Raw genomic sequence first — 230,686 nt, forward strand, 5'->3', positions numbered from 1 at the left:
CGCGCTGCTGCCAGACATGCTCGAGCATCGCGCGCACCTGGACCCTGCTCGCGCGGCCCAGCGCGGCGCTGGCCAGCGGCTGCAGGATCGGCGCCATCGCCGCCAGCAGCACTTCGTCCTTGCCGCGGAAATGCTCGTAGAAGGTCGAGCGGCCGACGCCGGCAAGCGCGATCAGATCGGCGGTGCGGATCGTGTCGTAGCGCTGCCGGAAGGCGAGCTCGACCAATGCCGCGACGATCGCATCACGGCTGCGCTTGACGCGCGGATCGAGATTCCGTCCGTCCATCGCGGCTTTCTAGCGCATTTGTCCGCTCCGCTTCCGGACTTTTGCGGGGCTCCGTCCGGCAGCGGCGTTTCCGGCCGGTTTCGCTCTCGCGCGAACCGCGCCGCTGATGCACGGTGCGCGCGGTTTCATGGGGAGCGATGCAATGACCGACCTACATCGCGTGGTGGCGATCGTGCCGAGCAGCGATCTCGACGCCAGCGAGGCATTCTACCAGCGGCTCGGCTTCGCGGTGGTGAGCGATCACGGCCATTACCGCATCCTCGCCGACGGGCGTGGCTGGCATCTGCACCTCAACCATGTCGAGGGATGGCCCGAGAAGGTCGAATACAATCCCTTCGGCCTCTATCTCTATGTCGAGGATGTCGACGCGGCCGCCGATCGGGTGCGCGAGCTGATCATCGAGAAGGGCGCACCGCACCGAAAGCCTTGGGGCACCTATGAGTTCGCAGTGAGCGATCCCAGCGGGACGCTGGTGCGCGTCGGCCGCGTGCTCGACTGAGCGATCTTCAGGCCGCCACGGCCTGGCGCGGGAGATAGCGGGTGGCGGCCAGCTCGCGCGCCTGCTGGTTGCGATCGAGCCAGATCAGGCCGACCTTGCCCCCTGCCCCGGGGTGCCGACCATGAAGTCCGCGCCGAAGCGGCGGATGCTGATCCCGGCGCGCCATTTGAGCTCGATCATCACCAAAGGCACGAACATCGGGCGCCCGGCGACTTCGACGACGTGGATCAGCTCGCGCGGCAGCGCCAGCCGCATCGGCATGCGCCCGCCCGCGCCGGGGGCGAGATCGAACGGAGTTCCGGCCGGATCGACCATCGGATTGGCGTGGAAGCCCGCGATGTTGCGGTCCTGGTCGGGACTGGCGGTCATCATCGCCATGTTGACGCGGACATTCTCGGCGGCCGAGGCCTGGGTGTTGCCGATCAGCAGCTCGCACTCGAGCACTATGTCGCGTTCGGTCACTTCGATGCGCGCGGGGCGGAGGATGATCTCGAAGGGTTCGCCCGAAGGCGCGGCGGGGGCGGCGGCGCGGCCTTGGGCGCCAGCCCGGGCGGGGGACCGACCGGACGCGCAGGCATTGCGGGCGGAGGGACCGCCGGCGCGGGCGCAGCGGCCTCATATTCTTCCAGCTCTCCGGCACGGCGGCGGCGTTGCAGCGCCCAGATGCCGCCGAACACGAGCGCAGTCGCGCCGGCACCGATCAGCATCCACAGCCAGCCGGGCGTTCCCACCGGCTGGGTTGCCGGTGCGACGGATGCGGGGAGCGCCGGCGCAGGCGCGGCAGTCGCGATCGGGCTCGGGACCGCAACCGGAGTTCCGGTCGGGGCGATGCCGGCGGGCGGCGTGGCCTGGGTTACGGGCGCCCGGGTGGCGCTCGGCCTCGATGTCGAACGGGCCGGTGCTGTCGCGCGCAGAGTCGCCGTCGCGACGGGTGCGGGAGGCGTCACCAAGGTCGGAGTCGGCGCTGGGGCCGGCGTCGGCGTTCCCAACGTGAAGCGTTCGGGCGTCACATTGGGCAGGTACATCAGGTTGGGCGGGCGACTGGGCGTCGGAGTCGGCGTTGGCGCCTGGGTCGGAGCCGGTGTAGTCTGCTGCGCACGCACGACAGGCGCGGCGATGCCCGCAGCCAACGCCGCCGCGGCGAGCCCGAACTGGCCGCCGATCCGATACCTCCCGCGATTCACCACAGCGTCTCTAGCCGTTCCAACGTGAATTTCAGCTGCACGCGGCGCATTCCGGCACCGCTTCGCCGCTTATGGCACGGTTACCCGCTGAAACGGAACATTGGCCAGCTCGGGCAACGCCTTGAGCTGGGGCTCGACGGTCTTGAGATCGCCGACCACGACCAGGGTCAACTTGTCGAGCGGATAGCGCGCTTTGGCCGACGCCATCATCGCCGCGGGCTCGACCGCGAGCACCGCGGGCACGTAGCGATCGGTCCAGTCGCCGGGCAGGCCGAGCAAGTCGCGCGTCGCCAGCGTGTTGGCCAGCGCCGACGAGGTCGAGTTCGAGATTGCGAACAGCCCCGCCATATAGGTGCGGATGCCCTTCGATTCCTCGATCGGCGCGGGTTCGGTCTGCATCCGCCGGATCTCCTTGAAGACCTCGGTCAGCGCGGCGCCGGTGACGTTGGTCGTCACATCGGCGTCGAAGGTCCACAGCGCGTCGCCCGGGCCGAACGCCACCGCCGAATTGGGCGAATAGGTATAGCCCTTGGTCTCGCGGATATTGGTGGTGATGCGCGAGCTGAACGCGCCGCCGAGCAGCTCGTTGGTCACGCGCTGCGGGATGTCCGCATCGCTGCCCGCAAGCGACGCATCGAAGGCAAGCCGGAGCGTGGTCTGCGGCGCATCGGGGCGATCGATCAGCATCACGCGGGGCCCAGGCTGGTGCGGCGCGGCGAGCGCAAGCGGCTCGGGACCCGCGGCCCAGCCGCCGAACGCCTTGTTCACTGCCGCCTTCACCGCCGCGGCGTCGAATCGTCCGGCGATGTAGAGATGCGCGCGCTTCGCCCCGAACTGGCCGGTGTGGAAGCGCTTCACGTCGTCGATCGTATAGGCGGCGAGTTGCGCCTGGCTCGGGATCGTCCGGCCATAGGGATGGTCCGGACCGTAGATCGTCCGGGCGAGCGCCGCGTCGGCGAGCGTGGCCGGCTGCGACAGCGCGACCGAGAGCTGGCGCGCGAGATTGGCCTTGATCCGGGCGAGCTCGCCGGGCGGCAGCGTCGGTCGGATCGCGACATCGCCGATCAGCGCGACCGCGTCGGGCGCATGCTCGGACAGCACGTTGATCGAGAGCTGCGTGGTCTGCGTGCCCGCACCGACGCCGAGTTCGCCGCCCATGCCCGCCGCGGCGGTGGCGAGATCGGCCGAAGAGCGGCCCGCCGCCCCTTCCTTGAGCATCTCGGCCGTCAGATCGGCGAGCCAGGTCTGCTCACCCTCGACGGCGTTGCCCGCGCGGACGCGGAGCGACACCATCGTCTTGGGCGCGATGCCATAGGGCACCAGGGTTACCTGCATGCCGTTGGCGAGCGTGAAGGTCTCGGTCGCGGGCAGCTTGAACGGCTTGGGCTCGCCCACCGGCGGAGGCGGCGGGAAGTCCTGCGCCAGCGCAGGCGTGGCGGCGGTGAGCGCCAGCGAGAGTGCGATGAGCGTGCGCCGCATCACTTGCCTCCTTGTGCGCCGGCGGCCTTCGCGGCGCCGGGTTCGATGACGTAGATCGAGCGATTGGTGCGCCGCAGATATTCCTGCGCGGTCTTCTGGATCAGCGCGGGCGTCACCTTGGCGAAGCCCTCCTCGATGCGGTTCACTGCCTGCGGATCATTGTCGAACAGGGCATAGACCGCGAGCAGATTGATCAGGCCGATCCGCCCGCCGCTGTCGATCGTGCCGTAAAGATCCGAGCGCATTTTCGTGCGCGCGCGCTCCAGCTCGGCGGCGGTCACCGGTTTGGTGCGGATGCCTTCGATGACTTCGTCGACGGCCTTGGTGATCTGGTCGCGGCTGTGCGTCGAATCGTGGGTGAAGCTGAAGCTCCACAGCATCGGCCCGCGATAATCGAACATGTCGCCGAGATCGCCGTTGATCCCGCCGCCCACTTCGCCGGCGATCCCGGTTTCCTGAACGAGCTTGCGGTACAGCCGGCTGTCGTCGCCCTGGAGCAGGATCTGGTCGATCAGCCCCATCGCATACCATTCGGGCGTTCCCCGATCGGGCACATGATAGCCCGCGGCATAGCCCGGCTTGGGCGCGAGCGCATCGACGCGGCTCCTGAACTTCTCCGCGGTCTGGCGCGGCTCGGAGATATCGGGCTGAACCACTGCGGGCTTCTTCGCGATCGGACCGAAATATTTCTCGATCATCGCGCGGGTGGCGGCATAGTCGATGTCGCCGGCGATCACGAGCACGGCGTTGCTGGGGCGATAGAATGCCTCGGAAAAGGATTTGGCGTCGGGCACCGTCGCCGCTTCGATCTCCTTCAGATCGCCGTAGAAATTGTGGCTGTTATACCAGTTGGTGTTGGCCAGCATCGGCAGGTCGATCCACGGCCAGGTGCTGTAGGGCTGGTTGAGGACATTGACCTTCACTTCGTTGCCGACGACGCCCTGCTGGTTGGCGAGCACGGTCTGGTCGATCGCCGGATTGGCCATGCGATCGGCCTCGAGCCACAGCATCCGCTCGAGCGCGCTCGACGGCAGGACCTCGTAGTAATTGGTAAAATCGAAGCGGGTCGAGCCGTTGTTGATCCCGCCCGAATTGGTCACCGTCTGGTCGAACACGCCCTTGGGCGCATGCTTCGATCCCTGGAACATCAGATGCTCGAACAGATGCGCGAAGCCGGTGCGGTCCTTGGGCTCGACGCGGAAGCCGATGCCGTAATAGGTCGCGATCGTCACCGTCGGCGCGATCTGATCCCTGGCCAGCACGACCTTGAGACCGTTGGGCAGCGTGAAATACTGCATGTCGACATGCAGCTTCGCCGCCTCCCCTGCCGGCTGGGCGGAGGCCGCCGCCGGAATCGCAGCGGCCGCCAGGGCCAGCGCGATGCGCCACTTCTTCATTCGAATCTCCCCTCGGGTGAGTCGTACCGGCTTATCTCACCGGCACACCACGCGAAAGCGGGATATCTGGTGGCTCTGTCCGGCGCGTTGCGGGGCGGTCAAAAAGAAATTTGCAGGACCCTGTCGATTCCGGAAAGCTTCGTTCGTCGTTCCGATGCCGCACCGATGCGGCAGGCTCTAACAGGGAGACAGACGATGCGGGTTATGGTGTTCGCGAAAGCCACTGAGGACAGCGAAAAGGGCGTGCCCCCACGGCGGAGGCATTCGAGGCGATGGACCGGTTCACCGAGGAACTGGTCAAGGCCGGGGTTCTGGTCGCCGGCGCCGGCCTCAAGCGCAGCGTCGATGCGAAGCGCATCGCAGTCGACGGCGCCGCCCGCACGGTCATCGACGGGCCGTTCGCCGAAGCGCGCGAGATGGTCGCCGGCTTCTCGATCTGGGAGGTCAAGGACATGGACGAGGCGGTGGCCTGGGCGAAGCGCTGTCCCAATCTCATGCCGGGCCCGAGCGCGATCGAGCTCTGGCCGTTCCTCGAGGCCGCAGACCTCGCCGAGTTCCTGACGCCCGAAGAACTCGCGGCGCCCCGTGAAGGAGAGCGCGGAAAGCTCGGCGTCGCCTGATCCGTCCGTCGACTCGGAATAAGCGTCACCCCAGCAATGAGCCGGGGTGACGCTTCACGCGTGCCTTATCGCGCCTTCGCCGCCGACTGATCGAGCGGCACCACCGGCAGCAGCACCGAACTCGACTGCGCGCCGCCATAGACCAGCGTCACCGTCGCCTTCTGATAATCCTCCTTCTTCGCGAAGAAGATGTTGGGGACGTATTTCTGCGGATTGCGGTCATAGACCGGGAACAGGCTCGACTGGACCTGCACCATGATCCGGTGCCCCGGCTGGAAGACGTGGTTCACCGTCGGCAGGCGGAACTTGTATTCCTGCACCTTGTTCGCCGGGATCGGTTCGGGCTTGGCGAAGGAATTGCGGTAGCGGCCGCGGAAGATGTCCATCGCGATCGGCAGCTGGAATCCGCCCATCTCCTTCTTCGACGCCATCTCGTCCGGATAGACGTCGATCACCTTGACCACGAAATCGCCGTCGGTGCCCGTGGTCTTCGCGAAGAGGTCCGCCAGCGGCGCGCCCGAGACGCGGACCGGGGTGGTCAGCGGTTCGGTGACATAGGTCATCACGTCGGTGCGGCCGTCGACGAAGCGCTGGTCGCTGACCAGATAGGTCGACCAGCGGCCGTCCTGGAAGTTCACCGGGCGCGGCAGATGCGGGACCGGCTTGGAAGGATCGGAGACATAGGAGTCCGATCCCTGCCCCGGTCTGTCGAAGCCGAGTCCTTCGGCGGGCTTCAGATAGATCGGCGTGAGCTTCGCGTCGCAGCCGGTCTCGCAGGCGAGCGGCCATTTGCTCAGATAGTCCCAGCGATTCTCGCCGGTATTGTAGAAGCTCGCCTTGGCGGGCGTGAAGGCAGGCGCGCCGTCCTTCAGATAGGCGTTGAAGAACGGGAGCAGGATGTCGCGGCGCGCCTGGAGCGCCGTGTCGCCTTCGAAATTGAGCTGCCCGAGCGACGAGCCGTTATAGTTGAACCCCGAATGGCGCCACGGCCCCATCAGCAGGAAGTTCTTGTCGCCCGCGCGGGTCTTCTGGATCTCCTCGAAGGCGTGGATCGCGCCGTACATGTCCTCGTGATCCCAGATGCCCTGCTCCCACAGGGTCGGCACGTTCGAGGGATTCGCGGCGAGCAATTTGTCGAGCGCCTGGCCCTGCCAGAATTCGTCATAGGCGACGTGCTGGCTCATCTTGTTCCACGCCGGCAGCTGGTCATAGCCGAACTGCTTCGCCCAATCGCCCGCCGATCCGACGCTGCGGAAGGTCTCGTAATCGTCCCAATCGGGGCGGTTGGGTGCCTTGCCGTCGCCCTTGTAGCCGGTCTGCGCGCCGATCCAGCCGATATTGGCGAGGCGGAAGGCGCCGTAATGGAACCAGTCGTCGCCCATCCAGCCGTCGATCATCGGGCTCTCGGGCGCGGCGACCTTGAGTGCCGGGTGCGGGTTGAGCAGCGCCATCACCACGGTGAAGCCCTCGTAGCTCGAGCCGAGCATGCCGACTTTGCCGTTGCTCTCGGGCGTGTTCTTGACCAGCCAGTCGATCGAATCCCACGCATCGGTGGTGTGATCCACCTTGGTCGGGTTGAGCGGGCCGACCGGCGGGCGCGTGATCACATATTCGCCCTCGGATTTGTACTTGCCGCGAATGTCCTGGAACACGCGGATATAGCCGTCGCGCACGAACACCTCGTCGCCTTCGGGCAGCGCGTTGATCATCGTCGTGCTCTCGGTCCGCTTGACGCGGCCGGCGGCGTTGTAGGGCGTGCGCGTGAACAGGATCGGCGCGTTCTTCGCGCCCTTGGGGATGACGATGACGGTGTAGAGCTTCACCCCGTCGCGCATCGGGATCATCACTTCGCGCTTGATGAAGTCCGAAGGCTGGGCCGGCGGGTCGAACTTCGCCGGGATGTCGTTGAAGGTTGAAGGGGCCGCGGTCTGCTGGGCATGGGCCACGGGGATCAGCGCAGTGGCGGCGAGAAATGCGACGAGCGACTTTTTCATTTTGATCTGTGTCTCCCTGGGAAGCCAGACCGATACGTCCAAAGCCGCACCAAAGGAAGAGCCTGCCCCCACCAAGGTAAGGGCAGGCTCGTGTTTCCTGGGTTTGTCCGGGCGCTCAGGCGTGCTCGGGCGTACCCAGCAGCTCCGCCTCTACGCTCTCGACCATGTGCGGCCGAGTCGCGCCGATCGGGCCCACGCCTTCCGAGACCGGCGACGGGCGTCCGATCTTGAACCTGGCCGAGGTGCGGCCCTCGCTGCCGTCAGGAAGCGTATAGCGCGCCTCGGCGACCACGACCGGATTGAACACCCGGCCCATCTCGCCCTTGGGCACCGCCAGATGCGCGTCGATGCGCGTGCCGTCACCCGGCGCGATCGTCACCGGCGGCACGGCGGTGTCGCCGCGATGCCCGGTGAGCAGGCTCTCCACCTCGCCCGATTCGGCATCGGCGAGCATGAAGGTCGAGATGCGGACGTCGCGGGCAGGCACGTCGCCCGAATTGCCGACGGTCAGCTCGACATCGACCATAGCCTCCTCCTCGCTGGTGCCGGCGCGGACCGGGCGCAACCCGAACTCGAGCCACGGGCGGTTCGAAACCGGCGCGGGGGCATCGGTGACGCCGGCAAGGTCCTCGCTCTCCGGCTCGGCGAGCTCGGCCTCGGTGCGCGCCTCGACGACGGTCTCCGCTTCCGCGGCGACGGCAGGCGTAGCGGCGGCGGCGGTCGCTGCCATGAACGGAGTCAGCTCCGGTTCGCGACGCGGCGCCGAGATCGGGGCAGCGGTAAGCGGCGCTTCATAGGCGCGCGGCGCTTCGGGCTCGCGAACCAAAGTCTCGACATATTCCGGCTCGTCGCGGCGGCGGCGCATCAGCAGCAGCGCCGCGGCACCGGCGAGCACCAGCAACAGGCCGCCGAGCAGCCACGGCCAGGCAAGGCCCGGGCTGCTGCTGGTCTCGGTCTGCGAGGTCCCGACGACCGGCGGCGGCGCGGCGGCCTCGGGCGCCGGAGTCACTGCCGTCGGTGCGGGTGCCTCGACCGCGGGCGCCTGAGCGACGGGCGCGGCCGGAGCGGCAGCCGGCACAGGCACCGGAGCGGCCTGACGCGTGGTCGTAATGGTCCGGGTGGTCTGGCGCACGGGCGCGGTCCGCGCTGCGGCACGCGTTTCGGCACGGGGTGCAGCCCGCGTCTCGGCGCGCGGCGCCACTTCGGTGCCGGGCACCGGGCCGGGGGCGGCGCGGGCTGGACGATCGGCGCCGACGGCGCCATCTCGATGCGCGGCGCCGTCGCGGGTGCCGGAGCCGGCGCCGGCGTCACCAGGATCGGCGGCGGCGTCACGGTCTGGGTCGCGGGCGTTTCCTGCGCGAAGGCCGGGGTTGCTAGGAGCGCGGCACCGATAAACAGCGCGGCGCGGGGGCTGAGGGTGGCTTCTTCATCATAACGAAGGTTAAATGAATGGAACCCGGCATCGGCACCGTGGCCTGCGCCGGAACGTGGCCGGCGAGCGGCGAATGAAGGCGTTAATTCAGCGTTCAGCCGCAAAATCGCCGCACTTCCCAAAAGCAAAAGGTTCCACCGCCGGTTTGACAGACGCGGCCCCGTTCCCTATATCGCCACTCACACCACAGCACCGGGAAATGATGCGCCGTCGCGCAGTGCATCGTGCGAATTGGAGTTGTGGGGTTCATAGGACGCTAAAAGCTGCCGAATTCCGAGAAGGAAGTCGTGCGGCCTTTTCGCGTCCTTTCGCACGTCCCGGCCCCGGAAAGGGGCAGTGATTTTACGGCTGACGAGGCACAAAACACCCATGGCTACCAAAGCGATCGAAAGCGGCACGATGAAGCGCCGCATCCGCAAGGTGTTCGGCGACATCCACGAAGTGGTGCAGATGCCGAACCTGATCGAGGTTCAGCGCGAATCCTACGAACAGTTCCTGCGGAGCGATCCCTCGATCGGCTACGTCTCGGGCCTCGAGAAGACGCTGCGTTCGGTATTCCCGATCCGCGACTTCGCCGGCACCGCCGAGCTCGATTTCGTCAATTACGAGCTCGAGCATCCCAAGTTCGACGTCGAAGAATGCCGCCAGCGCGGCATCACCTATGCGGCGCCGATGCGCGTTACGCTGCGCCTGATCGTGTTCGAGGTGGATCCCGATACGGAAGCCCGCTCGGTCCTCGATATCAAGGAGCAGGACGTCTACATGGGCGACATGCCCCTGATGACGGGCAACGGCACCTTCTTCATCAACGGCACCGAGCGCGTGATCGTCTCGCAGATGCACCGTTCGCCGGGTGTGCTGTTCGATCATGACCGCGGCAAGACCCATGCGTCGGGCAAGTATCTCTTCGCCGCCCGCGTGATCCCGTATCGCGGCTCGTGGCTCGACTTCGAGTTCGACGCCAAGGACATCGTCAACGTCCGCATCGACCGCAAGCGCAAGCTGCCGGTCACGACGTTGCTCTATGCCCTCAATCTGAACAGCGAGGACATCCTCAACCACTTCTACAACCGCGTGACCTATGTCCGCGGTCCGGGCGGTTGGCAGATCCCGTTTGCCGCCGAGAATTGGCGCGGCGCCAAGCCGATGTTCGACATCGTCGACGCCAAGTCGGGCGAAGTCGTGTTCCCCGCCGGGCAGAAGATCAGCCCGCGCGCTGCCAACAAGTCGGCCAAGGACGGCCTCGAGACGCTGCTGATCCCGACCGAGGAAATCTTCGGCCGCTACAGCGCCTATGACCTGATCAACGAGTCGACCGGCGAGATCTACATCGAGGCAGGCGACGAAGTGTCGGCCGAGAATCTCGAACTGCTCGACAAGGCAGGCATCGAGCGCCTCGAACTGCTCGACATCGATCACATCTCGACGGGTCCGTGGATCCGCAACACGCTCAAGGTCGACAAGGCCGAGGAGCGCGAGCAGGCCCTTTCCGACATCTACCGCGTCATGCGCCCCGGCGAGCCGCCGACGCTCGAAACCGCGGAATCGCTGTTCGCCGGCCTGTTCTTCGATCCCGAGCGCTACGACCTCTCGGCCGTCGGCCGGGTCAAGCTCAACATGCGCCTCGACCTCGACGCCGAGGACACCGTCACGACGCTCCGCACCGAGGACATCCTCGCGGTGGTCAAGACCCTCGTCGACCTCAAGGACGGCAAGGGCGAAGTCGACGACATCGACAATCTCGGAAATCGTCGTGTCCGTTCGGTGGGCGAGCTGCTCGAGAACCAGTACCGCGTCGGCCTGCTCCGCATGGAGCGTGCCGTGAAGGAGCGCATGTCGTCGGTCGACGTGTCGACCGTCATGCCGAACGACCTGATCAACGCGAAGCCCGCGGTTGCCGCGGTGCGCGAGTTCTTCGGCTCGTCGCAGCTCTCGCAGTTCATGGATCAGACCAACCCGCTCTCCGAAGTGACGCACAAGCGTCGCGTCTCGGCGCTCGGGCCGGGCGGTCTCACCCGTGAGCGCGCGGGCTTCGAAGTCCGCGACGTTCACCCGACCCATTATGGCCGCATCTGCCCGATCGAGACGCCGGAAGGCCCGAACATCGGTCTGATCAACTCGCTGGCCTCGTTCAGCCGCGTCAACAAATACGGCTTCATCGAGACGCCGTATCGCAAGATCGTCGACGGCAAGGTGACCAACGACGTCGTCTATCTGTCGGCGATGGAAGAGGCCAAGCACACGATCGCACAGGCATCCGCCGAGCTCGACGCCGAGAGCCGCTTCACCGAGGAGCTGGTCTCGTCGCGTCAGGCGGGCGAGTTCCTGATGGCGCTGCCCGAGCAGATCACGCTGATGGACGTCAGCCCCAAGCAGCTCGTCTCGGTCGCCGCATCGCTCATTCCGTTCCTGGAAAACGATGACGCCAACCGCGCGCTGATGGGCTCGAACATGCAGCGCCAGGCCGTGCCGCTGGTCCAGGCCGAGGCGCCGTTCGTCGGCACCGGCATGGAAGAGACGGTTGCGCGCGATTCGGGCGCGGCCATCTCGGCCAAGCGCTCCGGCATCGTCGATCAGGTCGACGCGACGCGTATCGTCATCCGCGCCTCGGGCGATGTCGAGGCCACCGCGAGCGGCGTCGACATCTACACGCTGATGAAGTTCCAGCGCTCGAACCAGTCGACCTGCATCAACCAGCGTCCGCTGGTGAAGGTCGGCGAGACGGTCAATGCCGGCGACATCATCGCCGACGGCCCGTCGACCGAGTTCGGCGAGCTCGCGCTCGGCCGCAACGCGCTCGTCGCGTTCATGCCGTGGAACGGCTACAACTACGAGGATTCGATCCTCATCAGCGAGCGGATCGTGAAGGACGACGTGTTCACGTCGATCCATATCGACGAGTTCGAAGTGATGGCCCGCGACACCAAGCTCGGGCCCGAGGACATTACGCGCGACATCCCGAACGTGGGTGAAGAAGCGCTTCGCAACCTCGACGAGGCGGGCATCGTGTACATCGGTGCCGAGGTCGAGCCGGGCGACATCCTCGTCGGCAAGATCACGCCGAAGGGCGAGATCGCCGATGACGCCGGAAGAGAAGCTCCTCCGCGCCATCTTCGGCGAAAAGGCCTCGGACGTGCGCGACACCTCGCTGCGCCTGCCCCCGGGCGTTGCCGGCACGATCGTCGACGTCCGCGTCTTCAATCGCCACGGCATCGACAAGGACGAGCGCGCGCTGGCGATCGAACGCGAGGAGATCGAGCGCCTGAAGAAGGACTCGGACGACGAGCGCAACATCCTCAACCGCGCCACCTGGTCGCGCCTGAAGGAAATGCTCATCGGTCAGGTCGCCACGGCGGCGCCGAAGGGCCTCAAGAAGGGCGCCACCATCGATGCCGACCTGCTCGACGGCGTCGATCGTCACGAATGGTGGAAGTTCTCGGTTCAGGACGACGCGATGCAGTCGAACCTCGAAGCGGTGAAGGGCCAGTATGACGAGGCCGTGAAGCGCATCCGCGAGAAGTTCGACGATCGCCGCGAGAAGCTGGAGCGGGGCGACGAGCTGCCGCCGGGCGTGCTCAAGATGGTCAAGGTCTTCGTCGCGGTGAAGCGCAAGCTGCAGCCGGGCGACAAGATGGCCGGCCGTCACGGCAACAAGGGCGTCATCTCGCGCATCCTGCCTGCCGAGGACATGCCGTTCCTCGAGGACGGCACGCCGGTCGATCTCGTGCTCAACCCGCTGGGCGTGCCTTCGCGCATGAACGTCGGTCAGATCTTCGAGACCCATCTCGGCTGGGCCGCGCGTCAGCTCGGCCAGCAGATCGGCGTCGCGCTCGAGGATTGGCGCCATGCCAATCCCGACGCGACCGGCGGGCAGATGCCCGATGCGGTCAAGTCGCGCCTCAAGGAAGTCTATGGCGATCACTATGTCGCCGAGATCGATGCGCGCACGCCGGAGCAGATCGTCGAGCTGGCGACCAACTTGAAGCCGGGCGTGCCGATGGCGACTCCGGTGTTCGACGGCGCACGCGAGGCCGACGTTTCCGAGATGCTGGCCCTGGCGGGCCTCGACACCTCGGGTCAGTCGACCCTGCTCGACGGCCGCACCGGCGAGGCGTTCGACCGCAAGGTCACCGTGGGCATCATCTACATGCTCAAGCTGCACCACTTGGTCGACGACAAGATCCACGCGCGTTCGATCGGGCCCTACTCGCTCGTCACCCAGCAGCCGCTGGGTGGTAAGGCGCAGTTCGGTGGTCAGCGCTTCGGTGAGATGGAGGTCTGGGCACTGCAGGCGTACGGCGCAGCCTATACCCTGCAGGAGATGCTGACGGTGAAGTCCGACGACGTGGTCGGCCGCACCAAGGTCTATGAAGCGATCGTCAAGGGCGACGACACCTTCGAGGCCGGCATTCCCGAGAGCTTCAACGTGCTCGTCAAGGAAATGCGCTCGCTGGGCCTCAACGTCGAACTCAAGAACGACGAGCCGGGCTTCGATAGCGACGGTGTCCAGATCGCTGCGGAATAAGGACAGGATCGAGTGTCAACTTCGGAGTGGCACTTGTTCCCCTTGCCCAGAGAAATTGTCCTCCCATGAGGAAACAGAAATGAACGAACTGACCAACTTCGCGAACCCGGTGGCCAAGCCGGAGACCTTCGACCAGATCCAGATCGGCATCGCCTCGCCGGACCGTATCCGCTCGTGGTCGTTCGGCGAGATCAAGAAGCCGGAAACCATCAACTATCGCACGTTCAAGCCCGAGCGTGACGGCCTGTTCTGCGCGCGCATCTTCGGTCCGATCAAGGATTACGAGTGCCTGTGCGGCAAGTACAAGCGTATGAAGTACAAGGGCATCGTCTGCGAGAAGTGCGGCGTCGAGGTCACCGTCTCGAAGGTCCGCCGCGAGCGGATGGGCCATATCGAGCTCGCCGCTCCGGTCGCGCACATCTGGTTCCTGAAGTCGCTGCCGTCGCGCATCGGCCTGCTGCTCGACATGCAGCTCAAGCAGCTCGAGCGCGTGCTCTACTTCGAAGCCTATATCGTCATCGAGCCGGGCCTGACCCCGCTGGAGAAGTATCAGCTCCTCACCGAGGACGAGCTTCTCGACGCGCAGGACGAATATGGCGAAGACGCCTTCTCGGCCGGCATCGGCGCCGAGGCCGTCAAGCAGATGCTGATGGACCTCGACCTCGAAGGCGAGCGCAAGGAGCTTCTGGAGGAGCTCGCGGTCACCAAGTCCGAGCTCAAGCCCAAGAAGATCATCAAGCGCCTCAAGGTCGTCGAGAGCTTCATCGATTCGGGCAATCGCCCCGAGTGGATGATCCTCGACGTCGTTCCGGTCATCCCGCCCGAACTGCGCCCGCTGGTGCCGCTCGACGGCGGCCGCTTCGCGACGTCGGATCTCAACGATCTGTATCGCCGCGTGATCAACCGCAACAACCGCCTCAAGCGCCTCATGGAGCTGCGCGCGCCGGACATCATCGTCCGCAACGAAAAGCGCATGCTGCAGGAAGCCGTCGACGCATTGTTCGACAACGGCCGCCGCGGCCGTACGATCACCGGTGCCAACAAGCGTCCGCTCAAGTCGCTGTCCGACATGCTCAAGGGCAAGCAGGGCCGCTTCCGCCAGAATCTGCTCGGCAAGCGCGTCGACTATTCGGGCCGCTCGGTCATCGTCACCGGTCCGGAACTCAAGCTGCACCAGTGCGGCCTGCCCAAGAAGATGGCGCTCGAGCTGTTCAAGCCGTTCATCTACGCCCGCCTCGACGCCAAGGGTCTCTCGATGACCCTCAAGCAGGCGAAGAAGTGGGTCGAGAAGGAGCGCAAGGAAGTCTGGGACATCCTCGACGAAGTCATTCGCGAGCACCCCGTCCTCCTCAACCGCGCGCCGACGCTCCACCGTCTGGGCATCCAGGCGTTCGAGCCGGTGCTGATCGAAGGCAAGGCGATCCAGCTCCACCCGCTGGTCTGCTCGGCGTTCAACGCCGACTTCGACGGTGACCAGATGGCCGTGCACGTCCCGCTGAGCCTCGAGGCCCAGCTGGAAGCGCGCGTCCTGATGATGTCGACCAACAACATCCTGTCGCCCGCGAACGGCAAGCCGATCATCGTGCCGTCGCAGGACATGGTCCTCGGCCTTTATTATCTGTCGATGATGAAGGAAGGCGAGCCCGGCGAGGGCATGCTGATCGCCGACATGTCGGAGGTCCACCAGGCGCTGAACGCGGGTGCGGTTACGCTGCACACCAAGATCACCAGCCGCGTGCCGCAGACCGACGAGAATGGCGTCGTCAGCATGAAGCGCTACGAGACGACGCCGGGCCGCATGCTGCTCGGCGAGACGCTCCCGCAGTCGCACAAGGTGCCGTTCGAGACCGTCAACCGCCTCCTCACCAAGAAGGATGTGGGCGACGTGATCGACGAGGTCTATCGCCACACCGGCCAGAAGGAGACCGTGCTGTTCGCCGACGCGATCATGGCATTGGGCTTCAAGCACGCGTTCAAGGCGGGCATTTCGTTCGGCAAGGACGACATGATCATCCCGGACGCCAAGGTGGGCCTGGTCGACGAGACCCGCGCGCTCGTGAAGGATTACGAGCAGCAGTATCAGGACGGCCTGATCACCCAGCAGGAGAAGTACAACAAGGTGATCGACGCCTGGAGCCGTTGCGGCGATCAGGTGGCCGGCGCCATGATGGACGAGATCAAGGCGGTGAAGCGCTACGAGGACGGCCCCAACAAGGGCCGTGAGAAGGACATCAACTCGATCTACATGATGGCCCACTCGGGTGCCCGCGGTTCGCAGGCGCAGATCAAGCAGCTGGCCGGCATGCGCGGCCTGATGGCCAAGCCTTCGGGCGAGATCATCGAGACGCCGATCATCTCGAACTTCAAGGAAGGCCTGACCGTCCTTGAATACTTCAACTCGACCCACGGTGCCCGCAAGGGCCTCGCGGACACCGCGTTGAAGACCGCCAACTCGGGCTACCTCACTCGCCGCCTTGTCGACGTGTCGCAGGACTGCGTCGTCATGGAGGAGGATTGCGGTACCGAGCGCGCGCTCGAGATGCGTGCCATCGTGCAGGGCGGCTCGACCATCGCGTCGCTCGGCGAGCGCATTCTCGGCCGCACGACGGCCGAGGACGTGGTCGACAGCAAGACCAACGAAGTCATCATCCCGTCGGGCACGTTGCTCGACGAGGCGATGATCACGCAGATCGAAGCCACCGGCATTCAGGGGATGAAGATCCGCTCGCCGCTGGTCTGCGAAGCGCGGATCGGTGTCTGCGGCAAGTGCTACGGGCGTGACCTCGCCCGCGGTACGCCGGTGAACATCGGTGAAGCGGTCGGTGTCATCGCGGCGCAGTCGATCGGCGAGCCGGGCACCCAGCTGACGATGCGGACCTTCCACATCGGCGGCGCGGCGCAGCTCAACGAGCAGTCGAACCTCGAAGCGCCGACTGACGGCAAGGTCGAATTCCGCGACGTCCGCATGATCGTCGATCAGCGTGGCCGCCGCGTGGTTACCTCGCGTTCGGCCGAGCTGGCGATCGTCGACATGGATGGCCGTGAGCTCGCGGTGCACCGCATTCCCTACGGTGCGTATGTGCTGTTCGACGATGGTCACATCGTCTCGCAGGGCGACCGCATGGCGGAGTGGGATCCGTTCACCATGCCGGTGATCACCGAGAACCCCGGCATCGTGAAATATGTCGACGTGATCGAAGGCAAGACGATGACCGAGCAGGTCGACGAAGCGACGGGCATCGCCCAGCGCGTCATCACCGAGAATCGCGGCATCTCCGCCAAGAAGGAGGATCTGCGTCCGCGCCTGACTCTCACCGGCGGCAGCGCCGAGGAGGCCGGCCGTTACATGCTGGCGGCAGGCGCAGTGCTCTCCGTCGAGGACGGTGCACAGGTTCAGGGCGGTGACGTTCTGGCCCGTGTCAGCCGCGAGTCCGCCAAGACCCGCGACATCACCGGCGGTCTGCCGCGCGTTGCCGAGCTGTTCGAAGCGCGCAAGCCCAAGGAGAACGCGATCATCGCGAAGGTCTCGGGCCGCGTCGTGTTCGGCAAGGACTACAAGGCCAAGCGCAAGATCGGGATCATGCCCGAGGACGGCGGCGAGGTCGTGGAGTATCTGGTTCCGAAGTCGAAGGTGATCGACGTCCAGGAAGGCGACTACGTCAAGCGTGGCGACAACCTGATCGGCGGCAGCCCCGATCCGCACGACATTCTCGAGGTGCTCGGCATCGAGCCGCTCGCGGAATATCTCGTGTCGGAAATCCAGGAAGTCTATCGACTGCAGGGCGTGAAGATCAACGACAAGCACATCGAGGTGATCGTTCGCCAGATGCTGCAGAAGGTCGAGATCATCGAGTCCGGCGACACCACGCTCCTCGTGGGCGAGCAGCTCGATCGCGACGAAATGGACGAGGTCAACGCGAAGCTCGAAAAGGGTCAGGCCCCCGCACAGGGCAAGCCGATCCTGCTCGGCATCACCAAGGCGTCGCTGCAGACCCGCAGCTTCATCTCGGCGGCGTCGTTCCAGGAGACCACCCGCGTCCTCACCGAGGCGGCGGTCCAGGGCAAGCAGGACACCCTGCTCGGCCTCAAGGAGAACGTGATCGTCGGCCGTCTCATCCCCGCCGGTACCGGCGCGGGCATGAACCGCCTGCGTGTCGCAGCCTCGTCGCGTGACGCGGCGCTTCGGGTGGCCCAGCGCCGCATGAACGAAGCCTCGCTGATCGCGCCGAACTCGGCCGCGGAAGAGCATGCAGCCGAACTGGCCCGCTCGACCCGCGACGCCGGCGGCACCGGCGACGACGCGCTGGCGAGCGTGGTCCCCTCGGGCCACGGCACCGATGCGGACGCCGGCGAGTATCTGAACGAGAGCGAGTGATCGCTTCCGTTCAGCTGCTCACGCGCTGAACAAAGAAAGCCGCCGCCCGGTCTCCCGGACGGCGGCTTTTCTTTGGCTTCCCCACATGCCGCCCCTATATGTTTCATATACGAATCGTATAGGTAACCTCCGATGGGCGTCGTGAACATAGAAGACGATCTGCACGATCAGCTGCGCCGGGCGAGCAAGGTAACGTGTCGTTCGATCAACGCGCAGGCCGCGTGGTGGATCAAGGTCGGCATGCTGTGCGAGACCAATCCGACGCTCGGTTTCGCCGAGATCATCGAGCACGAGCTTGGCTCCGCGGGCGTTTCGATCCGATCCCTGCCCCTGGTGACGCATGACGAAGCGGCCTGAAGAAGTGGCGTTGCTGGCCGAATCCGGCCGGCTATTGGCGTCGGTGTTCGGGCTGCTCGATCGAACCTCGCTCGCCGGCAGATCGACGCTCGAGATCGATGAAATGGTCGAGCGGTTCATCATCGACGATCTGCAGGCCCGGCCCGCGAGCAAGGGCCAATATGGCTATGGCTTCGTGCTGAACTCTTCGGTGAATGACGTGGTCTGCCACGGCGTCCCGTCGCAGTCGGTCGTGCTCCGCGACGGCGACATCGTCAATTTCGACATCACGCTCGAAAAGAACGGCTATATCGCGGATTCAAGCAAGACCTATCTCGTCGGCAAGGTGCACCCGGCCGCCAGGCGACTGGTCCAGGCCACTTACGAAGCCATGTGGATGGGCATCCGCGCGGTCCGTCCGGGTGCACGGCTAGGCGACATCGGCTGGGCGATCGAACGCCATGCCAGGCGCAACGGCTATTCGGTCGTCCGTGAATATTGCGGTCACGGCATCGGCCGCGAGATGCACGAGGAACCGCAGGTCCTGCACTTCGGAAAGCCGGGAACCGGCCTCCCTTGCGCGAAGGCATGGTCTTCACAATCGAGCCGATGCTCAATCGCGGCCGGCGCAGCGTGCGAACCGAGGCCGACGGCTGGACGGTGGTAACCAGGGACGGATCGCTTTCGGCCCAGTTCGAGCACACCGTCGCGGTCACCGCTTCCGGCGTATCGGTGCTGACGTTGCGTCCCGACGAGTTGGGGCGTCAGGCCTCGAGAGGGCGGCGGCCAGCGCTTACACCGCGTGGTGCAGATAGCGCTCGCTGAAATCGCCGACGTCGCGAAGGCGCTGCCAGTCGAGCACCACCCGCGCGTTCGTGGACAGCCCGATCAGTCCCTCCTTGCGCAGCGCCTGGAGCGTGCGATTGGTGTGCGCCCGGACCTTCGGCTCTAAAAGACGCCCAGTTCTTCGCGATCGCGCAGATGCAGATAGCGCTGGTTGAAATCGCCCACGTCGCGCAGCCGTCGCCAGTCTGGGAAGCTGATGTTGCGGCGATTGCGCACGATCAGCCCTTCCGTCTCCAGCACCTTGAGCACGCGATTGACGTGCACCGAAGTGAGGCCGGTGGCATCGGCGAGCTGCTCCTGCGTCATCGGCAGCGCATAGCCATGGTCGGGCCGCGCGGCGCCCTGCGCCTCCAGCCGCAATGCGAACTCGCACAGCAGATGCGCCAGCCGGCTGCGCGAATCCCGACGGCCGACATTGAGTACCCATTCGCGGAGGATCGAAGCCTCGATCAGCGTCGTCACCTGGATCGCCCTGCCGACATTGGGCCGTTCCAGCGCGATCTGCTGGAACGCCGCGATGGGCACGTCCGCGATCTCGACGCGGGTGAGCATCTGGACGTTGTGGTCCGAAACCTCGAGGAACAGGTTCTGGAAGTCGAGCGCCTCGCCCGGGATGTGCAGCCCGATGATCTGCCGCGCACCGTCTCCGGTGATCTTCTGGCGGAAGGCGTAGCCCGAAACCAGCACGCCGCAGGTCCGCGGCTTGTCACCCTCGCGCACTGTGTATGTGGCCGGTTCCAGCCAGCGCAATTTGTAGGGAAGTGCCAGCAGCGCCTCGCGGTCCTCGCGCGTCAGCGAATGATTGCGATCCAGCCTTCCTATCAGCGCGTCGAGCGGATGATCCGCATCTGCCATTTCATACTCCCGCTGCTGGGCGGGAGCACAAGCCTCTCTCAGTCGCCAACGGCCGGGATATCGAATGGCGATGCCGCTACCATAACATATGGCGTACGACAGCAACCAAACAAATATTGTGTTTTAGGGCAATGGACCGACGTTCCGGTCCCGCTAGCCAAGCCGCACCCCGCGCTCTATCTGCACGCGCATGGCAACCGAGCTCTACGACCTCACGGTCCCCGCCCTCCTCCGCGGCTTCAAGGCGATGGCCGCGTTCCTCGAAAAGGCGCGCGCGCATGCCGACGAGCACGGGATCGCGCATGGCGATCTGCTCACTGCGCGACTGTACGACGACATGGCGCCGCTGACCGGGCAGATCCAGCGCGCCAGCGACACCGCCAAGTTCACCGCCTCGCGCCTCTCCGGGATCCAGCCGCCGGCGATGCCCGATACCGAGGCGAGCTTCGACGATCTCCAGGCGCGCATTGCCGCGACGGTGGCGTTCCTGAACTCGGTCCCGCGCGAGGCGATCGACGGGCGCGAGGATGCGGATGTCGAATTGAAGACCCAGTTGTTCAGCATCCCCTTCAAGGGCCGCGGCTATCTGCTCGACTTCGCGCTCCCCAATTTCTATTTCCACGTCACCACGGCCTACGCCATCCTGCGCCACAAGGGCGTGCCGCTCGGCAAGATGGACTATATCGGCGGCATGGGATGACGCGGATCGCAGTCATCGGCGCCGGCGCGATCGGTGGAACGCTCGCCGCGTGGCTGGCGCAGGGCCATGACGTGACGGTCTGCGCGCGCACGCCGTTCGCCGATCTCGAGATCGAGAGCCCCGCAGGCACCATCCGCGCGACGCCGCGCATCCTCACCGATCCTGCGGAGGCGACCCCGGTGGATTGGGTGCTCACGACCACCAAGACCTATGACTGCGCGGCCGCGGCGGCATGGCTGCCGGGGCTGATGGCGCCCGGGACGCGGCTGGCAGTGATCCAGAACGGCGTCGAGCAACGCGAGCGCTTCCCGATGGTGCCGTCCGAACACATTGTCCCGGTGATCATCGACTTGCCCGCCGAACGCACCGCCCCCGGCCGCATCGTCCAGCGCCGCGAGGGCACGATCCTCGTGCCCGACGGCGATGCGGGCGAGGCTTTCACCGCGTTGTTCGCCGAAACGGTGATCGAGACCGCCACCACCCCCGATTTCATCACCGCCGCATGGCGCAAGCTCGCGATCAATTGCTCGGGGATCGTCAGCGCCATCACCCGCCGCGCGGCAGAGGTCGCCAATGACGAGGGTGTGGCGGAAGTGATGCGCGGACTGGTCCGCGAATGCATCGCGGTCGGCCGCGCCGAGGGCGCGACGCTACCGGACCAGCTTGCCGATCAGGTGGTCGAATGGACCCGGAAAGCGCATCCGGATTCGGTCAATTCGCTTCACGCCGATTTCGTCGCCGGCCGCCCGATGGAGCTCGACGCGCGCAACGGCGTGATCGTCCGGCTGGGCGAGAAGCACGGCATCCCGACGCCGCTGAACAAGGCGCTGGCGGCGTTGGTGGAGGCGAGCGCCGTCTAGCCATCGGCGCTCCGGCGAAGGCCGGAGCGCTGGCGATCGAGCGACGCCCTCTCCTCCCAGGGCTCCGGCCTTCGCCGGAGCACGAATGCGCTCAAATCTCCACGATCCGGCTCCCCAGCCGCTCGGCCTCGGCGCGGTCGTGGGTGACCATCAGGATCGGCAGGCCCAGCGCGTCGCGCAGCCGCTCGATCAGGCCCATGATCTCCTCGCGCCGCGCGCGGTCGAGCGACGACAAGGGCTCGTCGAGCAGCAGGAAGCGCGGGTTCGAAAGCAGCGCCCGCCCGATCGCCACGCGCCGCGCCTCGCCGCCCGACAGCGTCCGCGGCCAGCGATCGAGCAGTCCCGCCAGCCCGAGCAAGGCGATCGTCTCGTCGACATCGACCGCGCCCTCGCCGCTACGCCAGCCATAAAGCAGGTTCGCACGCACGCGCTTGTGCGGGAACAGCCGCGCGTCCTGGAATACATAGCCCGCGCGCCGCCGCTCGGGCGGCAGATCGAGCCCGAGCGCGGCGTCGAACAGGTCCTCGCCGCTCACCCGCACATGCCCGCGATCGGGTTCGATCAGTCCCGCCACCATGTTGAGCACGCTGGTCTTGCCCGCGCCCGAAGGCCCGAACAGCACGGTCAGTCCCGCGCCGCCCTCGATCCGGCAGGCGATCTCGGCATCGCCCAGCCGCTTGGCGACGTCGACGTCAAAGGACATGCAGCCCCCGCCCCGCGCGCCGCGCGATCAGTTCGGAGGCGACCAGGGCCGCCAGCGAAAGCAGTACCGACACTCCAGCCAGCCGCAGCACCAGGGCCTCTCCACCCGGGGTCTGCAGCGCGGCGTAGATCGCCAGCGGCAGCGTCTGGGTCTCGCCGGGCACATTGGAGACGAACGTGATCGTCGCGCCGAACTCGCCCAGCGCGCGCGCGAAGCCGAGCACCACGCCGGCGATCACCCCGGGAAGACTGAGCGGCAGCGTGACCGTCGCGAACGTCCGCCAGCGCCCCGCCCCTAGCGTCCGCGCCGCCTGTTCGAGCCGCCGGTCGACGCCTTCGATCGACAAGCGGATCGCGCGCACCATCAGCGGCAGCGCCATCACGCCCGCCGCGACCGCCGCGCCGGTCCAGCGAAAGAGCACGCTCACGCCGAACCAGCTCTCCAGCCACGCGCCGATCGGGCCGGCGGGCGCGAAGGCGAGCAGCAGCAGCCAGCCGGTCACCACCGGCGGCACCACCAGCGGCAGATGCACCAGCGCGTCGAGCAGCACCCGCCCCGGAAAGCGCACCCGTGCGAGCAGCCAGGCCAGTGCGAATGCCAGCGGCAGGCTGACCAGCACCGCCACGCCGCCCACCTTGAGCGACAAAGCGACGATCCCCCATTCCTCGGGCGTCAGCATCTCACGGTGCCGTGAACCCGAAGCGCGCGAAGATCGCCTTGCCCGCGCCGGAGAGCAGGAAGCGGCGGAAACTCTCGGCATCGGGGCTGGTCGAAGCCTTGAGCCGCGCCAGCGGATAGCGGATCGGCGGATGGCTGCCGGCGGGGAGCATCCGCACCGCGCGCACCTGCCGCGAGGCGCGCGCGTCAGTGGCGTAGACCACCCCCATTCGGCCGCGCCGCGCTCGACCAGCGCCAGCGCCGCGCGGACATTCTCGGCGCGTACCACCCGCGGCGCGACACCGTTCCACAGCCCGAGCCTGGTCAGCGACGCCTGCGCATAGCGCCCGGCGGGCACCGAGGCCGGATCGGCCAGCGCGACGCGCCCGCTCGCCAGCAGGCGCCCCAGCGGGACGTTGGCGCTCGTCTGCCCTGCACTCGCGGGCTGCACCACCACCAGTCGATTACCGACCAGATTCGCCCGCGTACCCGGCACGATCAGCCCGCGCCGCTGGACATCGTCCATCCACGGTTCGTCGGCCGACACGAACAGGTCCGCCGCCGCACCCGCCGCGACCTGCCGCGCCAGCGCCGACGAAGCCGCGAACGACAGCACCGGCCGCTTATGGCCCAGCCGAGCCCACGCATCCGCCGCCGCGTTCATCGATTCTTGCAGGCTCGCCGCCGCGAGCACCAGCGGTCCGCGCTGTGCGGCGAAGGCGCGCGGGCCCAATGCGACCGTCGCAGCCACGCCGATCAGGAATTCGCGCCGGTCGATCCCCATGCCCTCGTCTCCTCGCCTGCCCGCTATGACGCAAGCGCCACCTGCGGGGCAAGGACCTCGGGCCGGGAGCAGACTGCCGCTCCCGGCCCGATGCGGATATTCCTTGCAGCGCTCCGCTTACAAACAGGCCGCGGGACGCGAAGCCCGTCCCCGCGTAGTTCACATATTGTTGTCGGCGACGTCGACGCTCTTGCTGACCAGGATATTCACCGCGACGCGGCGGTTCTGCGCCTTGCCTTCGGAGGTGTCATTGCTCGCCAGCGGGTCCGCCGTGGCCATCCCGGTCGGGGTGAGCATGCGATAGGGCTTCCAGCCGCACTTCTGCTGGAGATAGTTGATCACGCGGTTGGCCCGCTTTTCGCTGAGCTCCTGATTGACGTCGTCGCTTCCGGTCGAATCCGTGTAGCCGACCACCAGGATCAAGGCGTTCTCGGTTGCTTCGGCCGTGGTTGCCGTTGTGCAGAGCTCGGCCTTGTCCTGATCGGACAGTTCCGCCTTGCCGGTATCGAAGTGCACGTTGGTGGTGCCCTTGATATTATACTTGTCGATGTCGCCCAGGCGGCCGCGCAGCGATTCCGTTGCCGCGGTCTGTTCCTCGAAGCGCTGATCCGTCGCGTTGCGGATCATCGACGCGGTCTTGAGGTCGTTCTTCCGAAGACTGATCTGGCTCGCCACCAGATCACTACCCGATTGCAACGTTTTGACAGTAACCGGCAGCCCGTTGAGCAGCGAGATCTGCGCCGAGCTTGCTGGTGCTGCTGAACAGGCCGCCTCCGGCCTTGATCTTGGTAGAATCGTTGACGGCGATGACTACGCTGTTGCCGTCAGCGGTCTTGACTTTCATCTTGTCGTCGTTGCGCGCAATGATGACGCCTTTCACCTCGGGCCCTGCGGTCATCGCAGGCGCGGATTCACCATATACGACGATATTGGAGCCGGCCGGGCTCTGCTGCTGCTGCGGCTCCTGCTGCTGCGGCGGTTCCTGCTGCGCAAACGCGCTGCTCGACGCAGACGCGGCCAGCAAGGCCACCAGGAAGCGAACTCCTGGTCTCTTGGAAATGACACGCATTGAGCAACTCCTTCAAATTGCCCCCCATCGGCCTTGCGTGTTCAGGTTAACCTGTCCAGCAGATGAACAGCTCTAGGAAGGCCGTTGATTGGACGGGTGGTTCGAGCGCACCCTGCGACGAACCGATGCAGACCGGGCGGAGCGAATGGCCGGTTCTGTCAGCAGACTCCACTGGCCCCGACCCGGCCGTTCAGCGCCCCGTCAGCCCGCGCTTCATCGCCCGCATGCCGCCGATCATCTGGCTGGCGACGAGGTCGGCCGCCTGGCCGAGCGGCAGCGACTGGCTGCCCAGCGTGTTGTGGATCAGCAGCGATCCGGCGCGCACGCTGGCACGGCACACGCGCCACCAGAGCTGCGAGATCTCGCGGTCGACTGCCGCGAGTTCCTCGCCCGGATTGGCTTCGCCGAACGCTGCGCGCAACAGGCCGATGCCCGCGAACAGCCGGTTGAGCGTCTCGGCATCGGGCACCGGCTCGCGCGCCATGGCATGACGCACCAGCAAAGCGGCAATGTCCGGCGCGTCCTCGCCCAGCAGCGCCTCGTGCCGCTCGCGCAGCAGCAATTCGGCATGCGCGCGCATCGTGCAGTTGAACATGTTCGAAGCGCCGCCGGCATGGCAGCGATAGAGCATCAGCACTTCGTCGACCTGCGCCAGCCGACCGAACGGCCGCAGCCGCTGGTACAGGTCGAAATCCTCGACATAGCGCATCTCGGGCCGCTCGAAGGGATCGAGCCGGCGCGCGGCATCGGCGCGGAACATCACCGAAGACCAGGCGATCGGGTTCTGCACCAGCATCAGCCAGTCGATCAGCACCGGAGCCAGCGGCCGCGGCCAGTTGCCGGGCAGCCGCTTGCCTTCGACCAGGAAATCGGTGGCACAGCTCACCAGCGAAACATCGGGACGTGCGTCGAGATAGGCCACTTGTCGCGCGAAGCGTTCGGGCAGGCTGATATCGTCCTGGTCGAGTCCGGCGACATAACGCCCGCGCGCCTCGGCGAACGCCCGGTTGCGCGCCACCACCGGCCCGCCATTGGCCTCCGAACGGATCACCCGCACCCGGGCGTCGCCGAGCCGCTCCAGCACCGCGACGCTGTCGTCCGTCGAGCAATCGTCCACCGCGACCAGTTCCCAGTCGCCGAACGTTTGCTCCTGAAGGCTGGCCAGCGTTTCGGGCAGCAAAGCCGCGCCGTTGTACACCGCCATGATGACCGAGACCAAGGGCGCCCCGCTCATGCGACCGCCTGCGCCTGGTTGCCGAGCAACTGGTCGACGATCATCTGGCCGATATCGTTCTGCCACAGCCACAGGCCGTTGGCCTTGCCGCTGAAGCTCGCCTCGCCGCCGAGCCGCCCGTCGGGCACATGCCCCGAAGCGAGCCCGATGCCGAACACGCCCGGCACCGGCCGTCCGTTCGCGTCGATCACGCGGCATTGCTGGTCGACCAGCCGCGGCCGTCCCGGCGCATCGGCGGCGAGCGCGATCCGGCTGCCGTCCTGATCGAACAAGGGCAGCGCACGCGGGCGATAGCCCAGCGCGCCGATCACGACGTCGGCGCCCTCGAGTTCGGCGCGCACCGCCGCGTCGTCGATCGCGCCGATCCGCCGCAATGCCATGCGCGGATCGGGTGCCCGCCCGCCGACGCCGAGCATCCGCAGCACCAGTTCGCGCGCCTCCAGCCGGAAGCCCGCCAATCGATAGACGAACCCGCTCACCGGGCAGATGTCCTGCGCCCCGAAATCGGTGAACCCGTCCGCCCGCGCTTCCTCGACCGAACGATAAAAGGGCCGCAGCGGCCGGCGGTGATAGAGCGCGAGTGCCCCCGCCCCGAGCGGCAGCGCCGGCGACGCCTTGAGGATCAGCGCCGCGGCGGCGAGCGCGCTGGTCGATCCGCCGACGATCGCGATCCGCGGGGCCGGGGTTCCGGCGATCCGCGCGCGCAACGCGTCGAGCCCGCCGATGCGGAGAAATTCGTCGCCCGCCATCAGCCGCTCGCCGGCCAGCACGCCCAGAGCGACTCCGGCGACCTGCTCGGCCTCGACATTGCCGCGCGCCTGATAGCCGCCGGTCGCGATCACCAATTTCTCGGCGCGCATCACCCGCACTTCGCCGGTGACGCGATTGCGCACCCGCGCCGCCCAGAGTCCGTCCGCGGTGCGCCGCGCCTCGATCACTTCGCTGCGCGTCACCACCGTGCCGCCCTGCTCCGCCACGATCATGCCGAGCTGCGCGCCGGTCGCCTCGAGGAACGGCGTCGTCCGTGCCAGCGGCACGCCCAATTTGCCCGCGTGCATCGCCACTTCCTGTCCCGACGAATGCGTCTCGAGCGCGGCGATGCCGCCATGCTCGTTGCCCTTCACGGCAGTGAGGAACGTCTCGGCGGTGCTGTCCGACGTGATCGCATAGGTGCCGATCTCGCCGCGCCCGAGCACGGCATCGCGCTCGACCACTGCGAGCCCCGCATTGGCCAGCCGCACCAGCGCGTCGCTCTTGCTCGCCGCGGTCAGCAATGCCGTGCCCGCAGGCCCGCCGCCGACGATCAGCGCGGCATGGACATGCGCCCCGCGCCGCTCGGCACCCGGCAGGCTCTTGAGCCCTGATGCCGCGCATGCGTCGATCAACGCGGTGCAGACCCGCTCGACGTCCGCCTCGGTCATCCCGTCGGTCACCGGCAGCGAGAGCACGCGCGCGCCGACATCGTCGCACACCGGCAGCGGCTCGCTCACGCCATGCGCGCGGAACCAGGGCTGCTCGCCCAGATGCGGGCTGAAATAATGCGCCGCACCGATCCCCTGTTCGGCCAGCGTCTCGACGATCGCGCGGCGATGCCCGGCAAAGGCGCGCGGCAGCAGCAGCGACTGGAATTGCAGCGCCGGCCGCGATCCGCGCAATTCCTGGAACTCGAATCCCTTCTCGGCCGCGAACCCGCCCAAAGCCCTGCGATACACGGCGTCGAGCTTCATCCGGTGCGCCGCGACCGCCTCGATCTCGTCGAGCTTCGCCCGTGCCACCAGCCCTAGCACTTCGGGCAATTTAGCGTTGAACCCCGGCCCCTCGGCCGAGCGCCCGCCGGCAAAGCCGAAATTGCTCATCCGCCGCAGCGCCTCGATCAGCCCGGCATCGCCCGAATGGACCAGCCCGCCCTCGGCAGTCGCGAACACCTTGGTCGCGTGCATCGAATAGACCACGGCAAAGGGCTCGCCCGCCCCGAACTGGCGCCCATCGGCATCCAGTGCCCCCAGCGAGGCCGCGGCGTCGATCACCACGCCTACGCCGCGTTCGGCATAGCCGCGGTAGCGCGCCAGATCGATCCCCGCGCCGAAGGTCGCATAGGGCACCACTGCCGCGATGCGGTCGCCATATTTCTCGAACGCCCGCGCCTCGGCCTCGGCGCTCGCCGCCCAGTCCTCGGGGTCCACGTCGCACAGCAAGGGCGTCAGCCCCGCCCATTCGGCCGCATGCGCGGTCGCGGCGAAGGTGAAGGCGGGGATCAGCGCGAAATTGCCCTTGCCCGCGCGCGGCCCCGCGGCATGACGGATCGCCAGCATCAGCCCGAGCGTCGCATTGCCCACCGCGAGGCAATCGCCCGCCCCGCCGAACAGTAAAGCCGTCGCCGCGGCCTCGAACCCGCGCACCACCGGTCCGCCGTTCGAATAGATCCCGCGCGCCTCGATCTCCGCGAGCGCATCGGCCATCCCGCTCAGCTTCGGTGGTCGCGGCGCGATCAGCGGCAGCCGATCCATAGTCTTCCCCCAGCTCCATTCCCTGCCGGTCGCGCCGGCATGATCGGGAAGAGCCTAGCCGCGCCGAACCTTCTATTTCGTAAAGCCTTCCGCATGGACGCCGCCGCCCGCGCGGGCTAGCCCAGAGCCATGATCCTCGGCCCCCGGAACAGATCGATTCGGCCACCCGCGCCTTTTGCGAGACGATCTCGCGCGAGGTCCCGCTCTACGTGCGCGTCGAGCCCGCTCCCGACGCCAAACCCGCTTATTGTTTCGACAATTCGGTTGCGCAGGCGCTGCGGCACGGCGGAGAGGCGGTCTATGGCTGGGCGATCTGGCGCTGGCCCGGCCGCTGGTTCGAGGCCGAGCACCACGCCGTCTGGCGCCGCCCCGAAGGCGACCTGCTCGATGTCACGCCACAGGCCGGCGATCCGCCGCGCGTATTGTTCCTGCCCGATCCTTCCGCACCCTATGATCCCGCCACCTTCCGCCCCAACATCATGGCTCCCGACGGCCATGAAGCCCTGGTCCGCGAATATATCGCGCTGGTGGCGAAGCGCGGCGAGATCACGCGTCCTTATTGGGAGCCGGGGATGGACGTGCTGCCGCTCTTCTCCCCGAGGATCAGCAGCGGATCGCGCCCATCGACGCGCGCATGGCGGAGTTGCGGGCGGCGATGGGGTGAGCCGCGCCCCAGCCAGGGGCTCGCTCTCGATTCGACAGCAAAACACCTTCGTTCCAGCCGGTTAACCTCGATTGTTCGGAACGCAGTCCTCGCACCGGGATTGTGCCCTGCTGCCGGGATGAAGAACCCGGGGAGGGTCGTAACATGAGTTCCGTACGTCGAATGGCGCGGCTGCTTGCGCAGTACGCATCCACCGAGCCACGCCGCGGCCCGCCGGAGCATCCCCGCGCGGCCGATCGTTCCGCACCGCTCCCGGCGCCGTCGGGTCAGAGGCGCTGAAAGCCGGCATTCGCAATCTGGAGTTTAGTGCGTTTGAGCCCGCGCAAGGGGTGCCGGCTCATGAAACGGCGCGACCCTGCATGTCGCAGTCGCATTTCGGACGACCGGTCCCAAACCGGCGTCGAAGGCCTGATAGTCGGTCAGCCTCGCCGATCGACGATCGAACGTCATCCGGCGCTTCTGGCTACCGCGATCCAGATCGGCGAGTTTGACCAGCGTCGGGGTGCTGTCGCTGATGGCATAGGTCTGATCCGGCCCGCATTTATCGTAGCAGTAGGACTTCGCAGCCAGATCGGCACTGAAGGTGATGGCGTAGGGAACGGTCTGCGGGGCCTGTGATCCGATCTGCACGGTCTCGGTCCCGCTGCAGCTCTCACCTATTTTGTCCGCTGCGTAGGCCGGCGGCGACCCGACCAATGCCAGAGCAGACGCAAGAATAGCGAGCTTCATAAGGCCTCCGTTGCGGACACGGCTGATGGCCGAGATTACACCCCGGCCACCACGGCCGCCATAGGCATCTTCAGCGCCTTTTCTCTGGCCGAACGTCGCCCGCGCCTTATTCCTCGCCCATCCGCAGCGCCGCGATGAAGGCCTCTTGCGGGATGCTCACGCTGCCATATTCGCGCATCTTCGCCTTGCCCTTCTTCTGCTTCTCGAGCAGTTTCCGTTTACGCGTGGCATCGCCGCCATAGCATTTTGCGGTGACGTCCTTGCGCATCGCGCTGATCGTCTCGCGGGCGATCACCTTGCCGCCGATCGCCGCCTGGATCGGGATCTTGAACAGATGGCGCGGAATCAGTTCCTTCAGCCGCTCGACCATGCCGCGGCCGCGCACTTCGGCGGTGGCGCGGTGGACGATCATGCTCAGCGCATCCACCGGTTCCTCGTTGACCAGGATGCCCATCTTGACCAGATCGCCCGGGCGGTGGCCGATCTGTTCGTAATCGAAGCTGGCATAGCCCTTTGAGAGCGACTTCAGCCGGTCGTAAAAGTCGAACACCACTTCGTTGAGCGGCAGCTCATAGGTCACCTGCGCGCGGCCACCGACATAGGTTAGGTTCTTCTGGATGCCGCGCCGTTCCTGGCACAGCTTCAGGATCGAGCCGAGATATTCGTCAGGCACATAGATCACTGCCTGGATCCACGGCTCCTCGATCTCCTCGATCTTGGTGGGATCGGGCATGTCGGCCGGGTTGTGCAACTCGATCTCGCCGCCATTGTGCGTGAGCCTGATCTTGTAGACCACCGACGGCGCGGTGGTGATCAGGTCGAGATCATATTCGCGGGTCAGCCGCTCCTGGATGATTTCGAGGTGGAGCAGCCCGAGGAAGCCGCAGCGGAAGCCGAAGCCCAATGCCGCGCTGGTCTCCATCTCGAACGAGAAGGAGGCATCGTTGAGACGCAGCTTGGAGATGCTCTCACGCAGTTTCTCGAAATCCGCAGCATCGACCGGGAACAGGCCGCAGAACACCACCGGCTGGACTTCCTTGAAGCCCGGCAGCGCCTCCGCGGTCGGGCGCCTGGCGTCGGTGAGCGTGTCGCCGACACGGGCCTGCGCCACTTCCTTGATCTGCGCGGTGATGAAGCCGATCTCGCCGGGGCCGAGGTCCGGGAGCTGCTCGATCTTGGGGCGGAAGGCGCCGACGCGGTCGATCAGGTGCGTGGTGCCCGCGGCCATGAACTTGATCTGCTGGCCCTTCCTGATCGTCCCGTCGATCACCCGGACGAGGATGACGACGCCCAGATACGGATCGTACCAGCTGTCGACGAGCATCGCCTTGAGCGGGGCATCGGCATCGCCCTTGGGCGCCGGGATGCGCTCGATGATCGCGTCGAGGATCTCCTCGATGCCGATCCCCGATTTGGCGCTGGCGAGCACCGCGTTCGAGGCGTCGATGCCGATGATCTCCTCGATCTCGTGCCGCACCTTCTCGGGTTCGGCGCTGGGGAGATCGATCTTGTTGATCACCGGGATGATCTCGTGATCGTGCTCGATCGACTGATAGACGTTCGCGAGCGTCTGCGCCTCGACGCCCTGCGCCGCGTCGACGACGAGGAGCGCGCCTTCGCACGCGGCGAGGCTGCGGCTCACTTCATAGGCGAAGTCGACATGGCCCGGCGTGTCCATCAGGTTGAGCGTGTGGCCCTTCCAGTCGAGGCGCACGGTCTGCGCCTTGATGGTGATCCCGCGCTCCTTCTCGATATCCATGTTGTCGAGGACTTGCGAGGACATCTCACGCTCGGAGAGCCCACCGGTGCGCTGGATCAGCCGGTCGGCCAGAGTCGATTTGCCGTGATCGATATGCGCAATGATCGAGAAATTGCGGATCTTTGAAAGTTCGGTCGCCATGATCGCGCGGCGTTAGCAGGGGCGGCGCACGATGCGAAGGGGCTGCGCGCCGTCTAGGGCCGATAGGCCGCGATTGCCGCCAGCGCCGCCTCGAACCGCGCCTCACCCTGCCCGCTGACCAGCGCCCAGCGCACGCCGCGGCGCTCGAGCTCGGCCTTGGACAATTCGAAGAAGCGGCGGCGGAGCGGCTCGGTGCCGAACATCCGCGTGCCGTCCTTGATCCACGGCAAGTCGATGTCGAACAGCAGGTAGAGATCCGCGGTGTTGTCCCATGCGTCGAACCACGGATCGCGCTTGGCGAACAGCATGTCCGCCCACACAGCGGTCATCAGGGGGTCGGTGTCGAGGATCAGCGGATCGGCGCCCTCGGCCAGCAGCATGCGCGCGCCGGCGTCGTGGTTCTGCGCGATCTCGATCAGGTCGCGCATCGTGAACATGATGCCGTGGGCCTCGGCATAATCACGACCATATTCGTCGAGCATCTCGCCGCCGAAATGCTCGGCCAATCGCCTGGCGATCGTCGTCTTGCCCACGCTTTCGGGGCCGTGGAGGCAGATGGTGCGCGGGATCATGCTTTGGCTTTGGTCCAATGGATCAGGCCCCAGACGGACAGGGCAAGGAAGACGACGTAGAGCCCGGCGGTGAGCCAGAGCCCCTTTATGGCGAACAAGGGCACCGCGGCCAGATCGATGAGGATCCACAGCACCCAGCTTTCCCATTTGCGGCGCGACTGGAGGATCTGCGCCGCGACGCTGAACATCGCAATGCTGCCGTCCCACCACGGAAAAGCGGCATCGGTGTAGCGATGCATCACTGCGCCCCAAACCGCCGATGCGGCGACGCAGCCCGCGAGCCAGCCGAGCCGCGCGGCATATCCGAGTTGCTCGACGCGCACTTCGCCGGTTCGGGCACGCGAACGGGTCCAGTTCCACCAGCCATAGAGGTTCACCGCGATGTAGAAGAGCTGGAGCAGCGCGTCGCTGTAGAGCTTCTGATGGAAGAATATCCACGCGTAGAGCGACACCATCGCCAGCGCGAACGGGTAGTTCCACATGCTCCGCCGGACCACCAGCGTCACGTTGATCAGCCCGAACAGGGTGGCGGCGGCTTCGATCGGGCTCACGAACGTTTCGTAGCAGCAACTTCGCGCGGGGGTCGAGTGGGTTGCCCTGCGGAATTGTCGCGCTAGGCTGTCCCAAAATGCGAGAGGACAATATGCGCCATATCGCGGTGATCGGCTCCGGGCCGGCCGGCTATTACACTGCGGAAGCTTGCCAGAAGGCGTTCGGCGAGGGCGTGCGGGTCGACATCATCGATCGCCTGCCCGTGCCCTTCGGGCTGATCCGCACAGGCGTCGCCCCCGATCACCAGTCGATCAAGGGCGTATCGCGGCGCTACGAGGCCGTCGCGCTCACGGACAATGTCCGCTTCGTCGGCAACGTCACCATCGGCCAGGACGTGTCGATCGACGAGCTGCGCAGCCTCTACGACGCCGTGGTGCTCGCCACCGGCGCGCCGCACGACCGCAAGCTCGACATCCCCGGCGCCGAGCTCCCCGGCGTCGTGGGTTCGGCGGCGTTCGTCGGCTGGTATAACGGTCACCCCGATTATGCCGATCTCGCACCGCCGCTCGACGGGCCCGCGGTGGTGATCGGCAACGGCAATGTCGCGCTCGACGTCGCGCGGATCCTCGCCAAGACCAGGGAGGAGTTCGCCGGCTCGGACATTGTCGGCCATGCGCTCACTGCGCTGCAGGGCGCCCATATCGACACCATCACGCTCCTCGGCCGCCGCGGCCCGCATCAGATCGCGATGACGCCAAAGGAGCTTGGCGAGCTCGGCGAACTCGAGCGCGCCCGCCCGATCGTCGATCCGGCCGACCTGCCACCCCTCGACACGGATTCGCTGCTCGATCCCGGTCAGCGCAAATCGGTCACGCACCTGCGCAACTTCGCCGTCGCCAATGGCGCGGACAAGCCGGTCCACATCGTCTTCGATTTCTTCGCGATGCCCGTCGCCGTCGAGGGCGAAGGCAAGGTCGAACGGGTGGTGGTCGAACGCACCGCGCTGGACGGCGAAGGCCGCGCGAACGGCACCGGCGAGCGCTACGAAATACCCGCGAGCCTGGTGGTGAGTTGCATCGGCTATCGCACGCCGCCGATCGAAGGCGTGCCCTATGACGATCGATCCGGCCGTTTCGCCAATGAGGAGGGGCGCGTGCTGCCCGGACTCTACGCGGTCGGCTGGGCGCGTCGCGGGCCGACCGGAACGATAGGCACCAACCGTCCCGACGGCTTCGCCATCGCAGACAAGATCGCCGCAGATATCGGCGACGGTTCGGGAAAGCAGGGGCGCGCCGGCCTTGACGCGCTGCTCGCCGGGCGCGGTGTCGAGGTCGTCACCTTCCGCGACTGGCAAAAGATCGAGGCCGCCGAGAACGCCGCAGCGCGCGAGGGATCCCCGCGCGAGAAATTCACCAGCATCGATGCATTGCTCGCCGCCAGAAATCCATGACCGCCAGCGCTTGCGCGACTCAATCCGCATGGTTATAGGCGCCGCTCCAGCATCGGTTCGCCCTTCGAAGGCGCTGAATCGATACTCCGTCGGGGAGTAGCTCAGCCTGGTAGAGCACTGTCTTCGGGAGGCAGGGGCCGGAGGTTCGAATCCTCTCTTCCCGACCATTTTCTTAAGCATCGCAACATCTGGCGCGAACCGGGCCTTAGCCGGTTTCGGCGCCGGCTTCGTGCAAGCGTTGCACTCGTTATCAACCACTTCGCTATTGTGCAGTGCAGCATGAAAGCCCATCTTCGTGCAGCGTGCGATTCGGCTCGCCTGTGGCCGGCTGGCCGGGAGATGCCCTTTGCGTACTCTAAACGATACCGTCACGCGCCTCTCCGCGCTGCGCACCGTGCATGGCATGGCCGCCACTTCGCCCACGAGCGATCGGCTGACCGTCCTGACCGGCTTCGGTTCGAACCCGGGCGCGCTACGTGCGCGGACCTATGTCCCCGCAAGCCTCCCCGACCATGCCCCGCTGGTCGTCGTCCTCCATGGCTGCACTCAGACCGCCGCGGGCTATGACCATGGCGCAGGTTGGTCGCAACTTGCCGATCGCCATGGCTTCGCGGTGCTGCTTCCCGAGCAACAGCGGCAGAATAATCCCAATCTGTGCTTCAACTGGTTCTCGCCGCAGGACGCGCGACGCGGCGGTGGCGAAGCGCTATCGATCCGACAGATGGTCGCGGCGATGGCGGCGGCGCACGATCTCGATCCGGCGCGGGTCTATGTGACCGGACTTTCGGCTGGAGGCGCGATGACGTCGGTGATGCTCGCGACCTATCCGGAGGTCTTTGCGGGCGGCGCGATCATCGCCGGGCTTCCGTTCGGCACCGCCAGCTCGGTGCCCGAGGCGTTCGACCGGATGCGCGGATATGGTGGACCGGAGGAGGAGCAGCTTGCCGCGCTCATCCGCGACGCCTCCGATCATGCCGGCCCGTGGCCGACGGTTTCGGTCTGGCATGGCAGCGCCGACGCCACCGTCGCGCATTCCAATGCCAATGCGATCGTCAGCCAGTGGCGCAGCCTCCACGGGGCGCGCGCGGAGCCGACGCGGGTGGAGACGATCGACGGCTATCCGCGTAGGGTCTGGTGCGATGCTTCGGGCCGTGATGTGATCGAGGAATATAGCATCGCGGGGATGGGCCATGGCACGCCGCTCGGCACGCATGGGACTGATGCGGTCGGGGTGGCGAGCCCCTACATGCTCGAGGCGGGGATCTCCTCGACCCAGCATATCGCTCAATTCTGGGGGCTGTCCGGCGACGCGGCAGGTAGCCCCGCGCCAGTGCCGGCCAATACGCATAGCCATCCCCTGCCTCGCCCCGTGGCGAGCGGCGTGACCAGGGTTATCGAGGATGCGCTGCGCGCCGCCGGGCTGATGCGCTGACCCCGCATGTGAAGCGGGCGAGGAGTTGAGCAGGTCGCCATGTGCCCCGCACATGGCTGAGATTGCCGGGGCAATCTCACCTGCTCAACCTCGCCCGCCCGGACCATGCCCTGAACTGACGCGCCTACTCGTAGCGCAAGGCATGAACCGGATTGGTGCGCGCGACGCGGAAGGCGTGCGCGCCGATCGTTCCGATGGCGATCAGCAATGCGAGCAATCCCGCGAGGATGAACGGGGTCGGTGTCAGGCTGACGCGGATGTCGAACTGGTTGAGCCAATCGCGCATCACCCACCAGGCGATCGGCCAGGCGATCAGATTGGCGATCAGCACCGGCCGGCTGAACTGCCAGACCAGCAGCCGGACGATATCCCGCGTACGTGCGCCGAGCACTTTGCGGATGCCGATCTCCTTGGTGCGACGCTCGGCGGTGAACGAGGCGAGGCCGAACAACCCCAGGCAGCCGATTACCGCGGCCAGGATCGCGAACATCCCGAAAGCTGCGCGCGCTTTTCGTCCCCGTGTACAGATTGTGGACCACCTCGGTCACCGAACGCGCCTCGAAGGGCAGTTCGGGCACCAGCTGCTTCCAGATCGCCTCGATCTTGTCACGAACCGGCCTGGCGTCGCCGGTATGGCGAACGAGCAAGGTGTAGTAACCGCGGGTCTGGTAGAAATAGACGATGGGCTGGAGCGGCTGGCGCACGCTGCGATAGCGCACGTCGCTCGTCACACCGACCACGGTCGCCGGCACCCAGTTCCCCGCCTCGGGCACGGTGAAGCCGATCTGGACCTGCTTGCCGATCGCGGTCTGCGGCGTATTGAAGCCGAGCCTTTTGGCCGCCATTTCGGACAGGATGACGTTGGTGCCACGCGCGACCAGCGCCTTCTCCGCGGCAATATCTGTCGGCGACGGCGTGGTCGAGATCATCCATCGCGATCACTTCGGAGAAGTTGCGGCCGGCGAGCAGCTTCATCCCCAGCGCATCCTTGACCCCGGGATCGATGCCGTAGACGCCGAGCTGGACATAGCTGGTCTGGCCGGGCAGCCGCGCCGAGGTCATCGAATTATTGTTCGGGGCGACTCCGATCGTCGCCCGCCCCACCTCGGTCACGCCGGGAATCTGGCGGACCTCTTCGCGTAGCGTCCGCACCACCGCCTCGACCTGGGGCTCGCTGATCCCGGCGACCTGGATCAATCCTTCGCGCTTGTAGCCGGCGTCCATCGTCCGCGCGTAGATCGTCTGCGAATAGACGATCGCGGTGCAGATGATCAGCCCGATCGAGACCGCGAACTGGCCGACCACCAGCAGGTTGCGCAGCCGGCCGTTGCCCTCGGCATCGGCGGCCGATTTGTTGGCCTTGAGCACGCGCGCCGGCTGGAAGCGCGAGAGATAGAGCGCCGGATAGACGCCCCCGGCGAGACCGACGAGGATCGCCAGCAGGATCACCGGCAGCAGGATGCCCTGCGATCCGAGATAATGGATCTGCATCTGGGCATCGAGGAAGTTGTTGAGCAACGGCAGCGCCAGCTCGGCGAGCGCCAGCGCGACCAACGTCGCGATGCCGGCGACGAGAATCGATTCGCCGATGAACTGGATGATCAGCTGTCCGCGTGTGGCGCCCAGCACCTTGCGCAATGCCACTTCCCGCGCCCGCTGCGATGCCCGCGCCGTGGCGAGATTGGTGAAGTTGATGCACGCCATGCCGAGGATCATCAACGCCACCACCGCAAAGGTGAGGATCGTCTGCTTGTCGCTCCCCGGCGCTTGCGTGGCATTCTGCGCCTCGCCGAGATGGACGTCGCGCACATTGGTGAGGCGCCAATCCTGGTGATCGCCCGGATTGGTCACCGGGCCGCCATCGGCAGGATCGTTCGGTATGTTGCGCTTCTCCCAGGCCGGGAACTGCGCCATCAGCTGCTTCGCGTCGGTGCCCGGGCGCAGCTTCACATAGACATAGCCGCCCTGCGAGTTCCACGAGGTCAGGAAGTTCGGGATCTTCGCGAAATAGGTCTGCGGATCGAAGCGCGCGACTGCGCCCATGCGCAAATGCGTGCTCTTGGGCAGATCCTTGAACACCCCGGTGACGCGATAATCCTCCTTGAGATCCGAGCTCAGCACCGTGATCGTCTTGCCGATCGGGTCTTCGGTGCCGAAATATTTCTTTGCCTCGGTCTCGCTCAGCACCAGCGCGTGCGGATCGTCGAGAGCATGCGCCGCATCGCCGCGCACGAAAGGCATCTGGAGGATGTCGAAGATGTTGCCGTCGGCGAAAAAGGCACCTTCGGGCTGATAGGCCTGGCCGTTCAGGACGAAGGTGAAACCCTGATTGGTGATGTAGACGCGCTTCTCGACCTGCGGGAAATCCTTCTGCAGCGCGGTGCCCGACGCATAGCTCGTCACCTGCAGCTTGTATTCCTCGCCGCCCTGCTCGGTCGGCTTGTAGAAATCCTGGAGCTGATAGGCATCCTTCGCTCCCGGCAGCCAGCTGTCATAGCTGAACTCATAGCGCACGAAGGTGAGGATCAGCAGGCACGCGGCGATGCCGAGCGACAGGCCGAAGATGTTGATGAAGGCATAGACCTTGTTCTTGGCCAAAGCCCTCAAGCCTACGGTCACATAATTGCGCCACATGGTCTGGTTCCTACTCGTAGCGAAGCGCGTGGATGGGATTGGTGCGGGCGACCCGCAGCGATTGTCCGGCGACCGTGACGATCGCGATGAGCAATGCGAGCAGCCCGGCCAATGCGAAGGGGTGGGCGTCAGCGGGATGCGGATGTCGAAAGTGTTGAGCCATTCGCGCATCGCCCACCACGCGACCGGCCACGCGATCAGGTTGGCGAGCACCACCGGCTTGGAAAACTGCCAGGCGAGCAGCCGCACGATGTCGCGCACCTTCGCGCCGAGCACCTTGCGGATGCCGATCTCCTTGGTGCGCCGCTCGGTGGCGAACGAGGCGAGGCTGTACAGGCCGAGACAGGCGATCAGCACCGCCAGCACCGAGAAGCCTGCGAACAGCGCGCCGCGGGCCCGGTCGGCGGCATAGAGCTCGCGAACGATATCGTCGACGAAGCGCGCCTCGAACGGGATCTCGGGTTCGAACTTGCGCCAGACCTTGTTCAGCGCCGCCATCACCTCGCCCGGACGGGCGGCGGCGAAGCGGACCAGAACCACCTCGGTCGCGTCCGGATCGACAGCATAGAAAGCCGGTTCAATGGCCTCGCGCGCACTGCGAAAGCGCATGTCCTCGACCACGCCGACGATCGCCGAGGGGACCAGAGGGCCACCGCGCATCGCCCGCACCGTTTGCCCGATCGCCGCTTGCGGGGTGCGGAAGCCGAGCTTACGCGCCGCAGCACGGTTGATCACGACGTTAACGCCCCGCGCGGCGCGAGCCTGATCGTCGCCCGTCGGGACCCGATCGAGCGCGATGCGATCGTCGAACCGGCGGCCGGCGAGCAGGTCGATGCCCGTCGTCTGAAGATATTCGGCATCTACGCCATAATAGCTGAGCGACTGATATTCCTCGGCGCCGGTGACCTTCACCAGCCATACCGGCCGCGTGTCGGAAGCCAGCGGGACCGAGATCCGCGTCGTACTGGTGACGCCGGGGATCGCCAGCATCTCGGCGTGGGCGGCATCGTATTCGCTTCCCTTGGCGAAGCGCCAGGCGTTGACGATCTGGATCAGCCCGTCGCGGCGATAGCCGGGATCGACCGTCTCGACATAGCGGGTCTGCGAGAAGATCACCCAGGTCGAGGCGATCAGCCCGATCGCGATGGCGAACTGGATCATCACCAGCCCGGTGCGGAACCGGCCATTGCCCGGCGTCTCGACAGAGGACTTGTTGGCGCGCAGCACCTCGGCCGGGCGGAAGCGGCTGAGATAGAAGGCCGGGTAGAGCCCGCCGAGCAGCCCGGTCGCGAGAAACAGCCCCAGCGCGGGAAGTAGCATGCCTGTCGGGCCGAAATAGGCAACGCGGATGTCCGCGCCGATCGCGGCGCTGATCCACGGCGTAGCAAGCTCGACGATGGTCAGCGCGAGCAGCATCGCCACTGCCGCCATCACCACGCTTTCACCGAGAAACTGCACGATCAGCTGCCCGCGCGAGGCCCCGAGCACCTTGCGTAGCGCGACTTCGCGGGCGCGCTGCGTGGCGCGCGCGGTCGACAGGTTGACGAAGTTCATCACTGCCATTGCCAGGGTCAGCAACGCGACGACCGCGAAGGTGGCGAGCGCGCGGGAATCGCCGCCGGGGGTCAGTGCCGCGTCCTGTGTCGCGCCGAGATGGACGTCGGTCAGCGGCACGAGTTTGAGATCGACGGCGTCCGACATGGTCGCCGGCTTTCCGTCGATGGCCGCGTCGCCAATGTTGCGCTTTTCCCATGCCGGCAGACCGGCATTGATCGAAGCGGCATCCGCGCCATGGCGTAGTTTTACATAGTGCTGCTGCTCGAAATTGTTCCAGCCCCGCTGCTCCGGACGCATCGTGCTCACGTCCCGACGGACGAGCAGGTTCAGGCGCAGGCTGGTGTTGCGCGGCAGATCGCGCAGCACGCCAGTGACGCGACGGTCGCGCTTCCCCGGCCCTGCGCCGAGGCTCAGTTGTTTGCCGAGCGCATCAGCCGTGCCGAAATGGCGGATCGCCTCGCTCTCGGTGAGCACGATCGAATTGGTGTCGGGCAGCGCGGTCGCCGCAGCGCCATGTGCGAAGGGAAAGCCGAGCACGTCGAAGAAATTGGCGTCGACCGTGGCCACATTGATGAAGACCGGCTGGCCATCGCGCTCGGTGACCGTCTTGCCGGGCGCTAGCGAGGTCACCGCCTCGACCTGCGGGAAGCCGCCGGGCAGCTTCTCGTAGATGATGAACGGGCTCACCTGAACGTGCCGCGCGGGCTGGCCGGGCAGATTGAACTTCGTCTGGACCTGATAGAGTCGGCCGCTGTCCGGCAGCCAGCTATCATAGCTGCGCTCGTAGCGGACATAGGCCAGGATCAGCAGGCAGCCGGCGAGCCCGAGCGCCAATCCGCCGATGTTGATCACGGCATAGACGCGGTTCTGGGCCAGCAGCCGCAGCGCGATCTTCAGATAGTTACGCCACATTCGGCTTCCCTTCTGCTCCCTCTCTCCGCTTGCGGGGAGAGGGTTGGGGAGAGGGGCATGATCCGCGAGGGAAACGCTGGAGAGCACTGCCCCTCTCCCCTGCCCTCTCCCCGCCAAGCAGAGAGGGAGACTTCTTCACGCCGCCCGCCGCCGCTCCTGCAGGATGCGGCCGTCGAGCATCGAGACGATGCGGCCGGCATAATCGGCGTGCGCGGGCGAGTGGGTGACCATCACGATGGTCGAGCCCTCGGCGTTAAGCGTCTGGAGCATGCGCATCACTTCCTCGCCATGGTGCGTATCAAGATTGCCGGTCGGCTCGTCGGCGAGGATGAGCTTGGGGCTGGCGACGAGCGCACGGGCGACCGCGACGCGCTGCTGCTGGCCACCCGAAAGCTGGCTCGGGCGATGCTTGGCGCGGTGCGCAATGCCGACCTTGTCCATCACTTCGTCGACCCGGCGCTTGCGCTCCGAGGACGAAACATTGTGGTAGAGCAAGGCCAGCTCGACATTGTCGCGGACGCTCAACTCGTCGACCAGATTGAAGCTCTGGAAGATGAAACCGATGCTCTCCTTGCGCACATCGGCGAGCTTGCTTTCGGAGAGGCCGGCGACTTCCTTGCCGTTGAACACGTACGAGCCGCTCGACGGGCTATCGAGCATCCCGATCATGTTGAGCAGAGTCGATTTGCCGCACCCCGAAGGCCCCATGATCGCGACGAATTCGCCCTCGGCGATATCGAGGTCGATCGCGTCCAGTGCGGTCGTCTGGACCGTATCGGTTCGGTAAACCTTGGAGAGTTCGCGCATCGTCAGCATGAAAATTCCCTTTCGTTGGAATTATTTGGACAAGTCCAGGCGCGTCTTGTCGGTGTAGCCGGTGTAGGGCGAGGTCAGCACCTTCTCGCCGGCTTCGAGGCCCTCGAGCACTTCGATGAATTCGGCGTTGCGGCGTCCGAGGCGGACCTGGCGCTTCACTGCGCTGCCGCCGTCGGGGGTGACGACGAAGATCCAGTTGCCGCCGGTCTCGTTGTAGAAGGCGCCGTTGGGGACGAGCAGAGCCGGCGCAGGATCGCCGAGCGTCAGCCGCGCCTGCATCGTCTGGCCGCGCTGGATATTGGCGGGCTCGGCCCCGACGAACTGCAGATCGACCTGGAACTGGCCGTTCTGCACTTGCGGGTAGATCTTGGTGACCTTCGCGTCATAGCGCTTGCCGCCGAAATCGAGGCTCGCCTTCTGCTGGAGCTGGACGCGGCCGAGATAGAATTCGTCGACCCCGGCAATCAGCTTGTTGCGGCCGGGGCTGTCGATCTGCCCGACGCGTTCACCACGCTGGAGCGACTGGCCGACCTGTACCGAGAAACCCGAGAGCTGGCCGGCGACCGGCGCGCGGAGCTGGAGCGCATCGAGATTGGCACGCGCGATCGACAGGCCGGATTGCATCGATTGCGCCGCTGCCTGCTGCTGCGAGAGCTGGCTGGTCTGCAGCCGCGAGTCGGTGGCCTGGCTGCGCTTCAGCGCCGCGAGGGTGCGCTGGCTGAGCTCGTAATCGGCCTGGGTATCGGCGAACTGCTTGGCAGAGACAAAGCCCTTGGTGGCAAGTGGCCTCTCGCGCTCATACTGGCGGCGCGCCTTGTCATTGACCGTCTCGGCCGCGAGCACTGCACGCTCGTTCGAGAGCCGGGTCTGGGCCAGCGCCAGTTCCTGGCTGCGCATATTGTTGATCTGCTGCTCGACTTCGGTCTGGCGCGCTAGAGTCGAGAGCTGGAGCTCGGCATTGGAGAGCAAGGCGATCGGCTGGCCCTGCGCGACCGTCGCGCCGTCCTCGACCAGCATCTTCTCGACCCGACCGCCTTCGACGGCATCGATATAAACGGTGAGCAGAGGCGTGACGCGTGCGCGCAACGGGATGAAATCGTCGAACGTGCCCTTCGTCACCGTCGAGATGGTTACGTGGTCCGCGCCGACCGTCTGGCTGGAGCCCGAAGGCGCAAACCACCAGAACAATGCCGCGGCTATCAGCACCACCGCCCCGCCGATCGCGACCTTGACCCTGGTCGAGAGCTTCCGCGTCTCGACGACTTCGTCCATGCCGCTGCCGGTTACCGGACGGTCCCCCATATTCTTCTGCATCCGAACGACACCCATGGTCATGACTTAGCAACCCCCGTGCCAAGCCCGGTGCGGAGGCAGGTTGCGAGACTGATCACAGGATCGCACCCGCACAAGCGTTCGAATTCGGACACTTCTGTCCGAAATCGAACGCCAGGCTGATCGATGCGAAGCCGAGCTGGAGCAGCGCATGCCCGCTTTGCTCGCGCACTGCGATGTCGAGCGCGGCCCGCGGTTTGCCGCCAAATGCAAGCGCGGCGCAGAGGAGCATGGCCAGCAGCACGGCGTTTCGCGCCAATTTTCCGCTCCGATTGCCAAACACCTGCCTGATCCCCGCTCCGTGATTTTCGTGGAATGCTGAGCAGGAGCCGTGCCAACCGCGCATTTCTGCCGCTTTTGCGACGAGCGGTGACGGCGATCAGCCCTTGGCACGCAAATTGATTGTCCGGTACCGAACAGCCGCTGTACGGGAGTGGACGGCATGGGGAGCGGGCCCGAATTCGATTATTGCGTCGTGATCGACGACGACGACGACATCCTGATGGCGTCGCGGCTGTTGCTGCGCCGGCTGTTCACCGATGTCGCGACCGTCCGCAGCCCCGACGAGGCGCTGCCGCTGGTGCAGGCGCGCACGCCCGACGTGGTGCTGCTCGACGCGAATTTCGCGCGCGGCGCGACCGACGCGGCCGAGGGGCTCGCCTGGCTCGAAAAGCTGCTCGGCATGGATCCCGAGATGGTGGTGGTGATGATCACCGCGCATGCCGGGGTGCAGGTCGCGGTGGCGGCGATGAAGCGCGGCGCGACCGATTTCGTCTCCAAGCCCTGGTCCAACGACAAATTGCTCGCGACCGTGCGTACCGCGGCCTCGCTGCGGCGATCGCGCAAGGCCGCGGTGGCGGGTGGAGCGGCGCCGGCCCCGGCTTCATCGGTGGTCGCGGGCTCGGCGCTGCTCGGCCAGTCGCCCACGATGGCGCGGGTACATTCGCTCATCTCCCGCGCGGGACCGACCGACGCCAATGTCCTCGTGCTCGGCGAGAATGGCACCGGCAAGGAACTGGTGGCGCGCGAGCTCCACCGGCAGTCGCTGCGCGCGAACGAAGTGATGCTGACGGTGGATCTCGGCGCGGTTTCCGAGGACCTGATCGATTCCGAACTGTTCGGCCATGTGAAGGGCGCCTTCACCGATGCGCGCGCCGATCGCGTCGGGCGCATCCAGGCGGCGGATGGCGGAACCCTGTTCCTCGACGAGATCGGCAATCTGCCGCTGCGGCTCCAGCCCAAATTGCTGACCGTGCTCGAGCAGCGCCAGGTCACCCTGTCGGCGCCAACAAGCCGGTGCCGGTGAATATCCGCGTGATCGCCGCGACCAATTTGCCGCCCGAAAAGCTGCGCGACGAGAGCCATTTCCGGCAGGATCTTCTGTTCCGGCTCAACACCGTCGAGATCGACCTGCCGCCGTTGCGCGAACGGCTGGAGGACGTACCCGAACTGATCGAGCATTTTCTCGATCATTACGCAAAGCGCTATGGTCGCCCTCACCCCCAGCTCAGCGCCGCCGCCCGTGCGGCTCTGCTCAGCCACGACTGGCCGGGAAATGTCCGTGCGCTGCGCCATGCGCTCGAACGCGCAGTGATCCTCGCGCGCGATGTGCCGCTCGAGCCCGAGGATTTCGCACTTGTCTCCGGCGCCCCGCGGATCGCCCCTCGGCGGTGGTCGCGCCCCGGCCGGCGGACGATCTCAACCTCGAGCGCGTCGAGCGCCGGCTGGTCGAGGAAGCACTCAAGAAGCACGGCTACAACATCTCGCTCGCCGCGCACGAGCTGGGACTGTCGCGCGCCGCCCTCTATCGGCGAATGGAGAAGCATGGGCTTTGACCGGCGCTTCACGCTCGGGCTGATCGCCTGGGTCGGGGCGCTGGTGGCGGTGCTGCTGGCGTGCATCGCCGCGTTCGTGACCCCGGCCTCGGCGCGGCGCGGATCGTCGCGATCGGAATCGCCGCCGCGACCTTTGCAGGGCTTTGGCGGCACGTGACGCGCACCAACCGCACCGTCGCGCGCTTCCTCGAAGCGCTCAAGTTCGGCGACACCGCGCTCCAGTTCGACGCGCATGGCGGCGCCGGGTTCGGCGAGTTGGGCGCATCGCTCAACGAGGTGCTGGGCCGCTTCCGTGCCGATCAGGACCGCGTCGCCGGCGAGCTGCGCTATCTCGATGCCCTGGTCGACGACATGCCGGTGGCGGTGTTGACGGTGGACGCCGGTGGCCATGTAACGCTCGCCAACAAGGCGGCGCGGCGCCTGTTTACCGGCGAGCACGGGACACTGCCCGAGGATTTCGCCGCCTATGGCGCCACCTTTGCCCGACGCCTTGCAAACAGTTCGCAGAGCGAAGAGCTATTGATACTCAATATCGCCGGACGCCCGCAGCGAATGCTGGTCCGCGCCGCGACACTCGAACGGCTCGGGCAGCGCACGCGCGCGATCAGCGTCCAGCCGATCCAGGGTACGCTCGATGCCGTCGAAATGGCGGCGCAGACCGACCTTGTCCGGGTGCTGACCCACGAGATCCTCAATTCGCTGACGCCGGTGACCTCGCTCGCGTCGACTGCGGCCGATCTGCTCGGCGATCCCGATCTCTCGGCGGACCCTCGCGTGGGCGATGCACGCGCCGCGGTCGAGACGCTGGCGCGACGCGCGCAGGGCCTGAGCAATTTCATCGAAGCCTATCGCGCAGTGGCGCAGACGCCCCAAATCAAGCGGCAGAAATTCGCGGCGCGACCCTGGGCTGAAGAGCTTGGGCGAGATCTTTACGGCGAAGGCGATCGAGGTACCGCTTTCGGTCACCGTCGCTCCCGGCGATCTCGCGCTCGACGCCGATCCCGATCTGCTCGCGCAGGTGGTGATCAACCTGATGCAGAACGCCGCACAGGCGATGCATGCGACCGATCAGCCTCGGCTCGCGCTGCGCCTGTCGGGCGACGGCATGGCGACGGTGATCGAAGTCGAGGACAACGGCCCCGGCGTTCCCGAGAGCCTGCGGCAGGATGTGTTCCTGCCCTTCTTCACCACGCGCGCCGCGGGCACCGGCGTGGGCCTCAACCTCGCCCGCCAGATCGTGATCGCGCATGGCGGCGCAATCGATGTCACCGACGCCACCGGCGGCGGCGCACTGTTCCGGATCGTGCTTTAGCCTTTCGCCAGCGGCGGCGCGCCCGGCGGCACCGCGGCGTTGCGCCAGCGCTCGACGGGCACGACTTCGACCGCGCCGTCCGGGGACCGCCGCCGCTGGATCAGGGTCGCCGCCTGCTGGCTCGTTCCTCCGATCGTCGCGCGGGTGCGCACCCAGAAGGTGTTCGAGCGGAACGAAGTGCCCCACGGCAGCGAGACATTCTGGTCGGCCAGGTCCTTGGCGGTGAGGAAGCCCTGCCGATCCCGCACTGCAACCAGCCGCTGCGCGATCAGCGGATCGCGGAACAGCAAGGCGAGCATCTCCTGATCGGCGGCGTTGAGATTGAGCGTGGTGGCCCCCGGCAGCGCAGTCACAAGCTTCTCCAGCCGATCCGCGACCTTGGGCTCGATCCCGGCCAGCCGCAGCGGCCGGAGATCGGTAACCGGCCCGCGCAAACGGACATATTCGACCGCGGCGACGACCTGCTCGGGCTTCAGGCCCACTTCGTTGCCGATCGTCTGGAACAGGATCGTCGAGGCGACTTCGCCGGTGCGCACCGAATTGATGTTGAAGCGTCCCTCGGCATCGGCGATCGCGAGATCGAAGGTGCCGCCCTCGATCGGCGCGCCGCTCTCCGAGAGCTTGGCCCAGGGCTCGCCGACATGATCGACCTCCGGTGCCTGCTCGGCGTCGCGGCGCAATGCCACCACTGCCGAGAGCTCGCCGCCGCGTACGATGGCCAGCGCGCGTGCCGCCTCCCGGGTGCGCAGGCCCCGGTCGAGCGCGAGCTCCTCACGGTTGATCATCAACAGCACGAGGCCCGCCGCGATCGCGACGAACATCAGCACGTTGACGAGGATCATCCCCTCTTCGTTTTCGCGCGACCTCATTGCTTCGGCACTTCGGGTCGCACCGGCAGCGCCACCACGCGGCGCAGCGATCCGGGCGCGCCTCCTGGGCCGGCCACCTGCATCTCCAAAGCCACCGCGCGCGGCCAGCGATCCTTGCTTTCGTCGTTGACCGGCCAGCGATCGACCCAGCCTCCGTCCCAGAAGCGCCAGCGCGCATTCGCCACACCGGCGAGCACGAGCTGCGGCGCGGGACCGACGCTGCGGACCAGCGCGCCGCCGACAACGCCGTAGCGCAGCGGCACCGCGGCGCCGCCCATGCCCGGTGCGGAGCGCGTGAAGGAGAGGTTGGCGCCGCCTCCGGAGATCGGGCCGTCCGCGATTTGCTCGACATCGCTGGAGACGACGAACATCGTCCGCTGAAGGTCGGCGAGCCGATCGAACCGCTTCTCGGTACGCCCCTGCACGTTGATGATGCCTTCGACCAGCGCCAGCCCGGCGACTGCGATCAGCGCGAACAGCCCCAGCGAGATCATCAGCTCGATCAGCGTGAAGCCGGAGTCTTTGTCAGAAGGTCGGCACCGGCCCGCTCCCCACCCGGCCTCCCCCATGATCCTGCCGCTGGGAGGCCGGGTGGGAAGCGGACCGGTGCAGCATCCCGCGAAGGGAGTTCACGACCCCGAGCTCACCGCCACCGGTTCATAGCCGCGCGGCCGGGCCACGAGGATCGCGAAGTCGCGTGCCACCGATCCATCGGTGCGGAAGCGCACCGGCCCCGTCACGCAGCGGAAGCCCTTGCTGTCGAGCAGGCCAGCGGCGTTCAGCGTATTGGCGTTGCGCAGCGCGTTGGCGATCCCCGCCGCGTCATAAGCGAGCGCCGTAATTGTCCCCGCATCGCCGCCGTTGCGCGCCGCGAACTCGCTCGCGAAGGTGCCGAACGCCGCCGGATCGGGGCTGGCGATCCATGCGCCGTCGAGCGCCTCCAGCGCTTCGGGCCGGTTGTCGATCCCCTGCAGCGTGCCGAGCAGCTGGATGCCCGTATCCTTTAGCCCGCGCGCGGCCGCGAGCACTGCCGGGCCGCTTCCGGGCAGCAACACCGCATCAGGCGCGTCCCCCGCCGCCGGCAGCGGCTGCCCCGCCTTCACTTCGAGCACGCGCAGGCGAAGCCCGAGTTCGCCTTCCATCTGTCCCGCGGCCAGCGAAGCCGCGGCGCTCCACGGCGTGCCGTCGTCGATCACCGCCACATTCTTGATTCCGCGCGAGCGGGCATAGCGCAGGATCGCGCTGGTCAATTGCCGTGCGGTGATCCCGAAAATATATGTTCCGGGCGCGCGCAGCACCGCATCGTTGCTGAACGCGATGATCGGCACGCGGCCCGCCACGCTGCTGCTCACTGCCGGAACTTCCTCGGCGGAGAGCGGGCCCAGGATCAAAGCAGGCTTCTGGCGCAGTGCCTGTCCCACCGCGGCGGCTGCCCCCGCGGCGGTGCCGCCGGTGTCGAAGGTCAGGACATATTGGCTGTTTTCCGCGAGCAAGGCCGCTTGGCGCATGCTAAGGCCCAGCCGCGCTCGCGGTCCGGTGAGCGGCACCAGCAGGGCGACGGGGCGCTTGTCCTTTTTCTCGGCTGTTGCGAGAGCATGCGAGGGAAGCACGACCGATGCCGCTGACGCGACCAGGCCTGATTGCAGCAACCTCAGCAGGGACCGCCGGTCCATTGCCGACTCCGGATATGGGGGTGTGGCACGCCGGCCTATTATCGTCTTCGCCGCGCTCGGCATAGGGGCCTATCTGCTCGCCTTGATCGTCACCCTGCCCGCCAGCGCAGTGATCAAGAACCGGCCGTGGCGCACCGGCGTGGCGGGTACGGTATGGAATGGCGAAGTCGGCGTCGCCGGCGGCGCGAAGTTCGAGTGGCACATGGCGCCGCTCCGGTCACTGACCAGCCTAGCTTATGCCGCGGACTGGAAAGCGACCGGACCGAACACCGATCTCGGCGGGCGCGTGCTCGCGCATTTCGGCGGACGTATGGTGCTCGACAAGGTCAGCGGCGCAGCCGATGGCACCTTGCTGCAGGCGCTCCAGCCCAATTTGCCCTTTACCTGCGACCTGACCCTGCAAGTCGAGATGGAGCGCATCGCGATCGGCGGCGGCGCCCGGATGATCAGCGGCACCGCGACGAGCGATCCCGGCAGCTGCCGCCCCAAGAACGCCGGCGCGGCCTCTGCGGTCCCCGCATTGATCCTCACCGCCGAGCATATCGGCAATCGCTCGCTGATCCGCATCGCTCCCATGGCGCAGCGTCGCAGGACGCTGGTGACGTTCGAGCTGGGAGAAGACGGGACGGTCGATTTGTCAGTTACCCCCGACGGCGCGACGATAATGCCGTTCCTCGGGCTGCCGGCGGGCGCACGGATCCAGGGGCAGATGTAACACGCCGTGTTCCCTCCCTGTAAGGGAGGGGCTAGGGGTGGGTAAGAAATAGCCGGGCTCGATGCCCGGCCATTTCTTTATCTCCAGTCGCATCGCCGGGCTCCCCGGCCTTCGCCGGGGTCGCACCCACCCCTACCCCTCCCTTACAGGGAGGGAGTCGCTACAGCGTCACCAGATTGTTGAGGTTGATGATCGGCAGCAGGATCGCCAGCACCATCAGCAGCACCAGCCCGCCCATCACCAGCAGCACCAGCGGCTCGACCAGCGCGACGAGCGTCGAGACCAGGGCGTCGAGCTCGCGCTCGAGCTCGTGCGCGGCGCGGCCGAGCGCGGGGGCGAGCCGGCCGCTCGATTCGCCGCTTGCGACGATCGCCACCAGCATCGACGGAAACACGCCGGCCTCCTGCATCGCGGCACGCAGCGAAATGCCCTCGCGGACGCGCTGGGCGACGCCGAGCGCCTTTTCCTGCACCCAGCGGTTGGGCGTCACCGCGGCGGCGGCGTGGAGCGCCTCGACCAAAGGCACCGCGCTTCCCACCAGGGTCGCGAGGCTGCCGGCGAAGCGCGCGGCATTGATCTGGCGGCTGAAGCGGCGGAACGGACGGCGTTCGGTGAACATGCGGTGGAGGCGCAGCCGGTTCGCGGGAACCCGCATCCAGCGCACCGCGAACAGCGCCGCGACGGCGATCGCCAGAAGCAGGTACAGTCCGAAATTCTGCAGGAACCAACTGATCGCGATCATCATCCGCGTGAGCAACGGCAGATCGGCGCCGCGCGAGACGAACACGCGGACGATATCGGGCACGACATAGACCATCAGCAGCACCATCATCCCGAAGGACACGGCGGCGAGCAGTGCGGGATAGAGCAGCGCCAGCTGGAGCTTCTGGCTATTGGCCTGCCGGTTCTCGACGAATTCGGCCAAGTGGTTGAGCACGTCGGGCAACCGGCCCGATGCCTCGCCGGCGGCGACCGAGGCGCGATAGAATTCGGGAAAGGTCTTGGGATGCTGCGCGAGCGCGGTGGCGAAGCTGCGTCCGTCGAGGATCGCGCCGCGCACGTCGAGCAACAGCGAGCTGACCTGCGTCTGCTCGGACTGGGTTGCGACGAGGCGGAGCGCTTCTTCGATCGCGATGTCCGATCCGGCGAGCGTCGCGATCTGGCGCGTGACGGTGGCGAGCGCCTTGGACGAGATGCCCGAACGGCGCAGCCTGGGCAGCTCGATGCTGCCGAACGACCGGCCCCGCTCGGCGGCCGCCTCCACCGATAGGGGCAGCAGCGCCTGCTCGCGCAGCAGCGCGCGGGCGGCGGCAGGCGACGACGCCTCGATGACGCCCTTGCGACTGGCACCGGTGCGATCGGCGGCGCGATAGGAATATGCGGGCATACTACGCCCCTTCGTCATCCCGGCGAAAGCCGGGATCCAGAGCCGCACGCCGAGTCTTTCGCCACTCTGGGCCCCGGCTTTCGCCGGGGTGACGGAACTACCCTTCACGCCTCGTCCCTCACCACGCGGGCGACTTCCTCTACCGTGGTCACACCGCCGCGCGCCTTCGCCAGCCCATCGTCCAGCAAGCTCGGATTGTCCTTCCGCGCATGCGCCTCGAGATCGGCTTCCGATGCGCCGTCATGGATCATCTTCTGGAGCCGGTCGTCGACCGCCACGACTTCGTACAATCCGGCGCGACCGCGATAGCCTTCGTTGTGGCACTCGGCGCAGCCCACAGCCCGCCACAGCTTCTCGCCCGGCCGGATCGCGCCGCCGAGCAGGATCGAATCGGCGTCGCCTGCGACATCCTCGCGCCGGCAGACCGGGCAGAGCTTCCGCACCAGCCGCTGCGCCGCCAGCCCGACCAGCATCGGCGCGAGCAGATAGCGTTCGACGCCCATGTCGATCAGCCGCGTCACCGATCCGATCGCGCTGTTGGTGTGCAGGGTCGAGAGCACGAAATGCCCGGTCATCGACGATCGCACTGCGACCTGCGCCGTCTCCTGATCGCGGATCTCGCCGACCATGATCACGTCCGGGTCCTGCCGCAGGATCGCGCGCAGGCCCCGCGCGAAGGTCAGGTCGGTGCGCGTATTGACCTGGGTCTGGCCGATCCCCGGCAGCTCATATTCGATGGGATCTTCCACCGTCATGATGTTGCGCTTGCGGTCGTTCAACCGGTTGAGCGCGGCATAGAGCGTCGTCGTCTTGCCCGAGCCGGTGGGGCCGGTGACGAGCAGCATGCCGTGCGGGCGCTCGAGCAGCCGGTTGAACACGTCGCGGTCGCGCCGGCTCATGCCGAGCACTTCCATGTCCAGCCGCAGCGAACCCTTTTCGAGCAGGCGCATCACCACCCGCTCGCCATGCTGGGTCGGGATCGTCGAGACGCGCGCGTCGACATCGTGCCCGCCGATGCGGAGCGTTACGCGCCCGTCCTGCGGCACGCGCCGCTCGGCGATGTCGAGCTTGGCCATCACCTTGATGCGGCTGACGAGAAGCGGCGCCAGCGCGCGCGGCGGCTCGATCATGTCGCGGAGCACGCCGTCGACCCGGAAGCGCACGACGAGGCGCTTCTCCTGCGTCTCGATATGGACGTCCGACGCGCCTTCCTTGACCGCTTCGAGCAGCAGCGCATTGATCAGCCGGATCACCGGGGCGTCGTCGCGCGTGTCGAGCAGATCGTCGACCGAGGCGGCGCTGTCGGCGAGCGCGGCCAGGTCCATGTCGCCAATATCGAAATCGGCGGCAGCCCCTGCCCCGCCGCTATAGGCAGTGCTGAGCGCCGCATCGAAGGCCTCGTCGCTCACCGCGACAAAGCGCGCGCCCGGCGCGATGCGCTGGACCTCGAGCAGCGCATCGAGGCCGGTGCTCGCGCGGTGGACGCATTCCACGCCGGCAGCGCCCGCGCGAAGCAACACACCGTTCTTGCGCGCGAAGCTGTACGGCAGGGTCGCAGGTATGTCGTCGACGAGGTTCATCCCCCGAAATCCACGTTCACCGAGACGCGACCCGCAGCGGGGCGGCGCTGGATCGAGAGGCGCTTCACGCGTAAGTCGCTGGAACCGCTCAAATCTGCCAGCCAGGCCATGACCGAATCATAATTGGCGTCGGGGATTGCCACGCGGATGCCGCCGGGTATCACCTCGGGGGTGACTGTCAGGCCGAAAGCGGTTGCCGAACCGGTCGCCACCTGGGCGGGTGGGCCCTGGCGACGGGCTGGCCGGACCGTGCTGAGGGTTCCCGCGGCGCGGATGCGGGCGGAGAGGGTTTCGTAGGTGCGGATGTCCGCCAGCGCATCGGCGCGCGCCGATTGCAGCGGTTTCACCACGCCATAGACCAATATTGCCGGGGAAAGGAGCACGCTCGCCGCGATGACGAGGATCCGCTCCCGCCGGCTGAGGCCGCTCCACCAATTGTCGAAGCGGATCAGGGCCGCGTCGAGCGCGGGCACGCGAGTGACGATGATTCTCATGCGTTGCTCGCCGTAATGCGAATGCTGCCGTCAGGCGAGCGAGTCACGGTTCCCCGCACCCGCGCGGCGCGGAGCGCGGCGTCGACGCGACCTGCCAGCCCGGGCTCCGTCCCATCGAGATCGAGCGTCAGGGCATTGGCCTGATAATTGATCGCGCGGACGTTGATCACGCCCGAGAGCGGACCCAGTGCACCCGAAACCCGCGTCAGCAGCGGCAGGAAAACGTCCGGCGGCCCGCTGCTGCCGGCGGGCAATAGATCGGCGACGCTCGCGGCGAGATCACCGCCGAGATTGGCGCCCGGCGCGGCGATCGCGGCGAGCGCGCGCGTATCGGCTTCGCGGCGATCGGCGATCTTCCGCAGCATCACGGTATCGGCCGTCGCGATCACGACATGCGCCGCCGCGCCCAAAGCGACGATCCAGCCGAGCCGGCGCCAGACATTGGGCAAGGCCCTGCGGCGACGGGCATAGGGGCCTTGTCGCAGATCGAGTGCAGGGGCGAGCAGCCGTTCGGAAAGCGCCCCGGGCGCCAACGTCGATCCGCCCGCCATCATCTCGACGGGAAGCGGCAAGCCATAGGACGAAACCGCAGGGCGTCCGGCCGCCTGCCATGCCGCCTGAAGCATCGTCGGAGGAACCGCGAAGCCGGTTCCGTCGCCGGCACGCACCACGGCGCGCTCGGCAGCCAGATCGACAGCCCATTCGCCTTCCGGCGGGCGCGGCAGCGCAAGCGCGTCGGGCACCATCGCGGCGTGGCCCAACCCCGCCTCTGTGGCGGCCTCGACCCAGCTCGCCATCACCTCGTGCCGCACCACGCCCACCAGATAGCGCTTCGGCGCGATCTCGGCGCCCAGCGCGAGATGCACGCTCTCGATCGGCTCGGCGATCTGGTCCTCGATCGCAAAAGGCAATGCTTCCAGACGCTTGGTGCGGCTCGCGAGCGGCAGGTCGACGGCGAGGAGGCGCACCTGTTCGGTTGGAACGAGCATGGTTGCAGGGCCTCCCACCTCCGCTATGATCAGCCGACCGCCCGCCAGCGTCCAGACACCCGCGGCGAGCGGTTCCGACGCGTCGGGCGCTCCTATGGCACGACGGGAGGCTGTCACATTTGCTTCATGGGAAGGACGCATGGGGCGGGGATGCGCATAGTTTTGAAACAGTTTAGTGACATCGCACTGCTTAGGCAGAACAGCAAGCGCCGCACAACTCCGAACGGAGAGTCCGGCTTCACCCTGCTCGAGATGATGATCGTGCTGGTGATCATCGCAGTGATCGCCGGCCTGGTCACCGTCAACGTGATGGGCCGCCCCGACGAGGCTCGGGCGACGACCACTAAATCGAACGTCACCAGCATCAACGCGGCGCTGAAGATGTATCGTCTCGACAACGGTACCTACCCGACCACCGAACAGGGGCTGAAGGCACTGGTCGAGAGGCCGACCGCCGCGCCGGTGCCCGGCAGCTGGGCGCAGGGCGGCTATCTTTCTGCGCCGCCGCTCGACGCGTGGCAGAAGCCTTATGAATATCAATCCGACGGGATGAGCTTCACGATTCGCTCGTTCGGGCGCGACGGCAAGCCGGGCGGCGAAGGCGTGGACGCCGATATCGACGGCAAGGGCTGACGCGCGTGCGGGGGAGCTGCAGGTCGATCGCGACGCGGGCTTCACTCTGCTCGAAATGATGATCGTGCTCGTCATCATCGCAGTGATGGCGGGCGCAGTGACGCTCGGCATCGGCAGCGTGACGCGCGCGCCGAGCGTCGAGACCGAGGCGCGCCGCCTCGCGACACGGCTGCAGGCTGCCGCCGACGATGCGATGCTCGGCGATCGGATGATGGCCTTCACGGTCGAGAAGCACGGCTATGGCTTCGCGGCGATCGGTGCCAACGGGCAGATGATCGCGCGTACCGACGACGCGCTGGGCTTCCATCGGCTGCCCGGCGGGATGGTGATGACGCTCAACGTGCGGCCGCCGGTGATCCTCGGCGTCGACGGCGCGGGGCGGCCGCTTTCCGCGACGGTCGAGAGCGGATCGCAGCGCTGGCTGGTAACCTATGACGGCCTGACCGCGCGCGCAGCGCCGGCACCGGCGCCGAAGGCATGATGCGCGACACGCCTATTTCTCGTCATGCCGGACTTGTTCCGGCATCCACCGCGCCTGTTCATGCTGGCTGTGAGACTCCTGCTGGAACCGCGCCCTTGTCGCTGGCCGCCCGGTGGACCCCGGAACAAGTCCGGGGTGACGAAGTGGGCACGGAGGCCGGCTTTTCCCTCATCGAAGCACTTGTCGCACTCGCAGTGCTCGCCATTGCCGCCGTCGGCCTGATGCGCACCGTCGAATCACACATCGATTCCACGCGCGGCCTCGAACGGCGCACCGCGGCGATGTGGGTTGCCGAGAACCGGCTCGCCGAACTGGAGGCAAAGCGCCCGCCGCCAATGGCGAGCAGGTAGAAATGCTTGGCCAGATATGGCGCGTCGCAGTCGCGCGCAGCGGCACCGACGATCCCGAAATCCAGCGCGTGCGGATCGACGTATTCCCGGCGCGGGAGACGGTCCCCCTTGCATCGCTCGACGGCTTCGTGGACGGACGGAGGGGATGACGCCTTCGCTCTCCCTCACGCCGCGCCAGGCACGCACTGCGCTCGATATTCTCACCGGGCTCGTCGTGATCTCGGTGGCGTTCGCGCTTGCCGGGCTGACGTGGCGACTGGCGGGACACGCCGGCACCGGCGCGATCACCGCGCCTTCGGGCCGCAGCGGGCCGGCCGTGGCACCGGACATCGCGCCCGCGATCGCACTCGCGCCCTTCGGCAAGGTCGCCGGGGCCGATGCCTCGCAGGCGACCAGCCTGCCGCTCGAACTCAAGGGCGTGATCGCCGCGATTCCCGCCGAACTCTCGACTGCGTTCATCGCGGTCGGCGGGCAGGCGGCGGCGCCTTTCCATGTCGGCGAAGGGGTGAGCGGCGCGACCATCCAGTCGATCCTGCGCGACCGCGTGATTCTCGCGATCGGCGGGCGCACCGAATTTCTTGCCTTTCCCGATCCGACGCTCTCGCCCGAACAGCGCCAAGCGGCGCAGAATGCGGCAACGCAGACGCCCCAGCCCGGCGCGCCGGCAATCGCCCCCGGCTCGGGCACGCCGCCGCCGCCGGCCGCTCCCCCGCCGCGGCAGCGGCCGGATTGCTCCAGCGTTTCGACGCGAGCCCGGTCAATGGCGGCTATCGCATCGGCGACAACGGCCCGCCGGGCATGGTCGCGGGCGACGTCATCCAGTCGGTCAACGGCACGTCGCTCGGCGATCCCAATGCCGCCAATGCAGCTTTCGCTTCCGCCCAGGCAAGCGGCACCGCCCAGATTCAGATCCTCCGCGACGGGAAGCGACTGACGCTTACCGTGCCGCTCCGATAAAGAGACCCCAGTGCACAAGATCTCGCTCCACCCTCGCCGCTCTCGCGCTCGCCGGCATCGCGCTGGACAGCGTCGCCGTCGCGCAGAATGCCGTCGAGCAGGACCAGCCGGGCGACATCGTGATCAACATGCGCGGAGTCGAGATCGCCGACGTCGCCGATCAGATCTCGCGCATCACCGGCCGCACGCTGATCCTCGATCCGTCGGTGAAGGGCGTGGTCACGGTCACCTCCGCGACGCCGCTCTCCCCTCGGGCGTTTGGGAACTGTTTCAGTCGGTGCTGCGCGCCAATGGCTTCTCGGCAGTGCGTTCGGGCCGGGCGTGGCGGATCGTCCCCGCGGCGAATGCGGTGCGCGACGGCGGCGTGCCAAGCCGCGCGGCGGGCGGACAGGAACTCGTCACCCGGATGGTCCGCCTCGCCAATGTCCCTTCCGCCGATGTCGCGCGCGTCGTCCGTCCGCTGGTCGCGACCTTCGGCAGCGTCGAGCCGCTGACCAGCCCCAACGCGATCGTCATCACCGATTATGCCGACAATGTCCGCCGCGTCGAGGCGATCGCCCACCAGCTGGACGGCGGCAGCGGCGCGACCTTCGCGACGATCACGCTGCGCAATGGCAATGCCGCCGACGTCGCCCAGTCGCTCCAGACCGTGCTGGGCGATCAGCAGGGCGGCACCGGCGCGCGCGTCGCCGCCGATGGCCGCAGCAACACGGTGATCATCCGCGGCACGCCCGCCGCAGTCGCCGAGGCGCGCCGCATCGCAGCCTCGCTCGATCAGCCGGGCGGCGCGACGCCGATCACGCGCATGTTCCGCCTCAATTATGCCGATGCCGAGACCGTGACCGAAGTGCTGCGCGGCGTGCTCGGCCAGGGCGAGAGCGCCGACAATCCGGTCGCGCGCAGCCTGTCAGGCTCCAACAGCAATCCCTTCGCGCGGCTGAGCGGATCGCCGAACATCTCCGCGCTTTCCAACAGCGCGGCCTCGACCGGCGGCGGACTGGGCAATGCGATGCAGGCGGCGAACGCGGCCACGCAGCCGGTGATGGAGAACAAGCCCGCGGAGACGCCACGGGGCTTTTCCACGCCCGATCTGACCGTCCAGCCCGCGCCCGAGCTCAACGCCGTGGTGGTCCGCGGCACCCCGAGCGCGATCGCATCGATCGAGCAGCTGATCACCGATCTCGACGTGCGGCGCCCGCAGGTGCTGATCGAGGCGGCGATCGCCGAGATCACCGGCGACGACGCCGAGGCGCTCGGCGTCCAGCTGGGCACCAGCGGCGCGGCGCTCCAGCCGCAGGGCGTGGGCACTTCGTTCGATCAGGCCGGCACGTCGCTCGGCTCGATCCTCAAGGCGCTCAACGTTCCCGCAGGGGCGCTGATCAGCAACGGGCTGACCGGCAATATCCGCATCGGCGACGATTTCTCGATCCTCGTCCAGGCGCTGGGCACGTCGACGCGCGCCAATCTGCTTTCGACGCCGCAGATCACGGTGCTCGACAATGTCGCCGGCGAGTTCGTCTCGGGCCAGAATGTGCCCTTCGTCACCGGTTCGGTGCTGACCGATTCGACTTCGGTCGCGCCCTATACGACGATCGAGCGCAAGGACGTGGGCATCACCCTGCGCGTGCTGCCGCGGATCAACGCGGGCGACACGATCCGGCTGCAAGTCAACCAGGAGGCATCGTCGATCGCCGAAGCGCAGACCCAGGCGGCATCCGACCTCGTCACCAATCGCCGCGCGATCAACACCACGGTGCTCGCCGACAACGGCCAGACGATCGTGCTCGGCGGGCTGATCACCGACGACCGGCAGGATCTGCGCCAGCAGGTGCCGATCCTCGGCGACATCCCGATCGTCGGCGAGCTGTTCAAGAGCCGTCGCGAGAGCCGGCAGAAGCGCACCCTGTTCATTTTCCTCAAGCCGACGATCCTGCGCGATCCGGCGGATGCAGCCGCGGCGGCGAAGGACAAATATGCACGGCTCCGTTCGGAAGAGATCGCCAGCACGCGGCGCTCCAGCCTGTTGCTCGCCCCGCCGACCCCGCGGCTGACGGTCGAGATCGACGGGATTTACTGAGGTCTAGCCATTCCCCTCCCTCCAAGGGAGGGAGTAAGAGAGGGTCTAGCCCGCGGGCAAAGGCACGCGGACGCGCTGTGCGCCGCGCGTGAAGAAGGCGGCGTCGATCGCGAGGCTGGCGAGCTGCCAGCCGTCGACGCTTTCTCCCACTTGCAGCGCGCGCGTCGTGCCGTCGGCAGTGCGCACCAGCGCCACCGCATCCGCGCCGAGGCGCCCGACGATGCCGACCAGCGCCGGCGCATCACCGGGCAGCGCCGCATCCTCGGCCTGCGCAGGCGCGCCGAACAACGGGCGCTCGAACGTCGCGGCGAGCGGGGGTGTCGGATTCTCCACCAAAGGGGTCATCGGTTGGGGCGCTTTGGGCGACGGGGACGATCCCGTCCCGCCCATCAGCAACAGCAGTGGCATCAGCACCGCGAACCCGCCCGCGATCCCGACGGCGATCCTGTCGCGGCGCGCGCTCATCGCACCGCCACCGCTTCGGCGGTGAGCCGCACGCCACCCGCAATCGGCTCGAGCGTCCAGCTGCGGAAGCGCATCAACGGCCGCTCGCGCTCGAACGCGTCGGCAAGCGCGAGGACTGCCTTCTCCGCCCCCGATGCCCGCACTCGCAGCGCCACCAGCCCCTCGGGCGCATCTGCTGCGCTGGTCTCCTCGACGAGCACGCCGCCGGTCTTCGCCAGCCGCTGGACGCGCGCCATCATCGCCGCCCGCCCGGCCGCGGCATCCGCGGCACCGAGCGCGGCGCCTTTTGCGAGGATCGGAGCCTGGCGCTCGGGTAGCGCCGCGGCCTGCACCAGCCGGGCCTGCTTCGCCCGCGCCGCGGCGAGGTCGCCCAGAGCGGCGCTGGTAAGCGGCCACAGCGCGAGCAACCCGATCAGACCGGCGCCGATGCCCAACAGGAGCGGAGGCAGTCTCACTCCGTCGTGCCTTCGAGCAGCACGATCATCGCGGCATCGGCTTGCCGCTGGCCGGTGTCGCGCAACCGGGCAAGCGCCGGCACGCGGCGCAGCGCGGCGCGCAGTTTGTCGGGGTCGGGCGTGGCGACCTCGAGCGCGAGCCTGCCCTGCGCGTTGCGTTCGACGCGCGCCAGGGTCGCATCAGCGGGGAGCGCGCGCGCGAGCGTTTCGATGGTGGCACCCAAGGTCCGGCGCTTGAGCACCGCACCCATTTGCGCCCGCGCCTCGGCCGCCGCCGCGGTGGAGGCGATCCGTGGCGCTACTTCGGCCTCGATCCGCGCAGTCGCCACGCGATGCCGTTCGGACAGAATGTGTGCGCCGCCGATCGTCAGCAGCGGTCCGGCGGCGATCAGCAGCGCAACGATCATGGCCACCCTGCCCTCGGGCCATTTGCCATGCTCCGAGGCGGATCCCGCCAGCAGGCGCTGGACGAGGCTCAGCTGCGGGGTTTGTCGACGTGCATCGCGTCGCCGATTAGCCGTTCGCGGCGCTGAGGGCAAAGCGTCACAATCGCGTACGCAAAGAGTCATCGTCCCGCCACGCCGCTTCCATCACGCCGTAAAGCCGCCCTTCCAAAGGCAGGGGGAACCGGGTCACACCTGACCCGCGTGCCTGGGGGTTTTCCATGAACGATCTGACGCCCGCATCCTTCGTTTACACCGATGGTGACACCGACACCAACCGCACCGACACCGTCACACTGAACGAACTCGCGGCGCAGCGCCTTTCGCGCCGCCAGACGCTGCGCGGCGGATCGGCGATCCTCGCCGCCACGCTCGGCAGCTCAATGCTCGCCGCTTGCGATTCCGCCGACGTCGAAAGCGATCCCGCGCCGACGGTGAGCGCCGGTGCCGCTACGACGACCACCGCCGGCCGCGTCGTCACGCTGACCGGCACCAGCGATGCGAGCGCAGTCGCCTGGACGCAGACCGGCGGACCGGCGGTGACGCTGAACGGCGCAGGCGGCGCGACCGCGACCTTCCTCGCTCCCAGCGTCGCGAGCGCGACAGCGCTGACCTTCCAGTTCGCGGCTGCAAACGGCAATACCGCATCGACCGCGACGACCACCGTCACCGTCAATCCCGCCACGCTCGGCTTCACCGCCGTCGCCAAGAACAAGCTCGACGTCGTCAGCGTACCCGCGGGCTACAAGGTGCAGGTGATCAACCGCACCGGCGACCCGATCGCCGCGAGCGTACCGGCCTACAAGAACGACGGCACCGACACCAATTTCGCCCAGCGCATCGGCGATCATGGCGACGCGCTCTATTGGTACGGCCTCGCCGCCACCGGCACCGCGCGCGACGAGACCAGCTCGACCCGCGGCCTGCTCGTGCAGAATCACGAGAACATCAACCAGCAATATCTCCACCCCGCCGGGGCGACCAACGTGGGCGGCGTGCGCCCCGAGGCCGAGGCGCTGAAGGAGATCGAGAATCACGGCGTCAGCGTCACCGAAGCCGTCGAAGGCGCCAATCGTGCGTGGAGCGTGGTCCAGAACAGCAGCCTGAACCGCCGTATCACGCCCAACACGCCGATGACCTTCAGCGGCCCGGCGCGGGGTTCGGACCTGCTCAAGACCGTCTTCTCGACCGCCGGCACCGACGGCCGCGGGACGATCAACAACTGCGCCAACGGCACCACGCCCTGGGGCACCGCGCTGACCTGCGAGGAGAATTGGGCGGGCTATTTCCGCCGCAGCGGCGACAATGCGGCGCGTACCGCCAAGGAACTGACGGCGCTCAGCCGCTACGGCGTGACGAGTTCCACCGGCAACTTCGGATGGTCGACCGTGACTGCGGCCGATACCGCCAACACGACCTTCCGCCGCTGGGACGCGCGGGCGACGGGCGCATCGGCCACTACCGACTTCCGCAACGAGCCCAACCAGCTCGGCTGGGTCGTCGAGATCGATCCCTACGCCCCCGCTTCGGTGCCGAAGAAGCGCACTGCCCTCGGCCGCCTCGGCCATGAAGGCTGCTGGCCGGGCGCGTTCGTCGCCGGCCGCAAGCCGGCCTGGTACATGGGCGACGATTCGCGGCGCGAATATCTCTACAAGTTCGTCTCGGCCACTGCCTGGGTGGCGGCCGATGCGACCGCGACCAACCGGCTCGCGACCGGGGACAAATATATGGACTCCGGCACGCTCTACGTGGCGAAGTTCAACGCCGACGGCTCCGGCACCTGGCTGCCATTGGTGTTCGGCCAGAACGGCATCACCGCGGCCGCGGCCATCTATCCCTTCGCCGATCAGGCCGACGTCCTCGTCAATGCCCGTCTCGCCGCCGACGTGGTCGGGGCGACGCCGATGGATCGCCCCGAATGGACCGCGGTGAACCCCGTCACCGGCGAAGTCTATCTCACCCTCACCAACAACAATGCCGCGCTGCGCCCGCTCAACGGCACCGATGCCGCGAACCCGCGCCATTACAACGACCCGTTCGGCCCGACCAACACGGCGCAATTCGGCAATCCGAACGGCCATATCATCCGGCTGCGCGAGGCAGGCGACACTACTGAGGCCACCAGCTTCACCTGGGACATCTATCTGTTCGGTGCGGGGGCGGATCTCGATCCGGCCAATATCAACATTTCCGGGCTGACCGCCGACAACGACTTCTCCAGTCCCGACGGGCTCTGGTTCAGCCGGACGAGCAACGCCGCGGGGCAGAACAAGCCGCTGCTTTGGATCGAGACCGACGACGGCGCCTACACCGACGTGACCAATTGCATGCTGCTCGCGGCGCTGCCCGGCAAGGTGGGCGACGGCGGCGCGCGCACGATCACCAATACCGGCACAGGCGGCGCGACTGCGACTCAGGCAACCCGCGTCGGTGCGGCGCCGGGCGCCAATCTCAAGCGCTTCCTCGTCGGCCCGGTCGAATGCGAGATCACCGGGATCGACACCACGCCCGACGGCCGCACCCTGTTCGTCGGCATCCAGCATCCGGGCGAAGGCGGCACACCGGCCGCCCCGACCAGCCACTGGCCCGACAGCCAGGCAACCGGCACCGCCGGCGCCACCGTGCGCCCGCGTTCAGCCGTGGTGGTGATCACCAAGGATGATGGCGGCGTGGTCGCTCTCTGAGGCTTTCCCTTGAGTAATGATGGGGAGGTCCCGCCTGGGGCCTCCCCATTTTGTTTGGAGCTTGCAATGTAGGAATTCAAATGTTCATGGTTCGTTCCACGTGACCCCTGCGTGGCCTGGATGCGCCTCTCGCGCCTCCTCGACGAACCGGAGGTAATATGCAGAACGTAGTATCTTTTTCGACCTTGGCGGAAATTCGCGCCGCATCGACCGGCACCAGCCCGGTCATCTTCCAACAGAGCATCTGGGCATGGACCGCCGGTGACTTCACCGGACGCGTCGACGACGTCAATGTGATCAAGTCGGACGCAAATGCCGTGACGGTCGGCGCATGGCTGCGAATGGCAGACACCCGAATCTCGCATACTTCGTCCATCGCGGATGCGCGCATCCGTTCGGTGTTCGACAAGCTCGACGAAACCGTGTCAGTGCTCGACTTCGGGGCCGATCCCACCGGCGCCACCGACAGTACCGACGCGTTCAATCGCGCGCTTTCGGCGGCGCTGCCGACCACCGGGAACGATGATGCTCCGAAGCGCAAGGTCACTGTTCCGCGCGGGCACTACAAGATCGGCGCCGGCAACAAGACGGTTTTCGTCCGCAAGGGTCAGCATCTCGCGGGCGAGGGTCTTGGCTGCTTCATCGATTGCCGCGACGCGATCGACAATACCAAGCCGCTGATCCGCCTGGGAGCCGGGTCGCTGTACGAGAATGCCGATGGCGGCGATCCCAACGGGCTTGGTTCGCAGATCTCGGGCTTCTGGTTCCTGGGTGGCCCCGGTGGAGCGCCGATCGTCGATACGTCGCAGCAGGCCGGGTGGTGGATCGACCATTGCTTCTTCACTGCATCCGGCATCGGCGTGCTTGCGAGCGGTGGCGACGGGCTTCTGCATGGATGCCAGTTCGACCTCGGCCTGAACGGCGTGGTCCTGAAGGAAGCCGGCAACGTCACCGTCTATGGCTGCAACTTCTACAACAACAACTACGCCGTGCGCGTGCTGGATCAGTGCCGCGACGTCGAGATCAATGGCTGTCACTTCGAGTACCAGCATTATTCGTCGATCTTCATCGGAAGCGGTACAAGTGCCGCGCTGAACAGCCGCGGCATCGTCGTGCGTGGGAACACGTTCCTCCAGAATACGCAGTGGGAGACGTTTGTCGGGTTCGTCTCGCTCGGCTGCTCCGATGGCGAGGTGGACATTCTCGGCGGGAACACCTTCCGCAACTGCTACGGCCCGGCGATCCGGGAAACGATCGGTGTCGGCAACAAAGTGACGATCATCGATGCGATCTTCGACGGCCGCAGGACCTTTACGCATCCCGTATATGGCTATGATCAGTCGACGACGATGAGCGCGGTTGACGCCTCCAACATGGATGTCGTCATCAAGTCGTCGGTCTTCCGCCGGCTGCCCGGACAACCCATCGTCTTCGGGGGACGGTCACCACAAAGCTGGCATTGGCGGATTGCCGCTTCGAGGAAAATAGCGGGGGATCGAGCGAGATCGGCATCGCTAACGCCGCTACGGGCTCGCGCATCGATCTAAGCAACATCCAGGGCGGCGGTCGTCTGCTCTTCAACCCGCAGGCTACGGTGCCGGTATATTGTCTTGGGCTGAAGGATTGGCTGGATGTGCCGGCAACGAGCGGATCGCGGCGCTTCGTAAAGGTCCCGGTCCAGCAGTCCCATGTCGTTTCGATCAGCATGAAAGCCAACACCCATCCCGCCGGCAATGCGGACTATCGGAAGGCGTCGCAGTTCAAGCTCGTCTATGGGCAGGATTACGACGGCTCGATAGCGGTCACGCAAAGCTATCTCGCTGAGACGATCGCGTTTCCGAATATCGGGGGCCGAACAAGATCGACTTGACGGCAGAAATCGGTGCCGTCGGCGGCGGTACCTCGGTCGGCGGCCATCTGGGGTCAGGTTTCCTGGCGCTCTCCTGGCCATCCAGCTACGCCAGCGAGGTGATCGACGTGCAGCTGGAGGTGTAGCCACGGTCGGTTTCTGACTTCCAGACAGTCAGGTCATTCGCCGAGAGATCGCTCCTTGCGAGCCCTCCCCTTCGAAGGGAGGGCTCTTGGCCTGCAAAGTCGCCTGGAGGCCCGTTACCGATCCGACCGGCTGACGATGTTGGCGGTGCCGTCCGGCGTGATGCCGATCATGTACGCGGCCTTGTCCGAGCAGTTGACGCGCCAGAGCGGTTTGCCGTCCTGATCGGGAAGGCGTTCGGACGACGTCACTTGCTGGCAGGCGATGTCGGCGTCCAGCAGCGCCCGGATGAAGACGACGTTGCGCTGGCGATCGGACATGCCGAGCACGGCGGCGAGCGCGTTGCCCGGCGCGGCTTCATTGCCGACGGCATTGGCCTCGACATCGGCATTGTCGGCCGCGACCGTATTCGCCGGCCCGGTGGGTCCGCATCCTGCGAGCGCCAGCGCCGCGAGCGCCGGCAAGGCAATGCGCTTGATCATCTGCACTCTCCCGTTCGCCGGCTGCCGAAAGCGGCGCCGGTCAAAGCTCTGCGGTGCAGCGCCAATGCCGCACCTGTCGTGAAGGTTCCGGGGCGCGCCCGATCAGTGCTGGTACGCCTTGGGGAGCGGGCCTTCCTTCGGATCCCAATAGCGTTCGCGCAGCCGGGTCTGGCGGCTGGTCATCGGCTGCTCGACTCCGTCGATGAACACATTCACCGCCGACGTGCCGATCTCCAGCGGATCGCCGTCCCAGATCACGACGTCGCCGCGCCGGCCCGGCTTCAGCGAGCCCAGTTCGTCGCCCAGCCCCAGTGCTTCCGCCGGCCGCGAAGTGATCGTCGCGAACGCCTCGCCCCAATTGAGCCCGCTCGCGCCGGGAATGCGGCCCAGTGCGACGAGATTGCCCGCGAACTGCTTTTCCCAGCGCGCCTGCCGCGCCTCGTCCTGGTTGATCGTGCCGATCCCGACGAGCACGCCCGCCGCCTTCATCCGGCCGATGTTGGACTGAGTCGCCGCAAGCTGTTCGAAGCTCTCCGGCAGATCGACCAGCGCCGACGCGATCACGGGGACCCCCGCCGCGGCGATCTCGCGCGCGACGGTCCAGCCCTCGCTGACGCCGACGAGCACCAGCCGGAGCGTGGGCACTTCGCGCTTCAGCCCAAGGATCGTCTGGATGTCGGAAGCACGCTCGACATGGACGAGCAGCGGCACGCGGCCCTGCACCACCGGCACCAGCGCCTCGGCGTCGGCGCGCGTCAGCAGCGCATCCTTGCCGCGATCGTTGAAGCTGGCCGGGTTGCGGACATAATCGCGCACCTCGAACAATGCGTTCTTGAGCATCGCATAGGCCGCGGGGCGACTGCCGCCCGCGGCGCGCGCGCCCGCTTCGCCATATTCCATGAACTGGAAGGCGCGCGGCTTGGCGACCGGGTCCATATCGGCGCCGAGGTCGATCACTGCCCCCTGCCCCGCGAAGATCGAGCCCTTGCTGTTGTCGGGCGCCACGACCGCGCGAGTCACGCCTTCAAGGCGGTTTATCGCGATCGGGCTGCTCTTCGGGTTGACCGCCGGTGTGACGTCGAGCGCCGCATTGAACGGTGAGGTTCCTCCTGACGTGTCGTTGGTTCCGTCGACCGCGTCGACCTCGACGATGCCCATCCGGGTGAAACCGGCGAAGATGCCAGGGGTCACCCAGCGACCGCCCGCATCGACGACGCGGGCGCCCGCGGGCGCTGCCACGCCGGCGCCGGCGGCGACGACGCGGCCGTCACGGATCACCACCGTGCCGCCTTCGGAGGGCCCGGAACCGTCCCCGATCACCAGCTTGGCGTTGGTGATCGCCACGGTCTGCGCGGCGGCGGGGGCGGCAAGTGCGAGCGTCGCGCCCGCGCAAAGAAGCAGCGTCCTGATCACTTCACATCCCCTCGCCCGGCTGGCCCAGTTCGAAATCGGAAACCGGCCGCAGCTTCGGGTTGTTCGCATCATAGAGCAAAGCGCCGTCGACCCAGACCATTTGCGGGCGGGTGTAGACGCTGAACGGATTGCCGTTCCACAGCACGACGTCGGCCATCTTGCCGGGCTTGAGGCTGCCGGTCCTGTCGGCGATGCCGAGCGCCTTGGCGGGGTTGATCGCCAGCCAGCGCCAGGCGGCGGCTTCCGATATGTCGAAGCCGGCTTTCCTGCCCGATGCACGCGCCTTGGCCACTTCCTGGTTGAGCCGCTGGATGCCGTTGCCGTCGTCCGAATGGATCATCGCGCAGGCGCCTTCCTTTTCGAGGATAGCGAGGTTCTCGGGGACCGCGTCATACGCTTCCATCTTGAAGCCGTACCAATCGGCCCACACCGCGGCGCAGGTGTTGTTGGCCTTGAGAAGATCGGCGATCTTATAGGCCTCCACTGCGTGGTGGAACGCCGTCACATGGTAGCCGAACTCCTTCGCCATATCCATGACGACGGCCATTTCGTCGGCGCGGTAGCAATGGTTCTGGACGAGGATTTCGCCCTCGAGCACGCCGCGCAACGTATCCATGGCGAGGTCGCGGGTCGGGGCCTCGCCGCCTTTGTCCTCATATTTGTCCCAGCGGCGCTTATACTCGACCGCCTTGGCCCAGGTCGCGCGATCCACCGCGATGTTGCCCATCCGGGTCGACGGAGCGCGCCCCTTTCCGCCGTAGACGCGCTTCGGATTCTCGCCGCACGCCATCTTCAGGCCGTACGGCGCGCCGGGGAACTTCATCCCCTGCATCGTCCGGGCATAGACGTTCTTCACGGTCACCGATCGGCCGCCGAACAGATTGGCCGAACCGGGCAAGATCTGCAGCGTCGTCACGCCGCCATTGGCGAGCGCGCGGCCGAAGCCGGGATCCTGCGGCCACACGCTGTGCTCGGCCCAGACCTCGGGGGTGACCGGCGAGGTCATCTCGTTGCCGTCCGAATTCGCTTCGACGCCCGGCGAGGGATAGTCGCCGAGATGGCTGTGGATGTCGATCACGCCGGGGGTCAGATATTTGCCGCGGCCGTCGATCACGGTCACGTCCGATCCTGCATTCACCGTCTGCCCCACTTCGACGATCTTGCCGTCGCGGAAGAGCGCCGAGCCATTGTCGATTCGTCCCCCTCGCCGTCGAAGATGGTGACGTTGGTCACCAGCGTCGGCGCGCCCGGATAGGCGTGATAGGTGGAGGAAAGGGATCGTGCGAATAGCCCTTCCCCTTGCCCGGGCCGCTGGCGGTCGAGCCGACGCTCTCGGGTTTGCTGTCACTGGCTGCGCAGCCCGCCAGCATGGCGGCCGCGCCGGCGATCAGGATGGAACGAGATCAACCGCGTCTCCTTCGTGCGCCCGATGATCCGCGGCGAGGATCGCCTGCCCGGGCGATGCTTGATCGCCGCCGGAAGCGGGTTTGGCAAGCGCGGCGCGCATGTCCGTGTCCGGAATGGCACTATCGCATTTGAACTTCGCACAAGGGGCGCTAGGAACATCGGAGCGAAGGCGCCTCCTTCGAGTAGCGAGTAAACGTTGCACGACAGATCACCTTCTGCCTCGGCGCCGACGACACCGCCTCCTACGGCAAGAAATGTCGCGGCGAGCCTTGTTGCGCTCGCGGCTCTGTGCAGTCTGATCGCCTTCGCCGGATGGATGTTCGATGTTCCCGCACTTCGCGGGTTCGGCTTCGACGATTTCCCGATCTGGCCGCTCACTGCGATCGGCTATTTCTGCCTCGCATGCGGCTTTCTCGCATCGATATTCGATCGGGATCGTCTCGCTTCGATGTTCTGGCTCGTGCCGCTGCTGATCGCACTGGCTTCGATCCTCCAGAATGCGCTCGCCATGGATTTCGGCACCGATCGCCTGTTTTTCTGGAATCTGGTGTCGACCTATGAAGCACCGCATCCCGGCAGACCCGGGCCCAGCCCCACCACGATCTTCGTCCTCCTCGCCACGGCCGGCTATGGCGTGCGGGTGCGCAAATGGCTGTCGGGCGACGCCAGCAGCCTGATCGCAGCGATCACGCTCGCGCTGACCGCGGCCACGGCAATGCTCGTCCTGTTCTCGAGCCCGACCAACACGGCGGTGCAGATCTTCTCGGTCTCGCTGCCCGCGGCCATCGCGACTCTGTTGCTGGCGATCGCCTTCCTCATTCTTCACAGCAGATTGCTGTGGATCCGGTCGCTGACGATGCGGAGCGGCGACTGGCGCATCATCCGTATCCTGGTGCCCGTCGCAGTGATCGTGCCGGTGGTACCGTCAATCCTGGAATTGGTGATCGGACGCTATGGTCTGCTGCCCCCGCTGGCATCAGAGGCGTTGGTCGCGCTCTGCAACATCCTGATCGTGGCGCTCGTGGCTTATTGGGCCGTCATCCGGGTCGCGCACGGACAAGCGGCGATGGGGGAATTGAGCCAGGCCCTCGATCATACGACGGTCGTCCTGACGACGCCGGAGGGACGCATCACCCACTGGTCGGCCGGATGCGAACAGCTCTACGGCTGGTCGTCGGGCGAGGCGCTCGCGCAGAACAAATACCTGTTGCTGCGTTCGCAGTGCCGCCTCGACTCCGCGACGCGCGGCAATCGCGCGGACGGGTACGAGCTGGTGGAAATCTGCCGTGACGGGCGCGAGATCTCGGTCCTCGAGCGCACGCATCAGGTCGAGAGCCCGGGAGGCCCTTCCGTCGTCCTCCTCAAAGTCACCGACATTACCCAGCGCGTTGCGGCGGTGGAAGCGTTGAAGGTCAGCCAAGAACGGCTGGCGCTGGCCACCTCCGCCCACGAACTCGGCGTCTTCGAATGGGATGTGCCGAGCGGCAGGCTGGAATGGTCGCCCGGCACCGAGCAGCGCCTTGGTCTCCTCCCCGGCACCTTGTCCGATTTCGAGAACTGGCGCACGCGGGTCGAGCCTGAGGACGTCCAGGATATTCTCGAGACGCTCGCGCGCACCGTCCGCGACCGGGCCGACAAGTTCAGTTTTCGATATCGGTTCCTGGAATCGCAGGGCGGCGTGCGCGCCGTGGAAGGCTCGTCGCGGGCCTTTTACGACGCCGAGGGCAATCTGGTGCGCGCGGTCGGCGTCATACTCGACGTAACCCAACGCGAGGAGCGCGAGTCGGCGCTCCGCCGGCGCGAGGCGCAGCTTCGCTCGGTGCTCGAGACGGTCCCGGACGCGATGGTGGTGCTCGACGAGCACGGCACGATCATGCAGTTCAGCACCGCGGCGGAAGAGCTCTGGGGATATCGCGCGGCGGACGTGCTCGGCCGATCGGCACAGATGCTCGTCCCCGCCGACCGGCGTGCGATGCACATGGCCTCATTGAACCGCTATGTGAAGACCGGCGAAGGGATCATCGGCGAGGTGCTGAACAGCATCGCCGAGGCGGCGGACGGCCGCCGCTTCCCGATCGAATTGCGCACCGGCGTCGCGCGCAGCGACGGCCAGACGCTTTTGACCGTGTTCGTGCGCAACCTTGCGAAACAGCTCGCCACCGAAGAGCGCCTGAGCGAACTCAGCGCCGAGATCGCGCATGTCTCGCGCCAGAGCGCGATGAGCGAGCTGGCGGCGGACCTGGCGCATGAACTCAATCAGCCGCTGAGCGCCACGTCCAACTTCCTCGCCGCCGCACGCATGTTGATCGAGAAGGGCGAGAGCGGCGAGCGCATCCTCGAACTGCTCCGCATGGGCTCCGAACAGACCCAGCGCGCGGGAGAAATCATCCGGCGAATGCGGGCATTCATGGCTCGTGGAGAAGTCGAGATGCGCACCGAGTCAGTCGAACGCACGGTTCGTGATGCTGTCGATCTGGTATTGGTCGGAACGGGGCAGTTCCATATCCGGGTAAGCTACGAGTTGGATGCGGAAGCGCCCTTTATCTTTGCGGACCGGATTCAAGTACAGCAGGTTCTCGTTAACCTTCTTCGCAATTCCATGGAAGCTTTGCGGACTTCGGGGCCGCAGGATCGTAACATCACGATTTCTTCCCGTAAGCTCAACGATCAGATGGTCGAAATTCTGGTCAGCGATTCTGGACCCGGAATTCCCTCTCATGTGTTGGAACAACTATTCTCACGCTTCACCTCAACCAAAGGCAGCGGAGGAGGAATGGGTATTGGGCTTTCGATCAGCAAGCGTATCATCGAGGCACATGGCGGGACACTGAGCGCGGAAAACCGGCCCGAGGGAGGAGCCAGCTTCCGTTTCACTCTGCCCGCCATAGAGGAGGGTGTAGAATAGGATGAGCAGAACGATCTACATCGTGGACGATGATGATGCCGTCCGCGCCTCGCTCCACAGCCTTTTGTCGATACGCCAGGATCTGATCGTCCGGGGGTTTCGCTCGGGCGACGCCTTCCTCCACGACGTGAACGAGCTCGATCCCGGCGTGCTGCTGCTCGATTTTCATATGCCCGGCGCCACTGGCCTCGACGTGTTGACCGCGCTCGACGGCAGCCCCCGCTTCGTGCCGATCGTCCTCACCGGCCAGGGCAATGTCGGGCTCGCCGTCCAGGCGATGAAGGCCGGCGCACTCGATTTCATCGAGAAGCCTTACGAGGCGGAGACGCTGCTCCAGCTGATCGATAACGCCTTCGCCCGGCTCGAAGAGGACAATGAAGCCGCGAACCGCATCGGTGCCGCCGAGGCGAAGATCGCCAAGCTCTCGCCGCGCGAGACCGATGTTCTCAAGGGGCTGATCGAAGGTAGATCGAACAAGATCATCGCCTATGAGCTCGACATCAGCCCCCGCACGGTGGAGATTTATCGCGCCAATCTGATGGAGAAGCTCGAAGTGCGCAGCCTCTCGGAAGCGCTGCGCATCGCGTTCGCGGCGGGGCTGTTTCCGAAGAACTGAGGCCGCCCGGTCCGTTCAGAAGCTCGCGGCGAGGTCCACATAGGCGTAGCGCGTGTCGCCCGTCGCAGGGGCATTGGGTGCATCCTCGAGGAAGTGGCCCTTGGCCAGCCAGGCGCCGCCGACCTCGAGCCGCAGCCGTTCCGGAACCAGCCAGCGGCGCGCGCGCGCCTCGATCTGCGTTCCGGCAAAGCGCCCGGAGGCGCCTTTACGATCGCGCACGCCGGTGGAGCCAAAGCTGTCGGTCGCCTGCGCCAACCACAGCCCACGCAGCGAAGTCATAAAGTCGAGCCGCTTCGAAGGCTTGGCCTCGAGCCGCAGGCCCGGCGAGACCAGGTTCGCACGACCCACCGGACCATAAAGCGCGACCGGACCGAAGTCCGCGCGACGCGCGCCGAACAGCGTGTCGAACCGGCCCCAGGTCCCGGCATCGCGGCCGTCGCCCGAGGCATAGTCGAACATCGCCGAGATGCGGGGCGTCCAGCCCTTGGCGACGGTCCATCCGCCTTCGACATGCGCGAAGCCGGCACGGACATCGAGATCGCGGATGTCACTGGCAGCACTCGTCGCACGGACGGTACCCCATTGCCACGCACCCTCGCCTTCGAAATCGAATCGGCCCCTGGCCGGCGCGCGGCGCAGGCGCATGCCGGCCGTGACGAGATGGCGGTTGCGCGTCAGCCGCGTCGTGCGATCATCCTCGGCAAGGCGGTATCCGTAAGCTTCGGCACTGACATTGCCGAACGCCTTGGCCAGCATCGCGCTGGCGCCGAAGAAGGTCAGGTTCCCGCCGGCGCGATCGAGTTCGACCGCATTGTCCTCGATCCCCGCCACATCGTCGGGAAGCGTCGAGAACGGCTTTGCCCAGAATGCGACGATCCGGTCCTTGCCCTTGCTGCGCCAGTCGACGAGGCCGCCGAGATAGGACGGAACGGTGTTGGGGAAGTCGGTGCGGCCGACGAGGCGGCTCGAACCAATGTCGAGCGACCAGCGCCCGGCCGTGACCGTCGCGGTCGCGCCCTTCGCGAGAACGTTGGAGGCGCGATAGGCGACATATGCCTGCACGGGCTCGATCGCGTCGATTTCGCCGGTCCGCACCGACGAGCCGTCGCGCTGGCCATAGCCGCGCGCATCGACGATCTCGCCCCCGATCGCGAGCGCCCCAAGCTCGGCCTTCGCCGCTATCGTGGTGCGGAACGAGACGAAAACGTCGTCGGCAGGCACGTTGGAGCGGAACTGGCCACCGATCGCCTCGAAACGCGCACGCGTGGTGGCGTCGATGCTCAGCTGGACACTATCCCCCTTCTCTCCCGCGGCCTGCCCATAAGCAGGCAGCGCCGCCATGGCGCAGAAGCCCAGAAGCGCGCCGCGCAAGGCGAGCGAAGGGAAGATCGAATTCACTGCAAGCTCCGGGAATAAAGAAGGACCGATCCCCCTTTATAGGCGTGGCGACCCCGGCCGGTGCGGCGCGGCGCCGAACTGATCCTCGCAGGCCCGCGCGAAAAGGGCCCGCGCCGAGGCGGCGCGCCTCGCCCATCCGGAAAAATCCTGAGGCATGGATCCGTCCGGCTACCGACCTCCGGGCCGGACCCATCCTCTATAAGATATTGAATCCATCCCGCACGCAGCGCGCTGCACGCGCCTGATACAGAAAAGGCTATCCTATGGCGGACCTCCTTGCCCGCATCAAAATTCCCGCCAAGATCATGGGCCTGCTGCTGATGCTCGGCCTGATCACGCTGGGCGTCGCCTTCTATGGATCACGCGCGCTCACGAAGACCGACGCCGATTATGCGGTGCTGGTCGACGTCAAGCTTCCGATCACCACCAAGCTTGCCCGCGTGAACCGCCTCGGCTCGCAGATGCTCTATGCCAGCTATCGCGTCATGACCTATCCGGGCGGGTCCGCGGCAGGACGTGCCGCCGCGGAGGAAGAGCGCGCGTCGTACGAAACGGCCGTCAAGACGCTCGACGAGGTCAAGCAGATGGATCCCGGCATCGCCGCCGAGATCACGACGATCCGCGGAACTTTCGAGGAAATCCACAAGGGCGCCGTGGAGGCGATCGGCCATGGCAACCGCGACGAGAATGATGCCGCGCGCGCGATCCTCGCGGACCTCGACACCAAGGCAGTGACGATGGCGGCGGAGCTCATCAAGGCGAACGATCAGCGCATCGCCGACGCGCAGGCCCTTTCGAACGATCTTTCGGCAAGCGCCGGCAGCACTTCGACCACCATGCTCGTCGTCAGCCTGATTGCGATCGCAGTCGCGATAGGCATCGGCCTGCTCGTGTCGCGGCTGGGCATCACTGCGCCCATCGCCAGCCTTCAGGCGCGGATGAAGACGCTCGCCGAGGGCAACAACCAGGCCGACGTGCCGGGCACGGATCGCGGCGACGAGATCGGTGCGATGGCCAAGGCGGTCCTCGTGTTCCGCGAGGCGGCGATCGAGAAGGAGAAATCCGACGCGGCCAAGCAGAATCGCCGATGCCGAGCAGCAGCGCGTGGTCGAGACGCTCGAGGCCAATCTCGGCAAGCTCGCGCAAGGCGACCTGACCAGCGAGATCAGCGAGGCATTCTCGCCGGCCTATGAATCGGTGAAGGTCAATTTCAACGGCGCCGTGGCCGAGCTCCGCGACCTGATCGGCACGGTGATGGAAAGCGCCGCGACGATCCGCACCGGCTCGGGCGAGATCGCCCAGGCATCGGAGGATCTCGCGCGGCGCACCGAGGCCAATGCCGCGAGCCTCGAGGAGACGTCGGCGGCGGTGACCCAGATGGACGGCCGCCTCAAGGCGACTGCCGCATCCGCCAGCCGCACGGTCGAGCGTGCCGACGGCGCGATCGCCACCGTGAGCGGCGGCCGCGGGATCGCCGACGAGGCCGTGCAAGCGATGACCCGCGTGGCCGACAGCGCCAAGGGCATCGACAGCGTGATCGAGGGCCTCGACAAGATTGCCTTCCAGACCCGCGTGCTCGCGATGAACGCCGCGGTGGAAGCAGGCCGGGCCGGCGAAGCAGGCCGCGGCTTCGCGGTGGTCGCAGATCTCGTCTCGGCGCTCGCGATGCGCGCCGAAGAGGAAGCCGGCCGCGCCCGCGACCAGCTGACCGCGACCCAGACCGACATCGTCGCGGCAGTCGAGATGGTCCAGAAGGTCGACGGCGCGCTCGCCGACATCTCGGGCGACGTTGCCGAAGTGCACAGCCTGCTCAACCAGATGGCGACCGACAACCAGGCGCAGTCGACGGCGATCACCCAGATCTCGGTGGCGATCGGCACGATGGACCAGACGACCCAGCAGAATGCCGCAATGGTCGAGGAGACTTCGGCGGCGGCACGCAACCTCTCGGGCGAAGTCGCAGCGCTCAGCGAGCAGGCATCGAAGTTCAACGTCGGCAACGGCGCCCGCGTCGCCGCGGTGCGGACGCAGGTGCCGGCGAGGCCTGCGAGGACAGCCAAGGCGAACACCTATGTCTCGCCGGTCAAACCGCTGCCCGCCGCCGCGATGGCGAATGGTGCGGGCTCGGACGACTGGGCTTCGTTCTAGTCCCGTTCGCCTAAAGAAAGGAGGGCGCCGTGGCAGAAGCTGCGACGCCCTTTTCCGTTTCAATACTCCCTCGCGAAGCAGGGAGGATTTCCAAGTCGTGAACCCATAAACTGGAACGGCAGCTAACGCCCCACTTGCGGTCATTGTGGTGATAAGCGAAGCTGCCCGACATGGCATTGATTGATCCGATCAAAGACCCTCTTGGCACGATACGCAAGCAGCCGCCCAGCTTCTTCCGCCGCCTTGCAAGGTGGTGGACCGCTATTGGCTTCCTTCTCCTTGTATTTGCGAGCGTTCTGGCCGTCGCGCATTACGGCTACGGCGTTCCAATTTATGATAAGAACACTGGGCAGATAAGTGATCCAACCACAGTAGCTGCTATTCTTACTATGCTTGGACTTGGCGGCCTTTTCTTCGCTATCCTCGGTATCCTCATCCTGCGGGCGTTACGGTTGAACAACCCCAACGGCAGCTAACCACCCATTTGCAGACATGCTTGCAATGTAGGATTTCGCCTGACAGCTTCATTTGGCTCTTTGACGTCGTAACGCCCCTGCTCGTGCGAAAGCGGGAGTATAATGCTGCCTGGCCCACACCATCCTGGATCGCCTGCGCAGGAACAGGCCAGAACCATGCAACCAGTGTGACCCTAGTGTGACCTTTCGCGGCTAACCACCCACTTCCGGCCATTGGAATTTCAAGTCTACGGCCTTGTTATTTTATCCGGATTGGCTGGATCGCGAGCGCGAACAGCGAGATCGGATCGCCGCTGCGCAAACAAAAGGGCGCCGCAGCCAGCCGCGACGCCCTCCAGGATCCGAGGGAATAGGCTCAGGCCGCGAGACGCTGGCCGCGCAAGCCTTCCATGATCGTACGGTTGAGCGAGATCAGCTCCCCGATCGACTCGCGCCCGGCGACGACGTCGCTGGTGAAGCGTTCGACCCACAGGCCTAGGGAAATGATCTGCGCGCGCAGCTCGCGCGGCAGGCCGTTGCCCGTCGCGCCGCAATCGGTGACGAAGGCCGACCACATCTCGCGGTTGCGATGGAGCGGCGGCATTATCATCGCGCCCTTCAATCCGGCGGTTTCGGCGTCCATCATCTCGCCGGTGATCTCGCTCATCAGCCGGAATTCGGCCGAGCGCGGCGTTTCCGCCCGGCTTCGGGCGGTCTGGTAGGCAGTGAGAGTCATGCGGGCTCCTTTGCAGACTCTTCATTCTAGGAAGATTTCGCCGAGCTGGCCCTCGCCCTCCCTATAAGAATCATGCGTCCACCGATGCAGGGCGAATTTTCAGGGAAACTGCATTGGCCGCCTGAGCAAAAACACGCCGCACCGCAACGCAGCCCGCCAATCCGTCCTATAATTCTGGAAACACCAGAGAAAGAAGTGCGGCACCGTCATGCTGAACGGCGTAGGTTTCCTCATTATCCTGAGCTGCGTCTTCGGCAGCTTCGTGATCTCGGGCGGCAAGTTCGAGATCATCGCACACGCGTTGCCGCATGAGATGATGGCGATCGCCGGCGCGGCGATCGGCGCCTTCATCGTCTCCAATTCGATGGCGACGGTGAAGAAGGCCGGCGGCGGCATCATGCGCGCATTCAGGGGCGGCCGCTGGAAGGCGCAGGACTATAAGGACCTGCTCACTTTGCTGTTCAGCGTCCTCTCCATTTTCCGCAAAAGCGGCGCCACCGCGCTGGAACCGCATCTCGACGCTCCCGAGGAGAGCGACCTCTTCAAGCCGTATCCACGGCTGCTGAAGGATCACCATCTGATCGAGTTCATCTGCGACTATCTGCGGATGATGACGGTCAATTTCGAGGATCCGCATCAGCTCGAAGCCGCGATGGACGCGGACATCGAAAGGCATCACCACGAAGAAGCCGGTCCGCAGCACGCGCTGCAGATCATGGCCGACGGCCTGCCCGCATTGGGCATCGTCGCCGCCGTGCTCGGCGTCATCAAGACGATGGGCTCGATCGATCAGCCGACCGAGATCCTCGGCGCGATGATCGGCGGCGCGCTGGTCGGCACCTTCCTCGGCGTGCTCCTCGCTTACTGCGTGGTGGGGCCGCTCGCCGCCAAGCTGATGGAAACGATCGAGGCGGACTCGAAACCCTTCTTCATCGCGAAGACCGCGATCGTCGCCTACGCCCAGAACCAGCCCGTGCAGGTCGCGATCGAGATCGCCCGGCGCATGACCCCTCGGCCTATGCGCCGAGCTTCCAGCAACTCGAAACTGCACTCGACGAGGCGAAAAATGGACTCAACCCTGCAACTGCCTGAGGTGGATGACCGCTCGCTGCGGCTGCCGGCGCACGGCACCACCATCACGGCGGAAGACCTGCGCGTCCGCTTCGTCCTCGCCGCCGATCTCGACGACACGATCGAAGTCGATGCGTCAGAGGTCGAGAGCGTCGGTCAGGCCGTGCTCCAGCTCCTCGTCGCCGCGCGCGCCGAGGCTGCGGCCAACGGCCAGGGCTTCCGCATCGCCAATCCCAGCCAAGCCTTTGTCAATCGCGTGACCAGCTGCCGTCTGGCGGACGCGATCGGCCTCGATACCGGAGACGTTCTGTGAGCAAGTTGATCCTTACCGTCGATGACTCGGCGAGCATGCGCATGCTGCTCAAGACGTCGCTGACCGCGCAGGGCTATCGCATCGAGAGCGCCAATGACGGCCAGCACGGCCTCGAGCGCATGCACGAGGTTAAGCCCGATTTGCTGATCACCGACATCAACATGCCGAAGATGGACGGTTTCGAACTGATCGAGGCGGTCCGCGCCGAGAGCCAGTTCCGCGGCACCCCGATCCTCGTCCTCTCGACCGAATTCTCGGATGAGAAGAAGGCGCGCGCCCGCTCGGCCGGCGCCACCGGCTGGATCACCAAGCCCTTCGAATCGACCAAGCTGGGAGCGGCGATCCGCCGCGTCTGCCCGTGAGCGACGAACTCGACGAAATCCAGGCGATCTTCTTCGAAGAATGCACTGAGGGTCTCACCACCGCCGAGCAGGGCCTTTCGGCGATGCAGGCCGGCGACGTCTCTGCCGAGACGATCGCCGGCGTGTTTCGTGCGGTCCACTCGATCAAGGGCGGCGCCGGCGCGTTCGGCCATGCCGATCTGACGGCGTTCGCGCACAAGTTCGAGAATGTGCTCGACGAGGTTCGCGCGGGCAAGATCGCCCCGACCCCCGGCGTCGTGAAGGTGATGCTGAGCTCGTTCGACGTGCTCTCGGATCACGTCGAGACCGCCAAGGGCCTCGCACCCCGTCCCAACGACGCCGCCGCGCTCGCCGCACTCGAAAAGGTGCTCGCCGACAAGGGTGCGGAAGGCGGCGCTCCCGCCCCGGCCGCCCCTGCGCCTGCGCCCGTCGCCGCTGCGCCTGTAGTGCCGGCCGATGACGAATTCGGCTTCACGCCCGTCGCCTTCTCGCTCGACGATTTCGATACCCCCGCCGCACCCGCAGCGGAAACGGCGAGCTGGACGATCCGCTTCAAGCCGTCGCGCGCGGCGCTCGCCAATGCCGGTGAGCCGCTGCTCCTCATCCGCGAGCTCGAGACGCTCGGCGCGACGATCGAATCGGTCGACGTCTCCGACGTGCCGCCGCTGCGCGATCTCGATCCCGAGAATGCCTATCTCACCTGGGTGCTCAGCATGCCTGGCGACGTTCCGCAGAACGACATCGACGACTGCTTCGATTTCGTCGCGCCGGATTCGTTGATCGAAGTGACACGCAACGAAGTCGCGGCCCCTGCCCCGGCTTTCGAGCCCATTCCGGCACCCGAGTTCGAGCCGATCGTCGAGGACTTCATCCCGTTCGTGCCGGTCATGGCGTCGATCGAGGATCTGACCGCGCAGGTTCAGCAGGTCGTGGCCGATCTCGCCGCGACGCCGATGACGCCGACCCCGGCACCCGTGATCCCGAGCGAGAGCGCGGCGCCCAAGCCTGCCGGCGAGGCGGCGCAGACGATCCGCGTCGACCTGTCGAAGCTCGATCTGCTGCTCAACCTCGTCGGCGAGCTGGTGATCCGCAACTCGATCCTCGCCGACCGGCTGTCGCCCGCCGACCGCCAACGCGTCGAACTGCCCGAGCTGGCGCGCCTCACGCGCCAGATCCAGGACAATGTCATGTCGCTGCGCGCGCAGCCGATCAAGCAGGCCTTCAGCCGGGTGCCGCGCATGCTGCGCGATCTCTCGGTCGAGACCGGCAAGCAGATCGAGCTCGAGACAGTCGGCGAGACCACCGAAGTCGACAAGGGCGTGATCGAGAAGATCGGTGACCCGCTCACCCACATGATCCGCAACGCCGCCGATCACGGTCTGGAAAGCACCGAAGAGCGCATCGCCGCGGGCAAGTCGCCCGCCGGCACGATCAAGCTCTCGGCCGAGCAGAAGGGCGCCCGCATCTTCGTCCGCGTCCAGGACAATGGCCGCGGCATCAACCGCGAACGCGTCAAGGCCAAGGCGATCGAAAAGGGCATCATCTCGGCCGATGCGGTCCTCTCGAATGAAGAGATCGATCAGCTGATCTGCGCGCCCGGCTTCTCGACCGCCGAGACGATCTCGAACATCTCGGGTCGTGGCGTCGGCATGGACGTGGTGCGTTCGAACGTGGAAGCGCTCGGCGGCCGCGTCGAGATCCACTCGGTCCCCGGCGAAGGCACGACCTTCACGATGATCCTGCCGCTGACGCTCGCGATCCTCGACGGCATGATCGTCCGCCTCGCCAGCCAGCGCTTCGTCCTGCCGCTCGCGCATGTGCTCGAGACCGTCCAGCCCGAGCCGGGCCAGGTCAAGCGCACCTCGCCCGACACCGAAGTGATCGACATGCGCGGCGAATATGTCCCCGTGAAGCGCGCGACCGAGATCTTCGGCCTCAACGACGATCGTCTCGTCGAGGACTCGCTGGTCGTCATCGTCGAGAGCGAACACGGCAAGGTCGGCCTCGTCGTCGATACGATCGACGACCGCCGCGAAGTGGTGATCAAGAGCCTCGACCAGAATCTCCACCCGATCCGCGGCCTCGGCGGCGCCACCATCCTCGGTGACGGCTCGATCGCGCTCATCCTCGACATCGAGGCGCTCGTCGCCTCCGCCAACCGCTACACCCCCAAAGGACTGGCCGCATGACCACCAAGACTGAAACCGCGAGCGACTGCAAGATCGTCACCTTCACGCTCGGCAAGCAGACCTTCGGGATCGACATGGGTGCGCTCATCGAGATCCGCGAATGGGACGAGCCCACGCCGCTGCCCAACGTTCCGACCTTCATCAAGGGCGTGAGCAATCTGCGCGGCAACGTCATCCCGGTCGTCGGGCTCGCCGAGCGGCTGGGCTGGGAACCGAGCGCGATTCATGCGCGCTCGTGCATCCTTGTCGTCAGCATCGCGGGCAAGCAGGCGGGCTTCCTCGTCGACGAAGTCAACGACATCGTCGGGATCACGCGCAGCGAGATCCAGCCGGCCCCCGACGTCGAGACGATCGAAGCCAGCGTGATCGACGGGCTGGTGCGCATCACCACCCGCGCCAAGGACGGCACCCGCGACGAGAACGGCACGATGGTGCTGCTGCTCGATCTCGAGGCGCTGAGCCTGACCAGGCATCTGGACATGGCAGCGTGAGCCCCGCCGGGGGCGCCGCGGCGCTCGCCGGCGGCAATGCGATGGCTGCGGCGAATGCGGAGCTGATGCCCCGCGATTTCGCCGCGATCGCCGCGATCATGCACAGCGACGCCCGGATCGAACTGAGCGAAGCCAAGACCACGCTGGTCCAGTCCCGCCTCGCGCGGCGGCTGCGCGAACATGGCCTCGCCCGCTTCTCGGAATATGTCGCACTGGTCCAGTCGGATGCGCAGGAACGGCATGCGATGGTGGTCGCGCTGACCACCAACCACACGCATTTCTTCCGCGAGCCGCATCACTTCGATCATTTCCGCGAGCACGTCCTGCCGGTGCTCAAGCGCAAACAGGGTCCGGTGCGGATCTGGTCGGCGGGCTGCTCTTCGGGGAAGAGGTCTATACGATCGCGATGTGCCTGCTGGGGCCGGACCGCACCTCGGCGACCTGGCTGCGCAGTGCCGATGTCCGCTTGCTGGCGACCGATATCGCGCCGCATGTCGTCGAATCCGTGGCGCGCGGTTTCTACGCGGAGAATGTCGCGTCGGGCGTTCCTGAACCGTATCACAGCGCCTGGATGCGGCCCGCGCCGGGCGGGTTCGTGGTGGCCGAGGAAGCCCGCCGATTGGTCACCGCGCGGGTTTTGAACCTGTTCGAGAAATGGCCGCTAAAAGCCCAGTATGACGTGATCTTCTGCCGCAACGTGATGATCTATTTCGGCGATCCCGCGAAGGAGGAGCTGGAAGAACGTTTCGTCAACCAGCTCGCGCAGGGCGGCCACCTCTATATCGGCCATTCCGAGCGGCTGATCGGTCCGGCGGCCAGCCGGATGAAGTCCTGCGGCCACACCATTTACGCCAAGCCGGAGATCCGGGGATGAGACCGGTACGTACCCTGATCGTCGACGACAGCGCGTCGATGCGAGCGACGCTGAAGCGCATGCTTTCGGCCGATCCCGAGATCGAAGTCGTCGGCATGGCGCCCGAGCCGTTCGCGGCACGCGACATGATCAAGACGCTCAACCCCGACGTGTTGACGCTCGACGTCGAGATGCCGGGGATGGATGGCCTGTCCTTCCTCGAGCGCATCATGCGCCTCCGGCCGATGCCGGTGGTGATGTGCTCGACGCTCACCGCACGCGGCGCCGAAGTGACGATCGAGGCGCTGCGTCTCGGCGCGGTTGATTATGTCACCAAGCCTTCGGGCACACCCGAGGATATCGAGCGCGACGCCACTCTGCTGTGCGAGAAGGTCAAGACCGCCGCACGCTCGATCGCCCGCGCCGGCCCGACCCGCCTGCCCCAGCAGCCCAGCGTCGCCGGCGGCGCGACCGGCAAGCTGATCGCGATCGGATCGTCGACCGGCGGCGTCGAGGCGCTGTTCTCGCTGTTGCCCGCCTTGCCCGCCGACTGCCCGCCGGTGCTGATCGTCCAGCATATGCCGTCGAGCTTCACCCGCAGCTTCGCCCAGCGGCTCGACGCCGAATGCAGCGTCAGGGTCGTGGAAGCTACGGAAGGCGCAACGGTGCAGCCGGGAACCGTCTATATTGCACCTGGGGGCGACACGCACATGGAGCTCTCCGGCGGCATCGCCGGGCGCATCAAGCTGCGTACCGGTGATCTCGTCACCGGACATCGGCCCTCGGTCGACGTGCTGTTCCGTTCGGTGGTGCCGCTGGGCGCCGCGGCGGTGGGCGCGATCCTGACCGGAATGGGTCAGGACGGTGCGGAGGGTCTGCTGGCGATGCGTCGGGCCGGTGCCCGCACGCTCGGCCAGAGCCGCGACACCTGCGTCGTGTGGGGCATGCCCCGCGCGGCGAAGGAACTCGGCGCGGTCGAGAAGGAAGTTGGTTTGTCTGCCATGCCTGAGGCGATCCTCAAGGCATGCCGTGAGAAGGTTGGGAGCGTCTGATGCCTGCTGCTGCAGCAATCAAGGTGATGGTCGTGGACGACCAGACCAGCATGCGTGCGATGATCCGTCGCGCGCTGCAGGATCTGGGCTTCAAGGACGTGCGCGACAAGCCGAGCGCGCCCGAGGCGCTGTCGGCGATCAAGGCCGATCGCGTCCACCTCGTCATCTCGGACTTCAACATGCCCGAGATGGACGGACTTCAGTTCCTCGAGGCGGTGCGCACCGATCCCGTCATCGGCAAGACCGTCTTCATCATGCTGACCGGCTCGGCCGACAAGGAGATCGTCCAGAAAGCCGCCGCGCTCGGCGTCAACAACTATGTCGTCAAACCCTTCGCGCCGGCAGCGCTCAAGGAGAAGATCGAGCGCGTGTTCGGCGAGCTGACCTGATGCGGCGCGTGTCGATCGTCCAGGGCGAGAATGCGATCGTGGTGGAGCCGGGCGTCGTCGTATCGACGCTGCTCGGCAGCTGCGTCGCCGCATGCCTCTACGATCCTGTCGCCAAAGTGGGTGGAATGAACCACTTCCTCCTCGGCGAGCCCGGCGCGGATCACCGCGTCTCGGCGGGCGACATGCAGCGCTACGGCGTCCATGCCATGGAGCTTCTGATCAACGGGATGATGGCGAAGGGCGCCCTGCGCCATCGCCTGCGCGCGCATCTTTACGGCGGTGCCAACATCGTCTCGGGCCTCGGTTCGATCGGCTCCTCGAACGCGGCGTTCGCGCACCGTTTCATGCAGACCGAAGGCATCGAGGTCGCGCACAGCGACGTCGGCGGCACTTCGGCGCGCAAGATCGAATTCCTTCCCCATGAGGGCCGCAGCCGCTGCACCAAGGTCGCGGACCGCGTCCCCGATCGCCCCCGTCCCCGTTTCGCTGCCGCCCGCCGGCGGAGACCTGGAGCTGTTCTGATGTCGTGCCTGCCCGTTCCCCAGCCTGTTTCGATCGAGCCGATGCCCGGCTACGATCCCTATTCGGCTGCGCTCCACGGTGTGATGGCGGGCGAGCTGCGCGAAATGCGCGACATGCTCGAGCGGCTGGCCGAAGTGCTCGTCGCCGACCCGCACTTCGCTGCCTGTCATATCGAGCAGCTTCAGTCGTTCGACTATCTGATCCAGCACGCCGATGAATGCATGAACCTGCTGGAGCGGATCGCCGCGGGCGAGGATCTGCTTGGTGCGATCGGCCAGGTCCGTCTGGGCGCGGTGCAGGATCGCCTACGCGTCGCGCTGCAGGGCTGCTGACATGGCGAGCATCCCCAACGGCCGTCCCATCGTCATCAAGAGGGTCAAGAAGGTCGCCGGCCGCCATCACGGCGGCGCATGGAAGGTCGCCTATGCCGATTTCGTGACCGCGATGATGGCGTTCTTCATGCTGCTCTGGCTGATCTCCAATCCCGACAAGGAGCGGCTGAAGGGCCTGGCCCAATATTTCACGCCGACCGTGGGTGAGACGTCTCCGGCGACACCGCTTCAGGGTGCGTCCGACGGCGCGGGCGGACGCTCGCGCAAGAACTCGACCGACGACAGCCAGGCACAGGGCACCCCCACCAGCGAGGCTGCCGTGGCCGGCGCCGCGCGCGGCGGCACGGCGAGCATCCCCGACGCCTCGATGCGCGTGCTCGCCTCCGAACTGCAGATCGCACTCGATCCTCCCACGCAGGATTCGGCGAAGCGCAACGTGAAGATCGATCCGAGCCGCGACGGCGTGCGCATCACGCTGATGGATACCGACCGGCAATCGATGTTCCGCTCCAACACCGCCGAGCTCAATGCCTATGCCCGCGGGATGCTGGCGAAGGTCGCGGCTAAGGTCGGCACTTCAGGCGCGCAGATCGCGATCGAGGGTCATACCGACGGCACCGGCGGCCAGAGCGACGCCAATTGGCGCCTGTCGGGCGAGCGCGCGCTCGCCGCACGCTCGGCGCTGATCCGATCGGGCCTGACACCCGATCGCTTCGCCGAGGTGGTCGCGATGGGCGCCACCCGGCCGGTCTATCCGGACCAGCCCGATCGCGCCGAGAACCGCCGCATCACGATCGTGCTCAAGGCCGAAGCCTCGGCGCTCCCCAGCGATTCCAGCTTCAAGTTCTGAGGCAGAGACAATGAAGAAGACCCTGTTTCTGCTAGCTATTCTCCTCGCAGGCCTCGGCCTCGGCGGCGGCGCCGCATACGCAACCGTGCTGCTGCTCGGCCCCAGGGCACCCGCGGCCGGCGCGCATGCCCCGGTCGAGCCGAGCTTCGTCGATGCCGGCAAGATCCTCGCACCGCTCGTCTTCGCCGACGGGCGCCTGTCGGGCTATGTCCAGTTCCAGGTCCAGCTCGTAGTGCCTGCGGACAAGGCCGAATTCGTGGCGGCCCGGCTGCCGCTGCTGCTCCACGCGATCAACATGCGCACCTATCGCACGCCGATGGCGGCGGGTCCCGACGGCCTCATCCCCGATATCGAGACCTTCCGGAAGGTCGTCATGGCCGCCGCGCCCGAAGCGTTCGGCGCCGGCGTGCTGCGGAAAGTCGCCGTCACCCAGGCCAACCCGGCATGATCCGGACGATATTCCACCACGACGAGGAGGACAGCCGTGCACCTGACCCCGATCGAGGCCGCGGCGGGCCTCGCGCTCGACCGCGCGCCGCGCACCGTGACCACCTTGCTGGTCGGCAAGCTGACGTGCCGCGGCACGATCGAGCATCTCTGCCGCGTCCGCAACATCTCGATGGGCGGCATGATGCTCGAGACGCATTATACGCTCGGCTACGGCAATTGGGTGACCGTCGAATTGCGCAGCGGCGATCGGCTGCAGGGCAGCGTCGTCTGGAGCAGCGAAGGCCGCGCGGGCGTCGAATTCGCCCGGCCGATCGACGTCGACTATATCCTCGCCCAGGCCAAGGCCGGGCTCGACCGCTTCAATGGCACGGCACCGCGCGCGCCACGCTTCGACGTCACCTGCGCCGCACGGATCAGCTGCTTCGGCCGCCATATCGACGTAGAGCTCGAGAACATCTCGCAGAGCGGCGCCCGCATCGTCCTGCCCAAGCCGCCGCGCGAGGATACCGAGATCATCCTCTCGGTCCCCGGCCTCCCTCGCGCCGCTGCACGACGCGCTGGTCGAGCGAGAACAAGGCCGGCCTGATCTTCCTCGAGCCGATCTCGTACAACGACCTCGCGCCGTGGCTCGAGCATTGCAACCTGGATAGCTGAGGTCCCAACGGATTCCCCTCCCTGCAAGGGAGGGGTTAGGGTGGGTAAGAAAAGGCCGGGCTCGATGCCCGGCCTTTTCTTTCTCCGGCCGTGGTGAAGGGCTCGCTTCGCTCGCACCCACCCCCAGCCCCTCCCTTGCAGGGAGGGGAGAAGACTAAAATATTGGACGAGCAATCTCGCTACGTCGCGAAGCTCTTCACCAGCGACCCCGCCACCAGCGCCCAGCCATCGACCAGCACGAAGAAGATCACCTTCATCGGCAGGGATATCGTCGGTGGCGGCAGCATCATCATGCCCATCGCCATCAGCACCGCGGATACCGCGAGATCGATCACGAGGAACGGCAGCAGCAACAGGAACCCGATCTCGAAGGCGCGGCGCAGCTCGGAGATCATGAACGCCGGCGCCAGCGTGGTCAGCGGCGTCTCGGCGCGGGTCGGGATCTGCTTCTGCGCCAGATCGGCGAACAGCTTGAGATCGCTGTCGCGCACCTGGCCCAGCATGAACTTGCGGAACGGCTCGGCGGTCTTCTCGAACGCGACCTGCTCGGTGATCTTGCCCTTGGTATAGGGGTCGACGCCCTCGTTCCACGCCTTCTCGAAAGTCGGCGCCATCACGAAGAAGCTCAGGAACAGCGCCAGGCTGATGATCACCGGATTGGGCGGCACGCCGGGCGCGCCGATGCCGGTGCGCAGCAGCGACAGCGCCACCACCATACGCGTAAAGCTGGTGATCGTCATCAACAGCCCCGGCGCGAGACTGAGCACGGTCAGCATCAGCACCAGCTGGATCGCCTTGGCCGAGAGCTGGCCCTCGCCCGCTGCGCCGGCGGCGCCTCCGAGATTGATGGTCGTGCCGCCGGCCGCCTGCGCGTGCGCCGCCACCGGCAGCAGCACGAGCGCGGCGCCGGCCGCGATCAGGAATTTACGCATTGAGCGCCTCGCGCACCGCGGCGCGGTTCCAGCGCTTGGTGTCGCGCGGACGGCGGGTGCGTTTGCGGGGCGTGGACGCGGGCAGCTCGACGAGCGTCGCGTCGACGGACGACGGATCGGTCGGCTCGTCGTCGAGATCATCGTCATTGGCGCCGCGGACCGCAGCGATCTTCGCGCGCGAGAGATCGACGAGCTTGCCGAAGCTGCCGGCAAAGGCCGCGAGATCGGCCTGGAAATCGGCGGGCGCCGCCTGCTCGGGCGCCTTGGCGGCGACGGGTTCGGGCGCGACGATGCCGGTCTCGAGCGTCACATGGCCTTCGGGACCGATCAGGATGAGGTGCTCGCAACCGTCGCGGCGGATCAGCGCGACCGAGCGCTTGGCGTCGACCGCCAACCGCTCGACCAGCTCGACGCGCTTACGTGCCGAGCCCGAGACGCGGCCCGGCAGCTTGATGTCGTACCGGCGGACCACCCAGAGCGCCCCGGCGAGCATGCCGAGCACGACGCCGAGCGCACCCACGGTGCGGATCATCGACAGGATATCCATCAGTTGCGCGACTTCTTCACGAGATCGGAGATTTCGAGCGACATCTGGTCGCCGTCGACGAGGATGCGGCCCTTGGCCACCAGCTCGCCGTTTACATAGACCAGGCTCGGATCGTCCTGGCCGCAATCGAGCGGGATCATCGCCCCGCGGCTCATCTTGAGCATCTGCCGGATCGGCACTTCGGCCGAGCCGAGCACGATGGACAGGTCGATCATAATATCGTCGAGTACGGACATGCGCGCCCCTTTCTGGCTTTCTTATAGGAAGCTTTGTCCGGCCCCCGGCGCATGACCCGGCAAATTTTGCCTAGGTCCATTTTTTCCGCCTCCCAAACCCGCGCCCGGCAAGAATTGCCTATTATGAGGGAAACGGCCGCTCGGCCTGCACTGGAGCTTGACCCAATGGACTTGAAGGCATCGCTCGGCGTCTCGGAATCGGGGCTTCGCGCCCAGTCGCTCCGGATGCGCGTGATCGCGGAGAACCTGGCCAACCAGGACTCGGTAGCGCAGACCCCGGGCGGCGATCCCTATCGCCGCCGCGTCGCGAGCTTCAAGGCCGAGGTCGATCGCGCCACCGGCGCCACCGGCGTCAAGGTCAACGGCATCGAGACCGACAAGTCGGATTTCACCCGCGTCTACCAGCCGGGCCATCCGGCCGCGGACAAGGAAGGCTATGTGCTCAAGCCCAACGTCAACGGCCTTGTCGAGAGCGCCGACATGAAGGCCGCGCAGCGTAGCTACGAAGCCAATCTCAATGCCATCGAGGCCGCCAAGAGCCTGACGATGCGCACCATCGACCTTCTCAAATAAGGGAAAAATCGCATGTCAATCGGAGCACTTGATGCGGCCTCTGCCTATGGCAAGGTCGCAGGGATCGGCGGCGCCCTCGGCAAATCGCCCGCCGGCAAGACCGACGGCGCTTCGGGCTTCGGCTCGATGGTCGAGGATCTCGTCACCGGTACCGCGCAGCAGATGCGCACCGCCGAACAGGCTTCGGCGATGCAGGTTGCCGGCAAGGGCGATCTGATCGACGTCGTCACTGCGATCGGCGCCGCCGAGACCGCGCTCGACACGATGGTCGCCGTCCGCGACCGCGTGGTCAGCGCCTATACCGACATCATGCGGATGCAGATCTGACGCATGTCGCCGAGTGAGGTCATCCAGCTTGCCGAGGCGGCGTTGCTGCTCGTGCTCACCGTGGTGGGCCCGCTGCTGCTGACCTCGCTGATCGTCGGCACCGTCATCGGCCTGCTCCAGGCGCTGACCCAGATCCAGGAGACCACGCTCACCTTCGTGCCGAAGCTGCTCGCGATGGGTCTCGTCTTCCTGCTGATGCTGCCGACCATGGGCCAGGCGCTGTCGGGCTTCATGGCCAAGATCAGCGACCTGATCATCACCGGATGATCCTGCCGCCCGATCTCGAACTGCAGGTCTCGGCCTTCTTCATCGTGTTCGCCCGGGTGGGCGCGGTGTTGATGCTGCTGCCGGTGTTCGGCGAGGATACGATCCCCGGCCGCATCCGGCTGATGATCGCCTTCGCCATGTCGTCCGCGCTCTACGCCGCACTCGGCGAGCCCGCGCGGATCGCGCTGCAGAACGGCGCGGTGCTTCCCGCCGTGATCGTCACCGAGCTGATGACCGGGCTCGCAATGGGCATGATCGTCAAGATCCTGTTCTTCGCGATCTCGATGGCGGGATCGATCGTCAGCATGCAGGTCGGCCTGTCCTCCGCCGTGATCTTCGATCCGGCCCAATCGGGGCAGGCCCCGTTGCTCTCCAAGTTCGTCGGCATCGCCGCCGCCTTGGTGTGCATGGGCATGCAGGTCCATCATCTCTGGCTCGGCGCGATCATCCACAGCTATCAGAGCTTCCCAATCGGCGGCCTGCCCCCGATGCAGGATTTCGCCCAGCTCGCCATCGCCGCCGTCGGCCGCTCGATGACGCTCGGCATCAGCCTCGCCGCGCCGCTGATCGTCTATGGCATCGTCTTCAACGTCGCGCTCGGCCTGTCCGCGCGCATCGCACCGGCGATCCAGGTCTTCTTCATCGCCCAGCCGCTCAACCTGCTGCTCGGGCTCAGCCTGTTCGCCGCGACCGTCGGCACCATGCTCACCGTGTTCGCTACCGCGATGGGTGACGCGATGCAGGGAGGCTGGTGATGGCGGGCGATACGGACCAGGAAGACAAGACAGAATCCCCGACAGACAAGAAGCTCGAGGACGCCCGCAAACGCGGCGAAGTGCCGATGGCCCCCGAGATGAAGCACGCCGCGATGTTCGTCGCGGCGCTCGTCGTGATGGGCGGGCTCGGTACGTACACGATGCAGAGGATGGGATCGCTGTTCGTGCGCCTGTGGGGCAGCGCCGATGATTTCCGCATGGAACCTGCCGGCGCACAGGATTTCGCCACCGGCATTTTCGGGGCGATCTTCACTACCCTCACGCCGATCCTCGTTGCCCTGTTCGGCTTCGCGTTGCTCGGCGGGTTCCTGCAGGGCCGCCCGATGCTCTCGGCCAGCCGGATCAAGCCCAAATGGTCGAAGCTCAATCCGGTGACCGGGTTCATGCGCACCTTCAGCAAGCAATCGCTGGTCGAATTCGCCAAGACGCTCGCCAAGCTCTGCCTCGTCGTCGGCATCGGCGCGTGGATCGCCTGGCCGCATGCCGCGACGATCGACCGGCTCGTCGGCGCCGACATGGTCGCGATGGGCACGGCCACGCACGACATCGTCTGGGCGATGCTGGTGCCGATCGCGATGCTGGTCGGTGCGCTGGCGGTGTTCGACTTCGCCTGGCAGCGCTTCTCGTTCCTCAAGCGGATGCGGATGACCAAGCAGGAGATCAAGGACGAGTACAAGCAGTCCGAGGGCGATCCCAAGATCAAGGGCAAGATCCGCCAGCTCCAGATGCAGCGCGCCAAGGGCCGGATGATGGCGAACGTGCCCAAGGCCAGCGTGATCATCACCAACCCGACGCACTATGCGGTCGCGCTCCAGTACGATCACGGCGCGATGAACGCCCCGGTGGTGGTCGCCAAGGGCGTCGACAATGTCGCGCTCAAGATCCGCGAGATCGCCGGCGAGCATAATATCCCGCTGGTCGAGAACCGCCCCTCGCCCGCGCGCTCTACGCCTCGGCCGAGATCGACCACCCGATCCCCGTCGAACACTATGCCGCGGTGGCCGAAGTGATCAGCTACGTGCTCAAGATCGCCAAGACGCGGCGCTAGGCCGTATCGGCACTCGGATTCCCCTCCCTGCAAGGGAGGGAGCGATCGGATCGAAATGCGCCCCGCGCATTTCTGAACCGCGCGGGGCGCGGTTCATCCGATCACTGGGTGGGTAAGGAAAGCCGGGCTCGATGCCCGGCTTTCCTTTCTCCGAGCCGCTCGATGGGCTCGCTGCGCTCGCACCCACCCCCGGCCCCTCCCTTGCAGGGAGGGGAGTTTTGCGGTTGAATGTCGATACGCTCTATCGCTGCACTGCGTCATTTATTTTGGCGTTCGTGCTGAGCGGTTTTAATCGTTACCGCCCTTCGTCGTACCGACCTACCCTGCCGGCAAGTCTCCACCGCAGGAAGGATTCGAGCCATGGACGCACCGACGACCGGCAGCCCGCTCAGCGACCCCAGCAAGGAGCCCGCCGCGCTCCGCAGATTGCTCGGACGCACCAATCGCGACTGGTGGCCCGAGGCGCTGAGCCTCGAGATCCTGACCCAGGGCGGCGTTTCGCCCGATCCGCATGATCCGGACTTCGACTATCGCGAGGCCTTCCAGAAGCTCGATTACTGGGCGCTCAAGGCGGATCTGAAGGCATTGATGACCGACAGCCAGCCCTGGTGGCCGGCCGACTATGGCCATTACGGCCCGTTCTTCATCCGCATGGCCTGGCACTCGGCGGGCACCTACCGCACCGGCGACGGCCGCGGCGGCTCGTCCTCCGGATCGCAGCGTTTCGCCCCGCTCAATTCGTGGCCGGACAACGGCAATCTCGACAAGGCGCGCCGCCTGCTCTGGCCGATCAAGAAGAAATACGGCGCCGCAATCAGTTGGGCGGATCTGTTTATCCTCACCGGCAACGTCGCGATCGAATCGATGGGCGGTCCGACCTTCGGCTTCTCCGGCGGCCGCGAGGATATCTTCGAGCCCGAGCGCGACATCTATTGGGGCACCGAGGAGCAATGGGTCGGCCACCCCGACAACAAGACCCGCATCGACGACGAAGCGGGAATGGCGCTCGAGGAGCCGCTCGCCGCGATCCAGATGGGCCTGATCTACGTCAATCCCGAAGGCCCCGGCGGCAAGCCGGACACCAAGGGCTCAGCGCGTGACCTTCGCCGGACCTTCGCCAACATGGCGATGAACGACGAGGAGACCGCGGCGCTCACCGCCGGCGGCCACACCTTCGGCAAAGCGCACGGCGCGGGCGACGCATCGAAGGTCGGAAGCGAGCCCGAGGGCGCCGACATCGCGCAGATGGGCCTCGGCTGGATCTCGACGCACGAGAGCGGCATGGGTGACCACACCATCACCTCGGGCATCGAAGGCGCGTGGACGCCGACCCCGACCAAGTGGGACATGAGCTATTTCGACATGCTGCTCGACCACGAATACGAGCTGGTGAAGAGCCCGGCGGGCGCCAAACAATGGCAACCGGTCGGCAATCCCGAGGAGACCTTGGCCCCGGCTGCGCATACGGCGGGCAAGAAGGTCCCGACGATGATGACAACCGCCGACAAGGCGTTCAAGGATGATGGCGAATACCGGAAAATCCTCGAGAAGTTCCGCAGCGATCCGGCCTATTTCGCCGACGCCTTCGCCCGCGCCTGGTTCAAGCTGACCCACCGCGACATGGGACCGAAGAGCCGCTATCTCGGCCCCGAAGCGCCGCAGGAGGATCTGATCTGGCAGGATCCGATCCCTGCAGGCACGAAGCTGAGCGACGCCGACGTCGCCACGCTCAAGGGCAAGATCGCCGGCTCCGGCCTGACCGTCCCGCAGCTGGTCAAGACTGCCTGGGCCTCCGCCTCGACCTTCCGCAATTCGGACAAGCGCGGCGGCGCCAATGGCGCACGCATCCGTCTCGCTCCGCAGAAAGATTGGGGGCAAACGAGCCGGACGAGCTCGCCAGGGTCCTCGCTGTCTATGAGGGCATCAAGGCGGACTTCGGCAATGTCAGCATCGCCGACCTGATCGTGCTCGGCGGCAATCTGGGCGTCGAGCAGGCGGCGAAGGCAGCGGGCTACGACGTGACCGTGCCGTTCACTTCGGGCCGCGGCGACGCCACCGCGGACTGGACCGACGCCGAGAGCTTCGCACCGATCGAGCCGCGGGCCGACGGTTTCCGCAACTATCTTTCGGTCAAGTTCAACGTGCCGACCGAGGAACTGCTGATCGATCGCGCCCAATTGCTCGATCTCTCAGCGCCCGAGATGACCGTGCTGGTCGGCGGCCTGCGCGTGCTCGGCGCCAACCATCCCAAGGCAGGCAAGCACGGCCAGTTCACCGACCGGCTCGGCCAGCTCACCAACGACTTCTTCGTCAACATCCTCGACATGGGCACCGCGTGGAAGCAGGTGTCCGAAGCGAGCGACGAGGAGTTCGTCGGCACCGATCGCGCCTCGGGCGCGCAGAAATGGACCGCGTCGCGCACCGATCTGGTGTTCGGCTCCAACTCGCAGCTCCGGGCGATCTCCGAAGTCTATGCCTCGAACGATGCGGGCGAGAAGTTCGTGCGCGACTTCGTGCGCGCCTGGACCAAGGTGATGGACGCCGACCGCTTCGATCTGACGAAGTGATCCCCTCGACGCCCTTCCTGCGATAATTCCGTCATCCCGGCGAAAGCCGGGATCCAGAGCCAGAAACGACATCGCTCGTGACTCCTGGATCCCGGCTTTCGCCGGGATGACGATGTTTCAGTAAAACTTGAGCGGCCGTTAAGCCCGAACGTCGATCTTGGCGAGCTCGACGCGAACGCGCAGCTCGATATCCGACAGGATACCCGCGAGCACCGGATCGTCCGAGGTCTCGAAATTCTCCGACCATTCGACGATCTCGCGGAGCCGCTCGACGCTCGGCGTGCCCGTCGCGAGTTCCTTGTGGAGTTTGTCGAGCGCATCCACGCCGCGCTCGGCGTCGATCGCCTGCTTGCGCCGGCGCTCGATCGCGGGGTCTGCCGCGGCGAGTGTCACCAGCATCGCAACCGAAGGCGCGGGCTGGTTGGTGGCCGCACCTTGCGCCGGCACCGGCCGCGCCGCAGTCTCTTCACCGGCGACGGAAAAACCGGGCGCGGCCTTGGGCAGCGCGGCCAGCAGGCTGCGCGCCATCAGCGGCGTCAGGTTGTCGATGCGCACGAAATCAGGTCCTCTCGGCCCGCATTGGCCACCTTCCCTCTATAAGAGAGTTACCGCGGTTTTTCCACTTTCCCCGAGGGTTTATGCACCGGTTCGCCGCTCCGATACTGCTCATGCTCCTCGCGCTGATCGCCAGCCCAGGTGCCCTGGCACAGACCCGGATCAAGGACATCGTCGATGTCGAGAATGTCCGTGAGAACCAGCTCGTCGGCTACGGCCTCGTCGTAGGCCTCGCCGGCACCGGCGATCGCATGCGCAATGCGCCCTTCACCGAGGAATCGATGCAGGCGATGCTCGAGCGCATGGGCGTCAACGTGCGCGGCACCAACATGCGCACCCAGAATGTCGCGGCGGTCTCGATCACCGCGACCATGCCGCCCTTCTCGCGCTCCGGCTCGCGCATCGACGTCCAGGTCGCCGCGCTCGGCGACGCATCGAGCCTGCAGGGCGGCACGCTGATCGCCTCGTCGCTCCGCGCGCTCGACGGCGAGATCTATGCCGTCGCGCAGGGCAATGTCGCGGTCTCCGGCTTCAAGGGCCAGGGCGCCGCCGCGACCGTCAGCCGCGGCGTCACCACTTCGGCGCGGATCGCCGGCGGTGCGATCGTCGAGCGCGAGGTCCCCTATTCGCTCCAGTCGGCGACGAGCCTCAAGCTCGCGCTCAAGAACCCCGATTTCGCCACTTCCGACCGCATCGCCAGCGCGATCAACGGCCGCTTTCCGGGCAGCGCGCAAGTGCTCGATCCGGGCACGGTGCAGGTCCAGCCGGCCGCCAATTTCGTCGGCAACGTCATCGACTTGGTCACCCGCATCGGCGATCTCGAGATCAAGGTCGATCAGCCCGCGCGCGTCGTGATCAACGAAGCCTCCGGCACCGTGGTGATGAACAACGACGTACGCATCACGCCCGTGGCGATCGCCCAGGGAGGCCTGACCATCACTGTCTCCGAACGGCCGCAGGTCTCGCAGCCCGCACCGTTCTCGAATGGCGAGACGACGGTCGTCCCGCGCACCCAGGTGCAGGTCGACGACGGCAACGGCGCGCATCTCGCGGTAGTCAACGGTGCCTCGCTCCAGTCTTTGGTCAGCGGGTTGAACACGCTCGGCGTGTCGCCCCGCGACCTGATCACCATCCTGCAGGCCGTGAAGAGCGCCGGCGCGCTCCAGGCCGAGATCGAGGTACAGTGATGAACGAACTCAATGCACTTTCGGCGACATCCGCCGCCGCGCCGATCCGGAAGGTCGATCCGAAGAACGCCGAGACGGCGAAGAACTTCGAAGCCGTGTTTCTCGGCCAGATGACCCAGATGATGCTCGAAAGCGTCGACAAGGGCGAATTCAATGGCGGCGCGGGCGAGGACATGTTCCGCGGCGTGCTTGCCGAGAAACTCGGCACCGAAATCGCCAATCGCGGCGGCGTCGGCCTCGCGCCGGTCGTGCTCGATCAGATCCTCAAGCTCCAGCAGGGAAAATAATGACCGCTCAGCTCATCGACGCGATGGTGTCGCTCACGGCTCTCATGGAGGAAGAGAGCGAAAAGCTCGCGCGCAAGGCCTATATGCCCGAACTGGGCGAGATCGCCGCCGCCAAGCTTCGCCTCACCGGCCGCATCGAGGCCGATTTCGCCCGCCTCAAGCGTGAATCCGCCAATTGGGCCGATCAGCTCGACGGGGAAGCGCGCAATACGCTGTCCGAAGCCAGCCGCAACCTGCGCGACGCGTCGGCGGTCAACCAGCAGATCCTGTCGCGCCAGATCGAGCTCTCGGTCGAGATGATGGGCGCGATCGCCGCCGAGGCCCAGCGCCTCACCGGCACCCGCAGCACCACCTATGGCGCTTGTGGCGGACTGGGCGGCATGGACGCCCCCGCCCCGATCTCGATCAACGCCAAACTGTAAAGCGGCGGACCTTCGCGCGGTCGCACATGCGTGCCGAAACGGTGCGTATATGCGACTAGGTGAATATTTCCAGACAATGTATGCTGCATCGCGGAACCTGCCACGGATTCCGGAGATCGGCGATGAACCTCCTGCAATTGCCATATTGTATGTTGGGAACACATCATCGGGACAGGCGCCGCGCCTGGTATGATGGCCCGGTCGTCCGCAGCCATTGCACAGGCTGCGGCAAGCCGATGGTGAAGGACGGCCATGGCTGGCATCTCGCCGCCGCCGAGGCGCAGGTCGCGAACAAATAGCTTTCCGACAATAGAGGCGGATATTTGTCGGGCACGGCCAAGTGCCTGCTTACGCCCCAGTTGCCGCCGGCGACGCGCCTCACGCCTCGCTCGAAAGCAGCCATTCGTTCAACTCAATGGAGAATGGCCGCAAAATGACCCAGAACCAGTCATTCGGATCATGCCGCGTGCTGATCATAAACCGCCCTCCGCTGAGGTTGCCTGTTTGGCGCGAGTTCGCCGTCGCTGGCTGTTGGTACGCGTCTCTCGCGAAAAGTGTTGCAATGTAGGATTTCGAATGTTCCCTGTATGTTCTAAAGAGCCATGAGGAGCTACATATGTCCGCCGTTGAAAGCTATTCGTCGCTGCCGGGCCTGAAAGCGGCCACCGCGGCCGGTGCGGCGTGTCTGGTGGGGGCAAGCGGTGTCCCGGACGGAATCTTCTTCTTCACATCCGGTGATTTCACCAACGAGGACGATAATAAGAATATCGTGAAAGCGGACAGCACGCCGCTGACCGTCGGTGCGTGGGTGCGGCAGGGGGCGGATAAAGTCACCTTTCGCCCTGGAGGCCCAGGCGCGCTGCTTCGTGATTCCGAGAGCAAGGCCCGTGAAACGAAATCGGTGCAAGATGCAGGCGCCGACCCTGACTCCCGGTATGTCGCCGAGGATGACCCTTTGCTGCCCCCAATCGGCTCGGACGGCACAGCGGCGTTCCGCATCGCCACCCGCTCCGCCGATACGTATCAGCGCATCCCGGAAATCGAAAAGACAACGCATGTCACGACGGGCCGTTATCGGCTCGATGGCGAGACTGACCCGGTTTTCGTCCGCAAGGGTGCCACGCTCATGGGCGTTGGCTACGGTTCACATCTGGACGGATCGGCAAACGGCGACACCGTTCGCGTTGTTTTGGGCGCTGGCGACGGTGGGAGAGATCCAGGCGGCTCGCCTGCCGGCATAGAGGGTTTTCGCACCACGGGCGGATCTGAATCCGAAGGCTTCATCGCCACGGACACCGCAGGTTTTTCCATTCGCAACATGTTCATGACCGCCCCTGGCATCGGGATCCGCCTCGTTGGACAGGCAAGCTCCGACCCTGCAACCGATGGCATTATTTCGGATGTGGAAATCGATCAGACGTCGCTCGCGATCGACATCGCAAATGCGCAGAACTTGTGCATCACGAACATCAATCTCTTCCAATCCCGCACGGCCTTCCGCATCGGCTCAGACACACGTGATATGGTCGTGTCGAATGTGCTGGCCGCTTATTCGGAAAGCGTCGTCTATTTTGACGACGGAGCTGATCGAATTCGGAATCTAATATTCGGCAATATCGCGCTCACGATGAACACGCAGCTCGGCAACTTCACCGCATTCACCTATAGTCGCGCGAGCAATGTGCAGGCGATGTTCCACGGCTTTTCAGTTGCCAACCATAATGGTTATGCGTTCCGCCAGGACGCCGGTTTCAATAACGATCTGTCGCTCATTGGCGGCGTGATCTCCGGCGAGCGTTCGACCACGGAATATACGCAAGGGACGTCATCAAAGGGCCTTTCGACCGGCTTCCTCGGCACATATCTGGTCGAGGGAATCAGCTTCCTCAATCTGCGTGGCGAGGCATTCGCGATCAACGGTTCGCTGGGTCGGATGACGGTGCGCGGTGGGCGGCGCGTGATGGCGGGCGATGCGCTCAACCAATTTCTCGCGCTGCCGGAAAGCAACGCGACGCAAATCAAAGCGAAATACGGCCCCCTTACCGGCATGGTTGTAAACTCGACTGATCGCGTGGTTCGTATTTCGATCAAGGGCATGGACGGTTTCGGATCTCGCTTTCCAAAACCCCACGCACAACTGCCTCGTCCTTCCCTACTGGGGCTACAATACGGAATACCGCGTGCATGTGCGTGGCAACCTCTCGAGATCAGGAAATTATGTCTATGGAGGTTGGGAAAATTTCATCGTCTCGGTGCGGACCTGCTTCGACGGGGGAGCGCTTACGCAGCTAGTCGAGAAGATCGGCGAAATGCGGCCTCCAACGCGCACCGCCCCAATCGACATAGATTGCGACATTTGTTTCGGCGTGGCGCCTGGCGGTGCAGCATCACAGACCGGCGTCGCGGTCGTTCCGACTGGCTTTATCTGCATCAGCGTAGCGGGAGATAGTGAGGATGCCGGCGACTTCGAGTGGACGGCAGAGACGCTGAATTAACTTTCGTTTCCGGAGCTCTTCGCTTGGATCGGTGTCGGTTTCGCGTTCTTTTGCTGCGATCAATGCTGGATGGTCCCAGCACACCGGCCAAGCGCGGATCCCCGAGCTCGCGGAACGGTAGCCTCTTTTCGTACCGCTTTGCTGCCGCTCAGTAGGATGTTGCGGTCAACGTTATCGTGTCATCCGACGCGAAAACCGTTGCTCCGCTCGCGCGCCCACAAGCGGACATTTCGTCTGTCTACTGCGTTGCATTGAACCTCTTCGCTCGTCAGTCTGCGCCGGTGCACAACAGGGTCTCACATCAGGCGACGAGACGCGTTCGCGAAGCGCTGGAAGCGGTCTATCGCGCGTTCGATTTGCCTCCCCCTCTGTTATCGAAGGTTGCCCATGCTGTATCGCGACGCGCGGCACTGATGTCCTGCTCACGACCCCGTTGCGACAAATCACCGGACCGGCCCTGTGGCGCTATGCATCCGGAGTCTTCCTGACGATCGGCGACCAGCGAGACTTCCGGTATCTGCTGCCGCGCATCTTGGACATATCCGTGTCTGATCCCGGAAACGCTAATGATCCTGAGGTCGTGCTGGGCAAGCTCTCGCTCGCAGGGTGGCGAACATGGGCGCAGAACGAGCAGCGCGCGATCGAAGCATTCGTTGACGCGTGGTTCGAACAGGCGCTCGCGAATGATTTAGCCGAAGCGGATGAAGGGGAGATCGGTACGGACGCTGAGAGTGTGCTGTGCGGCGCGGCGCGAGCCGGGATGCCATTGGAACGCTGGCTTTTGCGCTTGTCCGACCGGGGCGCGGCGCCGGTCTTGGCCGATATGCGAAAGCGATTCCTGAGCGAAGCGTCGGGGTTTTGGGAGTATGCACCCGTCGGTTTTCGAGAGTTGTCAGCGCTCTTAACTCAAGGGCGAGCTTAGGTCCGCTTTCCACCAAATACCCGCCATTCCCGCCGGGCGCCGCCCCGCTATCAGCCGCGGCCGCCCACCGCCGTCTTCAGCATCGACATCTGTTTGCGGTACAGGCCGGTCATCGCCTGGAAGTCGGCCTGGATCTCGCCCATCTTGAGCAATTGGTCTTCGAGCGTGACGTTGTTGCCGTCGGGCTTGGTCTCGGTGATGTCCTTGTCGAGGATCAGCCCGGTGCCCACCGGCTGGATGGCGCCGAGGCTCTTCATCCGGTCGGTCAGTTGCACGCGCGGCGCGGCGATCATGCCGCTGCCGCCGACCAAAGCGGCGAAATTCGGCTCGGAGACTTCGCGCGCCTTGTAGCCCGGGGTTTCGCTGTTCGCGATGTTGGTCGCGACGACGCGCTGCCGCTCGGACAGGTTCTGCATCCGCTCGCGGATGCCGGCGAGGATCGGGGCGTGTTCATGACGATCAGAATCCGAAGCTTGAGGGGACGCCGGAATTGAGCCGGTTCAGCGCTGCCTGATAATTGGCGAGCTGCGCGCTCTCGCGCGCGGTGGATTGGGTGCCGGTCGCGGTGTTCTTGACGCCGTCGACCATCTGGGCCTTGCCGTCGTCCCAATAAAGCGAGCGATAGGCGGTCTGCGTCATCGAGATCGCTTCCTCGACCTTCTTCATCGCGACCTTGGCATTGTCGAGCGTGGACAGGCTCAGCGCATCGCTGAGATCCATGCCGAAATTGCCGCCCGGGCGAACCTTGGGCGCGTTGCTCGACAGCGTCGCCTGCGTCGCGATCCGCTGCGGTTCGATGCCGAGCTTGGCCAGCGCATCGGTGTCGGCGGCGCCGGGGATGAGCTCGAGTTCGTGTCCGGGCTTCATCGTGATGCGGAGCTGCTGGACGCCGTTGACCACGGTCGCGGTGACCGTGCCCTTCGACGCACCGAGCATGCCCTGCATGCGCGTGGCGATCGTCTTGAGCGTGTCGCCCGCCTCGATCGTGACTTTCCGGACCGCGCCGCTATCGGCCTTGAACGAGAACGTGTCGCCCGGGCGCATCGTCGTCTGCGTGGTCAGCCTCTCGGAGGCTGCCGGGTTGATCGTGCCGCGGCCGAAACCCAGTGCCGAAATCGCATTGGAGCCGCCTTTGTCGGCGGCGATGCGGACCGGCTCGGTGCGCAGCAGCGTCTGGCCGAACTGGTTGGTATCCTCGATCGCGCCGGTGGCGGCATCGATCCGCGCGATGAAACCGTCGGTCGGGCCCAGGCGCGTGGCACCCAGGTTACCGGTGGTACGCCCGCCGGCATAGAGGTCGTCGCCCATGAAGGCGATGCTGTCGACCTGGTCGTCGGCGGCGGAGCCGAGATAGGTGACGCTGGCGCCCGACAGGTTGGAGTCGATCCGCGCGACGAAGCCGTCGCGGGCGGCGCTCTTCGCGTTGACCTGGCTTCCGGTGAGGGCGCTGCTCGTCGCGCCGCCCACGGCGATGGTGCCGTCCGCGGCCACGGCGATCGCGCGGACGTCGGCGGTGCCGAGGTCGATGCTGCCGAGATCGGTCGACAGCGCCGACGCGCTCATCTTCCGTACCGAGGCTGCGCCGCCCTGGTTGACCACCGCGAGCAGGTTGCCGTCATTGTCGATCGCCAGCGCGTTGATCGAGTCGGAGCCGGCACCTGCGAGGGTGCGGCGCTCGGCGAGCTTGCCGTTCGGATCGATGCGCGCGACGAAGGCATCGCCGTTGCCGGTCGCGCTGCGCCCGCCGACATAGACCGAGCCGTCGGCGCCGACAGTGACTGCCTTGGCCGCGTCGGCGCCGCCCGCGCGGACGACGGTGGAGAATTTCTCGTCGCCATTGGCGGCGTATTTGGCGACGACCATGTCGCTATCGGTCGAGGTCGTGCCGTTGAAACTGCCGGTCACCGTGCCCGCGACGACGATGCTGCCGTCCGCGCCGATCGACACCGCGGCGCCGGTCGAGGAGCCGCCGGCCCCGAGGCTGCGCTGCCACACGACATTGCCGGCCCCGTCCATCTTGGTCAGGAAGAGGTTGTTGTCGCCGTCCGACAAATTGGTGCCGAGATCGCCCGCGGTGGTGCCGACGATATAGCTGTTGCCCTGCGCGTCGGTGACGATCGCGGCGGCGTCGGTGCTGGCATAGGCGTTGCTGGTCTTGGTGGTGGTGGTCTTGACCTTGCCGTCCGTGTCGGTCGTCGCGGTGGTGACCGTGGTCGTCTTGCCGGCAAGCGTGTTCTGCGCGGTGGCTTCGCGGTCGAGCGCCGCGATCGTGCCCATGTTCACACGCGTATTGGCGCTGTCCAGTTCGTTCACGCGGAATATCTTGGTCGCAGTCGGCGCGTCGAGCGCGGTCTGGCCGGTCGCCACGACCAGCGAGTCCTTCGCTCCGATCTGGTCGAGGCTGACTTGCTCAAGGCTGTTCGGCGTTTCGAGCTTCATACCCCATTTGCCGTCGGCATAGACCGGCTTGAAGCGTGCGCTCCAGCGCGAGACCGGATCGCCATGGGCGTCGGTCAACGGCGTGCCGTCGGGCATGAGCACCGGCGTCGCGCTGATCGCGCTGTTGAGCTGCGACACGACCGAATCGAGCGTGGGTGGCTGGGCGCCCTGCGAAAGATCGACAGTGAAGGTCTCGGTCTGGGTCCCGCGGCTGATGTTTACGCTGAACTTCTCCTGGCCAGTCAGGCCCGGTAGCGCGTCCGAACGCAGCTTCACCAGCCCCTCGCTTTTGGTCTCGTTGGCTTGGGCAGCCGCGAGCTTGGTCGACTGGGCCGTCGAGCTGGCATTGCCGAAGGAGAGGTTCACCTTGTCGGACGGCGCCGTGGCCAGATAGCCCTGCAGATCCGCCAGGCCCTTGGCGAAGGCCTTTTCATACTGGGCGCGCTGGCCGTCGGTCGCCGTCTTGACCGTGGCGGCCTCGGCGAGGACGCGCAATTTTTCCAGCGCCTTATAGGCAGTGAAGCTGGTCTTGATATCGTCGGGAAGGATCTGGGTGCTGATGCTCGTCCTGTCGATGACCGTCTTCGAGGCGAGGATCGACATCAGCTGGCTCGACGCCGATTTGGTGGCGGTGGCTTCCTTCCAGGGCGGCGTGGTCGCGGCCAGGGTGAATTGCGCCTTGGCGGCGCGAACCGCCTTGCTGTCGAAGGCGATGGGCGTGAATGCCGTCGTGAAGACCGAGGAGTCTCCCGTCAGCAGGCTCAACCCCATCAGGCTTCCGGACAAATTAACCGTCATGACAACCGCACCTTTCGCCCACGTTCCTATAATAGGATGAGTGAACGCTTCCTTGCGTCCGCACATCATTTTTCTGCGAGGGATCCGGAATGAGCTTGATGGCGCCGATTGCCGAGCCGGTCGAACTGAAGAAGTATAGTGGGCCGCAGCGCGCGGCCGCGCTGATGCTGGCGCTCGGCAAGCAGCATGGCGCTCCGATCTGGGAGCAGTTGACCACCGACGAGATCAAGGAGCTTTCCGCGACGATCGCCGGGCTCGGCCGCATTCCGTCGCAGGTCGTCGAACACCTCCTCATCCAGTTCACCGGCGAAGTCGCGTCGATGGCCTCGCTCCACGGCAGCTACGAGACCACCGAGCGGCTGCTCGGCGGGATCCTGCCGGGCGACAAGGTCAAGGAGATCATGGAAGACATCCGCGGTCCTTCGGGCCGGACGATGTGGGACAAGCTCTCGAACGTCAGCGAGACCGTTCTCGCCGGTGCGCTCAAGCACGAATATCCGCAGACCGTCGCGGTGATCCTCTCCAAGCTGCGCCCCGATCACGCCGCGCGCGTCATCGCCGAGCTTCCGCGCGAATTCTCGGTCGACGTGGTGATGCGCATGCTGCGCATGGAGACCGTCCAGAAGGACGTGATCAACCAGGTCGAGCAGACGCTCAAGAGCGAGTTCATGACCAATCTCTCGCGCTCGCAGAAGCGCGACCCGCACGAGGCGATGGCCGAATTGTTCAACTCGCTCGATCGCTCGACCGAAGAGGCGATGCTGAACGCACTCGACAACAAGGCGCCGGAAAGCGCCGAACGCATTCGCGCGCTCATGTTCACTTTCGAGGATCTGTCGAACCTGCTGCCGGCGGCGATCTCGATCATCGTCCGCAATGCCGACAAGCGCGAGATGGCGATGGCGCTCAAGGGCGCGCCCGACAAGCTCAAGCAGATGTTCTTCGGCGCGATGACCGAGCGCGCGGCCAAGCTCATGCGCGAGGACATGGCGGCGATGGGCCCTGTCCGCGCGCGCGATTGCGAGGAAGCACAGTCCTCGCTCGTCCGCCTCGCCAAGAGCCTCGCCGATCGCGGCGAGATCCTGCTCGTCGATCCCAAGTCCGACGATGCGATGATCATCTGAGATGGGCATGGGCTTCCAGAACGTCGAGCGTTTCGCCTTCGACCGCATCTTCTCGACTCCGGCGAGCGAGAGCGCGACCGTCCCCAGCGGCGACATGCTGCTCGAAATCTCCGCGCTGCGCGCCGAACTCGCTTTGCTCCGCTTGGACGTGAACGCGCAGATCGCCCTCGCCCGCGCCGAAGGCTTCGAGGCCGGGTTGGCCCAGGCGCGCGCCGAGCGCGATGTCGCGCTGCTGAGTGCAGTCGACGCGCTCCACGCCGGGATCGAGTCACTCGACGAGCGCTTCGAAGATGTCTCGCGGCGAGTCACCGGCGAGGCTGCCGAGATCGCCCTTGCCGCCGCCGACATGATCGCCGGCCGGGCGATCGACGCCGCTCCCGTCGAGACGATCGACGCCGCGATCGGCCGCGCGCTCAGCCAGGTCGCCCGCGGCACCGAACTCGAGATCCGCGTCCATCCCGATCTGATCGAGGCGATCGAGGCGCGCATCGCCGATCGCCAGTCCAGGGATCGCCGCAAGCTCAACCTCAATGTGGTCGGCGACGTCACCATAACGGTCGGCGACGCGATGATCGGCTGGGAGCAAGGCGGCCTCGCCCTCGACGCCACCGCCCGCCGACAGGCGGTGCTCGACGAGCTCGAAACTCTGCTGCCGAGCTCTGCCGGCGCGAACTGAATTCCCCGCGCTCACCTCTTGCGCTCCCCTTCCGCTTGCGGGAGGGGCCGGGGAGGGCCTGACGTGCGTGAGTCGCGCAAACCTCCCCGTCGCCCCCTAACCCCTCCCGCAAGCGGGAGGGGAATTGCGTTTCGCACGCCTCCAACGCGTGCCCGCGTGACCACTAGGCAAAAATTCCCACCCGGCACAATCTGCCGCCTTCGCCCCTCCTATAAGTCAATGGAGAGGGGCGCTCCTGCCCCTGGCCACATCACGGGGCGGCTTTGGAAGCGATCAAGAATCTCGTCGGGCAGCTTGGCCCGAAGCGGCTGATGCTGATGGGCGGCGTGGCGTTCGCGCTGCTCGCGGCGCTCGCCTTCGTCGCGACGCGCGGCTCCGATCCGCAGATGGGCTATCTCTATACCGATCTCGATCCGTCCGCCGCCGCGACGATCACCGAGAAGCTCAAGGCGCAGAATGTCGAGTATCAGCTCTCGGCCGACGGCACTTCGGTGATGGCGCCGCAGGACAAGCTGGCCGAGCTTCGCATGAGCCTCGCCGGCGAGAAACTGGGCGGCAAGATCGGCTATGAGGTGCTCGACGAGGAGCAGCCCTTCGGCGTCTCCGCCAGCCGCGCCAAGATGAACGAGACGCGCGCCGTCGAAGGCGAGCTCTCCAAGTCGATCCAGACCATCCAGAACGTTTCCGCAGCCCGCGTCCACATCGTCATGCCCGAGCGCGCGATGTTCGCCGCCGAAAGCCGCAAGGCCACCGCCGCGGTGACGGTCAAGACCAAGGGCCGCCTCTCGTCCGAACAAATCGCCTCGATCCGCTATCTCGTTTCCTCCTCGGTTCCCGAGCTCTCGCCCGAGGCCGTGTCGGTCGTCGACCAGACCGGTGCCCTGCTCGCCCGTGCCGGCGAAGCCGGTCTGGCCGGCGGCGCCGATGCCGATGAGCGCCAGCAGGCAGTCGAGGCCAAGCTGCGCGAGGAAGTCGAGGCCTTGCTCGAGCCGATCGTCGGCCAGGGCAAGGTTCGCGCCGAAGTCTCAGCCCAGATCGACCGCGACCAGACCCGCGAGGAATCGAACCTGTTCGATCCCGACAAGCAGGTCATTTCGCGCCAGGTCAGCGTCGAGAATGGCGAGCAGAACAGCGAGCAAGATGCCGGTGCGCAGACCGCCAGCGTCGGCAACCAGCTTCCCGAGGCCCAGGGCCAGGCGCCCGGCGCCGCCACGGGCAACGGCCGCCAGTCGCGCAGCAATCAGACTTCCGAAGACACGACCTACGACAACAGCTCGACCAAGACCGTCACGCTGCGCGGCCCCGGCAAGGTCACGCGCCTCACCGTCGCGGTGATGGTCGACGGCGGCGAGAAGGGCCTGCCCCAGCCGCAGATGCAGCGCCTCCAGCGCCTCGTCGAGAACGCCGTCGGCATGGATGCCGAGCGTGGCGACAGCGTCGTGGTCGAAAGCATGCGTTTCGCCAATGACGACAGCCTCGCCGACAAGGATTCGGGTTTCTTCTCGCAGCTGCCGATGGACCGCATCTGGGGCCTGCTCCAGATCATCGTGATCGGCGCGGTCGGCCTGATCGCCCTCCGGATGCTCAAGCCGAAGATCATGCCGCAGGCACCGGTCGCCGCGCTCGAAGGACCCGAAGGCGAGATACCGCTCTCCGCCCAGTCGCCCGAGATGCTCGCACTCGCCGAACGCGCCGCCGATGGTGACGCCGACGCGATGCAGAAACTCGAAGCGATGAACGGCGACCAGCCCTTGCTCGATCAGGAGATCGCGCTCGCCCAGGTCGACGGCCGCATCAAACTCTCCGCCCTCAAGCGCATTGGCGATGCGATCCACGCGAGCCCGCCCGAAGCGGCCTCGGTGATCCGCCAATGGATGAACTCGTAAGGATTTGACGATGGATACCGAACCGCACGACATCATCCCCGCCGATTCCAGCGAAGCAAGCGGCCCCGTGTTCGAAGATTTCGAACCGTTGCCCGCCGACGAAAACGCGCCCGTAGGTGCAGAAGGCCTCGAAGCCGTCCATGACGTGCCGGTAAAGGTGCAGGCGGTTCTCGGCCGGGCGCGCATGCCCGTCGGCGAGCTGCTCCACCTCACGTCGGGCACCGTGGTCGAGCTCGACCGCCGCGTCGGCGAACCGGTCGACATCTTCGTCAACGATCGCCTGATCGCCCGCGGCGAAGTCGTGCTGATCGATAACGCGCTCGGCGTCACGCTCACCGAAATCGTTCGGCAGGACCGTTGATGCCGAACTCGATCCGCATGATCCTGGTCGGCGCGCCCGGCGGCGAGTTCCGCCGCGCGGCCGAGCTGGCTCGTGACGCGGGCGCCGCCGTGGCGATGGCCGATACCCCCGCCCAGGCGCTCGATCTGCTCCGCGAAGGCGGCGGCGACATGGTGATGATCGATGTCGATGCCGATATCGCCGGCTTCATGGCCAGCCTGCGCGCCGAGCGTTTCACCCTTCCCGTGCTCGCCTGCGGCATCCAGGCTTCGGCCGAGCGCGCAGTCGCGGCGATCCGCGCGGGCGCCGTCGACTATGTTCCCCTCCCCGCAGCGCGAGCTGATCGCCGCCGCGATCGCCTCGGTGATCGAGCGCAAGACGCCCGTCCGCATCGGCGATCACCCTGCCCTTGCCCGCGCCGTGGCGCTCGCCACCGCAGTGGCCCAGACCAGTGCTCCGGTACTCGTCACCGGCGAGAACGGTTGCGGCAAGGAAGTCATGGCGCGCGCGATCCACGAAGCCTCGGGCCGCGCCCAACCCCTATATGCGGTGGAATGCGCCGGCGTCGCCGCCGACTTGCTCGAATCCGAACTGTTCGGCCATGAAGCCGGCGCCTTTCCGGGCGCGGTCGCGCGCCGTATCGGCCGGCTCGAAAAGGCGGGCCACGGCACGATCTTCCTCCGCGAAGTCGGCCGTCTCGCCCCGGCCACCCAGGCCCGCCTCCTGGCGGCAATGCGCGATCAGCGCTTCAATCGCATCGGCGGCGACGCGGTCGTTCCTTTCCACGCGCGGCTGATCGCATCGACCAGCATGGACCTCGAAGCGGCGGTTCAGGCCGGCAGCTTCCGCGCCGACCTGCTCGTCCGCCTCGGTCTGGTCCGCGTCGAGGTTCCGCCGCTCCGCCAGCGTGGCGGCGATGTCGCCCAGCTCGCGCAGCATTTCGCGACGCGTCTCGCCGAAGCCGACGGCTTGCCGTCGCGCGCCTTCAGCGACGCCGCTCTGGTGCTGCTTTCGCGCTATGACTGGCCCGGCAATGTCCGCGAGCTTGAGGATTGCATCCACCGTGCCGTGCTGCTCGCGCAGGGCCCCGCCATCGAACCCCAGGATCTGGTCCGTTCGGACGGCACCCGCCTGCTCGATCTCGAGCTTGCCGAGCCCGGCGACCTGCAGATCGAGAGCCTCGTCGGCCGCACCGTCGAGGAAGTCGAGCGCGAGCTGATCCTCCAGACGCTGACGCGCTGCCACGGCAACCGCACCTCGGCGTCGAGCATCCTCGGCATTTCGGTCCGCACGATGCGCAACAAGCTGCGCACCTTCATCGAAGCCGGCATCGCCGTCGCCCCGGCGCCCTGACCCTATCTGGATAAGGCACCCTGTTGATGCCCCCGCAATCGCCAACATCCTCAACCGCATCGGCCTCAGCCGCGATCTCGCGCTCGCGGGCTCGGTCATCGCGATCATCGCGATGCTGATCCTGCCGATGCCCGGCTGGCTGCTCGATCTCGGGCTAGCACTGTCGATCACGATCGCGGTGATGATCCTGATGACTTCGCTGTTCATCGAAAAGCCGCTGGAACTCAGCGCTTTCCCGACGATCCTGCTGATCGCGACGATGTTCAGGCTGGGCCTCAACCTCGCCTCGACCCGGTTGATCCTGACCCATGGCCATGAGGGTCACGGCGCCGCCGGCGGCGTGATCGGGGCGTTCGGCGAGTTCCTAATGGGCGGCGAGGTCATCATCGGCCTCACCATCTTCATGATCCTGATCGTCATCAATTTCGTCGTGATCACCAAGGGCGCGGGCCGCATCGCCGAAGTCGCGGCGCGGTTCAGCCTCGACGCGATGCCCGGCAAGCAGATGGCGATCGACGCCGATCTCTCCGCCGGCATGATCAACGAGGAGCAGGCGCGCGAGCGCCGCGCCGAGATCGAGGCCGAGAGCGGCTTTTACGGCTCGATGGACGGTGCTTCCAAGTTCGTGAAGGGCGACGCGATCGCGGCGTTGCTGATCACTGCGGTCAACATCCTCGTCGGCCTCACCATCGGCGTCGTCTCGCACGGCGTGCCGATCGGCGAGGCGTTCCACACCTATACCGTGCTCACCGTGGGCGAGGGCCTGGTCAGCCAGATCCCGGCACTGATCATCTCGATCGCCGCGGGCCTGCTCGTCTCGAAGGGCGGCATCAAGGGCAAGACCGGCACGACCCTGGGCGATCAGCTCGGTCGCTATCCCAAGGCCTTCGGCATGGTCGCGTTCCTGATGGGCGCGCTGGCGTTGATGCCGGGCCTGCCCTTCCTGCCTTTCGCCTGCTTCTCCGCCGCCGCCGGCTATGCCGCGTGGAAGATGAGCCAGAACGCCCGGGCCAAGGCCGCGATGGAGCTTGCCGTCGAGGCGCAGCAACAGGCGCAGGCGGCGATCGTCGAGCAGCCCATCTCGCAGACGCTCGCGCTCGACGCGGTGCGCATCGAGATCGGCTATGCGCTGCTGCCGATGATCAACGACGAGCAGCGCGAGCCGCGCCTCGATGATCAGGTCCGTGCGCTCCGCCGCCAGATGGCGACCGATTTCGGCTTCGTCCTCCCCTCGGTCCGCATCATCGACAATATGGGCCTCAAGCCCAACGAATATGTCATCACGATCAAGGAGACCGAGGCCGCGCGCGGCGAGATCCGTCTCGAGAAGCTGCTGCTGATCAATCCGGGCGGCGGCTCCATCGGCATGCCCGGCGAAGTGACCAAGGAACCGGTGTTCGGCCTCCCCGCTTTGTGGATCGATCGCGAGCTGCGCGACGAGGCCGGCTTCCGCGGCCTCACCGTGGTCGATTGCGGCACGATCATCACCACGCACCTGACCGAACTGGTCAAGGACAACATCGCCGATCTGCTCTCCTACACCGAGACGCAGAAGCTGCTGACCGAAGTCCACAAGGACGCCGAGAAGCTCGTCGCCGACATCGTCCCCTCCAAGGTCTCGATCTCGAGCGTCCAGCGCATCCTGCAGAACCTGCTGGCGGAAGGCATCTCGATCCGCGACATCCCGACGATCCTCGAAGGCGTGGCCGAAGCCGCGCCGCTGACCGCCAATCTGACCCAGATGACGGAGCATGTCCGCGGCCGCCTCGCCCGCCAGATCAGCGCGTCGCAGGTCCGCGGCGAAGCGATCCCGGTGGTGACCTTGTCGTCCGAATGGGATCAGGCGTTCGCGGAATCGATCCTCGGCCAGGGCGACGATCGCCAGCTGGCGATGGCCCCTTCCGCGCTCCAGAAGTTCATCCAGTCGGTCCGCGAGACCTATGACCGCCTGGCGCAGGAAGGCGAGATCCCTTGCCTGCTCACCAGCCCGTCGATCCGTCCGTTCGTCCGCTCGATCATCGAGCGTGTGCGTCCCGCCACGGTGGTGCTGTCGCAGAACGAGATCCACGCCCGGGCCCGCATTCGCGCGCTCGGCACGATCGGTTGAGACCGCAGGCGCGACAACCGTCCTATAATGAAGAAGCGGCCCCTCGCGGGTCGAGCAAGAGGCGACCGGATGCAGATCAACCCCTTCGGCTTTCCGCTCGGCGCGGGCATGCAATCCGCACCGGCATTGGGTGGAACCGGCCTCGGCTTCGTTGACGCGCTCGGCGTCGCGATCGAGGGCGGCACTCCACAGGTACGGACCGGCCTGATCGTCTCGGCCACGCCGCCCGCCCATTTCGATGCGAAGCTGGCGCAGACGCTTCTCGCACAGGCGCAACTCGACACGCAGGTCAACCCGGCCGCCGTCATGCTGCCCGGCCTCCAGCAACCGACTTCGCTGTCGCAGCTGATGACTACTGCCGCCAAGCTGCCGACCGCGGAGGCGGCGCCCTTCGCCCCTCCCGCGACCGATACGTTGGTCGCCGATCCGGCAGGGCTGGTCGAGGCGCCAGAAGCCCCGTCCCCGCCCGAGACACCGATCACCTCCCAGGCGCAGGTCCAGCCCACCACGGCCAAGCCTGGCCCGCAGGCGCCAGCGCTCCCCATCGGTGCCGAAGCGCAGCCCGACGAAACGCTCGCGGCCGAAACCCCCATCGTCGCCAAGCCGACCGAAACCACCCCGACTCCGCGCAAGCCCCGGGCGGCTGTCGCCGAAGCCGACTCCGCGCAGCCGGTCGACGCCAGGGTCGCGGTGCCGGCCGAGTTGATCTCTGCCGGCATGCCCCCAGCCCGCCGTGCAGCCGCAGCAACCTGCCCCACGCGAGACGATGCAGACAACGAACGGCGCCACCCCGTCGGTCGCGCGCAAGTCGGCCCCCGCCAATGCACCCGCAGGCAATACTACCCAGCCGGCCGCGAACGCCGCCACGCCATCGACCGCCGACTTCGCCAATGCCGTCGCGGCACGCGGCGATTCCACCGGCGGCGAGACCAATGCCGACGCGCAGGGCCAGCCCGATGCGCGCCCGGCAGGGCTTGCCCGTACCGATACCTCCGCCCCGGCCTTCCAGCCGATCCATAGCGCCGCCAACAATAGCACGCCGGCGAGCGCCCCCGCCGCCGAACCGGTGATCGAGGCCCGTGCCGGCCATCTCGGCCATTCGCTCGGCGTCGAGATCGCGCGCAAGGTCGAGATGGGCGAGGAAACGCTGCGCATCCGCCTCAACCCGATCGAGCTGGGCCGCATCGAAGTGACGCTCGCCTTCGACGACAAAGGCAGCTTGCAGGCCACCGTCCGCACCGAGAGTGCGCAGGCGATGGACCTGCTCCGCCAGGACGCACCCGATCTCGCCCGCACGCTCGACCAGGCCGGTGTCCGCACCGACGCGCAGAGCTTCCGTTTCGAAAATCGCGGCGGCGACGGCGGCGGCCAGCAGGCCCAGCAGCAGGGCCAGCAGAATCGCGGCCAGTTCGCGTCGTCCGACGACGACGCGGCCATCGCCGAACCCATTTACCGCCCGATCCGCAGCGACGGGCAGGTCGACCTTCTCGCCTGAGGAAACGCCATGACCACTGTTACTTCCACGACCGCGCCCGACGCGAAAACCACCGCCGCCACGACGAAGATCAATGCCGATTTCGACATGTTCCTGAAGCTGCTCACCGCCCAGATGCAGAACCAGGACCCGCTCGATCCGATGGACACCGCGCAATATACCCAGCAGCTCGTCCAATATTCGCAGGTCGAGCAGTCGATCGAGCAGACCGCGACGCTCAAGGAGATGCTCGCGGCGTTCGGCACGCAAAACCTGATGCAAGCCTCATCGCTGGTCGGCGCGCAGGTCGAGACCAGTTCGGCGACTTCGGGCCTCAGCGCCGCCACCCCGGCGCAATGGACCTGGTCGGCGACCCGAGACGTCACGTCGATGACCGCGACGATCAAGGACGATAAGGGCAAGATCATCGATACGCTGCCGATCACTGCCACCGGCGCTGCCGGCGCCTTCACCTGGGACGGCACGACCAGCGCGGGCAAGAAGGTCGATCCGGGCCTCTACACGCTCGAGCTCGCCGGCGTGGATGCTTCCGGCGCCAAGGTCGCCGCCACCGCCCATGCCTTCGGCAAGGTCAACGACGTCGAGCTTGAGAACGGCATGGTCAAGCTGACGATCAACGGACTCACCGTCGCGACCAGCGATCTGCTCCGCATCGGTTGAGTCCCGACACACAAGTCACACGTGGCCCGAAACGACAAAAGCCAGGCTGGTCTCCACCAGCCTGGCTTTTGCGTTCGAGCCCCCGCTCGGAACGTTGGTGCGCGCCTCAGCCGTTGGCGGCAGGCATCAGCGCCGGCCGCGTATCGACGGGCAACTGGATCAGCGCGGCAGACCCGGTCACTACCGCGGGCGCGGTACGGACGCTGAAATCATCGAGCGCGCATCCGGCAATCGCGGCGGGCGCGGTCAGCATCGCGATGCAATCGGCGATCGAGGGATCCTCGCGCGGGCCAAGCGTGTCGAGCACATCGGAAAGCGTCATCCCGGGAGCCTGCTGCGCCTTTTCAGCCGCCGCGCTCCACAATGCGCGCGCATCCTCCACATTCAACGTCAGGGTCACCGTGAAGCTCTGTCCGGTGTTCGCAGGAACATGGCTGAAGTCGCGAAGATTCATGCGTGAAAGTCCCTTTTCATTTTGCCCCGAGCGTTTGGCCGTCCAATGCCTCAGCGGCGCCCCCAGCCACATTCCGGTGATGCCCCGATACGTATAGTTACCGGTATCAATGACCCCCGTATGACCTTAGTGGACCCGCGCCTCCGCGCGACGCGCGAGTTCGCGCGCATGTGCCGCAACGAGACAGAGTTCGGCATAGAGGCGGTCCCAGAAGGGCGCCGGAATCTCGAGCTTGCTTTCGCCTTCCTGGCTCAGTTCCAGCGCCGCGCGGGGCTCCAGCCCCAGTTCGAAGCGCGTCCCGAAAGTGCCGTCGACATGCTCGTCGGGAAGCCCGTGCGGCACGGCGAGGCGTGCCGACATGATATAGCCGGCCAGTATGTCGGTACCGTAGCCGTCGAGCAGGATCCGGGGCCGGTCCTTCATGTCCGGGCGTTCGAGCACGACGAGCGCGCCCGTGGGATGCTCCTCCACGCTGACGCGAAGCTTGCCGCCAAAGGCGTCGGTGATTTCTCGGATACGTGGGAACAAGCGATGATCTCCTTGCCATCATTATAGATGGATCAACCATTCGGTCGGCGGAGATGCGCGGATTTCGTTGCGCCCCTGACGGCCGCGCGCACGCAAAAGAGGCCGGGACGTTGCCGTCCCGGCCTCTCTCTGTCGTCAGGTAAGCTTCCAGGGTAAAAGCTTGACCTTAACGGAACAGCGACGTGATGCTCTGCGGCGCCTGATTGGCGATCGACAGAGCCTGCACACCGAGCTGCTGCTTGACCTGAAGGGCCTGCAGCTTCGCCGATTCCTTGGCGAGGTCGGCGTCGACGAGATTGCCGATGCCACCCTCGATGGAGTCCGACAGCTTGCTCACGAAGCCGATCTGACCATCGATCTGGCGCGAAGCCGAACCGAGGGTGCTGAGCTTCTGCGACACGACCTTGAAACCAGCCTCAAGGGTGCCCTTGAGCGTGGTCGCCGCAGCCGCGTCGGCCAGGACGATGTCGACCGACGCATCGCCGCCGACAGCCGTATCGAAAGCGGCTTCGAGGTCGATGTTCGCAACGTCCAGCGTCGAGGTGCCCGAAGTCGACATCAGCGCCGAAACCTTGCCGGTTGCGGTAGCGTCTGTCTTCAGCAGGTTCGTACCATTGAACTCCGAGGAGCCAATGATCGAGTTGACCTGCTTGCGAAGGGCATTCAGGTCGGCAGTGATCGCCGTACGGCTCTCGGTGTCGAGACCGCCGTCCGAAGCTTCCGTGACCTTCGACTTCATCTGGTTCATGAGGTCGGAGACCTGCTCGGCACCGGCAACCGCCACGTCAACCGTGCTCTTTGCACGGCTGAGCGACGAATTGACCGCCTTCAGACCACCCACGTCGCCGCGAAGCTTCTGGGCAATCGTATAGCGGGCGGAGTCGTCCTTGGTCGAGTTCACGTCCAGGCCGGTGTTGATGCGGCTCTGGGTCGTGGCCAAGCCCTTGTTCGTCTCGCTGAGGCTCTGGAGAGCCGCCATCGCGCCGATGTTGGTGTTGACAGAGAAACCCATGATATTTTCCTTCTTGGACTAGAGTCGCTTCTGCGACCCGGGTCGGAAGCGCCGACCCGCGACCTGGCGCATGCGCGCCCTGCAAGTTCATCATGGGAAGATTTCCAGGAGGACCAAAATTCATCCGCGAATTTAAATGGTTAGCAGAAGGTTAACGATGACCGGCGGTCATGGCTTCAGGCCCTGCCCCGGGAGGATGCACCGCCGATAGTCGATCCGATTACAGCCTCGCCCAACGCATCGGCCTAGTTTTCCCGGCGATCACAGCGGGAGATGACGCATGGATGTTGGAGCAGCTTCCAGTGCCGCCCAGGCCCGGAATGTTCCCGACACAGCCGGATCGGAACCGCCGCCGCAGCCGCGGCTGAACCCGATCGAGCAGGGCGATCTCGCCGCCGGCCGGCTCCGCGTTGCCGAGGGGCAGGTCTTCTCCGGCACGTCGGACAGCGCACCGGCGACCCGTGACTGGGGCGATCAGCCACGCGGCTCGGGCTATCGCGAGGCGTTCGACGGCGCCGCCGCGCGGCTCGGCACGCGCGATCCGGATACAGTGAGTGCCGAGCTCGACCGCCAGCTCTACGGCACCACGCCGCCGGCGGCGAACGACGTCGCGGCGCCGGAGGCATCGAGCGACGAAGAAGGCCTCGGGTCGTTCGTCGAGGGCGCGGTGCTCGGCAATTTCAGCGACAATCACAGCTGGTCGGCCACGGGCGGCCAGGTGGTAGTCGGCTTCATCCCGGTCGTCGGCCAGATCGCCGATGCGCGGGATACGATCGCCTCTGTCGGGCAGGTGCTGCGCGGCGAGGACGGCGGCTGGCTCAACCTCGGCGCCTCGATCGTCGGCTGGGTGCCGGGGATCGGGGATGCCGCCAAGGCGGCGATCCGCAGCGGCGGCAACCTCGCCGAAGCGGGTGTCGATGTCGGAAAGACGGTTGCCCGCAATGCCGACGAAGCCACGGAGACAGGGGCCAAAGTTGCCCGCGACATTCCGCCGAGCGCCAACGGCGTCCCCGGCGAGACGATCGCCCGCACCGCCGAGCGCACCGGCCTGCCGGAAAGCAAGGTCCGCGAGATTCTCGACGCGCCCAAGCCCACCCGGCCGGCACCCTCCACCTATCTCTCGCCCGAGCAGATCGCGGCGCATCTCAAGCCGTTCGAAGAGACCGGCGCAATCAAGTTCACGCCGAAGAAGACGCTCGACGATTATGGTACGCTGGGGCCGCCCGATGGCGGGTTCGTCGTCTCCCGCCGCGAGTTCGAGCAGCTCATCGAGGAAACCGGCGGCGATCTCGCCAAGGTCGAGGACAAGCTCCAGCTTCGTCCCGGCGAGTTGACCGACGGCAACACCGTGATCGCCTATATCGAGCCGAAGGACCTGCAGAATCTGCGCGTGCCGAGCGGCAACGAGCGCGGCGCATGGGATGGCCTGTGGGTGCCCGGCGGCTTCACCGGCAAGGGTGTGCCCGAGGCGGTCGTGGACCTGCCGGCCAGCACGCCTTATACTCCCGTCAAGCTGGGAGAATGAGGATGAAGCTCGTTTTCGGAGAGAAGATCGTCCCCGAGCCGGTGCGGCGCGAGAACGATGCCGACAATATCTGGGGCCCTGCCTGGCACGCCTCGCGCACCGCTGATGGCCATCTGCTCGAATATGCCACCGGCGACATGGCCGGAAACGACCGCCGCTTCGCGATCAGCGCGGAGGAATTCGAGCGGCTGCGCGCGGACCCGGATCAGTTCGACCCGATCATCCACGCGCACGGCGGGTGATGGCCTAGCCGAGGCCGGTGCCGCGCAGGCGGTGCTGATGCCTGTACGGTAACGAAAGAGCCCGTCCGATCGCTCGAACGGGCCCTTTTTTCCCCGAAAGGTCGAAAATCAGAACGGAAACAATGCGTCGTAGATCTGCTGGCCCCAGCGGGCCTGCTGCGCATCGGTGAGCTGACCCTTGCCGCCATAGATCACGCGCGCCTCGGCGATCTGCGAATGCTGGATCGAATTGTCGCGCGCAATGTCCTCGGGACGGATGATGCCGGTGACGATCAGTTCGCGCATCTCGAAATTGACGCGCACTTCCTGCTTGCCGCGGATCATCAGATTGCCGTTGGGCAGCACCTGGGTGACGATCGCCGCCATCGTCATGTTGATCGTCTCGGAGCGCGCGGTGGTGCCGCCGCCCGAATATTTCGAGCCGGAGTCGGTCTCGAACACCTTGCCCGCATCGGCACCGACCAGCTTGGCGACCGGCGCGATGCCGAGCAGCCCGCCGAGGCCGCCATTCTCGGATCCACCACGCGTCCGCGAGGTGTTGTTGCCGAGATCGGCCTTGTCCTGGATGTTGATCCTGATCGTCAGGATGTCGCCCATCTTGCCGGCGCGCTGATCGCGGAAGAACGCGCCCGCGCCGGTGCGGAACAGCGAGGCGCTGGGCGCCGCAGCGGGCTGCTGCATCGCCACGCTGGTCGGACGACCGCGATCCGAAGGCATCGACAGCGACGCTTCGACTTCGGGCGTCGATACCGGGTCGATCCCCGAAAGCTTGGGCGCCTTGCCGATCTGCTGGAGGCGGCCCACCGAGCCGCAGCCCGAGAGCGTGGCGCCGAGCGCTATGAGAAGAATGACCTTACGCATGTTCAAACCCTTTTACGGTGCGGCGATCCGGACGGTGCCGGAGCCTTCGATCGTTCCATCGAGCGTGCGGTTGGTGGCGTTGGTCACCACCCGCACCATTTCGCCCTGCCCGCCGCCGTTCAGCGCGCGGCCCGAGGCCGTGATCACCAGCGCGCCGCTAACGATGCGGATCGTCACCGGCTCGCCGCGCCGCACGAGCTGTGGCTTCATCAGGTCCGAGCGGCGGACGATGTTGCCGGCGGTCAGATTGCGCGCAGCTTCCATGCCCGATGCATCGTCGGCCGAAAGCGCCCCGCGGGCAGCTGCAGGCGCACGTGCCTCGCTCTCGAAGTCGCCGCGGTCGAGCCGCGTGCCCTTCTCGATCGGATGCGCGAGGACCGCGACCTGCACGTCCTCGACCGGACCGGCACCGAGCAGCGCCAGAGCGAGCAGCATGCCCATCAGCGCAGCTGGCTGGTCGTCGCCAGCATCTCGTCGGCGGTCTTCACCACGCGGCTGTTCATCTCATAAGCGCGCTGCGCAGTGATCAGCGCAGTGATTTCGGCGACTGCATTGACGTTCGAGCTTTCGATGAAGCCCTGGCTCAGCGTGCCGAGGCCCGGTTCGCCCGGGGCCGCCACGGTCGGCTGGCCCGAAGCCGAAGTCTCGAGGAACAGGTTTTCGCCCTTCGCCTCGAGGCCGGCGTCGTTCATGAAGGTGGCGAGCTCGAGCTGGCCGACGGTCTGCGGCTGCGGATCGCCTGCCACGATCACCTGGACCTCGCCGGTCTTGGAGATCGTCACGTCGACCGCCGCCTGCGGGATTGTGATGCCCGGCTGCACCGGATAGCCGTCCTGCGTCACCAGTTCGCCCTGATCCGAGATGCCGAACGAGCCGTCGCGGGTGTAGGCGGTGTCGCCCGAGGGCAAAGTGATCTGGAAATAGCCGCGCCCGGTGATCGCCACGTCGTAGCGGTTCTCGGTCTGCTGCAGCGCGCCCTGCTGCTGGATGCGATAGACGCCGCCGGTCTTCACGCCCGCGCCGATCTGGATGCCCGAGGGCGATTTGGTCTCGGGGCCGGTCGCGGTGCCGGGGCGCTCGATCTGCTCGTAGAGCAGGTCCTGGAACTCCGCGCGCTGGCGCTTGAAGCCCGTGGTGTTCATGTTGGCGATGTTGTTCGAGATGACGTCGACATTGGTCTGCTGTGCCAGCATGCCGGTCGAAGCGATGGAGAGCGAACGCATTATTGTGCCTTTCTAAAGGGGTGTCAGCCGACGCGGCCGAGCCGGTCGATCGCCTTCTTGCGAAGGTCGGACATGCTTTCGTTGAGGTTGGTGGCTGTCTGGTAGGCGCGCAGGATCTCGACCATGTCGGTGGTCTCGACGATCGCATTGACGTTCGATCCCTCGACCCCGCCCGACTTCAATCTGGTCTCGGCGGCGGTGAGCTCGCGCCCGCTATTGCCGTTGAACATCCCGTCGCCGCGCGGATCCATGGTCGCCTCGTCGAACACCGTCACGGTGATCCGGCCGAGCGGACCGTCGGGCCCCATCACGCTGCCGTCGGGGGCGATGCTCAGGCGTCCGGCGGTCTCGGGCGGAACCGTGATCGGCTTGCCGCCTTCGCCGAGGATCTTCTGCCCGCCGGCCGTCGCCAGCTCGCCGCTCTCGAGCACCTTCACATAGCCTGCGCGCGTATAAGCGGTGCCGCCGCCCGGCGCCTCGACGCTCAGATAGCCCGGACCGTCGATGAAGACGTCGAGCGGATTGTCGGTCAGCTGGAAGCCGCCCGAAGCGGCATCGTGCACCGCGCCGTAATCGAGCACGTACGACGTCTTCTTCGCGTCGGGCGTGACCGTGGTCTCGCCCTGCTCGACATATTCGCGGAACACCGGCTTTTCGCGCTTGAAGCCCACCGTGTTCATGTTGGCGAGGTTGTTCGCCGCCACGTCGAGCCGGCGCCGCAGCGCCTGTTCCTGGCTCAGCAATACATAAGACGAGATGTCCACCGGACGGTCCCTTCAGAAATTTGTCGCTAGGCAGAAATTGCCGGGTGACCATCCTATAATAGAGGCAAATCAGCCGGCGTGGTTGCCGGAGCACTGATTTCGAAAGGTGCCAGGGAAAATGTCGTCACCCGAGATCGTCGAGGAAGGTGCGGAGGGCGCGAAGCCCGCAGCGCCGAAGTCGAAGAAGAAGCTTCTTATTATAGGAGCCGCCGCAGGCGTGCTGCTGCTCAGCGGCGGCGGCGGCGCCGCGATGATGCTCTCGGGCGGATCGGCCAAGGCCGAGACCGCGCCCGAGGCCGAAAGCGGTCATGGCGGCGGCGAAGCCGAGGGCAAGGATGCTTTCGTCGATGTGCCGGCGATGGTGGTGAACCTGCGTTCGCCCGACGGCGCCTCGCGCTTCCTCAAGCTCCATTTCATGATCGTGCCCGGTGCCAAGGGCACGCCCGAGAGCATCCAGGAGAAGCTCCCGCTGATCCTCGACGCCTATCAGCCCTTCCTCCGCGAGCTGCGCCCCGAGGATCTCGCCGGCTCGGCCGCGGTCTTCCGCATCAAGGAAGAGATGCTGGTCCGCGCCACCGATGTGGCCGGCCCGGGCATGGTCAAGGACATCCTCATTCAGGATCTGGTCCAGCAATGATCGATCTCGACGATTTCGACCTTCCCGAACCGCCCGTCGCGCCGATGGGCGCCGATGGAGACGTCCGCTTCGACCAGTCCGACATCGACGCGCTGTTCGGCGATTTCGACGGTCCGGTCGCGAAGAAGAAGGGCCTCCGCGCGGTCATCGAGTCCAAGGTCATCAGCCATGAGCGTCTGCCGATGCTCGAAGTGGTCTGCGATCGCATGGTCCGCTCCTTCGCCAGCTCGATGCGCAGCCTCACTTCCGACGCGATCGACGTCAGCCTCGAGAACGTCACCTCGATCCGCTTCGGCGAGTTCATGAACCGCGTGATGCTCCCGGCGATGGTCGGGGTGTTCAAGGTCGAGGAATGGGAGAGCTTCGGCCTCGTCACGGTCGAATCGAGCCTGATCTATGCCGTGGTCGACGCGCTGCTCGGCGGCCGCGGCGGCGGCTCGCCGACGTTGATCGACGGCCGCGCCTTCACGACGATCGAGACCGGCCTCGTCTCGCGCATGCTCGAATTCGCGCTCAAGGATTTCGCCACGGCGTTCGAGCCGATCGAACCGATCAACATCAACCTCGAGCGTATCGAGAGCAATCCGCGCTTCGCCGCGATCGCCGGCACGTCGAACATCTGCGCGATCGCCACCTTCCGCGTCGACATGCTCGGCCGCGGCGGCGAATTCACGATCGTGTTCCCTTATGCGACGCTCGAACCCGTCCGCCACAAATTGCTCCAGCGCTTCATGGGCGAGAAGAGCGGCCGCGATAGCATCTGGGAGGCGCATATGGCCTCCGAGATCCGCAAGACCAATGTCAGCGTCAACGTCGTGCTCGGCGAGAAGGCCATGCCGATCGCCGAATTGAAGGCACTCGAGGTCGGCCAGACCATCGCCCTCCACAAGAGCCCCGACGATGCGCTCGACCTCGCCTGTGGCGGCGTCACCCTCGCCCAGGCCCAGATCGGCCAGCGCCGCGGCAAGGTCGCCGTGCGCCTGGTCAACGATGTTTCCAGCGGAAAGATGAAATCATGAACTTCGCGCTTCTCGCCAATGTGCTGACGATGATCTTCTGCATGGCCGTGCTCGTGCAGAGCGTGCGGATGATGCGCTCCCTGCGCACCGTGAAGGACGGCGCGCTCACCGAAGTCGTCACGGCGCTCGAAAAGGCGACCAGCGGCGCCCGTTCGGTGCTCTCCGAAATGAAGTCGACGCTCGGCACCGATTGCGCGCAGCATGCCCGCCTCGTCGAGCAGGCGCGCGATCTCCGCGACGAGCTTTCGGACATGATCGGCATCGCCGATGCCGCATGCGAGCGCGTCGTGAATGCCGTCGGCCTCGCCAATGCGGTGCGTTCGGCCGATGCCGTCGATGCAGCCGACGGCGAAGACACCGAAGCCAAGACCGAAGCCGAGCTCGCCTGATGGCCCGCCCTTCCCTCCTCCTGATGACCGCGGCCGCCTCGGCGCTCGCAGTCGTCGCCAACGCCTCGACGATCGCGTCGACCGCGACCCAGGGTGCGCCCAAGACCCGGCTCGGCAGTTCGATCGAACAGGATCTGGCCCAGCGCGACGCCGAGGCCGCGCGCCGCAAGCGCGGGCTCGACCTGCGCGAACAGGCGACCAAGGCCACGCAGGCGCGCCTCGAAGCCGATCTTGCCGCCCGCCAGAAGGAAACCGAAGTCGCAGCCGCCCCCGGCGCTCCCGTCGAACCGGCGGAGGCGCAGTTCGACGAGCTCGCCCGCATCTATCAGGCGATGAAGCCCAGAGCCGCCGCGGTGGTTCTGGAGCAGCTCGACATGGAAGTGCAGATGAAGGTCGCACAGCGCATGCGCGAACGCTCGACCGCCCTCGTCATGGCCGCGATGACCCCCAAGGGCGCCGCCGCGCTGAGCATGGCGCTGGCCCGCAAATCCGCCCGCCTGGCCGCGTCCGCGCCGCCGCAGCAGATGCCGCGCAAGGGGAAGTAGCGCCGGACCTTACAAATTGCGGGGCTTTAAGCCCCTCCCCTTCAGGGGAGGGGTTGGGGGTGGGGCCTGTCCGTCTCACCGAGCCTCCGCTTGGGGCACTGCCCCACCCCAAACCCTCCCCTGAAGGGGAGGGGCTAAGAAGGTCCGCAACTCACTCCGGAATCCGCGCGATGACCTTGATCTCGAAGTCGAACCCCGCGAGCCAGTTGACGCCGATCGCCGTCCAGTTCGGATAGGGCGCCTCGGGGAAAACTTCTCCTTTGACGGCCATGACCGTGCCGAACTGATTTTCGGGATCGGTATGGAAGGTCGTCACGTCGACGATATCGTCGAGCCCACATCCGCCCGCCTTCAGGGTCGCTTCGAGATTGGCGAAGGCCAGGCGGACCTGCGCTTCGAAATCCGGCTCGGGCGAACCGTCGCTGCGACTGCCGACCTGACCGGACACGAACAGGAGATCACCGGAGCGGATCGCTGCGGAATAGGTGTTCGACGCATAGAGGTCATGCCGACCGGCGGGAAAAACGGCGTCACGCTGGGCCATATGGATTCTCCTGTGTGGGTCGCTGGAAAGCCGTGCCGACGAATAATGCCGTCATCTGGTTTCACATACGCTCCGTATATAAATGTCATGTACGCGACGTATGTCAAGTGATATACGCCGCGTATTTGAAGAAGGATCGGTTGTGGCTGCACGGCGTCGCGTGGAAACGATGGAGGAGAACCGCGGCAAGCTGATTGCCGCCGGGCGAAAGGCATTCGCGTCGGAAGGGTTCGCTGCGGCATCGATGGACGACTTGACCGCCTCTGTCGGTTTGACCCGCGGCGCGCTCTATCACAATTTCGGCGACAAGAAGGGCCTGCTCGCGGCCGTCGTGGCGCAGGTCGACGGCGAGATGGCGGCGCGTGCCCGGGCAGCCGGCGCCGACGCGAGGGATGGCTGGGAACAGCTCCTGGCCGAAGGCGCGGCCTATATCGCGATGGCGCTGGATCCCGAGGTCCAAAGGATCGTGCTGCTCGATGGACCCGCGTTTCTCGGTGATCCCTCGCGCTGGCCCAGCCAGAACGCGTGTCTGCAGGCAACGAAGCAGGCGGTCGGGAAATTGATCGCCGACGGCGTCATGAAGAGCGCCGATGTGGAGGCCGCCGCCCGCCTCCTCTGCGGTGCCGCATTGAACGCGGCCTTGTGGGTAGCGGCCAGCGACGACCCTCAGGCCGTCCTGCCCAGGGCAGTCCATGCCTTTCGCCTCATGGCAGAGGGGTTTCTCTCGGAGAAACGCTAGGTTGAGAACCCCTGCCGTCATCCCCGCGAAAGCGGGGACCCATCTCCCAAACGAGCGGCAAAATGCACCGGCGCGCGCTGAATTCGCTGGCAATGTAGGATTTGATCCGCTTTTGTTCCGGGCATGCGCGCCAGACATTTTCCTCGCCCCGCCCGCCGACGCGCCGCCTTGTCGCTTGACTCGCAAATGCGCAAACGCGTCAAGCAACTGCCAGCCGACATCCCAGCCAGATCGTGCAGGAACGGCAGAAATCAGCCATTTTTCAAGCCAACCAAAAGGTTGGATGCGCACACCCCCGCCGCTTTCTGCCAACCTTATGGTTGGCCGGGACTGTCAACTATAGCTGGCTGCGATCTCGACGATCAGCACGCGCGCGACGCCGGGTTCGGCGGCTTTGAGCGCGGCGTTGAGATCATGATCGAGGCGCCCGGCATCGACCGCGCGCATGCCCGAGGCGTTGAGCCGGGCGAATTCGAGCGCGGCGGCAACGGTCGCTTCGCGCAATCTGGGCATCGCGCCAGCCGCCTTGGCCAGCGCCTCGACACTGGCTGCCTCGATCACGAGCTTGAAGCGCATGTTGCCGGCGATGCGATCGGCCTCGATGATCGGCACGGTCACTTCTTCCATCGGCACGAGGTTGAGCCCGCCGGCAACGGTGCCGGCACCGCCGCCGGACGCCTGTGCCCCGCTGCCCGGAAAGGGCACCAGCGCCGTCGTCAGCGCAAGCGCGGCCACGGATCTACGCACGTCAAAACTCCTCGGTCGGACGGCCGGTGTGCGCCCATGCCTCTATAATAGGATGAAATGAGCAAGAAGGTGCCGCAGTGAGTCACGATCAACGCCCGGGAAGGATGCGCGTCGTCCAGGATCCGGCCGAAGTCCAGCGCCGTCGCGGCGATGCGGCGCCGATCGCCGACCCCGATTCCTTCGAAGTCGTCGGCGGCGCCGGGTCCGGCATCGCAGCGAGTGCCGCGGTCGACAGCGCGCCGGCGGGAAGCAGCCTGCCACTGCTTCCGGCCGGGCTGTTCCTGCTCGCCTGCGCGGCCGGCGGCGTGCTCGTCGCGGTCATCCGCCCGCTCGGACTCGGCTGATGCGCACCGCGCTCATCGCCTTGCTCGCCGGCGCCACCACGGTCGCCCCCAACACGGCCGGCACCGGCACGGCGCCCGCTGCCGCATCACGCCCTGGAACCGGCGCCGCGACTGCGATATTGCCGCCCTTCGCCGCCGAACTCGCCCAGATGCCGACGATCACCGGCGCCTCGGGCTGGCATGGCGAGACTGGCGAAGCCGGCTGGGCATCGCTCGCCGCCTCGCGTCCCGAGAACCGCCAGCTGCGCCGCTGGACCTATGCGCTCGGCCTGATCGGCGAAGGCCGCGGTGCCGAGGCGCTGGGCGTGCTCGACGTGATGCAAACCCGCGATCGCGATCTCGGCCTCGTCGCCTCCTTCCTTCTCGCCCGGGGTGTCGCACTGACGCTCGTCGCGCGTGACGAGGATGCAGTTTCCACGCTCGCCACCGGTGAACTCGCCGCCAATCCCGAAGCCTGCGCGTGGCGGATGCGCGCGCTTGCCCATTCGGGCGACGCCCAGGCCGCGATCCGCCAGGTCAATTGCGCATTGCCCGCGATCAACGGCCGCAGCCCCGAGGCGCGTGCGCCGTTCGTGCTCGCCGCCGCCGGTGCCGCGATCGACGCCGGCCAGCCGAAGCCCGCGCTCGCCTGGCTCGCGCTCTTCGGCGATCAGAATCCCGAGGCCAACGTGCTGCGCGGCCGTGCGCTGATCGCTGCCGGCGATCCGCAGGCAGGCCGTATCCGGCTCAAACGCGCCGCGCGCAACGGCGACGCCGCCGTCCGGGCACAGGCAAAGCTCGGCACGATCGAGGCCGGGCTCGCCACGCACAGCCTCGCCCCCGCCGATGCGATGAAGCAGCTCGAGGCGCTCCGCTTCGGCTGGCGCGGCGGCGCTGTCGAGCAGCGCGCGCTCGAGATCGAGCTCCGCCTCGCCAATGAGGCCCACGATCTGCGCGCCCAGCTCCGCGCCGGCGCCGCGCTGATCCGCTATTTCAAGCTCGGCGCGAAGGTCGCGCCGATGCTCGCCGAGCTTCAGGCCGCACTCGCCGGGGCACTCGCCCCCGACAGCGGCGTATCGCTTCCCGAGGCCGCCGGTCTCTACTGGGACTATCGCGAGCTCGCGCCCGCCGGCGGCGAAGGCGACGCCATGGTGTTCCGCCTCGCTGGCCGCCTGCAGGATGCGGGGCTCTATGCCCGCGCCGCCGAATTGCTTCAATATCAGCTCACCCGGCGCGCGCAGGACGTGGCGCAGGGCCCGCTTTCGGTGAAGGTCGCGGCGCTCCACATCCTCGCCGGCCACCCCGATCGCGCGCTCGACGCGATCCGCTCCACCGAGCAGGCCGGCTATTCGGCCGCGATGCAGCAGGACCGCAAGCGGATCGAGGCCGTAGCGCTCCACCGCCTCGGCAGGACCGACGCCGCGATGGCCGCACTCGACGGCCTGCCCGACGCGCATGCGATCCGCGCCGAGATGCGCTGGCAGGCGAAGGACTGGGGCAGCTTCGTCGGCGAAAACACTCTCCCCGCTCCCAGGGGCCTGAGCGAACCTGCCCAGGCCGCGGTCCTCCGTCAGGCGGTCGCGCTGGCGATGCTCGGCCGCGAGGATCAGCTGGAGGTGCTCCGCAAGCGCTACGCCGCGGCGTTCAAGACGCTGCCCAGCGGCCAGGCCTTCGACCTGCTGACCCGGAACGTCGGCAGCATCGATCCCGCCGCGATCGGCGCCGCGATGACCGCGATCCCGCAAGCCAGCCCCGCCGGCGCCATCGGCGACCTGCTCGACGCGAGTTCGTAAGACGAGCCCGGCTTCCTCCACACGCAAATATCGTCATCCCGGCGAAAGCCGGGACCCAGAGTCACGGGCGATGTACCCTGCAACTCTGGATCCCGGCCTTCGCCGGGATGACGTTCATGGGGAGCAGGCCGCAGCCCCGCTCAGCGGATATAGCTGACCAGGCTCAGGTCGGAGAGCTGCGCGAACACCGAATAGCTCGCCTGCAGCATCGTCTTCTGCTGCGCGAGATCGAGCGCGACCTGCCCCAGATCCGCGTCTTCGTTGGTCTCGATCACGCCGTGGAGCAGCAGCGAACGCGCCTCACCGCGCGTCGTCAGCGTCTCGACCTGGTTCTGCTTGCGGCCATTATCGGCGTTGACCGCCTGAAGGCTGTCGATCCCGGTGCCGAACTGACTCACTGCCTGCCTGAGCGCATCGAGCTGCGCGGTCGTCGGCTTCGTGCCGATCGTGCCGGCCAAAGCGAGCGTCTGGAACGCGGCGTACAGATCCTTGCCCACTGCACTCGCAGTGATGCCATAGGTCACGTCGACCCCGTCGGCGACGCGCGCGGTCGAGCGGATGCCGTCGTCCTTGAACGCATCGGCCGCGCTGGTCGTCGCGACGTCGGCCAGCGTTCCGGGCGTGAACGGATTGCCCTCGGTCTGCGAGCCCGCGAACAGCGGCGCCCCGCCCTCGCTGCCGTTGAGCGAAGTGCGATACTGGCTGAACGCCGTCTCGATCGCTTCCTGCAGGCCGGCGCCATCGCCGGTGCCGATCGCATTGAGGATGTCGAGCTTGAGGTCGCCCACTGCCTTCTCGATGCCTTCGAGATGGCCCTGATAGATCGACAGCGTGGTGCCGACACGCTTCGCCACGGTCGATTGCGCGTCCTGGCGCGTCAGCAGGCTGTGCGCCGAGAGGTTGCGCACCGTCTCGGTGCCGAGATCGGCGAAGTCCGCCGCTCTCTTGCCGGTGGAAAGCTGCTGCTGGGTGATCGCCAGCTTCTCCTGGGAGCGCTGGATTGCGCTCGCCATGGTGCGCTGGAGCGGGATGGTGGCTACGCGAGTCATAGGGTTTCCGATCAGACCATGTTGAGCAGGGTGTCGTACATCTCCGACGCCGTGGAGATCACGCGCGCGGCGGCGGAATAGCTGTTCTGCAGCACCACCATCTGCGCCAGTTCCTCGTCGATATTGACGCCGGAGAAGCTGTCGCGGCGGTTGATCGCGTCATCGCGCCGCGCCGAGGCGTCGAGCAGATGGTCCTCCGCCTGACTCGCCTCGAGCCCGGTGCGGCCGAGCAGCAGGCTGGAGAAGCGCTCGATCGTGGTCACGCCGTCCTTGCCGAGGTCGAGCGAGCCGGCGAGCTTGTCGACGAACGCCGTCGCCCCGCGAGTATCGCCGGCACCCAGCGCCTTGGCACCCACCGCGGCACTTTCCTGAAAGCGTGCGAGCGGCAGCTTGCCCGGGCTGGCGAGCACTTCGGGACGTACCTGCGCATCGCCGAGCCCGCTCGACGCGCCGGTCAGCCCCAGCATCGCAGTGAAGCCACGCCCGGTGCCGAAGCGATCGGTCGAATCCGACGGGACCGACAGCGTCGCCCCCGACAGCGCACCCGCGGGCTCGAAGCGCATGCGGCCGCGATCGTCGAGGCTGAAGTCGCCGAAATCACCCAACGGGCTCGCATTGAGCTCGCTCACCAGGTCGCCGACCGTACCGCCGGCAGTCGGGCTGATCGTGTAGCTGGTCAGCGCCCGGCCGGTGGCGTCGCGAAGCACGATCTGCGCGGTTTCGCCGGTGGCAAAGCCATGCGCGTCGCCCGCCGTGAGGCCCGAGGGTACCAGCGAACTCGAATCGCTGCGAACCATGTCGTTGAGCCCGAAATATTGCGAGACGCCGACTCCGGCGCGCGCGCTCGGATTGGCTTCGTTCTGCGCGACGACCACGCCGTTGCCGGCGCCGTTCGCCTTGATGCTCAATTTGCCGTCGGCGAAGCTGGCAGTGGCCGCGCCGCCGAGACCGGCATTGATCGCGGTGACCATGTCGTCGATCGTCGCGCCGGCGGGCATCGCGCCGAAGTCGATGCTCGTCTTGGCGACCAAAGTCCCGTCGGCCTTGGTGACCGCGAAGGTCGCGGCGCCGGTGAAGCCCAGCCGATCGCTGCCGACGAGCCCGGTCTGGCGGCCGTCGAGGCTCGCGGGCGGCGGCACGGTGCTGCCGGCGTTGGAGACCGAATTGAGCGCCTCGGAAAGGCCAGAGAAGAGCACGCCCATCTGCTCGGAAAAGGCCGGCAGCGCGCGATCGCGCAGGTCGAGCAGCCCGCCCAATTTGCCGCCGACGGCTGCCGAATCGAGCTTCTCGCCCGTCGCCGCACCCATCGCGCCGCTGTCGTCGGCGAAGCGGATTTCGATGCTGGGATAGATAGGCTGCGAGGCGCCGAGCCCCGCATTGGGATAGGAGAGCTGGCGCAGTCGCTTGTCGAGCAGCACGCCGCCGTTCGCCGTCTCGATCGAGACGCGGCCGTCGGGCTGCTCGCGGACATTGACGGCGATCAGGCTGCTCAATTCCTCGATCGCGCTCATCCGCTGATCGGCGGCGCCGCCGACATTCTTGCCGAGCCCGGTCGCCTGCGCGACGGTGGCGTTGAGGTCGTGGATGCGCTTGAGCAGGCTGTTGATCTTGTCGACCGAATAGCCGACCTCGGATTCGACGTCGCCGCGCAGCCCGTCCACATCGGTCTGGAGCTGCTGCATCGAATCGATCGCATCCTGCACGTCGGACGTGAACACTGCGACGGTCTGGGCCGAGGATTGCGAACCCGTCATCGCCACTGCCGAGGCAGTGACCGCATCGAGCCGCGCCGGCAGGCCCGAAGCGGTGCCGGGCTGGCCGAGCAGCGACTGGAGCCGGTCGAGATAGCCTGCGGTGACGTCCGCCCGGCCATAATCGCCCGCCCGGCGATAGACATTGGCTTCGAGGAAGCGATCCGCGACGCGGGTGGGCTCGCCCACCACGACGCCGCTGACCTGGCCCGATACCACGCCGGTGGTGAGGCTGACGCGCTCGCGCGCATAACCCGACACGCCGACATTGGCGATGTTGTTGGAAACCGAGCGGAGTCCGGCCTGGGCTGCTGCCAGGCCGGAAGCCGCGGATCCGAGGATGCTGTTGAGCGACATCGCTATGGTCTCGGGGTCTGGAGGATCAACGCTTCAGGTCGCTCACTTCGCGCAGCATGTCGTCGACCGTGGTGATGATCTTCGACGACGCGCTATAGGCCCGCTGGAAGCGGATCATGTTGGTGAACTCGCCCGCCAGGTCGACGGTGGAGGCTTCCAGCGAGTTGGAGGCGATCCCGCCCGCGCCGAGCTGGCCCGGCGCGTTGAGCGTCATGCCGCCCGAGGCGCGGCTGAGGGTGTAGGCGTTGCCCGAGAGGCGCGTGAGGCCGTCCGGGTTCTGAAAGGTCGCGATCGGCAGCTGGAACACCTTACGCGTCGAACCATCGGAGAAGATCGCGTTGACCACGCCTTCCTTGCTGATCTCGACCGTGGAGAGATTGCCGAGCATGCCGCCATCGACGTTCGACGAGATCAGCGAGCTCTCGGTGCCGAACTGGGTGATGCCGTCGATGCCGTCGTCGCTGCCGAGCGCCAGCGTGATCGGAACCGAGCCGGCGCTGTTGGTCCAAGAGACGTTGAGCGGATTGAACAGGGCCGCGGTCGAACCGCTACGGTCGAGGCTGCCGTCCCCATTGAACTTGATCGTCCCGCTGGCGAGCAGGCCGCCCGCGGCGGTGACGTCACTGGCCGGGTTCGAATAGACTTCGCTCTGCCAGGTATTCGGTCCTGTCTTGATGAAGCCCATCGTCACACGGTGCGAGCCGCCCTGCGAGTCCGACACGTCGAACGAACGGATGAACTGTGGCGTGACCGTGCCCGAAGCCATGTCGCCGGCGGTATAGGCACCGGTATAGTTCGGGGTGGTGGACTGCAGGTTCATGCGCGCCTGGATGCGCGTGGTCGGCGAAGCGGTGCCGATCAGGTCGCTCACGCGCACCGGCTCGAGCGCTTCGACGCTGCCGGTGTTGGTGTAGTCGCCCGACGCATCCAGGCGCCAGCCATAGAGGTAGAGACCCGCGGGGTTGCGCAGATAGCCTTCCTCATCGGGGCGGAACGCGCCGGCGCGGGTATAAGCGACGTCGCCGGTCGAATCCGACGAGGCGCGCGTCACGAAGAAGCCGCCGCCGTCGATCGCGAGATCGGTGCTGCTGCCCGAAGCCTGGAGCAGGCCCTGCTTGGAAACCATCGAGACCGGCGCCGCGGCGACGCCGCCCGCCGAATAGTTGCTCTTGGCGCGGCCGTCGGTGACCATGGTGCGGAACTGGGCTTCGACACCCTTGTAACCGACGGTGTTGATGTTGGTGATGTTGTCGGCGACGGTCGCCATTGCGCTCGCTTGAGCGCTGAGGCCGGACACGCCGGCGTAGAGAGCGGAATAGAGGCTCAATGTATCACTCCTGACGACGCCCACGGATCGATCGCGCAGGCCACAGGTGCATTCTAGGATGAAATCCGCGGGGCGGGTGTCGGGCGGGTGAAAATGCGTGGCTGATGCGAATGACCGCTATCGTTGCGCGGTGCGCCTGATGGCAGGACCAGGTCGTATTGACATTCAATCCTCCCCCGCCAGGGGAGGTGGCGCCGAAGGCGTCGGAGGGGAGGTAAGCGACGCACTCTCCAATTGAGCGCAATGCTTCCGCCCCTCCGTCACGCTACGCGTGCCACCTCCCCCTTGCGGGGGAGGATTGAAAGCCTCGCTCGCCTGAATGTCGATACTCCTAAGGCTGCCCGGATCCGATTCATGCGTTCGGTTAGCCTCGGACGAGCATTTCAAATCCCCGTTGACTCTTAAATCTACATATGTTGTATTCACTCCATGGCTCGGAAACGGCAACCCTCGAAGCAGATGCGCGCCCTTCTCGATTCGCTGTCCGCGCAACGCCAGCAATGGCGGCATGGATATGATCTGATGAAGGAGACCGGCCTCTCGTCGGGAACGCTCTACCCCTTGCTGATGCGGATGACCGATCAGGGGCTCGTCGAAGCCGAATGGCGCGAGCCGGCGCAGCCCGGCCGCCCTGCCCGCCACGCCTATCGCCTGACCGCGGCCGGCTTCGCGCTCGCGCTGCAGATGCCCGGCGACCGCGAAAATCTTCCGCTCAAAGGATCGCTCGCATGAGTGCGGCAGTGTCGCGCGCGGTGATGGCCCTGGCAGTATGCTGCCTCGGCGAGAGCCGGCGAGAATGGTCGGCGGCGATGCAGGCGGAGTTCGAGACGGCGGTAACCGAAGGAAAACCGCTGCTGTTCGCGATCGGCTGCCTGGCGGCGGCCTGGCGCGAGATGCTGACGCGGGAGGAAGGCCGCTTCGTCCTGACCAACTATGCTTTGGTGCTCGGCCTGATGATCCCGATGGCCGCCCTACAGATCGGATGCGCGCTGCTCGGGCTCCCTTATCTCTATCCGGGACCGGACGGGCTTCGTGGCGCGCTGCTGGAAGGCGGCGCGCATGAAGCCCTTCTGCGCGGCGTCTATCAGGCCGCCATCCCTCGCTTGCGCTTCTCCAGCTGTTGATCGGGCTCGGGCATCTTCGCATCGCCTGGGCGATGCTGGAGCGCGATTGGACCCGTGTCACGCGCCTGGCCACGCTCACGCTGGCGGCCGCGGCGACACTCATCATCTTCATGAACGTGCTCTTTCTCAACGGCACCCAGGCACTGTTGCAGGGTGCCGTGCTGCTGATCGAAGTGGCAACCGTCTGGAGGGTGGCGCGGTGGCACGCCCATCTCTCGCCTGCGGCCGGGACGGAACACCCCGGATAGCGGTTCCGACCCACTGACTTGCCGGAACTTCGGGAGCACCGTCCCGAAGATCGAGGCCGTGCGCCTGCCAGCGGTGCCGCGACGCGACGCGAAGTATCGCGGGAAAATAATGGCTTAGGCCATTTCTCGAAACACGGAGACGTCACATGTCGTACGCGCATTCCTTCAGAACATTGTTCTTCCCGATCGCCGCCGCAGCTCTTGTCGCCGGCGGATCTGCCATTGCCCAGCCGGGGAATGCGCGTCCCCTGGTCGCCGAGCAATCGCCTTTCCTCGGCGAATGGCAGCTGGACCTGACACGGATGCCCGACACCTATGGCCCGCCCCCGAAGCGAGTGATCTTCACCTTCAAAGACGTCGGAGCGGGCCAGTGGCGGACGGAGGTCGACATCACCGCGCCGGACGACAGCGTCAGGCACATGGCAGCCCAGTATCGGCGCGACGGCAAGGCGGTCCCGGGCGAAGGCGATACGAGTGAAGCCGACAGCGTCGCAGTGAATGCTCCGGCTCCCAACGTGCTCGTCATGAGCTTGTCCAAGAACAAGGCCCTCGGGTCGGTGCGCATCTATGCCATTTCCGCCGATGGCAAGGAGATGACCGAATCCGCCACCAACGTCGACAATACGGGCGCGCCCTTCGTGCGCAACTTCCACTTCAAACGCGTCCGCTAAGTGTGCCCCTCCCTCTTCCTTGGGAGAGGGAGAAAGCGGCAGCTCTCGCCCCAGTTGCGGACATGGCCGATTAGTGAGAGCCTGCGGGAATGAAGGCGCAATTGCCCTTGGCGATGTTGTTGATTGGCGCGGCACTCACCGACCATCCCCGTAGCTACCTCCTGTCCATCGGGCGGATACCGCTGAACGCCACGGAGAGCATTGAGGCGTTTTCTATCAAGACTTGGGGCGTCGAGTTTAAGTCCGTTTGCAGCATCCCGGGGGCTGGCGGATCAAGGCCGGAAACAGTGCCACCCCAGATGGAGAAATCGAAGGAGAGGAAGCCACGGCGCTACGTGGTTCAATGAAAGCAACCCGAAGGAGCTTCAGGCATTTGTGCTCGTCACTCTTTACGCCCCAGTGCAGCGAGAGGGCATAGGTTCACCCAATAATGGTATCCCAGCTACCTTCAAAGGGACTGCAACGATCAGCACCGACGACGGCGACGTGAAGCGTGCCCTGACCTACAAAAACGTGACACTCACTCCGGCACGCCGCTGCCCAAGCGTTAACGTTCGCTAACCACCATTTGCAGACATGCTTGCAATGTAGGATTTCGTCTGACAGCCTCACTCAGCTCTTTGACATCGTAACACCCCTCTCATCCTGCTCGTGCGAAAGCGGGAGCATAATGCTGCTTGGTCTACATCATCCTGGATCGCCTGCGCAGGAACACGGCCGGCCAGAACCATGCAACCAGTGTGACCCTAGTGTGACCTTTCGCGGCCAACCACTCACTTCCGGCCCTGCGCGATAGATAGGCCCATACCCTGACGGGCACCCGCATCGCCGCCCACTCGGCAAAAATTGCCGGGTGCGCCACCGCGCCCGCCACGCTCGTCCTATAAGAGGAACAAACGCACACGAAAGGTTTGCTCCCATGCTCCGCATCACGCTTCGCGACGGCGAGAAGGCGATCGTCAACGGCGCCGTGCTCCGCGCGGTCGGCCGCACGCAGATCGCGGTCGAGAACCAGGTGTCGATCCTGCGCGGCCGCGAAGTCATGCAGCCCGAAGAGGCGACCACGCCCGCGCGCCAGCTCTATTTCGCGGCGATGCTCGCATATATCGATCCGGCCAATCGCGGCCAGCATCAGGACAATGTCGTCGCGCTGATCGGCGGCCTCGTCGCCACGCTCACCGCCCCCGAAGCCCGCGCCGCCTGCATCGCTTTCGCGCACGACATGGCGATCGGCGACTATTACAAGGCGCTCACCGCCGCGCGCGAGCTGATCGGCTTCGAGGACGTCGCGACCGAAGCCCAGGCCGCGTAAGGACTCCGCGCCTCTCATGCAGACTCTTGCCAGCGCCGCCCGCGCGATCCGCACGATGGTGCCCGATCGCCGCTTCGGCAGCGTCGTCGCGGTTCGCGGCGCGCTGATCGAAGTGGAGGGGCTGACCGGCGTCGCGCAGATCGGCAGCCGCGTCGAAATCCAGGGCACCAACGGCAAGGTCGAGGCCGAAGTCACGGCGCTCGATCGCAGTGTCGCGCTCTGCCTGCCCTTCACCGATCCGCAGGGCGTCGGCCTCGGCTCGCGCGCCGAACTCGCCGCGGGCCAGTTCACCGTGCGCCCTTCCGCCGCCTGGCTCGGCCGGATGATCAACGGCCTCGGCCGCCCGGTCGATGGCCTCGGCCCGCTCGCCAACGGTGCCGATCCGCAGCCGATCAAGGCCGCGCCGCCCGCCGCCGCCAATCGCGCCCGCGTCGGCCACCGCATCGAGACCGGCGTGCGCACGCTCGACATGTTCGTGCCGCTCTGCATCGGCCAGCGCCTCGGCCTGTTCGCCGGCTCGGGCGTCGGCAAGTCGGTTCTCCTGTCGATGCTCGCGCGCTGGACCCAATGCGACGTCGCCGTGATCGGCCTGATCGGCGAGCGCGGCCGCGAAGTGCAGGAATTCATCGAGGACGATCTCGGACCGGAGGGCATGGCCCGCTCGGTCGTCGTCGTCGCCACGTCGGACGAGCCCGCGCTGATGCGCCGCCAGGCCGCATGGACCACGCTCGCCGTCGCCGAGCATTTCCGCGATCAGGGCCTCAACGTCCTGTGCCTGATGGATTCGGTCACCCGCTTCGCGATGGCGCAGCGCGAGATCGGCTTGGCCTCGGGCGAGCCGCCGGCGACCAAGGGCTATACCCCCACCGTTTTCGCCGAATTGCCCCGCCTGCTCGAGCGCGCCGGCCCCGGCGAGCCCGGCAAGGGCATGATCACCGGCCTGTTCACCGTCCTCGTCGACGGCGACGATCACAACGAACCCGTCGCCGACGCGGTGCGCGGCATCCTCGACGGCCACGTCGTGATGCGCCGCGCGATCGCCGAGCGCGGCCGCTACCCCGCGATCGACGTCCTGAAGTCGGTCTCGCGCACGCTCCCCATTGCATGAACGATGCGCAGAACGAGACGCGGCTCGCCGCGCGCAAATTGCTGTCGACCTATGCCGATATGGAGGAAATGGTCCGGCTCGGCGCATACAAGGCGGGTTCGTCCGAAGAGGTCGATCGGGCCGTCGCGCTCGCGCCGCAGATCGAGACGCTGATCAACCAGGGCAAGCACGACCAGGGCAATGCCGATGCTGACTTCGCCGCGCTCGCCGCGATCGTCTTCGGCGAAGCGCTCGCCGCCGAGCCCCTCGGAGTCGCCGCATGACGCCGTTCGACACCGCGCTCCGCGTCCAGCGCCGAGAAGTCGATGCCGTCAAGGTATCGATCAGCGTCGAGGTCGAGCGGATCACCACGATCGAGACCCAGGCGCGCATCCACGACGCCCGGATGCTTCAGGAACGCGCGCTGGCGAGCTCGTTGCCGATCGCCAGCGACGCCTGGACGGCGCGGATGAAGGCCGAGCGCGCCCGCCTCGACGAAGCCGCGCATCTGGCGCAGGCGCAGCTCGGGCGGCTGCGCGCCCAGGCCGTCGAGGCCTATGGCACGATGCGGGCGATCGAAGGCGCCGCCGGACGCTATGAGGACGAGGCCGAGCGCACGGTCGCGCTCGCCGAACAGAGCGCGATCGACGACATCGCCGCCGCGCGCTTCCTGCGCGCCCGCGCCGTCGCGAAGAAGCGCTCGGCATGATCAACGCTACCCAGCTCGCCGCGCTCAGCCCGCAAAAGCGCGCGCAGGTCATCTATGCCGAAGCCCAGTCGCAGCTTTCGTCGCGCCTGTGGCGCGCCGCGCTCGGCGACGGCGAGGGCAAGGACAATCGCGACACATCGCCTTTCTCGCCCAACAATATGAAGATGGATTCGCTGCTTGGCCTGCTCGGCGGTGGCAGCGAAGGCGTAGCCGGTACGCAGGGGCATTGCGCCTGCCATTGCGCCTGCAGCTACCACCAGCCGACCGCCGGCAGCGCGAACGACGCGACGGCCGCCCCGCGCACCGGCACTACGGGCGCGGGCTTCATCGACCCCGACGAACCGCGCGCCTATGCTCCCGTCAGCCTGACGGGCACTACTACCAGCACCGCCGAAAACGGCGATCTCAAGCTCGGCCCCAATGCGCGTTACGCCACCACCTTCGCCCAGGCCGAAGCGCGGACCGGCATCCCGGCTTCCGCGCTCGCAGCGATCGTCGATGCCGAGGCGGCCAAGACCGGCGACGGCAGCTGGAACACCCATTCGCGCAATCCGCGATCGAGCGCCGCGGGCCTCGGCCAGTTCCTCAGCGGGACCTGGCAGGAACTGGCGCAGACCGACGGGACATGGCTCAACAAATATGCCGCCGAGCGCGGCTGGCTCGACGGCCGCGGCCGTCTCCAGACCGGTAACCGCGCCGAGCTTCTTGCCTTGCGCTACGATCCGCAGGCGTCGATCCTCGGTGTCGCCGATCTCGCCAAATGCAATCTCGACCGGCTCGAAAAGGCCGGCGTGCGCGTCCGCACCGATTCCGAGACGCTGGCCAAGGCCGCCTATCTCGGCCACCATCTCGGGCTCGGCGATGCGAAGAAGTTCCTGAGCGGCGGCATCGATTCCGGCCGGGCACGGATGCTGCTCTGCGCCCAGATCGGCTCGTCGGCCGCCGCGCAGCGCATCGCCAGCACCGGCGACGCCACCCAGGCGCATCGCCAGTGGCTGCTGGGCTTCATCGACCGCAGAATTCGCCCCGAAGCCTTCGCCTCGTAAAAACAATCCTATAATTAGTTGATGGAATGGTCCGTCCGCTTGGTGGTGGTAAATCAGCTGTAAACCACTGTGTGCAGCGGGTTTCCGAGGGTTTTTGCGGCCCTCCGGGGCATCCCGACTGCGTATTTATACTTATAGGAGTGGTTTCCATCCGTTAAAGGATTGGCGGCATTTTGAACCTGTGACCGGGGTGGCCTGACGGCGGCCTCACGAACCAGGGGGAATGCACATGTCGAAGATCACGATCGCGCTCGAAGCCGCCGTTGCCACCGTCATCGAAAACACGCCTGCCGACGGCAATCGCACCAACCGCCAGCGCGTCACTGTCGATCGTGCCTTCGCCCAGATCCTCAAGCTGATCGCCCCGCGCATCCGCCACTTCATCCGCCAGTACGGCCTGGTCGCCCATTGGGACGATGCCGAGCAGTGCTGCGCCATCGCCGTGCACCGCGCCATCGAGGCCTATGATCCCGCCAAGGCGCAGTTCACCACCTTCGTGAACTGGCAGATCCGCGGCGAGCTCCAGAGCCTCCGCTTCCGCCTGATGACCGACCAGCGCCCCTCGGCGAAGAAGGTCGAGGCGACCACCGTGTCGCTCAATGCGCTCGCCGTCGGCGCCGATGGCGAGGAAATGTCGCCCGAGACGCTGATCGAGGACGAGGACGCCCTCGCCCGCACCGAAGCCGCCGCTGCGGATTATCTCGCCGACGGCGCGATCGAGACGCTGGTCGATGCCTATGTCGATCATCTGCGCAAAGTCGGCATCGAGGCGCTTCGCCGCCGTCCCCGCCCGAAGCGCGAGGAAGCCGCGCTGCGCCGCGAAGGTCCGCGTTTCCGCACCGCCACCCACGGCATCGATCCCGCCGAGCTCGAGAAGCTCGAAGCCAAGCTGGCCCGCGACCGCGAGATCGTCGAGCGCCGCGTGTTCCAGGCCTCGACGCTCGACGATCTGTCGCTCGAGACCGGCGTCACCAAGGAGCGCGTCCGCCAGATCACCAAGCGCGCTGCAAAGACGATCGCCGAGATCGCCTCCGCCGATCCGCGCTTCGCTGTGATGGCCGAATATGAGCGTCCTGCGCCGACCAAGCGCCGCCAGCCGGCCCCGGTCGCAGCCTCGCTGCTCCCCGATGCCGATCAGCCGCACAACCGCCTTGCCAGCGTCCGCGCCATCCAGCCGGCCGAGCTGGGCGTCGCCCTCCCCGCCCAGGTCGAGAGCGTCGAGCGTATCGAAGCGGCTGGCCTCGCCCTCCTCGCGATCCCGTCGAACGCAGTGCGGCACTAATCGCGTCCGCCGACCCAGACATCCGTAATCTTCCTATAATGCACGCAGAAACCTGGAGGGGTCCGATGTACGGCGAAGTCGAAAGCAGCGAAGGCGTTGAAGGCTGGACGATGATGCCCCGCCCCAATCGCCGCCTGACCGCGCTTGCCCGTGAAGTGGCGCGGCGCGCACTGCCGCTGCTTCCCGAAGGCGCCGGTCTGTTCATGGGCCTCGAGATCGATGCCGCGGGCGCACTCCGCCTGATCTGGTGGCGATCCGCGGATTTCGGAATCGTCGCCCGGATCAATGCCACGCCCGATGCTTTTTGCCCCGAGAACACCGAGGAAGGTGCATTGCAGGAAGCCGCCGCCGAATTGCTCGAATATCTCGCCGGCCGCTGGCCCGCCCCGCCCTCGGGCTATGGCGTGATCACCGACGGCGTCGGCGTTGCCTTCGCCCCCGATCATCCCGCCCCTTCGGCCTCGGGCTGGCTGATCCGTCAGGCGACCGCGGAAGCGCCGCTGCTGGCGATCGTCGCGCTCGATCCGATGGGCCCCTGCGCGCTTCTGGCGCAGCGTCCGCAGCGTTCGCTCCACTAAAACGAAACATATGTACAAGTATAAGGACGCACATTCTATTCAGGATGGGGCGTTAACCTTGCATTATCCTAAATAAGCTTCAGAGTGCCGCCAGAAGTAAACATCCCTTGGAGGGGATCACATGGCGGCGGTCGAAGGAAACGGAAGGCGGACCGGGGGCGTCGATACGTCCCCCGGTGAAGTACCCGTCGATCTTTATCGCTGCTTCGTCTTCCCCAATCGCATGCGTGAGCAGCGCCGCGCCGCCGGCCATGCCAAATTGCTTCGTCTCGCTACTTCGATTCCCGAGATTCCCTATATCCGTCTGTCGAAGATCGAACGGGGCGAAGTCGTGCCGCGTGCCGACGAGCTCCGTCGCATTGCCGCGGCGCTTCAGATCACGCCAGACGACCTGCTCCTCGATATCGACGCGCCGGATTTCGACATCGCCGTCTGGGCGCAGCCGTTCATCGACGGCGTGCCCGCCGATCTGGAAGAAGAACGCTTCGCCGTCCTGCTCGGCGCGGCGCTGCGCGCGCGGCGCACCGGGGACCCCACGCTCACCATCGCAGCGATCGAGCGCGATTACGGGCTGCCGCCGGTCAATCTGTCGCGCGTCGAAAATGCACAGAAGACCTTCGATCGGTGGAATCACGCCGTTCGCGACGCGCTGTTCCGTCTCTTCGACGTGGCCGGCGAGACCGAGCTTCGCGCGCGGATAGCCGCATCGCACGCGGCGGGGGCGCTCGATGGTCTGATCGGCGCGATCGCCAATCCCGCCGCACGCCATGAGCGGAGCCGCGCCCGTATCGCCGATGTCGCGGCTGCGCTGAAGGCGACGGGCGACATACCGACGCCGATCGCCGTACCGATCCCGCTGGTGCCCGGCACGGCATCGATCCGTTTCGTCGCGGTGTTCGGCGCGCCGATGCCGCACGGCCTCATCGCCGATACCGCCACCTGCGAAAAGGCCGAGGCGCCGCACGCCGCCGGCCCGCGCGCCTTCGGCCTCAAGGTCTGCCGCGCGACGCTGGGCGGCGGACTTCCCGGTCAGGCGGTCGTGATCGTCGATCCCGATCGCTTTCCCTCGCCCGGCGGCCTCGCCGCGCTGCGCGAGGAGGGCGGCTGGCGATTATTGTCGGTCGGCTCCGATCGCGACGGGCGGATGATGGGCTATAGCAGCAATCCCGAGATGGAGATCGCGCTCGACGACTGCGCCCCCGATCGGCTCGCGGCCCTGGTCGGCGCGATCTTTCCTTAGGTTTGTACTCAACTAACGTATTGAGATTGTATTCTAACCCCTCCCCTTGATGGGAGAGGGAATGATTGGGCCGGTCATGCCCCCGGCATGACCTGAACAGCGCGGGGCGCTGTTCACCCAATCATCCCGCCGCCGAAGGCGGTGGGAGGGTGAGGGTGATCTCTCCTCCAGCGACATCGCGCGTGGAGAGGTCACCCCCACCCAACCCTCCCCCATCAAGGGGAGGGCTTTGCAGGCCTGCTCCGCTAATTGAGTCCCCAACCTCGCCCCCTCCCACCCGTGACATCACGCCCGGCCATGCTAAGGCGTGGCGCATGGACAAAGCTGCTTCGTTCTACGCGGTCGAGGGGGTGGACGGCTGCGGCAAATCGGGGATGGTGACCGCGATCGTCGCGCATCTGAACCAGGCTGCCTCGCCCGCCATCGCGACGCGGGAACCCGGCGGTACGCCGCAGGGCGAGAAGCTCCGGTCGCTCCTCCTCTCGGGCACCGATGACGCCTGGGACCAGCAATCCGAACTGCTGCTGATGACCGCCGCGCGCGTCGAGCATGTCCGCCGGGTCGTCCTGCCGACGCTCGAACGCGGCATCTCGGTGGTGTCGGACCGCTATGTCGGATCGACCATCGCCTATCAGGGCGCCGGCCGCGGCATGTCGGAAGACTATATCCGCATGCTCCACCGCGAAGCAGTCGGCGATGTCTGGCCCGATCTCGTCCTCGTCCTCGATCTGGACCCGGCGATCGGCCTTGCGCGAAGCAGGCAGCGCCTCAGCGCCGGCGCGATCGACGAGGGTCGTTTCGAGACGCTGGATCTCGATTTCCACCATCGCATCCGCCGCTCCTATCTCGATCAGGCGGCACGCGATCCGGATCGCCACCGCGTGATCGATGCACGCGGCACGCCCGAGGAGGTTCGCGAGCGCGTCATCGAGGTGATCGAAGCGTGGCGCGGGAATCGCGAAGGCCAATAACTCCCTCTCCCGTCGGGAGAGGGTTGCGCAGACTTGGGTCCGCTTCTTCAGCGGGCCCTAGTCGGAGCTGGGTGAGGGATCGCGCTATCGATGACAGGACACCCTCACCCAGCTACGCTAGGCAGCAAGCTGCCAAGCTTCGCTACCTCTCCCACCGGGAGAGGAGAGGAAGGCGCTCAACCCGCCACGAACGTCGTCGTGGTAATGCGATGCACCGCATCCACTGCTCCGCCGGGCAGCGTGGCTGCGCCTTCCTTCTGCGTGGCGGACAGCAGGTAGCGCCCCTTCTCGCGGACGGTGATTTCGACTGCGCCGCTCGCGTCGGCAGTCATCGTCTTCGACCATTTGTCAGGAGTGACCACCACCACCTTGGCGCCCGCCACCGGCTTGCCGTCGCGGATCACCACGAAGCGATTGGCATCGGCCGCCGCGGGCACGATTTCGAACGGGAGCACCGCGCGCGGATCGCTGCGGCCGGCGCGGGCATAATAGACCACGCCTTCCTTCTTCCCCTCGGCGCCCCACGGCGCGAAGACATTGTCGTCCCATGCGCTGACGTCGCCGGCCGGTGCCTCGGCCTCGAGATAGCCGGCCTTGCGCACCAGCGCCGCATCGGGCTTCGTCAGCAGCCTGGGCGCCTTTAGGTTCTTGAACTCGGGGTCGCCGCCTTCGGGAAGCACCTCGCCGGGCTCGCCGAGATAGATGCGCACCGGGCCGTTGCCGTCGCGTTCGATCCACACCTCATGCGCCTCGGCGGCACCGCACGCGCCCAACAGCAGCGCGGCCAATATCAATCGCTTCATCGCTTCCTCCCGTGATGCGAGTTCGCCATAGGAATAATGCTCTTGCGAGTCGATAGCATTAAAACGACTCTTCTTCTCTCCCGGTGGGAGAGGTAACGGAGCTTGGCAGCTTGCTGCCTAGCGTAGCTGGGTGAGGGTTTCCCGCTATCGTGAGGGTGATCCCTCACCCAGCTCCGACTAAGGCTCTTCGAGCCTAAGTCTTCACGACCCTCTCCCGACGGGAGAGGGAAATGAACGCCGACACGCCCCAGCGCTTGGGCTCACACCACCGATCAAGCACACACGCCCGGCGACATCATGCGATTTATCTGATCTAATGCGGACACGGGCCCTGCCCGGCTTGACAGCGACGCCTCGGCCACTCAATGGTAGCGCTATCAAAACAGAAATCTTCTAAGGCGAGGGATGTTGGAAGCCTCTACGGTTGAATTGCTGCCCGCCGATCATGCGCAGGCCATCCTGATCGGACGCGTCCTGCTGCCGGCAGGCCCCACTCCCGTGCTGATCTCGCGACGGCGTCGTCCACGACGTCTCGGCCACCGCCGCGACCGTCGCCGACCTGCTCGAGCGCGAAGATCTCGCCATCGTCACCGGCCCGCGGATTTGCGACGTCGAGGCGCTCGGCACCGCCGACGGTCCTCGCCTGCTCGCCCCGGTCGACCTCCAGTGCATCAAGGCGTGCGGCGTCACCTTTGCGCTCTCGGCGATCGAGCGCGTGATCGAGGAACGCGCCCGCGGCGACGCCGACAAGGCCTCCGAAATCCGCGGCGATCTCGAGGCGAAGGTCGGCTCGGGCATCCGCTCGGTCGTCCCCGGCAGCGCCGAGGCCGCCAGCCTCAAGGCCGCGCTGATCGATGCCGGCATGTGGTCGCAATATCTCGAAGTCGCGATCGGCCCCGATGCCGAAGTGTTCACCAAGGCCCCCGTTCTTTCGGTGGTCGGCTGGGGCGACGATATCGGCATCCGCTCGGACAGCGACTGGAACAATCCCGAGCCCGAAGTCGTGCTTATCGTCGACAGCAAGGGCACGCCCCGCGGCGCGACGCTCGGCAACGACGTCAATCTGCGCGATTTCGAGGGACGCAGCGCCCTCCTCCTCGGCAAGGCCAAGGACAACAACGCCTCGACGGCTTTGGGTCCCTTCATCCGCCTGTTCGACGCGAGCTTCACGATGGACGACGTCCGCTCGGCGGTGGTCGATCTCACGATCGACGGACCCGAGGGCTACAAGCTCATCGGCACCAACAAGATGAGCGAGATCAGCCGCGATCCCACCGATCTCGTCCGCCAGGCGCTGAGCGAGCACCAATATCCTGACGGCTTCGCCTTGTTTCTCGGCACGCTGTTCGCGCCCGTGCAGGATCGCGACCATCCCGGCCGCGGCTTCACGCACAAGGAAGGCGACGTGGTCCGCATCGCCACGCCCAAACTCGGCGCCTTGGTCAACCGCGTCACCACCTCCAAGGCCGCCGCGCCGTGGGAGTTCGGCATCCGCGATCTGATGCGCAATCTCGCCGCGCGTGGGCTTCTCGCGTGAAAATCGTTTTCGTTAGCGAATCCGAGCCCTATCATCCGCATATTCACGCGCCCCGCGCGCTCACAGGAACCCGCACCCTCCATGTCCGAAGCTGATCCCAAGCCCCTGCCGCTCGCGCGTGATCAGCGGGCGATTTATCCCAGCCTCAAGGGCAAGCGCGTGCTGATCACCGGCGGCGGCTCGGGCATCGGCGCGGGCATGGTCGAAGGATCTCGTCCGCCAGGGCGCGCAGGTCACTTTCTTCGACATCGCCGAGCCGGATTCGGTCGCCTTGGTCGAGAGCCTCGAGGGCGCCGACACGCCGCCGGTCTTCCAGCGTCTCGACCTCACCGACATCGCCGCGGTGCAATCCACAATCGCCGCTTTGATCGAAGAGCATGGCGCATTCGACATCCTCATCAACAACGCCGCCAACGACGATCGCCACACGATCGAACAGGTCACCCCCGAATATTGGGACAACCGCATCGCGGTGAATCTGCGGCATTTGTTCTTCGCCGCGCAATCGGTGATCCCGGGAATGAAGGCCAAGGGCGGCGGCGTAATCGTCAATCTCGGCTCGATCTCATGGCACCTCGCGCTCGAGCAGCTCACGCTCTACCAGACCTGCAAGGCCGGCATCGAAGGCCTCACCCGCAGCCTCGCGCGCGAGCTCGGGCCCGACAATATCCGCTCGGTCTGCATCGTCCCCGGCAACGTTAAGACAGTGCGCCAGATGCAATGGTACACGCCCGAGGGCGAGGCCGAGATCGTCAAGGCGCAGTGCCTCAAGGGCCGGCTCGTCCCCGACGATATCGCCGCGATGGCGTTGTTCCTTGCCTCGGACGACGCACGGCTGGTAACGGGCCACGAATATTTCGTGGACGCAGGGTGGCGATAAGATGAGCAAGGTGGCGATTTCCGGGCCGGTCAGCATCTGGCAGCTCGGGGCGCCGCTCGGCGAGGGCCCGGTCTGGGTCGATCGCGATTCCGCGCTCTGGTTCGTCGACATCAAGAGCCACAATATCCACCGCTACGATCCGGTCAGCGGCGCCACCCGGAGCTGGAGCGCGCCCGGCCAGGTAGGCTTCATCCTGCCGATCGAAAGCGGCGGCTTCGTCGCCGGCCTCCAGTCCGGCCTCAGCAGGTTCGACGAGCGCGAAGGCAGCTTCACCCATATCTGCGCGCCCGAGCCCGATCTGCCGACCAACCGCCTCAACGACGCCACCGTCGATCCGCTGGGCCGCTTGTGGTTCGGCAGCATGGACGATGGCGAGAACAATATCTCCGGCGCGATCTACCGCCTCGGCGGCGACGGCGCCTGCGTGCAGGTCAGCCCGCACGTCTCGATCACCAACGGCCCTGCGCTCTCGCCCGACGGCAAGACGCTCTACCATGTCGATACTTTGGTCGGCGTGATCTTCGCCTGCGACGTGGACGATGCCGGCATGCTGGTGAACCGCCGCGAGTTCGTCCGCATCCCGAACGAAGAGGGCTTTCCCGACGGCCCCACCGTCGACAGCGAAGGCTGTATCTGGGTCGGCCTCTATAAGGGCTGGGGCGTGCGCCGTTATTCACCGCAGGGCGAATTGCTCGAGACGATCGAATTCCCGGTCAGCGCGATCACCAAGATCGCGTTCGGCGGCCCCGACCTCAAGACCGTGTACGCCACCACCGCCAACAAGCATATCGCCCCGGGCGATCTGGCGAAGGAACCGCATGCCGGCGACCTGTTCCGCTTCGAAGTCAGCGTCCCCGGCCAGCGCGGCTTCCTGATCCGCGAAGGCGTCTGATCGCGCTCTACAGCTCGATCGCCATGAAGATCGTCCCGGCCGGCGTGGGCGCATAATAAGGCGCGATCCGCTCGAACCCCATCTCGCCGTACATCGCGATCGCGCGCGCCATCGAAGCCAGCGTGTCGAGCCGCAGCTCACGATATCCCAGCCGCCGCGCTTCCGCGACCACCGCATCGGCCAGCGTCCGCCCCAGCCCGAGCCCGCGCGCCGCCGGAAGCAGATAGAGCCGCTTCATCTCGCACACGCTTTCGGACAAGGGCCTGAGCCCCACGCATCCCAGCGCCGCCCCGTCCGCATCGCGGGCGAGCAGCAACGCGCCGCGCGGCCCCGCATATTTGCCCGGCAACTCGGCAAGCTCGTCGCCGAAACCCTGATAGCCGAGATCGACCGGAAGCGACGCCGCATAGCCGCGAAACAGCGTGGCGATTTCGTGCAAGTCTTCGTCACTCGCCGCGCGGTCGATTCGAATGTCCAGGGTCATTTCGAAGATTTGCGGGAGGCGCCGAGGTTTTGCAATGCGGCCCGCCGCATCGTGCGAATGTTTAGCAATAGCGACGAAGTCACTCCGCGGCCTTCACCGGATCCATCGTCGCCTCCAGCTTCTTGAGCAATGTGGCGAGCACCCATTGCTCCTTGTCGCCAAGGCCGGAAACGAGCCGGGCCTGGAGCGCCATCTCCTCGCGAAAACCCTGCTCTACCAGCGCCTTGCCTCTAGGCGTGAGCTCGACGAACACGCTTCTCTTGTCGTCGGTCGCGGCAGGCCGCCGGATGAGCCGCGCCGCCTCCAGCCGGTTGAGCCGCGCGGTCAGCCCGCCCGACGAGATGGCGAGCGCGCGATAAAGCTCGGTGGGCCGGAGCCGATGCGGCGACGGCGCGGAGCGCAATGCGGTCAGCACATCGAAGCCGCCGCCGTCGATCCCGTGCTTCGCCAGCACCGGCTCGACCGCGATCCGCGCGCGCAACGCAATCCGCCGGGCGCGCCCCAACACCGACAGGCCGCGCGTATCGACGTCGGGCATCGCGGCCGACCAGAGCGTGATCAGATGGTCGATCGTATCGGTTTCAGGCATGATATCTCGCCAGCAAGACAAATATCCCGGCGGCAAGCGCCTCGACGCCGAGATACATATCTCGAAGATAAGATACTTATCTCGAAGTCAAGCTATTTATCTTGGAGACAAGATATTCATATTGCCGAGCAGCGGGACGCAAAGGTGCCGAAAGCCCGTTGCAAGCCCCATAACATCCCGCTTTTCCAAATATTTGCAAGCATTTTCGCCCGCGAAACGATCGCTTAGCGGCCTCATATTCAGCGTGTCGAGAGGTTTCGGCGTCGTCAGTATGCGCCGCCACCTTCAACAACCGAGACCTGTCGATTCCTTCCTATTCCTGCAGGCTTTCATGAGGCAGGATGCGCGCCACAGCGTTCGCACGGGGAGTCGAGGCATGGCCACTTTGACAGCGGAGCCCCCGTCTTCCAGGCGCGCCAATCCCGATCGGATATTCTTCGGCGGTGCGGCCATCGCGCTGCTGCTGGTGACGCTGATCGGCTTCGCGCCGACCTATTATCTCTCCTATTTCACCACGGCGCCGGCATTGAGCCCGCTCGTCCATTTCCACGGCGTGGTATTCAGCGCGTGGATGCTGCTCTACACCGGGCAGAGCTGGCTGATCGGCTCCGGCAAAATCCGCTTGCATCGCCGCGTCGGGATCTTCGGTGCGGCTCTCGCGGTGCTGGTGTTCGTCCTCGGCGTGGTGACGGCAATCTCCCTCGCCCGCGCAAATCTCCACGCCGCGGTCCGTCACGGCCCGCCGGTGATCTTCCCGCTGGGCGCGATCACGGCCTTCGCGATCCTGTGCGGCGCGGGCATCACCCTCCGGCGCCGCGCTGCGCATCACAAGCGGCTGATGCTGCTCGCAACCGTCGCACTCGCCACCACGCCCCTCGCCCGCATCACGCGGATGGCGACCGACGCCGTAACGCCGCCCTTCGGCGGCATTCTCCTGTCCGACCTGTTCCTGCTCGCGCTCGTCGCGTTCGATCTGCGCCAGCGCGGCCGCGTCCATCCGGCAACCCTCGCAGGCGGCGGTTTCCTCGTCGCCTCGCAGCTGTTCCGCCTCACCTTCGGCCAGACCGGGCTCTGGCGAAGCTTTCTCCACGCCGTGATAGGCTGAAGCCGGCCCACCCGCGGGCTTGCGTCCTGAACGGTTTCGCATAGGCAGCAGCATGGACTTCGACGATCAGCTCCGCCGCTATTTCGGTACCGCCGACCCTGCCACGCTCAGCCCCGACGCCCTTGCCGCCGGCACCGATCGCATCCGGGTCGATCTCGGGCTCGAAAAGGACCGCAACCGCCGCTTCGCGCTCTGGGCACTGCTTCACATCCTCGGCAGCGCCCCGATCTCGACGTGGCGTTCAAGGACGAGGCCGATCGCGAAGCCGCGCGCAACTTCATGGATCTGATGGCCGACGACGAGGAGTGAGCGCGATCAGCGTAAGGGCGCGCTGCGCACCTATTCCAGATCCGTCTGGATCCATCTCGGGGAGTGGTGGATGTCGATCGTCTGGAGGCGCCCCGGCCCCAGATTCTGAAATTTGTGCGGCACGCCCGCCGGGCCAAGAACCACTTCTCCCGCGCTTGCATCCAGCGTCGTATCCCCGACGAAAAATCGCGCATGGCCCTCGATGATGATGAAGGTCTCGTCATACGGGTGCACGTGAAGGCGTGGCCCGGCACCTATTTCGTCGGTACCGTACGTAAGCACCGTCGTCGGCCCGCCTAACGCAATCCCCTCCAGAGAACCTCTCCACGGAGCCTCTTGCGCCGGATCGAAGAGCCTGGCCTTCGATGCGGGTCGCCCATCTGCCTCAACCGTTGCGGGGTCGAAATCCTTCCGCGGCATCTGTCCTCTCCTATGTGCCACTGGCGTCCGCTTACTGAACGCCGCTATCCGCAGAAAGTATCGCCTTCAGGATGCTTTCCGATCGGCGCTGGCCATAACCACGACCATAGGCGCTGGAGGTTATCGCGACCACGAGACGGCGGCTCGGGATGACATAGATCTTGTTGCCGCCATTGCCCGACGCGAACGAGACCGGAATCTGTTGCCCCCCGATGGACTGGACCTTCGCGTACCAGAAATACCCATAGCCATCGGCATAGGGGTCGCTGGCCGATATGCGCACCTTTGGCGCGAGCGCCGTGCGCAACCAGGCTGCGCTGACGATCTGGCGCCCGCGATAACGGCCTTTGTTGCGGACCATCTCTCCGATCGTCGCAAGTCCGCGCGCCGTGATCGAAAGATTGCCCTGTCCCTTCGTGTATCCGGCCGCGTCCGAGGTCCATTCCCACTTGGTGATGCCGAGGGGCCGAACAGGGCCGACCGCGCGAAGCTCGCCATCTGCTGCTTCGTCGCCTTCGCCAGGACGATGCCGGCCGCATAAGCGGTGACCGAATTGTATCGATAGACGGAGCCCGGAGGATCGGCGGCGGGCACCGCCAACAAGAAGGACGAGGGATCGGCCGCCGCATCCATCTTGTCCTCGTTGCCGGGCGAGGCGGGATTGTCATCGTCTGCCGCCAGCCCCGACCGCATCGTCAGAACCTGGTTGAGCGGCACGCTGCCGATCGCGCTCTGCCGGGCCTCCGGCCAATAGCTGGATACCGGATCGGTCACGCTCTTGATCGCGCCGCGATCCATCGCAATTCCAACCAGCAGCGACGTGACGCTCTTTCCCGCTGACCGAATGTCATGGAGTGAGTCCGCGGTCTCACCATTATAATATCGCTCCGCAACGACCCTGCCGTCCCGCAGGACCACGACGCCCTTGAGGTCCGGATGCTCGTCATGATCGCGTTCGATCAGAACCGCTTGCAGCCGTGGGTCGATGCGGGTCCCCGACGGCGCGGCTTGCAGGCTTAGTGCTGCGAAAGCCAGGCAAAGAGCTTTGAGCATCAATTCGCGGTCACTCCGTTGGTGGATCGGAAGCAGCGCCGTAGCCGAAATGAACTGCGAACGCACATGGCAATGGGCGGCGCTCTTCAGCCAGCGGAAAGCGGGCTGTGGGCCGTTAGGTCGTATCGACATTTCAAATCCTCCCCGCCAGGGGAGGTGGCACGCGCAGCGTGACGGAGGGGCGGACGCACTGCGCTCAATTGGAGAGTGCGCTGCCTACCTCCCCTCCGACGCCTTCGGCGCCACCTCCCCTGGCGGGGGAGGATCCGACACGCGCCAGCGCTCGGTCCATCCTGCCTTACAAGCCGGCCGGCTCCAGCACGGTCACCGACACCTCGCACCGCACCCGGAAGCCCAGGCTCTCGTAGAGCGCAATCGCGCCGCGATTGTCGGCATAGGCATGGAGGAACGGCGTCTCGCCGCGCGCGAGAATTCGCGCCGCCACCACGCGCATCAGCCCGCCGGCATAGCCGCGCCCGCGCCAGTCCGGGTGCGTGCAGACGCCGCTGACCTCGGTGAACCCATCGGGCTTCATCCGCTCGCCCGCCATCGCCACCAGCCGCCCTTCGTCGCGGATGCCGATGAAGTCGCCCAGCCGATGCGTCCGCGCGAAGAACGGGCCCGGCTCGGTCAGCATCGCGAGCGCCAGCATCTCGGCGGCGTCGGCGTCGCCCAGCTCGAGGAAATCGATCTCGCCGGCGCCGGACAGCGTTTCCGCCACCATCTGCACGCCCATCCGATGCTTCTCGACCCGCGTCCCCGGCACCGGCGGCAGCGCGTCCTTCTGCAGCACGATCGCCGGACCGGTGGCCGCGATCAGCGCCCCCAAAGCAGACAAGGATGCGCTGTTTCCGTCCCCAATCGCTGCAAACACGGCAAAATCGGAGTCATATCGCAGCGCCGCCCCTCGCCCCACGCCAGCGCCTGCTGGCGGGTTCGCAGCGATGTCCATGCCGGGCGATCGAGCGGATGCGTCATGCTCCGTGTCTAGCCGATCCAGGGCCGTCGGACATTCCGGATCGCGCTTCCAAAGTAGGATTTGGCGTGCAACGCTTCGCCCCGCTCTTTGAACCGTTGAGAAAGCCGCTCCCGCACACGCAACAAACGTACGCGACCGCGCAACGGAATTTCACAAACCGCAGGCAAAGTGCGAAGTTAAGCTTCGCAATCCTCCACGCAGCCGCCGACTCAGTGGTTATGCCGCGGCGTCTTCTCGCTCGTCCGCCGGTATTTCAGCGCAAAATCGAGCACGCCGCCCTCGCCCAATTGCCCCACCTTCTCGCGGTACAATTCCTCCCACGGCGTGTTGCTCTCGGAATCGGCGGTGCCGGCTCGGCCTTGCGGCGCGCGATCTCGTCGGGCTCCACCAGCGCGTCGGCGGTGCCCGCATTGAGGTCGACGCGGAGGATATCCCCGGTCCGCAGCCAGGAAAGCCCGCCCCCGCCGCGCTCTCGGGCGAGGCATTGAGGATCGACGGACTGTCCGACGTCCCCGATTGCCGCCCGTCGCCCAGGGTCGGCAGGCTCATGATGCCTTGCTGGATGATGTGATCGGGCGGCTGCATGTTGACCACTTCGGCCGAGCCCGGCCAGCCGAGCACGCCCGCGCCGCGGATCACGAGGATGCAGTTCGCGTCGATCTCCAGCGCGGGATCGTTGATCCGGTGGTGATAGTCGTCCGATCCGTCGAACACGATCGCCCGCCCCTCGAACACGCCCTCATGCCCCGGCCGCGAGAGATAGCGCGCCCGGAAATCGTCGGAGATCACGCTGGTCTTCATGATCGCCATGTCGAACAGATTGCCGGTGAGCACTAGGAAGCCGGCCTTCTCCATCAGCGGCGCATTCCAGGGCAGGATTACGTCGCGGTCCTTCGTGGGCGCACCCGCGACATTTTCGGCCAGCGTCCTGCCGGTGCAGGTCATCACCCCGCCGTCCAGTGCTCCCACCGCGAGCATCTCGGCGATCACCGCGGAATCCCCCGCGCGGTGGAAGCGCTCGGACAGATATTTGCCCGCCGGCTGCATGTTGACGATCAGCGGCAGGTCATAGCCCGAGCGCCAGTCGTCCGGCGTGATCTCGATCCCCGCGTGCCGCGCCATCGCGACCAAATGCGGCTGGGCGTTGGTCGATCCGCCGATCGCGGTGAGCAGCTTGATCGCGTTGAGGAAGCTCTCGCGGCTCAGGATCTTCGAGGGCCGCAGATCCTCATAGGCCATCTCGACGATGCGCTTGCCGGTCTCGTACGCCATCTGCCCGCGCTCGCGATACGGCGCCGGGATCATCGCGCAGCCGGGCAGGCTCATCCCCAGCCCCTCGGCGATCGAGTTCATCGTCGATGCGGTGCCCATCGTGTTGCAATGGCCCGACGAAGGCGCGCTCTCCATCGCGCGCTGGAGGAACTCCTCCTCGTCGATCTCGCCCGCCGCCATCTTCCGGCGGCTGCGCCAGATCACCGTGCCCGATCCGACCAGTTCGCCTTCGTGCCACCCGTCGAGCATCGGCCCGCCCGAGAGGACGATCGCCGGGATGTCCACGGTGGATGCCGCCATCAGCGAGCTCGGCGTGGTCTTGTCGCAGCCGGTGGTGAGGATGACCGCGTCGATCGGATAGCCGTTGAGGATCTCGACCAGCCCCAGATAGGCAAGGTTGCGATCGAGCGCCGCGGTCGGCCGGCGGCAATTCTCGAAGATCGGGTGCAGCGGAAACTCCATCGGCACGCCACCCGCCGCCAAGATGCCTTCGCGTGCCCGCTTGACCGTCTCCAGATGGATGCGGTTGCACGGCGCGATGTCGCTGCCCGATTGCGCGATGCCGATGATCGGCTTGCCCGAACGCAGCTCGTCGGGGGTGATGCCATAGTTCATGAAGCGCTCGAGATAGAGCGCCGCCATGTCGCTGCGGCCGGGCGCGGCAAACCATTCGCGCGAGCGGAACGGGCGGGCGGGCGTACGGGTCATGGCGTTCAGGCTACTCCAAAATCGTCATCCCGGCGAAGGCCGGGATCCAGGGCGGCGAAGGACAACGCCCTTGGCTCTGGATCCCGGCTTGCGCCGGGATGACGGATGCACATTCAACGACGCGGAAGGCTCAGCCTTCCATCGCCTCCAGTTCCTTGCCCTTGGTTTCCTGGATGAAACGCTGGACGAGGAAGAAGCTGATCACCGCGCAAACGGCGTAGAAGCTGTAGCTCGCGGCAAGGCCGATGCCCGCCAGCATGATCGGGAATGCCTGCGCGATCAGGTAGTTGGCGAACCACTGCGCAAAGCCGCACACCGCCAGCGCCGAGCCGCGAATCTGGTTCGGGAACATCTCGCCGAGCATCACCCACATCACCGGGCCCCAGCTGACGTTGAAGAAGATCACGTAGAGATTGGCGGCGACCACTGCGATCATCCCGTTCTGCCCCGGCAAGACAAGCTTGCCGTCGACCAGCGCACCCTGGCTGAAGGCATAGACCATCGCGAACAGCGTTATCGCCATGCCCGCCGAGCCGATCAGCAGCAGCGGCTTGCGGCCGACCTTGTCGATCACTGCGATGGTGATGAAGCACGCCGCGATCGAGACCGCACCCGAGACGATGTTGATCAGCAGCGAGTCGGCTTCGGAGAAGCCGGCGGCCTGCCACAGGGTCGAGCCGTAATAGAAGATCACGTTGATGCCGACGAGCTGCTGGAACACGGCGAGCAGCAGGCCGGCCCAGACGATCGCGCGGATGCCGAGAAAGCCGCGGCCGCCTGCGGGGTCAGCACGTCGCTCAGGCGCGGACGGTGGTCTACAGAGAAGCTCGCCTGGATCTCGGCGAGCTTGAGTCCGCCTTCGGTGGGGCCGAACAGGTCCGTGAGAACGCGAAGCGCATCGGGATTGCGCCCCTTGGAGACGAGATAGCGCGGGCTCTCCGGAATGAAGAACAAGGCGATCAGGAACACGGCGGCGGGCAGCGCCTGCATCAGGTACATCCAGCGCCACGCCTCGATCCCGCCCCAGAACGGATTGGTCGACGCGCCGGCGGCACCGGCGAGATAGTAATTGACCACGAACGCGGCGGTGAGGCCCGAGATGATCATGATCTGCTGCACCGTCGTCATCCGCCCGCGGATGTTCGCGGGGGCGACTTCGGAGATATAGGCAGGCGACAGCACCGAAGCGGCGCCCACCGCCATGCCGCCGAGGATGCGGGCGATGACGAAGATATTGTGGTCATGCGCCAGACCCTGAACCAGCGCACCGATGAGGAAGAGGACCGCGGCGAGCCGCATCACGTTGCGGCGGCCCATGCGGTCTGCGAGCGTGCCGGCGAAGAACGCGCCGATGAAACAGCCGATCAGCAGCGAGCCCACGGTGAAGCCCAGGCCGGCATCGTCGAGCGCGAACGCCGCCTTGAGGCCCGGCTGGGTGCCGTTCACGGCGCCGCTGTCATATCCGAAAAGCAATCCGCCGATCGTCGCGACCGCGACGATGGCGCTGATCAGGCCGATATTGGCCCTCTCGGCGGTCTGGTTCATCCCCACTTCCTCTCCTGGTCACCCGTGCGCGACCGGCACGGCGTGTTAGCGGTAACGGTGGCCCGGACGCCGAGGAAATGCAAGCGCCTCTAGCGCGGACCTGAGTTGGATGCCGTGCCGCCGCGACGCCCGGCTGCGGTGCCGCGGCTCGGCGACGGCGGGCGCGCGCCCTTGGGCGGGGCGGAGGATTCCGCACGATCAACTCATGGTCGAGCACCTGCTCCTCCAGCTTGTCGGCCTCGGCCGAACGGTGCGCGCGAATGCGGGCGAGGAGCAGGGTCAGCGCTTCCTCGGCCATGGTCGAGATCGGCTGGCGCACGGTGGTGAGCTCGGGCCAGACCGTGGTGGCGAGCGACGTATCGTCGAACCCGACGACGCTCAGATCCTGCGGCACGTGCAGCCCGCGGCGATGCGCCACGCCCACTGCGGCGGCGGCCATGTCGTCGTTGCTGGCGAAGATCGCGGTCGGCGGTTCGGGCCGGTCGAGCAGCCGCTCGGCCGCGACGATCCCCGAGCGGAAGGTGAAATAGCCCTGCTCCACCGGCACCGACTTGATGTCGATCCCCGCCTCTTCCAGCGCGGCGGCGAAGCCGCGATAGCGCTCGGCGCTGGAGGTCTGGTTGGGGTTGCCCCGGATGAAGCCGATCGTGCGATGCCCCAGATCGAGCAGGTGCCGGGTCATCGCCGCGGCGCCTTCGAAATCGTCGATGCGGACGTTGAGGCTGCGCGCGGGCGGCAGGCCCATCGCGACCGACACCCACGGAATACCCGCAGCCTCTAGCTCGGCGCGCACCGGCGCGGCTTCGGAGAGCGGCGGCGGCAGGATCACGCCCTCGACGCTGGTCGAGGCGAAGCTGCGGGTGGCTTCGGCCTGCTCGTCGGGACGTTCGCTTTCACACGCTTCCAGCACGAGGTGGCAGCCGGCGCGGCGTGCCGCGGCGAGTGCACCGATCAGGAATTGCGACAGATAAGCGGCGGAAGGATTCGAGTAGAGCAGCCCGATCTGCGTCGCATCGCCCGCGGCGAGGCTGCGCGCGGCGCTGTTCGGCGAATAATTGAGCTGCGCGATCGCCGCGAGCACCGCCGTGCGCGTGGTCTCGCGCACATTGGTTCCCCCGTTGACCACGCGCGACACCGTCATCGCCGACACGCCAGCGGCGCGTGCGACGTCCTGCACAGTGACTGAACCGCGGCTTCTTCGGCTAGGTTTGTTCATCCCCATCCTTTGCGCCCGAGGCATAAGGTGCGGTTTCGCGGAATGCAATCGGCATGAAACCGGTTGCGGTACAGTTGACCCCGCCTGGACTCGGAGATAGCTGATAGCGCTACCAAAAATCCACGAGACGGCGCAGCAGCGCCGCGACCGGGAGAGCCTGATGATCGTTACCCGCCGCTTGCCGGGCAAGTCCGCCCGTCTCCCCTTACTGCGCTCGCCATGCTGGCCGCAACCGCGCTCACTCCAATGCCCGCCTTCGTCGCGCACGCCCAGACCGCCCGCGCCGACAAGCCGCTCTACAAGGACGCCGCGCAGCCGATCGACGCGCGCGTCGAAGACCTGCTCAAACGGATGACGCTGGAGGAGAAGGTCCAGCAGATGGTCGCGATCTGGCTCCAGAAGGAGAAGATCCAGACGCCCGAAGGCGAATTCGACGCGCAAAAGGCAAGCCGGAACTTCCCCAACGGCCTTGGCCAGATCTCGCGCCCTTATGACCGCCGCGCGATCACCCAGGGTCCGGCTGCGGGCGCCGCCGCCGGCACCGTCAACCGCAGCGCCGAGGATACCGCACGCTACATCAACGCCGCGCAGAAATGGGCGGTCGAGAAGACCCGGCTCGGCATTCCCCTGATCATGCACGAGGAGGCGCTGCACGGTTATGTCGCCCCCGGCGCGACCAGCTTCCCGCAGGCGATCGCACTCGCCAGCACGTGGAACCCCAAACTTCAGGAACAGGTCTTCTCGGTCGCCGCACGCGAGATGCGTGCACGCGGCGCGAACCTCGCGCTCGCACCCGTCGTCGACGTCGCACGCGATCCGCGCTGGGGCCGGATCGAGGAGACCTATGGCGAGGACCCCTATCTCGTCGGCGAGATGGGCCTCGCCGCGATCCGCGGCTTCCAGGGCACGACGCTGCCGCTCGCGAAGGACAAGGTTTACGTCACGCTCAAGCACATGACCGGGCACGGCCAGCCCGAGAGCGGCACCAATATCGGCCCCGCCAACGTCTCCGAGAGGACGCTGCGCGAAGTCTTCTTCCCGCCCTTCGAGCGCGCCGTCACCGAGCTGCCGGTGATGTCGGTAATGCCCTCGTACAACGAGATCGACGGCATCCCGAGCCACGCCAATCGCTGGCTGCTCCACGATGTGCTCCGCCAGGAATGGGGCTTCAAGGGCGTGGTGCTCAGCGACTATTTCGCGATCCGCGAGCTGATGACGCGGCACAAGCTGTTCGACAATCTCGGCGATGCCGCCGTCCGCGCGCTCGACGCGACCGTCGACTTCGAGACTCCCGATGCCGAGGCCTATGCGTTGCTGCCTCAGCTGGTCCGCGAAGGCCGGGTGAGCGAGGCGCAGATCGATGAATCGGTGCGCCGTATCCTCAAGCTAAAGTTCAACGCCGGGCTGTTCGAGAACCCCTATGTCGACGTCAAGGCCGCCGCGGCCAAGACCGAAACGCCCGATGCGATCGCCCTCGCCCGCGAAGCGGCGCGCGAAGCGATCGTTCTGCTCAAGAATGACAAGGGCCTGCTTCCGCTCGATGCGAGCAAGATCAAGCGCATGGCAGTGATCGGCACGCACGCCAGCGACACGCCGATCGGCGGCTATAGCGACGTGCCGCGCCACGTGGTCAGCGTGCTCGAAGGGCTCAAGGCCGAAGGCAAGGGCAAGTTCGAAGTCGATTTCGCCGAGGGGTGAAGCTCACCAAGAGCCGCGCCTGGGCCGCCGACGCGGTCGAACTGGTCGACGACGCCACCAACGACAAGCTGCGCGCTGAAGCGATCGAGACTGCGAAGAACGCCGATGTCGTTTTGCTCGTGCTCGGCGACAATGAGCAGCTCAGCCGCGAGGCCTGGGCGGACAACCATCTCGGCGACCGCAACAGCCTCGAACTGATCGGCCCGCAAAACCAGCTCGCCAGGGAGATCTTCGCGCTAGGCAAGCCGGTGGTGGTGCTGCTGCTCAACGGCCGGCCGCTGTCGGTGAAGTATCTCTCGGAGAACGCGCCCGCGCTGATCGAGGGCTGGTATCTCGGCCAGGAGACCGGCAACGCCGTCGCCGACGTGGTTTTCGGGCGGGCCAACCCCGGCGGCAAGCTGCCGGTGACGATCGCACGCGATGTCGGCCAGCTGCCGATGTTCTACAACCACAAGCCGAGCGCGCACCGCGGCTATCTCTTCGCCGAGACCAGCCCGCTCTACCCGTTCGGCTATGGGCTTTCGTACACGACGTTCGACATCGCCGCCCCGGTGCTCGCGACGCCGACGATCGGGCGGTACAACAACGTCAAGGTCAGTGTCGACGTGACCAACACCGGCACCCGCGCGGGCGACGAAGTCGTCCAGCTCTATGTCCGCGACGACCTGGCCAGCGTCACCCGGCCGGTGAAGGAACTCAAGCGCTTCGAGCGCGTCAGCCTGAAGCCCGGTGAGAAGAAGACCGTCACTTTCGAGCTCACGCCGCGCGACCTGTCGCTGTGGAACCTCGACATGAAGCGCGTCGTCGAGCCGGGGACGTTCACGATCTCGTCGGGGCCGGATTCGGTGAAGCTCAAGAGCACCACGCTGACCGTGAAGTAACCTCCGTCACCCCGGCGAAAGCCGAGGGCCAGGGTCACGAGCGATTACGCTCCTGGCTCTGGATCCCGGCTTTCGCCGGGATGACGTTCTAATCGTCCAGCCACGCTGCGACCCAGAACAACGGCGCGTTCCAGTTGATCGCCACTTCGTTGAGCGCATAGGCATTGATGTCGTCGGCCCAGCATGTCTGCGGCGCGCACTTGCCGCGCATCGCCCCCGCCACATTATCGCTCATTGCCGTCGAATTGGGCCCGCCCGAAAGCACCCCGGGCGGTGGCCCCGGCAGCTTCGGATCGATCGAATGCGCCCAGAAGCGGTGGTGCGGGTTCATCAGCGGCCGCACGCCATAGCCGCTGACATAGGACTGGCCGAGCGGATTGCGGCCGAGGACATAGTCCATCGCCGCGACGACGCCCGCGCGGTATTTGGCGTCGCCGGTGAAGTCGTGCGCCAGTCCGAGCAGCATCGCGCGGTTGAGCAGGCTCGAATTCGATCCCCAGGGATAATCCTTCGCCACATAGGGGATGCCGTAGCCATTGCCCTTCTCATCGGCGAGGAAGCGGTCCGCCGCGGCGACGATCCCGCCGCGAAGCCGGTCGATCTCGCTCTTGGGCAGCGCATTGCGCGCGGTCGCCAGCGTGATCGTGCCCAACGTGGCGGTGCTCGGCCAGCCCGGTTCTCCCAGATCAGCGCGGAAATGCCGCGATCCCGTCACTGCATCGCGATATTCCGCCCCGCCGGTAGTGGCGAACAGCTCCGCCGCCGCCCAGTAGTATTCGTCCGAGACGTTGCCGTCGCCATAGCCGCCGCTGCCGGTGAAGCTGCTGGTGGCATAGACCTGCGGATTGCGCTTCGCCGCCTTCCACGCGCGCCCGGCGGCGGCGAGGCAGCGCGCGGCGAACGCATCATCCACGCCGCGCCACAGCCGCGCGCATTGCGCCGCGGTGGCGGCAAGGTTGAGCGTCGCCGCGGTGGTCGGCGGATAGAGCAGCCGCTCTTCCGGATCGTCCTGCGGCGGCATCGGCAATTTGGTCCAGTTGCGGTCGGCGACCTTCTGGTGCGCCATCCCCCGGCATCGATCTCGGCGAAATCGGCGGGCTCGGTTTCCCACGGCGGCCTGCCCGCTTTGGCGGGCTTCGGCGCGCCGGCTGGGACACGCGCGCGAACGCCATCGGCGATCTGCATCCGGAGCAGGAACTCCATCTCGAAACGCGCTTCGTCGAGCAGGTCGCTGACGCGATTGCCCGCCTCGGGGATCTTCAGGCTGCCATCGCCGAACGCAGCCGGCCGCCGCTCATAGGCATTGAGCAGGGTCCATAAAGAGATGCCGCCATTGACCACATATTTGCCGTGGTCGCCGGCGTCATACCAGCCTCCGGTAACGTCGAGCGCATAGCCGCATCCCGGCCATTCGATCCCGCGCTCGTCGCGTCCCGCGAAGCATTTGGCGACTTCCTTCGGATGCCCCGCCGGCCGCGCCCATGTCGCGCCGACCAGCCGCGCCTCGATCGGCACGCCGGCGCGCTGGTGATAGAAGAAAGCGACCGCATCCCGGGCGAGCGGCGCATAGATGCCTTCCCGGATCGCGAAGGCATTGCTCGGCGAACCGCCGACGACCAGGCGATAGCCTTCGCCCGGGGTGCGGAAATCGCTGAAGTCGATCCGCTGGACCTCCGCTCCCGAAGCCGCATCCTGCCCGAAAGGCTGCGCCTTGCCCTGCCGGACCGCGCGGCCAGCGGCATCGTACAGCGTCCAGGCCAGCGGCGCCGATCCCCCGCCGACGATGGCGATCTTGGCATCGCCGGGCTCGAAGCCGATCTGGTTGAGATGAACCGGCAGCGGCGGCGGCATCGCCGCGCCGAGCGTGAATGCCATGGTGGCAAGGAAGGCGGCGCGCATGAAGCGATTCTCCATCAGGGTTTTTAGACCGTCACCCCGGCCTCGTGCCGGGGTCCACCGGGAGGCCAGCATCGGACAAGCAGCTTGAGCTCTGTCGTCAAGGCTCGGTGGATCCCGGCACAAGGCCGGGATGACGATTGAAGGCTTCCACTATTTCGCACTCCCGGCGAAGACCCCGAAGGTGGAGCCGACAAAGCCGCCCGCGGTTTTGGTCGTCAGCGCATCGGTGGTGAGTTGCGTCAAAGGGCGCCAGGCCAGCATCGGCGCATCGGGATTGCCGAGCAGCCGGGCATAGGAAAAACTATAGGCATTGCCGCGGACCTCGATGCGCAGCGCCAGCGGCTGGCCTTCGACGATGCCGAAGGTGTCGGCATCGACTCCGGCGATCGTCTCGCCCTCGGCGAGTGCCTTGGGCCCCTCGCGGCGATCGACGACGACGGCGAGCTTGCCGTCCACCCGCTTCAGCCCGACGAACAGCCAGTAATCGTCGTTCTGGAACACGGCGAGGCCGGCACGGTCGCCGTCCTTTACCGGCGTGAAGCGCACCACTGTCTCGGCGGTGGCGTTCAGGTGCTGCTGACGGCGGGTGAGGAAGGAGGGATTGGCGTTGTCGCCGAGCCCCGCGTCACGCGCCTGCAGCTTGAGCGCGCCGCCTTCGAGGCGGAACCAGTCGGTGCGCGGGTTGCGCAGCATCATCCAGTACGGCGGCAGCTTCGTGCCGTCGAACTCGTCGCGCACTGCGAATGCGCCGTTGGTCGGCAGCGGCGGCGCGGGCTGCGCCGGCAAAGCGGGCCGCGCAGCCATCCACGGGATCGCCTGCCCCAGGTCGGTGATCCGCGGCCAGCCATCCTCCCAGCGCACCGGCATCAAAAAGGTCTCGCGCCCGGTCGAGTAGAAATCGCCCGCATAGGGCCTGACGGCAAGGAACGTTGCCCACCATTTGCCGTCGGGCGTGGTGACGAGCTGGGCATGCCCCGCCGAAGTGATCGGGTTCGCGCGGTCGCGCGGCAGATCGCGCTGGGTGAGGACAGGATTGGCCGGATTGGGTTCATAGGGACCCGTCACGCTTTTCGAGCGCAGGATGACCTGGCTGTGGCCCTCGGCGGTGCCGCCCTCGGCACAGCTCAGATAGTAATAGCCGTCCTTCCGGAAGATGTGCGGCCCTTCGATCCAGATCGGCTTTTTCGAGAAATCGACGCCGCCGTTCACCAGTACCTTCCGGGGGCCGATCGTCTTGAGCGCCTTGAGGTCGAACTGCTGGATCCAGATCGCGCGGTGGCCCTGATATTGCGGCTCGCCCTCGGGCGGGCCGTTGTTGAGGATCCAGGTCTTGCCGTCGTCGTCGAAGAACAGCGACGGATCGATCCCGCCCTCCAGATCAGGCAGCCACACCGGATCGGACCAGGGGCCCGCCGGATTCTTCGCAGTGATCACGAAATTGCCGCCGCAATCCACGCAGGTGTTGAGGATGTAGAAGGTTCCCGCCTTCGCCTGGATCGACGGTGCGAACACGCCGCGCGAAAGGCCGAGCTGCTTGAAATCGAGCTGGCCGGGACGATCGATCGCATTGCCGATCTGGGTCCAGCTGACCAGATCGCGGCTGCGGAAGACCGGGATGCCCGGAAAATAGCTGAAGGTCGACGTGACGAGGTAGAAATCCTTGCCGACGCGGGTGACGCTCGGATCGGGATAGAAGCCCTGCAGGATCGGGTTGCGATACTGATCGGGCGTCGGCTGATTGGCGCGATCCACCGGATCCTCGCCGCGATATTCGAACCAGTCGAAGCTCGCGACGGGCTGCGCCACCGCGGGCGCGGCGAACAGGAATGCGAAAAGCAGCAGTGCCCTCCATCCGTCACCCCGGCGAAAGCCGGGGCCCAGAGTCACGGGCGACGGAGTTCGTGGCTCTGGATCCCGGCTTCCGCCGGGATGACGATGGAAAAAACGCAGGATACTCATGCCGCACAATTCTCCCGAATGAAGTCGCGGTGTTTCGGCATGTAATCGGCCGAATTGGCGATCGCCTCGCGGATATGCGCGAGCCGCGAGCGTGTCTCTTCGAGGCTCATCACCTCGGCGACCGGATCGAAGCTCTGCGCGCCCATCAACTGGCCGTGCATCACCGCGAACCAGCTGGTGTCGTTGAACAATTCCTCGTTCTCGCGAAAGGCGCGGCCGTGGCTGCGGAAGACGCGCATCTTCTCGGCCAGCCGCTCGGGGATCTCCATCGTCCGGCAGTAATCCCAGAACGGCGAATCCTGGCGCTCGGTGGCGTGGTAATGGAGGATGATGAAGTCGCGTATTTCCTCGTAATCGGTCGTCATGATGCGGTTGTAGCGATCGATATCGGCCTGGTTGAAATGCCTGTCCGGGAACATCGTCAGGAAGCGCGAGATTCCGCTCTGGATCAGCCAGATCGCCGTCGATTCGAGCGGCTCGATGAACCCGCCGGCGAGGCCCATCGCCACGCAATTCTTGATCCACAGCTTGTTGCGGTGCCCGGTCCGGAACGGAACCGTGCGCGGGTCGGCCAGCGGCTTGCCGTCGAGATTGGCGAGCAGGATCGAGGTCGCCTCGTCGTCGGACATGTATTTGGAGCAGAAGACGTGGCCGTTGCCGGTGCGGTGCTGGAGTGGAATGCGCCATTGCCAGCCGGCCGTATGGGCGGTCGAGCGGGTATAAGGCGTCCATTCGTCGACGCTCTCGCACGGCACTGCGATGGCGCGGTCGCAGGGCAGCCAGTGCGACCAGTCGGTGAAGCCGGCCTTGAGCGCCTGCTCGATGATCAGCCCACGAAAGCCCGAGCAATCGACGAACAGATCGCCTTCCACTTCGGTACCGTCCTCCATCACCACCGACTGGACGAAGCCGTCCTCGCCGCGCAGCTTGACGTCGACGATCTTGCCCTCGCGGCGCACCACCCCGCGCTCCTCGGCATAACCGCGCAGGAAGCGGGCGTAGAGGCCGGCGTCGAAATGGAAGGCATAAGCGATGTCGGAGAGCGGCGAGCGGCCGGCATCGATCGAGCGCATGAACTTGCCCATCTGCCCGGCCCTGGCCTGGAGCGACCATTCGTCCACGTCCGGCGCCTCGCCCAGCTGATGCAGGCGCAGGAAATAAGCGTGGAACGACACCCCCTGCATATCCACGCCATATTTGCCGAAGGGGTGGAAATAGGTGTGGCCTTGCCGCCCCCAATTGACGAACTGGATGCCCAGCTTGAAGCTGCCCTGGGTGGCGCGCATGAATGCGTTCTCGTCCACGCCGAGCATGCGGTTGAACGTCGCCATCTGCGGGATCGTCGCCTCGCCGACGCCGATGATGCCGATCTCGTCGGATTCGATCAGCGTGACGCTCGCATATTCAGGACCAAGGATGCGCGCGAAGGTGGCGGCCGCCATCCAGCCGGCGGTGCCGCCACCGACGATGACGATCTTGCGGATGCGGGTGTCGGTCATGACATTCCTCTGGAGGGGCAGTGCCGTGCGAGCCAGTCGGCATGCGCGGGCATCGCCTCGGCCGTGCGGCGGAAGGTACTGCGGATGCGGTCGAGCATCTGGCGCAATTGCCCGGGATCGAGCGCGTCGGCGAGCGGATCCCAGCCCTGCGGCGCGATCCCCTGCCCCAGCATCACCGCGATCCAGCTCGTCTCGGCGAACAATTCGTCCTCGCGCCGGAAGACCCGGCCGCGATTGCGGAACAGTTCGATACGGCGCGTGAGGCTCTCGGGCACCGCCATCTCGCGAGTGTGGCGCCACAGCGGCTCGTCGCGCCCGTTCGCCTTGTAATGGAGGATCACGAAATCGCGGACCTGCTCGTACTGGGTCCGCGTGAAATCGTTATAGGTATCGCGCTCGGCATCGCCCCAGCCCTGATCCGGGAACAGCGCCAGCAGCCGCGAAATGCCCGCCTGGATCAAGTGGATGCTGGTCGATTCCAGCGGCTCGAGGAAACCGCCCGATAGTCCGATCGCGACGCAATTGCGGTTCCACGCCAGTTTCCGGCGCCCGGTGACGAAGCGAAGCGGCCGCGGATCGGCGAGCGGCTCGCCGTCCAGATTGGCGAGCAGGGTCGCCGCGGCCTCGTCGTCGGAGACGTGGGCGCTCGAATAGACATAGCCGTTGCCGGTGCGGTGCTGGAGCGGGATGCGCCATTGCCAGCCGGCGGCCCGCGCGGTGGCGCGGGTATAGGGCGCCAGCGGCCCGGCATTGGCCGTGGGCACCGCCAGCGCACGATCGCAGGGCAGCCAATGCGTCCAGTCCTCGTAACCGGTATGGAGCGCTTCCTCGATCAGCAGCCCGCGAAAGCCCGAGCAATCGATGAACAGGTCGGCCGCCAGCGCCGTCCCGTCCTCCAGCGTCACCGCCTCGACGAAGCCGTCCTCGCCGCGCAGCGCCACGTCGAGGATCTTGCCCTCGCGCCGCACGACGCCGCGCGCCTCGGCATAGTCGCGCAGGTAGCGGGCATAGAGCGCGGCATCGAAATGATAGGCCTGGACCAGCCGGGAGAGCGGCGAGCCTGCATCGCGCGCCGGCGCATCGTAGCGGCCCAGCCGGCAGGCGACGGCGCACAGGCTGTAATCGTCGAGCGCGCTCGCCTGGCGCGCGGCGTGGAGCCGGTGCCAGATCTGGTGGAACTTCACGCCTTCGATGTCGAAACCATAGTCGCCGAACGGATGCAGATAACGGTGCCCGGGCGCGTTCCAGTCGACGAACTCGATGCCGAGCTTCATCGAACCTCGGGTCCGGCTCAGGAAATCCTTTTCGTCGATGCCGAGCATCGCGTTGAAGGTCTGGATTGGCGGAATCGTCGCCTCGCCCACCCCCACTGTGCCGATCGCATCCGATTCCACCAGCGTGACCTGCACGCCGGCCTGGACCATCCGCGCCAGCGCCGCCGCGGTCATCCAGCCCGCAGTACCCCCGCCGACGATGACGACACTCCGGATCGGCGGCGCGGTCATTCCGACACGCAAACTCTGGACGCGAACAAATTTCCTCCCCTTCCACGATGTTAGCGCTCCCAGCTTCTAAACCGCAACCGCGGCGATCGGGATTTCCACGCTGCATCGCAGCAAAAAACCGTTGCAAAATCAGCACATACTTACAGCAGTGTAACTATCTCTATTGATCTTTGCCGCAAATCTCCTTTACCCTTGTCACAGAACTACAACAATTCGCGCAAAGCGATGGTAGCGCTAACAGGAGGGGGACGCTTGATGCGCAAGCATTACGCCATGCATGCATGTGACAATGCATCGAAATTGAAGTCGGGGCTGCTCAGGGCGGGCGTTTCCGCCGCGGCATTGTGCCTGTTCGGGGCCGGCACTGCCTGGGCGCAGACCGAAGGCGCGGCGGCCCAGACCACACCTGCCGCGGAGGACGCGGCTACAACGCAGGATGGACAGACCGAGGACGAGATCGTCGTCCAGGGCTATCGCCAGTCGCTGCAGAGCGCACAGCAGATCAAGCGCAACTCCGACGTGATCGTCGATTCGGTCACTGCCGAGGATATCGGCGCCCTTCCCGATCGCTCGGTCACCGAGACGCTGCAGCGTATCCCGGGCGTCGCGATCAACCGCTTCGCCGCCGGCGTCGATCCGGACCACTTCTCGGTCGAAGGATCGGGCGTCGTGGTGCGCGGCCTCACGTATGTCCGCTCCGAGTTCAACGGCCGCGAGGCGTTCAGCGCCAATAACGGCCGCGCCTTGAGCTTCGCCGACGTGCCGTCCGAGCTGATGGGCGGCGTCGACGTGTTCAAGTCGCCATCGGCGGACCGCATCGAAGGCGGCATCGCCGGCGTGGTCAATCTGCGTACCCGCAAGCCGTTCGACGCCAAGGGCTTCGTCCTCGCCGCCTCGGCCGAGATGAACTATGGCGACTTCCAGAAGGATCCGAGCGCCAACCTCAACGTCCTCATCAGCAATCGCTGGCAGACCGGGATCGGCGAGATCGGCTTCCTCGCCAGCGCTTCCTATTCGAACCTGAAGAGCCGGGCCGATCGCCTGCAGGTGTCGAGCTTCCGCATCCGCAACCTCTATTCGGACGGCGACGTCAACGCCAATGGCGGGACGACGGTAGCCGGCCGCGTTCTCTTCCCGCGCGGCGCGGCGATCGGCACCCAGGAATTCGATCGCACCCGCTACGGCTATTCGGCCGCCGCGCAGTGGCGCAGCAACGACGGATCGATGGAAGCGGTGTTCCAGTTCCTGCGCTCCGACGCGCGCCAGGCGTGGAACGAGCACACCGTCGAGATCGCGACCGACAACGTCTCCGGCAACGGCGATTCGCGCCGCGTGCCCGGCACGACGCTGCAGTTCGATGAGGACGGCCTGTTCGCCAGCGGCACGATCACCGGCCCGACCGGATGGCGCTCCGACCAGTTCACCGGCGCCGGCCGCGTGCCGATGCTGGGCCTGCAGAGCAACAACATCCAGCGCAGCCATACCGAAAAGCTGGTCACCGACGATTACGGCTTCAATTTCAAATGGGACGTCAACGAGCGGCTGGGCGTCACCGTCGACTATCAGCACGTCCAGTCGAGCAGCTATATTCTCGACAATACGCTGTGGAACTCGACCTATCAGAACGCGTCGATCCAGCTGAACGGCAGCGATTATCCGACGGTCCAGTTCCTGCCGCCACAGGTCTGCAACGGCCCGGCCGCCAATTCGCAGAACCCGCCCGGCGGCGACTTCGACTGCGCAGGCTTTGGCAGCCGCGCTGGGGAGAACGCAGCGCCGGGGCAGCAATTTGCCCCGACCTATTTCGGCGCGGGCCACACCAGCTTCACCGATCCGTACAACAGCTTCCCGCGCGCAGCGATGGACCATGTCGAGGACAGCGACGGCAATTCGGACGCGGCGCGGCTCGATCTCGAATATGCCTTCCCCGAGAGCGGGTTCCTGAAGTCGATCCGGGCGGGCGCGCGCTATGCCGATCGCCAGCAGACGGCGCGCTTCTCGACCTATAACTGGGGGCGCATCTCCGAGCAGTGGGGCAATGACGGGCCGGTCTGGCTCAGCGATAATGTCGACGGCATCACCGGCGGCAGCGGTGGTACGCCGGTGCTCGCCGGCTCCAACGTGCCTTATTATTTCGACAATTTCTTCCGGGGCCAGGCACCCAATCCGCTCGGCGGACAGGGCCGCCTCTTCTACGGACCGGACACGGTCAAGAATTATGCGCAATATGTCGCCTATGCGACACTGGCGAATCGCGAATGGGAACCGACCGTCGCCAATTGCCCGGCCGACAACCCGGCCAACGGCGTCATGCGCAACGGCGGCTGGAACCCGCTCTACAATCGCTGCGGCGTGGTCCCGGGCACCTGGTTCCTGCCGGGCGAGATCAATCCGATCCGCGAGACCAACAAGGCCGCCTACATCATGGCGCGGTTCGACACCGAATTCGGCAACGGCATACATCTGACCGGCAATGCCGGCGTCCGCTACACGTCGACCAAGCGCGATCTCGCAGGGCGTGCAGCAATATGCCTATGGCTCCACGTATCTGCCGACCGAGGCGACCTGCCTCGCGCCGCCGGCCGATGCTTCGCAGGCAGTCCAGGGCTATTGCTCCTTCCCGTTCGCGACGCGGACGGCAGTGCGGAATTTCCAGAACGGCGCGCTCATCAGAATCGCCCGGCAAGACCAAGTATGATTACTGGCTGCCGAGCGTGAACCTGAAGCTCGACGTTGGCGGCGGCCTTCAGTTCCGCGCCGCCTATTTCAAGGGCATCGCGCCGCCCGCCACCGGCCTCATCCGCAACTATGGCGCAGTCTCGGTAAACGCCGTCCAGAACACCAATGCCGACGGCACCGTCATTCCGAACAGCTACCGGCTGCAGGCGACGGTCAGTCGCGGCAATCCCTTCCTGAAGCCGGTCGAGGCAGACAATTTCGACCTGACCGCGGAATGGTATTTCTCCAGCGTCGGCCAGCTCACGGTCTCGGGCTTCTACAAGCGGCTCAAGAACGTGCTGACCAACGAGACCTACCGCACGACCTACACCAACAACGGCCAGACTTTCGACGCGGTGGTCACCAATCCGGGCAACGCACCGGAAACCGGCAAGATCAAGGGCGTCGAGGTGGCCTATCAGCAGACCTTCGACTTCCTGCCGGGCGTGCTCAAGGGCTTCGGCCTGCAGGCGAACTACACCTATATCGACTCTAGCGGCGTGCCCCAGAGCACACTGTCCGAGACCGATCCGGATGTCGGCGCCGGCCGCGTGACCACGGTGGATCTCGCCAGCCTGCCGCTGCAGGGGCTTTCGAAGCACACGGTGAACATCACGCCGTTCTTCGATGCCGGGCCGCTGTCGCTGCGCGCCACGTATTCGTGGCGCTCGGACTTCCTGCTGACCATCCGCGACGTGATCGTCCCCAACGATCCGATCATCAACAAGGCGACCGGCCAGCTCGACGCGTCGATCTTCTATTCCCTGTCGGACCATGTGAAGATCGGTCTCCAGGGATCGAACCTGCTCAACGAAGTCGTGAAGACCAAGGCCGTGCTGCAGGGCCTCGACGGCGAGAATGTCGAAGTGCCGCGCGGCTGGTACATGAACGATCGCCGGATCTCGGGCATCATGCGCTTCAGCTTCTGATCCGAATTAGAAACACCCTGCCCTGGCGTCGCGAGTTTCCTCGCGGCGCCATTTTTTGGGCGATGCCCTCTCACCGTTCGTGCTGAGCTTGTCGAAGCACCGTTCTTCCTCCACCGAGCGCTAGAAGAACAGCCCTTCGACAAGCTCAGGGCGAACGGAGTTGGGAAGTGATGACCGCGCCCGCCCCCATCCGCGAGATCGAAGTACCCACTCCCGCGGCGTTCCGGGACGAGATCGTCGGCAGCTACACCCCCGTGGTGATCCGCGGGCTCGTGCGCGATTGGCCGGTAGTCACAGCCGCCCTCCAATCGACCGAGGCAGTGGCGGAACATCTGCTGCGCTTCGATCGCGGCGCGGCGGCGGAAGCGTTCGTCGGGCCGCCCGAAATCGGCGGGCGCTTCTTCTATTCGCCTGACATGACAGGCTTCAATTTCGAGCGGCGGCGCGGCGGCTTCGGCGAATTGCTCCGCTATCTGCTGGGGATCGTCGGCAAGGAGGGCGCACCTTCGGTCTATGCCGGGGCGCTGGAGACCGCCGAGATGCTTCCGGGGTTCGCCGAGGCCAATCCCTGCCCCTGCTCGCCGAGTACGACGCGCCGCCGCGGATCTGGCTCGGCAATCGCTCGATCATCTCCAGCCATTTCGATGTCTCGGACAATGTGGCTTGCGTGGTCGCCGGGCAGCGACGCTTCACGTTGTTTCCGCCCGATCAGATCCACAATCTCTATGTCGGCCCGCTCGACCGCACGATAGCGGGGCAGCCGACGAGCATGGTCGAGCTGAACGCTCCCGATTTCAATCGCTTCCCGGGCTTTCGCAAGGCACTCGCGGCGGCGGCGACCGCGGAGCTCGAACCCGGCGACGCGATCTACATCCCGGCCTTGTGGTGGCACCAGGTCGAGGCGCTGGCGCCGTTCAATGTCCTCGTCAATTACTGGTGGAACGATTCACCCGATGCGGCGGCGCGCTTCGACGCGATGGTGCATGCGGCGCTGGCGATCGGGCACCTCCCGGCCAAGCGGCGCGCGGCGTGGGAGGCGATGTTCGACACCTTCGTCTTCAGGCATCACGGCGACCCCGTGGCGCATCTCGCACCCGAGCACCGCAGCGTGCTGGGCGAGCCGACGCCGCAGCTCAGGGCGTACATCAAGGCCTATCTCGCACGCGGCCTCCAGCGGCCGTGAGCGACCCGTGCTCCGGCGAAGGCTGGAGCGTTGGCGATCGGGTGTATCCTCTCCAGGGCTCCGGCCTTCGCCGGAGCACAGGGTGATTACTTCCCGTTCCCTGGCGCGTATGGCGTCCGGATCGCCTTGTACCAGTCGAGATCGTGCGGCGGCGCGGCGTGGCCGGCGGGGAGCGGGCGCTTCGAGACCGACTGGAAATACGCCACCGACGCATCGCGCCACCATTGCGCCTCCCGCCGCTGGATCGCCAGGAAGTCGCGGACCTCCGCCCAGCGGCGCCCGTCGACCTTGCCCTCGAGCCGGTTCCAGTCAGCCTGCATCGACGCCACGGCAGCGACGCCGCTATCGTAGCGCGTGACCAGTTCATCCCAGACATTCCGGCCCGAGGCCGTCCGGTATGTCCAGGGGACGTGGTGGAACCAGAGCAGGAACTTCTCCGGCACGCGTTTCAGGTCGCTGAATTGCGCGGCGACTTCGGGGGCATATTGCGCGACGGCGTCGGTGCCGGTCCGCGTGCGATCGAAGCCGATCCCGGCGGCGTCGGCCTTGTGGTAATAGACCGGGTTCCATTCGGGACGGGCGAGGTCGGAGACCCACGGCCCCGGGCCGTAATGGTGGCCGGTAGCCATCAGGTGGCCGAGCCCGAGCGGCGTCATGTAATCGACCACCGCTTCGCGCGAGCCCATCATCATGTTGACGATCGGACCGGTGACCGCGGGGTCGTTGCCCCAGGTCAGCGCCGCCCAATCGCGGGCGATTTCCCCGGCCCTCGCGTCGGGATCCCAGGCGAAGCGACCGAACGCGTACCAGTTCGCCTGATCGAATTGCGAGCCCGACCAGTTCACGTCGCTGCCGATATTGGCGACTCTCGCCATGCCCGTCGCCGCGCCGGGCTCCACGGGCGTGGCGAGCATTTTCGCGACGGTCGTGCCCTTGCGCGGGCGGAAAGTGTCGGCCTCGAGCGCTTCCTCCCACATCGTGCCGAGGTAAGCGAGGTGCGTCGCGAAGCCGAGATACTCCTTGGTGATCTGGAACTCCATCATCAGCGGCGTCTTCGGCATCGCCCCGAACAGCGGATGAAAGGGCTCGCGCGGCTGGAAGTCGATCGCGCCGTTCTTCACCTGGACGAGGACATTGTCGCGGAACTTGCCGTCCAGCGGCTGGAACTCGGCAAAAGCCTGTTTGTGGCGATCGTCGGGGTTCTCGGCGGCATAGACGAAGGCGCGCCACATCAGCACGCCGCCATGCGGCGCAAGCGCATCGGCGAACATGTTCGCGCCCTCGGCATGGCTGCGCTTGTAGTCGGCGGGGCCGGGCTGGCCCTCCGAATTGGCCTTGACGAGGAAGCCGCCGAAATCGGGAATGACGCGGTAGATCTCGTCGACCTTGGCCTTCCACCAGGCCGCGACCTGCGGGTCCAGCGGATCGGCGGTCCTGAGCCCGCCCAGTTCGATCGGCGCCGAGAAGCGGGCGGTCAGATAGACCTTGATGCCATAGGGCCGGAACACGTCCGCAAGCGCCTTGACCTTCTCCAGCCATTCGGGGCGAAGCACATCGGCATTGGCGTTGACGTTGGTGAGGACGGTGCCGTTGATCCCGATCGAGGCGTTGGCCCGCGCATAATCGGTATAGCGCGGATCCTTGTAGCCCGGCAGCTTCTGCCAATCCCAGATCGATTGTCCCGCATAACCCCGCTCGACATGGCGATCGAGATTGTCCCAGTGATTGAGCACGCGGACCTTGAGCTTCGGCGCATCGGAAATGTCGAGATTTTCGAGCGGCTGGTCCAACTGAACACGCTTCAGGAACGCGAAGACGCCGTAGAGCACGCCGATATCCTGATTGCCGGCGATGACGGTGATGCGGACGCCCTCGGCCGTCCGCGCGCTGCGGATCAGATAGCCTTCGGGCCCGATCGCGGCCAGCTTCAGCCCGAGCGATGCGATGATCGGCGAGTTCTGCGGCGTGCCGATGACGACGGCGCCGTCTCTGGGTGCCGAGCCCGCCACGCCGAAGCCATTCCCGCGCAGCAGGCCGCCCATCCCCCGACGGAACTCGGCCGTCGCTGCGGCGAGCGTGGGGCTGCTGCCCTGCACGACGAGGTACTGCACGGTCTTTCGAACGGCTTCTTCCGGCCGGTGCTCGAGTGGCTGATAGCGCAACCACAGGTCGTAGCCGGTCTCGCCGCGCGCCGCGGCGGGCAGCGCGGCGCTCAGCAGAAGCAACATAAAGCCAAGCAGAAGCCGCATATCCATCCTCTCACCGTCCGGATCTACGCCGAACGTTGACTTGTCCGTAGCAGCTTGACCATGGTAGCGCTACCAGCACACTCCCATCATCCCGGCCTTCGCCGGGGCGACGCTCGATAGTTGGTGACGGCCGGCAGTGGTGACGGCCGATAGTTAGCGACGCTCCGTAGCCGGCAACAGTCGGTAGTTGAGGAGAGGACAGAATGACGCGACTGACGCGCCGCGAGCTACTTGCCGTCGCCTCTGCCTGCGCAGTCGCGGCGCCTGCCTTCGCCGAGGCACCGGCATCGCTCAACGCGCTCGCCAGGGCCAAGGGCATGCGCTTCGGCTCGTGCTTCGCATGGAGCCCGCCGGGCGCCGACGCGGCATCCTTCGCCAACCCGAATTATGCGGCGCTGCTGACACGCGACTGCGGCATCCTCGTGCCCGGAAACGAGTTCAAATGGCAGCACTTACGGCCGAAAAAGCACATCATGGACCTCACGCGCTTCACGGCCATGCTCGAATATGCCGAGGCCAGGGGCATGGCGATGCGCGGCCATACCCTGCTGTGGCACAGGGCACGGTATTTCCCGAGATGGCTCAACGAATACGACTTCGGCTCGAACCCGCCCGCCGAAGCGGAGCATCTGCTGACCTTCCATATCCGCACGCTCTGCCGGCTCTATGGCGACCGCATCGTCAGCTTCGACGTCGTCAACGAGACGATCGACGAGAAGACCGGACTGCAGCGCGAGACTTCGCTCTCCAAAGCGTTCGGCGATGCCGATGCAATGGTCGACCTCGCCTTCCACACCGCGCGCGAACACGCCCCCAGGGCGCAACTGGTCTACAACGATTACATGAGCTGGGAGCCCGGCAACGAGAAGCATCGCGCGGGCGTGCTCCGGCTGCTCGAGGGCTTCCGCAAGCGCAACGTGCCGGTCGATGCGCTGGGCGTGCAATCGCATATCGGCGTCTATGGCGGCGACCTTCGCGGCGCCGTGCGCCGGCAGGAAGGCGAATGGCGCGCCTTTCTCGATGCCGTGGTGGCGATGGGCTACAAGCTGCTGATCACCGAGTTCGACGTCAACGACAAGCAACTGCCCGGCGACGTCAGGATCCGCGACGCGGCAGTCGCCGCTTATGCCGACGCCTATCTGGAAATCATGTTCGCCTATCCGCAGCTCAGGGACGTGCTCGTCTGGGGGATGTGCGACAAATATAGCTGGCTGAACGGTTTCAGCCCGCGGGCCGATCGCTCTTATCAGCGCGCCACGCCCTATGACGAGAAGTTCCGCCCCAAGCCGCTGCATGGCGTGTTCGCCAAGCGTTTCGCCGCGGCCGCGATGCGGCCGGCTTGAATGCATTGTGGCTCCCGTTCAGAAAAGCGGTGCTAGGGCGACGAAGCACGATTAAGGGGTGCGCAAGGGAGAGCCGGCAATGGCCGCGGCGCAGGCGACAGTGAGTGTTCCGTTCGAAATCCTGCTCGAGCAAGGTGGGCTCGACGCGTCCGCCTTGCATGCGTTCGCCGGTGCGCTGGCAGCCGCCCATGCGCGCGCGGCGCCGGGGGACGGTGCCGCGTTGCTGGCGCGGATCGAACGACTCGCAAAGTCGGACGCCCAGCGCCGCGAGCTGTCTCGCCAGCTTCCGCTGCTTCGCCGCCGCAACACCGCCAAACGCGTGCGGCAACTGCAAGACGGCGCGCCCGAGGATATCCTGTTCGACCTCGCCGGCCACTTGCTCCAGCTGGTGCAGCGCGGCCTCGCTACCGAAGCCAATATCCTCGCCAATCGCTATCTCGACGTCGAGCCGCAGGGCGCGACAGGCTGGGCCACGCTGCCGCTGCTGCTGTCGTTGCGCGCCACCGAAGCCGGCGATGCTGCGCTGGCGGAATCCGCTCTCGCGCCCTATCCGCCGCGCCTCGTCGCGATCGGCGGGCTCTCGGGCACGGGCAAGTCCACGCTTTCGCGATTGCTCGGCGCGCGATTGGGCCGAATGCCGGGCGCGCGCGTTCTGCGATCCGATGTGTTCCGCAAGCGCCTGGCGGGGCTGGCGCCCGAGACGCGCCTTCCGCCAGCGCATTACACGCGGCACAGCGACGAGGAGACCTATGAGGCATTGTTCGAATCCGCCGACGATCACATCGCCTGCGGCAATTCGGTGATCCTCGATGCCGTGTTCCTTAGCCGCAGCGAGCGCGACGTGGCGGAGGCGATCGCACTGCGCCGCCGCGTGCCGTTCACCGGCCTCTGGCTGGAGGCGCCCGAGCGCGATCGCATCGCCCGGGTGAGCGCGCGCGACGGCGACGCTTCGGACGCGACTGTCGAGGTGGTCCGCGAGCAATCGCGCCTTTCGGTGGGCGAGCTTGCCGGCTGGCATCGGATGCGAGTCAACCGGCCGCTGGACCTGATCGTCCCCGCGGCGCGCGCGGTGCTCGATCGGCGGCGCTGACGCATGGTCGCAATCGTAACGCTGACGCTCAATCCGGCGCTCGACGTCTTCACCGGCACCGAAAGCGTGCACCCGACGCACAAATTGCGCTGCACCCCGCCCCGCTTCGAGCCGGGCGGCGGCGGGATCAACGTGGCACGCGTGGTCCACGCTCTGGGCGGCGAAGTGACCGCGGTGTTCCCCTGCGGCGGATCGTCCGGCACGGCATTCGAAAAGCTGCTGCGCGAATCAGGCGTGCCGATCGCGCCCGTGTCCATCGCCGGCACGACGCGCGAGAGCTTCACGGTCGACGAGAAAGAAAGCGGCGAGCAATATCGCTTCGTGCTGCCCGGACCCACGCTGAGCGACGGGGAGTTGGAGCAGATCCTCGAAACGGTGGGCGGAGTCGACGGCCCGCCCGCTTATGTGATCGCGAGCGGCAGCCTGCCGCCCGATTGCGATCCCGGGATATTCCGCCGGCTCTGCGCCTTGTGCGGCAGGATCGGCGCGCGACTGGTGATCGATACCTCAGGGGACGCGCTGGCCGCAGTCGAGGGCAGCTGCGCCTTTCTGATCAAGCCCAGCCTGCGCGAAGTGCAGGAGCTGGTCGGGCGCGAACTGCCCGATGCGGCCGCGGAGTGCGAAGCGGCGCGCGAGCTGCTCGCCCGCGGCTTCGCGGATGTGATCGTGGTCTCGCTCGGCGATCGCGGCGCGTTGCTGGTGGCCGAGGATGCCGAGCTGCGGATGCCCGCGATCGAAGTGCCGGCCGGCAGCGCCGTGGGCGCGGGCGATTCGATGGTCGCGGGGATCACGCTCGCCCTCGCCTCGGGCAAGTCGCTCGAAGAGGCGCTGCGCTACGGCGTCGCCGCGGGCGCGGCGGCGCTGATCACTCCCGGTTCGGAGCTAGCCCGGCGCGAGGATGTCGAACGGCTCTACTCGGCCGCCGTGGCGAGGGGCTCGGCGGATAGCAGGTCGTGAAGCTGGTAGCCAAGCTCCGGCCTGCGCCGGAGCACGGGGCCCCCAAGGCACGCCAGCTACCCTCGGGGGTATAGACATTCAGCCTATACTTCCCTCGCCCCCTGAAAGGGGAGAGGGTTGCGCAGACTTGGGTCGCGCACTTCTGCGCGGCCTTAGTCGGAGCTGGGTGAGGGGTGCGGCCGCAAAGCGGCCGCGCGGAGCTACGCTCCGCTCTACCCTCTCCAAGCTACGCTAGGCGCTAAAGCGCCAAGCTTCGCTATCCTCTCCCCTATCAAGGGGAGAGGGAGTTTTAGGTTGAATATCGATACGACCTAGTGCTCCGGCGAAGGCCGGAGCCCTGGATGGCGCGCACATCGCTTGGTGGCCGCAGCTCCGACTCAGAGCCGGCACGAGAATGTCGAGCGGCTCTACTCGGCCGCCCTGGCGAGGGGCTCGGCGCAAAACAGGTCGTGAAGCGATTCGAGCATGCGCTTCGCCTCCGCGCTCGCCAGCGAATAGAAGATCATCTGGCCGGCGCGGCGCGCGTTGACCATGCCTTCGCGGCGAAGCAAAGCGAGCTGCTGCGAAACGGCAGTATCGCGTGCGCCGGTGAGCCTCGCCAGCTCGCCGACGGACTTCTCGCCGTCCCACAAATGGCACAACAGCAACAGGCGACTCCGACCCGACAGCGCCTTGAGGAACAGGGACGCGCGGTCAATCTCAGCAATCATTTGGTCTTTCACGGCGCGCACCGCTAAGCCCGGAAGATGTTCGTTGCAACCGCTATCGATCGGATTCGGAACGGATTTCGACAAGAAACGTCGTTGCGCCGGTCGTTGCGTTAACTGCAATCGGAAAATCTGTTTGGTTTTGAAGCCTGAACTGAAGCTCTGCCGCCCGGCCTCGACCGGGCCGAATCGGGCTTGAGACGGATGTTATAATGCCCCTTCCCGCAGCCGATCTGTTCGGCGCCCCTTTGCTGTCCGGTTTCGCTTATGCGGAAGACCTCGTCACGCCGGACGAGGAAGCGCTGCTGATCGCCGCCGTGGATGCCGCGGAGTTGAGCCCGTTCCGGTTTCAGGGCTGGCTGGGCAAGCGCCTGACGACCAGCTTCGGCTGGCGCTACGACTTCGATCATGGGGCCTTCACCATGGGCACGCCACTGCCCGAATGGCTGCTCCCGCTGCGCGAGAAGGCGGCGGACTTTGCCGGGCTCCGGGCCGGGGACTTCGCCCACGCACTGCTGATCCGCTACGATCCGGGCGCCGGGATCGGCTGGCACAGGGATCGGCCGGTATTCGAGCATGTCGTCGGCGTGTCGCTGGGCAATCCAGCGGTGATGCGGTTCCGGCGGCGACGCGCCGGCGGGTTCGATCGCTTCGCCGCGCCGGTCAGCCCCCGCTCGGTCTATCATCTCTCGGGCGAGGTGCGGCATGATTGGGAGCACAGCCTCGCCCCGATGGACGTGCCACGCTGGTCGATCACTTTCCGGAGCCTGTCCGAAAAGGGCCGCGCGCTCAGTTCTGCGTCCTGATCGTCATCGCCGCCGCACCGCCTGCCAGCACGCCGGCCGCGAGGACGAGCAGCCACGGCCCGTATCCGGCCCGATCGGGGCTGAGCGCCAGTGCGAGCAGGGGCGCGACCATCGCCGGCAGCGTGTTGGTGAGGTTGAGGATGCCGAGATCGCGGCCGCGATGCGCCGGCGAGGGCAGCAATTGCATCGCCAGCGCCGATTGCATCGCGAGGAACACCGACATGCCCGCTATCGCGACGCCGAAGCCGAGCGTCGCCACCGGCCAGCTCGACGCCGCGGCCATGATCGCCAGCCCCGCCGCCATCGTCACCGCCGACACCGCGAGGAACGGCTTCCGGCGCATCATCCGGTCCGAGAGGCGGCCCGCGGCGATCGTGAGCAACAACGCCACGATGGTGACGCCGGCGAAGATCGCCGCGACGCTTTCGCTCGCCGCTTCCGCCCTGCTCTTGTCCGGGATCTTCTCGCCCAGCACGGCAAGGAAGTAGAACAGGCCGAAGGTGCCGAGTCCGTTGCCGGCGATCTGGACGAGCATGCGCGCGATCCAGATGCGCGCGAAATCGGCGCGGCGGCGGACGCGCAGTGCGGGCGGCGGCTCGGGAAGCGGGTCGCGGCGCTCGCGAATGAATAGCAATAGCGGCAGAACGAGTATTGCGATCACTGCGCAGAGCAGCGCGTAGCGCACGCCTTCCGGGCCGAGCCCGCGGAGCGTCACGCCGACCGCGACGAGCGAGGAAAAGGGTGCGCGGCGCCCATCAGCCCGGCGACCAGTCCCTTCTGGGCGTCGGGCACCTCGTCGGCCATGATCGCGCCGACCGGGGCGAACATCATGTTGATAGCGATTTGCAACAGGGCCACTGCGGCCAGCATCGACGCGCCGTCGCCGCTCCAGTGGAACAGGCCATAAGCGAGGATCAGCAGGCCAAGCCCGGCGAGGATCCACGGCCGGCGGGTGCCGAGGCGGCGATAGGTCCGGTCGCTGAGCGCGCCGAAGACGAGATTGGCCACGCTCGCCACCGCCGCGCCGCCCAGGGCCGCGGCGCTGAGCAGCGCGACGCGGTGTTCGGGGTCGGCTACCGCAGTCACCTTCAGCGGAAGCAATACGGAGACGAACGGAATGAAGCTTGCGTACAGCCCCGCATAAGCGAGCGCATAGAGGACGATGAAGCCGCGGCCGGGGGACGATTGGGGCATCAAGTGTCAACTTCGGCGTGCACTTGTTCCCCGTTGACGCAGCGGCCGCCTCGCGCGGCATCCATCAAGCGGTCAGCTCGAACGTGATCCGCTGGCGCCCAGGATCGGCCCCAATCAGCTTCACGGAAATCGCGTCGCCGGGCTCCGCGCCGGGCATCGCCAGCCGCGCGACTATGGGGAGATCGCGCAACTGAATCCGCGCGCCGTGATCGTCCGCGTCGGTGACCACTGCCGCGAAAATCTGCCCTTCCTTGCCCTGCAGCATCACTGCCTCGGCCAGGTCGATCACGGCGCGGTCGATCTGCCCGCCGATCGCGCCCGCACGCGCCATCACCGCCGGCAGCTTCCCGAACGCCTCGGTCACTTCCGCCGGCACCGCCTGGCCGTTGGCGACGGCGAGCGTGGCGCGAATAACGTAGCGATCGGCAAGGCGGCGGAGCGGCGCGGTGGCATGGGCGTAGGTCGCGGCAACCGCCGCATGCCACGGGACGATTCCGGGCTGGAAAGGTTGATAGGAGGCGCCCTGCCCTGCCCGGCGGACCGCGAGCATGAAGGCCGCCTGTTTCGGATCGGCGCCGTCGAGCGTCGCCTCGAACTGCGCGAGCGGCGCCATGCGCGGCCAGTTCAGTCCGAAGGCGATAGCGGTCTGGCGGAGGCGCGCGACGGCAGCGTCGTCGGGCTCGGCCATCACGCGAAACAGGCCGGTCTTGTGCGCGGAGAGCAGGTCCGCGATCGCCATGTTCGCCGCGAGCGATAGCGCCGCATTGCGCTCCTCGGAGACGAGGCGTGGGCGGAACACCAGTTCGAAGCCGCCGTTCTCGCGCGCGGCGACTTCCTGCTCAGGCGGATCGACGCGGGCGGCGCCGCGACGAGCCTCGGCGTGCTGGAGACGGGAGGTGAGTTCCGCGAAACCGGCCGGCAGATCGGCGTCGCGGACGCTGTCATAAGCGAGCTTGGCATTGCTGCGGATGATGGCGCGCTCGGCACCGTCGAGACGCACCGTGCCGTCGGACGCGACGCGAACGGTGAAGATCACCGCGGGCCGTGGGCCCTCGGGCAACAGGCTGGCCGCGCCTTCGCTGAGGATCGATGGATAGAGGCCGGCCTTTCCATCGGGCAGATAGAGCGTGGTGCCGCGATGCCATGCCTCGACGTCGAGCGGGTCGCCGTCGGCGACGAACCACGCCACGTCGGCGATGGCGTAGTGAAGCAGCAGGTCGGCGCCGCTGGGCTCGATCGCGAAGGCCTGGTCGAGATCGGTCGCGCTGGCCGGATCGAGCGTGACGAAATGACGGGCCGTGCGGTCGACATGCTCGGTCGGGGCACGGCGTGCGGCGGCTTCGGCGGCGGCGAGCACCGCGGGCGGGAAGCCCTCCGGCACTTGGAAGCGCGTGCGGATCGCGGCGAGGCCGCGGGACAGGCTGTTGGCCGGATCGGCGATGGTCTTCATGCGTGTTGGGTACACGCGCGGACCCACCTTGGGAAAGCCCGCGACGCTTGATCGCTACGCACGATCGCGGCAGACGGACATGCGACGGCGGCGCCAACCTTTCCGGTGTGGAGCAGTGAATGCCGGAGCGAGTCCGGCATGACGGAGAAAGATTTTGAAGCCCCTCCCCATGAAGGCGCGCCTCGTCCTGTTCGCCTTCGGGGACTTCGCGTTCAATCTCTACTGGCAGAGCATCATGCTCTTCCTGCTGTTCTACTATACGGACGCGCTGGGACTGCCGATGACGACCGCGGCGGCGATCTACACCGCGGCGTCGATCTGGGACGGGATCGCCAATTTCATCGCGGGCGCAGTGACCGACCGGCACCAGCCGAAACGGGGCTATGGCCGCGTGCTGATCCTGGGCAGCGTGCCGCTCGGCCTGGCCTGTATCCTGACCTATGCGCCGCTGGGAACCGGTGCCGCAGGGCTGGCGCTGGTGGTGATCGGGCATCTGCTGTTCCGCACCGCTTATGCCGCATTGAACGTGCCCTATCTGGCGATGGGCGCACGGATCAGCGTCGACAGCCGGGATCGGGCGTTCGTCGCGGGCGCACGAATGCTGTTCGGGACGCTGGCCTGGGTGGTCGTGGCACGCGGGACGGTGCCGATCGGAATGTGGCTCGGTGGCGGCCCGGTGGCGGCGCAGAGCTATTTGTGGGCGGCGGTGCTGTTTGCAGTGCTGGGGACTGCGATCCTGATGCTGGTGGGGGCGACCTATCGCGAGGATGTGGTGCCCGCCGCCCCTGCACCGCCCTCGGTGCGCGTGAGCGTGGCGAGCCTGCTCGCCAACCGGGCGTTCGTGACGCTCAACCTCGCAATGATGGCAATGATCGTCGCAGTGACCGTGCTCAACAAATCAGTGCTCTATTATTTCAAATATTTCCTCGGCAGCAACGATGCCGGGCAGAGCGCATTGGCGTGGATGGGTGTGGTGAGCGCAGTGGCGGTGCCGGCGTGGATGCTGCTCCAGCGCTGGCTGGGGACACGCGCCTTGTGGTTCGTCGCGGCTATCGCATGCATGGCCGGGCTGACGCTGTTCGCCGCGGTGCATATCGACACGCCGGTGGCGATGCAGCTGTTCCTCGTCGGCATGCAGGCGCTGATCGTCGGGCTGCATTTCGCCTTCTGGGCGATGCTGCCCAACACGATCGAATATGGCGAGCAGGCGACCGGACTGCGCGTGGAAGGCGCTGTATTCGGAGCGGCGGCATTGCTCCAGCGCGTGGCAATCGGGCTGGCCACGGCGATCCTCGGGCTCGGGTTCGACAGCGCGGGCTATGTGGCGAACGTGCAGCAGAGCGCGGCGACGCTGGCCGCGATGCGGTGGACGATCGCACTGGTGCCGCTGGGGGCGCTGGCGGTGTCATGCGGGCTGATGCTGCTCAACCCGCTGGGCAAGGGCGCACATGCGCGGATCGTGAAGGGGTTGGAGCGGTGAAAACTTGTTCCTCTCCCTGTGGGAGAGGTAGCGCAGCTTGGCAGCTTGCTGCCTAGCGGAGCTAGGTGAGGATGTCCTGCCCCCGATAGGGTGATCCCCTCACCCAGCTCCGACTAGGGCCGCGAAGAAGTGCGCGACCCAAGTCTGCACAACCCTCTCCCGACGGGAGAGGGGTAGCTTAACCCTTTACCAGCTCGAACGTGCCGCGAACGCCTTCGGCCTCGGCGGACGGGGCGATCCAGACGTCGAACGTCCCCGGCTCGACGGTCGGCTTGTCGTCGCGGCCGTAGAATAGCAGCAGCGCGCGGTTGAGCTTGAAGGTCACTGTTTCCGACGCGCCGGGGGCGAGCTTGATCTTGCGGAAGGCCTTCAATTCGCGGACCGGACGGGTGATGCTCGCCGCACGATCGTGGATGTAGAGCTGCACGACCTCTTCCGCCGCCCGCGTGCCCCGGTTGCTGATCGTCGCGCTGACAGTCAGCTCGCCGTCCCATGCCAGCGTCGGCGCCACCTGCAGACCCGAATATTCGATCCGGCCATAGGTCAGGCCGTGGCCGAACGGATAGAGCGCCTTGTTCGGAATGCCGCGATAATGCGCCTTGTAGGGCTCGAGCTTGTCGTCCGACGGATTGGGTCGGCCGGTGGGCTTGTGCGCATAATAATAAGGCTGCTGCCCCGGCGAGCGCGGGAAGCTGCTCGGCAGGCGGCCCGAGGGGCTGTAGTCGCCGAACAACACATCGGCAGTGGCGTTGCCGCTCTCGGTGCCGAGGAACCAGGTCACGAGGATCGCCGGCGCATCGGCGACCGCGCCCTGCAGCGCGAGCGCGCGGCCGTTCTTGAGGACGATTACCACCGGTTTGCCGACCGCGGCGACTGCCTCGGCGAGCGCCTGTTGCGGCGCGGGCACGACGATCTCGGGACGCGACTGCGCCTCGCCCGACATGTTCTCGCTCTCGCCGATCGCAAGCAGGACCACGTCCGCGGCACGCGCAGCGGCGACGGCGGCGTCGATGCCGCCGGGAAGCGCTTCCTCGACACCTGAGCCGGCAGTGACGGTGACGCTGCTCCTGTCGACGACCGCGGCGCGTACGCCCTCGGCGAGATCGACGGCGTACTCCTGGCCGCCATAGACCACCCAGGGCCCGTTGAGGTCATGCTTGCCCGAGGCGAACGGGCCGATGATCGCGATCTTCTTGCCCGATTTGGGCAAAGGCAGCAGGTCGCCTTCGTTCTTGAGCAGGACGATCGACTTGCGCCCTGCCTCACGAGATAGCGCGATAGCGGCCCTGGTGCGCGAGCGCGCCTTTTCGCGCTTCAGGTCGATGCGGCGGAAGGGATCGTCGAACAGCCCGAGCGCGGCCTTGATCGCGAGGACCTTCCGCACCGACTCGTCGAGCCGCGCCTGCGGCACTTCGCCGGCCTCGACCAGCTCGGGAAGGTGCTTCCGGTAGAAGCCGCTGGTCATGCTCATGTCGACGCCGGCGAGGAAGGCGAGCTTGGCGGCCTCGCGCGAATCCTTGGCGAAGCCGTGGTCGATCATCTCCATGTCGCCCGTGTAATCGGAGACGACGAAGCCCTCGAAACCCCATTCGCCGCGCAGGACATCGCGCATCAGCCATTCGTTGCCGGTGGAGGGGATGCCCGAAATCTCGTTGAACGACGCCATGAACGACAGCACCCCGGCATTCACCGCGGCGCGGAACGGCGGGAAATAGATCTCACGCAGCGTGCGCTCGGAGAGGTCGACGGTGTTGTAGTCGAGCCCCGCCTCCGCGGCGCCATAGGCCGCGAAGTGCTTGGCGCAGGCCATCATCGAATCGATCGCCCTGAGATCGGGGCGCTGGAAGCCGCGGACGCGTGCCTCGGACATCAGGATGCCGAGATGCACGTCCTCGCCGGCGCCTTCCATCGTACGGCCCCAGCGCTGGTCGCGTGCGATGTCGACCATCGGCGCGAAGGTCCAGTCGAGGCCCGAGGCGGCGCCTTCATAGGAGGCCATGCGCGCGGTGCGCTCGGCGAGATCCGGCTCGAAGCTCGCGGCCTCCCCTACCGGCACCGGGAAGATCGTGCGATGGCCGTGGATCACGTCGGCGGCGAAGAGCAAGGGGATCTTGAGCCGCGATTCCTTCATCGCCACGGTCTGCATGCGGCGCGCCATCTCGGCACCGTTGCCGTTGAACACGCCGGTGAGCTGCATCTGGCGGACTTCTTCGAGCTGCTGCTCGAAGCCGGGACCGTTGGTCGGCGGATTGAGCTGCGTCGCGACGCCGCCGCCCCAAGCGCTGGGCATCAACGTGAGCTGGCCGGCTTTCTCGGCCAGGGTCATCTTCGCGATCAGCCCGTCGACGAAGGCGGGCACCGGCAGCGCCGCCGCAGCCTGAAGCAGCGCGCGGGCCGGGCTGGAGACCCAAGCCGCGACCGCGCCTGCACCCAGCAGCGCCGCGCGTCGCGAAATCTTGGTGTCGAGCATTTCGTTCCTCTCCCGGATGGCCGCGCCCCAACCCGGCGCGGCAAGCGACTCACGGGCACCACCCACGCAACTTTTATGCTTGTTGCGGTGTCCCGTAACCGGTTACATAGCTCCTGACGGGCGAGGATTGCAATCGCCCTCGCGGTCTGAAACGTAGGGGACATGCGTGAGACCGGAAGCAGGAGCAAAATGGGCGAGGCCACGATCCGCGATGTCGCACGCCGCGCCGAGGTTTCGGTCGCGTCCGTGTCGCGCGCCCTGAACGGCCTCAACAATGTCCGCGGTGAAACGCGCGAGCGGATCGTGGCCGCCGCCAAGGAGTTGGGATACGTCCCTCATGCCGGCGCACGGAGCCTGAGCCTGGCGCGCACCCGCGCGATCGGCGTGGTGCTGCCCGACCTGCACGGCGAATTCTTCTCCGAATGCGTGCGCGGCATGGACCGCGAGGCGCGCCGGCGCGGCTATCTGCTGCTGCTCTCCAACATGCATGACGACAGCGAGCAGGCCGCGGTGGCGCTGCGCGCGATGCGCGGGCGCGTCGACGGACTGCTGGTGATGGCACCGCACATCACGCTGGAATCGCTGGAGCGCGCGCTGCCGGCGGCGCTGCCCGCGGTGCTGATCAATGCGCCGGGCGAAGTCACGTCGCGGCCCTCGCTGCGGCTCGACAATCGCGCGGGCGCCGAGGCGATGGTGCGGCACCTGCTCGCCAACGGCTATCGCCACATCGTCCACATCGCCGGGCCGGAGGGCAATGTCGATGCGCGCGAGCGGCTGCAGGGATTCCGCGACGCACTGGCCGAGTTGGCGCCCGACATGCCGGTGCGGATCATCACGGGCGACTTCAACGAGGAGACCGGCGAAGCCGCGGCGCGTGACATCCTCGAGAGCGACGCGCCGTGCGACGCGGTGTTCGCCGCCAACGACATGATGGCGATCGGCTGTCTCCACACGCTGCGCCAGGCCGGCAAGCGCGTGCCCGAGGATATCGCCGTCGCCGGCTTCGACGACGTGCCGCTGGCGCGCTATCTCGCGCTCACCACGATCGAGGTGCGCATCGCCGAGATCGGCGCGCGCGCGGTCTCGCGGCTGATCGACATGCTCGAAGGCAAGGGCCCGGGTGCTCCCATCGAACTGCACGAACCCCACCTCATCGCGCGCGCCACCACCGTCGCACGCGCCGGCGTATCCGCACATGGCTGAGCGCATCTCCCTTTTCGCGTGGGCGCCGCGGGGCGCAATGGGCCTTTGGCGTGCCCGCCTTGTAACCGGTTTCACAACACCCCTCCTGGGAGGCGGCGCCTCGTGCGTCGCCTCCCGTCTTTTGGGGTAGAAGGACGAACATGATCGACAGACGCGCGCTGCTTACCCGTTCCTCGCTGCTCGCGACCGCGGGCGCCCTCCCCGCCTGCACGCCCGTGGCCCGGCCGGACGGCGCGCTTGCGGGGAACAGCCTCCCGGCCTTTTACGAGGATATCGAGGAGCGCACGTTCCGCTGCTTCTGGGACAATGTGAACCGCAAGAACGGGCTGGTACCGGATCGCTGGCCGACGCCGAGCTTCTGCTCGATCGCCTCGGTCGGCTTCGGGCTGACCGCCTATCCGATCGGCGTCGAGCGCGGCTGGTGCACCCGCGCGGAGGCACGCGACCTGACATTGACCACGCTGCGCTTCTTCTGGAACGCGCCGCAGGGACCTGAACCGACCGGCAAGACCGGGCACAAGGGCTTCTTCTACCATTTTATCGACATGGAGACCGGCGAACGCTTCCGCGATGTCGAGCTTTCCAGCGTCGACACCACCCTCCTGCTGATGGGGGTGCTGTTCGCGGGACGCTATTATGACCGCGATGATCCCGCCGAGGCCGAGATCCGCAAGCTCGCTTTGGCGATCTACGCGCGCGCCGACTGGAACTTCTTCCGTTCGGACGGGCGCAAGCCGGTGTCGATGGGCTGGCATCCCGAGCGCGGCCTGATCCCGGCAAGCTGGGTCGGCTATAATGAAGGCATGTTCGTCTATGTGCTCGGGCTCGGCGCGCCCGAGCACCCGCTGCCGGCGGACAGCTGGGAGGCGTGGACCGCGAATTACGCGCGCTGCTGGCGCGGCGAGGGACCGACGCGCCACCTCGCCTTCGCGCCGCTGTTCGGCCACCAGTACAGCCAGATCTGGATCGACTATCGCGGCATCCAGGACGCGCCGATACGCGAAGCCGGGCTCGATTATTTCGAGAACAGCCGACGCTCGACTTTTGCCAACCGCGCTTATTGCACCGCCAATCCGAGGCACTGGGACGGCTGGTCGAAAGACATATGGGGCCTCACCGCATGCGACGGGCCGGGCAATTACAAGCTGCCGTTCAAAAGCGAGACGCGCGAATTCTTCGGCTATTCGGCACGCGGTCCGCTGGGCCAGCCCGACGAGCGCGACGACGGCACGCTGGCGCCGACAGCGGCTCTGGGTAGCCTCCCTTCGCGCCCGAGATCGTCATTCCCTGTGCCCAAGCGCTGCGCCGCGAGCATGGCGACCGGCTCTATGGGAAATACGGGTTCGTCGATCTGTTCAACCCGAGCTTCCGGTACGTCGATGCTCGGCTGGAGACCGGGACAGTCGATCCGGCGCACGGCTGGTACGCGCGCGACCATCTGGGCATCGATCAGGGACCGATCCTGCTCCAGGCCGCCAACTACCGGAACGACTTCGTCTGGCGGTACATGCGTGAGGAACCGGCGATCCGCCGCGGGCTCACGCTGGCCGGGTTCAAGGGCGGCTGGCTGGGTTAGGCTCCATCGACATTCATTCCTCTCTCATCAGGAGAGGAGAAGAGCCGCTTGAATGTCGCTAAACCTAGCCCGGCTGCGCGAACAGGCTGGCCGAGGGCAGCACCTCCGCCGCGCCCGAATGACGCGTCACGGCATAAGTGAAGCCGGGGAGCAGCGCATAGGCGCCGACCCGGCCGTCATGGCCGAGCGCGAGGAAGCCGACCTGCATCCCCTTGATCGCTTCACCGCGCAGCCGGACGATGTGCTTCACTGCTTCCTCGCACGCCTTTTGCGGCGAAAGCCCGGCTCGCATCGAGGCGATCACCCGCGCGGTACCGGCGATGCGTGTCACTTCCTCGCCGACACCGGTGGAGGCGGCGGCGCCGACGCCCTTCTCGAGAAACAGGCCACTCCCCGCCTGCGGCGAATCGCCGACGCGGCCGCGCATCTTGAAGGCCATGCCCGACGTGGTGCAGGCGGCCGCGAGATGGCCGTCTAGGCCGCGCGCGAGGATGCCGATCGTGTCGTGGTTGAGGCTCGAACCCGGCGGTCCGGGCAAGCGGTTCTCGATATTGGCGACGGGCTGGTAATGCGCGGTCTTGAGCCATTCGCGCCACGCCTGCTCGGCCTCGGGCGTCAGCAATTTGGTCCGCTGCATGCCCTGAGCGAGCGCGAAACGGGTGGCGCCTTCGCCGACGAGCAGGGTGTGCGGCGTCTTTTCCATCACCAGCCGCGCGACCGAAATCGCGTGAACGACGTCCTCGAGTGCGGCGACGGCCCCCACGCGGCCGTCCTCGTCCATGATGATCGCGTCGAGCGTGACGTGACCGTCGCGGTCGGGATAGCCGCCATAGCCCACTGAATGATTGGTCGGATCGGCTTCGGGCACGCGGGCACCGGCCTCGACCGCATCGAGCGCGGAGCCACCGGCCTTGAAGCGCGCGAGCGCAGCCTCATTGGCGGCCTTGCCGAAATCCCAGGTGGAGACGACCGCGACCGGATCGGCCGGCGCCGCCTTGGTGGCGCTCGCCGCCAAAGTGGCGGCGGCGCCGAGACCCAGCGCGCCGCGTCGTGAGATGGCTTCGTTCATGCTTTCCCTCTGCGAGCGCGGCGCGCAACTGCGCCACGATCATCCTGTCGGTGTGGCGGCGCGGGCCGCTGGCGAAGCCGAGCCGCAGCGTGGCGGCATCGGGTTCGGGCCCCGGCGCGCTCGCCGATCCGTGCACCTCATCCACGCCTGTCTCGGCGACGAGGCGCGCAACATTGGCGGGCGTGACGCCAGATCCGGCGATGATCGACAGGCGCTGGCCGGCCTCGGCGACCATCGCGGCGAGCACCGGCATGCCCAGGATCGCGGTCGGGGCGCCGCCCGAGCTCAGGATATTGTCATAGCCGAGCGCCGCGGCTTCACGCACGGCCGCGACCGGGTCTGGAACCAGGTCGATCGCGCGGTGCAGGACAAGCGTCGCGCCCTGCGCGGCATCGCGGAAGCGCGCCAGCGCCTCACGGTCGAGCCCGCCATCGGGCCGGAGCGCGCCGACCACCACGCCGGCGACGCCGCGCGCGACCGCGAGGCGGATCTCCTCGATCATCAACGCCGCCTCGCCTTCAGCGAGCACGAACCCGCCCGCGCGGGGGCGGATCATCATGTGGATCGGACAGCCGGTCTGCACCGCCTGTTCCACCAATGCGGCCGAGGGCGTGAGGCCGCCGAGCTCGAGCGCGGAGCATAATTCGATCCGGTCGGCGCCGCCGGCAACGGCCGCGCGGAGCCCGGCGGAATCGTCGACGCAGATTTCGAGGAGAGCCGGCACGATGTCGCTTCTAGGCGAGTCCGCCGCCTCGTCAAACGGTCGCGCTAGGGGACCCGCACCGACCTGGAGCGCTTCGACACACCGTTCTCGTCGAACGCCTCGATTGCGACCCAATAAGCCTGCCCGACATTGAGCGCGCGCAGCTCGAGGCTGTCCCCCTGATCGGCCCAGCGCTGATAGGTGAGCGTCAGGCGATCGGGGCGGATTCCCCACAGGACGTTGTAGCCGACCGCGCCCTCGACCGGCTTCCACGTCACCCGGGCATTGCGTTCGTCGGCGCCCCGTTTCGCAGTGACGCCGGCGGGTATTGCAGGGGCTTGCCGCCGGCGGAGCCGAAGATGCGGATGTCGCTGATCGCAAGGTTGGCGGCGCCGACATGGCCGTGGACATAGCGCACATAACGCGCCTTCACCGGCGCGGGCAGCTCGAAATAGGCGTTGGGCCGGTCACGGCGCGGCGCTTCGGTCCGGGCGAGCGGCGACCAGCTCCGCCCGTCCGCCGAGGATTGCAGCGCGAACTCGGTATAGACGTCCGGTGCGTCGGCAAAGCGGTTCGATTTGTAGTCGGCGAAATTGACCTGCACGGCGCGCAGCGTCTTCACCGCGCCGAGATCGACCGTCAGCGTCTCTCCCGCCTTGTTGGCGCCCGCGACCCAGAAGGTGCGCGGATTCTCGTCGGTGACGCGGTCCGCCGCGAACTCTCCCATCGTGGTCGAGGCGCTTGCCGGCTTGCGGTAGGAAAGCAGCATCCAGCCGGTGAACAGGCTGTCGGGATCGCCGATCTTGCCGGTCGGCACGAATTGCGGGAAATCGCCGAAGCGCGTGGAGACGCGCATCTGGCCATCAGCCTCGAACGCGGCCGGCCACATGCCGATGCGGCGCTCGAACGCCCAATTATAGCCCAGCCACGGCGTGCCGGTGTTCCACCAATTGCCGTGCACATCCTCGAAGGTCGAGCCGTGGCCGGCACCCTGCACGAATCCGCCGGGCTTGTACGCGACCGGATTATACGGCGCATATTCGAACGGCCCGAGCGGACTGTCCGACACATAGGTGCCGTTCGCATAGGCGTTATATTCGGTGCCGGGCGCGCCGTACTGGAGGTAATAGCGGCCCTTGACCTTGGTCATCCACGCGCCCTCCATGAAGGGCTTGATGGGCGTGCCGTCGGGCAGCGTCCCCGAATGGTCCTGGCCGAAGCGTTCCCAGCCATGTCGATCGGGATGCAGCGCCAGCATCGGCTGCGCCTGCCCCTTGTAGATCAGCCGCCCGTCCCGGAATTCGATCTCCATCGCGTAGAGCGGGAAGACGTTCGACGAGTTCCAGTAGATGTACCATCTGCCGTCATCGTCCTTGAACAGAGCGGGATCCCATGGGCCGGGCGGGATCTCGCCCGGCTTGATCTTCTCCTCCTCGCCCGGGCGGACCTGCCCGGGCAGCCGGGGCATGCGCCGGACGAAGAAGTCGAGCTTGCCGCTGTCGGGATCGGTGGTGGAGAGGATCGAGGTCGGCTCCATCGTCGATTGCAGGATCACCAAGCGCTCGCCATCGGACCAGACCGCAGGCGCGACGATCGACTGGAACGGCCAGCGGCTGGGCGTGACGAAGGTCCAGTCGATCAGATTGCCCGAGCGCCAATAGCCGTCGGCCAACGTCTGGAACAGGTAATAGGCGCCCTTGTGCCGCACGATCGCGGGGTCGGCGCCGGTACGGTACGAGATGCCTTCGTTCAATTGCTCGAAATTGTAGCGGTAATCCAGGTCGAGCGGATTGATATAGGTCCGCTTCGCAGGCTGGGCGGCGGCAGTGCACGCGGCCAGCAGGGTCACGAGGCTGAGCACGGCGCGGATCATGCGCGATATCCCTTGATGAACAGATTGGCGGTGAGCCGGCCGCGGCGCGGATCGGCGCTGAAGTCCATGCCCTCCGGGATCAGCCCGGAATGGAGCAGCCGCCCCTGATAGATCGCCAGCCGATCCATATTGCCCTCGACCATGCCGATCTGCTCGAAATGGCCGTTGGAGCCGTTGGTATAGCCGATGAGCGACATGCTCTCGCGGCGCGCGGCGGCGATGAAGGCTTCGCGATTGGCTTCGGTGACCGCCTCGATCCCGGTCGAGCGCTGGCGGTAGAAGGCGGTGCCCGGCGTATCGGCGAGATAGTGCAGGATCGCGACATAATCGGGATCGGCGGAGTCGAAATGCGGCGCACGCTGCGCCGGAGTCAGCGTTTCGGGCGGCGCAGTGACCATCGAGAAGCTCGCCTCGAGCAAATCGAAGCGAACGAAATCGAAAGCCCCACCGAGAAACGGCGCCACGGCGTGCAACAGGGTCTCGACATAATGCCAGGCATCCAGATCACGCTCGGACAGGATGCGGCGGAGGCCGGGATAATAAGTGCCCACGCTCGACGGGAACGGCGCGAGCGCAGCGGCGGTCTCGACCACTGCCCGCGCGTCGCCGGAGAAGCCGTCGATCACCACGACCGGGCTCTGGCTGGTTCCGAAGCGGCGAAGTTCGGGCTTCATCTGACCTGATTACAAAAATCGGGGGAGGAATGTCTCCCTCCCCGAGTGGTTCGCTTCAAAGGGGGACTTAGAAGCGGTAGCTTGCGCCGACCTGGAAGCTGCGGGCGTTGCCGACCGTGCCGTTCTCTTCCCAAGTGACTGGATTGTTCCCGGCGCCCCAGCCGGAATAGTTGCGGTTGATCGAGTCGAAGACGTTGAACACCTCGCCCTTGATCTGGAGATCGTGCCCCCAGGGCAGGCGGAAGGTCTTCGTCAGCCGCAGATCGACATTGGCATAAGCGAACTCGTTCGGCGGAAAACGCACGCCGCCGAGGTTCGCGATGCAGCCGACGCCGTCGGGGGTCGGGCTGGGAGGCGTGATCGCCGCCGGCGGACAGCCGGCAAAGCCATAAGCCGGGCCGGAGGCGAAGGTGCCCGTCGCCGAGAACAGCACGTCGAGGGGCAGATTGACCATCCCCGTCATGACGAGGCGATACTGATCGACGCCCTGGACATTCTGCCAGCCGAACTGCGTGACGTCGGGACCCGCGAAGAACTCGTCCGAGCCGAGCTCGGTGCCCACGTTCGTCCGGGCGCGCTGATAGGTGCCGGAGAGCGTGAAGCCCCAGCCCGATTCCTTCGAATAGGGCTTGTCCACGGTCAGGTAGATCGCGTTGTAGACCGCCTTGCCGTCGTTCTGGCCGATATTGAGCTTGCCGTTGAAGCCCGCGAGCTGGCCGTTCTGGGCGGCGCAGATGCTGGTTGGAACGGGCGTTCCATCGCGGTTGGTCAATGAACCCGCGATATTGTCCTGGACCCAGAGGCCGCCGCCGTCGGAACAGCCGGTGACGTTTCCGTTCGCATCGCGGTTCACGATGCGTGTGTACCAGCCGTTCTCGAAGCGGTTGCCGCGGACGAACTGGAAGATGTTGTGGCTGCGGATGTGCGCGAAGGTGAGCGAGGTCTGCACCGCGCCGAAGCGCTTGCGTACGCCGAGGCTGAACTGATCCGAAAAGGGCAGTTTGGTGTCGTTGTTGAGCAGCCATACGTCGCCGCCATTGCCCTGCGCGATCGCGGCCGCGCGCAGCGCATCCGGATCGCGGTAGCTGTCGCTCCAGTTGGTGCAGCCCTGCGGCGGCGCCGGGTAGCCGGTGCCCTGGCAGAAGGACAATGTGCTGACCGACTGGTAATAGCTCTTGATCGTCTCGATGCCCGAGGTGATGAACAGCGGGCGGTCATAATAGCGCCCGGCGCCGGCGAAAAAGATCAGGTCACGATCGCCGTTGACGTCGTAGCTGATGCCGAGACGCGGCTGGATCGCGCCCCAGAACGGTTTCCGATTGTCACCCGTCGAGATGTAATCTTCAGGATCGATCCCCGCCGCCTTCCATCCCGGATAATTGCGAAGCGCCGTGGCGATCTTCTCTGGAGTGACGAAATTCTCGTTCTTGGCGTTGGTTTCGAAATCCCAGCGAAGGCCGGCATTGATCGTCCAATGATCGTCGGGCGACCAGTCGTCCTGGACGAACAGGCCGATCTGGGTGTTCTTGGCGGTCGCCGCCTCGACGGGCACGGTCGAGATACGCGCGGCCAGCGGGACCTGCACCGCGGGATCGGTGAAGGTGGCAGCGTTGTAATAATAGCTGCCGTTGTTGCGGCTGTCCTCGAGCCGCTCATAGGTGTTGAGCGTCAGCTTGGCGCCGGCCTTGATCGTGTGCGCGCCACCGAAGAAAGTGACGTTGTTCTTGAACGTCCAGGTTTCCTGATCGTCGTTCTGGATGAAGCTGTTGCCGCCGAGCAGCACCGCCTCGCCACTGTTGATGTCGGGACGGTAGTTGATGATGATCTCGGGATCGTCGCTCTCGCGCGGCGTGCCGTTCGACACGGTGTTGTAAGCAACCGTGAGCTCGTTCAGCCAATTGTCGCCGCGATGGTTCCACTCGGCCTGATACACGTTGATGTTGCTGAGCAGCCGGCGGCCGTGCTCGGGCACCGAGGCGCCGCCGTAATCGGCGAGATTGTCTTCCTTGCGGACGAACACGCTGGCGTTGATCGTATCGCGATCGGTAGCGAACAGGCTCAGCTTGCCGAAATAGAGGCGCTGCTCGAAGCTCTGCGCATAGACGCCGTTATACTGGTCCTTGAGGAACTGCGGAACGGCGTCGCCGGGGTTCGGCCCCAGATTGATCGCCGCCGAAGGGAGCTTCTGGCTGGTGCCCTCGAAAGCCGCGAAGAAGTGCAGCTTGTCCTTGATGATCGGACCGCCGAGATCGGCGCCATACTGCCAGCGGCTATAGTCGGGCTTTTCGCGATTGCGCTCGAAATAAGGCTGGCCGATGAACGCCTTGGGCTGCCACTCGCCGAACGCGCCGCCGTGGAATTCGGTGCCGCCGGTCTTGGTGACGGCAGTGATGATCGCCGATCCGGCCTGCTCATATTCGGCCTTGAAGTTCTGGGTATCGACCTTGAACTCCTGCACCGCCGATTGCGGGAAGGGATTGCCGCGCGAGAAATTCTGCCCGGCCACGCCGCCATGATTGATCGGGTTCTTGAGGCTCAACCCGTCGATGAAGACGTTGGTGTTGTCCGAGCTGACGGCACCGGCCTGCACGCGACGCGCGCCCGAGGTCGGCGACACCGAAACGCCGGGCGCGAGCGCGGCGAAGTTGAGGAAGTTGCGCTCGTTCTGCGGGAGATTCTCGATCTGCTGCTGGCTGACATTGGTCGAAACCGTGGCGGTGCGCGTCTCGGTGCGATCGCGCGTGCCGGTGACGACGATCTCGCTGCCGGTGCCCGCCGTGTCGGCGGAACTGCCGAGATCATAGGTCACCGTCTGGCCGACGGGGAGAGTCACTGTCTCCGCCTCGCCGCCGGTCGATAGCTGCACCTGATAGGTGCTCGGGCGCAGGCCGACGATGACGTAATTGCCCTCGGCATTGATCGTCGCGGTGACCTTGCGGCCCGTAACGGTATCGGTGACCGTGACCGTCGCGCCGGCCGCGGCACCTTCGACATGGCCTTGCAGCGTGGAAGTGGTCTGTGCGGACGCGGGCGACCCGATCGCCAGCGCCGCAGCGAGTGCGGCGGCGGAAATCCCACGTGCGACACTCAAGCGGATCTGTTTGGAATCCCTCACAACATTCTCCCCTAACCCTCATTGTAACCGGTTACATGTCCGTTTAGACGGCTTCTCGATCTCCGACAACGATGTCAAAACGCTTTCGCGCCATCTGTCAACAACGCCGTCGTCCGACCTTGGTTCAACCGCGACGAGCTGTGCCTATCCTGCAACAGTCAGCGGCGGCGCCTGGCAATGGCGGGCAATGAAGGCCGCGTGATCGGGCATTGCGTTGGCGACGTCGGCGATCACCTCCGCGGTGTCGCGCATGAAATCGGCGACCGTGGCCTCCGGGATCATCTCGACCATCGGGTCATGCGCGACTTTCAGTCCCTGCCCCAGCAACACCTGCACCCAGCTCTCCTCACGGAACAGCTCCTGCGCCGCGCGGCGGAAGAAGCGGCCCGAGGAGGCGAACAATTCCAGCCGTTCGGTGAGGCTGTCGGGCACCGCCATGTGCCTGAGGTAGCGCCAATACTCCGTGTCCTCGCGTTCGGTGACCTTATAGTGCGCGACGATGAAGTCGCGCACGTCGGTGAACTCGAAATCGTGCTGGCGATTATATTCGGCCACGTCCGGCGCGGCGAAGCCCTGGTGCGGGAACAGCGCCACCAGCTTGGTGATGCCGGTTTGGATCAGATGGATGCTGGTCGATTCGAGCGGCTCGAGGAAGCCCGAGGACAGGCCGATCGCGACGACGTTCTTCTCCCAGGCCTTGTGGCGCTTGCCCGGACGGAAGGCGACCGGGCGCGGATCGGCGAGCGGCTTGCCGTCGAGATTGGCGAGCAGCACCGATGCGGCCTCGTCGTCGGAGATCTGGCTGCTTGCGAACACATGGCCGTTGCCGATCCGGTGCTGGAGCGGGATGCGCCATTGCCAGCCATGATCGCGCGCCGTCACCCGCGTATAGGGCGTCAACGGCGACACGCTCTCGCACGGCACCGCGAGCGCGCGATCGTTGAGCAGCCATTGGCTCCAGTCCTCGTAACCGACGCCCAGCGCCTGCCCGATCAGCAGCCCGCGCATTCCCGAGCAATCGACGAACAGGTCGCCATCGACCGTGCGGCCGTCCGCCAGCACGACATGGTCGACATGCCCGCTCTCGCCGTCGAGCTTCACATCGACGATCCGGCCCTCGATCCGAGTGACGCCCTTGCCCACGGCGCGCACGCGCAGGAACTTCGCCAGCAGCGAGGCATCGAAATGATAGGCATAGTCGATGCCCGAGATCGGCGACGTGGGGTTTCGCGGATCGGGAAAGCAGAATTTGTTCGCCATCCCCGCGCGGCAATTGAGCGCATAATCGTCGAAATGGCCGACGGGTTTGCCGCTGGCCTTGAGCTTGAGCCAGAGCTGATGCGGGTGCAGCCACATGAAATCCTGGCCGATCCGTCCGAAGCCGTGGAAATAGCGGTCGTCGCCGGTGCGCCAGTTGACGAAGTCGATGCCGAGCTTGAACGTCGCCTGGGTGGCGCGGATCATCTCGACGAGATCGATTCCCGCGAGCGCCATATAGTCGCGGATCGCCGGGATGGTCGCCTCGCCGACGCCGATGATGCCGATCTCGTCGGATTCGATCAGCCGGATCTCGTAGCCGCGGAATAGATGCGAGAGCATCGCCGCAGTCATCCAGCCGGCGGTGCCGCCGCCGACGATGGTGACGGACTTGATCGGCACGGGGCCGCGCACGGTATCGGTCATCGCCTCTCCCCGCCGCGCTTTCGGCCACGGCTGATGCCTGTTAGGCGATGCCGGGGCGCCTCGTAAACGGTTACAACAGCGCACCCCGCCGCGCGCATGCCTCCGTATCGGACAAGCATTTCGGATGCGTCGTCTGTTGCCAGCGCGCCCGGCCCCGATAGGCTCGGGTTCAAGTCGCATCGAATCCAGCCGCGCCCGTGCAGGCGCAGCGGCGTCATCCGTTCCGCGTGGCACCTCGAGGGGGAAGATCTTGGCCCATGGTCATGATCAACGATGTTCTGTTGTCCGTCCGCAACCGGATCGAATCCGCGCTGCAGGCGACGCAGGCGCGCGACGAGGAGTGGATCCGGCTGACCAATCTGACCGGGCTCGACGGCGCGGTGCAGCCCGACCTCGCCGGGCGGATCGTAATGTCGCTCGCGGCGCTCCAGCACGACACCAGCCTCGGATCATACCAGCCGGTCCGCGCGAGCGGCGGCGACAATTATGCGATCTCGAGCGCGCCGCAATTCATCGACGCTTATGTGCTGTTCACGTCGTGCTTCGTCGAGGCGAGCTATGTGGCGGGGCTCGCGATCCTCTCACGCGTCATCGAATATCTCCAGGAATATCCGGTATTCGATGCCGCGAGTTCGCCGGAGATCGGCAGCCGGATGGGCAATCTGGCGATCGAACTGGTCAGCCTCGATCTGGGGCAGGTCAGCCATCTCGCCACGTATACCGGGCTGAAGGGGCAACCCTTCGTGCTCTATCGTCTGCGCCGCCTGCCCTTTGCCGGCGCGGCGATCACATCGGTGGCGCCGGCGGTGCAACAGGCACCCCCACCCCTGCTCCAGCCCAGGGAATGAGCCGATGACGACGATCTTCGACTCGTTCCTCGACCAGGCGCTGCGGAGCCTGCCGCTCACTGCGCTGCAGCCACCGCCCGGGCCGACGCCGCTGCCGCCGCGCGCCGCGCTGGCCGGGCGCTACGATCGCTGCATCTCGATCGATATCCGCCACCAATTCTACAATCGCAGCGACGGCGTCTGCACCGATATCGCCGTCGAGCCGACACGCCGCACGCTCGAGCGGCTGGCGCTGTACGGCTATGTCGTCCGGCGCCGCGCCGACGGGATCGACCTGTTCTGGGATACCGCAGTCAAGGCGCAGGCGAACGACATCTTCGCCAAATTGCAGAGGCGCTTCGGCCAGGTGCCGCCGGACGTCTGGGCGCGGCTCTACGAACCACCTCTGCTGTTCGCGCTGCACGTCGCCAATCCGCGCTTCGCAGTGTTCACCGAAATGCCGACCGACCACCGGATCGGCGATCCGCCTCTGCGCCTGTCGAGCCGCTCCAATGTGCCGGGCACGGTCGGCACCGCGGCGCTGACGATCGACTGGAGCACATTGCTCGACCGGCCGAGCATCGTCGACACCCGCGGGATGGAAGGCGTGGGCACCAGCGTGCCGCCCCCGCCGGAAAAGGACGGGAAGGAACCGCCGCTCGATCCCGCCAAACAGGGCCCGGCCGCGCAGGAGCGCATGCAGGTCGAGCGGCAGTCGCAGGCGCTGGCGCTGCTCGATCTCCACTTCACCCGCGTCGATCCCGCGCCGTTCGAGGGCTGGGACGGGATGCCGGTCGATCGGGCACCGAAAACGCCGCGATCGGGCAAGCCCGATTTCTTCCGCCCGGTGACCTACGCGATCCAGTTCGCCGCGCGGCAGACCCGGTGGCGCTATTTCGTCGCAGCGCGCAGCGGCACGCTCGACTCCGCCAGCCTGAGCGTAGTCGCGCCCGACGGCAGCGATGCCGGCTTCCGTCTCGACGACGCACCCCATCTCCTCCCCGACGGACGCCCCGCCGCGTGCCTGACCAGCGACGTTCCGCGCGCGATCCTCGCCAGCCCCGAGGCGCAGCTCGCGCTGACCGGGAAGCCGCTGGGCGGGCGCAGCTATCCGCGCATCCTGGTCGACCGGCTTCCCGGTCCCGCGACCGACAGCGTCATCCCAGCCGCGACCCCACGCAGCGGTCAGCCGCCGCCGGCCTGGTCCGACATCTACGTGTTCGTCTGAAAGCCCCCAAAACGGGAGATACGCGATGGCTACCCAGTACAAGACACCGGGCGTCTACATCCAGGAACCCGACAGCTTCCCGCCCTCGATCGTCGGGGTGGACACTGCGGTCCCCTGCTTCATCGGCTATACCCAACAGGCGACCGACACCGACAAGCGCGCGCTGACGCTGATCCCCAAGCGCATCGAATCCATGGCCGAGTTCGTCCAATTCTATGGCCGCGGCTATTCGCAGAAATATTATCTCGCGGCAGCCGATGCCGAAGCCGCGGCGGACGACGACGCGGCGACGACCTCTCCCGACATGAACTGGGGCAATGTCTCGCTCGACGGCAATACGTCCTTTGCGCTGATGCAGGTCGGCAAGACCGTGTTCAACCTCTACAACAGCATGCGGCTGTTCTACGCCAATGGCGGCGGCCCCTGCTACGTGATCTCGTGCGGCGCGTTCGAGACCGGCGGCAATCCCACGCCCATCTCCGCCGACGATTTCGAGGACGCGCTGGGTGTGTGCGAGAGCTTTGTCGGGCCAACGATGGTCGCGATCCCCGATGCGATCCAGCTCGCCGACAAGAACCAGTTCGCCAACGTCACCGCCCGCATGCTGCGCAGCTGCGCCAAGACCGGCGACCGCATCGCCTTGCTCGACATCTGGGGCGCGAACACGCTCCAGCCGCGCGACGACTGGAAGCCGGCGATCGCCGATTTCCGCAGCGGCGTGGCCTCGCAGGTGCCCCCCGAGATGTGGCGTTTCGGCGTGGCCTATTTCCCGCCGCTGGTGACGTCGGTGGTATCGCCGAGCGAGATCGACATCTCCAACTTCGACACCGACGGCACCAACAAGACGACGCTGCAGGCGGCGTTGCTCGGCGTGCTGAGCGCAGCCTATCCGGCCCCGCCGCCGGCACCCGCGCCGAGCCCCGCTCCAACTCCGACTCCGACTCCGAGGCCCACGCCGGGGCCCACCCCCACGCCGACCCCAACGGCGCTCACTGCGCTGAACGCCAAGGGCCAGACGATCTATGCCAGCTACGTCCAGAAGATCGGCACGTCGTTGGCGGTGCTGCCCAAGCCTGCCGACGCCAATTCGGTGGCGACCGGCATCACCCACAAGCAGCTCACCTCGGCGCTGACCGCCACCGTGCCCGGCTTCCAAAACCTGCTCGCCGCAGTGGCCGCAACGCAGGGCGTCCTGCCGACCAGCGGCGCGATCGCCGGCGTCTGGGCGACCAACGATGCATCGCGCGGCGTGTGGAATGCCCCCGCCAATGTCGGCATCGCGACGATGGTGATGCCCAAGCTGCCGATCGCCGGCGACGACCAGGACGATCTCAACGTCCCGGTCCAGGGCCTCGCGGTCAACGCGATCCGCACCTTCCAGGGCCGCGGCAGCCTGATCTGGGGCGCGCGCACGCTCGACAGCCTGTCGAACGACTGGCGCTACATCCAGGTGCGGCGGACGATGATCTATGTCGAGCAATCGGTGAAGCAGGCCCTGGACGCGATGGTCTTCCGCCCCAACACCGCCCAGACTTGGGTCACCGTGGTCTCGATGATCGAGAGCTTCCTCCACGGCCTCTGGGCCTCGGGCGGCTTGATGGGGAACAGCCCCGGGCAGGCGTACAATGTCGTCGCCGGGCTCGGCAGCACGATGACGCCCGACGACGTGCTCAACGGCGTGATGCGCGTGCAGGTGACCCTGCAGATGGTCCACCCGGCCGAGTTCATCGAACTCACCTTCAAGCAGCAGATGCTCGGCGGCGCCTGAGGCCCGCTTATCCCTATCCCTTTTCTGACAGGAGCAGATCATGGCTGACGGCAGTGCACAGGACGAAGTCTGGCCGCTTCCCAAATTCTATTTCAACATCGATCTCGGCGACGGCAAGACGCAGGGCTTTTCCGAGATCAGCGGGCTCGAGAGCGAAACGAAGGCGATCGAATATCGCCACGGAGACAGCGCGGTGTTCGCGCCGATCAAGATGCCGGGGCTGCGCAGCGTCGGCAACGTCACGCTCAAGAAGGGGTGTTCACCAAGGACTCGATCTTCTGGGCGTGGTTCAACGAGACCCAGCTCAACATCATCAAGCGCCGCACGGTGATCATCAACCTGCTCAACGAAAAGGCATCGCCGATGATGACCTGGACGCTGACCAACGCCTTCCCGGTCAAGATGCAGGCGACCGATCTCAAGTCCGACGCCAGCGAAGTCGCGATCGAGACGCTCGAGATCGCCTATGAGACGCTGGCGGTGAAGGCCGCCTGATGCCGCCGGCCGGCGCCCCTGCCGCCAAGGCTGCCGCCGACCCGCGCGAGCGGCCGCTGCGCACCGACGGCATCTATGTGCCGCCGCCGGTATTCGCTTTCCGCGTCGATATCGACGGCGCGGAAAGCGACACCAGCTTTCAGGAGGTATCGGGGCTCGAAGTGCAGTTCGAGACCGAGGATTTGGTCGAGGGCGGGCAAAACCGCTTCGTCCACCGTCTGCCGGTGCGGACCAAATATTCGAACCTGCTGCTCAAGCGCGGCGTGGTGACGCAGGCATCGGCGTTCGGCGGCTGGGTGTCGCGTGCGCTCTCGGCGGGACTCGTCCGACAGGGCGGCGGCGCGAAGACGATCGGCATCAAGCTGATCAACGAGAAGAAGCAGCCGCTGATCGCGTGGAATATATTCGGCGCCTATCCGCTGCGCTGGGAGCACACGCCGCTCAATGCGATGGGCAACGACGTGCTGATCGAGACGGTCGAGCTCAGCTACCAGTTCTTCCAGCGCCAGAATTTCCCGCAGGCCGCGTGATGCCGCTGGAGATCCGCCAGATCGCCATCCAGATGCGTGTCGCCGAAGACCCCGGCGAGCAGGAGGAAGAGAGCGGGCCGCGCTCGGTGCTCGACCTCGTCGATTGCGACTGCGACGAAGGCGACGAGGAGGAGAAAGAGGCGGCTCTGGTCGAACGCTGCGTCGAGGCGGTGCTCGCCGAACTCGCGCGCCGCCAGGAGTGGTGAAATGGCCGGCAAGGGCGGGCTCGACAAGCTGACCATCACCGGCTTCGCCGACCCCGGCTTCAACAGCCAGGCGAAGACTCGCCCCAATCCGATCAAGGCGATGATCAACCCCAACCAATATTCGCAGGCGATGGGGGTCTGCTACACCAAGCAGCAGGGCGCGGGCGGCACCGGCAAGAAAGTGGTGTTCAATCGCGACAAGGGCGAAGCGCTCGAGCTCGCGCTCGTCTTCGACGGCACCGGCACCGTGCCCGACGCGCCGACCAAATCGGTCGACGACCAACTCGCCGATCTCAAACGCCTGATCTACGAGATCAACGGCGAGATCCACTCGCCCAATTATGTCCAGCTCGCCTGGGGCAGCCTGTTGTTCAAGGGGCGGCTCAAGTCGATGGGGATCGACTATACCTTGTTCGCGCCCGACGGCACCGCGCTCCGCGCCAAGGTGAAAGCCACCTTCCTCGGCTATCACGACAATACCGACGGCCGCGCAGCACAGAAGCTCAGCTCGCCCGACATGACGCATGTCGTGACGGTGCTCGCGGGCGACACGCTGCCTTTGCTCTGCCACCGCATCTATGGCGACAGCCGCTATTATCTCGCGATCGCCGATCATAACCGGCTCGACGATTTCCGCACGCTCGAGCCGGGCCAGGCGTTGCTCTTCCCGCCGATCGCGCAGGCCGGGCGATGAACGCCGTCTCGCCTGCATCGAAGACCGGCCTGCCGGTCAAGCTGGCGCTCACCGCCGACGACACCAGGGTCGACACCGATCAGATCGCTTCGGTCGAGATCTGGTGGGAGGCCAATCGCGTGCCCCGCGCGCGGATCGTGATCTATGACGGCCAGCCCGACAGCGAGACCTTCCCGTTCAGCGACGCCGAGACCTTCGTCCCGGGCGCGAAGATCGTGCTCTCGGCCGGCTACGGCTCCGATCTCGCAGTGATCCACAAGGGCGTGGTGGTGCGCCACGGGCTGCGCATCGTCCCCGGCGCTTCGGCCCAATTGGTGGTCGATACCAGCGATCCCTTGCTCAAGATGACGCTCGCCCGGCACAGCGCCATCACGGAGAAGGCCACCGACGCGGCGCTGATCTCGGCGCTGGTCTCGGCCAATGGCGGCAGCATGCGCGGTAACGCCGCCGCTACCACACCTGTCGAGGCGATGGTGCAGGCGCATGCATCGGACTGGGATCTGATGCTGCTCCGTGCCGAGGCGAGCGGCTGCGTGGTGGTGATCGACGATAGCGAAGTCGCGGTGATCGCACCCACCGCTTCGACCAGCCCGGTGCTCACGCTCGAATATGGCGAGTCGATCCTGAGCTTCGACGCGCAGATCGATGCGGTGTCGCAGCTCGGCGACAGCGCCGTGAACAGCCGCGCATGGAGCTATTCGGACCAGGCCGTGACCGAGGCCACGCCCGCGGGTAGCACCGATGTGACCGTTCCCGGCAATTTGAAGGCCGCGGCGCTCGCCGACGTGCTGGGCGTTTCCGCCTTTGTCCAGCAGACCGCTGCCGCGCGCGGCGAGGACGAACTCGGCAAATGGTCGGCCGCGGCATTGATGCGCGCGAAGCTCTCGCAATTCACCGGCACCGTGAAGTTCCAGGGCAGCGCGTTGGCCAGGCCGGGCGCGCACGTCACGCTGGCGGGCCTCGGCGAGCGTTTCAACGGCAATGCATTCGTCAGCGGAGTCCGCCACCTGATCCGCGGCGGCGATTGGCATACCATAGCCGATCTCGGCATGCCCGCCGAACGCTTCGCCAGCCGCGACGCGAAGATCGTCGACCCGCCCGCCGCCGGTCTCGCGCCACCGCTGCGCGGGCTGCATGTCGGCCAGGTCAAGGCCGTCGCGGAGGACCCGAACGGCGATTTCCGCGTGCAGGTCACGTTGCCGCTCACCGATCCCGACAATGCGATCTGGGCACGGCTCGCCCAACCCTATGCCTCGGAAGGGTTCGGCTGGTCGTTCTTTCCCGAAATCGGCGACGAAGTCGTGCTCGGATTCATGAACGAGGATCCGGCGAGCGCCGTGATCCTCGCCAGCGTCTATTCGAGCCAGCGCGCGCCGACCCACACGCCCGAAAAGACCAACGACATCAAGGCGCTGGTCACCCGATCGAAGATGGAAGTGAACTTCAACGACAAGGACGTGATCCTCAAGATCAGCACGCCCGGCGGCCGCTATGTCGAGCTCGACGACGAGGCGGGAACGGTCACTGTCACCGATCCCAACGCCAACAAACTGGTGATGAAGAGCGACACGGTCGAGCTGATCAGCGCTGCCAATATGACGATCAAGTCGGCGACCAACATGACGATCGATTGCGGCGCAAACCTCACGATCAAGGCCGCAGCCAATTGCGACATGAGTGCGGTGCAGATCAACGCCACCGCGTCGGGTCAGCTCGCGCTGGCGAGCAACGGCATGGGCTCGCTCAAGGCGGCGGCGATCCTCGAGGTCAACGGCGCGCTGGTGAAGATCAACTGATGCCCCCGCCGCGCGCCTCACCGACATGCACGCCTGCCCGATGGTGACGCCGGGCGTGCCGCCGATCCCGCATGTGGGCGGGCCAATCTCGGGGCCGGGCGCCCCGACGGTGCTGATCGGCAACCTGCCCGCCGCTCGCGTCGGCGACATGGCGGTGTGCGTCGGCCCGCCCGACAGCATCGTGAAAGGCTCGGCCACCGTGCTGATCGCCGGCATGCCCGCCGCCCGGATCGGCGACACCTGCGCGCATGGCGGCAGCATCGTGCTCGGCCTGCCGACCGTGCTGATCGGCGGCTAGGCGATGCCCGTCCGCCCCGTCTCCTTCCTCGGCCGCGGCTGGAGCTTTCCGCCGCGCGTGTCGACGGCGACTTTGGGCACCGAGATGGAGGAAGGCGATTCCGATATCCGCCAGAGCCTGTTCATATTGCTCTCCACACCGCAGGGCGAGCGGGTGATGGTCCCGACCTATGGCTGCGACCTGCACCGTTTCGTCTTCGCCGATCTGACCGCGAGCCTGCTCAGCGAATTGCGCGAGATGGTCAGCACCGCGATCCTCCGCTGGGAGCCGCGGATCGACCTGCTCGACATCACCGCCGCCGTCGACGCCGCCGATCCGGCTCTGGTGCTGATCGGGATCGATTATCGTGTCCGCGCGACCAACACGCGCAACAACCTCGTCTTCCCCTTCTACAAGAACGAAGGCACTTTGGTGGAGGGGCCATGACCGGTCCTTCCCCGCTGATCACGCGCTGGACGACACAGGCCGGCCGCGAACCGCCCGCCTTCGCGCCCGAACGTGCACGGCTCGATCCGCGCGGGCTGCCCGAACTGCTCGCCGACATCGCCAGGCTCGCCGCGGATATCCCCTTCCACAACGATGCCGGCGCGGTGGAGGGCGACTGGCGCAGGATCCTGCTCGCCGATCGGAGCTTCGTGCTGGCCTTGCTCGCCACCGCCGATATCGACGCGCGCGCCGAGCCGCTGACCGCGCTTCTCGAACAGGCGCGCGGCATCGGCAGCCCGCGCGAGCACGAGCGACGCCTGACCGAGTTGGTCGAGGCACTGCTGCGCTTCGCCGACGATCTCGACGATTGGCTCGGTCCCGCCGACCTCGGCGAGGCGACGCAGGGGCGATCGATCCGACAGCTCGCCGAAGACGCCGTGGAGAGCGTGCTCGGGCCGCAGCTCCAGCGCCTGTTCGACGAAGTCGTCGCGGGCGAGGCCGCGCTGGGCGAGCACTTCCACCACCATCATTGGGACACGCCCCGACCATGGCGCCGCGCCGTGATCGAGGGCGAGATACACGGCGTCGCCGAAGCCGTCGAACGCGCCTGGGCCGGCCGCATGCTCGAAGCGCTCGCCGATGCCGTGGAACGCTTCCTCGACGAGATGCGCGAGTGCGAAAAGCGCGCGAATATGGCGTTCAAAACGACGTTGCACGCGGGCGATCACAGCGCGCACCCAGCGCTGGTGATAGCCTTCGCGCAAATGTCCCTCCACGCCCGCAACCTCCTGAACGCAGTGCCGCAGCACCTGATCGATTTCTACCAGCAGGAATTGCTCCACGCCGCGCCCGCGCAGAGCCAGCCCGATCATATGCTGGTGGCAGTGGAGCCGAAGCCGGGGACGCGGCCGACCTTGGCCAAGGGGACCCTGCTCCCCGCCGGCAAGGATGCGAACGGGCGCGGGATCGCCTTCGCGACCGATGCGCCGCTGGCCGTCACCGGCGCAGTGCTGCGCGAGGCGCGGCTGTGGTGGCCGGAGAATGGCGACATCACTCTGCATCGCATGACACCGGGGCCGGACGGGCGCCTCGGCGATGCGGCGACGGGGATCGCGGCACCGCCACCGGGCGAACCATTCGAGGCGAGCGCAATCTTCTCCACCTCGCTGCTCGGCCTGGCCGGCGGCACGCGACGCGTGGGGCTCGAACTCGATCTCGGCGGCGGCGTCGACATGACGGGCGCGGAACTCAGGCTCTGCGTGTCGACGGCAAAGGGATGGCTACCCGTGCTTTCGCCCGATTGTTCGTTCGATTCGGGCACGCTGACCGTGAGCTTCACGCTGCCGCCCGACTTTCCGCCGCTCGCCCCCTGCTCGGAAATCACCGACGCAGTTCTCCAACCCGCATTGCGCCTCACCCTCGTTGCCGGAGCGCTGCCGGAAGCGCGCCTCACCGACGCCCGGCTGAGCATCGCGGTCAAGGACCTGCCCGACCTCCAGATACGGACGCCCGCGGGCCTCGCCAGCGCGTCGGCTGCGGCCCCGTTCGGTGCGCCGCCCTGGCCCGGGGCTGGCTGCGCGTCGACCATCCCGTGCTGGCCGGCCCCCGCTCGATCGGCTGGTGCTGCGCTTCGACTGGGCCGGGCTGCCGCCGGGCGATGGCGGGTTCGCCGATTATTATCGCGGCTATGTCGTCGATGGGCAGGGGCAGTTGTTCGACTTCTCGCCGTTCGACAACGCGGCATTCGCAGTGACGCTCTCGGCGCCGGTGCACGGCTGGGACGTCGCCCAACGCCTCCCGCTGTTCGCGCCCGCAAGCCTCGACATCGCGCCGCCGGTGTCCGCCGCGCCTCCTCCCAACGTCTTCGCCGCCGAGTTCGAGCCGGCGCCGCCGCTGATGCCCGAACGCGGCCCGCTCGCGCCCGGTTCGTGGCTCGCCGCCAGTGCCAGCGACAGCGGCGAGCCGCTTCCCGACCATATCTGCGTGACGCTTGCTGCGCCGACATACGGTTTCGGCCACTCGCTCCACGCAGCGAACGTTCAATATGCCACCGAGGCGATCGCCCGGGGCGACGCGCCCTCCCCGCCCGGCCCGGCTTCCTCCGGCGCCTGTTCGCCGCGATCGTCGCGCTGCCCGGCAAGCTCTTCAAGAGGATCGAGGGCATCGAAGCCGAGCTCGCGGCGCCGGAGCCGGTGGTCGTGCTGCTGCCCAACCCGCCCTTCCAGCCGCTGCTGTCCGGCATCGCACTCGATTATGCGCGTACTCTGGGGGCCGACGCGCTCACGCTGCACCATGCGGCGACGCTCGACAGCCCCGCCGAACTCCCGATCGTCGGCGCGCCGCTCTTCCCCGCCGGGCCTGACGCACTGACGCTCGATTTGTACTTCGAAGGTGCGCAGCCGGACGACGTTCTGGTGCTGCTCGTCCAACTGGCGGCGAGCGACGCGGGCGACTTCAGCCCCGGCTACCGCTATCGGATCGCGGACGATTGGACACCGCTCCCTTCCCGCGCGCTGCTGGCCGACGAGACCAACGGGTTCACCACCACCGGCATTCTCCGGGTCGCGGTGCCCACGGATGCGGCGCAGCCGTTCGGGCTTCGGCTGACGTTCGCCGACGCCGCCACGGTGCCGCCGACGATCGTCGCGATCCTTCCCGACGCGGTCTCGGCGACCCGGGTGATCCATGGCACAGAGACGGCGATGCCGCCCGTGCCGACGGGCACCGTGACCAAATTGCCGGGCACGATGCGCGTAATGCAGCCGCTCGACACCGCCGGCGGCCAGCCGCCCGAGCCGCCCGCGATGCTACGCGCCCGTACGGCCGAGCGCGTCCGTCATCGCAATCGCGCGCTTGGCGCTTGGGACATCGAGCATCTGGTACTTTCCGAATTCCCCGACGTGGCGCAGGTGCGGGCATTCCCCGAAGGCGATCCCGCCCGGCAGGCGACGGCTGCCAATGTCACGGTGGTCGTCACCGCTGCGGGCGGGGCGCCCAAATTACCGCGGCAATTGCGGGCGGCCATCGCCGATCGGCTCGCGCAAATCTCCAGCCCGTTCGCCCGGATCTCGGTGGTCGATCCGATCGCGGTTCCCATCCATGTCTCGGCTCGCCTGATCCTGACCGATGCCGATCCCGGCCCGGTCGAGGCGGCCCTGGCCGGCTTTCTTTCGCCGGGTGCCGAACCGGGCCTCGATCTCGCCGACGATACCGGCATCGATCGCGTCCGCGCCGGGATCGCAGAATTCCTGCTGCACCTGCCGCAGGTACGCGCGCTCGATCGCCTGACGGTGGGATTGGGCGACGCCCCGCCCGGCTGGCACATGGCGGTGCCCGGCGCGATCGAAGTGGTCGGCGTCGCCGCGACAGCCTCGGCATCATGGTAATACCCGCGGTCATCGCCCGCGATCCGGTGGTGCCGCCCGCACAGGATTTCGACGCACTCAAGAGCGAGGCGATCGGGCTGCTCCAGCAATTATGCGCGCACTGGACCGACTATAACGCACACGATCCGGGCGTGACTTTGGTCGAGCTGCTCAGCTATGCGCTGACCGATCTCGGCTATCGCGCGACGCTTCCGGTCGCGGACCTGCTCGCCGGCGCGAAGCTGGCGACGCAGGACGGCATCTATCCCCCTGGCGCGCGCTGCCCTCACCACCCGTGACGATCGCCGATTTCCGGCGCCTGCTGCTCGATCGCGTCGACGGACTGGCCAATGTCTGGCTGACACCGCGGCGCGGCGGCGCCGATGTGGACGGGCTCTACGACATCCGCCTCCACGCCAGGCTGCCGTTGCCGGGCGTGCATCCGGAGCCGCACCCCCACTATCGCGATCTGGTCGCCCGGGCGCGGCGCGTCTTCCGGCGCAACCGGCCGCTCTGCGAGGATATCGGTTCGATCCGCGTGCTTCGGCCACTGCGGACGACCGTGAGCGCTGACGTGGCGATCGATCGCGGCGTGCGGCCCGAGGCGGTGATGGCCGAAGCATTGTTCCGGCTCGCATTGACCCTGGCGCCCGAGCCGCGACGATCGGGACTGGATCCCGCCGGTCCCCCGATTCCCGATGGCCCGCTGCTGACGAACGGCTTGTTCGCGGCGGGTGAGCTGACCGACAAGCCGGCGAGCATCGATCGCGAAGCGCTGGCCGAGATCCTGCGCGACGTGCCGGGCGTGCTGCGGGTTTCCGATGCGCGATTATGGGTGGAGGATCACGGGTGGTGCGACGGCACGGTCCAGATCGACACCGACTGCTATTGCAGTCTCGATGCCGGGATCGAAAGCGACGCGCTGCCGCTGGCGCTCAGCCTCGACGGGCGCGCATGTGCGGTCGATCGCGGCGACGTGCTGCGGCGATTGCTGCGGCGCTGGGACGCCCATCGCGCGGATCACCCACTGAAGGCCGCCTACCGGGAAACCTTCATCTTGCCCGAGGGACGCGCCCGCGCGCTCGCCCGCTTTGCGCCGCTGGGGCCGCAACTCCCGCGCGTCTATGGCCTTGCCGGCACCGGCAAGCCGGAGAGCGCCGCGGCGGCGCAGCTTCAGGGCTTTCTCGCCCTCTTCGAGGCAGTGATGCGCGGCATGTGCATCCGGCTGGACGAGGTCGCGGCGCTGCTCGGCGGCACGATCCCCGCGGACCTTCCTGCGCAGCACCGGGAGGACCTGCTGGACTTGCTGCTCGCCCTCTACGGCGTGCCGGCCGACCGCATTCCGATACCGCCGCGCCTCACAGGCTCCCGTCAGGCAGCCACGCTCCATCGCGTCACGATCAAGCAGACTTTGCTCGATCATCGCGCGACGCTGGCGAGGCGCCGTGGCCGGGGCTTCGATCCCGATGCGCGCAGCAGGATACGCCGGGAAGCCGGCGCCGCTTTCCAGGCCAATCTCCTTCTCGGAGGCGGTCCTGGCCGGCACGGCCGCGTCTGCCTGATCGAGCATATGATGCTGCGCCCGCGCACCCGCGCCCGCCGCGAGCTCGAACAAGGCCGCTTCACGTACGCCATGGCGGTCAGCGCGGGGATCGCGATGCGCGACGAAGAGCGCCACGATCCCCGCTATCGCGCAGAGATCGAAGCCGCGATCCGCGATGCGCTGCCCGCGCATATCGCGCTGCACGTCCACTTCCTCGATCCGCCACGATGGCGGCGGCTGCATGATCTCAGTCGCCTTTGGCATGCCGCGCTTGCGCTCGATGAGCGGCATGCCGCCGATCAGCTCGCCGCCGAGCTCCGCGACCTGCTGGAGCGCTGGTCGCAGCGCGAGCGTGCGCGCGAATGACGACCAACGGCGCGGTGATCGAGGCCGAGATCGCCTGGTTCCGCGAAACGGTGGACCTGCGCCTCGACCTCCATGCGCGCGAGGCTGACGGCGATCTGCTCGCCAGCGTTCCGGTCCCCGAACTGGACGATCTGCCTGTGCCCTATGCCGACGGCGTGCGCGAAGCCGGTCTCGCACCTGCGGAACGGCTCGTTCTGATGCTCGCGCTGCTGCCGCACCTCCGCCCGCAGGCGCTCGACCACTTCCTGATCCAGAACGATGCGAGCAAACGCCGCTTTACCGAATTCGGCGGAGCGGAAGGCGGCACGCAGCACGGATTTCGCCCGACCCGCGAGACCGCTTTGTTCCTTCTGGCTGGCGAGAATATGGATCAGCGGTTCGCCGCGATGCAGCTGTTCGCGCCCGAGGCGCCGCTCCAGGCGCGACGGATCCTCGAGACGTCGGAAGAGATCGGCGAGGCCGGTCCCTGGGCGCCGCTGACCGTCAGTCAACGCTGGATCGCCCGGCTGACCACGGGCACCGCCGCCGCGCCACGCTTCGGCCCGCTTTTCCCGGCGCAATTGCTCGAGACGCCTTATGCGCTGAAGGATGTCGTCGTCGGGCAGGCCGTGCGCGAGGAGCTCGACGACCTGCTCGCCTGGGTCCGCAACGAGAAATTGCTGATGGAGGATTGGGGACTGCGGAAGCACCTCAAGCCCGGCTATCGCGCGCTGTTCCACGGCCCTCCCGGCACGGGAAAGACGATGACCGCGGCGGTATTGGGCAAGGAGCTGGGGCTGCCGGTCTACCGCGTCGATCTCTCGCGCGTCGTCAGCAAATGGGTGGGCGAGACCGAGAAGAATCTCGGCGCTTTGTTCGATCAGGCGGCGGACGGCGACATGCTGCTCTTCTTCGACGAGGCCGACGCGCTGTTCGGCAGGCGCGGCGACACGCAGAGCGCGAACGATCGCCACGCCAACCAGCAGATCGCCTATCTGCTCCAGCGCATCGAGGATTGCCCCGGCGTCGTGATCCTCGCGAGCAACCTCAAGGCCAATATCGATGCGGCGTTCGCGCGGCGCTTTCAGGCCATGGTCTATTTCCCGATGCCCGATACCGCGGCCCGGCTGCGGCTCTGGCAGATGGCCTTCACCGATCCGCGCGCGAAGCTCGCCGCGGGCGTGTCGCTGGAGGGTCTCGCGCGGCGCTACGAATTGAGCGGCGGCGAGATGATCAACGTCCTGCGCCGGCTGAGCGTGCACGCTTTGATCGACGACTCCGGCTATGTTCCCGAGACGCGCATAGCCGAGGCGATCGCACGCGAGCTCACGAGCAGCGGACGGATGGCCGGCTAGGCCGATGCGGCGCGTGCGGCTCGATCATCTGGTCGAAGAGCAATTGCTGACCATCCACGTCGAACGTGATCTGGCGCAGCCCGCGCTGCTGAATCGCATCGGCGAGATCAACCGGCAGCGCTTTGTGCGGGTAATCGAACAGGTCCTCGACGAATTCGACACGCCCGGTGAGCGCGTCCGCATCGCCGCGGTGCAGATCGCGCTGGGCAGCTTCGCGCCCGACGATCTCCATCGCGCCGAAGCAAGGCTGCGCGAACGCCTGCGTGCGGCGCTGGCGGTCGCGCTACGCCAAGAGACGGCCGGTACTGCAGCGCGCGAGCGCGAAAGCCGGACGCTGGTCGCGGCCTTCGAACATTATCTCCTCCACGGCACTTGGCCGATCGGAAACGCCATCGCGTTCGACACCTCGCCGGCGGATCTGCTCGGGCAATTGATCGCCGAGGATCCGCTGGCGCTGGTCGCGATGCTGCGACGGCGGGGAACGAGCGACGCACTGCTCCGGCGGCTGGTCCAGCAGATGCCCGAGGGGCTACTCGCGGCCTTGCTGCACCGGCTGGAGCCGGTGCACGCAGCCTATGTCCTCGCCTATCTGGGTGAGGTTCGCGAGCGCCATGCAGCGGAGCGCCTGATCCCGGCTAGCCCCGCGCAACTCGCCGAGATGCTCTGGACGATCGTGCTGCGCGATGCGCTGCAGGAATCGGGGCTGCAGGCGAACCGCAAGGCATTCCTGCTGCGCCTGCTCCGGCAATTGGCGCGAAGCGGCGGCACGACCCTCGCGGCATTGATCGCCCAGTTGCGCCGGGGACTGCCGCGAATGCTGGCGCGAAGGCGGGCGCCGGGATCGCTGGTGGCAGTGCTGGGCGAATTGATCGCCGACGAGCCGGGCCTGCTCGCAGGTACGTTCGGCATTTCGGAGCTGGCGGCGTTGCTCGGCAGACACACGCTCTCCGCGCGCGAGCGACGCGAGGCGGGGCGGTTGGTGGAGCTTGCGGATCCGCGGCAACTGCGCTGGCTGCTGCGACGACTGGCCGGCGAGGACCCGGCCAGGCTCGCTTCGGCGATCGAGGGCGTGCTGCCGCTCGGCCATGCGCTCGGCGCGATCTGGAGCATCGAAGTGGCGGGCCTGCCCGCGGCTATCGAGGCACTGGCCGAAGGCCGTGCGGAACGCGCCGCTTTGCTCGCGCTCGCGGCGCGCTCGGCCGAGCGGTCCGAAACCGCGGCCCGGCTGGCAACGGCATTGATCGCCCGGATGCGCAACTCGGCAGCCGACCAGATCAGCCTTCCCGCTGCGAAGAACATGCCGGCGCAACGCGGCGAGCGACCGGGGGCGTTGGCCCGCCTGCTCGCGGCATTTGCGGAGGCAGCGGAGCACCCGTCTCCCTCCGACCTCGCCCACATCCGCGAAATGCTGGCCGTCGCGATGGCGACCGATCCGCTGGCGGCGCGGCAAATGCTGCGCAACTTCGCAGCGGCAGACCCGCAGCGATTGTGCCTGCTGCTCGACAGACCCGACGCGCCCGAGGTGATCGGCCAATTGCTGGCGCCGCATCTGCACGCGACGCTCGCAGCTCTGGCACGTGCCGCGCATTGCTCGCCGGCGGAATGGCGCGCGCTGTTCGATGTTGCGGCGGGGACTGCCGACAGCGACTTGCCCGAGATGCTGCTGGCCGAAGCGCTGGAAGCGCTCGCCCGGACCCGACGCATGCCCGCGACAACGCTGCGCGCCCGGTTGGCGGCGGAAGCGTCCGGCATGGGAATTGCCGAACGGGAGATGCTGGCCCCGCTCTGGGCGACATCCACCCGCTCGACGCAGCGACTTGCCGCGCTCGAGCAATTCGCATTCTTCTGGTCCGGCAAGAATGGGCTCGCACCCGGTGAAGCTGCGGCGATGCTCGCCCGGTTATTGCCGCACCTCTCGGGCCTGGCGCCGGGCATGCTGCGCGCGCGGTTGGCCGACGAAAACCGGCACGAGGCGAGCGCGTCGCTGCTACGGCTCCGGCCGCTGCCCCGGTCCGCACTGCTGCGGCTCGCGCTCCTTTTATCCGGTGCCAAAGCCGAATTGCACGCGATACCCCCGAAACACTGCCTTTCGCCGTGGCGACACTCCTCGACCACGGAAATCTAACATCCTTTGCAAACGATGCGCGCGGACCGGTGCAGATCGGCGGAGATCCGAATCGAAACCGAGCCCCTCCCGCGCGCGAAAATGGCGACCTGCGCCTGGCCGCACTGATCCGCGTCCGCCCCTTCACGGCCTTGCGGTCGATCGCGGAAACCAGAGACGCGCCCTCACGTCTGATGCCGCTGCTCGCGGATGCGCAAACCCTGCCTTTGCTGTTCGCATCGATGGCGCCAGCGGAGCGCGCCCGCACCGAAGCGCTCGCCCGGCTGTTGACCGGCCGGACGGGTCGGCTCGCGATCGCGCCGGCCAAATTGGCCAGGGCGCTCGCACGGACCGCCACTATGTGCGACTGGAGGAGCGATGGAGGACGCGGCTTTGCTGCGGAGTGGCTACGGCAATTGTTCGCGCTGGCGAGCCTCGCCGAGCAAGCGGCGCTGCGCCGCCTGCTCGACCGCCTCCCGGCCGAAGGGCGGATCGATGAGGCAAAAGTGACGAAACCGGTCGAGGAACAGCTTCCTCAGGACATTGCCGGCAAGGCGCGAACCGTGCTGATGCTTCGGCCCAATGCCTCGCTGAGCACACTCCGACGCGCGCTGGAGGACCCGCGCCGGCGCGGGCGATTGGCGCGCGAACTCGGCGAGGCCGAATTGGTCGAATTGCTCCTGTTGCTCGCACCGACGGCAGGCGCCGGGCTGCTGCACGCCGCCGAGCGGCTGGCGGCTGCGCGGCGGGCGGGAGGAGCGCCGCTTGCCCGCGTCGCGCAATGGGAGGGCATCCTCGCCGCAAGCGCCGGCGCGCATCCCATCCCGCGCCTGACCAGCCTGTTTCTCGACGGCGCGGAAGGAGTCCCGCCTCCACCAGCCTCGACGCGGGCGCGGATCGAAACGCTGCTTTCGGCAAGTCTCGAAGGCATGCGCGATGCGCCGCTCAAGATCGCCCTCGATCTGCGCGAACGCGACCGCCGGAATCGCGCCGCCGACGTGCGCCCGGAAAATCCGGACGCGTCGGCGTCGGCGATCCATATCGCCAATGCAGGGCTGGTGCTCGTCTCGGCCTTCCTCCCCGGCTCTTCCAGTCGCTCGACTATGTCGTGCCGGTCGAGGGCGGCGGGTTGCGCTGGAGCGACGGCGAATGCCGCGCGCGCGCCGTCCATCTGCTGCAATGGCTCGCCGATACACGCACCGACGCACCGGAGCCGCAACTCGCGCTCAACAAATTATTGTGCGGCATGACGGTCGCCGAACCGGTACCCGCCGAAATGAAGCTGGACGATCGGGAACTGCAGATGGGCGGCAAGTTGCTAGCGACGATCCTCGCCAATTGGCCCCCGCTTGCCGAAAGCGGAATCACGGCGCTGCGGGAGACCTTCTTCCGTCGCGACGGGCGATTGGCCAAAAGCGAGCACGGCTGGAGCCTCGACGTCGAGACGCGCGTGCTCGACATCCTGCTCGACCAGCTTCCCTGGGGCTTCTCGACGATCCTGCACCCCTGGATGCCCGCACCGTTGACGGTTCAATGGCGATAGCCGGACCGATCCGCACCTGCGAAACAATCGGCCGTAAATCGCGCATTTTCCTTGTCCGCGCGGCGATTTCTTGGCATTAGTCTGACTAATCAGGGCATTAGTCCCAGGGGCTCACATCACCAACATGACTCAAGATTCCAGCATAGATTCGCGCAAGCTTCGTTCCCGCGCATGGTTCGACGATCCCTCGAACGCCGACATGACCGCGCTCTATCTCGAGCGTTACATGAACTTCGGGATCAGCCTCGACGAGCTCCAGTCGGGCAGGCCGATCATCGGCATCGCACAGACCGGCAGCGACCTCTCTCCCTGCAACCGCCACCATATCGTCCTTGCCGAACGCATCCGCGAAGGCATTCGCGAGGCGGGCGGCATCGCCATCGAATTCCCCGTCCATCCGATCCAGGAGACCGGCAAGCGCCCCACCGCGGGGCTCGATCGCAACCTCGCCTATCTCGGGCTGGTCGAGACGCTCTACGGCTACCCGATCGACGGCGTGGTGTTGACCACCGGCTGCGACAAGACCACCCCGGCCTGCCTGATGGCCGCGGCGACGGTGAACATCCCCGCGATCTCGCTGTCGGTCGGCCCGATGCTCAACGGCTGGCACAAGGGCGAACGCACCGGCTCCGGCACGATCGTGTGGAAAGCACGCGAGCTGCTCGCGGCGGGCGAGATCGATTATCAGGGCTTCATCAAACTGGTCGCGACCTCGGCGCCGTCGACCGGCTTCTGCAACACGATGGGCACGGCATCGACGATGAACAGCCTCGCCGAGGCGCTGGGCATGTCGCTGCCCGGCTCGGCGGCGATCCCCGCACCTTATCGCGACCGGCAGGAATCAGCCTATCGCACCGGCCTCCAGATCATCGAGATGGTCGCGGCCGACCGCAAGCCAAGCGACGTGCTGACGCGCGAGGCGTTCCTCAACGCGATCCGGGTCAATTCGGCGATCGGCGGATCGACCAACGCGCCGATCCACTTGAACGCGATCGCCCGCCATATCGGCGTCGAACTCAGCCTCGACGACTGGCAGGCGCATGGCCGCGACGTGCCACTGCTGGTCAATCTCCAGCCGGCGGGCGAATATCTCGGCGAGGATTATTACCGCGCCGGCGGCGTCCCCGCGGTAGTCGCCGAGCTGATGCGTCAAGGGCTGATCTTCGAGGACGCACTGACCGTCAACGGCCGCAGTATCGGCGACAATTGCCGCGACGCGGTGATCGAGGACGAGAAGGTCATCCGCCGCTTCGATGCGCCGCTCAAGGAGGCCGCCGGCTTCTCGGTGCTGCGCGGCAATCTGTTCGACAGCGCGATCATGAAACTCTCGGTGATCTCGCCCGAATTCCGCGAACGCTATCTCTCCGATCCCGCCGATCCCGATGCGTTCGAGGGCCCGGTCGTAGTGTTCGACGGGCCCGAGGATTACCACGCCCGCATCGACGATCCCGCGCTCGGGATCGACGAACGCACGCTGCTGATCATGCGCGGCGCAGGACCGATCGGTTATCCGGGCGCCGCCGAGGTGGTCAACATGCGTCCACCCGTGCAACTGATCCAAAAGGGTATCCACGCGCTCCCCTGCATCGGCGACGGCCGCCAGTCTGGCACCAGCGGGAGCCCCTCGATCCTCAACGCCTCGCCCGAGGCGGCGGTGGGCGGCGGGCTCGCCTTGCTCCAGACCGGTGACCGGGTGCGGATCGACTTGCGCAAGGGCACTGCGAACATGCTGGTGTCCGACACCGAGCTGGCGCAGCGGCGGGAAGCCCTGGAGGCTGCGGGCGGGTTCAAATATCCGGCGAGCCAGACGCCCTGGCAGGAAATCCAGCGCGCGATCAACGGCCAGGCCGAGACCGGCGCGGTGCTCGAGCCCGCAGTGAAGTACCAGCGGCTGGCCCAGACCTTCGGCGTCCCGCGGCACAATCATTGAGGCCAGACCGGGCGACGGGAAATACTCGCACCCCGGCGAAGGCCGGGGCCCAGAGGAATCCGGCGAGTTGGCTCCTCCAACGTCATTGCAACTGGGCGCCGGCCTTCGCCGGGGGACAGGTGGACACTAGCGCAGCCGATACAGCCCCGAACCGTGTGGCGGCAGGGTAGCCGCGAAACGGCCCGTTTTCTTGCCCAGGTCCTTGCGCTCCCACAGATCGCGCACTCGGACGGCCGAGGTGATGCCAAGCCAGCGGAAGTCGACGCCGATCTCCCGTTCCTTGTCTGTCATATTGAACAGAGCGAGGTAGCGATCGGCACTATTCGCGTGTCGCGCCGTCCACACGCGCATCCCGTCCTCGACGAAATGCGGCTGGTTGTCCGTGCTGGCCTGATTGACCGCGATCACTTCCGGATTGGTGAGAAGCGCTAACGTCGGCGCGTCGAGGTGACGCAGGTCGCCGCCCATGATCAAAGGCGAGCGCGCGATCGACCACAGGGTCATGACCGTGCGCTGCTCGGCCGGGGTGAACTTGGTGTCCCGCTTGCCAAGCGCAAGGCGGCCGAGCGGGAGCATGTCGGCGTCGGGCCAGCCGCCGGATTGGCGGTGCGGGTTCCAATTTTCGAGCCGCGTAAACTGCGCCTCGAGCATGGACCATTCGTCCCAGAAATCATCGCTGATCCGCCACATCTGCGCATAACGACGAACGTGGTCGGCGCGCGGCACCGGAGTCTCGCCCGGTGAAAGGCTGAGGATGATGGGCCGGCGGGTCGCGACGATCGCCTTGTGCGCCGCTTCTATCTCCGGTGCGTGGGCGTCGTACGGGCGGCTCATATCGTCCATCTTGACGAAGTCGACGCCCCAGGAGGCGTAGAGGGCGAAGACACTGTCGTAATAAGCCTGGGCGCCGGGTTTGCGCATGTCGACGCCGTACATGTCCGGGTTCCACGGGCATATGCTGCTCGTGTCCGCGATATCCTGCGCCCGGTAGCGCGTGCCGAAGATCGGCAGGTTCTGCTTCACCGCCAGCCGGGGATGCCGCGCATCAGATGGATGCCGAACTTGAGGTCGAGCCTGTGCATCTCCACCGCGAGCGGCGCGAAGCCCTTGCCGCCGGCGCTTGAGGGGAAGCGGTTGGGCGCGGGTAGTAGCCGGCCGTAGCCGTCCATCACCGGTTCGGGATTGGAGTTATAGGTGTAGCTGCTGGCCTCCGGCTCGTACCACTGAATGTCGATGGTGAAGATGTCGTATCCGAAGGGCAGCAGCTTCTCGGCCATAATCCGCCCGGTCTCGAGCGCCTGTTCCTCGTTGATCGTCGTCGCGAAGCTGTTCCAGCTGTTCCACCCCATCGGCGGCGTAGGAGCGAGCGCGCGGAAATTGCGCTGGCCCCGCGCCTGCGCGGCGACCGGCACCGCGGCGAACAGGCCGAGTGTGGCGCGACGGCTCAGCCGGCTCACTTCGCCGCCTCCAGCGTCCGCGCTTCATAGACCATCGCGTCGGTGCCCCGCGTCTCGAAGCGCACCGTCACCTTGTCCTTGCCGCGGGTGAGCGCCTCGGGGATCGGATAGTCGATACCGACGAAGCGCTTGACGGGCTGCGCAGCGCGGCGCTCGTTGGCGATGCGCGTGCCTTCGATCGAGATGTCGAAATTCTTGTTCACTTCCTCGCCCCAATAAAGCGCGCTGAGCACCACCGGACCGGGCCGCACCGCGAGCGTGAATTCCATGTAATTGCCGGCGCCCCAGGGGAGCTGGCGCGCGCTGCGGCCGCCCCAGGAGAACGGGTCGCCGTGATTCGAGCGATAGTCGTGGTCGCGCTCGGGCTGCATCTCGCCGAGCTGGATCACGTCGACGGTGCGTGCGTCGAGCGCCGCCTTCTCGCGCTGGGCGATCCCATAGGCAGCCTCCTCGTCCTTCCACTGCGCTTCGGTGAAGCGCGGGAAATAGACTGCGGTGCGGCGGTCATACAGGCGAAAGAAGGGCGCCAGCGCCAGTGCCTGCGGCCGCGCGTCTGCAAGGCGGAAGCGGTGCTCGGCGGCGGTGGTCGGCACCAGAGCCGCTACCGGGTCCTCGGTCACCAATGCGGGCGCCGGACCATGGAACGGCTCGGCCGCGGGACCGAGGTCGGCGGCGAGCACGAGCGGACCACTCATATAAGCGAGCATGCGCGGATCGTCGGGCGTGGGTTCGGTGCGGACGCGCATCGGCAAGGTGAGCTCGATCCGGTCCCCTGCCCGCCAGCGACGATCGAGGCGCGCATAGCCGGTGGTGCGCTCGATCGGCTGGGGCTTGCCGTTCAGCGCCAGCGCCGGTGCGTCGCACCAGCCGGGAAGCCTGAGCGCGATCGGCATCGCGCTGCGCGGCGCTTTCGTCACCCGGAGCGTCACCTGCTCGCTGAACGGATAGCCGGTGTCGAGCGCGACCTCGAGCCCCCGCTCCTTCCACGCGGCCATGGAAGGGATGAACAGGTTGACGAAGAGGGCCGCATCGTCGTGCCAGTAGATGCTCTCGCCATGCTTGGCGTGCGTCTCCATCCCCGATCCGACGCAGCACCAGAAGCTGTCCTCGGGCGTGGAATATGTCCGCCGCGCGCCCGCGCTGAGCGGCATGAAATAGACGAACATCCCCGTCTCGGGATGCTGGTGCGCGAGCAGGTGATTGAGGTGGATCCGCTCGTAAAAGTCGAACAGCGAAGCATCGGGCTGCCAGCCATAGAGGTGCCGGGTCAGCTTCAGCATGTTGTAGCTGTTGCACGCCTCGCAGGTACGCTCGGTGATCCGCGTCGAGATCTGGTCGGGCGGGCCGAAATGCTCGCGCTCGCTATTGCCGCCGATGACATAGCTGTGATGCCCGGCGACGGTCTTGTGGAAGAAGCGCGCGGCATCGGCGTGACGCTGCTCGCCGGTCAGTTCGTAGAGCCGGGCGAGGCCGATCAGCTTGGGGATCTGGGTGTTGGCATGGAGGCCGGGAAGGTCGTCCTTGCCCGCCGCGAGCGGCGCGAGGACCTTCTGGTGATAGATGCGCTCCGAGATCCGCCGCCACCGGGGATCGCCGGTGAGCGCATAGGTCTCGGCATAGCTGTCGTTCAGCCCGCCATGCTCGGCGGCGAGCAATTTCTGCATCTGCGCATCGTCGAGCCCCTCGAGGATCGCGCCGAGATAGCCGGCCATCGCGAGCATCACCGGCATCGCCTCGGTCACGTCGCCGAAACGCACCGCGTCGATCAGCCCGGCATGGACCTTGTGCCAGGTGTAGAGCGGCACCCAGCCGCCGTTGATGTCGAAGCCGCTGCTGCGGATCTCGCTTTTGCGGATCTCTTCGAATACGATCTTGCCGTCGATCACCTTGCCGTCGCGCTCGACGGTGGTGCCGCCGACATAGCCGTCGCCCTGCGCGGCCTGGATGCGCGCCATCTCGGCCACGATGTGCCGCAGGCGATCGCGCGCCGGCACATCGCCGGTCTGGGCGTAAAGCAGCGAAAGCGCCGAGAGATAATGGCCGAGCGAATGGCCGGCGATCCCGCGTGCCTCCCAGCCGCCATAGGTCTCGCCCCGGGTCGGCAGCCCGGCGCTGGCGTAGAAATTGTGGAGCAGCCGCTCGGGCGAGAGCGACAGCAGATAGCGGCGGTTGGCCTCGACCGCGTCTAGAAAGACCGAAGGCTTCAGCCGCACCGCCGAAAGCGGCAGCGGCTTCGCCTTGATCGGCTTTTCGTCGACGACGATGCGGGCGAAAGCCGGTCCGGCGAGCGCAAGCACGCTCGCCGAACCGAGAAACAACCGCCGCGTCAGTCTCATTCGACGGCGACCACGACGATCGACTTGGCCGGCAGGTCGAAGGTCAGCTTGCCGCCCGAGCTGCGGGCCGAATAGACCGCGGGCTGGATCGTGTTCGGCTGGTCGAACGTGTTGTGCGTGTCGATCGCCGGCGCGGTGAGGATGCGCCCGCGGGCATTGCCGCTGAGGTTGGTCGTCACCCGCGCCGCCTTGTTGGGATCGGTGTTGGTGAGCGACAGGTACAGCTTGCCGTCGGCGCCGCGTGCGGCCGACACGTCGACCATCGGCAATTTGAACCCGGCCTTTTCATAGGTCGGCCCCTTCACGTCCGCGGGATAGGGCGTCGCGCCCTGGAACGGCACGTACATGTCGAAGACGTGATAGGTCGGCGTCAGCAGCATCCGGCCCTTGTCGGTCAGGATCATCGCCTGGAGCACGTTGATCATCTGCGCGATGTTGGCCATCTTCACGCGATCGGTATGCCGGTGGAAGATGTTGAGCGTAAGCGCCGCCACTTCCGCGTCGCGCAGGCTGCTCTGCTGGTAGAGGAAGCCCGGGGTCGAACCCGATTCCTGATCGTACCAGGTGCCCCATTCGTCGACGTACAAAGCGACCTTCTTCTCGGGGTCGTGCTTGTCCATCATGGCTTCGTGCTTGGTGATCAGCTCGTCCATGAAGATCGCGCGGCCGAGCGTGGAGGCCCATTCGTCCTCGGAGAAGCCCGTGGCAGCGCCCTTCTTGTCCCATTTGCCGGTGGGCAGCGTGTAATAATGGACGCTGAGCGCGTTCATCTTGTTGCCCGCTTCGCGCATCATCACGTCGGTGAAGTTATAGTCGCTGCCATTGGAGCCGCTCGCGACCTTGATGAGCTTCTTGCCCGCGGGCGGATTGACGAATTCCTGATAGCGGCGGTGGAGGTCCGCCGAATATTCCGGGCGCATGCTGCCGCCGCAGCCCCAGGTTTCGTTGCCCACGCCGAAATATTTGACCGCCCACGGCTTTTCACGGCCGTTCTTCTTGCGCTCTTCGGCGAGGCTGCCCTTCTCGGCAGTCATGTACTCCATCCACTGGCTCATGTCGCGCGGGCTCATCGAGCCCATGTTGCCCGCGACATAGGCATCGGTGCCGAGCATCTCGGAATAGTTCATGAACTCGTGCGTGCCGAAGGCGTTGTCCTCGGTCACGCCGCCCCAGTGGCGGTTGATGCGCACCGGCCGCTTCGCACTCGGGCCGATGCCGTCGCGCCAGTCATATTCGTCGGCGAAGCAGCCGCCGGGCCAGCGCACCACCGGCACCTTGAGGTGGCGGAGCGCGGCGAGAACGTCGTTGCGATAGCCGTTGGTATTGGGGATCTTCGAATCGGTTCCGACCCAAAGGCCCTCGTAGATGCCGCGCCCGAGATGCTCGGCGAACTGGCCATAGACCGCAGGCTCGATCTTCGCGCCGGGCTTGCCGGTGTCCACGGTTACGGTGACGCTCGCCGGAGCCTGCGCCAGCGCGGGCGTCGCCATCAGCGTCGCCGCGATCGGCAGCAGGCCGTACTTCAAAAGCTTCATCTCACTCTCCCTCTTGTTCCCGCGCGACGCCGGGATCTTGTCTAGTCAAAGCTGATTATGTCCGCCGGATTCAGAGCGGAACGACGCTCGCCTCTCCGCCGGGAACGGTCTGCAGCGGATTGCGCAGCGGCAGCGTGAACGGCGCCGCCGAGACCTCGAAGACGTCGCCTTCCTCCGTCTTCACGCCGTCGGCGAACGACAAGGTGGCGGTGCCGAAGAAGTGGACGTGAACGTCGCCCGGGCGGCGGAAAAGTCCATATTTGAAATGGTGATGCTCGAGATTGGCGATCGCGTGCGACATGTTCGCCTCGCCCGAAAGGAACGGCTTTTCCCAAAGGGTCTCGCCGTTGCGCACGATCTTGCTGGTACCGCGCACATCGGCGGGCAGTTCGCCGACGAGCAGCTCGGCACCGAGCGACGCATGGCGGAGCTTGGAATGGGCGAGCCACAGATAATTGCCGCGCTCGGTGATATGATCGGAGAACTCGTTGCCCAGCGCGAAGCCGAGGCGGCGGGGGCGCCCCTCGTCGTCGATCACATAGATGCCGGCGATCTCGGGTTCCTCGCTCCCGTCGAGCGCGAAATCGGGCGAAGGCAGCGGCTGGCCGGGACCGATCAGCGAAGACCCGTCGCCCTTGTAGAACCATTCGGGCTGGACGCCGGGCTTGCCGTCGGTGGGCTTGCCGCCTTCCAGGCCCATGTTGAACATCCGCATCGAATCGGTGAGCGTGCCGCCCGCCGCGGCCTTGTGCATCTGGTCGCGCCCTCGGCCGAGCCGAGATGGGTGAGGCCGGTGCCGGTGACATAGCAATGCGCGGCATCGGGATGGTCGATCGGCGCGAGCAGCCGGCCCTCGGCCTCGGCGGCGGCGAGATCGACCGCCTCCCCGCCCGCGCGCGCGCCGCATCCACGAGCGAAACGCCGTCGCGAATCGCCGCCAGCGCCAGCTCATAGGTCGTGGCCACGCCGCTCAGCCGCACTGCTGCCGCATCTTCGAGGAACGCGGCAACGCCCCGCCCACCGGCCGAGTCGCGGAACTGCACGAGCCTGAACGCCATAACCTCTGGATCCTCTACCGATTCGACTAATAGTCAGACTTATATGCGGCGAACGGCCGCGTCAGTCCAGCCGATCCGTGTGCCGCGTCGCCTGCGGATAGCGCGAAATGCGGCAGAAAAGCTACGATTCTACGCGGCTTGATCGAAACTGGAGCCAGGTTGCAACAAAGCGCTTGCGGGAATTCGCGCTGCTCGTATTTTTGTCTGACTAATCAAACCGTGCCCGTTCAAAATGGGTCTGCCCATCGGAGGGCGAGGACAGGAGAGGGAAGAGAAATGGCTCTAGAACGCAGCATTCCCAGTTCGACGTCTCGCCCCGCGGCCTCGCTCGGCTGACACGGGAAGTAGAAGCATTATCCGCATCTCCCGCCTTGGCCTCCTGCTGCCGACGCTCCTTGCCCTGATGTCAGGGGAGCAGGCACTGGCGCAGGCAAAACCCTCTGCGCTGACTTCGCTCAACGCGCGCATCGTCGGCGACGTCGCGCCGCTGCACGATCCCTCGATCATCCGCCAGGGCGACAGCTTCTACCTGTTCACGACCAGCCAGCAGCGCGCCGGCAAGGGCCTGATCCATATCCGCACGTCGAAGGATCTCGCCAGCTGGACACGCGCTCCTCGGTATTCGCCGAGATGCCGGGCTGGGTGAAGGACGCAGTTCCCGGCGCGCGCGGGATCTGGGCGCCGGACGTGAGCTTCTCCCACGGCGAGTATCGCATCTATTATTCGGTCTCGACCTTCGGCAAGAACTGCTCGGCGATCGGGCTGGTGGCCACGCCCTCGCTCGAGAAGCCGGTATGGACGGACAAGGGTCTCGTGTTCCGCTCCACGCCGGACGACGATTTCAATGCGATCGATCCGAACCTGTTCGAAGATGCCGAGGGGCGCCAGTGGCTGGCGTTCGGCAGCTTCTGGTCCGGGCTCAAGATGATCCGGCTCGATCCGAAGACCGGGCGCGCGGCGAAGGACGCCAGGATTCACGCGCTCGCCCGGCGCGGCGGCCCCGGTGCGATCGAGGCGCCGTTCGTGATCCGCCGCGGCGGCTTCTATTATCTGTTCGCCTCGGTCGACTTCTGCTGCCGCGGCGCGGCGAGCACCTATCACACCGTGGTCGGGCGGGCGAAGGAGCCCCAGGGCCCGTATCTCGACCGCGAAGGCAAGAGCATGATGGACGGCGGCGGCCTGCTCGTCCTCCATGCCGATCTCGACCCGTCGAAACGCTTCGTGGGGCCGGGACACATCGCGGTCCTGCGCGAACCCAAGCAGGATTACATCGTCTACCACGCTTATGATACGCAAGCGCGCGGCGTGCCGACGCTCCGGATCCAGCCGCTCGGCTGGACGGACGACGGCTGGCCGGTCGCACTCTAGAACAAACCTTCCCCAGGAGAAGAACAAGCCCATGCCAGCCGCTCCCGCTCAACCCCAGGCCGGTGCCCCGTCGGTCGCAGGCGTACCTTACCGCGCCGCACTCTCGATGCTGGCCACGCTCTTCTTCATGTGGGGCTTCATCAGCGTCATCAACGGCACGCTGCTGCCGCACCTGCGCAGCGTGTTCGAACTCAGCTATTTCGAGACCGGCCTCATCGAATCCGTCTGGTTCATCGGCTATCTGCTCGCGTCGATCCCCGCGGCGAAGCTGATCGAGCGGATCGGCTATCAGCGCGCGCTGACCGTCGGCCTGTCGGTCATGACCCTCGGGTCGCTCGGCATGATCCTCGCCGCGTATCTCATCTCGTATTTCGTGACCGTCGCTTCGCTGTTCGTCGTCTCGTGCGGCATCGCGCTTCTTCAGGTCGCGGCGAACCCCTATGTCGCGGTGATCGGTCCGCCCGAGAGCGCCGAGAGGCGCCTCACCCTGGTGCAGGCGTTCAACACCACCGGCGACGTGCTGGCGATCCTGTTCGGCAAATACCTGATCCTCGCACGTACCACGGCCGGCACGACCGCACACGGTACGCAGCTCACCGCTGAGCAGCGCCTGGCCGATGCGCAAGCGACCCAGCTGCCCTATCTGATCGTTGCGATCGTGCTGGCGGCCCTCGCCGTCATGATCGCCCGCGCCAAGCTCCCCGCGCTGGGATCGGCGACCTCGCGCGTTTCGAGCGAAGCGCGCCGTGGCCTCTCGCTGTTCAACCACCGCAACCTGATCCTCGGCTGCGTCGGCATCGCGCTGTGCGTGCTCGCGGAGATCGGCGTGGGCAGCTACTTCATCAACTTCGCGGCGCAGCCCGACGTCGCCAATCTGACGCAGGAGAATGCGGCGACCTATCTCACGCTATTCTGGGGCGGAATGATGGTCGGGCGGTTCGCCGGCGCGGCGCTGATGCAGAGGATCGCGCCGGAGCGGGTGCTGGCGGTGTTCGCGCTGATCGCGATCGCCGGCTCGCTGGTGGCGGTGTTCGCAACCGGACCGGCCGCAATGTACGGTCTGATCGTAGTCGGGCTGGGCCTCTCGATCATGTTCCCGGCCATCTTCGCACTGGCGATCCGCGGGCTGGGACCGCTGACCGAGGAAGGCTCGGGTCTGCTGATCATGTCGATCGCCGGCGGCGCGCTCGCTGCGTTCCAGGGCAAGATCGGTGACGCGTACGGGCTGCACTGGGGCTTCCTGGTGACGACGGCCTGCGCGCTCTACGTCCTGTTCTACGCGCTATGGGGCTGCAAGGTGACCAACCCGGTCGCCGACGCGCCGGCGAATTAACGCCACCAGCCGTCTAGGTGAGTGGAATAAAGAAAAGGCCGGGCAACGAGCCCGGCCTTTTCTCGCCCACCCCGGACTGTGCCGACATTCGCCCTTTACCTCCCTCGCCCCCTGAAAGGGGAGAGGGTTGCGCAGACTTAGGTTTTGCGCAGCAAAGCCTTAGTCGGAGCTGGGTGAGGGTGCGGCTGCGCAGCAGCCGCGCGGAGCTTCGCTCCGCTCTACCCTCACCAACCTCCGCTAGGCAGCAAGCTGCCAAGCTGCGGTATCCTCTCCCCTATCAAGGGGAGAGGGAGTTTTAGGTTGAATGTCGATACGCCCTAGTCCCCCATGAGGGACGGGAATCCGGCTAACGCACCACCGTCTCGCCGCGGGTTCCCCGTGCCATCTTGAGCTTCGGCCCCTTGCTGTGTGTCGTATCGAGGAACGCCATGTCGACAAGGTGCGCCATCGCCGCATGCGCGCCTTCGGGATCCCCGGCCGCGATTGCGTCGAAGACGCGCTGGTGATCGGGGACCGGATCGCGCCGCAGCGGGCTGTTGCGCTGCTTGAAGATCGTCGTCCACGCCACTGCGGCGCTGACGCTGGTGGTGAGCGTGGCGATGAACGGGTTCGCCGAAGCCTCCAGCAGCGCCGCGTGGAAGTCCTGATCGGCGATCCGCCCCTCCTCCACTGCCAGCGTGTGCGTCTCCATCCCCTCCAATGCCGCGGCCATGCGCTTCAATTGGGCATCGGTGCGCCGTTCGGCGGCGAGCGCCGCGGCTTCGGGCTCGAAGATCTTCCGCAGCTCGAACAGGCTGAAGAGCAGCTCATCGTCGGGCTCGAATTCGAAGATCCATGACAGCACGTCGGGATCGAGCAGATGCCATTTCTCGCGGTCGCTGACCCGGGTGCCGGTGCGCGGGCGGCTCTCGACCAGCCCCTTGGCGGCGAGGATGCGCAGCGCCTCGCGATAGGCGGTTCGGGAGACGTGGAGCCGATCGCTCGCCGCGACTTCGTTGTTGAGTATCTCGCCGGGCTTGTAGCGCCCCGACACGATCAGGATGCCGAGATCGCGCGCGATCGTGCCGTGCAGGCGCAGTGATTTGCGCCGTGCCGTGGCGTTCAGCGGCTTGGCAGTCTTGACCTTTGCAACCATAATACGACCCTAGCGCTACCGAGTGGTCCGGTACAACCTGTCGATCACTCGGCCACGATGACGAAGCGCCGTGAAGCCGACATCTCCGTTGACCCTTTCCGCATGTCCACTAGGCTGCGCAAAACATCGGGAGGACTGGCAATGGAGACGATCGCGGCACTGCTGGCGGCAGGAGCAAGCTGGATGGCGCCGGGCGCGCTACAGGCCCAGACGGCACCCGCTCCGGCTCGGACACCCGCTCCGGCCGCGGCTCAGGCCACGGGACCCGCTTGGCAGCTCGTATGCGGCCCGCCGCCGGCGGCGTCTCCCACTCCTGCCCCTGCTCCTGCCGCCAACCAACCGTGCAGCCTCGTGCAGAATCTGCTCGCCGGCGAACAGAAGCAGCGGCTGCTGACGGTGATCCTGCAGCGCACCCCCAGGCCGGCCACAACATGACGATCGCGCTGCCGCATGGCGTGCTGTTTCCGCGCGGCGTCAGCGTCCAGGTCGACGAGGCGGCGGAGAAGCCGCTGGCGGTGCAGACCAGCGACCAGAACGGCGCCTATACCGGGACGCCCGTCGACGCGGCGATGCTCGCGGCGATGCGCGGTGGCAAGACGGTCAAGATCGGGTTCACCGCCGGCAACGGCCAGCGCATCGTCGTGCCCGTGACGCTCCGCGACTTCCCGGCGGGACTTACCGCGCTCGACAAGAGCCCGCTGCCGCCGGCCCCCGCGCCGGCCCAGCCCGCGGCACCGGCGCCGCGCTGATCGGCGCTGGCTGGAGTCTGATCCAGTCAGGTTGAGCAAGTAGCTCCCCGGCGTTTGCCTTCGGCGCCGGTCTTCACCGTGACCCGATTCAGAAAACTGGATCCGGCCGGAGCCGTCGCGATCAGGGCAGCGGATTCGTCGGTGTCTGCGCGGTACCCGCACTCGGGCCGGTCGCCGTGCCGGTCAAGCTGACCGCGATATTGGCAGTGGTGGCACCCGGAGTGTTGCCGTTTGCATTCCATGTAGCCACTGCGTCGTCCTCGATCCCTGCGCCGCCCTCGACAAAGCCCTGCAGGAAGATCCGCGGATCGTGGGTGTTGTCGAGCTCGGACACGCGCAGGCGCAGCAGATTGGGAGCCGCGGTGGCGGTCAGGTTGTTGTTCGCGATATTGGCGTAGATCTGGTTGGTCTCGATGTTGGTGCCCGACGACGAACCGCTCTGAAGATTGATGTCGGCGAGCGTGTTCACATCGGTCGAGTCGATGACGTTGCCGGTCAGCGTCAGATCGAGGCGGGCGCTCCCCTCGCGGGCGATCACGTCGACCGCCGAGCTGTTGTTGCCGGCGCCCTGCGTCAGGGTGTTGCCGGTGACGGCGACGGTGAGGTGCGAATTCTCCTGCGCCAGCAAACGGACACCGCTGCCCGATGCCCCGGTCCCCGCGGGGGTCTGGCTGTAGACGTTGATATTGGTGTTGTTGGCGATCCGGCCCATCACGTTCGCGCTGATGAACGACGTGATGTTGATCGCGGCACCGCCGCTTGAGCGGATCGTCGGGTTGCCGATGATGTTGAACCGCACGGTCGAGGTATCGTTGCCATTGATGTCGATGCCGGCACCGATCCCGGTCTGGCTGTCGATGACGCTGTTGGTGATGTCCACGCTAACCACCGAATCGTCCTCGGCGATAATCTGGATACCCTGGGTGCGTATCCGCAGGAAATCGCTGTCGAGGATGTCGATATTGGTCGTCGGCGTGCCGGCTGCGCTGCTGAAGCTGCGGAACTGGAACCCGCCCTCGCCGATGCCGCTGGTCTGCGTGTCGCGGAAGATCACATTGTTCAGCGTCAGGTTGAGGTTCACGTCGGTGTTGACGATGTCGAGGCTGTTGGTCTCGGACAGCGCGATCTCGGTGTTGGTCAGCGACGAGGTGCCGGAGAGGTTGCTGAACTCGATGCCGCTCTCGTGTGCGCCGTCGCCGGCGCCGGTGATCAGGCTGTTGTTGAGCTGGAAATTGCTGACATTGATGCCCGTGATGCCGTTGTCGGCGATCGTGCCGGTGATGTTGATGTTCTCGAACACCGCAGTGGCGACGCCGCTCATGTAGATAGCGCCGTTTGCTGTCGTCAGGTCGAGATCCTGCCCGGCCGCCTGGCCCGTGGTGCTGGCGTTGGTCAGGTGGAGGTTGCTGATGTTGACCAATGCGGTGTTGAGCAGTTCGATGCCGCGCGCGGTGATGTTCTGGATCGTGCCGCCCGAACCGTCGGTAGTGCCGGTGCCGGAGATGGTGAGCCCCGCCGCCGCGCCGGTGGTGTTGAGCACGATGCCGCGAGCGCCGCCGTTCGCCGAGACCGACAGGAAGTTGAGCCCACCCGCGGCGATGTTGGTGTTGACGAGGTTGAGCGCGATGCCGCCGACCGAGTTGATCGTGTTGTTGCTGCCGGTGATCGTCAGCGAGCCCGCCCCCGCGGTGGTCGAGGTGCCGGTGATGCCGCGCCCGGTCGTGGTCGTGATGGCAAGATTGCCGCCGGTGAAGGACACTGCGGCACCGGTGGCGGCATTGTTGTCGAACTGGATCGCATTGTTCGCACCGGTCGTGAGCGTCTTGGTCGTGCCCGAGAAGGCGATGCTGCCGCCGGTGTTATTGCTCAGCAGGATGCCGTTGGCGGCGGCGCCGGTTGCGGAGAGGTTTCCGGAGAAGGTCACCGTGCCGCCGGTATGGCCACTCACTTCGACGACGTTGCCCGCGTTGGTCTTGGCGATCGATGCAGCGACGGTGACGGTCCCGCTACCGCTGGTGACGTTGACGCCGTCGCCAGTGATGCTGCCTGCACCGCCAGCCCCGATCGTGCCGCCGTTGATCGCGATCGCGCCGGTCACGCCGGCGGCCCCCACGATCGAAACGCCGTGCGCGGTGGTGTTGTCGATGTCGACGCTGGTGAAGGTCACCGTGCCGTTGCCCGACCCGTTGATCTCGATGCCGTCGCCGCTGATCGTGCCGGTGCCGATGGTGGTCGCACCGAAGCTGATATTGGCGGCCGAGCCATTCCCGATGAAGATCCCGTCATTGCCGCCGCTGGTCGCCGCGACGCTGGTCGCGCCGCCGCTGAACGCGCCGCCGCCGACGCTGTCGAGATTGTTGAGGTTGATGGCGATGCTGGCGACGATGCCGGTGCTCTGCAGCGACGCGAAGTTGATGCCGCTCGCGCCTGCGCTCACCCCGGTGAGGTTGATGACCTGGCCCGTCGCGGTCTGGATGCTGTTGCCGGCGCCGGTAACCGTGACAGTACCGCCGCCGGTCGCGCTGATCCCTGCACCGCCGGTGGTGACGATATCGAGCCCGCTGCCTCCAGCGAGAGGCGCGAAGTTGATCGTCGCGCCGCTGTTGCTGCTCAGCGTCACCGCAGTGTTCGCGCCGGTGTTCAGGCTGATCGTCTGGCCCGTGAGGTTGATCGTACCGCCGGTGTTGTTGGCGATGCTGATGCCGAGGCTGGTGTCGGTGATGTTGCCGGAGAGCGCCGCAGTGCCGCCGGTCCGGGCGGTCGCCTCGAACGAGCGCGACGCGGCGCCGCTCGTGGCGATCGTTCCGCCATAAGTGAAGTTGAGCGCGTCGCCGGTGAGCGAGACGCCGCGTGTGGTCGCGGTGATTGCGCCGCCCGCGACGTTCACCGTGCCGGTGATCGTGCCGGCGCCAACGCGCTGGACAACGATGCCGTTCGCCCCGCTGGTGTTGGCCGCCGAAGCGAAGGACAGGTCGACCGCGGTCGCCGTGCCGCCGGTATCGGTGACGCTGAGCAAAGTCCCGGTGGTCGTGGTGATCGAGTTGCCGCTGCCCTGGACGTTGACGGTGCCGCCGCCGGTGATGATCATGGCAGTGTTGGTGGTGCCGGTGATGTCGAGCCCCGACCCGCCCGCATTGAAGGTGATCGTCGAACCCTGATTGGCCGACAGGTTCACTGCCGTACCGGTGCTGGCGATGTTCATCGCGCCGTTGAAGTTGATTGCCCCGCCATTGCTGTTGATGATCGAGATCACCGTGCTGGCATTGGCGATGCTGCTGGTGATCGCGCCGTTGAACGTGGCGGTGCCGGCATCGTGCGCATCGATCTCGACGGCGACGCCGTCATTGTCGGTGATCGACCCGTCGAAAGTGACGTTGGCGCTGCTGAGCAGCGTGAAGGCGTTGCCCGCTCCATTATGCGTGAGGTTGGTGGCGGAGCCGAAGGTGAAGGTGCCGGTCGCGCCGTTATAGATGTCGATGCCGGCATTGCCGCCGTTGAGCGTGGTTATGCCGGTGAAGTTGTAGGTGCCGTCGGCATTGTTGAACTGCATGCCGCTGCCGCTGGTCGCATTGATCAGCCCGGCAAAGGCAAGGGTGCCGGTGCTGTGGTTGGCGACATTGAGCGTCAGCCCGCCCGCGGCCTGAACGATCGAGCTCGCCCCGTCGAAGTTGAAGCTCGCCGTGCCGCCGCCGATCGTGAGCGCCGATGTTGCCGCGCCGCCGATATCGACATTGGCTGCGTTGATCGTGCCGCCCGCATTGGTGAAGGACAGCCCGGTCGCGGCGCCGCTGATGGCGACGTTGGTCAATGTGGTCGTGCCGGTGGCGTTGTCGAGCGTGATCGAAGTGCCGGTCGCGCCGGTCGCGGTCACGTTGGTGATCGTGCTGCCGGCGGCGTTGAGCAGCACGTCGTTGGTATTGCCGGTGAAAGTGACATTGTCGATCGTGGTGTTGGTCGAGGGAGTGATCTCGATGCCGTAGCCGCCCGCCTGGTTGAAATTGCGGATCGTCATGAAGTCGATCACCGTGCCGGTGGCACCCGCCGCATCGACGATGCCGCGCAGCGCGCCCGCGGGCGCGCCGTTGAGGATGAAGCCCGAGATGCGGTTGCCGCTCGCGCCCAGCGTGATCACACTGGCGCCCGCCGCCGAGGTGAGCGTCGCCGCGCCCCCGGCCGTCGGATCGGCGATGTTGATGGTGCTGCTCGAAAGCAGGATCGTCGAAGGTACCACCAGCGTCAGCGCGAGCGGTCCCTGCCCGAAGCCACGCACCTGGGTATTGGCGATCAGGTTGAGCGTGTCGTTGGCATTCGAGCCGGCGGCGCTGATCGCGCTGCCGTTGTTGATCAGCACGATGACGTCGGTCGCCGCGAGCGCGAACTCGGCGGCCGCCAGCGTCATCGGATTGGCGCCGTCCGCGCCCGAGCCGTTGCCGCCGCCGATCGCTCCGTTCGAGATCGACGAACCATGTGCGGCCGATGCCGAAGCCGAGGCCGGGGCTCGCGCTGAAGATCACGTCCCTGAAGTTGTAGGTGCCGGCCACCGGAGCGGCCGCTGCGTTGATGCCGGTGACCGCCGAAATGGTGGCGTATGTGTCGATGGCCGATTCACCGTCGCCATAAATGAACGTCGCGTTGGTCGCGGCGTCCAGCCATATGCCGGTATTGACCCCGGCGATCGTAGCGACGCCAGCCGGGGCGTCGCCGAGCCGAACGGTCTGCACGCTCGTCATACCGCGCAAATCGACCGCGATGCTGGTGCCGGCCGCCGCCGCGTTGGTCACGTCGAAGGAAATCGTCTCGATGCCGGCGGTCAGTGCCGCGCCGTTCAGGTCGAAAGCGACGGCGGTCGTGCTGTTGAGGCCGATATCGAGATCGGTGATCACCAGCGCCGCGCCTAGCGCGGTGTTGACGTCGATTCCGCGGCTGGTGATCCCCTGAAGATTGACCGTGCTGAGATAGATCGTGCCGCCGCCGGTGGCGGTCACGTCGGTGAGTACGATCCCCGTCGCCGCGCCGTTCGCGCTCACGCTGTTGAAGTTGATGCCGGGCGCACCGACGGTGAGACCGCTCAACGTCATCGTCTGGCCGGTGCCGCTGGTCAGCGAATTGCCCGAACCGGCGATGCTGAGCGTGCCGCCCGAAGCATTGAGCGCCGCGCCGCCGGTGGTCACAACATCCACGCCGGTGCCGCCACCACCGAAGATGATCGTGGCGCCGGCATTGTTGGTGAGCGACAGGCCGGCACCGACCGTGTTGTTGATCGTGACCGCGCCGTTGAAGGTCGCGTCGAGCGCGTCGGTCTGGCCGGTGTTGTTCTCGACCGCGATGCCCGCGATCGTGGCGTTGGTGACGTTGACCGCGCCGGTGACGGTGAAGAAGCCTTCGACCTGATCGAGCTGGATGCCATAGGCGCCGTTGGTCGCGGTGACGCTCGACAGCGTCATGTTCACGGTCAGCGGGTCGAGATTGACTGCCGTGCCGAAGGTCGTGTCGAAGGAGCCGTCGGCGGTGGTCAGCAGGAAGCTGTTCGCCTTCGAATTGGCGACGAGCAGGCCGGTGCCGCCGGTGTTGGCGATGTCGAGATCGCTGAAGGTCAGCGAACCGGAGACGTTGATGAGGTCGAGGCCGTCGCCCTGCACGCGGGCGCCGGCGGTGCCGATCGTCAGTGCGCCGGCATTGACTGCCTGGATGCCCGCGGTGGCGAGATCGCTGTCGAAGGTAACGGTGTCGAACACCAGGCCCGCAGTCTCGCCGCCCGCCGTGCCGATCGACAGGTTCGACATGCCGGTGACCGTCAGCGTACCGCCGGCGCCATTGAGGTTGAGCAGTGCGCCCGCCTGGTTGCCTGCATTGGCGAGCGTCAGGTTCTGGAGATTGACCGCCCGCACCAGCGCGCCCGAGCGGATGTCCACCGCCGCGCCGCCGCCTGAAATCGTGCTGTTGCGGATCGTCGCGATGCCCGCGGTGCCGTTGGCAAAGATGCCCGCGCCCGCGCCGGTGTTCGAGACCACGACACCGTCGATCACGCTGGTGCCGCCGAGCTGCACCGTGCCGATGGCGTCGGCGGAGGTCAGCAGCGGAGCGCCCGAGCCGCTATTGGGGTTGGTGATCGTGCCGGTGGTGACGTTG

192 protein-coding genes, 1 tRNA gene and 25 pseudogenes (2 of these 218 running past the window's edge) are annotated in these 230,686 nt (G+C 66.5%); 126 read left to right on the forward strand and 92 right to left on the reverse strand.

Features of this window, described 5'->3' with window-relative positions; genetic code table 11:
* A protein-coding gene (locus tag PIB19_RS08660) for a TetR/AcrR family transcriptional regulator (protein ID WP_271240470.1) crosses the window boundary here: on the reverse strand, positions 1 to 286 show its 5' portion. Its footprint begins 242 nt before the window's first position; 286 of the gene's 528 nt are visible here — the first part of the coding sequence; it begins with the start codon at positions 284 to 286; the stop codon falls past the left edge of the window.
* Between the two features lie 142 nt (positions 287 to 428).
* Between PIB19_RS08660 and PIB19_RS08665 the strand changes: the two genes are divergently transcribed.
* Positions 429 to 785, forward strand: a complete 357-nt coding sequence (locus PIB19_RS08665; protein WP_271240471.1) for a VOC family protein — start codon at positions 429 to 431, stop codon at positions 783 to 785.
* Between the two features lie 84 nt (positions 786 to 869).
* Here the strand turns inward: PIB19_RS08665 and PIB19_RS08670 are convergent, their stop codons facing one another.
* The 4 genes from PIB19_RS08670 to PIB19_RS08685 form a co-directional block, all read right to left on the reverse strand.
* A complete protein-coding gene (locus PIB19_RS08670) occupies positions 870 to 1,247 on the reverse strand; it encodes a hypothetical protein (protein ID WP_271240472.1) in 378 nt (125 codons plus the stop codon).
* The gene (locus PIB19_RS08675) at positions 1,244 to 1,969 is read right to left on the reverse strand and encodes a hypothetical protein (RefSeq protein WP_271240473.1); all 726 of its coding nucleotides are present in this window, start codon (positions 1,967 to 1,969) and stop codon (positions 1,244 to 1,246) included. The genes PIB19_RS08670 and PIB19_RS08675 overlap by 4 nt, the downstream gene beginning before the upstream one ends.
* Positions 1,970 to 2,038: 69 nt before the next feature.
* The gene (locus tag PIB19_RS08680; protein WP_271240474.1) at positions 2,039 to 3,448 is read right to left on the reverse strand and encodes a M16 family metallopeptidase; all 1,410 of its coding nucleotides are present in this window, start codon (positions 3,446 to 3,448) and stop codon (positions 2,039 to 2,041) included.
* Positions 3,448 to 4,845 carry a M16 family metallopeptidase gene (locus tag PIB19_RS08685; RefSeq protein ID WP_271240475.1) on the reverse strand — a complete coding sequence of 466 codons (1,398 nt, stop codon included), beginning with the start codon at positions 4,843 to 4,845 and terminating at the stop codon, positions 3,448 to 3,450. The genes PIB19_RS08680 and PIB19_RS08685 overlap by 1 nt, the downstream gene beginning before the upstream one ends.
* A 195-nt stretch (positions 4,846 to 5,040) precedes the next feature.
* Here PIB19_RS08685 and PIB19_RS08690 point away from each other — a divergent pair.
* A pseudogene (locus PIB19_RS08690) lies at positions 5,041 to 5,393 on the forward strand (YciI family protein); the annotation flags it as partial.
* Positions 5,394 to 5,530: 137 nt separating this feature from the next.
* On the opposite strand, the gene PIB19_RS08695 reads toward PIB19_RS08690, so the two are convergent.
* Positions 5,531 to 7,459: a CocE/NonD family hydrolase gene (locus tag PIB19_RS08695; protein ID WP_271240476.1), complete on the reverse strand. Its 1,929-nt coding sequence runs from the start codon at positions 7,457 to 7,459 to the stop codon at positions 5,531 to 5,533.
* A 115-nt stretch (positions 7,460 to 7,574) separates the two neighbouring features.
* Positions 7,575 to 8,675: a hypothetical protein gene (locus PIB19_RS08700; RefSeq protein ID WP_271240477.1), complete on the reverse strand. Its 1,101-nt coding sequence runs from the start codon at positions 8,673 to 8,675 to the stop codon at positions 7,575 to 7,577.
* Between the two features lie 585 nt (positions 8,676 to 9,260).
* Here PIB19_RS08700 and rpoB point away from each other — a divergent pair.
* From rpoB to map, 4 genes and pseudogenes are all read left to right on the forward strand, one after another.
* Positions 9,261 to 13,416: pseudogene (gene rpoB, locus PIB19_RS08705) on the forward strand (DNA-directed RNA polymerase subunit beta).
* A gap of 79 nt (positions 13,417 to 13,495) precedes the next feature.
* Positions 13,496 to 17,791, forward strand: coding sequence for a DNA-directed RNA polymerase subunit beta' (gene rpoC / locus PIB19_RS08710; RefSeq protein WP_271240478.1), 4,296 nt, complete (start codon positions 13,496 to 13,498; stop codon positions 17,789 to 17,791).
* Positions 17,792 to 17,923: 132 nt separating this feature from the next.
* Entirely contained in the window at positions 17,924 to 18,148 is a 225-nt protein-coding gene (locus tag PIB19_RS08715; RefSeq protein WP_271240479.1) for a ParD-like family protein, read from the forward strand.
* Positions 18,132 to 18,952, forward strand: a pseudogene (gene map / locus PIB19_RS08720) (type I methionyl aminopeptidase). Before PIB19_RS08715 ends, map begins: the two are co-directional and overlap by 17 nt.
* Positions 18,953 to 19,075: 123 nt before the next feature.
* Here map and PIB19_RS08725 read toward each other — a convergent pair.
* Positions 19,076 to 19,828 (reverse strand): Crp/Fnr family transcriptional regulator, encoded by a 753-nt coding sequence (locus PIB19_RS08725; protein WP_271240480.1) that lies wholly within the window; start codon positions 19,826 to 19,828, stop codon positions 19,076 to 19,078.
* Between the two features lie 190 nt (positions 19,829 to 20,018).
* On the opposite strand from PIB19_RS08725, the gene PIB19_RS08730 reads away from it, so the two are divergent.
* Entirely contained in the window at positions 20,019 to 20,528 is a 510-nt protein-coding gene (locus PIB19_RS08730; protein WP_271240481.1) for a DUF1993 domain-containing protein, read from the forward strand.
* Positions 20,525 to 21,388 (forward strand): 2-dehydropantoate 2-reductase, encoded by an 864-nt coding sequence (locus PIB19_RS08735; RefSeq protein WP_271240482.1) that lies wholly within the window; start codon positions 20,525 to 20,527, stop codon positions 21,386 to 21,388. Before PIB19_RS08730 ends, PIB19_RS08735 begins: the two co-directional genes overlap by 4 nt.
* 91 nt (positions 21,389 to 21,479) lie before the next feature.
* Here PIB19_RS08735 and PIB19_RS08740 read toward each other — a convergent pair whose 3' ends face one another.
* From PIB19_RS08740 to PIB19_RS08765, 6 genes and pseudogenes are all read right to left on the reverse strand, one after another.
* Entirely contained in the window at positions 21,480 to 22,091 is a 612-nt protein-coding gene (locus PIB19_RS08740; RefSeq protein WP_271240483.1) for an ATP-binding cassette domain-containing protein, read from the reverse strand.
* Positions 22,081 to 22,770 carry a molybdate ABC transporter permease subunit gene (gene modB, locus PIB19_RS08745; RefSeq protein ID WP_271240484.1) on the reverse strand — a complete coding sequence of 230 codons (690 nt, stop codon included), beginning with the start codon at positions 22,768 to 22,770 and terminating at the stop codon, positions 22,081 to 22,083. Before modB ends, PIB19_RS08740 begins: the two co-directional genes overlap by 11 nt.
* A gap of 1 nt (position 22,771) precedes the next feature.
* Positions 22,772 to 23,532 (reverse strand): annotated as a pseudogene (modA, locus tag PIB19_RS08750) (molybdate ABC transporter substrate-binding protein).
* 159 nt (positions 23,533 to 23,691) lie between these two features.
* Positions 23,692 to 24,601: pseudogene (locus PIB19_RS08755) on the reverse strand (OmpA family protein).
* A gap of 190 nt (positions 24,602 to 24,791) precedes the next feature.
* The gene (locus PIB19_RS08760) at positions 24,792 to 25,835 is read right to left on the reverse strand and encodes a glycosyltransferase family 2 protein (RefSeq protein WP_271240485.1); all 1,044 of its coding nucleotides are present in this window, start codon (positions 25,833 to 25,835) and stop codon (positions 24,792 to 24,794) included.
* A complete protein-coding gene (locus tag PIB19_RS08765; RefSeq protein WP_271240486.1) occupies positions 25,832 to 28,342 on the reverse strand; it encodes a DegT/DnrJ/EryC1/StrS family aminotransferase in 2,511 nt (836 codons plus the stop codon). Before PIB19_RS08765 ends, PIB19_RS08760 begins: the two co-directional genes overlap by 4 nt.
* Before the next feature lie 209 nt (positions 28,343 to 28,551).
* On the opposite strand from PIB19_RS08765, the gene PIB19_RS08770 reads away from it, so the two are divergent.
* Positions 28,552 to 29,154, forward strand: coding sequence for a hypothetical protein (locus tag PIB19_RS08770; RefSeq protein ID WP_271240487.1), 603 nt, complete (start codon positions 28,552 to 28,554; stop codon positions 29,152 to 29,154).
* Positions 29,155 to 29,309: 155 nt separating this feature from the next.
* Here the strand turns inward: PIB19_RS08770 and PIB19_RS08775 are convergent, their stop codons facing one another.
* The 4 genes from PIB19_RS08775 to pnuC form a co-directional block, all read right to left on the reverse strand.
* Positions 29,310 to 29,735 carry a hypothetical protein gene (locus tag PIB19_RS08775; protein WP_271240488.1) on the reverse strand — a complete coding sequence of 142 codons (426 nt, stop codon included), beginning with the start codon at positions 29,733 to 29,735 and terminating at the stop codon, positions 29,310 to 29,312.
* A gap of 106 nt (positions 29,736 to 29,841) precedes the next feature.
* Positions 29,842 to 31,635, reverse strand: coding sequence for a translation elongation factor 4 (gene lepA / locus PIB19_RS08780; protein ID WP_271240489.1), 1,794 nt, complete (start codon positions 31,633 to 31,635; stop codon positions 29,842 to 29,844).
* A 53-nt stretch (positions 31,636 to 31,688) separates the two neighbouring features.
* Positions 31,689 to 32,207, reverse strand: coding sequence for an ATP-binding protein (locus tag PIB19_RS08785; RefSeq protein ID WP_271240490.1), 519 nt, complete (start codon positions 32,205 to 32,207; stop codon positions 31,689 to 31,691).
* On the reverse strand, positions 32,204 to 32,758 hold the full coding sequence (gene pnuC, locus PIB19_RS08790; RefSeq protein WP_271240491.1) for a nicotinamide riboside transporter PnuC: 555 nt from the start codon (positions 32,756 to 32,758) through the stop codon (positions 32,204 to 32,206). Before pnuC ends, PIB19_RS08785 begins: the two co-directional genes overlap by 4 nt.
* Before the next feature lie 92 nt (positions 32,759 to 32,850).
* Here pnuC and PIB19_RS08795 point away from each other — a divergent pair, with 92 nt between their 5' ends.
* The 3 genes from PIB19_RS08795 (at position 32,851) to PIB19_RS08805 (ending at position 35,581) form a co-directional block, all read left to right on the forward strand.
* Positions 32,851 to 34,149 carry an FAD-dependent oxidoreductase gene (locus PIB19_RS08795; protein ID WP_271240492.1) on the forward strand — a complete coding sequence of 433 codons (1,299 nt, stop codon included), beginning with the start codon at positions 32,851 to 32,853 and terminating at the stop codon, positions 34,147 to 34,149.
* Positions 34,150 to 34,239: 90 nt separating this feature from the next.
* Positions 34,240 to 34,316: transfer RNA gene (locus PIB19_RS08800), tRNA-Pro, on the forward strand.
* Between the two features lie 179 nt (positions 34,317 to 34,495).
* Positions 34,496 to 35,581: an extracellular catalytic domain type 1 short-chain-length polyhydroxyalkanoate depolymerase gene (locus PIB19_RS08805; RefSeq protein ID WP_271240493.1), complete on the forward strand. Its 1,086-nt coding sequence runs from the start codon at positions 34,496 to 34,498 to the stop codon at positions 35,579 to 35,581.
* 124 nt (positions 35,582 to 35,705) lie between these two features.
* Here the strand turns inward: PIB19_RS08805 and PIB19_RS08810 are convergent, their stop codons facing one another.
* The 5 genes from PIB19_RS08810 to PIB19_RS08830 all read right to left on the reverse strand — a co-directional run bounded on the left by PIB19_RS08810 (position 35,706) and on the right by PIB19_RS08830 (position 43,178).
* The gene (locus tag PIB19_RS08810; RefSeq protein WP_271240494.1) at positions 35,706 to 36,071 is read right to left on the reverse strand and encodes an ABC transporter permease; all 366 of its coding nucleotides are present in this window, start codon (positions 36,069 to 36,071) and stop codon (positions 35,706 to 35,708) included.
* A gap of 116 nt (positions 36,072 to 36,187) precedes the next feature.
* Positions 36,188 to 40,684: an ABC transporter permease gene (locus tag PIB19_RS08815; protein ID WP_271240495.1), complete on the reverse strand. Its 4,497-nt coding sequence runs from the start codon at positions 40,682 to 40,684 to the stop codon at positions 36,188 to 36,190.
* Between the two features lie 135 nt (positions 40,685 to 40,819).
* Positions 40,820 to 41,500, reverse strand: a complete 681-nt coding sequence (locus tag PIB19_RS08820) for an ABC transporter ATP-binding protein (RefSeq protein WP_271240496.1) — start codon at positions 41,498 to 41,500, stop codon at positions 40,820 to 40,822.
* A 21-nt stretch (positions 41,501 to 41,521) separates the two neighbouring features.
* Complete coding sequence (locus PIB19_RS08825; RefSeq protein WP_271240497.1) at positions 41,522 to 42,829, reverse strand: efflux RND transporter periplasmic adaptor subunit; 1,308 nt, start codon at positions 42,827 to 42,829, stop codon at positions 41,522 to 41,524.
* A 58-nt stretch (positions 42,830 to 42,887) separates the two neighbouring features.
* Positions 42,888 to 43,178, reverse strand: a complete 291-nt coding sequence (locus PIB19_RS08830; RefSeq protein WP_271240498.1) for a hypothetical protein — start codon at positions 43,176 to 43,178, stop codon at positions 42,888 to 42,890.
* A gap of 96 nt (positions 43,179 to 43,274) precedes the next feature.
* On the opposite strand from PIB19_RS08830, the pseudogene PIB19_RS08835 reads away from it, so the two are divergent.
* Positions 43,275 to 44,667, forward strand: a pseudogene (locus PIB19_RS08835) (sigma-54-dependent transcriptional regulator).
* Positions 44,657 to 44,824, forward strand: coding sequence for a hypothetical protein (locus PIB19_RS08840; RefSeq protein ID WP_271240499.1), 168 nt, complete (start codon positions 44,657 to 44,659; stop codon positions 44,822 to 44,824). The pseudogene PIB19_RS08835 and the gene PIB19_RS08840 overlap by 11 nt, the downstream one beginning before the upstream one ends.
* Positions 44,825 to 45,183: 359 nt before the next feature.
* Here PIB19_RS08840 and PIB19_RS08845 read toward each other — a convergent pair whose 3' ends face one another.
* The gene (locus tag PIB19_RS08845; RefSeq protein ID WP_271240500.1) at positions 45,184 to 45,540 is read right to left on the reverse strand and encodes a hypothetical protein; all 357 of its coding nucleotides are present in this window, start codon (positions 45,538 to 45,540) and stop codon (positions 45,184 to 45,186) included.
* Positions 45,541 to 45,583: 43 nt separating this feature from the next.
* Between PIB19_RS08845 and PIB19_RS08850 the strand changes: the two genes are divergently transcribed.
* A complete protein-coding gene (locus tag PIB19_RS08850; RefSeq protein WP_271240501.1) occupies positions 45,584 to 45,979 on the forward strand; it encodes an ATP-binding protein in 396 nt (131 codons plus the stop codon).
* Here the strand turns inward: PIB19_RS08850 and PIB19_RS08855 are convergent.
* Genes PIB19_RS08855 through PIB19_RS08865 form a run of 3 tightly spaced genes read right to left on the reverse strand, consistent with a single transcriptional unit; the run spans position 45,976 to position 48,356 of the window.
* A complete protein-coding gene (locus tag PIB19_RS08855; RefSeq protein ID WP_271240502.1) occupies positions 45,976 to 46,848 on the reverse strand; it encodes a general secretion pathway protein GspK in 873 nt (290 codons plus the stop codon). The two genes, PIB19_RS08850 and PIB19_RS08855, sit on opposite strands and share 4 nt — an antisense overlap.
* Positions 46,845 to 47,417, reverse strand: a complete 573-nt coding sequence (locus PIB19_RS08860) for a type II secretion system protein GspJ (protein WP_271240503.1) — start codon at positions 47,415 to 47,417, stop codon at positions 46,845 to 46,847. Before PIB19_RS08860 ends, PIB19_RS08855 begins: the two co-directional genes overlap by 4 nt.
* 60 nt (positions 47,418 to 47,477) lie before the next feature.
* Entirely contained in the window at positions 47,478 to 48,356 is an 879-nt protein-coding gene (locus PIB19_RS08865) for an ABC transporter substrate-binding protein (RefSeq protein WP_271240504.1), read from the reverse strand.
* Positions 48,357 to 48,543: 187 nt separating this feature from the next.
* On the opposite strand from PIB19_RS08865, the gene PIB19_RS08870 reads away from it, so the two are divergent.
* Complete coding sequence (locus PIB19_RS08870; protein ID WP_271240505.1) at positions 48,544 to 49,236, forward strand: hypothetical protein; 693 nt, start codon at positions 48,544 to 48,546, stop codon at positions 49,234 to 49,236.
* Between the two features lie 160 nt (positions 49,237 to 49,396).
* Here the strand turns inward: PIB19_RS08870 and PIB19_RS08875 are convergent, their stop codons facing one another.
* From PIB19_RS08875 to gspL, 4 genes are all read right to left on the reverse strand, one after another.
* Positions 49,397 to 50,623, reverse strand: coding sequence for a type II secretion system F family protein (locus PIB19_RS08875; protein WP_271240506.1), 1,227 nt, complete (start codon positions 50,621 to 50,623; stop codon positions 49,397 to 49,399).
* A gap of 104 nt (positions 50,624 to 50,727) precedes the next feature.
* Positions 50,728 to 52,203 (reverse strand): type II secretion system ATPase GspE, encoded by a 1,476-nt coding sequence (gene gspE / locus PIB19_RS08880; RefSeq protein WP_271240507.1) that lies wholly within the window; start codon positions 52,201 to 52,203, stop codon positions 50,728 to 50,730.
* Positions 52,200 to 52,697 carry a type II secretion system protein M gene (locus tag PIB19_RS08885; RefSeq protein WP_271240508.1) on the reverse strand — a complete coding sequence of 166 codons (498 nt, stop codon included), beginning with the start codon at positions 52,695 to 52,697 and terminating at the stop codon, positions 52,200 to 52,202. Before PIB19_RS08885 ends, gspE begins: the two co-directional genes overlap by 4 nt.
* Positions 52,694 to 53,686, reverse strand: a complete 993-nt coding sequence (gspL, locus tag PIB19_RS08890) for a type II secretion system protein GspL (RefSeq protein WP_443018718.1) — start codon at positions 53,684 to 53,686, stop codon at positions 52,694 to 52,696. Before gspL ends, PIB19_RS08885 begins: the two co-directional genes overlap by 4 nt.
* 162 nt (positions 53,687 to 53,848) lie before the next feature.
* Between gspL and gspG the strand changes: the two genes are divergently transcribed.
* The 7 genes and pseudogenes from gspG (at position 53,849) to gspD (ending at position 58,184) form a co-directional block, all read left to right on the forward strand.
* Positions 53,849 to 54,319: a type II secretion system major pseudopilin GspG gene (gene gspG / locus PIB19_RS08895; protein ID WP_271240510.1), complete on the forward strand. Its 471-nt coding sequence runs from the start codon at positions 53,849 to 53,851 to the stop codon at positions 54,317 to 54,319.
* Between the two features lie 55 nt (positions 54,320 to 54,374).
* Positions 54,375 to 54,800, forward strand: a complete 426-nt coding sequence (locus PIB19_RS08900) for a type II secretion system protein GspH (protein WP_271240511.1) — start codon at positions 54,375 to 54,377, stop codon at positions 54,798 to 54,800.
* A 95-nt stretch (positions 54,801 to 54,895) separates the two neighbouring features.
* Positions 54,896 to 55,150 carry a type II secretion system minor pseudopilin GspI gene (gspI, locus tag PIB19_RS08905; RefSeq protein WP_271240512.1) on the forward strand — a complete coding sequence of 85 codons (255 nt, stop codon included), beginning with the start codon at positions 54,896 to 54,898 and terminating at the stop codon, positions 55,148 to 55,150.
* 2 nt (positions 55,151 to 55,152) lie between these two features.
* Positions 55,153 to 55,299, forward strand: coding sequence for a type II secretion system protein (locus PIB19_RS08910; RefSeq protein ID WP_271240513.1), 147 nt, complete (start codon positions 55,153 to 55,155; stop codon positions 55,297 to 55,299).
* A complete protein-coding gene (locus PIB19_RS08915) occupies positions 55,296 to 56,084 on the forward strand; it encodes a type II secretion system protein N (RefSeq protein ID WP_271240514.1) in 789 nt (262 codons plus the stop codon). The genes PIB19_RS08910 and PIB19_RS08915 overlap by 4 nt, the downstream gene beginning before the upstream one ends.
* Before the next feature lie 151 nt (positions 56,085 to 56,235).
* Positions 56,236 to 56,322: pseudogene (locus tag PIB19_RS22990) on the forward strand (hypothetical protein); the annotation flags it as partial.
* A 62-nt stretch (positions 56,323 to 56,384) separates the two neighbouring features.
* Positions 56,385 to 58,184: a type II secretion system secretin GspD gene (gene gspD, locus PIB19_RS08920; protein ID WP_271240515.1), complete on the forward strand. Its 1,800-nt coding sequence runs from the start codon at positions 56,385 to 56,387 to the stop codon at positions 58,182 to 58,184.
* A gap of 45 nt (positions 58,185 to 58,229) precedes the next feature.
* Here gspD and PIB19_RS08925 read toward each other — a convergent pair whose 3' ends face one another.
* From PIB19_RS08925 to PIB19_RS08935, 3 genes are read right to left on the reverse strand one after another with little or no spacing between them, the layout of a single operon-like run.
* Positions 58,230 to 58,649 (reverse strand): hypothetical protein, encoded by a 420-nt coding sequence (locus PIB19_RS08925; RefSeq protein WP_271240516.1) that lies wholly within the window; start codon positions 58,647 to 58,649, stop codon positions 58,230 to 58,232.
* Entirely contained in the window at positions 58,646 to 59,104 is a 459-nt protein-coding gene (locus PIB19_RS08930) for a GspMb/PilO family protein (protein ID WP_271240517.1), read from the reverse strand. Before PIB19_RS08930 ends, PIB19_RS08925 begins: the two co-directional genes overlap by 4 nt.
* The gene (locus PIB19_RS08935) at positions 59,101 to 59,511 is read right to left on the reverse strand and encodes a hypothetical protein (protein ID WP_271240947.1); all 411 of its coding nucleotides are present in this window, start codon (positions 59,509 to 59,511) and stop codon (positions 59,101 to 59,103) included. Before PIB19_RS08935 ends, PIB19_RS08930 begins: the two co-directional genes overlap by 4 nt.
* A gap of 257 nt (positions 59,512 to 59,768) precedes the next feature.
* Between PIB19_RS08935 and PIB19_RS08940 the strand changes: the two genes are divergently transcribed.
* The 4 genes from PIB19_RS08940 (at position 59,769) to PIB19_RS08955 (ending at position 64,226) form a co-directional block, all read left to right on the forward strand.
* Positions 59,769 to 62,231: a PhoX family protein gene (locus PIB19_RS08940; RefSeq protein WP_271240518.1), complete on the forward strand. Its 2,463-nt coding sequence runs from the start codon at positions 59,769 to 59,771 to the stop codon at positions 62,229 to 62,231.
* Positions 62,232 to 62,389: 158 nt separating this feature from the next.
* Positions 62,390 to 63,778 carry a right-handed parallel beta-helix repeat-containing protein gene (locus PIB19_RS08945; RefSeq protein WP_271240519.1) on the forward strand — a complete coding sequence of 463 codons (1,389 nt, stop codon included), beginning with the start codon at positions 62,390 to 62,392 and terminating at the stop codon, positions 63,776 to 63,778.
* 158 nt (positions 63,779 to 63,936) lie between these two features.
* Positions 63,937 to 64,101 carry a hypothetical protein gene (locus PIB19_RS08950; protein WP_271240520.1) on the forward strand — a complete coding sequence of 55 codons (165 nt, stop codon included), beginning with the start codon at positions 63,937 to 63,939 and terminating at the stop codon, positions 64,099 to 64,101.
* Complete coding sequence (locus PIB19_RS08955) at positions 64,098 to 64,226, forward strand: hypothetical protein (RefSeq protein ID WP_271240521.1); 129 nt, start codon at positions 64,098 to 64,100, stop codon at positions 64,224 to 64,226. The genes PIB19_RS08950 and PIB19_RS08955 overlap by 4 nt, the downstream gene beginning before the upstream one ends.
* Before the next feature lie 114 nt (positions 64,227 to 64,340).
* On the opposite strand, the gene PIB19_RS08960 is transcribed toward PIB19_RS08955, so the two are convergent.
* The 3 genes and pseudogenes from PIB19_RS08960 to PIB19_RS08970 all read right to left on the reverse strand — a co-directional run bounded on the left by PIB19_RS08960 (position 64,341) and on the right by PIB19_RS08970 (position 67,489).
* Positions 64,341 to 64,706, reverse strand: coding sequence for a hypothetical protein (locus PIB19_RS08960; protein ID WP_271240522.1), 366 nt, complete (start codon positions 64,704 to 64,706; stop codon positions 64,341 to 64,343).
* A 102-nt stretch (positions 64,707 to 64,808) separates the two neighbouring features.
* Positions 64,809 to 66,116 carry an amidohydrolase family protein gene (locus PIB19_RS08965; RefSeq protein ID WP_271240948.1) on the reverse strand — a complete coding sequence of 436 codons (1,308 nt, stop codon included), beginning with the start codon at positions 66,114 to 66,116 and terminating at the stop codon, positions 64,809 to 64,811.
* Between the two features lie 4 nt (positions 66,117 to 66,120).
* Positions 66,121 to 67,489: pseudogene (locus PIB19_RS08970) on the reverse strand (amidohydrolase).
* 485 nt (positions 67,490 to 67,974) lie between these two features.
* On the opposite strand from PIB19_RS08970, the gene PIB19_RS08975 reads away from it, so the two are divergent.
* Positions 67,975 to 70,431 (forward strand): PAS domain S-box protein, encoded by a 2,457-nt coding sequence (locus PIB19_RS08975; RefSeq protein WP_271240523.1) that lies wholly within the window; start codon positions 67,975 to 67,977, stop codon positions 70,429 to 70,431.
* A gap of 1 nt (position 70,432) precedes the next feature.
* Positions 70,433 to 71,047 (forward strand): response regulator transcription factor, encoded by a 615-nt coding sequence (locus PIB19_RS08980; RefSeq protein ID WP_271240524.1) that lies wholly within the window; start codon positions 70,433 to 70,435, stop codon positions 71,045 to 71,047.
* Positions 71,048 to 71,062: 15 nt separating this feature from the next.
* Here PIB19_RS08980 and PIB19_RS08985 read toward each other — a convergent pair whose 3' ends face one another.
* The gene (locus PIB19_RS08985) at positions 71,063 to 72,445 is read right to left on the reverse strand and encodes an alginate export family protein (protein ID WP_271240525.1); all 1,383 of its coding nucleotides are present in this window, start codon (positions 72,443 to 72,445) and stop codon (positions 71,063 to 71,065) included.
* A 263-nt stretch (positions 72,446 to 72,708) separates the two neighbouring features.
* On the opposite strand from PIB19_RS08985, the gene PIB19_RS23595 reads away from it, so the two are divergent.
* From PIB19_RS23595 to PIB19_RS08995, 3 genes are all read left to right on the forward strand, one after another.
* Positions 72,709 to 73,638, forward strand: coding sequence for a HAMP domain-containing protein (locus PIB19_RS23595; protein ID WP_443018719.1), 930 nt, complete (start codon positions 72,709 to 72,711; stop codon positions 73,636 to 73,638).
* The gene (locus tag PIB19_RS23600) at positions 73,550 to 74,593 is read left to right on the forward strand and encodes a methyl-accepting chemotaxis protein (RefSeq protein WP_443018720.1); all 1,044 of its coding nucleotides are present in this window, start codon (positions 73,550 to 73,552) and stop codon (positions 74,591 to 74,593) included. The genes PIB19_RS23595 and PIB19_RS23600 overlap by 89 nt, the downstream gene beginning before the upstream one ends.
* Before the next feature lie 170 nt (positions 74,594 to 74,763).
* Complete coding sequence (locus PIB19_RS08995; RefSeq protein ID WP_271240526.1) at positions 74,764 to 75,069, forward strand: hypothetical protein; 306 nt, start codon at positions 74,764 to 74,766, stop codon at positions 75,067 to 75,069.
* A 355-nt stretch (positions 75,070 to 75,424) separates the two neighbouring features.
* Here the strand turns inward: PIB19_RS08995 and flaF are convergent, their stop codons facing one another.
* On the reverse strand, positions 75,425 to 75,784 hold the full coding sequence (gene flaF, locus PIB19_RS09000) for a flagellar biosynthesis regulator FlaF (RefSeq protein WP_271240527.1): 360 nt from the start codon (positions 75,782 to 75,784) through the stop codon (positions 75,425 to 75,427).
* Positions 75,785 to 75,992: 208 nt separating this feature from the next.
* Between flaF and motA the strand changes: the two are divergent.
* The 13 genes and pseudogenes from motA (at position 75,993) to PIB19_RS09065 (ending at position 85,244) form a co-directional block, all read left to right on the forward strand.
* Positions 75,993 to 76,876 (forward strand): annotated as a pseudogene (motA, locus tag PIB19_RS09005) (flagellar motor stator protein MotA).
* Positions 76,851 to 77,168 (forward strand): STAS domain-containing protein, encoded by a 318-nt coding sequence (locus PIB19_RS09010; protein ID WP_271240528.1) that lies wholly within the window; start codon positions 76,851 to 76,853, stop codon positions 77,166 to 77,168. Before motA ends, PIB19_RS09010 begins: the two are co-directional and overlap by 26 nt.
* Positions 77,165 to 77,530: a response regulator gene (locus PIB19_RS09015; RefSeq protein WP_271240529.1), complete on the forward strand. Its 366-nt coding sequence runs from the start codon at positions 77,165 to 77,167 to the stop codon at positions 77,528 to 77,530. The genes PIB19_RS09010 and PIB19_RS09015 overlap by 4 nt, the downstream gene beginning before the upstream one ends.
* Positions 77,527 to 79,719 (forward strand): chemotaxis protein CheA, encoded by a 2,193-nt coding sequence (locus tag PIB19_RS09020; RefSeq protein WP_271240530.1) that lies wholly within the window; start codon positions 77,527 to 77,529, stop codon positions 79,717 to 79,719. The genes PIB19_RS09015 and PIB19_RS09020 overlap by 4 nt, the downstream gene beginning before the upstream one ends.
* Positions 79,716 to 80,210: a chemotaxis protein CheW gene (locus PIB19_RS09025; RefSeq protein WP_271240531.1), complete on the forward strand. Its 495-nt coding sequence runs from the start codon at positions 79,716 to 79,718 to the stop codon at positions 80,208 to 80,210. The genes PIB19_RS09020 and PIB19_RS09025 overlap by 4 nt, the downstream gene beginning before the upstream one ends.
* Positions 80,211 to 80,251: 41 nt before the next feature.
* A pseudogene (locus PIB19_RS09030) lies at positions 80,252 to 81,084 on the forward strand (CheR family methyltransferase).
* Positions 81,081 to 82,115, forward strand: a complete 1,035-nt coding sequence (locus PIB19_RS09035) for a protein-glutamate methylesterase/protein-glutamine glutaminase (protein WP_271240532.1) — start codon at positions 81,081 to 81,083, stop codon at positions 82,113 to 82,115. Before PIB19_RS09030 ends, PIB19_RS09035 begins: the two are co-directional and overlap by 4 nt.
* Entirely contained in the window at positions 82,115 to 82,504 is a 390-nt protein-coding gene (locus PIB19_RS09040) for a response regulator (protein WP_271240533.1), read from the forward strand. The genes PIB19_RS09035 and PIB19_RS09040 overlap by 1 nt, the downstream gene beginning before the upstream one ends.
* Positions 82,504 to 83,026 (forward strand): annotated as a pseudogene (locus PIB19_RS09045) (chemotaxis protein CheD). Before PIB19_RS09040 ends, PIB19_RS09045 begins: the two are co-directional and overlap by 1 nt.
* Positions 83,026 to 83,358, forward strand: coding sequence for a hypothetical protein (locus PIB19_RS09050; RefSeq protein WP_271240534.1), 333 nt, complete (start codon positions 83,026 to 83,028; stop codon positions 83,356 to 83,358). Before PIB19_RS09045 ends, PIB19_RS09050 begins: the two are co-directional and overlap by 1 nt.
* 1 nt (position 83,359) lies before the next feature.
* Complete coding sequence (locus tag PIB19_RS09055; RefSeq protein ID WP_271240535.1) at positions 83,360 to 84,208, forward strand: flagellar motor protein MotB; 849 nt, start codon at positions 83,360 to 83,362, stop codon at positions 84,206 to 84,208.
* A 10-nt stretch (positions 84,209 to 84,218) separates the two neighbouring features.
* On the forward strand, positions 84,219 to 84,656 hold the full coding sequence (locus PIB19_RS09060) for a hypothetical protein (RefSeq protein WP_271240536.1): 438 nt from the start codon (positions 84,219 to 84,221) through the stop codon (positions 84,654 to 84,656).
* Between the two features lie 36 nt (positions 84,657 to 84,692).
* Complete coding sequence (locus PIB19_RS09065) at positions 84,693 to 85,244, forward strand: PilZ domain-containing protein (protein ID WP_271240537.1); 552 nt, start codon at positions 84,693 to 84,695, stop codon at positions 85,242 to 85,244.
* Positions 85,245 to 85,491: 247 nt separating this feature from the next.
* Here PIB19_RS09065 and fliP read toward each other — a convergent pair whose 3' ends face one another.
* From fliP to PIB19_RS09080, 3 genes are read right to left on the reverse strand one after another with little or no spacing between them, the layout of a single operon-like run.
* On the reverse strand, positions 85,492 to 86,244 hold the full coding sequence (gene fliP, locus PIB19_RS09070) for a flagellar type III secretion system pore protein FliP (protein ID WP_271240538.1): 753 nt from the start codon (positions 86,242 to 86,244) through the stop codon (positions 85,492 to 85,494).
* Complete coding sequence (locus PIB19_RS09075; protein ID WP_271240539.1) at positions 86,237 to 86,791, reverse strand: FliO/MopB family protein; 555 nt, start codon at positions 86,789 to 86,791, stop codon at positions 86,237 to 86,239. The genes fliP and PIB19_RS09075 overlap by 8 nt, the downstream gene beginning before the upstream one ends.
* On the reverse strand, positions 86,791 to 87,027 hold the full coding sequence (locus tag PIB19_RS09080; RefSeq protein ID WP_271240540.1) for a FliM/FliN family flagellar motor switch protein: 237 nt from the start codon (positions 87,025 to 87,027) through the stop codon (positions 86,791 to 86,793). The genes PIB19_RS09075 and PIB19_RS09080 overlap by 1 nt, the downstream gene beginning before the upstream one ends.
* 165 nt (positions 87,028 to 87,192) lie before the next feature.
* On the opposite strand from PIB19_RS09080, the gene flgC reads away from it, so the two are divergent.
* From flgC to katG, 6 genes and pseudogenes are all read left to right on the forward strand, one after another.
* On the forward strand, positions 87,193 to 87,600 hold the full coding sequence (flgC, locus tag PIB19_RS09085; protein ID WP_025560637.1) for a flagellar basal body rod protein FlgC: 408 nt from the start codon (positions 87,193 to 87,195) through the stop codon (positions 87,598 to 87,600).
* A 12-nt stretch (positions 87,601 to 87,612) separates the two neighbouring features.
* On the forward strand, positions 87,613 to 87,927 hold the full coding sequence (locus PIB19_RS09090) for a flagellar hook-basal body complex protein FliE (protein WP_271240541.1): 315 nt from the start codon (positions 87,613 to 87,615) through the stop codon (positions 87,925 to 87,927).
* Positions 87,928 to 87,930: 3 nt separating this feature from the next.
* Entirely contained in the window at positions 87,931 to 88,194 is a 264-nt protein-coding gene (locus PIB19_RS09095; RefSeq protein WP_025560639.1) for a flagellar biosynthetic protein FliQ, read from the forward strand.
* Positions 88,191 to 88,949 (forward strand): flagellar biosynthetic protein FliR, encoded by a 759-nt coding sequence (gene fliR / locus PIB19_RS09100; protein ID WP_271240542.1) that lies wholly within the window; start codon positions 88,191 to 88,193, stop codon positions 88,947 to 88,949. Before PIB19_RS09095 ends, fliR begins: the two co-directional genes overlap by 4 nt.
* Positions 88,949 to 90,018: pseudogene (gene flhB / locus PIB19_RS09105) on the forward strand (flagellar biosynthesis protein FlhB). Before fliR ends, flhB begins: the two are co-directional and overlap by 1 nt.
* A gap of 360 nt (positions 90,019 to 90,378) precedes the next feature.
* Positions 90,379 to 92,585: pseudogene (gene katG / locus PIB19_RS09110) on the forward strand (catalase/peroxidase HPI).
* Between the two features lie 138 nt (positions 92,586 to 92,723).
* Here katG and PIB19_RS09115 read toward each other — a convergent pair.
* Positions 92,724 to 93,140 (reverse strand): flagellar assembly protein FliX, encoded by a 417-nt coding sequence (locus tag PIB19_RS09115; protein WP_271240543.1) that lies wholly within the window; start codon positions 93,138 to 93,140, stop codon positions 92,724 to 92,726.
* A gap of 113 nt (positions 93,141 to 93,253) precedes the next feature.
* Here PIB19_RS09115 and PIB19_RS09120 point away from each other — a divergent pair, with 113 nt between their 5' ends.
* From PIB19_RS09120 to PIB19_RS09145, 6 genes are all read left to right on the forward strand, one after another.
* Positions 93,254 to 94,327 carry a flagellar basal body P-ring protein FlgI gene (locus tag PIB19_RS09120; RefSeq protein ID WP_271240544.1) on the forward strand — a complete coding sequence of 358 codons (1,074 nt, stop codon included), beginning with the start codon at positions 93,254 to 93,256 and terminating at the stop codon, positions 94,325 to 94,327.
* Positions 94,327 to 94,614: a rod-binding protein gene (locus PIB19_RS09125; protein WP_271240545.1), complete on the forward strand. Its 288-nt coding sequence runs from the start codon at positions 94,327 to 94,329 to the stop codon at positions 94,612 to 94,614. The genes PIB19_RS09120 and PIB19_RS09125 overlap by 1 nt, the downstream gene beginning before the upstream one ends.
* Positions 94,614 to 95,036 (forward strand): flagellar protein FlgN, encoded by a 423-nt coding sequence (locus PIB19_RS09130; protein WP_271240546.1) that lies wholly within the window; start codon positions 94,614 to 94,616, stop codon positions 95,034 to 95,036. Before PIB19_RS09125 ends, PIB19_RS09130 begins: the two co-directional genes overlap by 1 nt.
* A 152-nt stretch (positions 95,037 to 95,188) precedes the next feature.
* A complete protein-coding gene (locus PIB19_RS09135) occupies positions 95,189 to 95,335 on the forward strand; it encodes a hypothetical protein (RefSeq protein ID WP_271240547.1) in 147 nt (48 codons plus the stop codon).
* Between the two features lie 317 nt (positions 95,336 to 95,652).
* Complete coding sequence (locus PIB19_RS09140) at positions 95,653 to 97,485, forward strand: hypothetical protein (protein ID WP_271240548.1); 1,833 nt, start codon at positions 95,653 to 95,655, stop codon at positions 97,483 to 97,485.
* A 479-nt stretch (positions 97,486 to 97,964) separates the two neighbouring features.
* Positions 97,965 to 98,453, forward strand: a complete 489-nt coding sequence (locus tag PIB19_RS09145; protein ID WP_271240549.1) for a hypothetical protein — start codon at positions 97,965 to 97,967, stop codon at positions 98,451 to 98,453.
* Between the two features lie 50 nt (positions 98,454 to 98,503).
* Here the strand turns inward: PIB19_RS09145 and PIB19_RS09150 are convergent, their stop codons facing one another.
* Both PIB19_RS09150 and PIB19_RS09155 read right to left on the reverse strand, forming a co-directional pair.
* A complete protein-coding gene (locus tag PIB19_RS09150; RefSeq protein WP_271240550.1) occupies positions 98,504 to 98,869 on the reverse strand; it encodes a flagellar basal body protein in 366 nt (121 codons plus the stop codon).
* 43 nt (positions 98,870 to 98,912) lie between these two features.
* Positions 98,913 to 101,663: a hypothetical protein gene (locus PIB19_RS09155; RefSeq protein ID WP_271240551.1), complete on the reverse strand. Its 2,751-nt coding sequence runs from the start codon at positions 101,661 to 101,663 to the stop codon at positions 98,913 to 98,915.
* A 116-nt stretch (positions 101,664 to 101,779) separates the two neighbouring features.
* Between PIB19_RS09155 and PIB19_RS09160 the strand changes: the two genes are divergently transcribed.
* From PIB19_RS09160 to PIB19_RS09200, 9 genes are all read left to right on the forward strand, one after another.
* The gene (locus PIB19_RS09160; RefSeq protein ID WP_271240552.1) at positions 101,780 to 102,814 is read left to right on the forward strand and encodes a flagellar motor switch protein FliG; all 1,035 of its coding nucleotides are present in this window, start codon (positions 101,780 to 101,782) and stop codon (positions 102,812 to 102,814) included.
* Between the two features lie 7 nt (positions 102,815 to 102,821).
* Positions 102,822 to 103,490, forward strand: coding sequence for a FliH/SctL family protein (locus PIB19_RS09165; protein WP_271240553.1), 669 nt, complete (start codon positions 102,822 to 102,824; stop codon positions 103,488 to 103,490).
* A gap of 263 nt (positions 103,491 to 103,753) precedes the next feature.
* Positions 103,754 to 105,376: a flagellar basal-body MS-ring/collar protein FliF gene (fliF, locus tag PIB19_RS09170; protein ID WP_271240554.1), complete on the forward strand. Its 1,623-nt coding sequence runs from the start codon at positions 103,754 to 103,756 to the stop codon at positions 105,374 to 105,376.
* 10 nt (positions 105,377 to 105,386) lie between these two features.
* Complete coding sequence (gene fliN / locus PIB19_RS09175) at positions 105,387 to 105,737, forward strand: flagellar motor switch protein FliN (protein ID WP_271240555.1); 351 nt, start codon at positions 105,387 to 105,389, stop codon at positions 105,735 to 105,737.
* Positions 105,738 to 106,031: 294 nt separating this feature from the next.
* Positions 106,032 to 107,069: a sigma-54 dependent transcriptional regulator gene (locus tag PIB19_RS09180; RefSeq protein ID WP_336297298.1), complete on the forward strand. Its 1,038-nt coding sequence runs from the start codon at positions 106,032 to 106,034 to the stop codon at positions 107,067 to 107,069.
* 112 nt (positions 107,070 to 107,181) lie between these two features.
* Complete coding sequence (flhA, locus tag PIB19_RS09185) at positions 107,182 to 109,176, forward strand: flagellar biosynthesis protein FlhA (RefSeq protein ID WP_271240556.1); 1,995 nt, start codon at positions 107,182 to 107,184, stop codon at positions 109,174 to 109,176.
* Positions 109,177 to 109,245: 69 nt separating this feature from the next.
* Entirely contained in the window at positions 109,246 to 110,196 is a 951-nt protein-coding gene (locus PIB19_RS09190) for a hypothetical protein (RefSeq protein ID WP_271240557.1), read from the forward strand.
* A 46-nt stretch (positions 110,197 to 110,242) separates the two neighbouring features.
* Positions 110,243 to 110,671, forward strand: a complete 429-nt coding sequence (locus tag PIB19_RS09195) for a flagellar hook-length control protein FliK (RefSeq protein WP_271240558.1) — start codon at positions 110,243 to 110,245, stop codon at positions 110,669 to 110,671.
* Between the two features lie 9 nt (positions 110,672 to 110,680).
* Positions 110,681 to 111,331: a flagellar hook assembly protein FlgD gene (locus tag PIB19_RS09200; RefSeq protein WP_271240559.1), complete on the forward strand. Its 651-nt coding sequence runs from the start codon at positions 110,681 to 110,683 to the stop codon at positions 111,329 to 111,331.
* Positions 111,332 to 111,437: 106 nt separating this feature from the next.
* Here PIB19_RS09200 and PIB19_RS09205 read toward each other — a convergent pair whose 3' ends face one another.
* The 3 genes from PIB19_RS09205 to PIB19_RS09215 all read right to left on the reverse strand — a co-directional run bounded on the left by PIB19_RS09205 (position 111,438) and on the right by PIB19_RS09215 (position 113,325).
* Positions 111,438 to 111,785 (reverse strand): hypothetical protein, encoded by a 348-nt coding sequence (locus PIB19_RS09205; RefSeq protein WP_271240560.1) that lies wholly within the window; start codon positions 111,783 to 111,785, stop codon positions 111,438 to 111,440.
* 126 nt (positions 111,786 to 111,911) lie between these two features.
* Entirely contained in the window at positions 111,912 to 112,313 is a 402-nt protein-coding gene (locus PIB19_RS09210) for a hypothetical protein (RefSeq protein WP_271240561.1), read from the reverse strand.
* A 166-nt stretch (positions 112,314 to 112,479) separates the two neighbouring features.
* Complete coding sequence (locus PIB19_RS09215; RefSeq protein WP_271240562.1) at positions 112,480 to 113,325, reverse strand: flagellin; 846 nt, start codon at positions 113,323 to 113,325, stop codon at positions 112,480 to 112,482.
* 280 nt (positions 113,326 to 113,605) lie between these two features.
* On the opposite strand from PIB19_RS09215, the gene PIB19_RS09220 reads away from it, so the two are divergent.
* Complete coding sequence (locus PIB19_RS09220) at positions 113,606 to 114,850, forward strand: hypothetical protein (RefSeq protein ID WP_271240563.1); 1,245 nt, start codon at positions 113,606 to 113,608, stop codon at positions 114,848 to 114,850.
* A gap of 2 nt (positions 114,851 to 114,852) precedes the next feature.
* A complete protein-coding gene (locus tag PIB19_RS09225; protein WP_271240564.1) occupies positions 114,853 to 115,092 on the forward strand; it encodes a hypothetical protein in 240 nt (79 codons plus the stop codon).
* 108 nt (positions 115,093 to 115,200) lie between these two features.
* Here PIB19_RS09225 and flgH read toward each other — a convergent pair whose 3' ends face one another.
* Genes flgH through PIB19_RS09245 form a run of 4 tightly spaced genes read right to left on the reverse strand, consistent with a single transcriptional unit; the run spans position 115,201 to position 117,940 of the window.
* Complete coding sequence (gene flgH, locus PIB19_RS09230; RefSeq protein WP_271240565.1) at positions 115,201 to 115,953, reverse strand: flagellar basal body L-ring protein FlgH; 753 nt, start codon at positions 115,951 to 115,953, stop codon at positions 115,201 to 115,203.
* 12 nt (positions 115,954 to 115,965) lie between these two features.
* Entirely contained in the window at positions 115,966 to 116,388 is a 423-nt protein-coding gene (gene flgA / locus PIB19_RS09235) for a flagellar basal body P-ring formation chaperone FlgA (protein WP_321164354.1), read from the reverse strand.
* A gap of 5 nt (positions 116,389 to 116,393) precedes the next feature.
* Positions 116,394 to 117,176, reverse strand: a complete 783-nt coding sequence (gene flgG, locus PIB19_RS09240) for a flagellar basal-body rod protein FlgG (protein ID WP_056618601.1) — start codon at positions 117,174 to 117,176, stop codon at positions 116,394 to 116,396.
* Between the two features lie 23 nt (positions 117,177 to 117,199).
* A complete protein-coding gene (locus PIB19_RS09245) occupies positions 117,200 to 117,940 on the reverse strand; it encodes a flagellar hook-basal body complex protein (protein ID WP_271240566.1) in 741 nt (246 codons plus the stop codon).
* Positions 117,941 to 118,058: 118 nt separating this feature from the next.
* Between PIB19_RS09245 and PIB19_RS09250 the strand changes: the two genes are divergently transcribed.
* From PIB19_RS09250 to PIB19_RS09265, 4 genes are read left to right on the forward strand one after another with little or no spacing between them, the layout of a single operon-like run.
* Positions 118,059 to 118,577, forward strand: coding sequence for a flagellar basal body-associated FliL family protein (locus tag PIB19_RS09250; protein WP_271240567.1), 519 nt, complete (start codon positions 118,059 to 118,061; stop codon positions 118,575 to 118,577).
* Entirely contained in the window at positions 118,574 to 119,596 is a 1,023-nt protein-coding gene (fliM, locus tag PIB19_RS09255; protein ID WP_271240568.1) for a flagellar motor switch protein FliM, read from the forward strand. Before PIB19_RS09250 ends, fliM begins: the two co-directional genes overlap by 4 nt.
* On the forward strand, positions 119,593 to 119,985 hold the full coding sequence (locus PIB19_RS09260) for a DUF6468 domain-containing protein (RefSeq protein WP_271240569.1): 393 nt from the start codon (positions 119,593 to 119,595) through the stop codon (positions 119,983 to 119,985). Before fliM ends, PIB19_RS09260 begins: the two co-directional genes overlap by 4 nt.
* Positions 119,985 to 120,530, forward strand: coding sequence for a MotE family protein (locus PIB19_RS09265; RefSeq protein WP_271240570.1), 546 nt, complete (start codon positions 119,985 to 119,987; stop codon positions 120,528 to 120,530). The genes PIB19_RS09260 and PIB19_RS09265 overlap by 1 nt, the downstream gene beginning before the upstream one ends.
* A 151-nt stretch (positions 120,531 to 120,681) precedes the next feature.
* Here PIB19_RS09265 and PIB19_RS09270 read toward each other — a convergent pair whose 3' ends face one another.
* Positions 120,682 to 121,074 carry a RidA family protein gene (locus tag PIB19_RS09270; RefSeq protein ID WP_271240571.1) on the reverse strand — a complete coding sequence of 131 codons (393 nt, stop codon included), beginning with the start codon at positions 121,072 to 121,074 and terminating at the stop codon, positions 120,682 to 120,684.
* A 169-nt stretch (positions 121,075 to 121,243) separates the two neighbouring features.
* Between PIB19_RS09270 and PIB19_RS09275 the strand changes: the two genes are divergently transcribed.
* Positions 121,244 to 121,813: a TetR/AcrR family transcriptional regulator gene (locus PIB19_RS09275; RefSeq protein ID WP_271240572.1), complete on the forward strand. Its 570-nt coding sequence runs from the start codon at positions 121,244 to 121,246 to the stop codon at positions 121,811 to 121,813.
* Between the two features lie 333 nt (positions 121,814 to 122,146).
* Here PIB19_RS09275 and PIB19_RS09280 read toward each other — a convergent pair whose 3' ends face one another.
* Positions 122,147 to 122,560, reverse strand: coding sequence for a hypothetical protein (locus PIB19_RS09280; protein WP_271240573.1), 414 nt, complete (start codon positions 122,558 to 122,560; stop codon positions 122,147 to 122,149).
* A gap of 77 nt (positions 122,561 to 122,637) precedes the next feature.
* Between PIB19_RS09280 and PIB19_RS09285 the strand changes: the two genes are divergently transcribed.
* Both PIB19_RS09285 and PIB19_RS09290 read left to right on the forward strand, forming a co-directional pair.
* Positions 122,638 to 122,904, forward strand: a complete 267-nt coding sequence (locus tag PIB19_RS09285; protein ID WP_271240574.1) for a hypothetical protein — start codon at positions 122,638 to 122,640, stop codon at positions 122,902 to 122,904.
* Entirely contained in the window at positions 122,904 to 124,676 is a 1,773-nt protein-coding gene (locus PIB19_RS09290; protein WP_271240575.1) for a hypothetical protein, read from the forward strand. The genes PIB19_RS09285 and PIB19_RS09290 overlap by 1 nt, the downstream gene beginning before the upstream one ends.
* Positions 124,677 to 124,816: 140 nt before the next feature.
* Here PIB19_RS09290 and PIB19_RS09295 read toward each other — a convergent pair whose 3' ends face one another.
* Genes PIB19_RS09295 through PIB19_RS09305 form a run of 3 tightly spaced genes read right to left on the reverse strand, consistent with a single transcriptional unit; the run spans position 124,817 to position 129,100 of the window.
* Entirely contained in the window at positions 124,817 to 125,725 is a 909-nt protein-coding gene (locus tag PIB19_RS09295; protein ID WP_271240576.1) for a flagellin, read from the reverse strand.
* A gap of 11 nt (positions 125,726 to 125,736) precedes the next feature.
* Positions 125,737 to 127,833: a FlgK family flagellar hook-associated protein gene (locus tag PIB19_RS09300; RefSeq protein ID WP_271240577.1), complete on the reverse strand. Its 2,097-nt coding sequence runs from the start codon at positions 127,831 to 127,833 to the stop codon at positions 125,737 to 125,739.
* A gap of 25 nt (positions 127,834 to 127,858) precedes the next feature.
* Positions 127,859 to 129,100, reverse strand: a complete 1,242-nt coding sequence (locus PIB19_RS09305; protein ID WP_271240949.1) for a flagellar hook protein FlgE — start codon at positions 129,098 to 129,100, stop codon at positions 127,859 to 127,861.
* 582 nt (positions 129,101 to 129,682) lie between these two features.
* Between PIB19_RS09305 and PIB19_RS09310 the strand changes: the two genes are divergently transcribed.
* From PIB19_RS09310 to tmk, 13 genes and pseudogenes are all read left to right on the forward strand, one after another.
* Entirely contained in the window at positions 129,683 to 129,892 is a 210-nt protein-coding gene (locus PIB19_RS09310; RefSeq protein WP_271240578.1) for a PadR family transcriptional regulator, read from the forward strand.
* 8 nt (positions 129,893 to 129,900) lie between these two features.
* Positions 129,901 to 130,284: a hypothetical protein gene (locus PIB19_RS09315; RefSeq protein ID WP_271240579.1), complete on the forward strand. Its 384-nt coding sequence runs from the start codon at positions 129,901 to 129,903 to the stop codon at positions 130,282 to 130,284.
* Positions 130,281 to 130,532 carry a hypothetical protein gene (locus tag PIB19_RS09320; RefSeq protein ID WP_271240580.1) on the forward strand — a complete coding sequence of 84 codons (252 nt, stop codon included), beginning with the start codon at positions 130,281 to 130,283 and terminating at the stop codon, positions 130,530 to 130,532. Before PIB19_RS09315 ends, PIB19_RS09320 begins: the two co-directional genes overlap by 4 nt.
* 173 nt (positions 130,533 to 130,705) lie before the next feature.
* A complete protein-coding gene (locus PIB19_RS09325) occupies positions 130,706 to 131,203 on the forward strand; it encodes a hypothetical protein (protein ID WP_271240581.1) in 498 nt (165 codons plus the stop codon).
* 89 nt (positions 131,204 to 131,292) lie between these two features.
* Positions 131,293 to 131,550 carry a hypothetical protein gene (locus PIB19_RS09330; RefSeq protein WP_271240582.1) on the forward strand — a complete coding sequence of 86 codons (258 nt, stop codon included), beginning with the start codon at positions 131,293 to 131,295 and terminating at the stop codon, positions 131,548 to 131,550.
* A gap of 572 nt (positions 131,551 to 132,122) precedes the next feature.
* Positions 132,123 to 132,515, forward strand: coding sequence for a flagellar biosynthesis repressor FlbT (locus PIB19_RS09335; protein WP_271240583.1), 393 nt, complete (start codon positions 132,123 to 132,125; stop codon positions 132,513 to 132,515).
* A 16-nt stretch (positions 132,516 to 132,531) separates the two neighbouring features.
* A pseudogene (fliI, locus tag PIB19_RS09340) lies at positions 132,532 to 133,886 on the forward strand (flagellar protein export ATPase FliI).
* Positions 133,883 to 134,311: a hypothetical protein gene (locus PIB19_RS09345; RefSeq protein WP_271240584.1), complete on the forward strand. Its 429-nt coding sequence runs from the start codon at positions 133,883 to 133,885 to the stop codon at positions 134,309 to 134,311. Before fliI ends, PIB19_RS09345 begins: the two are co-directional and overlap by 4 nt.
* Entirely contained in the window at positions 134,308 to 135,357 is a 1,050-nt protein-coding gene (locus tag PIB19_RS09350) for a peptidoglycan-binding protein (protein WP_271240585.1), read from the forward strand. Before PIB19_RS09345 ends, PIB19_RS09350 begins: the two co-directional genes overlap by 4 nt.
* Before the next feature lie 229 nt (positions 135,358 to 135,586).
* Positions 135,587 to 136,639 carry a sigma factor-like helix-turn-helix DNA-binding protein gene (locus PIB19_RS09355; RefSeq protein ID WP_271240586.1) on the forward strand — a complete coding sequence of 351 codons (1,053 nt, stop codon included), beginning with the start codon at positions 135,587 to 135,589 and terminating at the stop codon, positions 136,637 to 136,639.
* 65 nt (positions 136,640 to 136,704) lie between these two features.
* A complete protein-coding gene (locus PIB19_RS09360; RefSeq protein ID WP_271240587.1) occupies positions 136,705 to 137,217 on the forward strand; it encodes a hypothetical protein in 513 nt (170 codons plus the stop codon).
* Between the two features lie 121 nt (positions 137,218 to 137,338).
* A complete protein-coding gene (locus PIB19_RS09365) occupies positions 137,339 to 138,457 on the forward strand; it encodes a helix-turn-helix domain-containing protein (protein WP_271240588.1) in 1,119 nt (372 codons plus the stop codon).
* 314 nt (positions 138,458 to 138,771) lie between these two features.
* The gene (gene tmk, locus PIB19_RS09370; protein WP_271240589.1) at positions 138,772 to 139,428 is read left to right on the forward strand and encodes a dTMP kinase; all 657 of its coding nucleotides are present in this window, start codon (positions 138,772 to 138,774) and stop codon (positions 139,426 to 139,428) included.
* Between the two features lie 176 nt (positions 139,429 to 139,604).
* Here the strand turns inward: tmk and PIB19_RS09375 are convergent, their stop codons facing one another.
* Positions 139,605 to 140,231: a DUF4198 domain-containing protein gene (locus tag PIB19_RS09375; protein ID WP_271240590.1), complete on the reverse strand. Its 627-nt coding sequence runs from the start codon at positions 140,229 to 140,231 to the stop codon at positions 139,605 to 139,607.
* A gap of 405 nt (positions 140,232 to 140,636) precedes the next feature.
* Between PIB19_RS09375 and PIB19_RS09380 the strand changes: the two are divergent.
* The 3 genes and pseudogenes from PIB19_RS09380 (at position 140,637) to PIB19_RS09390 (ending at position 143,540) form a co-directional block, all read left to right on the forward strand.
* Positions 140,637 to 141,768, forward strand: a pseudogene (locus PIB19_RS09380) (fumarylacetoacetate hydrolase family protein).
* A gap of 81 nt (positions 141,769 to 141,849) precedes the next feature.
* Positions 141,850 to 142,648 (forward strand): annotated as a pseudogene (locus PIB19_RS09385) (SDR family NAD(P)-dependent oxidoreductase).
* 1 nt (position 142,649) lies between these two features.
* Positions 142,650 to 143,540 carry an SMP-30/gluconolactonase/LRE family protein gene (locus PIB19_RS09390; protein WP_271240591.1) on the forward strand — a complete coding sequence of 297 codons (891 nt, stop codon included), beginning with the start codon at positions 142,650 to 142,652 and terminating at the stop codon, positions 143,538 to 143,540.
* Positions 143,541 to 143,547: 7 nt separating this feature from the next.
* Here PIB19_RS09390 and PIB19_RS09395 read toward each other — a convergent pair whose 3' ends face one another.
* Positions 143,548 to 144,024, reverse strand: coding sequence for a GNAT family N-acetyltransferase (locus PIB19_RS09395; protein WP_271240592.1), 477 nt, complete (start codon positions 144,022 to 144,024; stop codon positions 143,548 to 143,550).
* A 79-nt stretch (positions 144,025 to 144,103) separates the two neighbouring features.
* Positions 144,104 to 144,613, reverse strand: coding sequence for a MarR family winged helix-turn-helix transcriptional regulator (locus tag PIB19_RS09400; RefSeq protein WP_271240593.1), 510 nt, complete (start codon positions 144,611 to 144,613; stop codon positions 144,104 to 144,106).
* A 376-nt stretch (positions 144,614 to 144,989) separates the two neighbouring features.
* On the opposite strand from PIB19_RS09400, the gene PIB19_RS09405 reads away from it, so the two are divergent.
* Both PIB19_RS09405 and PIB19_RS09410 read left to right on the forward strand, forming a co-directional pair.
* A complete protein-coding gene (locus PIB19_RS09405) occupies positions 144,990 to 145,718 on the forward strand; it encodes a hypothetical protein (RefSeq protein WP_271240594.1) in 729 nt (242 codons plus the stop codon).
* Between the two features lie 52 nt (positions 145,719 to 145,770).
* Positions 145,771 to 146,027, forward strand: a pseudogene (locus PIB19_RS09410) (hypothetical protein).
* Positions 146,028 to 146,057: 30 nt separating this feature from the next.
* Here the strand turns inward: PIB19_RS09410 and PIB19_RS23605 are convergent.
* From PIB19_RS23605 to PIB19_RS09440, 7 genes and pseudogenes are all read right to left on the reverse strand, one after another.
* Positions 146,058 to 146,447 (reverse strand): cupin domain-containing protein, encoded by a 390-nt coding sequence (locus PIB19_RS23605; RefSeq protein ID WP_443018721.1) that lies wholly within the window; start codon positions 146,445 to 146,447, stop codon positions 146,058 to 146,060.
* Positions 146,448 to 146,478: 31 nt separating this feature from the next.
* Entirely contained in the window at positions 146,479 to 146,808 is a 330-nt protein-coding gene (locus PIB19_RS09420; protein WP_336297299.1) for a hypothetical protein, read from the reverse strand.
* Positions 146,809 to 146,870: 62 nt separating this feature from the next.
* A pseudogene (locus tag PIB19_RS23610) lies at positions 146,871 to 147,632 on the reverse strand (serine hydrolase domain-containing protein); the annotation flags it as partial.
* A 166-nt stretch (positions 147,633 to 147,798) separates the two neighbouring features.
* A complete protein-coding gene (locus tag PIB19_RS09425) occupies positions 147,799 to 148,338 on the reverse strand; it encodes a GNAT family N-acetyltransferase (protein WP_336297300.1) in 540 nt (179 codons plus the stop codon).
* A gap of 350 nt (positions 148,339 to 148,688) precedes the next feature.
* A pseudogene (locus PIB19_RS09430) lies at positions 148,689 to 150,459 on the reverse strand (IlvD/Edd family dehydratase).
* A 130-nt stretch (positions 150,460 to 150,589) separates the two neighbouring features.
* Positions 150,590 to 152,004, reverse strand: a pseudogene (locus PIB19_RS09435) (sugar porter family MFS transporter).
* Positions 151,916 to 153,181: a LacI family DNA-binding transcriptional regulator gene (locus PIB19_RS09440; RefSeq protein WP_336297301.1), complete on the reverse strand. Its 1,266-nt coding sequence runs from the start codon at positions 153,179 to 153,181 to the stop codon at positions 151,916 to 151,918. Before PIB19_RS09440 ends, PIB19_RS09435 begins: the two are co-directional and overlap by 89 nt.
* Before the next feature lie 258 nt (positions 153,182 to 153,439).
* On the opposite strand from PIB19_RS09440, the pseudogene PIB19_RS23615 reads away from it, so the two are divergent.
* Positions 153,440 to 155,799: pseudogene (locus tag PIB19_RS23615) on the forward strand (glycoside hydrolase family 3 N-terminal domain-containing protein).
* 88 nt (positions 155,800 to 155,887) lie between these two features.
* On the opposite strand, the gene PIB19_RS09455 reads toward PIB19_RS23615, so the two are convergent.
* From PIB19_RS09455 to PIB19_RS09475, 5 genes and pseudogenes are all read right to left on the reverse strand, one after another.
* Entirely contained in the window at positions 155,888 to 156,865 is a 978-nt protein-coding gene (locus PIB19_RS09455; RefSeq protein WP_271240598.1) for a glycoside hydrolase family 9 protein, read from the reverse strand.
* A 161-nt stretch (positions 156,866 to 157,026) separates the two neighbouring features.
* A pseudogene (locus PIB19_RS09460) lies at positions 157,027 to 157,770 on the reverse strand (glycoside hydrolase family 9 protein); the annotation flags it as partial.
* A 78-nt stretch (positions 157,771 to 157,848) separates the two neighbouring features.
* Positions 157,849 to 159,585, reverse strand: coding sequence for a glycoside hydrolase family 43 protein (locus PIB19_RS09465; protein ID WP_271240599.1), 1,737 nt, complete (start codon positions 159,583 to 159,585; stop codon positions 157,849 to 157,851).
* Between the two features lie 68 nt (positions 159,586 to 159,653).
* Positions 159,654 to 161,156 (reverse strand): tryptophan halogenase family protein, encoded by a 1,503-nt coding sequence (locus PIB19_RS09470; RefSeq protein WP_271240600.1) that lies wholly within the window; start codon positions 161,154 to 161,156, stop codon positions 159,654 to 159,656.
* Positions 161,153 to 162,661: a tryptophan halogenase family protein gene (locus PIB19_RS09475; RefSeq protein WP_271240601.1), complete on the reverse strand. Its 1,509-nt coding sequence runs from the start codon at positions 162,659 to 162,661 to the stop codon at positions 161,153 to 161,155. The genes PIB19_RS09470 and PIB19_RS09475 overlap by 4 nt, the downstream gene beginning before the upstream one ends.
* Positions 162,662 to 162,916: 255 nt before the next feature.
* On the opposite strand from PIB19_RS09475, the gene PIB19_RS09480 reads away from it, so the two are divergent.
* The 4 genes from PIB19_RS09480 to PIB19_RS09495 all read left to right on the forward strand — a co-directional run bounded on the left by PIB19_RS09480 (position 162,917) and on the right by PIB19_RS09495 (position 167,491).
* Positions 162,917 to 165,379 carry a TonB-dependent receptor gene (locus tag PIB19_RS09480; protein ID WP_271240602.1) on the forward strand — a complete coding sequence of 821 codons (2,463 nt, stop codon included), beginning with the start codon at positions 162,917 to 162,919 and terminating at the stop codon, positions 165,377 to 165,379.
* Entirely contained in the window at positions 165,376 to 166,308 is a 933-nt protein-coding gene (locus PIB19_RS09485) for a TonB-dependent receptor domain-containing protein (RefSeq protein WP_271240603.1), read from the forward strand. The genes PIB19_RS09480 and PIB19_RS09485 overlap by 4 nt, the downstream gene beginning before the upstream one ends.
* Before the next feature lie 170 nt (positions 166,309 to 166,478).
* Entirely contained in the window at positions 166,479 to 167,060 is a 582-nt protein-coding gene (locus PIB19_RS23620) for a cupin-like domain-containing protein (protein WP_271240604.1), read from the forward strand.
* A complete protein-coding gene (locus PIB19_RS09495; RefSeq protein ID WP_271240605.1) occupies positions 166,967 to 167,491 on the forward strand; it encodes a cupin-like domain-containing protein in 525 nt (174 codons plus the stop codon). The genes PIB19_RS23620 and PIB19_RS09495 overlap by 94 nt, the downstream gene beginning before the upstream one ends.
* Positions 167,492 to 167,577: 86 nt before the next feature.
* On the opposite strand, the gene PIB19_RS09500 is transcribed toward PIB19_RS09495, so the two are convergent.
* Positions 167,578 to 169,740 (reverse strand): alpha-glucuronidase family glycosyl hydrolase, encoded by a 2,163-nt coding sequence (locus PIB19_RS09500; RefSeq protein ID WP_271240606.1) that lies wholly within the window; start codon positions 169,738 to 169,740, stop codon positions 167,578 to 167,580.
* A gap of 203 nt (positions 169,741 to 169,943) precedes the next feature.
* Between PIB19_RS09500 and PIB19_RS09505 the strand changes: the two genes are divergently transcribed.
* The 3 genes from PIB19_RS09505 to PIB19_RS09515 all read left to right on the forward strand — a co-directional run bounded on the left by PIB19_RS09505 (position 169,944) and on the right by PIB19_RS09515 (position 173,130).
* Complete coding sequence (locus PIB19_RS09505) at positions 169,944 to 171,083, forward strand: endo-1,4-beta-xylanase (RefSeq protein ID WP_271240607.1); 1,140 nt, start codon at positions 169,944 to 169,946, stop codon at positions 171,081 to 171,083.
* A 79-nt stretch (positions 171,084 to 171,162) separates the two neighbouring features.
* Positions 171,163 to 172,173: an AAA family ATPase gene (locus tag PIB19_RS09510; protein WP_271240608.1), complete on the forward strand. Its 1,011-nt coding sequence runs from the start codon at positions 171,163 to 171,165 to the stop codon at positions 172,171 to 172,173.
* A 3-nt stretch (positions 172,174 to 172,176) separates the two neighbouring features.
* Positions 172,177 to 173,130 carry a 1-phosphofructokinase family hexose kinase gene (locus tag PIB19_RS09515; protein ID WP_271240609.1) on the forward strand — a complete coding sequence of 318 codons (954 nt, stop codon included), beginning with the start codon at positions 172,177 to 172,179 and terminating at the stop codon, positions 173,128 to 173,130.
* Between the two features lie 407 nt (positions 173,131 to 173,537).
* Here PIB19_RS09515 and PIB19_RS09520 read toward each other — a convergent pair whose 3' ends face one another.
* Positions 173,538 to 173,924 (reverse strand): ArsR/SmtB family transcription factor, encoded by a 387-nt coding sequence (locus PIB19_RS09520; protein ID WP_271240610.1) that lies wholly within the window; start codon positions 173,922 to 173,924, stop codon positions 173,538 to 173,540.
* A 125-nt stretch (positions 173,925 to 174,049) separates the two neighbouring features.
* Between PIB19_RS09520 and PIB19_RS09525 the strand changes: the two genes are divergently transcribed.
* A complete protein-coding gene (locus PIB19_RS09525) occupies positions 174,050 to 174,643 on the forward strand; it encodes an alpha-ketoglutarate-dependent dioxygenase AlkB (RefSeq protein WP_271240611.1) in 594 nt (197 codons plus the stop codon).
* Here PIB19_RS09525 and PIB19_RS09530 read toward each other — a convergent pair.
* The 3 genes from PIB19_RS09530 to PIB19_RS09540 form a co-directional block, all read right to left on the reverse strand.
* Positions 174,627 to 175,358, reverse strand: coding sequence for an MFS transporter (locus tag PIB19_RS09530; protein WP_271240612.1), 732 nt, complete (start codon positions 175,356 to 175,358; stop codon positions 174,627 to 174,629). The two genes, PIB19_RS09525 and PIB19_RS09530, sit on opposite strands and share 17 nt — an antisense overlap.
* On the reverse strand, positions 175,355 to 175,837 hold the full coding sequence (locus tag PIB19_RS09535; RefSeq protein ID WP_271240613.1) for an MFS transporter: 483 nt from the start codon (positions 175,835 to 175,837) through the stop codon (positions 175,355 to 175,357). The genes PIB19_RS09530 and PIB19_RS09535 overlap by 4 nt, the downstream gene beginning before the upstream one ends.
* 64 nt (positions 175,838 to 175,901) lie before the next feature.
* A complete protein-coding gene (locus tag PIB19_RS09540) occupies positions 175,902 to 177,287 on the reverse strand; it encodes an RNB domain-containing ribonuclease (protein ID WP_271240614.1) in 1,386 nt (461 codons plus the stop codon).
* Positions 177,288 to 177,441: 154 nt separating this feature from the next.
* On the opposite strand from PIB19_RS09540, the gene PIB19_RS09545 reads away from it, so the two are divergent.
* A complete protein-coding gene (locus PIB19_RS09545; protein WP_271240615.1) occupies positions 177,442 to 178,767 on the forward strand; it encodes an MFS transporter in 1,326 nt (441 codons plus the stop codon).
* A 178-nt stretch (positions 178,768 to 178,945) separates the two neighbouring features.
* Here the strand turns inward: PIB19_RS09545 and PIB19_RS09550 are convergent, their stop codons facing one another.
* On the reverse strand, positions 178,946 to 181,237 hold the full coding sequence (locus PIB19_RS09550) for a glycoside hydrolase family 3 N-terminal domain-containing protein (RefSeq protein WP_271240616.1): 2,292 nt from the start codon (positions 181,235 to 181,237) through the stop codon (positions 178,946 to 178,948).
* 189 nt (positions 181,238 to 181,426) lie between these two features.
* On the opposite strand from PIB19_RS09550, the gene PIB19_RS09555 reads away from it, so the two are divergent.
* A complete protein-coding gene (locus tag PIB19_RS09555; RefSeq protein WP_271240617.1) occupies positions 181,427 to 182,440 on the forward strand; it encodes a LacI family DNA-binding transcriptional regulator in 1,014 nt (337 codons plus the stop codon).
* Positions 182,441 to 182,580: 140 nt separating this feature from the next.
* On the forward strand, positions 182,581 to 184,068 hold the full coding sequence (locus PIB19_RS23625) for a glucoamylase family protein (protein ID WP_443018723.1): 1,488 nt from the start codon (positions 182,581 to 182,583) through the stop codon (positions 184,066 to 184,068).
* A 12-nt stretch (positions 184,069 to 184,080) separates the two neighbouring features.
* Here the strand turns inward: PIB19_RS23625 and PIB19_RS09565 are convergent, their stop codons facing one another.
* From PIB19_RS09565 to PIB19_RS09595, 7 genes are all read right to left on the reverse strand, one after another.
* Entirely contained in the window at positions 184,081 to 185,031 is a 951-nt protein-coding gene (locus PIB19_RS09565) for a N(4)-(beta-N-acetylglucosaminyl)-L-asparaginase (RefSeq protein WP_271240951.1), read from the reverse strand.
* Positions 184,949 to 185,809, reverse strand: a complete 861-nt coding sequence (locus PIB19_RS09570) for a copper homeostasis protein CutC (RefSeq protein WP_271240618.1) — start codon at positions 185,807 to 185,809, stop codon at positions 184,949 to 184,951. The genes PIB19_RS09565 and PIB19_RS09570 overlap by 83 nt, the downstream gene beginning before the upstream one ends.
* A 44-nt stretch (positions 185,810 to 185,853) precedes the next feature.
* Complete coding sequence (locus tag PIB19_RS09575) at positions 185,854 to 186,066, reverse strand: hypothetical protein (protein WP_271240619.1); 213 nt, start codon at positions 186,064 to 186,066, stop codon at positions 185,854 to 185,856.
* Positions 186,063 to 187,661, reverse strand: coding sequence for a family 43 glycosylhydrolase (locus PIB19_RS09580; RefSeq protein WP_271240620.1), 1,599 nt, complete (start codon positions 187,659 to 187,661; stop codon positions 186,063 to 186,065). The genes PIB19_RS09575 and PIB19_RS09580 overlap by 4 nt, the downstream gene beginning before the upstream one ends.
* Positions 187,658 to 188,335: a DUF6445 family protein gene (locus PIB19_RS09585; protein WP_271240621.1), complete on the reverse strand. Its 678-nt coding sequence runs from the start codon at positions 188,333 to 188,335 to the stop codon at positions 187,658 to 187,660. Before PIB19_RS09585 ends, PIB19_RS09580 begins: the two co-directional genes overlap by 4 nt.
* A gap of 67 nt (positions 188,336 to 188,402) precedes the next feature.
* Entirely contained in the window at positions 188,403 to 191,426 is a 3,024-nt protein-coding gene (locus PIB19_RS09590) for a TonB-dependent receptor (RefSeq protein WP_271240622.1), read from the reverse strand.
* Positions 191,427 to 191,594: 168 nt separating this feature from the next.
* Positions 191,595 to 193,133 carry a tryptophan halogenase family protein gene (locus PIB19_RS09595; RefSeq protein ID WP_271240623.1) on the reverse strand — a complete coding sequence of 513 codons (1,539 nt, stop codon included), beginning with the start codon at positions 193,131 to 193,133 and terminating at the stop codon, positions 191,595 to 191,597.
* 263 nt (positions 193,134 to 193,396) lie between these two features.
* Here PIB19_RS09595 and PIB19_RS09600 point away from each other — a divergent pair, with 263 nt between their 5' ends.
* The 15 genes and pseudogenes from PIB19_RS09600 (at position 193,397) to PIB19_RS09670 (ending at position 210,134) form a co-directional block, all read left to right on the forward strand.
* On the forward strand, positions 193,397 to 193,981 hold the full coding sequence (locus PIB19_RS09600; RefSeq protein ID WP_271240624.1) for a Pvc16 family protein: 585 nt from the start codon (positions 193,397 to 193,399) through the stop codon (positions 193,979 to 193,981).
* A 4-nt stretch (positions 193,982 to 193,985) separates the two neighbouring features.
* A complete protein-coding gene (locus PIB19_RS09605) occupies positions 193,986 to 195,188 on the forward strand; it encodes a hypothetical protein (protein WP_271240625.1) in 1,203 nt (400 codons plus the stop codon).
* Positions 195,189 to 195,213: 25 nt separating this feature from the next.
* Complete coding sequence (locus PIB19_RS09610) at positions 195,214 to 196,956, forward strand: phage tail sheath family protein (RefSeq protein ID WP_271240626.1); 1,743 nt, start codon at positions 195,214 to 195,216, stop codon at positions 196,954 to 196,956.
* A 40-nt stretch (positions 196,957 to 196,996) separates the two neighbouring features.
* A pseudogene (locus tag PIB19_RS09615) lies at positions 196,997 to 197,451 on the forward strand (phage tail protein).
* A complete protein-coding gene (locus PIB19_RS09620; protein WP_271240627.1) occupies positions 197,451 to 197,981 on the forward strand; it encodes a phage tail protein in 531 nt (176 codons plus the stop codon). The pseudogene PIB19_RS09615 and the gene PIB19_RS09620 overlap by 1 nt, the downstream one beginning before the upstream one ends.
* Positions 197,981 to 198,187, forward strand: coding sequence for a DUF5908 family protein (locus PIB19_RS09625; protein ID WP_271240628.1), 207 nt, complete (start codon positions 197,981 to 197,983; stop codon positions 198,185 to 198,187). The genes PIB19_RS09620 and PIB19_RS09625 overlap by 1 nt, the downstream gene beginning before the upstream one ends.
* A 1-nt stretch (position 198,188) precedes the next feature.
* Positions 198,189 to 198,881, forward strand: coding sequence for a CIS tube protein (locus tag PIB19_RS09630; RefSeq protein ID WP_271240629.1), 693 nt, complete (start codon positions 198,189 to 198,191; stop codon positions 198,879 to 198,881).
* On the forward strand, positions 198,878 to 200,677 hold the full coding sequence (locus tag PIB19_RS09635) for a phage baseplate assembly protein V (protein WP_271240630.1): 1,800 nt from the start codon (positions 198,878 to 198,880) through the stop codon (positions 200,675 to 200,677). Before PIB19_RS09630 ends, PIB19_RS09635 begins: the two co-directional genes overlap by 4 nt.
* 25 nt (positions 200,678 to 200,702) lie before the next feature.
* Positions 200,703 to 200,975, forward strand: a complete 273-nt coding sequence (locus tag PIB19_RS09640) for a PAAR domain-containing protein (protein ID WP_271240631.1) — start codon at positions 200,703 to 200,705, stop codon at positions 200,973 to 200,975.
* A 3-nt stretch (positions 200,976 to 200,978) separates the two neighbouring features.
* A complete protein-coding gene (locus PIB19_RS09645; RefSeq protein WP_271240632.1) occupies positions 200,979 to 201,401 on the forward strand; it encodes a GPW/gp25 family protein in 423 nt (140 codons plus the stop codon).
* Positions 201,398 to 204,787 (forward strand): hypothetical protein, encoded by a 3,390-nt coding sequence (locus tag PIB19_RS09650; RefSeq protein WP_271240633.1) that lies wholly within the window; start codon positions 201,398 to 201,400, stop codon positions 204,785 to 204,787. Before PIB19_RS09645 ends, PIB19_RS09650 begins: the two co-directional genes overlap by 4 nt.
* The gene (locus PIB19_RS09655) at positions 204,781 to 205,065 is read left to right on the forward strand and encodes a hypothetical protein (RefSeq protein WP_271240634.1); all 285 of its coding nucleotides are present in this window, start codon (positions 204,781 to 204,783) and stop codon (positions 205,063 to 205,065) included. The genes PIB19_RS09650 and PIB19_RS09655 overlap by 7 nt, the downstream gene beginning before the upstream one ends.
* A complete protein-coding gene (locus tag PIB19_RS09660) occupies positions 205,062 to 206,675 on the forward strand; it encodes a hypothetical protein (protein WP_271240635.1) in 1,614 nt (537 codons plus the stop codon). Before PIB19_RS09655 ends, PIB19_RS09660 begins: the two co-directional genes overlap by 4 nt.
* Positions 206,672 to 208,009, forward strand: coding sequence for an ATP-binding protein (locus tag PIB19_RS09665; RefSeq protein WP_271240636.1), 1,338 nt, complete (start codon positions 206,672 to 206,674; stop codon positions 208,007 to 208,009). The genes PIB19_RS09660 and PIB19_RS09665 overlap by 4 nt, the downstream gene beginning before the upstream one ends.
* A 13-nt stretch (positions 208,010 to 208,022) precedes the next feature.
* Positions 208,023 to 210,134, forward strand: a complete 2,112-nt coding sequence (locus PIB19_RS09670; protein ID WP_271240637.1) for a contractile injection system tape measure protein — start codon at positions 208,023 to 208,025, stop codon at positions 210,132 to 210,134.
* Positions 210,135 to 210,520: 386 nt separating this feature from the next.
* Here PIB19_RS09670 and PIB19_RS09675 read toward each other — a convergent pair whose 3' ends face one another.
* On the reverse strand, positions 210,521 to 210,895 hold the full coding sequence (locus tag PIB19_RS09675) for a hypothetical protein (protein WP_271240638.1): 375 nt from the start codon (positions 210,893 to 210,895) through the stop codon (positions 210,521 to 210,523).
* On the opposite strand from PIB19_RS09675, the gene PIB19_RS09680 reads away from it, so the two are divergent.
* Complete coding sequence (locus PIB19_RS09680) at positions 210,895 to 211,656, forward strand: contractile injection system tape measure protein (protein WP_271240639.1); 762 nt, start codon at positions 210,895 to 210,897, stop codon at positions 211,654 to 211,656. The genes PIB19_RS09675 and PIB19_RS09680 overlap by 1 nt on opposite strands.
* 124 nt (positions 211,657 to 211,780) lie before the next feature.
* On the forward strand, positions 211,781 to 213,586 hold the full coding sequence (locus tag PIB19_RS09685) for an IlvD/Edd family dehydratase (RefSeq protein ID WP_271240640.1): 1,806 nt from the start codon (positions 211,781 to 211,783) through the stop codon (positions 213,584 to 213,586).
* A 126-nt stretch (positions 213,587 to 213,712) separates the two neighbouring features.
* Here PIB19_RS09685 and PIB19_RS09690 read toward each other — a convergent pair.
* The 4 genes and pseudogenes from PIB19_RS09690 to araD1 all read right to left on the reverse strand — a co-directional run bounded on the left by PIB19_RS09690 (position 213,713) and on the right by araD1 (position 219,972).
* Positions 213,713 to 214,935, reverse strand: a pseudogene (locus PIB19_RS09690) (glycoside hydrolase family 27 protein).
* A gap of 104 nt (positions 214,936 to 215,039) precedes the next feature.
* Positions 215,040 to 217,379: a glycoside hydrolase family 127 protein gene (locus tag PIB19_RS09695; RefSeq protein WP_271240641.1), complete on the reverse strand. Its 2,340-nt coding sequence runs from the start codon at positions 217,377 to 217,379 to the stop codon at positions 215,040 to 215,042.
* Positions 217,376 to 218,914 (reverse strand): alpha-N-arabinofuranosidase, encoded by a 1,539-nt coding sequence (locus tag PIB19_RS09700; RefSeq protein WP_271240642.1) that lies wholly within the window; start codon positions 218,912 to 218,914, stop codon positions 217,376 to 217,378. The genes PIB19_RS09695 and PIB19_RS09700 overlap by 4 nt, the downstream gene beginning before the upstream one ends.
* 70 nt (positions 218,915 to 218,984) lie before the next feature.
* Positions 218,985 to 219,972 (reverse strand): annotated as a pseudogene (gene araD1, locus PIB19_RS09705) (AraD1 family protein).
* A gap of 403 nt (positions 219,973 to 220,375) precedes the next feature.
* Here araD1 and PIB19_RS09710 point away from each other — a divergent pair.
* Genes PIB19_RS09710 through PIB19_RS09720 form a run of 3 tightly spaced genes read left to right on the forward strand, consistent with a single transcriptional unit; the run spans position 220,376 to position 222,673 of the window.
* Entirely contained in the window at positions 220,376 to 220,618 is a 243-nt protein-coding gene (locus PIB19_RS09710) for a hypothetical protein (protein WP_271240643.1), read from the forward strand.
* Entirely contained in the window at positions 220,615 to 221,340 is a 726-nt protein-coding gene (locus PIB19_RS09715) for an arabinan endo-1,5-alpha-L-arabinosidase (protein ID WP_271240644.1), read from the forward strand. The genes PIB19_RS09710 and PIB19_RS09715 overlap by 4 nt, the downstream gene beginning before the upstream one ends.
* A gap of 31 nt (positions 221,341 to 221,371) precedes the next feature.
* A complete protein-coding gene (locus tag PIB19_RS09720; RefSeq protein WP_443018724.1) occupies positions 221,372 to 222,673 on the forward strand; it encodes a sugar MFS transporter in 1,302 nt (433 codons plus the stop codon).
* 346 nt (positions 222,674 to 223,019) lie between these two features.
* Here PIB19_RS09720 and PIB19_RS09725 read toward each other — a convergent pair whose 3' ends face one another.
* A complete protein-coding gene (locus PIB19_RS09725; protein WP_271240646.1) occupies positions 223,020 to 223,808 on the reverse strand; it encodes a FadR/GntR family transcriptional regulator in 789 nt (262 codons plus the stop codon).
* Between the two features lie 431 nt (positions 223,809 to 224,239).
* On the opposite strand from PIB19_RS09725, the gene PIB19_RS09730 reads away from it, so the two are divergent.
* The gene (locus PIB19_RS09730) at positions 224,240 to 224,557 is read left to right on the forward strand and encodes an invasion associated locus B family protein (protein ID WP_336297302.1); all 318 of its coding nucleotides are present in this window, start codon (positions 224,240 to 224,242) and stop codon (positions 224,555 to 224,557) included.
* Between the two features lie 3,464 nt (positions 224,558 to 228,021).
* Here PIB19_RS09730 and PIB19_RS09735 read toward each other — a convergent pair.
* Positions 228,022 to 230,686, reverse strand: the end of a protein-coding gene (locus PIB19_RS09735; protein ID WP_271240647.1) for a hypothetical protein. The gene runs 3,185 nt beyond the window's last position; 2,665 of the gene's 5,850 nt are visible here — the last part of the coding sequence; its start codon lies off the right edge, out of view; the stop codon is at positions 228,022 to 228,024.

The sequence above is a fragment of the Sphingomonas sp. 7/4-4 genome, from assembly GCF_027941955.1.
Taxonomy (GTDB): Bacteria; Pseudomonadota; Alphaproteobacteria; order Sphingomonadales; family Sphingomonadaceae; genus Sphingomonas.

Bases quoted from the DNA above. Each gene is read 5' to 3' on its own strand.
- PIB19_RS08665 (WP_271240471.1), top strand. From the start codon at position 429: ATGACCGACCTACATCGCGTGGTGGCGATCGTGCCGAGCAGCGATCTC.
- PIB19_RS08680 (WP_271240474.1), bottom strand. From the start codon at position 3,448: ATGCGGCGCACGCTCATCGCACTCTCGCTGGCGCTCACCGCCGCCACG.
- PIB19_RS08685 (WP_271240475.1), bottom strand. From the start codon at position 4,845: ATGAAGAAGTGGCGCATCGCGCTGGCCCTGGCGGCCGCTGCGATTCCG.
- PIB19_RS08695 (WP_271240476.1), bottom strand. From the start codon at position 7,459: ATGAAAAAGTCGCTCGTCGCATTTCTCGCCGCCACTGCGCTGATCCCC.
- rpoC (WP_271240478.1), top strand. From the start codon at position 13,496: ATGAACGAACTGACCAACTTCGCGAACCCGGTGGCCAAGCCGGAGACC.
- PIB19_RS08715 (WP_271240479.1), top strand. From the start codon at position 17,924: ATGGGCGTCGTGAACATAGAAGACGATCTGCACGATCAGCTGCGCCGG.
- PIB19_RS08725 (WP_271240480.1), bottom strand. From the start codon at position 19,828: ATGGCAGATGCGGATCATCCGCTCGACGCGCTGATAGGAAGGCTGGAT.
- PIB19_RS08730 (WP_271240481.1), top strand. From the start codon at position 20,019: ATGGCAACCGAGCTCTACGACCTCACGGTCCCCGCCCTCCTCCGCGGC.
- PIB19_RS08735 (WP_271240482.1), top strand. From the start codon at position 20,525: ATGACGCGGATCGCAGTCATCGGCGCCGGCGCGATCGGTGGAACGCTC.
- PIB19_RS08740 (WP_271240483.1), bottom strand. From the start codon at position 22,091: ATGTCCTTTGACGTCGACGTCGCCAAGCGGCTGGGCGATGCCGAGATC.
- modB (WP_271240484.1), bottom strand. From the start codon at position 22,770: ATGCTGACGCCCGAGGAATGGGGGATCGTCGCTTTGTCGCTCAAGGTG.
- PIB19_RS08760 (WP_271240485.1), bottom strand. From the start codon at position 25,835: ATGAGCGGGGCGCCCTTGGTCTCGGTCATCATGGCGGTGTACAACGGC.
- PIB19_RS08765 (WP_271240486.1), bottom strand. From the start codon at position 28,342: ATGGATCGGCTGCCGCTGATCGCGCCGCGACCACCGAAGCTGAGCGGG.
- PIB19_RS08775 (WP_271240488.1), bottom strand. From the start codon at position 29,735: ATGAAGCTCGCTATTCTTGCGTCTGCTCTGGCATTGGTCGGGTCGCCG.
- lepA (WP_271240489.1), bottom strand. From the start codon at position 31,635: ATGGCGACCGAACTTTCAAAGATCCGCAATTTCTCGATCATTGCGCAT.
- PIB19_RS08785 (WP_271240490.1), bottom strand. From the start codon at position 32,207: ATGATCCCGCGCACCATCTGCCTCCACGGCCCCGAAAGCGTGGGCAAG.
- PIB19_RS08795 (WP_271240492.1), top strand. From the start codon at position 32,851: ATGCGCCATATCGCGGTGATCGGCTCCGGGCCGGCCGGCTATTACACT.
- PIB19_RS08810 (WP_271240494.1), bottom strand. From the start codon at position 36,071: ATGTTCGCGATCCTGGCCGCGGTAATCGGCTGCCTGGGGTTGTTCGGC.
- PIB19_RS08815 (WP_271240495.1), bottom strand. From the start codon at position 40,684: ATGTGGCGTAACTATCTGAAGATCGCGCTGCGGCTGCTGGCCCAGAAC.
- PIB19_RS08820 (WP_271240496.1), bottom strand. From the start codon at position 41,500: ATGCTGACGATGCGCGAACTCTCCAAGGTTTACCGAACCGATACGGTC.
- PIB19_RS08825 (WP_271240497.1), bottom strand. From the start codon at position 42,829: ATGGGTGTCGTTCGGATGCAGAAGAATATGGGGGACCGTCCGGTAACC.
- PIB19_RS08830 (WP_271240498.1), bottom strand. From the start codon at position 43,178: ATGCGCGGTTGGCACGGCTCCTGCTCAGCATTCCACGAAAATCACGGA.
- PIB19_RS08840 (WP_271240499.1), top strand. From the start codon at position 44,657: ATGGGCTTTGACCGGCGCTTCACGCTCGGGCTGATCGCCTGGGTCGGG.
- PIB19_RS08855 (WP_271240502.1), bottom strand. From the start codon at position 46,848: ATGAGGTCGCGCGAAAACGAAGAGGGGATGATCCTCGTCAACGTGCTG.
- PIB19_RS08860 (WP_271240503.1), bottom strand. From the start codon at position 47,417: ATGGGGGAGGCCGGGTGGGGAGCGGGCCGGTGCCGACCTTCTGACAAA.
- PIB19_RS08865 (WP_271240504.1), bottom strand. From the start codon at position 48,356: ATGCGCCAAGCGGCCTTGCTCGCGGAAAACAGCCAATATGTCCTGACC.
- PIB19_RS08875 (WP_271240506.1), bottom strand. From the start codon at position 50,623: ATGCCCGCATATTCCTATCGCGCCGCCGATCGCACCGGTGCCAGTCGC.
- gspE (WP_271240507.1), bottom strand. From the start codon at position 52,203: ATGAACCTCGTCGACGACATACCTGCGACCCTGCCGTACAGCTTCGCG.
- PIB19_RS08885 (WP_271240508.1), bottom strand. From the start codon at position 52,697: ATGAGAATCATCGTCACTCGCGTGCCCGCGCTCGACGCGGCCCTGATC.
- gspL (WP_443018718.1), bottom strand. From the start codon at position 53,686: ATGCTCGTTCCAACCGAACAGGTGCGCCTCCTCGCCGTCGACCTGCCG.
- PIB19_RS08900 (WP_271240511.1), top strand. From the start codon at position 54,375: ATGATGATCGTGCTCGTCATCATCGCAGTGATGGCGGGCGCAGTGACG.
- PIB19_RS08910 (WP_271240513.1), top strand. From the start codon at position 55,153: ATGCTTGGCCAGATATGGCGCGTCGCAGTCGCGCGCAGCGGCACCGAC.
- PIB19_RS08915 (WP_271240514.1), top strand. From the start codon at position 55,296: ATGACGCCTTCGCTCTCCCTCACGCCGCGCCAGGCACGCACTGCGCTC.
- PIB19_RS08925 (WP_271240516.1), bottom strand. From the start codon at position 58,649: ATGAGCGCGCGCCGCGACAGGATCGCCGTCGGGATCGCGGGCGGGTTC.
- PIB19_RS08935 (WP_271240947.1), bottom strand. From the start codon at position 59,511: ATGATCGTTGCGCTGCTGATCGCCGCCGGACCGCTGCTGACGATCGGC.
- PIB19_RS08940 (WP_271240518.1), top strand. From the start codon at position 59,769: ATGAACGATCTGACGCCCGCATCCTTCGTTTACACCGATGGTGACACC.
- PIB19_RS08945 (WP_271240519.1), top strand. From the start codon at position 62,390: ATGCAGAACGTAGTATCTTTTTCGACCTTGGCGGAAATTCGCGCCGCA.
- PIB19_RS08950 (WP_271240520.1), top strand. From the start codon at position 63,937: ATGAAAGCCAACACCCATCCCGCCGGCAATGCGGACTATCGGAAGGCG.
- PIB19_RS08960 (WP_271240522.1), bottom strand. From the start codon at position 64,706: ATGATCAAGCGCATTGCCTTGCCGGCGCTCGCGGCGCTGGCGCTCGCA.
- PIB19_RS08975 (WP_271240523.1), top strand. From the start codon at position 67,975: ATGTTCTGGCTCGTGCCGCTGCTGATCGCACTGGCTTCGATCCTCCAG.
- PIB19_RS08980 (WP_271240524.1), top strand. From the start codon at position 70,433: ATGAGCAGAACGATCTACATCGTGGACGATGATGATGCCGTCCGCGCC.
- PIB19_RS23595 (WP_443018719.1), top strand. From the start codon at position 72,709: ATGGCGGACCTCCTTGCCCGCATCAAAATTCCCGCCAAGATCATGGGC.
- PIB19_RS08995 (WP_271240526.1), top strand. From the start codon at position 74,764: ATGGCATTGATTGATCCGATCAAAGACCCTCTTGGCACGATACGCAAG.
- flaF (WP_271240527.1), bottom strand. From the start codon at position 75,784: ATGACTCTCACTGCCTACCAGACCGCCCGAAGCCGGGCGGAAACGCCG.
- PIB19_RS09010 (WP_271240528.1), top strand. From the start codon at position 76,851: ATGGACTCAACCCTGCAACTGCCTGAGGTGGATGACCGCTCGCTGCGG.
- PIB19_RS09025 (WP_271240531.1), top strand. From the start codon at position 79,716: ATGACCACCAAGACTGAAACCGCGAGCGACTGCAAGATCGTCACCTTC.
- PIB19_RS09035 (WP_271240532.1), top strand. From the start codon at position 81,081: ATGAGACCGGTACGTACCCTGATCGTCGACGACAGCGCGTCGATGCGA.
- PIB19_RS09040 (WP_271240533.1), top strand. From the start codon at position 82,115: ATGCCTGCTGCTGCAGCAATCAAGGTGATGGTCGTGGACGACCAGACC.
- PIB19_RS09050 (WP_271240534.1), top strand. From the start codon at position 83,026: ATGTCGTGCCTGCCCGTTCCCCAGCCTGTTTCGATCGAGCCGATGCCC.
- PIB19_RS09055 (WP_271240535.1), top strand. From the start codon at position 83,360: ATGGCGAGCATCCCCAACGGCCGTCCCATCGTCATCAAGAGGGTCAAG.
- PIB19_RS09060 (WP_271240536.1), top strand. From the start codon at position 84,219: ATGAAGAAGACCCTGTTTCTGCTAGCTATTCTCCTCGCAGGCCTCGGC.
- fliP (WP_271240538.1), bottom strand. From the start codon at position 86,244: ATGCGTAAATTCCTGATCGCGGCCGGCGCCGCGCTCGTGCTGCTGCCG.
- PIB19_RS09075 (WP_271240539.1), bottom strand. From the start codon at position 86,791: ATGGATATCCTGTCGATGATCCGCACCGTGGGTGCGCTCGGCGTCGTG.
- PIB19_RS09080 (WP_271240540.1), bottom strand. From the start codon at position 87,027: ATGTCCGTACTCGACGATATTATGATCGACCTGTCCATCGTGCTCGGC.
- flgC (WP_025560637.1), top strand. From the start codon at position 87,193: ATGGACTTGAAGGCATCGCTCGGCGTCTCGGAATCGGGGCTTCGCGCC.
- PIB19_RS09090 (WP_271240541.1), top strand. From the start codon at position 87,613: ATGTCAATCGGAGCACTTGATGCGGCCTCTGCCTATGGCAAGGTCGCA.
- PIB19_RS09095 (WP_025560639.1), top strand. From the start codon at position 87,931: ATGTCGCCGAGTGAGGTCATCCAGCTTGCCGAGGCGGCGTTGCTGCTC.
- fliR (WP_271240542.1), top strand. From the start codon at position 88,191: ATGATCCTGCCGCCCGATCTCGAACTGCAGGTCTCGGCCTTCTTCATC.
- PIB19_RS09120 (WP_271240544.1), top strand. From the start codon at position 93,254: ATGCTCCTCGCGCTGATCGCCAGCCCAGGTGCCCTGGCACAGACCCGG.
- PIB19_RS09125 (WP_271240545.1), top strand. From the start codon at position 94,327: ATGAACGAACTCAATGCACTTTCGGCGACATCCGCCGCCGCGCCGATC.
- PIB19_RS09130 (WP_271240546.1), top strand. From the start codon at position 94,614: ATGACCGCTCAGCTCATCGACGCGATGGTGTCGCTCACGGCTCTCATG.
- PIB19_RS09140 (WP_271240548.1), top strand. From the start codon at position 95,653: ATGTCCGCCGTTGAAAGCTATTCGTCGCTGCCGGGCCTGAAAGCGGCC.
- PIB19_RS09150 (WP_271240550.1), bottom strand. From the start codon at position 98,869: ATGCAGAACCTGTCCGAGCGGCAGCGCGTCGTCGCGACCAACATCGCG.
- PIB19_RS09155 (WP_271240551.1), bottom strand. From the start codon at position 101,663: ATGGGGTTGAGCCTGCTGACGGGAGACTCCTCGGTCTTCACGACGGCA.
- PIB19_RS09160 (WP_271240552.1), top strand. From the start codon at position 101,780: ATGAGCTTGATGGCGCCGATTGCCGAGCCGGTCGAACTGAAGAAGTAT.
- PIB19_RS09165 (WP_271240553.1), top strand. From the start codon at position 102,822: ATGGGCTTCCAGAACGTCGAGCGTTTCGCCTTCGACCGCATCTTCTCG.
- fliN (WP_271240555.1), top strand. From the start codon at position 105,387: ATGGATACCGAACCGCACGACATCATCCCCGCCGATTCCAGCGAAGCA.
- PIB19_RS09180 (WP_336297298.1), top strand. From the start codon at position 106,032: ATGTTCCCCTCCCCGCAGCGCGAGCTGATCGCCGCCGCGATCGCCTCG.
- flhA (WP_271240556.1), top strand. From the start codon at position 107,182: ATGCTGATCCTGCCGATGCCCGGCTGGCTGCTCGATCTCGGGCTAGCA.
- PIB19_RS09190 (WP_271240557.1), top strand. From the start codon at position 109,246: ATGCAGATCAACCCCTTCGGCTTTCCGCTCGGCGCGGGCATGCAATCC.
- PIB19_RS09200 (WP_271240559.1), top strand. From the start codon at position 110,681: ATGACCACTGTTACTTCCACGACCGCGCCCGACGCGAAAACCACCGCC.
- PIB19_RS09205 (WP_271240560.1), bottom strand. From the start codon at position 111,785: ATGAATCTTCGCGACTTCAGCCATGTTCCTGCGAACACCGGACAGAGC.
- PIB19_RS09215 (WP_271240562.1), bottom strand. From the start codon at position 113,325: ATGGGTTTCTCTGTCAACACCAACATCGGCGCGATGGCGGCTCTCCAG.
- PIB19_RS09220 (WP_271240563.1), top strand. From the start codon at position 113,606: ATGGATGTTGGAGCAGCTTCCAGTGCCGCCCAGGCCCGGAATGTTCCC.
- PIB19_RS09225 (WP_271240564.1), top strand. From the start codon at position 114,853: ATGAAGCTCGTTTTCGGAGAGAAGATCGTCCCCGAGCCGGTGCGGCGC.
- flgH (WP_271240565.1), bottom strand. From the start codon at position 115,953: ATGCGTAAGGTCATTCTTCTCATAGCGCTCGGCGCCACGCTCTCGGGC.
- flgA (WP_321164354.1), bottom strand. From the start codon at position 116,388: ATGCTGCTCGCTCTGGCGCTGCTCGGTGCCGGTCCGGTCGAGGACGTG.
- flgG (WP_056618601.1), bottom strand. From the start codon at position 117,176: ATGCGTTCGCTCTCCATCGCTTCGACCGGCATGCTGGCACAGCAGACC.
- PIB19_RS09250 (WP_271240567.1), top strand. From the start codon at position 118,059: ATGTCGTCACCCGAGATCGTCGAGGAAGGTGCGGAGGGCGCGAAGCCC.
- fliM (WP_271240568.1), top strand. From the start codon at position 118,574: ATGATCGATCTCGACGATTTCGACCTTCCCGAACCGCCCGTCGCGCCG.
- PIB19_RS09260 (WP_271240569.1), top strand. From the start codon at position 119,593: ATGAACTTCGCGCTTCTCGCCAATGTGCTGACGATGATCTTCTGCATG.
- PIB19_RS09265 (WP_271240570.1), top strand. From the start codon at position 119,985: ATGGCCCGCCCTTCCCTCCTCCTGATGACCGCGGCCGCCTCGGCGCTC.
- PIB19_RS09270 (WP_271240571.1), bottom strand. From the start codon at position 121,074: ATGGCCCAGCGTGACGCCGTTTTTCCCGCCGGTCGGCATGACCTCTAT.
- PIB19_RS09275 (WP_271240572.1), top strand. From the start codon at position 121,244: ATGGAGGAGAACCGCGGCAAGCTGATTGCCGCCGGGCGAAAGGCATTC.
- PIB19_RS09290 (WP_271240575.1), top strand. From the start codon at position 122,904: ATGCGCACCGCGCTCATCGCCTTGCTCGCCGGCGCCACCACGGTCGCC.
- PIB19_RS09295 (WP_271240576.1), bottom strand. From the start codon at position 125,725: ATGACTCGCGTAGCCACCATCCCGCTCCAGCGCACCATGGCGAGCGCA.
- PIB19_RS09300 (WP_271240577.1), bottom strand. From the start codon at position 127,833: ATGTCGCTCAACAGCATCCTCGGATCCGCGGCTTCCGGCCTGGCAGCA.
- PIB19_RS09305 (WP_271240949.1), bottom strand. From the start codon at position 129,100: ATGGCGACCGTCGCCGACAACATCACCAACATCAACACCGTCGGTTAC.
- PIB19_RS09310 (WP_271240578.1), top strand. From the start codon at position 129,683: ATGAAGGAGACCGGCCTCTCGTCGGGAACGCTCTACCCCTTGCTGATG.
- PIB19_RS09330 (WP_271240582.1), top strand. From the start codon at position 131,293: ATGAAGGCGCAATTGCCCTTGGCGATGTTGTTGATTGGCGCGGCACTC.
- PIB19_RS09335 (WP_271240583.1), top strand. From the start codon at position 132,123: ATGCTCCGCATCACGCTTCGCGACGGCGAGAAGGCGATCGTCAACGGC.
- PIB19_RS09345 (WP_271240584.1), top strand. From the start codon at position 133,883: ATGACGCCGTTCGACACCGCGCTCCGCGTCCAGCGCCGAGAAGTCGAT.
- PIB19_RS09350 (WP_271240585.1), top strand. From the start codon at position 134,308: ATGATCAACGCTACCCAGCTCGCCGCGCTCAGCCCGCAAAAGCGCGCG.
- PIB19_RS09355 (WP_271240586.1), top strand. From the start codon at position 135,587: ATGTCGAAGATCACGATCGCGCTCGAAGCCGCCGTTGCCACCGTCATC.
- PIB19_RS09360 (WP_271240587.1), top strand. From the start codon at position 136,705: ATGTACGGCGAAGTCGAAAGCAGCGAAGGCGTTGAAGGCTGGACGATG.
- PIB19_RS09365 (WP_271240588.1), top strand. From the start codon at position 137,339: ATGGCGGCGGTCGAAGGAAACGGAAGGCGGACCGGGGGCGTCGATACG.
- tmk (WP_271240589.1), top strand. From the start codon at position 138,772: ATGGACAAAGCTGCTTCGTTCTACGCGGTCGAGGGGGTGGACGGCTGC.
- PIB19_RS09375 (WP_271240590.1), bottom strand. From the start codon at position 140,231: ATGAAGCGATTGATATTGGCCGCGCTGCTGTTGGGCGCGTGCGGTGCC.
- PIB19_RS09390 (WP_271240591.1), top strand. From the start codon at position 142,650: ATGAGCAAGGTGGCGATTTCCGGGCCGGTCAGCATCTGGCAGCTCGGG.
- PIB19_RS09395 (WP_271240592.1), bottom strand. From the start codon at position 144,024: ATGACCCTGGACATTCGAATCGACCGCGCGGCGAGTGACGAAGACTTG.
- PIB19_RS09400 (WP_271240593.1), bottom strand. From the start codon at position 144,613: ATGCCTGAAACCGATACGATCGACCATCTGATCACGCTCTGGTCGGCC.
- PIB19_RS09405 (WP_271240594.1), top strand. From the start codon at position 144,990: ATGGCCACTTTGACAGCGGAGCCCCCGTCTTCCAGGCGCGCCAATCCC.
- PIB19_RS23605 (WP_443018721.1), bottom strand. From the start codon at position 146,447: ATGCCGCGGAAGGATTTCGACCCCGCAACGGTTGAGGCAGATGGGCGA.
- PIB19_RS09420 (WP_336297299.1), bottom strand. From the start codon at position 146,808: ATGGTCCGCAACAAAGGCCGTTATCGCGGGCGCCAGATCGTCAGCGCA.
- PIB19_RS09455 (WP_271240598.1), bottom strand. From the start codon at position 156,865: ATGGCGCACCAGAAGGTCGCCGACCGCAACTGGACCAAATTGCCGATG.
- PIB19_RS09470 (WP_271240600.1), bottom strand. From the start codon at position 161,156: ATGACCGACACCCGCATCCGCAAGATCGTCATCGTCGGTGGCGGCACC.
- PIB19_RS09475 (WP_271240601.1), bottom strand. From the start codon at position 162,661: ATGACCGCGCCGCCGATCCGGAGTGTCGTCATCGTCGGCGGGGGTACT.
- PIB19_RS09480 (WP_271240602.1), top strand. From the start codon at position 162,917: ATGCGCAAGCATTACGCCATGCATGCATGTGACAATGCATCGAAATTG.
- PIB19_RS23620 (WP_271240604.1), top strand. From the start codon at position 166,479: ATGACCGCGCCCGCCCCCATCCGCGAGATCGAAGTACCCACTCCCGCG.
- PIB19_RS09500 (WP_271240606.1), bottom strand. From the start codon at position 169,740: ATGCGGCTTCTGCTTGGCTTTATGTTGCTTCTGCTGAGCGCCGCGCTG.
- PIB19_RS09505 (WP_271240607.1), top strand. From the start codon at position 169,944: ATGACGCGACTGACGCGCCGCGAGCTACTTGCCGTCGCCTCTGCCTGC.
- PIB19_RS09510 (WP_271240608.1), top strand. From the start codon at position 171,163: ATGGCCGCGGCGCAGGCGACAGTGAGTGTTCCGTTCGAAATCCTGCTC.
- PIB19_RS09515 (WP_271240609.1), top strand. From the start codon at position 172,177: ATGGTCGCAATCGTAACGCTGACGCTCAATCCGGCGCTCGACGTCTTC.
- PIB19_RS09525 (WP_271240611.1), top strand. From the start codon at position 174,050: ATGCCCCTTCCCGCAGCCGATCTGTTCGGCGCCCCTTTGCTGTCCGGT.
- PIB19_RS09535 (WP_271240613.1), bottom strand. From the start codon at position 175,837: ATGCCCCAATCGTCCCCCGGCCGCGGCTTCATCGTCCTCTATGCGCTC.
- PIB19_RS09540 (WP_271240614.1), bottom strand. From the start codon at position 177,287: ATGAAGACCATCGCCGATCCGGCCAACAGCCTGTCCCGCGGCCTCGCC.
- PIB19_RS09550 (WP_271240616.1), bottom strand. From the start codon at position 181,237: ATGCTCGACACCAAGATTTCGCGACGCGCGGCGCTGCTGGGTGCAGGC.
- PIB19_RS09555 (WP_271240617.1), top strand. From the start codon at position 181,427: ATGGGCGAGGCCACGATCCGCGATGTCGCACGCCGCGCCGAGGTTTCG.
- PIB19_RS23625 (WP_443018723.1), top strand. From the start codon at position 182,581: ATGATCGACAGACGCGCGCTGCTTACCCGTTCCTCGCTGCTCGCGACC.
- PIB19_RS09580 (WP_271240620.1), bottom strand. From the start codon at position 187,661: ATGATCCGCGCCGTGCTCAGCCTCGTGACCCTGCTGGCCGCGTGCACT.
- PIB19_RS09585 (WP_271240621.1), bottom strand. From the start codon at position 188,335: ATGAAGCCCGAACTTCGCCGCTTCGGAACCAGCCAGAGCCCGGTCGTG.
- PIB19_RS09595 (WP_271240623.1), bottom strand. From the start codon at position 193,133: ATGACCGATACCGTGCGCGGCCCCGTGCCGATCAAGTCCGTCACCATC.
- PIB19_RS09600 (WP_271240624.1), top strand. From the start codon at position 193,397: ATGATCAACGATGTTCTGTTGTCCGTCCGCAACCGGATCGAATCCGCG.
- PIB19_RS09605 (WP_271240625.1), top strand. From the start codon at position 193,986: ATGACGACGATCTTCGACTCGTTCCTCGACCAGGCGCTGCGGAGCCTG.
- PIB19_RS09610 (WP_271240626.1), top strand. From the start codon at position 195,214: ATGGCTACCCAGTACAAGACACCGGGCGTCTACATCCAGGAACCCGAC.
- PIB19_RS09620 (WP_271240627.1), top strand. From the start codon at position 197,451: ATGCCGCCGGCCGGCGCCCCTGCCGCCAAGGCTGCCGCCGACCCGCGC.
- PIB19_RS09625 (WP_271240628.1), top strand. From the start codon at position 197,981: ATGCCGCTGGAGATCCGCCAGATCGCCATCCAGATGCGTGTCGCCGAA.
- PIB19_RS09630 (WP_271240629.1), top strand. From the start codon at position 198,189: ATGGCCGGCAAGGGCGGGCTCGACAAGCTGACCATCACCGGCTTCGCC.
- PIB19_RS09635 (WP_271240630.1), top strand. From the start codon at position 198,878: ATGAACGCCGTCTCGCCTGCATCGAAGACCGGCCTGCCGGTCAAGCTG.
- PIB19_RS09640 (WP_271240631.1), top strand. From the start codon at position 200,703: ATGCACGCCTGCCCGATGGTGACGCCGGGCGTGCCGCCGATCCCGCAT.
- PIB19_RS09645 (WP_271240632.1), top strand. From the start codon at position 200,979: ATGCCCGTCCGCCCCGTCTCCTTCCTCGGCCGCGGCTGGAGCTTTCCG.
- PIB19_RS09650 (WP_271240633.1), top strand. From the start codon at position 201,398: ATGACCGGTCCTTCCCCGCTGATCACGCGCTGGACGACACAGGCCGGC.
- PIB19_RS09655 (WP_271240634.1), top strand. From the start codon at position 204,781: ATGGTAATACCCGCGGTCATCGCCCGCGATCCGGTGGTGCCGCCCGCA.
- PIB19_RS09665 (WP_271240636.1), top strand. From the start codon at position 206,672: ATGACGACCAACGGCGCGGTGATCGAGGCCGAGATCGCCTGGTTCCGC.
- PIB19_RS09680 (WP_271240639.1), top strand. From the start codon at position 210,895: ATGGGAGGGCATCCTCGCCGCAAGCGCCGGCGCGCATCCCATCCCGCG.
- PIB19_RS09685 (WP_271240640.1), top strand. From the start codon at position 211,781: ATGACTCAAGATTCCAGCATAGATTCGCGCAAGCTTCGTTCCCGCGCA.
- PIB19_RS09695 (WP_271240641.1), bottom strand. From the start codon at position 217,379: ATGAGACTGACGCGGCGGTTGTTTCTCGGTTCGGCGAGCGTGCTTGCG.
- PIB19_RS09700 (WP_271240642.1), bottom strand. From the start codon at position 218,914: ATGAAGCTTTTGAAGTACGGCCTGCTGCCGATCGCGGCGACGCTGATG.
- PIB19_RS09710 (WP_271240643.1), top strand. From the start codon at position 220,376: ATGTCAGGGGAGCAGGCACTGGCGCAGGCAAAACCCTCTGCGCTGACT.
- PIB19_RS09720 (WP_443018724.1), top strand. From the start codon at position 221,372: ATGCCAGCCGCTCCCGCTCAACCCCAGGCCGGTGCCCCGTCGGTCGCA.
- PIB19_RS09725 (WP_271240646.1), bottom strand. From the start codon at position 223,808: ATGGTTGCAAAGGTCAAGACTGCCAAGCCGCTGAACGCCACGGCACGG.
- PIB19_RS09730 (WP_336297302.1), top strand. From the start codon at position 224,240: ATGACGATCGCGCTGCCGCATGGCGTGCTGTTTCCGCGCGGCGTCAGC.